Origin of the sequence: Amaricoccus macauensis, assembly GCF_014201905.1 — a bacterium.
GTDB classification, from domain to species: domain Bacteria; phylum Pseudomonadota; class Alphaproteobacteria; order Rhodobacterales; family Rhodobacteraceae; genus Amaricoccus; species Amaricoccus macauensis.
This window is the reverse complement of sequence record NZ_JACHFM010000003.1, coordinates 509,144-736,586: the sequence shown is the minus strand read 5'-3', so window position 1 is coordinate 736,586 and position 227,443 is coordinate 509,144. Positions and strand designations below refer to the sequence as shown.

The 227,443-nt window shown below is 67.5% G+C and carries 207 protein-coding genes, 3 tRNA genes, 4 pseudogenes and 1 riboswitch (1 of these 215 only partly in view); of the genes and pseudogenes, 111 read left to right on the top strand and 103 right to left on the bottom strand.

Annotated features, from left to right (window positions below; translation table 11 throughout):
• Positions 1-189 precede the first annotated feature (189 nt).
• The 10 genes from HNP73_RS17275 (at position 190) to HNP73_RS17230 (ending at position 9,333) form a co-directional block, all read left to right on the top strand.
• On the top strand, positions 190-957 hold the full coding sequence (locus HNP73_RS17275) for a lysozyme family protein (protein ID WP_184152506.1): 768 nt from the start codon (positions 190-192) through the stop codon (positions 955-957).
• A gap of 90 nt (positions 958-1,047) precedes the next feature.
• Positions 1,048-1,245 (top strand): Flp family type IVb pilin, encoded by a 198-nt coding sequence (locus tag HNP73_RS17270; RefSeq protein WP_184152503.1) that lies wholly within the window; start codon positions 1,048-1,050, stop codon positions 1,243-1,245.
• A gap of 131 nt (positions 1,246-1,376) precedes the next feature.
• The gene (locus HNP73_RS17265) at positions 1,377-1,577 is read left to right on the top strand and encodes a Flp family type IVb pilin (RefSeq protein ID WP_184152500.1); all 201 of its coding nucleotides are present in this window, start codon (positions 1,377-1,379) and stop codon (positions 1,575-1,577) included.
• Positions 1,578-1,606: 29 nt separating this feature from the next.
• Positions 1,607-2,503, top strand: coding sequence for a Flp pilus assembly protein CpaB (gene cpaB / locus HNP73_RS17260; protein ID WP_184152497.1), 897 nt, complete (start codon positions 1,607-1,609; stop codon positions 2,501-2,503).
• 23 nt (positions 2,504-2,526) lie between these two features.
• The gene (locus HNP73_RS17255) at positions 2,527-3,885 is read left to right on the top strand and encodes a type II and III secretion system protein family protein (RefSeq protein WP_184152494.1); all 1,359 of its coding nucleotides are present in this window, start codon (positions 2,527-2,529) and stop codon (positions 3,883-3,885) included.
• An 8-nt stretch (positions 3,886-3,893) separates the two neighbouring features.
• Positions 3,894-4,544, top strand: a complete 651-nt coding sequence (locus HNP73_RS17250) for a CpaD family pilus assembly lipoprotein (RefSeq protein ID WP_184152491.1) — start codon at positions 3,894-3,896, stop codon at positions 4,542-4,544.
• A gap of 4 nt (positions 4,545-4,548) precedes the next feature.
• Positions 4,549-5,763, top strand: a complete 1,215-nt coding sequence (locus tag HNP73_RS17245) for a CpaE/TadZ family protein (RefSeq protein WP_184152488.1) — start codon at positions 4,549-4,551, stop codon at positions 5,761-5,763.
• Between the two features lie 3 nt (positions 5,764-5,766).
• A complete protein-coding gene (locus HNP73_RS17240) occupies positions 5,767-7,380 on the top strand; it encodes a TadA family conjugal transfer-associated ATPase (RefSeq protein ID WP_246399876.1) in 1,614 nt (537 codons plus the stop codon).
• Positions 7,365-8,372: a type II secretion system F family protein gene (locus HNP73_RS17235; RefSeq protein ID WP_184152485.1), complete on the top strand. Its 1,008-nt coding sequence runs from the start codon at positions 7,365-7,367 to the stop codon at positions 8,370-8,372. The genes HNP73_RS17240 and HNP73_RS17235 overlap by 16 nt, the downstream gene beginning before the upstream one ends.
• A 13-nt stretch (positions 8,373-8,385) precedes the next feature.
• On the top strand, positions 8,386-9,333 hold the full coding sequence (locus tag HNP73_RS17230) for a type II secretion system F family protein (RefSeq protein WP_184152482.1): 948 nt from the start codon (positions 8,386-8,388) through the stop codon (positions 9,331-9,333).
• A 73-nt stretch (positions 9,334-9,406) separates the two neighbouring features.
• Here HNP73_RS17230 and HNP73_RS17225 read toward each other — a convergent pair whose 3' ends face one another.
• The 5 genes from HNP73_RS17225 to accD form a co-directional block, all read right to left on the bottom strand.
• Entirely contained in the window at positions 9,407-10,858 is a 1,452-nt protein-coding gene (locus tag HNP73_RS17225) for a hypothetical protein (RefSeq protein ID WP_184152480.1), read from the bottom strand.
• Positions 10,859-11,419: 561 nt separating this feature from the next.
• Entirely contained in the window at positions 11,420-13,075 is a 1,656-nt protein-coding gene (locus HNP73_RS17220; RefSeq protein ID WP_184152477.1) for an alpha-amylase family glycosyl hydrolase, read from the bottom strand.
• Between the two features lie 86 nt (positions 13,076-13,161).
• A complete protein-coding gene (uppS, locus tag HNP73_RS17215; RefSeq protein WP_184152474.1) occupies positions 13,162-13,899 on the bottom strand; it encodes a polyprenyl diphosphate synthase in 738 nt (245 codons plus the stop codon).
• Between the two features lie 147 nt (positions 13,900-14,046).
• Positions 14,047-15,324 carry a bifunctional folylpolyglutamate synthase/dihydrofolate synthase gene (locus tag HNP73_RS17210; RefSeq protein WP_343063362.1) on the bottom strand — a complete coding sequence of 426 codons (1,278 nt, stop codon included), beginning with the start codon at positions 15,322-15,324 and terminating at the stop codon, positions 14,047-14,049.
• 7 nt (positions 15,325-15,331) lie between these two features.
• Positions 15,332-16,261 (bottom strand): acetyl-CoA carboxylase, carboxyltransferase subunit beta, encoded by a 930-nt coding sequence (gene accD / locus HNP73_RS17205; RefSeq protein ID WP_184152468.1) that lies wholly within the window; start codon positions 16,259-16,261, stop codon positions 15,332-15,334.
• Positions 16,262-16,532: 271 nt separating this feature from the next.
• Between accD and HNP73_RS17200 the strand changes: the two genes are divergently transcribed.
• Positions 16,533-18,287 (top strand): PHA/PHB synthase family protein, encoded by a 1,755-nt coding sequence (locus HNP73_RS17200; RefSeq protein WP_184152466.1) that lies wholly within the window; start codon positions 16,533-16,535, stop codon positions 18,285-18,287.
• 336 nt (positions 18,288-18,623) lie between these two features.
• Here HNP73_RS17200 and HNP73_RS17195 read toward each other — a convergent pair whose 3' ends face one another.
• The 6 genes from HNP73_RS17195 to HNP73_RS17170 all read right to left on the bottom strand — a co-directional run bounded on the left by HNP73_RS17195 (position 18,624) and on the right by HNP73_RS17170 (position 25,001).
• Entirely contained in the window at positions 18,624-19,550 is a 927-nt protein-coding gene (locus HNP73_RS17195) for an SMP-30/gluconolactonase/LRE family protein (RefSeq protein WP_184152463.1), read from the bottom strand.
• A gap of 47 nt (positions 19,551-19,597) precedes the next feature.
• The gene (gene otnK / locus HNP73_RS17190; RefSeq protein ID WP_184152460.1) at positions 19,598-20,839 is read right to left on the bottom strand and encodes a 3-oxo-tetronate kinase; all 1,242 of its coding nucleotides are present in this window, start codon (positions 20,837-20,839) and stop codon (positions 19,598-19,600) included.
• Complete coding sequence (gene otnI / locus HNP73_RS17185; protein WP_184152457.1) at positions 20,836-21,615, bottom strand: 2-oxo-tetronate isomerase; 780 nt, start codon at positions 21,613-21,615, stop codon at positions 20,836-20,838. Before otnI ends, otnK begins: the two co-directional genes overlap by 4 nt.
• Positions 21,615-22,535 (bottom strand): L-threonate dehydrogenase, encoded by a 921-nt coding sequence (gene ltnD, locus HNP73_RS17180; protein ID WP_184152454.1) that lies wholly within the window; start codon positions 22,533-22,535, stop codon positions 21,615-21,617. The genes otnI and ltnD overlap by 1 nt, the downstream gene beginning before the upstream one ends.
• 664 nt (positions 22,536-23,199) lie before the next feature.
• Positions 23,200-24,609 carry a type I glutamate--ammonia ligase gene (glnA, locus tag HNP73_RS17175; RefSeq protein WP_184152451.1) on the bottom strand — a complete coding sequence of 470 codons (1,410 nt, stop codon included), beginning with the start codon at positions 24,607-24,609 and terminating at the stop codon, positions 23,200-23,202.
• Positions 24,610-24,662: 53 nt separating this feature from the next.
• Positions 24,663-25,001, bottom strand: coding sequence for a P-II family nitrogen regulator (locus tag HNP73_RS17170; RefSeq protein WP_184152448.1), 339 nt, complete (start codon positions 24,999-25,001; stop codon positions 24,663-24,665).
• A gap of 324 nt (positions 25,002-25,325) precedes the next feature.
• Between HNP73_RS17170 and HNP73_RS17165 the strand changes: the two genes are divergently transcribed.
• From HNP73_RS17165 to rpmG, 5 genes are all read left to right on the top strand, one after another.
• Positions 25,326-25,410 (top strand) — tRNA-Leu (locus tag HNP73_RS17165).
• 22 nt (positions 25,411-25,432) lie between these two features.
• Entirely contained in the window at positions 25,433-26,794 is a 1,362-nt protein-coding gene (tig, locus tag HNP73_RS17160) for a trigger factor (RefSeq protein ID WP_184152445.1), read from the top strand.
• Positions 26,795-26,921: 127 nt separating this feature from the next.
• On the top strand, positions 26,922-27,548 hold the full coding sequence (locus tag HNP73_RS17155) for an ATP-dependent Clp protease proteolytic subunit (protein WP_184152442.1): 627 nt from the start codon (positions 26,922-26,924) through the stop codon (positions 27,546-27,548).
• 145 nt (positions 27,549-27,693) lie between these two features.
• Complete coding sequence (gene clpX / locus HNP73_RS17150; protein WP_184152440.1) at positions 27,694-28,968, top strand: ATP-dependent Clp protease ATP-binding subunit ClpX; 1,275 nt, start codon at positions 27,694-27,696, stop codon at positions 28,966-28,968.
• Positions 28,969-29,196: 228 nt separating this feature from the next.
• Positions 29,197-29,364: a 50S ribosomal protein L33 gene (gene rpmG / locus HNP73_RS17145; protein WP_184152437.1), complete on the top strand. Its 168-nt coding sequence runs from the start codon at positions 29,197-29,199 to the stop codon at positions 29,362-29,364.
• Between the two features lie 100 nt (positions 29,365-29,464).
• Here rpmG and HNP73_RS17140 read toward each other — a convergent pair whose 3' ends face one another.
• The 5 genes from HNP73_RS17140 to HNP73_RS17120 all read right to left on the bottom strand — a co-directional run bounded on the left by HNP73_RS17140 (position 29,465) and on the right by HNP73_RS17120 (position 32,326).
• A complete protein-coding gene (locus HNP73_RS17140; protein ID WP_184152434.1) occupies positions 29,465-29,980 on the bottom strand; it encodes a DUF1269 domain-containing protein in 516 nt (171 codons plus the stop codon).
• Between the two features lie 127 nt (positions 29,981-30,107).
• Positions 30,108-30,335: a glycine zipper 2TM domain-containing protein gene (locus HNP73_RS23735; RefSeq protein WP_184152431.1), complete on the bottom strand. Its 228-nt coding sequence runs from the start codon at positions 30,333-30,335 to the stop codon at positions 30,108-30,110.
• 116 nt (positions 30,336-30,451) lie between these two features.
• Positions 30,452-30,793: an EF-hand domain-containing protein gene (locus tag HNP73_RS17130; RefSeq protein WP_184152428.1), complete on the bottom strand. Its 342-nt coding sequence runs from the start codon at positions 30,791-30,793 to the stop codon at positions 30,452-30,454.
• Positions 30,794-30,804: 11 nt separating this feature from the next.
• Positions 30,805-30,945: a glycine zipper 2TM domain-containing protein gene (locus HNP73_RS23445; protein WP_246399872.1), complete on the bottom strand. Its 141-nt coding sequence runs from the start codon at positions 30,943-30,945 to the stop codon at positions 30,805-30,807.
• Positions 30,946-31,075: 130 nt separating this feature from the next.
• Positions 31,076-32,326 carry a pyridoxal-phosphate-dependent aminotransferase family protein gene (locus HNP73_RS17120; RefSeq protein ID WP_184152422.1) on the bottom strand — a complete coding sequence of 417 codons (1,251 nt, stop codon included), beginning with the start codon at positions 32,324-32,326 and terminating at the stop codon, positions 31,076-31,078.
• Positions 32,327-32,612: 286 nt separating this feature from the next.
• On the opposite strand from HNP73_RS17120, the gene cysS reads away from it, so the two are divergent.
• From cysS to HNP73_RS17100, 4 genes are all read left to right on the top strand, one after another.
• Complete coding sequence (gene cysS, locus HNP73_RS17115) at positions 32,613-34,061, top strand: cysteine--tRNA ligase (RefSeq protein ID WP_184152419.1); 1,449 nt, start codon at positions 32,613-32,615, stop codon at positions 34,059-34,061.
• A gap of 22 nt (positions 34,062-34,083) precedes the next feature.
• Positions 34,084-35,745 carry a citramalate synthase gene (gene cimA, locus HNP73_RS17110; RefSeq protein WP_184152416.1) on the top strand — a complete coding sequence of 554 codons (1,662 nt, stop codon included), beginning with the start codon at positions 34,084-34,086 and terminating at the stop codon, positions 35,743-35,745.
• A complete protein-coding gene (locus tag HNP73_RS17105; RefSeq protein WP_343063357.1) occupies positions 35,742-36,506 on the top strand; it encodes a squalene/phytoene synthase family protein in 765 nt (254 codons plus the stop codon). Before cimA ends, HNP73_RS17105 begins: the two co-directional genes overlap by 4 nt.
• A 157-nt stretch (positions 36,507-36,663) precedes the next feature.
• The gene (locus HNP73_RS17100; RefSeq protein ID WP_184152414.1) at positions 36,664-37,323 is read left to right on the top strand and encodes a TorF family putative porin; all 660 of its coding nucleotides are present in this window, start codon (positions 36,664-36,666) and stop codon (positions 37,321-37,323) included.
• A 27-nt stretch (positions 37,324-37,350) separates the two neighbouring features.
• Here the strand turns inward: HNP73_RS17100 and HNP73_RS17095 are convergent, their stop codons facing one another.
• Together HNP73_RS17095 and HNP73_RS17090 are read right to left on the bottom strand one after the other, a co-directional pair.
• Positions 37,351-37,866 (bottom strand): hypothetical protein, encoded by a 516-nt coding sequence (locus tag HNP73_RS17095; protein ID WP_184152411.1) that lies wholly within the window; start codon positions 37,864-37,866, stop codon positions 37,351-37,353.
• The gene (locus tag HNP73_RS17090) at positions 37,863-41,273 is read right to left on the bottom strand and encodes an indolepyruvate ferredoxin oxidoreductase family protein (RefSeq protein ID WP_184152408.1); all 3,411 of its coding nucleotides are present in this window, start codon (positions 41,271-41,273) and stop codon (positions 37,863-37,865) included. The genes HNP73_RS17095 and HNP73_RS17090 overlap by 4 nt, the downstream gene beginning before the upstream one ends.
• Positions 41,274-41,509: 236 nt before the next feature.
• On the opposite strand from HNP73_RS17090, the gene HNP73_RS17085 reads away from it, so the two are divergent.
• The 4 genes from HNP73_RS17085 (at position 41,510) to grxD (ending at position 45,602) form a co-directional block, all read left to right on the top strand.
• The gene (locus tag HNP73_RS17085) at positions 41,510-42,439 is read left to right on the top strand and encodes a LysR family transcriptional regulator (RefSeq protein WP_184152405.1); all 930 of its coding nucleotides are present in this window, start codon (positions 41,510-41,512) and stop codon (positions 42,437-42,439) included.
• Between the two features lie 258 nt (positions 42,440-42,697).
• Entirely contained in the window at positions 42,698-44,893 is a 2,196-nt protein-coding gene (gene purL / locus HNP73_RS17080) for a phosphoribosylformylglycinamidine synthase subunit PurL (RefSeq protein ID WP_184152402.1), read from the top strand.
• 84 nt (positions 44,894-44,977) lie between these two features.
• Positions 44,978-45,220 carry a BolA family protein gene (locus tag HNP73_RS17075; protein WP_184152399.1) on the top strand — a complete coding sequence of 81 codons (243 nt, stop codon included), beginning with the start codon at positions 44,978-44,980 and terminating at the stop codon, positions 45,218-45,220.
• Positions 45,221-45,224: 4 nt separating this feature from the next.
• Entirely contained in the window at positions 45,225-45,602 is a 378-nt protein-coding gene (grxD, locus tag HNP73_RS17070) for a Grx4 family monothiol glutaredoxin (protein ID WP_184152396.1), read from the top strand.
• 89 nt (positions 45,603-45,691) lie between these two features.
• On the opposite strand, the gene zapA is transcribed toward grxD, so the two are convergent.
• A complete protein-coding gene (gene zapA / locus HNP73_RS17065; RefSeq protein ID WP_184152393.1) occupies positions 45,692-46,126 on the bottom strand; it encodes a cell division protein ZapA in 435 nt (144 codons plus the stop codon).
• Between the two features lie 4 nt (positions 46,127-46,130).
• Positions 46,131-46,385, bottom strand: a complete 255-nt coding sequence (locus tag HNP73_RS17060; protein WP_184152390.1) for a hypothetical protein — start codon at positions 46,383-46,385, stop codon at positions 46,131-46,133.
• 307 nt (positions 46,386-46,692) lie between these two features.
• Between HNP73_RS17060 and tkt the strand changes: the two genes are divergently transcribed.
• From tkt to HNP73_RS17025, 7 genes are all read left to right on the top strand, one after another.
• Entirely contained in the window at positions 46,693-48,708 is a 2,016-nt protein-coding gene (tkt, locus tag HNP73_RS17055) for a transketolase (RefSeq protein WP_184152387.1), read from the top strand.
• A gap of 13 nt (positions 48,709-48,721) precedes the next feature.
• The gene (locus HNP73_RS17050; RefSeq protein ID WP_184152384.1) at positions 48,722-49,915 is read left to right on the top strand and encodes a phosphoglycerate kinase; all 1,194 of its coding nucleotides are present in this window, start codon (positions 48,722-48,724) and stop codon (positions 49,913-49,915) included.
• A 24-nt stretch (positions 49,916-49,939) separates the two neighbouring features.
• Positions 49,940-50,869, top strand: coding sequence for a class I fructose-bisphosphate aldolase (locus tag HNP73_RS17045; protein WP_184152381.1), 930 nt, complete (start codon positions 49,940-49,942; stop codon positions 50,867-50,869).
• A 157-nt stretch (positions 50,870-51,026) separates the two neighbouring features.
• A complete protein-coding gene (locus HNP73_RS17040; RefSeq protein WP_343063356.1) occupies positions 51,027-51,278 on the top strand; it encodes an FtsB family cell division protein in 252 nt (83 codons plus the stop codon).
• 84 nt (positions 51,279-51,362) lie between these two features.
• Positions 51,363-52,382 (top strand): pyruvate dehydrogenase (acetyl-transferring) E1 component subunit alpha, encoded by a 1,020-nt coding sequence (gene pdhA, locus HNP73_RS17035; protein WP_184152378.1) that lies wholly within the window; start codon positions 51,363-51,365, stop codon positions 52,380-52,382.
• 15 nt (positions 52,383-52,397) lie between these two features.
• Positions 52,398-53,756, top strand: a complete 1,359-nt coding sequence (locus tag HNP73_RS17030) for a pyruvate dehydrogenase complex E1 component subunit beta (RefSeq protein ID WP_184152376.1) — start codon at positions 52,398-52,400, stop codon at positions 53,754-53,756.
• A gap of 10 nt (positions 53,757-53,766) precedes the next feature.
• Complete coding sequence (locus HNP73_RS17025) at positions 53,767-55,047, top strand: pyruvate dehydrogenase complex dihydrolipoamide acetyltransferase (protein WP_184152373.1); 1,281 nt, start codon at positions 53,767-53,769, stop codon at positions 55,045-55,047.
• Between the two features lie 16 nt (positions 55,048-55,063).
• Here HNP73_RS17025 and cysE read toward each other — a convergent pair whose 3' ends face one another.
• The 19 genes from cysE to HNP73_RS16930 all read right to left on the bottom strand — a co-directional run bounded on the left by cysE (position 55,064) and on the right by HNP73_RS16930 (position 70,598).
• Positions 55,064-55,882, bottom strand: a complete 819-nt coding sequence (gene cysE / locus HNP73_RS17020) for a serine O-acetyltransferase (protein WP_184152370.1) — start codon at positions 55,880-55,882, stop codon at positions 55,064-55,066.
• 83 nt (positions 55,883-55,965) lie between these two features.
• Positions 55,966-56,682 (bottom strand): DUF2793 domain-containing protein, encoded by a 717-nt coding sequence (locus HNP73_RS17015; RefSeq protein WP_184152367.1) that lies wholly within the window; start codon positions 56,680-56,682, stop codon positions 55,966-55,968.
• The gene (locus HNP73_RS17010) at positions 56,666-60,583 is read right to left on the bottom strand and encodes a baseplate multidomain protein megatron (protein WP_184152364.1); all 3,918 of its coding nucleotides are present in this window, start codon (positions 60,581-60,583) and stop codon (positions 56,666-56,668) included. Before HNP73_RS17010 ends, HNP73_RS17015 begins: the two co-directional genes overlap by 17 nt.
• The gene (locus tag HNP73_RS17005; protein ID WP_184152361.1) at positions 60,583-61,041 is read right to left on the bottom strand and encodes an NlpC/P60 family protein; all 459 of its coding nucleotides are present in this window, start codon (positions 61,039-61,041) and stop codon (positions 60,583-60,585) included. The genes HNP73_RS17010 and HNP73_RS17005 overlap by 1 nt, the downstream gene beginning before the upstream one ends.
• Positions 61,016-61,906 carry a DUF2163 domain-containing protein gene (locus HNP73_RS17000; protein WP_184152358.1) on the bottom strand — a complete coding sequence of 297 codons (891 nt, stop codon included), beginning with the start codon at positions 61,904-61,906 and terminating at the stop codon, positions 61,016-61,018. Before HNP73_RS17000 ends, HNP73_RS17005 begins: the two co-directional genes overlap by 26 nt.
• Positions 61,906-62,538 (bottom strand): DUF2460 domain-containing protein, encoded by a 633-nt coding sequence (locus HNP73_RS16995; protein WP_184152355.1) that lies wholly within the window; start codon positions 62,536-62,538, stop codon positions 61,906-61,908. Before HNP73_RS16995 ends, HNP73_RS17000 begins: the two co-directional genes overlap by 1 nt.
• 12 nt (positions 62,539-62,550) lie before the next feature.
• Positions 62,551-63,219 (bottom strand): phage tail tape measure protein, encoded by a 669-nt coding sequence (locus tag HNP73_RS16990; protein ID WP_184152352.1) that lies wholly within the window; start codon positions 63,217-63,219, stop codon positions 62,551-62,553.
• An 11-nt stretch (positions 63,220-63,230) separates the two neighbouring features.
• Positions 63,231-63,425: a phage tail assembly chaperone gene (locus HNP73_RS16985; RefSeq protein ID WP_184152349.1), complete on the bottom strand. Its 195-nt coding sequence runs from the start codon at positions 63,423-63,425 to the stop codon at positions 63,231-63,233.
• Positions 63,422-63,745 (bottom strand): gene transfer agent family protein, encoded by a 324-nt coding sequence (locus HNP73_RS16980; RefSeq protein WP_184152346.1) that lies wholly within the window; start codon positions 63,743-63,745, stop codon positions 63,422-63,424. The genes HNP73_RS16985 and HNP73_RS16980 overlap by 4 nt, the downstream gene beginning before the upstream one ends.
• Complete coding sequence (locus tag HNP73_RS16975) at positions 63,745-64,155, bottom strand: phage major tail protein, TP901-1 family (protein WP_184152343.1); 411 nt, start codon at positions 64,153-64,155, stop codon at positions 63,745-63,747. The genes HNP73_RS16980 and HNP73_RS16975 overlap by 1 nt, the downstream gene beginning before the upstream one ends.
• 19 nt (positions 64,156-64,174) lie before the next feature.
• Positions 64,175-64,597, bottom strand: a complete 423-nt coding sequence (locus tag HNP73_RS16970; RefSeq protein WP_184152341.1) for a DUF3168 domain-containing protein — start codon at positions 64,595-64,597, stop codon at positions 64,175-64,177.
• Positions 64,594-64,926, bottom strand: coding sequence for a phage head completion protein (locus tag HNP73_RS16965; protein WP_184152338.1), 333 nt, complete (start codon positions 64,924-64,926; stop codon positions 64,594-64,596). The genes HNP73_RS16970 and HNP73_RS16965 overlap by 4 nt, the downstream gene beginning before the upstream one ends.
• On the bottom strand, positions 64,923-65,519 hold the full coding sequence (locus tag HNP73_RS16960) for a head-tail connector protein (RefSeq protein WP_184152335.1): 597 nt from the start codon (positions 65,517-65,519) through the stop codon (positions 64,923-64,925). Before HNP73_RS16960 ends, HNP73_RS16965 begins: the two co-directional genes overlap by 4 nt.
• Before the next feature lie 183 nt (positions 65,520-65,702).
• The gene (locus HNP73_RS16955; RefSeq protein ID WP_184152332.1) at positions 65,703-66,890 is read right to left on the bottom strand and encodes a phage major capsid protein; all 1,188 of its coding nucleotides are present in this window, start codon (positions 66,888-66,890) and stop codon (positions 65,703-65,705) included.
• Between the two features lie 32 nt (positions 66,891-66,922).
• Complete coding sequence (locus HNP73_RS16950; protein ID WP_184152329.1) at positions 66,923-67,483, bottom strand: HK97 family phage prohead protease; 561 nt, start codon at positions 67,481-67,483, stop codon at positions 66,923-66,925.
• Between the two features lie 13 nt (positions 67,484-67,496).
• Complete coding sequence (locus tag HNP73_RS16945) at positions 67,497-67,739, bottom strand: GTA head formation protein, RCAP_rcc01685 family (RefSeq protein WP_184152326.1); 243 nt, start codon at positions 67,737-67,739, stop codon at positions 67,497-67,499.
• A 3-nt stretch (positions 67,740-67,742) separates the two neighbouring features.
• Complete coding sequence (locus HNP73_RS16940) at positions 67,743-68,924, bottom strand: phage portal protein (protein WP_184152323.1); 1,182 nt, start codon at positions 68,922-68,924, stop codon at positions 67,743-67,745.
• An 83-nt stretch (positions 68,925-69,007) separates the two neighbouring features.
• The gene (locus tag HNP73_RS16935) at positions 69,008-70,321 is read right to left on the bottom strand and encodes a DNA-packaging protein (protein WP_246399870.1); all 1,314 of its coding nucleotides are present in this window, start codon (positions 70,319-70,321) and stop codon (positions 69,008-69,010) included.
• Positions 70,308-70,598, bottom strand: coding sequence for a hypothetical protein (locus HNP73_RS16930; protein WP_221288728.1), 291 nt, complete (start codon positions 70,596-70,598; stop codon positions 70,308-70,310). Before HNP73_RS16930 ends, HNP73_RS16935 begins: the two co-directional genes overlap by 14 nt.
• Positions 70,599-70,880: 282 nt before the next feature.
• Between HNP73_RS16930 and HNP73_RS16925 the strand changes: the two genes are divergently transcribed.
• The 3 genes from HNP73_RS16925 to mscL all read left to right on the top strand — a co-directional run bounded on the left by HNP73_RS16925 (position 70,881) and on the right by mscL (position 75,539).
• A complete protein-coding gene (locus HNP73_RS16925) occupies positions 70,881-72,557 on the top strand; it encodes a calcium-binding protein (RefSeq protein WP_184152315.1) in 1,677 nt (558 codons plus the stop codon).
• A 103-nt stretch (positions 72,558-72,660) separates the two neighbouring features.
• Complete coding sequence (pheT, locus tag HNP73_RS16920; RefSeq protein ID WP_184152700.1) at positions 72,661-75,054, top strand: phenylalanine--tRNA ligase subunit beta; 2,394 nt, start codon at positions 72,661-72,663, stop codon at positions 75,052-75,054.
• A 71-nt stretch (positions 75,055-75,125) separates the two neighbouring features.
• Positions 75,126-75,539 carry a large-conductance mechanosensitive channel protein MscL gene (gene mscL, locus HNP73_RS16915; RefSeq protein ID WP_184152312.1) on the top strand — a complete coding sequence of 138 codons (414 nt, stop codon included), beginning with the start codon at positions 75,126-75,128 and terminating at the stop codon, positions 75,537-75,539.
• Positions 75,540-75,833: 294 nt separating this feature from the next.
• Here mscL and HNP73_RS16910 read toward each other — a convergent pair whose 3' ends face one another.
• Together HNP73_RS16910 and HNP73_RS16905 are read right to left on the bottom strand one after the other, a co-directional pair.
• Positions 75,834-76,829 carry a zinc-dependent alcohol dehydrogenase family protein gene (locus HNP73_RS16910; RefSeq protein WP_184152309.1) on the bottom strand — a complete coding sequence of 332 codons (996 nt, stop codon included), beginning with the start codon at positions 76,827-76,829 and terminating at the stop codon, positions 75,834-75,836.
• Position 76,830: 1 nt separating this feature from the next.
• A complete protein-coding gene (locus HNP73_RS16905) occupies positions 76,831-78,885 on the bottom strand; it encodes an NAD(+) synthase (protein ID WP_184152306.1) in 2,055 nt (684 codons plus the stop codon).
• 152 nt (positions 78,886-79,037) lie between these two features.
• On the opposite strand from HNP73_RS16905, the gene fabF reads away from it, so the two are divergent.
• Together fabF and mltG are read left to right on the top strand one after the other, a co-directional pair.
• Positions 79,038-80,300, top strand: coding sequence for a beta-ketoacyl-ACP synthase II (gene fabF / locus HNP73_RS16900; RefSeq protein ID WP_184152303.1), 1,263 nt, complete (start codon positions 79,038-79,040; stop codon positions 80,298-80,300).
• Positions 80,301-80,310: 10 nt separating this feature from the next.
• Entirely contained in the window at positions 80,311-81,432 is a 1,122-nt protein-coding gene (gene mltG / locus HNP73_RS16895; protein ID WP_184152300.1) for an endolytic transglycosylase MltG, read from the top strand.
• 44 nt (positions 81,433-81,476) lie between these two features.
• Here mltG and HNP73_RS16890 read toward each other — a convergent pair whose 3' ends face one another.
• Positions 81,477-82,562, bottom strand: coding sequence for a hypothetical protein (locus tag HNP73_RS16890; protein WP_184152297.1), 1,086 nt, complete (start codon positions 82,560-82,562; stop codon positions 81,477-81,479).
• 183 nt (positions 82,563-82,745) lie between these two features.
• On the opposite strand from HNP73_RS16890, the gene HNP73_RS16885 reads away from it, so the two are divergent.
• The 6 genes from HNP73_RS16885 (at position 82,746) to HNP73_RS16860 (ending at position 90,859) form a co-directional block, all read left to right on the top strand.
• Entirely contained in the window at positions 82,746-83,525 is a 780-nt protein-coding gene (locus HNP73_RS16885; RefSeq protein ID WP_184152294.1) for a DUF2189 domain-containing protein, read from the top strand.
• 103 nt (positions 83,526-83,628) lie between these two features.
• Complete coding sequence (locus HNP73_RS16880; protein WP_184152291.1) at positions 83,629-87,240, top strand: hydantoinase B/oxoprolinase family protein; 3,612 nt, start codon at positions 83,629-83,631, stop codon at positions 87,238-87,240.
• Positions 87,241-87,377: 137 nt separating this feature from the next.
• On the top strand, positions 87,378-87,983 hold the full coding sequence (locus HNP73_RS16875) for a nitroreductase family protein (RefSeq protein WP_221288727.1): 606 nt from the start codon (positions 87,378-87,380) through the stop codon (positions 87,981-87,983).
• Between the two features lie 39 nt (positions 87,984-88,022).
• Positions 88,023-88,361 (top strand): Rdx family protein, encoded by a 339-nt coding sequence (locus HNP73_RS16870; protein WP_184152288.1) that lies wholly within the window; start codon positions 88,023-88,025, stop codon positions 88,359-88,361.
• Complete coding sequence (locus tag HNP73_RS16865; RefSeq protein WP_184152285.1) at positions 88,361-89,014, top strand: uracil-DNA glycosylase; 654 nt, start codon at positions 88,361-88,363, stop codon at positions 89,012-89,014. The genes HNP73_RS16870 and HNP73_RS16865 overlap by 1 nt, the downstream gene beginning before the upstream one ends.
• Before the next feature lie 96 nt (positions 89,015-89,110).
• Positions 89,111-90,859, top strand: a complete 1,749-nt coding sequence (locus HNP73_RS16860; protein WP_184152282.1) for an ABC transporter ATP-binding protein — start codon at positions 89,111-89,113, stop codon at positions 90,857-90,859.
• A 59-nt stretch (positions 90,860-90,918) separates the two neighbouring features.
• On the opposite strand, the gene HNP73_RS16855 is transcribed toward HNP73_RS16860, so the two are convergent.
• From HNP73_RS16855 to HNP73_RS16840, 4 genes are all read right to left on the bottom strand, one after another.
• Positions 90,919-91,752: a shikimate dehydrogenase family protein gene (locus HNP73_RS16855; protein WP_184152279.1), complete on the bottom strand. Its 834-nt coding sequence runs from the start codon at positions 91,750-91,752 to the stop codon at positions 90,919-90,921.
• Between the two features lie 64 nt (positions 91,753-91,816).
• Positions 91,817-93,208, bottom strand: coding sequence for an MFS transporter (locus HNP73_RS16850; protein ID WP_184152276.1), 1,392 nt, complete (start codon positions 93,206-93,208; stop codon positions 91,817-91,819).
• Positions 93,209-93,513: 305 nt separating this feature from the next.
• Positions 93,514-94,437 carry a LysR family transcriptional regulator gene (locus HNP73_RS16845; RefSeq protein ID WP_184152273.1) on the bottom strand — a complete coding sequence of 308 codons (924 nt, stop codon included), beginning with the start codon at positions 94,435-94,437 and terminating at the stop codon, positions 93,514-93,516.
• A gap of 84 nt (positions 94,438-94,521) precedes the next feature.
• Positions 94,522-94,773 carry a hypothetical protein gene (locus HNP73_RS16840; protein WP_184152268.1) on the bottom strand — a complete coding sequence of 84 codons (252 nt, stop codon included), beginning with the start codon at positions 94,771-94,773 and terminating at the stop codon, positions 94,522-94,524.
• A gap of 169 nt (positions 94,774-94,942) precedes the next feature.
• On the opposite strand from HNP73_RS16840, the gene HNP73_RS16835 reads away from it, so the two are divergent.
• Entirely contained in the window at positions 94,943-95,113 is a 171-nt protein-coding gene (locus tag HNP73_RS16835) for a hypothetical protein (protein ID WP_184152266.1), read from the top strand.
• Between the two features lie 62 nt (positions 95,114-95,175).
• The gene (locus HNP73_RS16830) at positions 95,176-95,439 is read left to right on the top strand and encodes a hypothetical protein (protein ID WP_184152264.1); all 264 of its coding nucleotides are present in this window, start codon (positions 95,176-95,178) and stop codon (positions 95,437-95,439) included.
• A 54-nt stretch (positions 95,440-95,493) separates the two neighbouring features.
• Here the strand turns inward: HNP73_RS16830 and HNP73_RS16825 are convergent, their stop codons facing one another.
• Positions 95,494-97,446, bottom strand: coding sequence for an elongation factor G (locus tag HNP73_RS16825; RefSeq protein WP_184152262.1), 1,953 nt, complete (start codon positions 97,444-97,446; stop codon positions 95,494-95,496).
• A 211-nt stretch (positions 97,447-97,657) separates the two neighbouring features.
• Here HNP73_RS16825 and guaD point away from each other — a divergent pair, with 211 nt between their 5' ends.
• The 8 genes from guaD (at position 97,658) to HNP73_RS16785 (ending at position 112,083) form a co-directional block, all read left to right on the top strand.
• Positions 97,658-99,001, top strand: a complete 1,344-nt coding sequence (guaD, locus tag HNP73_RS16820; RefSeq protein WP_184152260.1) for a guanine deaminase — start codon at positions 97,658-97,660, stop codon at positions 98,999-99,001.
• Between the two features lie 459 nt (positions 99,002-99,460).
• The gene (locus HNP73_RS16815; RefSeq protein ID WP_184152258.1) at positions 99,461-101,932 is read left to right on the top strand and encodes a glycogen/starch/alpha-glucan phosphorylase; all 2,472 of its coding nucleotides are present in this window, start codon (positions 99,461-99,463) and stop codon (positions 101,930-101,932) included.
• Between the two features lie 82 nt (positions 101,933-102,014).
• Positions 102,015-104,177: a 1,4-alpha-glucan branching protein GlgB gene (gene glgB, locus HNP73_RS16810; RefSeq protein WP_184152694.1), complete on the top strand. Its 2,163-nt coding sequence runs from the start codon at positions 102,015-102,017 to the stop codon at positions 104,175-104,177.
• Between the two features lie 30 nt (positions 104,178-104,207).
• On the top strand, positions 104,208-105,470 hold the full coding sequence (glgC, locus tag HNP73_RS16805) for a glucose-1-phosphate adenylyltransferase (RefSeq protein WP_184152256.1): 1,263 nt from the start codon (positions 104,208-104,210) through the stop codon (positions 105,468-105,470).
• Positions 105,470-106,915 carry a glycogen synthase GlgA gene (gene glgA, locus HNP73_RS16800; RefSeq protein ID WP_184152254.1) on the top strand — a complete coding sequence of 482 codons (1,446 nt, stop codon included), beginning with the start codon at positions 105,470-105,472 and terminating at the stop codon, positions 106,913-106,915. Before glgC ends, glgA begins: the two co-directional genes overlap by 1 nt.
• Positions 106,912-108,537, top strand: a complete 1,626-nt coding sequence (locus HNP73_RS16795; RefSeq protein ID WP_184152251.1) for an alpha-D-glucose phosphate-specific phosphoglucomutase — start codon at positions 106,912-106,914, stop codon at positions 108,535-108,537. The genes glgA and HNP73_RS16795 overlap by 4 nt, the downstream gene beginning before the upstream one ends.
• Positions 108,534-110,486 carry a glycogen debranching protein GlgX gene (glgX, locus tag HNP73_RS16790; RefSeq protein ID WP_184152691.1) on the top strand — a complete coding sequence of 651 codons (1,953 nt, stop codon included), beginning with the start codon at positions 108,534-108,536 and terminating at the stop codon, positions 110,484-110,486. The genes HNP73_RS16795 and glgX overlap by 4 nt, the downstream gene beginning before the upstream one ends.
• 64 nt (positions 110,487-110,550) lie before the next feature.
• The gene (locus tag HNP73_RS16785) at positions 110,551-112,083 is read left to right on the top strand and encodes an OpgD/OpgG family glucan biosynthesis protein (protein ID WP_184152244.1); all 1,533 of its coding nucleotides are present in this window, start codon (positions 110,551-110,553) and stop codon (positions 112,081-112,083) included.
• 153 nt (positions 112,084-112,236) lie between these two features.
• On the opposite strand, the gene HNP73_RS16780 is transcribed toward HNP73_RS16785, so the two are convergent.
• Both HNP73_RS16780 and dapB read right to left on the bottom strand, forming a co-directional pair.
• Positions 112,237-113,199: an NADPH:quinone oxidoreductase family protein gene (locus tag HNP73_RS16780; protein ID WP_184152689.1), complete on the bottom strand. Its 963-nt coding sequence runs from the start codon at positions 113,197-113,199 to the stop codon at positions 112,237-112,239.
• Positions 113,200-113,210: 11 nt separating this feature from the next.
• Complete coding sequence (dapB, locus tag HNP73_RS16775) at positions 113,211-114,056, bottom strand: 4-hydroxy-tetrahydrodipicolinate reductase (RefSeq protein WP_184152242.1); 846 nt, start codon at positions 114,054-114,056, stop codon at positions 113,211-113,213.
• Positions 114,057-114,102: 46 nt separating this feature from the next.
• Here dapB and rbfA point away from each other — a divergent pair, with 46 nt between their 5' ends.
• Genes rbfA through HNP73_RS16755 form a run of 4 tightly spaced genes read left to right on the top strand, consistent with a single transcriptional unit; the run spans position 114,103 to position 116,570 of the window.
• Entirely contained in the window at positions 114,103-114,501 is a 399-nt protein-coding gene (gene rbfA / locus HNP73_RS16770) for a 30S ribosome-binding factor RbfA (RefSeq protein ID WP_184152240.1), read from the top strand.
• A gap of 7 nt (positions 114,502-114,508) precedes the next feature.
• The gene (gene truB, locus HNP73_RS16765) at positions 114,509-115,414 is read left to right on the top strand and encodes a tRNA pseudouridine(55) synthase TruB (protein WP_184152237.1); all 906 of its coding nucleotides are present in this window, start codon (positions 114,509-114,511) and stop codon (positions 115,412-115,414) included.
• The gene (locus HNP73_RS16760; RefSeq protein ID WP_425486642.1) at positions 115,411-116,127 is read left to right on the top strand and encodes a phosphatase PAP2 family protein; all 717 of its coding nucleotides are present in this window, start codon (positions 115,411-115,413) and stop codon (positions 116,125-116,127) included. The genes truB and HNP73_RS16760 overlap by 4 nt, the downstream gene beginning before the upstream one ends.
• Positions 116,124-116,570, top strand: coding sequence for a MaoC family dehydratase (locus HNP73_RS16755; protein WP_184152234.1), 447 nt, complete (start codon positions 116,124-116,126; stop codon positions 116,568-116,570). Before HNP73_RS16760 ends, HNP73_RS16755 begins: the two co-directional genes overlap by 4 nt.
• 7 nt (positions 116,571-116,577) lie before the next feature.
• Here HNP73_RS16755 and HNP73_RS16750 read toward each other — a convergent pair whose 3' ends face one another.
• From HNP73_RS16750 to HNP73_RS16730, 5 genes are all read right to left on the bottom strand, one after another.
• Positions 116,578-116,730 carry a Trm112 family protein gene (locus tag HNP73_RS16750; RefSeq protein ID WP_184152683.1) on the bottom strand — a complete coding sequence of 51 codons (153 nt, stop codon included), beginning with the start codon at positions 116,728-116,730 and terminating at the stop codon, positions 116,578-116,580.
• A gap of 47 nt (positions 116,731-116,777) precedes the next feature.
• Positions 116,778-117,464 carry an LON peptidase substrate-binding domain-containing protein gene (locus HNP73_RS16745; protein WP_184152231.1) on the bottom strand — a complete coding sequence of 229 codons (687 nt, stop codon included), beginning with the start codon at positions 117,462-117,464 and terminating at the stop codon, positions 116,778-116,780.
• A 21-nt stretch (positions 117,465-117,485) separates the two neighbouring features.
• Positions 117,486-118,388 carry a thioredoxin gene (gene trxA, locus HNP73_RS16740; RefSeq protein WP_184152228.1) on the bottom strand — a complete coding sequence of 301 codons (903 nt, stop codon included), beginning with the start codon at positions 118,386-118,388 and terminating at the stop codon, positions 117,486-117,488.
• 111 nt (positions 118,389-118,499) lie between these two features.
• Positions 118,500-119,087 carry an HD domain-containing protein gene (locus HNP73_RS16735; RefSeq protein WP_184152225.1) on the bottom strand — a complete coding sequence of 196 codons (588 nt, stop codon included), beginning with the start codon at positions 119,085-119,087 and terminating at the stop codon, positions 118,500-118,502.
• Between the two features lie 246 nt (positions 119,088-119,333).
• The gene (locus HNP73_RS16730) at positions 119,334-120,308 is read right to left on the bottom strand and encodes a glycosyltransferase family 8 protein (RefSeq protein ID WP_184152222.1); all 975 of its coding nucleotides are present in this window, start codon (positions 120,306-120,308) and stop codon (positions 119,334-119,336) included.
• A 148-nt stretch (positions 120,309-120,456) separates the two neighbouring features.
• Between HNP73_RS16730 and ahcY the strand changes: the two genes are divergently transcribed.
• The gene (gene ahcY, locus HNP73_RS16725; RefSeq protein ID WP_184152680.1) at positions 120,457-121,848 is read left to right on the top strand and encodes an adenosylhomocysteinase; all 1,392 of its coding nucleotides are present in this window, start codon (positions 120,457-120,459) and stop codon (positions 121,846-121,848) included.
• 476 nt (positions 121,849-122,324) lie between these two features.
• Here ahcY and HNP73_RS16720 read toward each other — a convergent pair whose 3' ends face one another.
• Entirely contained in the window at positions 122,325-123,344 is a 1,020-nt protein-coding gene (locus HNP73_RS16720; protein WP_184152219.1) for a DUF2125 domain-containing protein, read from the bottom strand.
• Positions 123,345-123,426: 82 nt separating this feature from the next.
• Here HNP73_RS16720 and HNP73_RS16715 point away from each other — a divergent pair, with 82 nt between their 5' ends.
• From HNP73_RS16715 to HNP73_RS16695, 5 genes are all read left to right on the top strand, one after another.
• Positions 123,427-123,969, top strand: a complete 543-nt coding sequence (locus HNP73_RS16715; RefSeq protein ID WP_184152677.1) for a gamma-glutamylcyclotransferase — start codon at positions 123,427-123,429, stop codon at positions 123,967-123,969.
• 100 nt (positions 123,970-124,069) lie between these two features.
• Positions 124,070-124,369 carry a hypothetical protein gene (locus HNP73_RS16710; protein ID WP_184152216.1) on the top strand — a complete coding sequence of 100 codons (300 nt, stop codon included), beginning with the start codon at positions 124,070-124,072 and terminating at the stop codon, positions 124,367-124,369.
• A gap of 2 nt (positions 124,370-124,371) precedes the next feature.
• Complete coding sequence (locus tag HNP73_RS16705; protein ID WP_184152213.1) at positions 124,372-125,193, top strand: cytochrome b/b6 domain-containing protein; 822 nt, start codon at positions 124,372-124,374, stop codon at positions 125,191-125,193.
• On the top strand, positions 125,190-125,951 hold the full coding sequence (locus HNP73_RS16700) for a molybdopterin-dependent oxidoreductase (RefSeq protein WP_184152210.1): 762 nt from the start codon (positions 125,190-125,192) through the stop codon (positions 125,949-125,951). Before HNP73_RS16705 ends, HNP73_RS16700 begins: the two co-directional genes overlap by 4 nt.
• A 136-nt stretch (positions 125,952-126,087) precedes the next feature.
• Positions 126,088-126,921, top strand: a complete 834-nt coding sequence (locus tag HNP73_RS16695; protein WP_184152207.1) for a RibD family protein — start codon at positions 126,088-126,090, stop codon at positions 126,919-126,921.
• Here the strand turns inward: HNP73_RS16695 and HNP73_RS16690 are convergent.
• From HNP73_RS16690 to HNP73_RS16670, 5 genes are read right to left on the bottom strand one after another with little or no spacing between them, the layout of a single operon-like run.
• Complete coding sequence (locus HNP73_RS16690) at positions 126,813-127,598, bottom strand: class I SAM-dependent methyltransferase (RefSeq protein ID WP_343063354.1); 786 nt, start codon at positions 127,596-127,598, stop codon at positions 126,813-126,815. The genes HNP73_RS16695 and HNP73_RS16690 overlap by 109 nt on opposite strands.
• Complete coding sequence (locus tag HNP73_RS16685) at positions 127,595-128,653, bottom strand: glycosyltransferase (protein ID WP_184152201.1); 1,059 nt, start codon at positions 128,651-128,653, stop codon at positions 127,595-127,597. The genes HNP73_RS16690 and HNP73_RS16685 overlap by 4 nt, the downstream gene beginning before the upstream one ends.
• The gene (locus HNP73_RS16680; RefSeq protein WP_184152199.1) at positions 128,650-129,045 is read right to left on the bottom strand and encodes a 6-pyruvoyl trahydropterin synthase family protein; all 396 of its coding nucleotides are present in this window, start codon (positions 129,043-129,045) and stop codon (positions 128,650-128,652) included. Before HNP73_RS16680 ends, HNP73_RS16685 begins: the two co-directional genes overlap by 4 nt.
• A 19-nt stretch (positions 129,046-129,064) precedes the next feature.
• Positions 129,065-130,033, bottom strand: a complete 969-nt coding sequence (locus tag HNP73_RS16675; protein WP_184152196.1) for a zinc-dependent alcohol dehydrogenase — start codon at positions 130,031-130,033, stop codon at positions 129,065-129,067.
• Complete coding sequence (locus tag HNP73_RS16670; RefSeq protein ID WP_184152193.1) at positions 130,023-131,033, bottom strand: AraC family transcriptional regulator; 1,011 nt, start codon at positions 131,031-131,033, stop codon at positions 130,023-130,025. The genes HNP73_RS16675 and HNP73_RS16670 overlap by 11 nt, the downstream gene beginning before the upstream one ends.
• A gap of 258 nt (positions 131,034-131,291) precedes the next feature.
• Between HNP73_RS16670 and HNP73_RS16665 the strand changes: the two genes are divergently transcribed.
• Positions 131,292-131,522 (top strand): hypothetical protein, encoded by a 231-nt coding sequence (locus HNP73_RS16665; protein WP_184152190.1) that lies wholly within the window; start codon positions 131,292-131,294, stop codon positions 131,520-131,522.
• 1 nt (position 131,523) lies between these two features.
• Here the strand turns inward: HNP73_RS16665 and HNP73_RS16660 are convergent, their stop codons facing one another.
• Complete coding sequence (locus HNP73_RS16660) at positions 131,524-132,438, bottom strand: alpha/beta fold hydrolase (protein WP_184152187.1); 915 nt, start codon at positions 132,436-132,438, stop codon at positions 131,524-131,526.
• Between the two features lie 176 nt (positions 132,439-132,614).
• Here HNP73_RS16660 and HNP73_RS16655 point away from each other — a divergent pair.
• Positions 132,615-132,704: transfer RNA gene (locus HNP73_RS16655), tRNA-Ser, on the top strand.
• 184 nt (positions 132,705-132,888) lie between these two features.
• Here the strand turns inward: HNP73_RS16655 and HNP73_RS24115 are convergent.
• The 10 genes and pseudogenes from HNP73_RS24115 to HNP73_RS22920 all read right to left on the bottom strand — a co-directional run bounded on the left by HNP73_RS24115 (position 132,889) and on the right by HNP73_RS22920 (position 144,440).
• On the bottom strand, positions 132,889-133,122 hold the full coding sequence (locus HNP73_RS24115) for a 3'-5' exonuclease (RefSeq protein ID WP_425486644.1): 234 nt from the start codon (positions 133,120-133,122) through the stop codon (positions 132,889-132,891).
• A 437-nt stretch (positions 133,123-133,559) separates the two neighbouring features.
• Positions 133,560-133,766 (bottom strand): annotated as a pseudogene (locus tag HNP73_RS24110) (hypothetical protein); the annotation flags it as partial.
• Between the two features lie 1,247 nt (positions 133,767-135,013).
• Positions 135,014-135,442, bottom strand: a complete 429-nt coding sequence (locus tag HNP73_RS23440; protein ID WP_246399869.1) for a hypothetical protein — start codon at positions 135,440-135,442, stop codon at positions 135,014-135,016.
• Positions 135,439-137,910 (bottom strand): site-specific DNA-methyltransferase, encoded by a 2,472-nt coding sequence (locus tag HNP73_RS16645; protein WP_246399868.1) that lies wholly within the window; start codon positions 137,908-137,910, stop codon positions 135,439-135,441. The genes HNP73_RS23440 and HNP73_RS16645 overlap by 4 nt, the downstream gene beginning before the upstream one ends.
• Positions 137,907-138,050: a hypothetical protein gene (locus HNP73_RS16640; protein WP_184152184.1), complete on the bottom strand. Its 144-nt coding sequence runs from the start codon at positions 138,048-138,050 to the stop codon at positions 137,907-137,909. The genes HNP73_RS16645 and HNP73_RS16640 overlap by 4 nt, the downstream gene beginning before the upstream one ends.
• Positions 138,047-140,877: pseudogene (locus HNP73_RS24105) on the bottom strand (BPTD_3080 family restriction endonuclease). The gene HNP73_RS16640 and the pseudogene HNP73_RS24105 overlap by 4 nt, the downstream one beginning before the upstream one ends.
• Before the next feature lie 453 nt (positions 140,878-141,330).
• Positions 141,331-141,801: a hypothetical protein gene (locus tag HNP73_RS16630; protein WP_184152181.1), complete on the bottom strand. Its 471-nt coding sequence runs from the start codon at positions 141,799-141,801 to the stop codon at positions 141,331-141,333.
• Between the two features lie 284 nt (positions 141,802-142,085).
• The gene (locus HNP73_RS16625; RefSeq protein WP_184152178.1) at positions 142,086-143,540 is read right to left on the bottom strand and encodes a YfjI family protein; all 1,455 of its coding nucleotides are present in this window, start codon (positions 143,538-143,540) and stop codon (positions 142,086-142,088) included.
• 34 nt (positions 143,541-143,574) lie between these two features.
• Positions 143,575-144,117, bottom strand: a complete 543-nt coding sequence (locus tag HNP73_RS23980) for a DUF7146 domain-containing protein (RefSeq protein ID WP_221288723.1) — start codon at positions 144,115-144,117, stop codon at positions 143,575-143,577.
• Positions 144,118-144,230: 113 nt separating this feature from the next.
• On the bottom strand, positions 144,231-144,440 hold the full coding sequence (locus HNP73_RS22920) for a hypothetical protein (RefSeq protein WP_221288722.1): 210 nt from the start codon (positions 144,438-144,440) through the stop codon (positions 144,231-144,233).
• A 201-nt stretch (positions 144,441-144,641) separates the two neighbouring features.
• Between HNP73_RS22920 and HNP73_RS16615 the strand changes: the two are divergent.
• Positions 144,642-145,405, top strand: a pseudogene (locus tag HNP73_RS16615) (IS5 family transposase).
• A gap of 67 nt (positions 145,406-145,472) precedes the next feature.
• Here HNP73_RS16615 and HNP73_RS16610 read toward each other — a convergent pair.
• The 3 genes from HNP73_RS16610 to HNP73_RS24100 all read right to left on the bottom strand — a co-directional run bounded on the left by HNP73_RS16610 (position 145,473) and on the right by HNP73_RS24100 (position 146,917).
• The gene (locus tag HNP73_RS16610) at positions 145,473-145,667 is read right to left on the bottom strand and encodes a helix-turn-helix transcriptional regulator (RefSeq protein ID WP_184152174.1); all 195 of its coding nucleotides are present in this window, start codon (positions 145,665-145,667) and stop codon (positions 145,473-145,475) included.
• A gap of 62 nt (positions 145,668-145,729) precedes the next feature.
• On the bottom strand, positions 145,730-146,104 hold the full coding sequence (locus HNP73_RS16605; protein ID WP_184152171.1) for a hypothetical protein: 375 nt from the start codon (positions 146,102-146,104) through the stop codon (positions 145,730-145,732).
• Positions 146,105-146,236: 132 nt separating this feature from the next.
• Complete coding sequence (locus HNP73_RS24100; protein ID WP_425486643.1) at positions 146,237-146,917, bottom strand: DUF2840 domain-containing protein; 681 nt, start codon at positions 146,915-146,917, stop codon at positions 146,237-146,239.
• Positions 146,918-147,052: 135 nt separating this feature from the next.
• Here HNP73_RS24100 and HNP73_RS23970 point away from each other — a divergent pair, with 135 nt between their 5' ends.
• The 19 genes and pseudogenes from HNP73_RS23970 (at position 147,053) to HNP73_RS16510 (ending at position 168,570) form a co-directional block, all read left to right on the top strand.
• On the top strand, positions 147,053-147,352 hold the full coding sequence (locus HNP73_RS23970; RefSeq protein ID WP_343063353.1) for a hypothetical protein: 300 nt from the start codon (positions 147,053-147,055) through the stop codon (positions 147,350-147,352).
• A gap of 20 nt (positions 147,353-147,372) precedes the next feature.
• The gene (locus tag HNP73_RS16595; RefSeq protein WP_184152168.1) at positions 147,373-147,654 is read left to right on the top strand and encodes a DUF6127 family protein; all 282 of its coding nucleotides are present in this window, start codon (positions 147,373-147,375) and stop codon (positions 147,652-147,654) included.
• Between the two features lie 73 nt (positions 147,655-147,727).
• Entirely contained in the window at positions 147,728-148,222 is a 495-nt protein-coding gene (locus tag HNP73_RS16590; protein ID WP_246399867.1) for a YcbK family protein, read from the top strand.
• Positions 148,219-148,548: a hypothetical protein gene (locus HNP73_RS24095; RefSeq protein WP_425486641.1), complete on the top strand. Its 330-nt coding sequence runs from the start codon at positions 148,219-148,221 to the stop codon at positions 148,546-148,548. The genes HNP73_RS16590 and HNP73_RS24095 overlap by 4 nt, the downstream gene beginning before the upstream one ends.
• Positions 148,545-148,808, top strand: coding sequence for a hypothetical protein (locus HNP73_RS16580; RefSeq protein ID WP_184152165.1), 264 nt, complete (start codon positions 148,545-148,547; stop codon positions 148,806-148,808). Before HNP73_RS24095 ends, HNP73_RS16580 begins: the two co-directional genes overlap by 4 nt.
• Before the next feature lie 108 nt (positions 148,809-148,916).
• Positions 148,917-151,208 carry a helicase domain-containing protein gene (locus HNP73_RS16575; protein ID WP_184152163.1) on the top strand — a complete coding sequence of 764 codons (2,292 nt, stop codon included), beginning with the start codon at positions 148,917-148,919 and terminating at the stop codon, positions 151,206-151,208.
• A 14-nt stretch (positions 151,209-151,222) separates the two neighbouring features.
• Positions 151,223-152,110: a hypothetical protein gene (locus tag HNP73_RS16570; RefSeq protein WP_184152160.1), complete on the top strand. Its 888-nt coding sequence runs from the start codon at positions 151,223-151,225 to the stop codon at positions 152,108-152,110.
• A gap of 13 nt (positions 152,111-152,123) precedes the next feature.
• Positions 152,124-153,410 carry a BREX system ATP-binding domain-containing protein gene (locus tag HNP73_RS16565; protein WP_184152157.1) on the top strand — a complete coding sequence of 429 codons (1,287 nt, stop codon included), beginning with the start codon at positions 152,124-152,126 and terminating at the stop codon, positions 153,408-153,410.
• Positions 153,407-154,870, top strand: coding sequence for a BREX system ATP-binding domain-containing protein (locus HNP73_RS16560; protein ID WP_184152154.1), 1,464 nt, complete (start codon positions 153,407-153,409; stop codon positions 154,868-154,870). Before HNP73_RS16565 ends, HNP73_RS16560 begins: the two co-directional genes overlap by 4 nt.
• Entirely contained in the window at positions 154,863-156,896 is a 2,034-nt protein-coding gene (locus HNP73_RS16555) for a DEAD/DEAH box helicase (protein WP_343063352.1), read from the top strand. Before HNP73_RS16560 ends, HNP73_RS16555 begins: the two co-directional genes overlap by 8 nt.
• A gap of 654 nt (positions 156,897-157,550) precedes the next feature.
• On the top strand, positions 157,551-158,546 hold the full coding sequence (locus tag HNP73_RS16550; RefSeq protein ID WP_343063351.1) for a BMP family lipoprotein: 996 nt from the start codon (positions 157,551-157,553) through the stop codon (positions 158,544-158,546).
• A gap of 116 nt (positions 158,547-158,662) precedes the next feature.
• Positions 158,663-160,141, top strand: coding sequence for an ATP-binding cassette domain-containing protein (locus HNP73_RS16545; RefSeq protein WP_184152145.1), 1,479 nt, complete (start codon positions 158,663-158,665; stop codon positions 160,139-160,141).
• The gene (locus tag HNP73_RS16540; protein WP_184152142.1) at positions 160,116-161,213 is read left to right on the top strand and encodes an ABC transporter permease; all 1,098 of its coding nucleotides are present in this window, start codon (positions 160,116-160,118) and stop codon (positions 161,211-161,213) included. The genes HNP73_RS16545 and HNP73_RS16540 overlap by 26 nt, the downstream gene beginning before the upstream one ends.
• A 2-nt stretch (positions 161,214-161,215) precedes the next feature.
• Complete coding sequence (locus HNP73_RS16535) at positions 161,216-162,175, top strand: ABC transporter permease (protein ID WP_184152139.1); 960 nt, start codon at positions 161,216-161,218, stop codon at positions 162,173-162,175.
• A complete protein-coding gene (locus HNP73_RS16530) occupies positions 162,159-162,974 on the top strand; it encodes a purine-nucleoside phosphorylase (RefSeq protein ID WP_425486640.1) in 816 nt (271 codons plus the stop codon). Before HNP73_RS16535 ends, HNP73_RS16530 begins: the two co-directional genes overlap by 17 nt.
• 47 nt (positions 162,975-163,021) lie before the next feature.
• Positions 163,022-163,993: a sugar-binding transcriptional regulator gene (locus HNP73_RS16525; protein ID WP_184152134.1), complete on the top strand. Its 972-nt coding sequence runs from the start codon at positions 163,022-163,024 to the stop codon at positions 163,991-163,993.
• A gap of 10 nt (positions 163,994-164,003) precedes the next feature.
• Positions 164,004-165,245, top strand: coding sequence for a phosphopentomutase (locus HNP73_RS16520; RefSeq protein WP_184152131.1), 1,242 nt, complete (start codon positions 164,004-164,006; stop codon positions 165,243-165,245).
• Positions 165,229-166,236, top strand: coding sequence for a deoxyribose-phosphate aldolase (gene deoC / locus HNP73_RS16515; protein ID WP_184152128.1), 1,008 nt, complete (start codon positions 165,229-165,231; stop codon positions 166,234-166,236). Before HNP73_RS16520 ends, deoC begins: the two co-directional genes overlap by 17 nt.
• Positions 166,237-166,250: 14 nt before the next feature.
• Positions 166,251-168,570: pseudogene (locus tag HNP73_RS16510) on the top strand (aldehyde dehydrogenase family protein).
• Positions 168,571-169,048: 478 nt separating this feature from the next.
• Here the strand turns inward: HNP73_RS16510 and HNP73_RS16505 are convergent.
• The 8 genes from HNP73_RS16505 to mce form a co-directional block, all read right to left on the bottom strand.
• Positions 169,049-169,124, bottom strand: a tRNA-Thr gene (locus HNP73_RS16505).
• A 41-nt stretch (positions 169,125-169,165) separates the two neighbouring features.
• Positions 169,166-169,939: an alpha/beta fold hydrolase gene (locus HNP73_RS16500; protein ID WP_184152125.1), complete on the bottom strand. Its 774-nt coding sequence runs from the start codon at positions 169,937-169,939 to the stop codon at positions 169,166-169,168.
• A 4-nt stretch (positions 169,940-169,943) separates the two neighbouring features.
• Positions 169,944-171,188, bottom strand: a complete 1,245-nt coding sequence (gene ilvA, locus HNP73_RS16495) for a threonine ammonia-lyase IlvA (protein WP_184152123.1) — start codon at positions 171,186-171,188, stop codon at positions 169,944-169,946.
• 535 nt (positions 171,189-171,723) lie between these two features.
• Positions 171,724-172,206 (bottom strand): hypothetical protein, encoded by a 483-nt coding sequence (locus tag HNP73_RS16490; RefSeq protein WP_184152121.1) that lies wholly within the window; start codon positions 172,204-172,206, stop codon positions 171,724-171,726.
• A 76-nt stretch (positions 172,207-172,282) separates the two neighbouring features.
• Positions 172,283-173,446: an outer membrane protein transport protein gene (locus HNP73_RS16485; RefSeq protein ID WP_184152118.1), complete on the bottom strand. Its 1,164-nt coding sequence runs from the start codon at positions 173,444-173,446 to the stop codon at positions 172,283-172,285.
• A gap of 125 nt (positions 173,447-173,571) precedes the next feature.
• Positions 173,572-173,712, bottom strand: a complete 141-nt coding sequence (locus tag HNP73_RS16480; RefSeq protein ID WP_184152115.1) for a hypothetical protein — start codon at positions 173,710-173,712, stop codon at positions 173,572-173,574.
• A gap of 112 nt (positions 173,713-173,824) precedes the next feature.
• Positions 173,825-174,151 (bottom strand): DUF1467 family protein, encoded by a 327-nt coding sequence (locus tag HNP73_RS16475; protein ID WP_184152112.1) that lies wholly within the window; start codon positions 174,149-174,151, stop codon positions 173,825-173,827.
• Positions 174,148-174,552, bottom strand: a complete 405-nt coding sequence (gene mce, locus HNP73_RS16470; RefSeq protein ID WP_184152109.1) for a methylmalonyl-CoA epimerase — start codon at positions 174,550-174,552, stop codon at positions 174,148-174,150. The genes HNP73_RS16475 and mce overlap by 4 nt, the downstream gene beginning before the upstream one ends.
• Before the next feature lie 312 nt (positions 174,553-174,864).
• On the opposite strand from mce, the gene HNP73_RS16465 reads away from it, so the two are divergent.
• From HNP73_RS16465 to HNP73_RS16450, 4 genes are all read left to right on the top strand, one after another.
• Positions 174,865-175,353 carry a (2Fe-2S)-binding protein gene (locus HNP73_RS16465; RefSeq protein WP_184152106.1) on the top strand — a complete coding sequence of 163 codons (489 nt, stop codon included), beginning with the start codon at positions 174,865-174,867 and terminating at the stop codon, positions 175,351-175,353.
• A gap of 15 nt (positions 175,354-175,368) precedes the next feature.
• Positions 175,369-177,738 (top strand): xanthine dehydrogenase family protein molybdopterin-binding subunit, encoded by a 2,370-nt coding sequence (locus HNP73_RS16460; protein ID WP_184152103.1) that lies wholly within the window; start codon positions 175,369-175,371, stop codon positions 177,736-177,738.
• A 13-nt stretch (positions 177,739-177,751) separates the two neighbouring features.
• Positions 177,752-178,540 carry an FAD binding domain-containing protein gene (locus tag HNP73_RS16455; protein WP_184152100.1) on the top strand — a complete coding sequence of 263 codons (789 nt, stop codon included), beginning with the start codon at positions 177,752-177,754 and terminating at the stop codon, positions 178,538-178,540.
• A gap of 115 nt (positions 178,541-178,655) precedes the next feature.
• Positions 178,656-180,437 carry an ABC transporter transmembrane domain-containing protein gene (locus HNP73_RS16450; RefSeq protein WP_184152097.1) on the top strand — a complete coding sequence of 594 codons (1,782 nt, stop codon included), beginning with the start codon at positions 178,656-178,658 and terminating at the stop codon, positions 180,435-180,437.
• 169 nt (positions 180,438-180,606) lie between these two features.
• On the opposite strand, the gene gcvH is transcribed toward HNP73_RS16450, so the two are convergent.
• Positions 180,607-180,969, bottom strand: a complete 363-nt coding sequence (gcvH, locus tag HNP73_RS16445; protein WP_184152671.1) for a glycine cleavage system protein GcvH — start codon at positions 180,967-180,969, stop codon at positions 180,607-180,609.
• Between the two features lie 29 nt (positions 180,970-180,998).
• Positions 180,999-182,129, bottom strand: a complete 1,131-nt coding sequence (gene gcvT / locus HNP73_RS16440) for a glycine cleavage system aminomethyltransferase GcvT (RefSeq protein WP_343063350.1) — start codon at positions 182,127-182,129, stop codon at positions 180,999-181,001.
• Between the two features lie 211 nt (positions 182,130-182,340).
• Here gcvT and HNP73_RS16435 point away from each other — a divergent pair, with 211 nt between their 5' ends.
• Positions 182,341-183,891, top strand: coding sequence for a UxaA family hydrolase (locus tag HNP73_RS16435; protein ID WP_246399866.1), 1,551 nt, complete (start codon positions 182,341-182,343; stop codon positions 183,889-183,891).
• 227 nt (positions 183,892-184,118) lie between these two features.
• On the opposite strand, the gene pth is transcribed toward HNP73_RS16435, so the two are convergent.
• The 4 genes from pth to trpA all read right to left on the bottom strand — a co-directional run bounded on the left by pth (position 184,119) and on the right by trpA (position 187,919).
• A complete protein-coding gene (gene pth / locus HNP73_RS16430) occupies positions 184,119-184,853 on the bottom strand; it encodes an aminoacyl-tRNA hydrolase (protein ID WP_184152091.1) in 735 nt (244 codons plus the stop codon).
• A gap of 95 nt (positions 184,854-184,948) precedes the next feature.
• Positions 184,949-185,560 (bottom strand): 50S ribosomal protein L25/general stress protein Ctc, encoded by a 612-nt coding sequence (locus tag HNP73_RS16425; protein ID WP_184152089.1) that lies wholly within the window; start codon positions 185,558-185,560, stop codon positions 184,949-184,951.
• Positions 185,561-185,694: 134 nt separating this feature from the next.
• Positions 185,695-187,017, bottom strand: a complete 1,323-nt coding sequence (locus HNP73_RS16420) for a TAXI family TRAP transporter solute-binding subunit (protein ID WP_184152086.1) — start codon at positions 187,015-187,017, stop codon at positions 185,695-185,697.
• Positions 187,018-187,127: 110 nt separating this feature from the next.
• Positions 187,128-187,919: a tryptophan synthase subunit alpha gene (trpA, locus tag HNP73_RS16415; protein WP_184152083.1), complete on the bottom strand. Its 792-nt coding sequence runs from the start codon at positions 187,917-187,919 to the stop codon at positions 187,128-187,130.
• 148 nt (positions 187,920-188,067) lie between these two features.
• Between trpA and ychF the strand changes: the two genes are divergently transcribed.
• Positions 188,068-189,165, top strand: coding sequence for a redox-regulated ATPase YchF (gene ychF, locus HNP73_RS16410; RefSeq protein ID WP_184152080.1), 1,098 nt, complete (start codon positions 188,068-188,070; stop codon positions 189,163-189,165).
• Between the two features lie 97 nt (positions 189,166-189,262).
• Here ychF and HNP73_RS16405 read toward each other — a convergent pair whose 3' ends face one another.
• Positions 189,263-189,499 carry a DUF6324 family protein gene (locus HNP73_RS16405; RefSeq protein ID WP_184152077.1) on the bottom strand — a complete coding sequence of 79 codons (237 nt, stop codon included), beginning with the start codon at positions 189,497-189,499 and terminating at the stop codon, positions 189,263-189,265.
• 123 nt (positions 189,500-189,622) lie between these two features.
• Positions 189,623-189,724, top strand: a riboswitch (TPP riboswitch).
• A gap of 40 nt (positions 189,725-189,764) precedes the next feature.
• On the opposite strand from HNP73_RS16405, the gene thiD reads away from it, so the two are divergent.
• From thiD to HNP73_RS16345, 12 genes are all read left to right on the top strand, one after another.
• Positions 189,765-190,571 carry a bifunctional hydroxymethylpyrimidine kinase/phosphomethylpyrimidine kinase gene (thiD, locus tag HNP73_RS16400; protein ID WP_184152074.1) on the top strand — a complete coding sequence of 269 codons (807 nt, stop codon included), beginning with the start codon at positions 189,765-189,767 and terminating at the stop codon, positions 190,569-190,571.
• Positions 190,568-191,545 carry an FAD-dependent oxidoreductase gene (locus HNP73_RS16395; RefSeq protein WP_184152071.1) on the top strand — a complete coding sequence of 326 codons (978 nt, stop codon included), beginning with the start codon at positions 190,568-190,570 and terminating at the stop codon, positions 191,543-191,545. The genes thiD and HNP73_RS16395 overlap by 4 nt, the downstream gene beginning before the upstream one ends.
• Positions 191,523-191,720 carry a sulfur carrier protein ThiS gene (gene thiS, locus HNP73_RS16390; RefSeq protein ID WP_184152068.1) on the top strand — a complete coding sequence of 66 codons (198 nt, stop codon included), beginning with the start codon at positions 191,523-191,525 and terminating at the stop codon, positions 191,718-191,720. The genes HNP73_RS16395 and thiS overlap by 23 nt, the downstream gene beginning before the upstream one ends.
• A gap of 3 nt (positions 191,721-191,723) precedes the next feature.
• Positions 191,724-192,497, top strand: a complete 774-nt coding sequence (locus HNP73_RS16385; protein ID WP_184152066.1) for a thiazole synthase — start codon at positions 191,724-191,726, stop codon at positions 192,495-192,497.
• 225 nt (positions 192,498-192,722) lie between these two features.
• A complete protein-coding gene (locus tag HNP73_RS16380) occupies positions 192,723-193,319 on the top strand; it encodes a thiamine phosphate synthase (protein WP_184152063.1) in 597 nt (198 codons plus the stop codon).
• Positions 193,316-194,305 carry a HesA/MoeB/ThiF family protein gene (locus tag HNP73_RS16375; RefSeq protein ID WP_184152061.1) on the top strand — a complete coding sequence of 330 codons (990 nt, stop codon included), beginning with the start codon at positions 193,316-193,318 and terminating at the stop codon, positions 194,303-194,305. Before HNP73_RS16380 ends, HNP73_RS16375 begins: the two co-directional genes overlap by 4 nt.
• Positions 194,302-195,240 (top strand): ABC transporter substrate-binding protein, encoded by a 939-nt coding sequence (locus tag HNP73_RS16370; protein WP_184152059.1) that lies wholly within the window; start codon positions 194,302-194,304, stop codon positions 195,238-195,240. The genes HNP73_RS16375 and HNP73_RS16370 overlap by 4 nt, the downstream gene beginning before the upstream one ends.
• Positions 195,237-195,929 carry a thiaminase II gene (gene tenA, locus HNP73_RS16365; RefSeq protein WP_184152056.1) on the top strand — a complete coding sequence of 231 codons (693 nt, stop codon included), beginning with the start codon at positions 195,237-195,239 and terminating at the stop codon, positions 195,927-195,929. The genes HNP73_RS16370 and tenA overlap by 4 nt, the downstream gene beginning before the upstream one ends.
• Positions 195,926-196,648, top strand: coding sequence for an ABC transporter ATP-binding protein (locus HNP73_RS16360; protein ID WP_184152053.1), 723 nt, complete (start codon positions 195,926-195,928; stop codon positions 196,646-196,648). Before tenA ends, HNP73_RS16360 begins: the two co-directional genes overlap by 4 nt.
• A complete protein-coding gene (locus tag HNP73_RS16355; protein WP_184152050.1) occupies positions 196,645-197,382 on the top strand; it encodes an ABC transporter permease in 738 nt (245 codons plus the stop codon). Before HNP73_RS16360 ends, HNP73_RS16355 begins: the two co-directional genes overlap by 4 nt.
• A gap of 498 nt (positions 197,383-197,880) precedes the next feature.
• A complete protein-coding gene (locus HNP73_RS16350; protein ID WP_246399865.1) occupies positions 197,881-198,639 on the top strand; it encodes a LuxR C-terminal-related transcriptional regulator in 759 nt (252 codons plus the stop codon).
• A gap of 108 nt (positions 198,640-198,747) precedes the next feature.
• Positions 198,748-199,749, top strand: a complete 1,002-nt coding sequence (locus HNP73_RS16345; protein WP_184152048.1) for a UDP-glucuronic acid decarboxylase family protein — start codon at positions 198,748-198,750, stop codon at positions 199,747-199,749.
• 487 nt (positions 199,750-200,236) lie between these two features.
• Here the strand turns inward: HNP73_RS16345 and HNP73_RS16340 are convergent, their stop codons facing one another.
• Both HNP73_RS16340 and HNP73_RS16335 read right to left on the bottom strand, forming a co-directional pair.
• Complete coding sequence (locus HNP73_RS16340; RefSeq protein WP_184152045.1) at positions 200,237-201,619, bottom strand: dipeptidase; 1,383 nt, start codon at positions 201,617-201,619, stop codon at positions 200,237-200,239.
• A gap of 40 nt (positions 201,620-201,659) precedes the next feature.
• Positions 201,660-203,210, bottom strand: a complete 1,551-nt coding sequence (locus HNP73_RS16335; protein ID WP_221288721.1) for an AbgT family transporter — start codon at positions 203,208-203,210, stop codon at positions 201,660-201,662.
• Positions 203,211-203,358: 148 nt separating this feature from the next.
• Here HNP73_RS16335 and HNP73_RS16330 point away from each other — a divergent pair, with 148 nt between their 5' ends.
• The gene (locus HNP73_RS16330) at positions 203,359-205,164 is read left to right on the top strand and encodes an SLC13 family permease (RefSeq protein ID WP_184152042.1); all 1,806 of its coding nucleotides are present in this window, start codon (positions 203,359-203,361) and stop codon (positions 205,162-205,164) included.
• A gap of 3 nt (positions 205,165-205,167) precedes the next feature.
• Here HNP73_RS16330 and HNP73_RS16325 read toward each other — a convergent pair whose 3' ends face one another.
• Positions 205,168-205,887: a proteasome-type protease gene (locus HNP73_RS16325; RefSeq protein ID WP_184152039.1), complete on the bottom strand. Its 720-nt coding sequence runs from the start codon at positions 205,885-205,887 to the stop codon at positions 205,168-205,170.
• A 368-nt stretch (positions 205,888-206,255) separates the two neighbouring features.
• On the opposite strand from HNP73_RS16325, the gene benC reads away from it, so the two are divergent.
• Positions 206,256-209,051, top strand: coding sequence for a benzoate 1,2-dioxygenase electron transfer component BenC (gene benC / locus HNP73_RS16320; protein ID WP_184152036.1), 2,796 nt, complete (start codon positions 206,256-206,258; stop codon positions 209,049-209,051).
• A 3-nt stretch (positions 209,052-209,054) separates the two neighbouring features.
• On the opposite strand, the gene HNP73_RS16315 is transcribed toward benC, so the two are convergent.
• The 3 genes from HNP73_RS16315 to dapD are packed head-to-tail and all read right to left on the bottom strand — an operon-like array spanning position 209,055 to position 211,211.
• On the bottom strand, positions 209,055-209,993 hold the full coding sequence (locus HNP73_RS16315; RefSeq protein WP_184152021.1) for a helix-turn-helix domain-containing protein: 939 nt from the start codon (positions 209,991-209,993) through the stop codon (positions 209,055-209,057).
• A 38-nt stretch (positions 209,994-210,031) separates the two neighbouring features.
• Positions 210,032-210,379, bottom strand: a complete 348-nt coding sequence (locus HNP73_RS16310; protein WP_184152018.1) for a hypothetical protein — start codon at positions 210,377-210,379, stop codon at positions 210,032-210,034.
• Positions 210,360-211,211 (bottom strand): 2,3,4,5-tetrahydropyridine-2,6-dicarboxylate N-succinyltransferase, encoded by an 852-nt coding sequence (gene dapD, locus HNP73_RS16305; RefSeq protein ID WP_184152015.1) that lies wholly within the window; start codon positions 211,209-211,211, stop codon positions 210,360-210,362. The genes HNP73_RS16310 and dapD overlap by 20 nt, the downstream gene beginning before the upstream one ends.
• A gap of 127 nt (positions 211,212-211,338) precedes the next feature.
• Here dapD and HNP73_RS16300 point away from each other — a divergent pair, with 127 nt between their 5' ends.
• Entirely contained in the window at positions 211,339-212,154 is an 816-nt protein-coding gene (locus tag HNP73_RS16300; RefSeq protein ID WP_184152011.1) for an LOG family protein, read from the top strand.
• Positions 212,155-212,320: 166 nt separating this feature from the next.
• Complete coding sequence (locus HNP73_RS16295) at positions 212,321-213,796, top strand: APC family permease (protein WP_246399864.1); 1,476 nt, start codon at positions 212,321-212,323, stop codon at positions 213,794-213,796.
• 30 nt (positions 213,797-213,826) lie between these two features.
• Here the strand turns inward: HNP73_RS16295 and ntrX are convergent, their stop codons facing one another.
• The 5 genes from ntrX to HNP73_RS16270 form a co-directional block, all read right to left on the bottom strand.
• Positions 213,827-215,224 (bottom strand): nitrogen assimilation response regulator NtrX, encoded by a 1,398-nt coding sequence (ntrX, locus tag HNP73_RS16290; RefSeq protein ID WP_184152009.1) that lies wholly within the window; start codon positions 215,222-215,224, stop codon positions 213,827-213,829.
• Positions 215,224-217,509 (bottom strand): sensor histidine kinase NtrY-like, encoded by a 2,286-nt coding sequence (locus tag HNP73_RS16285; protein ID WP_184152006.1) that lies wholly within the window; start codon positions 217,507-217,509, stop codon positions 215,224-215,226. Before HNP73_RS16285 ends, ntrX begins: the two co-directional genes overlap by 1 nt.
• A gap of 98 nt (positions 217,510-217,607) precedes the next feature.
• On the bottom strand, positions 217,608-218,936 hold the full coding sequence (locus tag HNP73_RS16280; RefSeq protein ID WP_184152003.1) for a hypothetical protein: 1,329 nt from the start codon (positions 218,934-218,936) through the stop codon (positions 217,608-217,610).
• Between the two features lie 94 nt (positions 218,937-219,030).
• Positions 219,031-220,482 carry a nitrogen regulation protein NR(I) gene (gene ntrC / locus HNP73_RS16275; RefSeq protein WP_184152000.1) on the bottom strand — a complete coding sequence of 484 codons (1,452 nt, stop codon included), beginning with the start codon at positions 220,480-220,482 and terminating at the stop codon, positions 219,031-219,033.
• Positions 220,483-220,486: 4 nt separating this feature from the next.
• Positions 220,487-221,581, bottom strand: a complete 1,095-nt coding sequence (locus HNP73_RS16270; RefSeq protein ID WP_184151998.1) for a two-component system sensor histidine kinase NtrB — start codon at positions 221,579-221,581, stop codon at positions 220,487-220,489.
• A 258-nt stretch (positions 221,582-221,839) separates the two neighbouring features.
• On the opposite strand from HNP73_RS16270, the gene HNP73_RS16265 reads away from it, so the two are divergent.
• The 4 genes from HNP73_RS16265 (at position 221,840) to HNP73_RS16250 (ending at position 225,157) form a co-directional block, all read left to right on the top strand.
• Complete coding sequence (locus HNP73_RS16265; protein ID WP_246399863.1) at positions 221,840-222,997, top strand: bifunctional 2-C-methyl-D-erythritol 4-phosphate cytidylyltransferase/2-C-methyl-D-erythritol 2,4-cyclodiphosphate synthase; 1,158 nt, start codon at positions 221,840-221,842, stop codon at positions 222,995-222,997.
• 14 nt (positions 222,998-223,011) lie between these two features.
• Positions 223,012-223,503, top strand: a complete 492-nt coding sequence (locus HNP73_RS16260; RefSeq protein ID WP_184151995.1) for a phosphatidylglycerophosphatase A family protein — start codon at positions 223,012-223,014, stop codon at positions 223,501-223,503.
• On the top strand, positions 223,500-223,982 hold the full coding sequence (locus tag HNP73_RS16255) for a CinA family protein (protein WP_184151993.1): 483 nt from the start codon (positions 223,500-223,502) through the stop codon (positions 223,980-223,982). The genes HNP73_RS16260 and HNP73_RS16255 overlap by 4 nt, the downstream gene beginning before the upstream one ends.
• Before the next feature lie 131 nt (positions 223,983-224,113).
• The gene (locus HNP73_RS16250; RefSeq protein WP_184151990.1) at positions 224,114-225,157 is read left to right on the top strand and encodes a sensor domain-containing diguanylate cyclase; all 1,044 of its coding nucleotides are present in this window, start codon (positions 224,114-224,116) and stop codon (positions 225,155-225,157) included.
• A gap of 36 nt (positions 225,158-225,193) precedes the next feature.
• On the opposite strand, the gene HNP73_RS16245 is transcribed toward HNP73_RS16250, so the two are convergent.
• The gene (locus HNP73_RS16245) at positions 225,194-225,661 is read right to left on the bottom strand and encodes a type II toxin-antitoxin system RatA family toxin (protein WP_184151988.1); all 468 of its coding nucleotides are present in this window, start codon (positions 225,659-225,661) and stop codon (positions 225,194-225,196) included.
• Between the two features lie 107 nt (positions 225,662-225,768).
• On the opposite strand from HNP73_RS16245, the gene hpt reads away from it, so the two are divergent.
• Positions 225,769-226,308 carry a hypoxanthine phosphoribosyltransferase gene (gene hpt / locus HNP73_RS16240; protein WP_184151985.1) on the top strand — a complete coding sequence of 180 codons (540 nt, stop codon included), beginning with the start codon at positions 225,769-225,771 and terminating at the stop codon, positions 226,306-226,308.
• Positions 226,309-226,333: 25 nt separating this feature from the next.
• On the opposite strand, the gene HNP73_RS16235 is transcribed toward hpt, so the two are convergent.
• Both HNP73_RS16235 and HNP73_RS16230 read right to left on the bottom strand, forming a co-directional pair.
• Positions 226,334-227,089 carry a CPBP family intramembrane glutamic endopeptidase gene (locus HNP73_RS16235; protein ID WP_184151983.1) on the bottom strand — a complete coding sequence of 252 codons (756 nt, stop codon included), beginning with the start codon at positions 227,087-227,089 and terminating at the stop codon, positions 226,334-226,336.
• 17 nt (positions 227,090-227,106) lie between these two features.
• Positions 227,107-227,443: the 3' portion of a biotin transporter BioY gene (locus tag HNP73_RS16230; RefSeq protein ID WP_184151980.1), read on the bottom strand. 302 nt of this gene lie beyond the right edge of the window; the window shows 337 of its 639 coding nt (coding positions 303-639); its start codon lies beyond the right edge, outside the window; its stop codon occupies positions 227,107-227,109.

Genomic DNA, 227,443 nt, shown 5'->3' with positions numbered 1-227,443 from the left:
GCAGTAATGCAAGTTCTTTCCACCGGGCGCTGATCCGCTCACACGCCAGGGACGCACCCGCACAGACAGCCGAACGGCGCATCCTTTCGATCTGCGCGCAATTTGAACGACAGTCTATCGGCTAACCCATCGGAAATCCCCGCGAGCTAGGAGCGACTTCCGACCCCTCTCCATCTGGAGTTCGCCCGTATGTCCCTTCGCTCCGGTCTTCGGCCGGCGCTCGCCTTCGGCTTGTCGCTCGCCTGCCTCGCGTCCGCTCCCGCCGCCCGCGCCGAGAGCCTCGAGGCCGGGGCCGCGGCCTGTGAACGGGCGATCGTCGAAGGCGCGCGGCGGGCCCGCGTGCCCGAAGGTGTGTTGCAGGCGATCTCGCTCACCGAGACCGGGCGGATGGTCGGCGGGCGGCTGCGGCCCTGGCCGTGGGCGATCAACCGCGAGGGTCAGGGCCACTGGTTCGCGAGCCGCGACGAGGCGCTCGCCTTCGCCCGGGCGAGCCTCGCCGAGGGGCGGCGCAGCTTCGACGTCGGCTGCTTCCAGATCAACTATCTCTGGCATGGATCGAACTTCGCCTCGCTCGAGGCGATGTTCGATCCCGGCATCGGCGCAGACTATGCGGCCGGCTTCCTGACCGACCTGCATCGCAGCCGGGGCGACTGGTCGCTGGCGGCGGGGGACTATCACTCCCGGACGCCGGACAAGGCGCAGGTCTATCGCGCGCGCTTTGACCGGATCCTCGCCGGCATCGGCGGCGCGCCGTTGCAGGTGGCCGCCGCCCCGGACGCACCCGTCCTGCTCACGCCGAGGAAAAGCCGCACCCGGCTGAAGGGGCCGAAAATCATCACCCTGCCGCCGAGGGACCCAGCCCCTCCCGTCGTCGAGGGGGGCGCAGTGGGGGGCGGGGTGCAGGCAGCGATCCGGGCGTCAGGAGCGCCGCGGATGATGGCGGCGCTGATCTACTGAAAGCGGCCGACGTCGTTGACGAACGGTAAGGGATTCTAAACGTCTGTGGCGTGTGTTGGCGGCCTGCCCCGACCGGCGGGAGACCCGACGATGACGAGCCTCACGATCTTGCGGCGCTGCCTCAGTGACACGCGCGGAGCGGCGGCGATCGAATACGCCCTCATCGCCGCGCTGCTCGCCGGGGCCATCATCGCGGCGGTCGGCGGCGCAGGCCAGTCGGTCCTCGGCCTCTACACCCGAACCACCGCCGCGGTGCAGGCCGCGATCCCCGGATCGGTGTCGCCCTGACCTCGTTATTGGCGAGTGAATGTATTGAGAACAAATCGAGACACTACAAGTTTGACAAGAGGCGATTTCTCATAATAGATGAAGTCACTTTTCGACGTCACAAGTTGTGTATCTGGTAACTGGAGACTATGATGAACAAGTTCTTCAACTTCGGCAAGTCGCTGTGGCGGGATGAGTCCGGCGCGACCGCCATCGAATACGGCCTGCTTGCCGCGCTGATCGCCGTCGTCATCATCGGTGCCGTCGGTACTCTCGGCAGCACGATGAACACCAACTTCGGGCTGGTGGCCTCGGAGCTGGAAGACGCCGGGGCCACGGTCACCACGCCGTAGTCCGGCAAAACGGAAGCGGGTCCGATCTCATGCGTATGGTCCTTGTCATCCTTGCGGCGCTGATCGTAGCGGGCGGCACGGGGTTCTACGTCATGCAGAGCCTCCGGCCCGCGCCGCCGGAGCCGGTGCGGGCGGAAGCGCCCGCACCCCGTCTCCAGGTCTACGTTGCCGCCCGGGCGATCCCGGTCGGCACCATCCTCACTCCCGGCCAGCTCGGCCGCATGGCGATCGACGATCGCGCCCTCGGCCCCGAGATGATCGTGGCGGACGACGCCGGAAGCACGCTCCTCGCCGGCAGCGTCGCCCGCCAGCCGCTGGCGGCGGGTCTCCCCATCGCCCGCTCGGCCATCGTGCAGCCTGGCGAGCGCGGCTTCCTCGCCGCGGTGCTCCCCCGCGGCAAGCGCGCCATCACCATCCCCGTCGACGAGATCGGCAGCCTGAGCGGGCTGGCGCTGCCGGGCGACCGGGTCGATGTCCTCCTGACCTATGCCCTCACCAGCACCAACGGTGACGCGGAGCCGGTCCGCGCCAGCGAGACGGTGCTGAGAGGCCTGCGGGTGCTCGCGTTCGACCAGCGGCTCGGCCCCCGGCCCGAGGATCTGACGACGGCGTTCGAAGCCACGCCGGTCGCCCGCACCGCGACGCTAGAGGTCTCGCCGCGCGAGGCCGAGGTCGTGACCCTCATGCAGACGCTCGGCACCCTGTCGTTGACCCTGAACTCGGTGCGCGACGATGCGGATGACGCGAGCGGCGACAAGCTGGAGCTGACCGGCGGCCCGCTGCACCCGAGCGACGCGCCGATGCGCCCGAACCGCCTGACGCTGTCGTCCGACGTCACCTCGACCTCGCGGGTCCAGGTCGTTCGCGGCACCACCGCCCACGCCACCATGCCATCTCCCTCCGCCGCCCCCGCCCCCGCGGAATAGGCCTCCGAAACGGGATCACGCCGTTGAAACCCCTGTCCCTCGCCACCGCTCTCGCCGCCGCCGCGTTCACGCTTGCCCTCCCCCTGCCCGGCCGGCTCGCCGCCCTCGAACTGGTGGCGCCCGAGACCGGGAGCGATGTGTCGCTCGTGGTCGGCACCGGCCAGCTCATCAAGGTGGACGACGACTTCTCGAGCCTCTTCGTCGCGAACCCGGAGGTGGCGGATGTCGAGGTGAAGTCGCCGCGGCTGCTCTACCTGACCGGGGTCGGCGTCGGCGAGACGACGCTCTTTGCCGTCGACGACAAGGATACCGTGCTCATGTCGTCGAAAATCCGCGTGACGCACAACATCGGGGCACTTCAGGCCGGCATCGCGAAGCTCGCGCCGGGCCAGCGGGTACAGGCGACGACCGTCGACCAGTCGCTGGTGCTGACCGGCAGCGTGGCGGACCCCGAGCAGGCACAGAACATCGTCCAGGTGGCAAACCAGTTCGTCGACGATCCCGCGCGCGTGGTGAACCGCATGTCGGTGGCCGCGCCGGTGCAGGTGAACCTCCAGGTCAGGATCGCCGAGGTATCGCGCAACGTCGATCGCCAGCTCGGCATCCAGTGGAACGCGATCAGCGGGCAGATCGGCGGCTCGCGCTTCGGCTTTGTCGGCGGGCGCGGCGTCAGCGATCCCGGCGGCTTCTCCGGCGTGGGATCGCTGGCCCGGGGCTCGTTCAACCTCGACGTGGTGCTCTCCGCACTGGCCGAGGAAGGGCTCGTCACCATCATGGCCGAGCCGAACCTGACCGCGCGCTCCGGCGAGGCGGCGAGCTTTCTCGCGGGCGGCGAGTACCCTTACGCCACGGTGAGCGATAACGGCACGAACGTCGCCTTCAAGAACTACGGCATCGGCCTCAACTTCACGCCGACCGTCGTCGACGGCAGCCACATCAGCCTGAAGATCGGCACCGAGGTGAGCGAGCTCGACTTCCGCCACTCCTCGGACACTCCCGCGATCGTGGCGCGGCGGGCAGAGACCACCGTCGATCTCGCCAGCGGCCAGAGCTTCGCAATCGCCGGGCTCATGCAGAACTCCTCGGCACAGAACGCGACGAAGCTGCCGGGGCTCGCCTCCGTGCCCGTGCTCGGGGCGCTCTTCAGGAGCCACGCGTTCAAGCGCGGCCAGAGCGAACTCGTGATCATCGTGACGCCGATCCTCGCGAAGCCCGCGTCGAACGGCCGGCGGATCGCGACGCCGCTCGACAGCTACGTCCCGCCGAACGACGTGGAGCGGATCCTGCTCGGACGCTTCCAGGGAACGCCGAAGGCCAGGGAAGTCTCAAGCCGGCTCGGTCAGCGCCGTCTCGCCGGACCGTCGGGCTTCGTCTTCAAATGAGGCCCGCCATGTTCCTCACTCCGCCCGCGCGCCTCTGCCTTCTCGGGCTCGCCGTCGGGCTCGGGCTCGCGGGATGCGAGGCGCAGCCGCTCGGCAGCTTTCAGACGGCACGGTACTCGGCGAGCGAGATCCAACCGGATCTGCTCCTGAACTTCACACCGGGCCGCGCGACGCTGGCCCCGGCGGAGGTTGCGCGCCTCGACACCTACCTGCGCGACGCCCTGCCCGGTCCCGGCGACGACGTGGAGCTCTATACCGGCCGGAGCGGCTCGCGCCGGCTCGATGCGGCGCGGCTCACCACGCTCAGGCAGGCATTCCCCGCGACACCGGCGCGCGTCAGGTTCATCACGGCGCCGGAGGCCGCCGGCGTCGATGTCGGGCCGGACAGCGTCGTGGTGCGCACGGTGAGCTATGCCCGCATCACCGTCGAATGCCCCGGCAACACGGCCGGGCCGCTGGAGCTGACGACCCCGCTGCCGGAGATGACCTGCTCCAACGCCTTCAACCGCGCGACGATGGCGGCGAACCCGCGCGACCTGATCGCGCCGGACGACTTCGGCGGCACGCCGGCCGGGCTCGCGGCCGCGGCGGTGAAGCAGCAGCAGGACGGCAAGGTGCCCTACCGGATGATCGGGCTGTCCGCGGTCTACGGGAACTGACGCCATGGCACAGGCCGCAGCCCTGAGCGGCATGATCTTCGACGCGGCCGACGACGAGCGCGAGCCGTTCGCCGCCTACCTCGGCGACGACACCAGCCACGCCGCCGCCCAGGCGGTCGCCACTCCGCGCGGCTGGTCGGCCACGAGCGTGCGCAAGGGCGGCCTCCCCGCCGCACTGAGGTTGCTCGGCGTCGCACCCCCGGCGCGGTTCATGGTCGTCGATGTGGAAGGACTGCCGGTCGAGGAGGCCGAAAGCGGTCTGACCGAGCTCGCCCGCCTCGGCGCGTCGGTCATCGCACTGGGGTCGGTGAACGACGTCAACCACTTCCGGCGCATCATGCGGACGGGCGCGCGGGACTACCTCCTGAAGCCGGTCGATGCCGACGCGCTGGCCGAAGCGCTCGTCAGGCTGGAGCAACCGGGCGACGGGCTGAGCCCGCAGGGCCGCGTCGTCGGCATGATCGGCGCGCGCGGCGGCGTGGGCGTCACGACCATCGCGATCAATGCCGCGTTCATCATGGCGGAAAAGCTGTCGCGACGCACCGCGCTCGTCGACATGGACATCTATGCCGGCAACATCGCCCTCGCCCTCGATCTCGACCCGACGCGCGGCCTGCGCGAGGCGTTCGACGACCCCGAGCGGGTGGACCAGGTCTTCCTGCAGAACGCCATGGCGAAGTTCGGCAAGAGCCTGCACGTGCTCGCCACCGAAGAAGCGTTTGATGACACGGTGCGGATGACCGACGACAAGGTCCTGATCCTTGCCGACACCATCCGGGCGAACTTCGACATGGCGGTGCTCGACGTCCCCCGGCACTTCGTCATGCGCGAGCCCGCACTCTTCACGCGCTTCGACGACATCGTCATCGTCGCCGAGCTGACACTTCAGTCGCTGCGCGACACGAACCGGCTGGCAAAGCTCATGGCCGTGCGCACCAGGCAGGCGAAGATCCACGTGATCGCAAACCAGGTCCCGGCAAGGCCCGACGTGACGGTGAAGGAATTCGAGGCCGGAATGGAGGGAAAGCTTCGCTGCGTCTTTTCAGACGACGCAAGGGCGATGGCGAAAAGCGCGCTGCAGGGCAAGGCCCTCGCCCTCGCCGATCCCCGGCACCGGATGATCACGGACCTGCACCGGCTCTGCATCGAGCTCGCCGGCGTGCCGGAAGAGACACGCGTCAAGAGCGCCGGCCTCTTCCGCCGCAAGGCACGGAAGTAGCGCATGGACGACGGCTTTGACCCCTCCCGCCTCGCGGCGCCTGACAGCCTCTCGATGCTGCGCTCCGCCGCCACCGAGCGGATCCGTCAGGCGCTCGGGTCGGACGGGCTGGCGAAGGCCACGCCCCTCGGGCTCGCCGAAGCGGCGAACGAGGCACTCGACGCGCTGGTCGGACGCCTCGACGCCCGGCCGAGCCTGACCGAGCAGCGCACGATCCTGCGCGACATTGTCGACGTCCTGAAGCACGAGCGCGCCGCGGGCGCTCCCCACCCCCCGGCGGCAGCCGACATCCAACCGCAGGACCCGCTGGCCGAGGTCGAGCTCCCCGTGGCCCCCGAGGCGCGCAACCGGCGCCAGCTTCAGGTCAAGGCGGAAGTCATGCCGCTCCTGATGCAGCGCATCGACATCTCCGTCGCCTCGGCGCTCGGCGCGCAGGAACTCCGGGCGCAGATCGCCGGGATCGTCCAGGAGATCATCGTCGATCTGAAGATCCAGCTGAACGCCAGCGAACTCCGGTCCATCGTCCGGCTGCTCGTGGACGACATGGTCGGCCTCGGACCGCTGGAGCCGCTCCTCGCCGACGAGACCATCACCGACATCATGGTGAACGGTCCGCACATGATCTACGTGGAGCGCCGGGGCAAGCTCGAGCTGACCGACGTACAGTTTCGCGACGACGCGCATGTCCTGCATGTGGCGACACGCATCGTCACCGACGTGGGCCGGCGCGTCGACGAGTCGACGCCGCTCGTCGACGCCCGCCTCAAGGACGGCAGCCGCGTCAACATCATCATCCCGCCGCTGGCCATCGACGGGCCGACGGTCGCGATCCGAAAATTCTCCCGAAAGGAGATCACCCTCGACGTGATGGCGCGGCAGGCGAACATGTCGCTCGACATGGCGACGGTCCTGAAGATCGCCGGGCGGGCGCGGCTAAACATCCTGATCTCGGGCGGCACCGGCTCGGGAAAGACCACGCTCCTCAATGCCATGAGCCGGATGATCGACCATGGCGAGCGCACGATCACCATCGAGGACGCGGCCGAACTCCAGCTCCAGCAACCCCACGTGGTGCGCCTCGAGACCCGGCCGTCAAACATCGAGGGCGAAGGCGAGATCACCATGCGCCACCTCGTCAAGAACGCGCTGCGCATGCGGCCCGACCGGATCATCCTCGGCGAAATCCGCGGCGAGGAAGCGATCGACATGCTGCAGGCGATGAACACCGGCCACGACGGGTCGATGGGCACCATCCACTCCAACACGCCGCGCGATGCGCTGACCCGCCTCGAGAACATGGTGGCGATGACCGGCTTCAAGCTGCCGCCCGAGGCGGTCCGCGAGCAAATCCAGTCGGCGATCCACCTCATCGTGCAGGTGAGCCGGATGCGCGACGGCAAGCGGCGCATCACCCAGGTGACCGAGATCACCGGCATGGAAGGCGAGGTGGTCACCACGCAGGACCTCTTCAAGTACGTCTACGAAGGCGAAAACCCCGACGGCGGCCTCCTCGGGCGGTTCGACTGCACCAACCTGCGCCCGCACTTCCTGCAGCGCGCGGAATACTTCGGGCTCGGGACCCGGCTTCTGGAGGCGATGGGATGTCGGGCAACCTGATCGTCGCGGCGGCGCTCTTTCTCGCATCTGCAACGGTCGCGATCAGCCTCGGGCTCTTCGCGCTCAGTGTCGTCCTGAAGGCGCAGGGCGCACACCGCAAGCGCCTCGCGCGCGTCGGGCGGCAGCGGATATCGGGACGGATCAACTTCGAGGACGCACACCTGTCGCTCCTGAAGCCGAAGCAGGAACAGGGCGCGCTCGTCGGCGTCAGCCGCGGGCTCGCGCGCGTCCTGCCGCTGCTCGAACAGGGCCGGCTTCGGGCGCAGTTCGTCCGCGCAGGGCTCGGCTGGTCGGTCACGACATTCGTCGCGCTCTCGATCGTGCTCGGGGCCGCCCTCGCGCTGGGGCTCACCCTCGCCACCGGGAGCTCGCTGCTGGTGACGCTTCTCCCCTGCCTCGTGATCGCCATGCTGCTGATGGACGCGCTGGTGCGCCTCCTCGGCAACCGCCTGTCGCAGCGCTTCATGAAGCAGCTGCCGGCGGCGCTCGACACCATCATCCGCGGCATCCGCTCCGGCCTGCCGGTCATCGAGTGCATCACCAGCGTCGGACAGGAGTTCGACGAGCCGGTGCGCGGGCATTTCCGTTCGGTGAGCGAGCGGGTGGCGCTCGGCGAGCCGATCGACGCCGCGCTCTGGCGGGTGGCGCGCGTGGTGGACCGGCCGGAGATGGACTTCCTCGCCATCGCGATCTCGATCCAGATGGAGACCGGCGGCAGCCTGTCGGAAGCCCTCGGCAACCTCGCCGACCTGCTCCGCGCCCGCGAGCGGATGAAGCTCAAGATCAAGGCGATCTCGTCGGAGGCCAAGGCCTCGGCGCTGATCATCGGCGCCCTGCCCTTCCTGATGCTCGGCCTCCTCATGATGATGAGCCCGGACTACGTGATGACGCTCTTCCACGATCCGCGCGGCCACATGATGCTCGGCTGCGGCCTCGGCAGCATCGGCGTCGGCGCCCTCGTCATGTGGCGGATGACGCAGTTCGAGATCTGAAGGAGCCCGGAGAATGCCCGCACCGATCGTCGTCCTCGGCCTCTGCATCGCCCTCGCCGCGAGCCTTCTCGCGATCGGCGCGACCCACTGGCTCTACGAGCGCCGGGCCCGGCTGGCGCGGCTCCGCGCCACCACGAACCGGCACGGACGGGCACCACGCGGCACCGGAAAGGCCGCGAACGGCCAGATTCAGCGCGGAGCGCTCGCGCTGATGCGCGCCTCGACCGGACGCCTCTCGATCCTGAAGGGGCGGCAGGTGGCCGAGATCCGGGCGTTGCTCGTCAGCAGCGGCTACCGCAGTCGTGACGCGGTGGTGGTCTACACCTTCTTCAAGGTCGTCGCGCCGCTCGTCTTTCTCACCGGCGCCGCACTCTGGGTCTACGGGGTCGGCACGCTTGGCAAGGGAGCCCTCATCGACGCGGCGGCGGTGATGGCGGCCGGCCTTGCCGGCAGCAAGCTCCCCGATCTGGTGGTGCGCAACGCTCGTGCCAAGCGCCTCACCGCGATCCGCAAGGCGCTCCCGGACACGCTCGACATGCTGGTGATCTGTGCCGAGGCCGGGCTCGCATCCGACGCGGCGTTGAAGCGGGTGGTGGCCGAGACCACGCGCAAGTCCTCGGTCCTCGGTGAGGAACTGCAACAGACCGCCCTCGAGCTCTCGTTCATGCCCGAGCGGCGACAGGCCCTCGAAAACCTCGCCGAGCGCGCGCCCGTGCCCTCGGTCAACGCCTTCGTCACCACGCTGATCCAGGCCGAACGCTACGGCACCCCCCTTGCCCGCGCCTACAAGGTCCTGAGTCAGGAGCAGCGCACCGAACGGATGCTGAAAGCCGAGGAAAAGGCCGGCCGCCTGCCCGCAACGATGACGGTGCCGATGATGCTCTTCATCCTGCCCGCCCTCTTCATCGTTCTGATCGGACCGGCGGTGATCGGCATCATGGACAGCTTCATCTCGCGGTAGGGCTCGGAGGCAGTCCAAGGCGTGTTTCTCAGGATGCACTGCGATGGTTTCACCCAGCTGTCCTCGCCGGCTATCAGAGCTTGCTCGCCGACGTCCTCCGTTGGCCATCTACAAAGAAGATTTCGGAGATGGCTTCTCCGCGTGAAGTTGCGGCGTTCCTGATTGCGATCAGACTTTCGCCCTTTTCACCCATCTGACCCACGTCGAGGACAACATAGTACCCTCGTAGAGTCTCCTCGGCCGTCTTATACTTCTCAAGTTGCCGGGTGTACCCTTTCACGAGCTTACCGTTCGTGGACAGCTTGATTTCCACCAACACACGTGCCGCAAAGCCAACCGACACCTTGAAATCCACAGGGCCGTTGCCGGTTTCGGCTTCCGGCGTGAGATCGAGGTTGTTTGCCTTGCAGTAAGCGTAGGCCACCGCGAAGAAGAGCCGCTGCGCCGCTTTCTCTGGCCGCGGTTTGCCTCCATGGAAGAGCTCCTCCGACAGCCGTCGATCTTCGATCAGGAATCGGAACTGCTCGATTATCTGCGCCACCACACTGACGACACCCGCCATGTCGAGGCGAGGCGGAACCTGCATCGGGAAGGGCTCCTGGTCGGCCAAGGTAGCGGCAATCCGCCGCCAGAATATCTCGCCCCGTGGGTCACCCGCCAAGTCATAGGATTCAGGCCGAACAGCGCGAACCGTTTCGAGCAAGGTCTCGAAGGCATCCTTACCAGAAAGCGCCCACGCCCGCACCTTGCCCTTGTCCTGCCACGTCTTCCGCGTCCACAACTCGGCTATCTGTCCATTGAGGCGCATACGGATTTCTTCGTTCTTCGACGCAACTTCGGCGACTTCAGATCCGTCGGTGGCGATCGGAAGGTCTCGAAGGATGTCGGTCGGGACGAGGACTATCGGCGCGCCGCCCTTCACATACGGATTAACCGGGAGTGCAGCTTCATAAGTCCTTCCGTTCCGCAGCTGGGTGGTTGTCATTTCGCACGGTACCGCCAGGCCCGCGAGGATGCGCTCATTGAAACGAAGCAGATCGCCGAGGATGATGTTCGTGGTCATGTCGCTGATCCGGTCAGGCCCAAAGCCTTCCTCGAAAAGCGCCATGGCGACGAATAGGTCCGGGTCGTCCACACCGAGATCGACAATCGTCTTGGCGGTCTCGATCAACCGCCCGGTCATGTCATTCCCCGAGCCGCTTCCGGATACAGACTGCCCGCCATAGCCTAGGCACGTTCCTCTAAACTCGGGGAAGGACATATGTCGCAGGGCATTTCGCCACGGGACGTCTCCCGGTGCCTTCGCGGCGCGGAGCAGGCGGATCACTGTTGTGAAGTGAGCCTCGTACGTCGCGAGCGCCCCGACGCAAACTTCGTCATGTTGGCTGCCAACCATCAGAAGCGGGTCAATGAACAGGCCGGTATCGGCGTTCAGCGACGGGTCGAGGACTCCTGCAGCGGCGAGCTGCCTGGGGTCGATCCCGAAGTGGTCGGAGAACCGGACTGGGTCGACTATCTTGGTCATGAGCGCACCCGGGCAGTCACGACACCTTTACGGTCGCACGCGGATGCGTCGTCCCCGGTGACGAACTGGCCAACAGCGCACTCCAATGGCAGCCCGTCGACCCCACGTCCGTAGTTTCCTTAACCGTCGCTTGCGGTCTTGCCGCGCTGCGCCCTGTAGTGACGTACCGCCCAGAGATGGCGCTGGGATAGCTGCGGCTGGGCGATTTGCTTGTTACCATTAGACAGCCCTACCAGATGACGTGCCGGACACGGAAAGCGATACTGTATATCACACCTGATGATGTCTCGTTCCGCACTCTTTTTGAGCGTTGACTGAAGCCAGCCAATAGAAGCGCCCGGCGCGCAGACGACACCTATTTACTCGAATGGGCGGCGATCCGAAGTCCAAGACGCGTCAGGCACCCGTCCTTCACCTGTCGGACCAGAAGCAGGCGCAGCGGAGACCCACGTGCCGGCGCGCTAGTTGAATAGCATCGCGCCGTCTCCTCTCGTACGGAGCCAAGTGGGCTGCTTCCAAGCACCGGGCAATTTCAAGCTCGTGCCATACCGCGCTTCCCGGCTACTTCCGCCGCGCGAACACAGCCTGTACCGGGGGCAGTTCGGCCTCGTTGCCGACGATCGAGCCCGCGAAGCCGCTGTCCGGGATCACCTCCCAGTCGCCGGCGGGCAGCTCGACGCTCACCGGGTCCGGGCCGAGGTTGAAGGCGCAGAACATCGCCTCCGTCTCATCCTCGCGCACGTAGGAGACGAGCGAGTCCGTGGTGCGATGCAGCGCGAAGCCGCCCTTGGCGAGCACCGGGTGGGACTTCCGCCAGGCGAGCATCCGGCGATAGGTCGAGAGCATCGACTCCGGGTCGTTCTCCTGCAGCGACACCGCCATGCGCAGGTGCTCGAGCGCCACCGGCAGCCATGGCTTCGCGTCGCTGAAGCCCGCGTGCATGTTGTCCGAGAGCCACGGCATCGGCGTGCGGCAGCCGTCGCGGCCACGGTACTTCGGCCAGAACCGCTTGCCATACGGGTCCTGCAACTCCTCGTAGGGCACGTAAGCCTCGGTCAGGCCCAGCTCCTCCCCCTGATAGAGGCAGATCGACCCGCGCAGTGACAACAGGATCGCCAGATAGACCCGAAGCTCGGCGGCATCGAGCGACCAGCGCGTCACATGCCGCTCCACGTCGTGGTTCGAGAACGCCCAGCACGCCCAGCCATCGGCGGCGACAGTCATGAACTTGCGCAGCACCTGCCCGACACGCCGGCCCGAAGGCGGCTCCACCGACAGGAACTCGAAGGCGTAGCACATTTGCATCAGATCATCGCCGCGGGTGTATTCCCCCATGATCTCCATGCCGCGCTGCGCGTCGCCGACTTCGCCGACGCAGGCCGTGTCGCCGAACTCGTTCATCAGCGCCCGCAGCCGCTGCAGGAAGCCGATCATCTCCGGCCGGCTCTTGTCGTAGAGATGTTCCTGCCAGTTGTAGGGGTTCACCTTCGGCGCCGTCGAATAGTCGCGCCGGTCCTCGGCGAGCGGCGGATTGTCCCGCAGATCCTGATCGGCGAAGTAGAAGTTGATGGTGTCGAGCCGGAAGCCGTCGACGCCGCGCTCCAGCCAGAAGCGCGCGACCGAAAGCAGCTCGTCCTGCACCTCCGGCTCGTGGAAATTCAGATCCGGCTGCTCCTTCAGGAAGTTGTGCAGATAGTACTGCAGCCGCTCGCTGTCCCACTCCCAGGCCGAGCCGCCAAAGATCGACAGCCAGTTGTTCGGCGGCGTGCCGTCCTCCTTCGCGTCGGCCCAGACGTACCAGTTGGATCTGGCGTTGTCGCGGCTCGCCCGGCTCTCGCGAAACCAGCGGTGCTGGTCCGAGGTGTGGCTGAGCACGAGGTCGATCATGACGCGCATGCCGAGATCGTGCGCGCGCTGGATCAGCGCGTCGAAGTCGGCGAGCGTGCCGAACATCGGGTCAACGTCGCGGTAGTTCATCACGTCGTAGCCGAAATCGAGCATCGGCGACGGAAAGAACGGCGAGATCCAGATCGCGTCGACCCCGAGCGAGGCCACATAGGGCAGGCGGTGGATGATCCCGGTCAGATCGCCCACACCGTCGCCATTCGAGTCCTGGAACGAGCGCGGATAGATCTGGTAGATGACGGCACCGCGCCACCAGTCGTCGTCCGTCGGCAACGGCTTGTTTTCATGCGTGACAATGTGCGGCGCGACCATCTTCTGTCCCCGGGCGGCTACTTGGCCGTCACGCTAGCGAGGCTTCCGGAGATGTGCCAGCGCCCTCGTTCGCAATCGCGTGAGCCTCAGGGACGCGCGCCCACCGCCGGCGGAAGCGGCGTCTCGGCACTCAGCCGCCGGGCGTGGTACGCCCCGATGAGCGACCCGAAATGCTGGACCGTGAAGTCGGGCCAGGCGACGGCGGGAAAGTCGAACTCGGCATAGGCCGCCTGCCAGAGCAGGAAGTTCGAGATGCGGATCTCCCCTGAAGTGCGGATGATCAGATCCGGGTCTGGCAGATCGCGCGTGTCGAGCGCCTGAGCGAGACGGGTCTCGCAGATCGCCGACGGCGGCAGCGCGCCTTCGGCAACCAGCTGCGACAGTGTCCGCACGGCACGGGTCAATTCGTCACGTCCGCCGTAGTCGATGGCGATCGAGAGATTGAGCCCGCCGCAATGGCGCGTCTCCTGCTCGAGGCGGCCCATGAGATCGCGCAAACCGTCGGGCAGCCGGTCGCGCATCCCGAGGAAGCGCACGCGCACGTCATTGCGCCGAAGGCCCGCCATCTTGCCCTGGATATACTGGTGGAAGATGCGCATGAGCCCCTCCACCTCGGCGAGCGGCCGGCGCCAGTTCTCGGTGGAAAAGGCATAGAGCGTCAGGTGGGTGACACCGAGCGACGGACAAGCCTTGACGATATCGCTGACCCGCCGCGCTCCCCGAGCGTGACCCGAGAGGCGCGCGAGTCCCCGTGCCTCGGCCCAGCGGCCGTTTCCATCCATGATGACCCCGACGTGGAACGTCGGGGCAGCCGCCTGCTGCATCGCGTCATTCACCTGCCCGATTGCGGCTCAGTATGCCGGATGCGCGTTACGGGCAACAGCGGACTTTCGGTTTCAACCGGTCAAAACTTGGCGAGGGAACGGTGATGTTACGATATGTTTCAGCGCGTTCAACATGTTCGGCCGGTTTCAGCCGTTCTCCCGCAGCACTCGCCCCGCGAGATAGAGCGAACCGCAGATCACGATACGACAGTCCGGCGCATCCGCCACGATGGCGCGGATCGCCGCCTCGACGCCCGCTGCCTCATGCGCTGCGGCGAAACCCGCGGCACGCGCTGCGGCCACTGTCTCGGCGGCGGAAAGCGTCGCCGCCTCGCCCTCGATCGTCACGCCTTGCAGCGACCGGGCGACCGGTTCGAGGGGCCGCAGAAAGCCCGCCGCGTCCTTGGTCCGGAGCATGCCGACCACGAGATGCACCGGGCGCCCCGGCAGACGCCCGAGCGCCTCGGCGAGCGCCACTCCGGCGGCGGGATTGTGCCCGCCGTCGAGCCAGACCTCCGCCCCCGCCGCCGCGTCGACGAGCGGTCCGGTCCTGAGCCGCTGCATCCGGGCCGGCCACTCGGCCTCGGCAAGCGCGGCCAGGCAGGCCGTCTCGTCCATCCCGAGCGCGCGAAGGGCCGCAACCGCGGTGCCCGCGTTCTCGACCTGATGCGCACCGATCAGCCGTGGCAGCGGCAGGTCGAGCAGCCCCTGCGGGTCGAGGAACGCGACGCGCCCGTGCTCCTCCCAGACCTGCCAGTCCTGCCCCTCGACCATGAGCGGCGCCAGCATCCGGGCGGCGCGCGCCTCGATCACCTCGAGCGCCTCGGCCGGCTGTCGGGCGATGATGCCGAGACAGCCGCGCTTCAGGATGCCGGCCTTCGCCGCGGCGATCTCGGGCAACGTCTCGCCGAGATACTGCTGGTGGTCGACGGAGACCGGGGTGATGACGCTGAGCCGCGGCCGCTCGATGACGTTCGTCGCATCGAACTCGCCGCCCAAGCCGACCTCGAGCAGCGTCCAGTCCGCCGGCGTCTCGGCCATGGCGAGAAACGCCGCCGCCGTCGTCACCTCGAAGAAGGTGATCGGCACATCGCCGTTCGCCGCCTCGCAGCGCTCCAGGCAGTCGAGCAGCCGGTCCTCGGAGATGAGTTCACCCGCGATGCGGATGCGCTCGTGAAAGCGCGCGAGGTGCGGCGAGGTGTAGACATGCACCCGTGCTCCGGTTGATTCGAGCCCGGCGCGGATCATCGCGATGGTCGAGCCCTTGCCGTTGGTGCCCGCCACGTGGATCACCGGCGGCAGCCGCCGCTCCGGGTGGCCGAGCGCCGCGAGCAGCCGCTCGGTCCGCCCGAGTTCGAGATCGATCACCTTCGGGTGCAGCCGGGTCAGCCGCTCCAGAACCCGGTCGCTGTGCGCGCTCAAGATGCGTCGCTCAGGACTGGGCAGCGGGTGCGTCGCCGGTGACGTCGTCGTCTTCCGGCTCCGGCGGCGGCAGGTCGCCACGCACATAGGGCGGGCTCGCGGTCAGGAGCCGGAGCACGGTCGCGATCTCGTCGCGCAGAGCCTTGCGCGACACGACCCTGTCGATCATCCCGTGCTCAAGCAGATACTCCGCCCGCTGGAACCCCTCGGGCAGGGTTTCGCGAATGGTCTGCTCGATGACCCGTGGCCCGGCGAAACAGATGAGTGCCCCCGGCTCGGCGAACTGCACGTCGCCGAGCATGGCATAGCTCGCGGTCACGCCGCCGGTGGTCGGATGCGTCAGCACCACGATGTAGGGCAGCCCCGCCTCCTTCAGCATCTCGACCGCCACCGTGGTGCGCGGCATCTGCATCAGGCTGAGGATGCCTTCCTGCATCCGCGCGCCGCCAGCCGCGGCAAAGACGACGAGCGGGCACTTGCGCTTCACCGCACGCTCGGCGGCGGCGACCATGGCGTTGCCCACGTACATCCCCATGGAGCCCGCCATGAACGCAAAGTCCTGCGCGGCGCAGACCGTCTTCAGCCGGCCGATGTCGCCCTCCACGACGAGCATCGCCTCGGCCTCGCCGGTCTTCTTGCGCGCCTCGCGCAGCCGGTCAGGATATTTCTTCTGGTCCTTGAAGCCGAGCGGATCCGCGAGCGGCTTCGGAACCGGCACTTCGACGAACACGCCGCCGTCGAAGAGCGCCGCGAACCGGTCACGCGGGCTGATCGCCAGGTGGTGGCCGCAGTTGGTGCAGACGTTGAGATTGTCCGCGAGTTCCCGGTGGAACAACATCGTGCCGCAGGCGTCACACTTCACCCACAGGTTCTCCGGAACCTCCCGCCGCGAGAACAGCGAGTTGATCTTCGGGCGGACGTAGTTGGAGATCCAGTTCATACGGGGCCGGGCTCCTGAGGCGCGCGCGTCGGGTCAAGTGTCGGGCCTAGATAGAACCCGGCCCCTCCGAATGCAATCCGCCGCCCCGACGGCTGCCCCGACTGCCATCCCGACTGCCACCCCGAACCGCGCCCGGCCGCGTGGCGTTCACCGGCGCGGCAGTACTTTCCCAAAAGTACTTTCCCCTAGGGTAACCACTGGAACTTGACGCGCGACCTGCTTACGGTTTCGAGCGAAGTTCCGTGGGGGACGGAACTAGGAGGAGACACCAATGGCAGACGACGAAACCAACGATCGCACGCCGAACCCGTGGGAACTTGTGCTCCGCGCCCAGCGGATCGCGCTCCGGGCTCAGACCAATTCGCTTGCCCGGGCAAGCGGCAAGGACTTCTCCATCGTCGACGCGAAGAGCGTCAGCGAGGCGTTCATGAAGGCCGGCGCCGAACTCGCCGAGCGGCCGATGGCGATCGCCACCGCGCAGCAGGAAGCCTGGGCCGGCGCGACGCGCGCCTGGCTCAGCGCCTTCTCCGGCGAGACCAAACCGGTGAAGGACCGCCGCTTCCGTGACAAGCGGTGGGACGAGGACCCGGTCAGCCGCGGCCTCCGCGACGCCTACCTCGCTGTGGAGGAAGCCGTCGACGGGCTGGTGGGCAACCTGCCCAAGGGCTCCAAGGAGGCGCTCCGCGCCGAGTTCTACACCCGGCAGTTCCTGAGCGCGCTCTCGCCGGCCAACTTCCTGATGCTGAACCCGGCCGCGCGCGACCGCTTCGTCGAGACCGAGGGACGCAGCCTCCTCGACGGCATCGAGAACCTGCTGAACGACCTCGAGGCGGGCGACGGCCGACTCGACATCTCGACCAACGACCGCGCCGCCTTCGAGGTCGGCCGCGACCTCGCGACGACGCCGGGCAAGATCGTCTACCAGAACGAGCTCATGCAGCTCATCCAGTACGAACCGCGCACCGAAACCCAGCGCGCGCTGCCGATCCTCTTCGTGCCGGCGTGGATCAACAAGTACTACATCCTCGACATGCGCCCGAAGAACAGTCTCGTGCGCTACATGCTCGACCGCGGCCACTCGGTGTTCGTCATCTCCTGGATCAATCCGACCAAGGAGCATGCGGATATGTCCTTCCAGGACTACATGCACCTCGGGCCGCTCGCCGCACTCGACGCCATGGCCAAGGCCACCGGCGAGCGCCGCGCCAACGTGCTCGGCTTCTGCATCGGCGGCATCCTCGTCACCTCGACCCTCGCCTACCTCGCGGCGAAGGGTGACGACCGCATCGCTGCGGCGACGACACTCGCCACCATGGTCGACTTCGCCGACGTGGGCGAGGTCGGCGTCTTTGTCGACCGCGACCGGCTGAAGGCCCTCGAGGAACACATGGCCGACACCGGCTTCCTCGAGAACCACCACCTGCAGGACATGTTCTCGATGATCCGCGAGAACGACCTCGTCTGGTCGTTCCACGTGATGAACTACCTGATGGGCCGCCGGCCACCGGCGTTCGACCTGCTGTTCTGGAACTCGGACTCCACCCGCCTGCCGGCGAAGATGCTGCTCTGGTACCTTGAGAAGATCTACATCGAAAACGGCCTGCGCCGCCCGGGATATCTCTCCCTCGACGACACGCCGATCGACATCAGCAAGATCCAGACCCCGGTCTTCGTGCTCGCCACCAAGGAAGACCACATCGCGCCCTGGACGTCGGTCTATCCGGTGACCCAGATCCTTGGCGGCGAGGTCAAGTTCGTCCTCGGCGGCTCCGGCCACATCGCGGGCGTGGTGAACCCGCCGGCGGAGAAGCCGAAGTACGGCTACTGGACCCGCGACGACTACCCCGCCACGGCCGAGGAATGGCTGTCCGGCGCGACCTACGCCGAAGGCTCGTGGTGGCCGCTCTGGGCCGAGTGGCTGGAGGCAAAGGATACCGCCGAGCAGGTACCCGCCCGCAAGCCCGGCAGCGGCAAGCTGAAGGTGATCGAGGACGCCCCCGGCACCTACGTCCTCGCCCGCGGCTGAACCCGGGCCGAACCGAAGGCGGGCGGCCACCATGGTGCCGACCGGCCTTCGGTTCTGGCCTTCGGTCCTGGCCTTCGGTCCTGGCCTTCGGGACCAGTTCTTCGGGCCGGGCCTTCGGATCAGCCCCCTGACGGGTGGCCGACACTGTCCTCCGGCACTGGTTTCCGGCATTCGGGCCTGAGAAACCGCCATCCCCCACGGCGAGGCCCGCGCCCGCGCCTTGACCGGCCCGGGCGTTAACCGCATCAAAAGAAAGGGCGTTCCCGCAAGGGAGCGCCCCTGCTACTCTCGGATCAGGGGCACTCCGGCGTTAACCAAACCGCCCCCCGGACCGCTTCAGACGTCCAGCCCGAAACGCCGGGCGCCGTTCACCTTCACGTAGACCGAATAGAGGCTCTGCGTTGCGGTGATGTAGAGCCGGTTGCGCTTCGCCCCGCCGAACTCGACGTTCGAGACCACCTCCGGGATGCGGATCTTGCCGATCAGCGTCCCGTCCGGGGCATAGACGTGCACCCCGTCGCCGGCGCTCGCCCAGACGTTGCCGAGCCCGTCGAGACGGAAGCCGTCGAAGAGCCCGACCTCACAGGTGGCAAAGATCCGACCGTTCGCGAGCCCGAGCCCGTCGTCGGTCACATCGAAGACCCGGATGTGCCGCGGGCCATTCTCCATGTGGGTGGCACCAGTGTCGGCGATGTAGAGCTGACGCTCATCGAGGCTGAAGGCGATGCCGTTCGGCCGCACGAAGTCTGTCGCGACCGGTGTCACGACGCCGTCGGTCCCCACCCGATAGACATGGCAGCCATCCGCCTCCGGCTCGGATTTGTGCCCCTCGTAGTCGGAATCGATGCCGTAGGCAGGATCGGTGAACCAGATCGAGCCGTCCGAGCGCACCACCACGTCATTCGGCGAGTTCAGCCGCTTGCCGTTCACTCGCTCGGCGACAACGCTGACCGAGCCGTCATGCTCCCGGCGCGAGACGCGCCGCCCGCCATGCTCGCAGGCGAGCACGCGCCCCTCGGGGTCGATGGTGTGGCCGTTCTGGTAGCCGCACGGCGTCTCGAAGACCGATACCGCGCCATCGGTCTCGTCGAAGCGCATCACGCGGTCGTTCGGGATGTCGGAAAACAGCAGGTACTTGCCGGCCGGCACGTAGACCGGCCCCTCGGCCCAGCGCGAGCCGGTCCAGAGCTTTTCCACATGGACGTTTCCGAGGATGAGCGCGGCGAAGCGCGGATCGCGGGTCTCGAACCAGTCGGTGATCATGGCAGGGGGTCTCCGTGGATCATAGTTGGGGTTCAGAGGCGTGGCGCTCAGAGTCGGGTCAGCGCCTGCGCGAAAAAGTCGGCGCCACCAAAGTTGCCGGACTTGAGCGCCATGGCGAGCGGCGGCTCGTGCCCGAGCGTCACCAGCACCGGCACGCCCGGCGCGATCTCCGGGCCGAGGCGGAAGCCCGCGATCCCGAGCCGGTCGACGACGGCGCCGGAAGTCTCGCCGCCGGCGACAACGAGCCGGGTGACGCCGGCCGCCACCAACCCCTCCGCGAGGCTCGCAAGCCCGGCCTCGATGGCGGCGCTCGCCGCCTCCCGGCCATGGCGGGCCTGCACAGCGCGCACGGCGTCAGGCTCGCCGCTCGCCGCGACGAGCACCGGTCCCGCCTTGATGCGCTCCCGCGCCCAGTCGAGGGCTTCGGCGATCGCCTCGCCTGCAACCAGCCGGTCGGGGTCGAGGCGCAGCACCGGCATCACCGCCTCGGCCGCCGCCACCTGTTCGAGCGAGCGCGCCGAGCAACTGCCGACGACGATCGCGCTCGGGCCCGTCGTCGGTGCGCTCGCCGGGACGGCGCCACCGCCGAGTCCGCTCGCGCGCGCCAGCCCGAGCCCGAGGCCCGAGGCGCCGGTCGAGACCGGCATGGCACCGGCCGCCCGGCCGAGCACGTCGAGGTCAGATTCCGCGACCGCGTCGGCGATGACGGACCGCACCCCCTCGCCCGCCAGCGCGTCGAGCCGCGCCGCGACGGCCGCGTCCCCGGCCCGGATCGTCGCGAGGTCGAGCAGCCCCACCGGATCCGGTGTCTGGCGGCCGAGGACGCGCACGAGGTTCGGATCATGCATCGGGTTGAGCGGATGGTTGCGCAGCGGGCTCTCGCTCAGGAGCACGTCCTCCACGAAGAGATGCCCCTTGTAGAGCGTGCGCTTCGTCTCGGGGAACGCCGGCGTCACCAGCGTCAGCGCCGCCCCGGCGCGGGCACGCAGCGCGTCGGTCACCGGGCCGATGTTGCCTTCGTCGGTCGAGTCGAAGGTCGAGCAGACCTTGTACATCACGTGGTCAAAGCCCCGCGCTGTCAGCCAGTCCCAGGCGCGGATCGCCGCTGCCACCGCCTCTGCCGCCGGCACCGAGCGGATCTTGAACGACACGACCAGCGCGTCGGCGCCGCTCACGTCGAGGCCCTCGGGGATGCCGATCGTCTGGATCGTGACGAGGCCGTTCTTCGCCCAGGTGTTCGCGAGATCGGAGGCGCCGGTGTAGTCGTCGGCAATCGCGGCGATCCTCATTGCGCCCGCCTCCACGGTGCGAACCAGCCAAGCCCCGCCGAGGTCGTTGCGCGCGGCACGTACTCACAGCCGACAAAGCCGTCGTAACCGGCGGCATCCAGCATCTCGAACAGGAACGGGTAGTTCAGTTCCTCGCCGTCCGGCTCATGGCGCGACGGCACGCTCGCGATCTGCACATGGCCGATCACCGGCAAGAGCCGGCGGAATGACATGGCGACGTCACCGTGCATGATCTGCCGGTGAAAGATGTCGTACTGCAGCCGCGCGTTCGGCGCGCCCGACTCAGCGATCAGCCGCTCGGCCAGCGCGAAGTCATTGAGAAAGTATCCCGGCATGCTCCGGCTGTTGATCGGCTCCACCAGCACGTCGATCCCATGCTCGGCGAAACGTCCCGCCGCGTGTTCGAGCGCACGGCGGTAGGCCGCGACCGCGGCGGCGTCGCCACTGTCGGCGTGCCCCGCCATCATGTGCACCCGCCCCGCGCCGGCAGCGAGCGCGTAGTCGATCCCCTTGTCGACACTCGCCTTCAGCTCGTCGAAGCGGGCCGGATCGCTCGCGACGCCCCGGTCTCCCGCCTCCCAGTTGCCCGGCGCGAGGTTGAAGAGCGCGAGCGTCAGGTCATGGCGCGCCAGCGTCTCGGCCAGCCGCTCCGGCGACAGGGTATAGGGAAAGAGGCATTCGACCGCAGCGAAACCGGCGTCGGACGCGGCGGCAAACCGGTCGGCGAACTCCACCTCGTTGAACATCATGCTGAGGTTGGCGGCAAAGCGCGGCATCAGGCGTCTCCCGGCAGGCTGACACCCGAAAGCCGGGCGTAGACCCGCGCGAGCGACGCGTCGTCGTCGCGCCCCATGCCGGAACCGGCGGCGGCGAGGTACATCTGCAACGCCGCTGCGGCGACCGGAGCGGGGTAGCGCTCGGTGCGAGCCATGTCCTGAATGATCCCGAGATCCTTGACGAAAATCTCGACCGAGCTCAGCGGCGTGTAGTCGCCCGCCAGCACATGCGGAATGCGGTTCTCGAACATCCACGAATTCCCGGCCGAGCCGGTGATGACCTCGTAGACCGTATCGAGATCGAGGCCGAGCTTGCCGGCCAGCGTGATCGCCTCGCAGGCCGCGGCGATGTGCACGCCCGCCAGCAACTGGTTCACCATCTTGACCGACGCGCCGATCCCCGCCCGGTCGCCGAGCCGATGGACCTTGACCGCCACCGCCTCGAGCACCGGGCCGGCCTTCGCGAACGCGGTCTCCGCCCCCGAGGCCATCACGGTGAGTTCCCCCTCCGCCGCGCGCTTCGCGCCGCCCGAGATCGGCGCGTCGAGAAACAGCAGCCCCGCATCCTCGCAGCGCCGTGCCAGCGCCTCGGCATCGGCGGGCGCCATGGTGGCCGAGGAGACGACGACCGCTCCAGCCGGCGCCACCGGCACCGCGCCATCACGGCCAAAGAGCACGTCCGAGGTCTGGGCGGCGTTCACCACCACCACGACGATCACCGCCGCGCCCTCGGCCGCCTCGGCCGGCGTGGTGCAGGGCCGCCCGCCAGCCATCGCCAGCCGGTCGAGTGCGGGTTGCGCGAGATCACAGCCCGACACGGCAAATCCCGCCCGCAGCAGCGACTCAGCCATCCCGAGCCCCATCGAGCCAAGCCCGATGACGGCAACCCTGATGGCCGGCGTTTCGCCGACATCACTCATGAAGTCTTCCCTCCCGTCTCATCGCCGCGCGTCGGTCCGAGCAGGTAAGGGTCGGTCGCGCAGTCTTTCTCATTGCTCGTTCCACGGCCGCGCGCCGTACGCAACCGCTTTGACGCGTGCCGGGCGAGCTTGACGCAGGCCGAGCCGACCACCCGCACCATCCCGCCCCGCACCACTTGCAGGATCGGCAGGAACGGCCGGATGACGAGCGCGGGAATGAGCAGGGTCCGGCGCCGACGCGCCGATCAGCGAACCAGACGTGACCGGAACGCCGATCAGCCGTGACGTCAAGAACACCATCACGGGAAGCAGGATGAGCGAGAGGAAGCGGGAAAGAGCGCCGCCGGCAGGGGCGCACGCTCGTTACATTTCAGTTAATGGCGGCGAACAATCTGTTTATTTCAACATGTTGATCAGTCTGCTTGACCAGTCAGCGCAACTTGCGCACCGGGGGGTCTCCACCTGCCTGAAGGCGATATCCGCCAGTTCGAGCCGCCAGTTCGTGGCGATGGGCGGCGTGAAGCCGATCCCGTCCCCGACCCGCGGCGCGGGCCGAACGCTTCCGGAGGCGGGAGGCCGACGCGCCGCCTCCGCCCGGAGGGCTTCCCTGAACGCCCCTGCCCGGATTCGACCGGGGGGCCGCGAAGGCCCCCCGAAGCTCGCTTCAGAGCGAGTAGTACATCTGATATTCCACCGGATGCGGCGTGTGCTCCAGCATGTACACTTCCGGCCACTTGATCGCGATGTAGCCGGCGATCTGGTCCTTGGTGAACACGTCGCCGTGCAGCAGGAACTCGTGGTCGTTCTCAAGGCAGATCAGCGCCTCGCGGAGCGAGCCGCAGACGGTCGGGATCTCGGCGAGCTCCTCCGGCGGCAGGTCGTAGAGGTCCTTGTCCGCCGCGGCACCCGGATCGATCTTGTTACGGATGCCATCGAGTCCGGCCATCAGCAGCGCCGCGAAGCCGAGGTAGGGATTGGCGCACGGATCGGGGAAGCGGGCCTCGACACGCTTGGCCTTCGGGCTTTCCGACCACGGGATGCGAATCGAGGCCGAGCGGTTGCGCGCCGAGTAGGCGAGCAGCACCGGCGCCTCGAAGCCCGGGATCAGCCGCTTGTAGCTGTTGGTGGTCGGATTGGTGAAGGCGTTGATCGTCTTGGCGTGCTTCAGGATGCCGCCGATGAACCAGAGCGCTTCGGACGAGAGGTCGGCGTACTTGTCGCCGGCGAACACCGGCTTGCCGCCCTTGAAGATCGACATGTTGACGTGCATGCCCGAGCCGTTGTCGCCGTAGTAGGGCTTCGGCATGAACGTCGCGGTCTTGCCGTAGGCGGCGGCGACCTGCTGGATCACGTACTTGTACTTCAGGATGTTGTCGGCCTGCTCGGTGAGCGAGCCGAAGATCAGGCCGAGCTCGTGCTGGGGCGAGGCGACCTCGTGGTGGTGCTTGTCGACCTTCATCCCCATCCGCTTCATGGTCGAGAGCATCTCGCCGCGAATGTCCTGCGCCGCGTCGATCGGCGGCAGCGGGAAGTAGCCGCCCTTGGTGCCGGGCCGGTGGCCCATGTTGCCCATCTCGTACACCGTGTCGGTGTTCCAGGCGCCATCCATCGCGTCGACCTCGAACGAGACCTTGTTCGGCCGGTTCGAGTAGCGCACGTCGTCGAACAGGAAGAACTCGGCTTCGGGGCCGCAGTAGAAGGTGTCGCCGATGCCGGTCTGCTTGAGATACGCCTCTGCCTTCAGCGCGGTGCCGCGCGGGTCGCGCCCGTAAGGCTCGTTGGTATCGGGCTCGAGCACCGAGCAGTGCAGGCAGAGGGTCTTCTCGGCGAAGAACGGATCGATGTAGGCCGACTTCGGGTCGGGCATGAGCTTCATGTCCGACTTCTCGATCGACTTCCAGCCGGCGATGGACGAGCCGTCGAACATGAAGCCTTCGTCGAGGAAGTCCTCATCCACGATGTCGGAGTCGATGGTGACGTGCTGAAGCTTGCCCTTCGGATCGCAGAACCGCAGGTCGACGTAGGGAATGTCCTCGTCCTTCAGGGACTTCAGAACGGATTTCTTGTCGCTCATCTCACTTCCTTGGTTGAGAGACTTGTTGCTGGCGGCGGTCGGAAGACGCGGGCTCAGAGCGCGTCGGTGCCTTCCTCGCCGGTGCGGATGCGGATCGCCTGCTCGACAGGCATGACGAAGATCTTGCCGTCGCCGATCTTGCCGGTCTTGGCGGCGTTGATGATGGCCTCGATCGCGGCGTCGACCTGCTCGTCGGCAAGCACCACCTCGATCTTCACCTTCGGCAGGAAGTCGACGACGTATTCCGCCCCGCGGTAGAGTTCCGTGTGGCCCTTCTGCCGCCCGAAACCCTTGGCCTCGGTGACGCTGAGGCCCTGGATCCCGACCTCCTGAAGCGCTTCCTTTACCTCGTCGAGCTTGAACGGCTTGATGATGGCTTCGATCTTTTTCATCCGCGGCCTCTGACGTTGTCTCTTGCGGCGACGCATCGCCAAGATCGGCGTCCGGGAAATCAGCTGACTCCGGGGGATTCAATGCGACGCACCCGCCGCAGCCAGCCCGCCCGGAAGAATCCGGCGCCGCTGCCTTGGAATTGACCAGATTGCCCAAGCTTTGGGCAAGTGGAGAAGCCCGGGCCTTCGGATATTTCCCTGCCGCGGATCGACCGGCGGACTGGCGATTTTTCGCTCGCGCGGGTGCATTGGCTCTGCTAGAGAGCGACCTTCCACCAGATCCGGGCTCTCAGGGGCGGGAACAAGCGTGGGATGCCGAGGCTCGCGGGCGTGGCGGAATTGGCAGACGCACCAGATTTAGGTTCTGGCGCCGCAAGGCGTGGGGGTTCAAGTCCCTCCGCCCGCACCAGACGGAAGAAACGAGGACGAGGATGCAGGTCACCGAGACCCTGAACGAAGGCCTGAAGCGCGGCTACGCCATCACGGTGCCCGCGGGCGAGCTCGAGACGAAAGTCACCGAGAAGCTCGAGGAAGCCCGCAAGGACTTCCAGATGAAGGGCTTTCGCAAGGGCAAGGCGCCCGCCGCCCTGATGAAGAAGATGTTCGGCAAGTCGGTGCTGGGCGAGGCGATGCAGGAGACGATCGACCAGGCGATGCGCGAGCATTTCGAGTCGTCCGGCGACCGCCCCGCGCTGCAGCCCGAGGTCAAGATGACCAACGAGGACTGGCAGGAAGGCCAGGACATCGAGGTCTCGATGACCTACGAGAAGCTGCCGCAGGTGCCCGAGCTCGCGCTCGGCGACATCGCGCTGGAGCGGCTGGTGGTCGAGGTCGACGACTCCGCGCTCGAAGAGGCGCTGGCGAACCTCGCGAAGTCGGCTCAGAGCTTCGACGATCGTGAGGACGGCGCCGCCGCCGAGAGCGGCGACCAGGTGGTGATCGACTTCAAGGGGTCCGTCGACGGCGAACTGTTCGAGGGCGGCTCGGCGGAAGACTTCCCGCTGGTGCTGGGCTCGGCCAGCTTCATCCCCGGCTTCGAGGACCAGCTCGTCGGCGCGAAGGTCGGCGAGGAGCGTGAGGTGAAGGTGGCCTTCCCGGCCGACTACGCCGCGCCGAACCTCGCGGGCAAGGACGCCTCCTTCGCCGTGACGGTGAAGGCCGTGAAGTCGCCGAAGCCCGCCGAGATCGATGAGGCGCTCGCGACCCGCTTCGGCCTCGAGTCGCTCGACGAACTGAAGACCCAGATCCGCGCCCGCCTCGGCGACGAGTACACCCAGGCCGCGCGGCAGGTGACCAAGCGCCGGCTGATGGATGCGCTCGACGGCCTCGTGAGCTTCGATCTGCCGCCCTCGCTCGTCGACATCGAGGCCAGCCAGATCGCCCACCAGCTCTGGCACGAAGAGCATCACGACCACGAGGGTCACGATCACGGCAACATCGAGCCGACCGACGAGCACCGCAAGCTCGCGGAGCGCCGGGTCCGTCTCGGGCTGCTGCTGGCCGAGATCGGCAACAAGGCCGAGGTCGAGGTGAGCGAGCAGGAACTGCAGCGCGCCGTCTTCGAGCAGGCCCGCCAGTACCGTGGCCAGGAGCGGCAGTTCTTCGAATTCGTTCAGAAGAACCCGCAGGCGCTCCAGCAGATCCGCGCGCCCCTCTTCGAGGAGAAGGTCGTCGACCACATCATCGGTCTCGCGAATGTGACCGACAAGGCGGTCACCAAGGACGATCTCGAAAAGGAGATCGAGGCGCTCGACGAGTCGGCCGGTACCGAGGCGTCTCCGGCCCAGGCCTGACAGCCCCCGAGGGGGCACCTGTCCTTTCGGCCGGGGGGCCTTGCGGTGCCCCGGCCGGAACACTATTCCTCAGGTCAACCAGGACGCGCGTGAGCGAGGGCGTCGGGGACAGGAAGGCGGAACTTTCATGAAAGACCCGGTAGAGACCTACATGAACCTCGTGCCGATGGTGGTCGAACAGACTGCCCGGGGCGAGCGGGCCTACGACATTTTTTCGCGGCTCCTCAAGGAGCGCATCATCTTCGTCGCGGGCCAGGTCCACGACGGCATGTCGACGCTTATCGTCGCACAGCTTCTCTTCCTCGAGGCCGAAAACCCGAAGAAGGAAATTTCCATGTATATCAACAGCCCGGGCGGTGTCGTCACCTCCGGCCTGTCGATCTACGACACGATGCAATACATCCGTCCGCCGGTCTCGACGCTTTGCTGCGGGCAGGCGGCGTCCATGGGGTCGCTGCTGCTGACCGCCGGCGCCAAGGGGATGCGCTACTCCCTGCCGAACAGCCGGATCATGGTGCACCAGCCCTCCGGTGGCTTCCAGGGCCAGGCGACGGACATCATGATCCACGCGCGCGAGACCCAGGCGCTGAAGGATCGGCTGAACCAGATCTACCATCACCACACCGGCCAGCCGGTCGAGGTGGTGGAGGCGGCGCTGGAGCGCGACCGCTTCATGACCGCCCAGGACGCCAAGGACTGGGGGCTCATCGACGAGATCGTGGAGAGGCGTGACCTCCCGGTAGCAACTGAGTGAGCGTTGCGGCCCCCTACGGCTCCGCTGAAGCCTTTGCCCTTGTAATTGCGCGCGGAGGCATGTTCCTATTGGGGATGCCTCCACGGAGACGTGGGCGGAGCGGACTTTTGAGACAGGCATGGATGGCGAAAGCCGGAGGCGAAAGATGAGCAAATCGGGCGGCGGCGACGCAAAGAACACCCTCTATTGCTCGTTTTGCGGCAAGAGCCAGCATGAAGTGCGCAAGCTCATCGCAGGACCGACTGTGTTCATCTGCGACGAATGCGTCGAGCTTTGCATGGACATCATCCGCGAGGAGACGAAGTCGAACCTCGTCAAGTCGTCGGATGGCGTGCCGACGCCGCACGAGATCTGCAAGGTCCTTGACGACTACGTCATCGGCCAGCAGGTGGCGAAGCGCGTGCTCTCGGTCGCGGTGCACAATCACTACAAGCGGCTGAACCACGCGACGAAGAACACCGACGTCGAGCTGCAGAAGTCGAACATCATGCTGATCGGCCCGACGGGCTGCGGCAAGACCCTGCTCGCGCAGACGCTCGCCCGCATTCTCGACGTGCCGTTCACCATGGCCGATGCCACCACGCTCACCGAAGCCGGCTATGTCGGCGAGGATGTGGAGAACATCATCCTGAAGCTGCTGCAGTCGGCGGAGTACAACGTCGAGCGGGCACAGCGCGGCATCGTCTACATCGACGAGGTCGACAAGATTTCCCGCAAGTCGGACAATCCGTCGATCACCCGCGACGTGTCGGGCGAAGGCGTGCAGCAGGCGCTCCTGAAGATCATGGAAGGCACCGTCGCTTCGGTGCCGCCGCAGGGTGGCCGCAAGCATCCCCAGCAGGAGTTCCTGCAGGTGGACACGACCAATATCCTGTTCATCTGCGGCGGCGCCTTCGCAGGTCTCGACAAGATCATTGCGCAGCGCGGCCGTGGCTCGGCCATGGGCTTCGGCGCCGACGTGAAGGATACCGACGATCGGCGCGTCGGCGAGATCTTCCAGGAGCTCGAGCCGGAGGACCTGCTGAAGTTCGGTCTCATCCCCGAGTTCGTCGGCCGCCTGCCGGTTCTGGCGACGCTGACCGATCTTGACGAGGCGGCGCTGATCACCATCCTGACCGAGCCGAAGAACGCGCTGATCAAGCAGTACCAGCGGCTGTTCGAGATGGAGGACGTGGCGCTGTCGTTCACTGACGACGCGCTCCGTGCCGTGGCGAAGCGGGCGATCGACCGCAAGACCGGCGCGCGCGGCCTGCGCTCAATCCTCGAAGAGGTCCTGCTCGACACAATGTTCGAACTGCCCTCCATGCAGGGCGTCGAGGAAGTCGTGGTGAACGAGGAGTGCATCACCCGCAAGGGCGAGCCGCTGCTCATCTACGCCGACCGCAAGGAAGGCTCTTCCGCATCGGCCTCGGCCTCCTGAGGCGCCACCGCGGCGCAGCAGTTTCGACGCCCGCCGACACCGGCGGGCGTTCTCGTTTCCCCTGCCCCGGCTGCCTGACCCACCACACGGCGATCTCCTTGGGAGCCGGCAAGAATCCCACCGGGTCCCGGGTTGACAGGCGGAGCGGATCGGGTAGAAGAACGCTCTGAAATTTCGGGTCCGCGGGCGGGCCCATGGCATCGCGGGCGACCGCGGAAAGGGACCCAGATGGCGAAGCCGACCACGATCAAGATCCGGCTGAACTCCACGGCCGACACCGGATACTTCTACGTGACCAAGAAGAATTCGCGCACCATGACCGAAAAGATGTCGGTCAAGAAGTACGACCCCGTTGCGCGCAAGCACGTGGAATTCAAGGAAGGCAAGATCAAGTAATCAGGCCCACGGGGCTTGATGAAGTTGATCGGGGCGGGCCAGACGGCACCGCCCCTGTTGCTGTTTCCTGCGGGCCGCACGGCCCCTTCGCGATTGACCCTCAGACGCCGGCAGCCGACGGCGCGTCGGGCACGGCATCCAGCGCCTTGCGCAGGGCATCCTCGCGGGTGTGGTCGAGCGAGGTCTGAAGGATGGTTCCCCCGACGCCCTTCAGGGCCTCGAGCACCTTGTCGCCGGTGACGCGCTTCACGAGGACAAAGAGGACTGCCTCGCCATCCTTGATCTTGTCCGCGGTCAGACCCTTCATGAAGGCGTCGTTGACTCCGACGTCGGTCAGGGCACCGGCGATCGCGCCGCTTGCAGCACCGGCGGCAACGCCAAGAAGCGGGTTCATGAACAGGATACCGATCAGCAATCCCCAGAAGCTGCCACCCGCCGCGCCAGCGGCCGTGGTGCTCATCAGCTGATTGAGCTTGACCCTGCCGTTCGCGTTCTTCACCGCGATCACGGCGTCGCCGATGTCGATCAGATAGTCCTTCTGCAGCGCAAGAATCTTGTTTCGGACTTCTTCCGCCTTCTCTTCGGTCGGGAAGATAACCGCGATGAGATCCGCCATGGCGCCCCCCTCTCTGCGTGCGGGCCGCCCCCTTGGCACCCCAGGGAGAATAGTCCTCAGCGCAACGCCAGATGTCAATCAGCGCCGATCCCGTTCGTTTCCCCACGGGACCGACGCCGGGAGAAGCTTACTGGCAGGCGCTCAGCTGAGTGCCCGCTGCCGCGCCGACACCCGCCCCGGCCGCCGTGGCGAGCCGCTTGCCGCTGCCGCCACCGATCTGGTTGCCGAGAAGGCCGCCCACCGCTGCACCACCGATGACGCCACCGGCGCACTGAATATCACGGTTGGTCTGCGGGTTCTGTGTGCAGCCAGTGACTGCGAGCGCCAGCGCGGCGATCATCAGGAGGGGTTTCATCGTTGTCTCCTACTCCATCCGGCCGCGAGAGGCTCGGGCCATCGGAAAGGTTCTAGGAGCAACCGACGGCGCGCGCCACCGATTTGACCGGCATTTCACCGCGCGCCGCCGCAAGGTCAGTTGAGCGAGCCGTCGCCGTCGCTGTCGGCGGCCACGAAGTCCTTCTGTCCCGCGATCTTGAACTCCGAGCGGCTCAGCCCGTTGTCGCCATTGGCATCGGCCGCCGCGAACTGCTCCGGCGTCATGACGGCAGACGATTCCTGAACCGTTACGATGCCGTCGCCATTGGCGTCGAGCTTGACGAAGGCCGCGTCGAGAAAGACGTCGAACTCCGCCTGGCTCACCTTGCCATCCCCGTCCGTGTCGAGTGCCGCAAGATCTTCCGTTGTCATCGGCTGTGCCAGCGCCGCGCCGGAGACGGCAAGGCCGATGGCCGCCGCGAGGGTGAGGATCCGCATGATTTCGCTCCTTACTTGGCGCAGGCGAGATTGGCGCCGACCGCGGTGCCGAGGCCGGCCCCTGCGGAGGTCGCGAGCGTCCGCCCGACGCCGCCGCCGATGAGGCTGCCGGCGAGGCCGCCGATGACGGCGCCGGTCAGGGTCCCGGTCATGCAGCCGACTTCATGCTTCTGTTCAGGAGTCTGGTTCGCGCAGGCGCCGAGGATCATGGCTCCGGCGGCGAAAAGGACGATGGCCGATTTCAAAGAGTTCCCCTCCATTCTGCGAGTGCAGGATCACAATCTAGCCATGGAGCCGCGCGGCTGTCACCTGCCGAAGCCCGGCCGAAGTCGCATCGGCGGCGCTTCCGCCGCCTCCGACGATCGCCTGTGCCGCCGCTTCCACAGCGCCCGGCCCCCGGGCGATGCCGAGCGCGCCTAGCCCGGCCTCGATCGTTGCCAGCGTTCCGAGCAGCATGTGCGGGTTCAGGTGCCCCATGTGGCCGATGCGGAACAACCCCTCCGGGTCGATTCCCGGTGCCGAGAGCCCGATGCCAAGCGTGAGCCCGGCCATGTCGGAACACCAGCGGCGCAGCCGGCTGCCGTCGCCCGACTCGACACGGATCGTCGTCACCGCGTGACTGCGGCAGGCGGGATCGGCGACGTTGAGCCGGAATGCCCCGCCCGCGCCCCAGGCATCGACCGCGGCCCACACCGCGCGCGCATGGACGGCGTGCCGCCTCCAGACCGCTTCGAGCCCCTCCTCGACAAGGATCATGTCGAGGGCACAGCGCAGGCCATAGAGGTGGTGTGTCGGCGGGGTGCCGGCGAAGAGCTGATAGAAGACGTCAGGCTTTGTCCGCGGCTTCCAATCCCAGTACGGGCTTGGACAGTCGACCGCCGCGGCCGCCGCGCGGGCGTTGAAGAATACGAAAGCGACGCCGGGCGGAGTCATCAATCCCTTCTGGCAGGCCGCCACCATGACGTCGGCGCCCCAGGCGTCCATCTCGAAACGATCGCACCCGAGGCTCGCGATGCAGTCGACGGCAAGAAGCGCCGGGTGGCCAGCTGCGTCGATCGCCGCACGGATCGGCGCGATCTCGCTCCGCACGGACGAGGCTGTGTCAGTCTGCACCGACAGAATTGCCCGGATCTCGTGATGCGGATCGGCGCGGAGCCGCGCCTCGACCTGCGCCGGATCGACGGGGCCGGTGAAGCCGAAGTCCATCACCTCGATGTCGATGCCCATCTGCCTGCCGATCGCGGCCCAGCCGAGGCCGAAGCGCCCGGTCGCGAGCACCAAGGCCTTGTCCCCCGGGCGCAGGATGTTGGCGACGGACGCCTCCCAGGCCGCATGGCCGTTGCCGATGTAGATGACCGCCTCACCGTCGGTGCCCGCGAGACGCTTGAGATCGGCAAGGACCGACGCGGTCAGATCGATGAGCTCCCCCTCGTAGATGTTCGGCGCCGCCCGGTGCATGGCATTCAGCACCCGGTCGGGAACAATCGAAGGGCCGGGAATCGCGAGGACGTCGCGGCCGCGGGAAAGCGTCATGGCACTACTCCAAGGGGGGACTCACAATGGACGCTAGCCGCTTGCCTCCGCGAGGGAAACCCGGATCCCCCGTGATTCCGGCCGGCTGGACAGGCGGATGCAGAAGCCTGTCAACAGCGTCGCAAGCCGCTTGATCCGGCGGCCGCGCTGACGCATAAGACCCGCATGACGACGCGCAGCATCCCTGCCACCTGCATTAGCCGCTGACCCCCCGTCGCGGCGCGCGTCCCGTTCCCAAACCAGGTCCAACGTGATAGCCGCCGCGGCAGAACCGCCGAGGCCCCGCATGACCGAAATTAGCCTCTACAACACCCGCACCCGCTCGAAGGCGCCGTTCCGGCCCATCGACGCCGAGAACGTGCGGATGTACGTCTGCGGCCCGACGGTCTATGACCGTGCGCATATCGGCAACGCCCGCCCGGTGGTCGTCTTTGACACGCTCTTCCGGCTGCTCCGCATGATCTACGGCGACGACGCCGTCACCTACGTGCGCAACCTCACCGACATCGACGACAAGATCATTGCCCGCTCGAACCAGAGCGGCCGCCCGATCGACGCGATCACCACGGAAACGACCGACTGGTATCATGCGGACACGGCCGCCCTCGGCGTCCTGCCCCCCACGATCGAGCCGCGCGCAACCGCCTATGTCCCGGCGATGGTGGCGATGATCGAGACGCTGATCGAGCGCGGCCACGCCTACGCGGCGGAGGGCCATGTGCTCTTCGCCGTCGCGAGCTATGCCGACTATGGCAGGTTCGCGCATCGCTCGCTCGACGAGATGCAGGCGGGCGCCCGGGTCGAGGTGGCGCCCTACAAGCGCGATCCGATGGACTTCGTGCTCTGGAAGCCGTCGGCCCCCGAGCAGCCCGGATGGCCGAGCCCCTGGGGACCTGGCCGTCCCGGCTGGCACATCGAATGCTCGGCCATGAGCTACGAGCTGCTGGGCGAGAGCTTCGACATCCACGGCGGCGGCATCGATCTCGTCTTTCCGCACCATGAGAACGAAATCGCCCAGTCGATGTGCGCCCACCCGCACGGCCACTTCGCCAACGTCTGGATGCACAACGGCTTCCTCAACGTCGAAGGCGAGAAGATGTCGAAGTCGCTCGGCAACTTCTTCACGGTGCGCGACCTGCTCGATCGCGGGATCCCGGGCGAGGTGATCCGCTTCGTGCTGCTCTCGACGCACTACCGCCAGCCGATCGACTGGACGGAGGCCAAGGTCCATGATGCGACGGTGCTGCTGACGCTCTGGGAGAAGCTCCTGCGCGAGGCCCGCTCGGCCGGCCGCGTCCCGGCCGCGGATGCACAGCCGGCGCCCGAGGTGATGTCCGCACTTGCCGACGATCTGAACACGCCGCTGGCCCTGAAGGTGCTGCGCGATCTCGCCTCCGAGATCCGTCAGGGCGGCGCGCAGGCGGAGCACGCGTTTCAGGAGTTCACCGCGTCGCTCAATCTGATGGGCATCAGCCCGGACGGTTTCCGCGACGCGGCGATCGAGGTTTCGCTTTCGCGGGCGTTCGCCGACGCGGGCACCCTCGAGAGCCGGGTATCGGCCCTGCTGCGCGCGCGGGAGGACGCCCGTGCCCGCCGTGACTTCGCCCGCGCAGACGAAATCCGCGAGGCGCTGACCGCCGCCGGGATCAAGGTCATGGACCGGACCGGCGGGCCTTCGGAATGGGCGATCGGCGCGGATTTCGACCCGGCAAAGCTCGAAGGGATCGACGCATGACCGACGCCAGCCAGGTGCCAGCATGACCCGCGAACGTCTCACCCTCTATGACACCACGCTGCGCGACGGCCAGCAGAGCCAGGGTGTCGACTTCTCCGTCGATGACAAGATCCGCATCGCCGAAGGCCTCGACGCCCTCGGGATCGACTACGTCGAGGGCGGCTGGCCCGGGGCAAACCCCACGGACAGCGCGTTCTTCACGGCCGCACCGAAGCTCCGCCATGCGACGCTCACCGCGTTCGGTATGACCAAGCGGTCCGGCCGATCGGCCTCCAACGACGAGGTGCTGGCTGGCGTCGTCAACGCGAACACCCCCGCGGTCTGCCTCGTCGGCAAGACCCACGACTTCCACGTGTCGACAGCCCTCGGGATTTCGCTGGAAGAAAACGTCGACAACATTGCCACTTCCATCCGTTTCCTCAAGGCAAAGGGGCGCGAGGCGCTGTTTGACGCCGAGCACTTCTTCGATGGCTACAAGGCCAACCCCGCCTACGCGCTCGACTGCGTCAGGGCCGCTCTCGCCGCCGGCGCCCGCTGGGCGGTGCTCTGCGACACCAACGGCGGCACGCTACCCGCCGAGGTCGGACGCATCGTCGGTGAGGTGATCGCCGCCGGGATCCCGGGCACGAAGCTCGGCATCCACACCCACGACGACACCGGCAACGCAGTCGCGAATACGCTCGCGGCGATCGACGCCGGCGCGCGCCAGCTTCAGGGCACGCTGAACGGCCTCGGCGAGCGCTGCGGCAACGCGAACCTCGTGTCGCTGATCCCGACGCTGCTCCTGAAGGAGCCCTACGCCAGCCGCTTCGACACGGGCATCCGGCGCGACCGCCTGCCCGGCCTCGCGCGCCTCAGCGGAATGCTCGACGACATCCTGAACCGCGTGCCGAACCGCTCGGCGCCCTACGTCGGCGCGTCGGCCTTCACCCACAAGGCCGGCCTGCACGCGAGCGCGATCCTGAAGGACCCCTCGACCTACGAACACATCCCTCCGGAGACGGTCGGCAATGCCCGCGTCATACCGATGTCGAACCAGGCGGGCCTCTCGAACTTGCGCGACCGCCTCGCCAAGGCCGGGATCGAGGTCGAGGCCGGCGACCCGCGCCTCGGCGAGATCCTTGCCGAGGTCAAGGCACGCGAGGATCGCGGCTTCGCCTACGACGGCGCGGCCGCGAGCTTCGAACTGCTGGCGCGCTCAATTCTCGGGCGCCTGCCGAAGTTCTTCGAGGTCGAGCGCTACCGCGTCACCGTGGAGCGCCGGCCCGGCGCAAAGGGCGCGATGGTCACCGTCTCCGAGGCGGTGGTGGTCGCGCGCTTCGGGCCGGAGCGGGTGATGAGCGTGAGCGAGAGCCACGACCCCGTCACCCAGGCCGACCAGGGACCGGTCAACGCACTGTCGCGGGCGCTCGGGAAGGATCTCGGCCCCTATCAGCCCTACATCGCCGACATGAAGCTCGTGGACTTCCGCGTCCGCATCACCAGCGGCGGCACCGAGGCGGTGACGCGCGTCCTGATCGAGAGCGCCGACGGCCGTGGCCGGCGCTGGTCCACGGTGGGCGTCTCGGCGAACATCGTCGATGCCAGCTTTCAGGCGTTGCAGGACGCGGTCCTCTGGAAGCTGCTCTCGGATGGCGCCCCCGTGCTGGGGGAGCCCACGCGCAGCGTGACGTTCCTGCCGTGAGCAAGGCGGTGGCAGCGGGCGACGGGCTGGCCGCGATGGTCGAGCGCGGCGATCCCGACCGCTGGCGCACGGTGATGACTGCGCCCGAAGCGGCCCGTCCGGGGCTGTTCGCGCTCTACGCATTCAACCTCGAGATCGCCCGCGCCTCGTGGGTGGCCTCCGAGCCGCTGCTCGCGGCGATGCGCCTGCAATGGTGGGCCGACGCTGTCGAAGAGATCTACGCCGGCCGGCCCGCGCGGCGCCACGAGGTCGTCGAGCCGCTCGCGGCGACCATCGCCAGCGCCGACCTGCCCCGGCGCCTGCTCGACGAAATGATCGAAGCACGCCGACTCGACGCCGAGCCGCCGCTGATCGATGTCATGACCTACGTCGATCACACCGCCGGGCATCTGATGGAGCTTGCCGCCCGCCACCTCGGCGCCGAGGGCGGCGCCCTGCCGGTGGTGCGTGATTTCGGCCGTGCCACCGGGACCGCAGCGCTCCTGCGCGCCCTGCCCGAGTTGCGCGCGCGCGGTCGGACGCCGCTTCCCGACGACATCGCGCCAGCCGCGTTTGCCCGCGATGGCCTCGCGGCCCACGCGCGGGCCCGTACCCACCGCGATCGGGTGCCGGCGTCCGCCCTGCCCGCCCTGCTGCCGGGGTGGCTCACTGCCCGCACACTGCGACTCGCCGCTTCCGGCGACACCGCGCTCGAACCGGCACCGATCGTCGCCCGGGCCGGGCTGCTCTGGCGGGCGTCGACGGGGCGCTGGTGGAGCTGAGCCGCTTGGGCAAGGCGCAACACCTTGGAGCGGCCGGGTGGAGACATACCAGTAAAGGTTCCGGCGAAGTCATTCGCCGCGCCCCGGGTCTTCCGCATGCGACCGGAAAGGGCTAAAGTGACAAAAAAGACTCGCATGAGGCGGAAGGGCGAAATTGATGATCGGGCGGATACTCGGCGGAATCGCGGTTGCGGGAGTTCTCGCCGGCAGCGCCGTGGCGCAGCAACGTCCTGAACTCAGCTACGGCATCGGCGTCACCTCGAACTACATCCACAAGGGCTCGACCCAGTCGAATGACAACCCGGCACTTCAGGGCTATGTCGAGGGGTCGGCCGGCATGTTCTATGGCGGGGTGTGGGCCTCGACGGTGGACTTTCCGGGCGGCGAGGATCTGGGGCGCGACCGGGTGGAGTTCGACATCTACGCCGGCATCCGCAAGACCTTCGACCTGCTCACGATCGACGCGAGCTATTATCGCTATCTCTATGATCGCAGTGGAGATTGTTGCGGTGAATTCAAGCTCGCGGCAAGCTATCCCATGGCGGATCTCGGCTCGCTCGGGGCGGAGCTGGACTATGATCCGTCCGGCCAGACGAAATGGGGCAAGCTCGGGGCGGAGATCTATTTCGCCGACGTCTGGACCGTCGGCGGCGCGGTCGGGACGGACTTCAACAGTGAGGATCTCGGCGAGCGCAAGGTCGCCTACGACGTGGGTGTGAACCGCACGCTCGGCGACAACGCGAATGTCGATCTGCGGTACTTCGACTCGAACTTCGATCCCGGCCACGTGGTGGTGTCGATCGGGATGGACTTCTGAGCGGGAAATAGACCGGAGTACGCCGCGTCAGCGCGTCGGATAGAGCGTCACGTTGATGTTGGGATAGTTGCTCACCGGGAAACCTGGCCCGGACCAACCCCACGGCCCCGGTCCCCAGCCCGGTCCCCAGGCGGGCCCCCACGGCCCGCCGCGAGGCCCGAAGAACGGGTCCCCCCAGACTCCCGGCGGCTGCTGCCAGCGCGTGACGATCCGCGTCGAGGCACTGCCGGCGCTGTCCGGAGTGCGGCACGCCACCGTCACTTCCGGCGACTGAGGACCAAAGTTCGGCACGACCGCCCGGGCGGGCGTGACAAGCTCGATGCGGTAGAGGCTGGTGACGAGTTCGCACCGCGCGCCGATCACCTCCTGCTGCTGGCTCCCGGTGGAGAGGAAGCTGCGGACGAAGAAGCGTGCCTCGCCCTGCACCGCCTGAAACTGTCCGCCCGGCACCACGACCTGCCGCGTGACGGGCGCGCCGGTGGCGCAGGCCGCCAGAAGCAGTGGCAGCAGGAGCGACGGCGCCCGAAGCCCGGGACGGATCATTCCGCGGCCCTCAGCGTCGTGGTGCCGCCGCCCGCGATCGCGGCGAGCAACTCGGCCCGCCGGATGGCCGCCGCTTCCGCCGCGCGCGCCTTCACGTGGCCAAAGCCGCGGATCTCGAGCGGCAACGCCGCAAGGGCGATCGCCGCATCGCGGGTGGCGGGGGTCCAGCTCTTGAGGATCGCATCCATATCCGTCTCGTATTCGGCGACAAGCCCACGTTCCATCCGGCGTTCCGCCGTGTAGCCGAACGGATCAAGGACCGTCCCGCGCACCCGCCGGAAGTGGCGCAGGATGCGGAACGCCCGCAGCATCCACGGCCCGAAGGTCCGCTTCACCGGCTCGCCGTTCGGCCCGGGCTTCGCGAGGAACGGCGGCGCGAGATGGAAGCGCATGGCACGGACGTCGGTGAACTGCTCGGCGACCGCGCGCTCCAGCGTCTCGGCGTGCAGGCGGGCCACTTCGTACTCGTCCTTGTAGGTGAGGAGCTTGTGGTAACCTTTTGCGACAGCTGCCCCAAGCGCGGGATCAATGCCGTTCGCGGCCTCCACCCGGGCGCGGTAGCGCCGGGCGAGGCGGCGGCTCTGATAGCGCGTGAGGTGGGCCGCGCGACTTTCGACGATCGTTGCGAAATCCTCAGCCGGTGCCGGGGCTGGCGTCACGGCAGCGGCGGCCTCGACCGGGCGGGCGACGGCCCAGCGGCCGATCTCGAATGCGCGGAGATTGCCCTCCACGCGCTCGCCGTTCAGCTCGATCGCGCGGGTGACCGCCTCCCGGGACAGTGGCACCAGCCCGGATTGCCATGCGGCGCCGAGCATCAGCACGTTCGCGAAGATCGCGTCCCCGAGCAGCTTCTCGGCGAGCCGCGTCGCGTCGAGCACCGTCAGCGCGTCGTCGCCGAGGCGGGCGCGCAGCGCAAGCGACAGCCGGTCGGTCGGAAGCTGGAAGCTGCGGTCGCGGGTGAACTGGCCGGTGACGATCTCGTGGGTGTTGAGGATGCCACGGGTCCGGCCACGGGCGAGAAGCCCGAGGGTCCTCGACCCGGCCGACACCACGAGGTCGCCGCCGATCAGCGCATCGGCCTCGCCGACCGCGACCCGGATCGCGCTGATGTCCTGCGGCCGCTCGGCCAGGCGGACGTGGATCTGCACCGCGCCGCCCTTCTGGGCGAGGCCGGCCATCTCCATCTCGCCGGCGCCCTTGCCTTCGAGGTGTGCCGCCATGGCGAGAAGCGCGCCCACCGTGACGACGCCGGTGCCACCGACGCCGGTCACCACGACGTTCCAGGTTCCGTTGATCCGCGGCAAGACGGGCTCGGGCAGGTCAGGGAGCGCCAGCTCCGCCGGGGCGGGCTTCCTGACCCTGGCGCCTTCGAGGGTGACGAAGCTCGGGCAGAAGCCGTCAAGGCAGGAGAAATCCTTGTTGCAGGACGACTGGTCGATGGCGCGCTTGCGCCCGAACTCGGTCTCGAGCGGCACCACCGAGACGCAGTTCGACTTCATGCCACAGTCGCCACAGCCTTCGCAGACGTCCGGGTTGATGAAGACCCGCAGGTCCGGGTCGGGGAACTGCCCGCGCTTGCGGCGGCGGCGTTTCTCGGCGGCGCAGGTCTGGATGTAGACGATCGCCGAGACACCCGGCACGGTTTCCATCTCGCGCTGCACGGCGTCGAGTTCGGCGCGGGGGCGCATGGGGATCGGAAAGGATCCGGGGTCCACCGCTTCCTTCGGATCGTAGACGCCGACCACGGTCTTCACGCCCATGGCGAGGAGTTCGCGGGCGATCTGCTGCGGCGTCAGGCCGCCTTCGTTCGGCTGGCCGCCGGTCATCGCCACGGCGTCGTTGTAGAGGATCTTGTAGGTGATGTTCACGCCGGCCGCGAGAGCCGCGCGGATCGCGAGGCTGCCGGAGTGATTGTAGGTGCCGTCACCAAGGTTCTGGAAGACGTGGGCGCGGGTGGAGAACGGCGCCTCGCCGATCCAGTTCGCCCCCTCGGCGCCCATGTGGGTGAAGCCCTCGGTGCCGCGATCCATCCACTGCACCATGTAGTGACAGCCGATGCCGGCATAGGCGCGCGCGCCCTCCGGCACGCGGGTGGAGGTGTTGTGCGGACAGCCCGAGCAGAACCAGGGCTTGCGGACGGCGATTTCCTCGACGTTGTCGGCGCGGACCGCGTCCTCGAGGCGGACGCGGGCGGCGGTGAGGCGCTCGGTTTCGATCCCGTCGAGCCCGAGCAGCGTGCCAAGCGTGCGGGCGACCCGCACCGGGTCGAGCGCCTGCTTGACCGAGAAGACCACCTCGCCGCGCTCGTTCTTCCAGCCGGTCACGCGGCGGCCACGGCGATCGTCGAAGATCGCCTCCTTGATTTCCACCTCGACGAGCTTGCGCTTTTCCTCGACGACGATGATGTGCTCGAGATCGTCGGCCCACTCGCGGAAACTCGCGACATCGAGGGGCCAGACCATGCCGACCTTGTAGGTGGTGATCCCGAGGCGGCGGCACTCGGCATCGTCGAGTCCGAGGAGATCGAGCGCATGGGCGGTGTCGAGCCACGACTTGCCGCAGGAGACGATGCCGATCTTCGCCTTCGCGTCGCCATGGACCCGGCGGTCGATGCGGTTCGCCCGGGCGAATGCCTCGGCGGCGAAGCGCTTGTGGTCGTGCATCCGGGCTTCCTGTGCCGCGGGGGTGTCGCCGCGACGGATGTTGAGACCGCCCTCCGGCATGGCAAAATCGGTCGGGGTGACGATCTTCAGGCGGTTCGGATCGCCATCGACGACCTCGGTGACCTCGATCGTGTCCTTGACGCACTTCAGCCCGACCCAGGTGCCGGTGTAGCGCGACATGGCCCAGCCGAGCAGGCCGTAGTCCAGCACCTCCTGCACACCGGCGGGCGAGAGGATCGGCATCATCGCGTCGACCAGGGCGAACTCGGAGTGGTGCAGCGTGGTCGAGCTCTCGCCGGTGTGGTCGTCGCCCATGCAGGCGAGCACGCCGCCGTATTCGCTGGTGCCCGCCATGTTGGCGTGGCGGAAGACGTCGCCGCAGCGATCGACGCCCGGCCCCTTGCCGTACCAGAGCCCGAAGACACCCTGCACCCGGCCCTCGCCATGCAGGTTCACCTGCTGGCTGCCCCAGACCGCGGTGGCTGCAAGGTCTTCGTTCAGGCCGGGCTGAAAGGTGATGTCGGCCGCGCGGAGCTGATCGCCGGCCTTCCACATGGTGAGATCCACGCCACCGAGCGGCGATCCGCGATAGCCGGATGCAAACCCGGCGGTGGCAAGGCCGGCCGCCTCGTCGCGGGCCTTCTGCATGAGCAGAACCCGCACCAGCGCCTGAATGCCGCTGAGAAGCACGGTTCGCTTCGTGAGATCGAAGCGATCAGCAAGCGAGACATCGTGAAGGGACATGCCACCTCCGGTCCCCGGGCACCGGCCCGTCAGCTCTCAATATAGCGACGGAAGTGGCCGAAACGAGCGGATTTTACCACGAAATCAGCGAAATCGCCGGCACGAAACGAGTGTCGCGATTCCGCCAGCTCGCGCGAAAGAATATCGAGCCCGGGGGGGCGCGGGCGGAAATCTATGGTAATGGTCGATAAAAACCTTACATCGGCTGCAACGCCGGTAGGAAGACGCGGGACGACATGGACTGGGACAAGCTGCGAATCTTCCACGCCGTCGCGGACGCCGGCAGCCTGACGCATGCGGGCGAGACGCTGCATCTGAGCCAGTCGGCGGTCAGCCGGCAGATCCGGGCGCTCGAGGAAAGCCTCAGCACGACGCTCTTTCGCCGCCATGCCCGCGGCCTGCTCCTCACCGAGCAGGGTGAGTTGCTGTTCGACGCGACGCGGACCATGTCGAAGCGGCTGGAGGCGACGGCCGCGCGGATCCGCGACTCCGAAGACGAGGTCCACGGCGAACTGCGCGTCACCACCACCATGGGCTTCGGCACGCTCTGGCTCGCGCCCCGGCTGTCGCGCCTCTTCGCCCGCTATCCCAACCTGAAGATCGAGCTGATGCTCGAGGAACGCATCCTCGACCTGTCGATGCGCGAGGCGGATGTGGCGATCCGCCTGAAGGAGCCGAGTCAGGCGGAACTGATCCGCCGGCGCCTGATGGATGTTCACATCCGGCTCTATGCCTCCGCGGAGTACGTCGCGAAACACGGGTTTCCGCGCACGGCGGCGGAACTTGCCGGGCACCGGATCATCACCCAGAGCCCGCAGTCGCCGCAGGTCCGCGCCGGAGCGGACTTCGTCCAGCCGTTCCTCGCAATGGCACCAATGTCATCGCTGACGGTGAACAACTATTTCGGCATCCTGCAGGCGGTGCGCGAAGGGCTCGGCATCGGATCATTGCCCGACTACCTCGCCGGCGACTTTCCCGAGCTTGAGCATATCCTGCCGGAAGAGCACAGCGCATCGATCCCGACCTATCTCGCCTACGTGGAAGAACTCAAGCACTCCAAGAGGGTGACGGCTTTTCGTGACTTCATCATCGAAGAGATCAGCACCTTCAAGCGCGAGGTCGATGCCCGCGAGCGCCGCATCTTGAGCCATGCATCAGCGCCATAGCGGCCATGCTCAACAATTGAGCATCGGCTCTTGCCGAACGCGGGTCCCGCAGCTATATTACAACTCGAAGTTGGGCAGGCGCCTCGCGCAGGCTGACTTCAACCTCCCTGTTGGACTTGGGCCGAGCGAATGCTCGGCCTTTTTTTTTGGGCTGGTGAGCGAGCTTTTGGCACACGGCCGATGCGGTCCGGGCTTTCGCTCACCTCCCGGCCGGCCTAAATGGGGCGCAGTCCCCCTGCCCCGGAGCCGTAGCCCGTCATGCACGACACCGCCCATGCCCGCGAGCCCGAGATCACCGACGCGCTGGTCGCGGCGCACGGCCTGAAGCCGGACGAGTATCAGCGCATCCTCGACCTGCTCGGGCGGGTGCCGACCCTGACCGAACTCGGCATCTTCTCGGCCATGTGGAACGAGCACTGCTCCTACAAGTCCTCGAAGCGCTGGCTGAGGACGCTTCCGACCAAGGGCCCACAGGTGATCTGCGGCCCCGGCGAGAACGCGGGTGTCGTCGACATCGGCGACGGGCAGGCGCTGGTCTTCAAGATGGAGAGCCACAACCACCCCTCCTACATCGAGCCGTATCAGGGCGCGGCCACCGGGGTCGGCGGCATCCTGCGGGATGTGTTCACCATGGGCGCCCGGCCGATCGCGGCGATGAACGCGCTCTCCTTCGGCGAGCCGGCGCATCCGAAGACGCGCTCGCTCATCAACGGCGTCGTGGCGGGCGTCGGTGGCTACGGCAACGCCTTTGGCGTGCCGACAGTGGGCGGCGAATTGCGGTTCCATGCGGCCTACAACGGCAACTGCCTCGTCAACGCTTTCGCCGCCGGGTTGGCGGACGCGGACGCGATCTTCTATTCCGCGGCGTCCGGGGTCGGGATGCCGGTGGTCTATCTCGGCGCGAAGACCGGGCGGGACGGGGTCGGCGGCGCAACGATGGCGTCGGCCGAGTTCGACGACTCGATCGAGGAGAAGCGCCCCACGGTGCAGGTGGGCGACCCCTTCACCGAGAAGCGGCTGATGGAGGCCTGCCTGGAACTCATGGCATCGGGCGCCGTCATCTCGATCCAGGATATGGGCGCGGCGGGGCTCACCTGTTCGGCGGTCGAGATGGGCGACAAGGGCAACCTCGGCATCGAGCTCGACCTCGACCGTGTGCCGGTGCGCGAGACGCACATGACCGCCTACGAGATGATGCTCTCCGAGAGCCAGGAGCGGATGCTCATGGTGCTTCGGCCCGAAAAGGAAGCCGAGGCGAAGGCGATCTTCGACAAGTGGGATCTCGACTTTGCCATCGTCGGCCGCACCATCCCGGAGGATCGCTTCCGGGTGCGGCACGACGGCGAGGTGAAGGCCGAGCTGCCGCTGAAGGCGCTCTCGGGCGAGGCGCCGGAATACGACCGTCCGTGGGTGGAGACACCGGTGGCCGCACCGCTCGGCACCGTGCCCGAGGTGGTGCCGATCGACGCGCTGGTGACGCTCCTCGAGCGGCCGAACTTCGCGAGCCGGTCGTGGGTCTGGGCCCAGTACGATCAGATGGTGATGGCGGATACCGTGGTGGTGCCCGGGTCGGATGCCGGCGTGGTGCGGATCCACGGCACCGACAAGGCGGTGGCGTTCACCTCGGACGTGAACCCGCGCTACTGCCGCGCCAATCCCGAGCGGGGCGGGATGCAGGCGGTGGCGGAAGCCTACCGCAACCTCAGTGCCACCGGGGCGGTACCGCTCGCAACGACGGACAACCTCAATTTCGGCAACCCCGAGAAACCAGAGATCATGGGGCAGTTCGTCGGCTGCGTCCGCGGTATCGGCGCGGCCTGCGAGGCGCTCGGCATGCCGATCGTCTCCGGCAACGTCAGCCTCTACAACGAGACCGACGGCCGGGCGATCCTGCCCACGCCGACGATCGGCGGCGTCGGGCTGCTCACGTCGCTCGATCAGCTGATCCGCATGGCGCCCGTGGCGGGTGACGTGCTGCTGTTGCTGGGCGAGACCAAGGGGCATCTCGGACAGTCCGCGCTTCTGGCCGAACTCTACGGCCGGGAAGAGGGCGACGCGCCGGAGGTTGATCTGGCGGCCGAGCGGGCAGCGGGCGAATTCGTCCGCGCGGTCAAGGCCGAGGGGCTGATCTCGGCGGCGCACGACCTCTCGGACGGCGGCCTCGCGGTCGCTGCTGCCGAGATGGCGCTGGCCGGCAACGTCGGAGTCGATCTCTTCGCCGACGACGAGATGAGCGCGGCGGAATGGTTCTTCGGCGAGGATCAGGCCCGCTACCTGCTCGCCAGCCCCGCGGTCGAGGTCGACCGCCTGCTCGCCCGCGCCGTCGAGGCCGGAGTGCGGCTTCGGGTCGTGGGGTCGGCTGGCGGTGGTGAAGTCCGACTCGGCAATGGCGCGGTTGAACTCGGGCGGCTGCGTGCGCTCCACGACAGCGGCTTGCCGCGGCTCTTCGACTGAAGGCTTCTTGCGCCCACCCTTGCGGGGGAGGTGGGGCGCCTCTAGATTTCCCTGTGATCGAGGTTCATTGGAGGCTGCAACCGGATGGCGATGGAAGCTCAGGAGATCGAGCGGCTGATCCGGGAGGCATTTCCCGGCGCCAGCGTCGAAATCACCGACCTTGCCGGTGACGGCAACCACTACGCCGCCAGCGTCGAGGCGGAGGAGTTTCGCGGCATGAACCGCGTGAAGCAGCATCAGATGGTCTATGCTGCGCTGAAGGGAAAGATGGAGGGGTCGCGGGGCGAGCTGCACGCGCTGGCACTGACGACCCGGGCACCGGAGTAGAGCCATGAGCGAGACGACAGCGGATCCGGCCCACGAGGCGATCCGGAGGGAAATCAACGACAACGACGTCGTGCTGTTCATGAAGGGCACGGCCTCGATGCCGCAGTGCGGCTTTTCGAGCCGCGTGGCGGGCGTTCTGAACTACATGGGCGTCGCTTACAAGGACGTGAACGTGCTGGCGGACGAGGCGGTCCGGAACGGCATCAAGTCGTTCTCGGACTGGCCGACGATCCCCCAGCTCTACGTGAAGGGCGAGTTCGTGGGCGGCTGCGACATCATCACCGAGATGACCCTCTCGGGCGAACTCGACGCGCTCTTCGCGGAGAACGGCATCGCCTTCGACAAGGACGCGGCCGCGAAGATCCGGGAAGCGAACGCCTGATACCGGGCGCCAGGAATGCATGAAAAAGGGGCAGGCCGTTGGTTCGGCCTGCCCCTTTTTTCACTTTGGCGTGTTCCGCCCTGCCCTGCTCAGGCGCCTTCCAGCTCTTCCGCGAGCTGATTGATCCGGGTGATGACCTTGCCAAGGAGGGCGCCCGCGAACTCGTTCTCCTCACGAAGCTCGGCGACCTCGACGGGCGAGAGCTTGTGCGAGGCTTCGGTCTCGAGCTTCAGCGCGTTCGCGGCGAGCATGGCCGACTTCGCCTCGGCGATGCGCGTGCGCTCCTCGGCCTGGCGAATGCGGTCCTCGGCGTGGCGGAGCTGCTCCTGCAGCGCGGTCGTCGAGTCGGCAAGGAGAAGCCCGGCGAGCAGCAGCATGCGCTTCTCGGTAGACCGGCCGGCGTCGCCGATACGGGTGGCCTCCGCGTCGAGCAGACGGGCGGCGCGCTCGAGCGAGGCTTCCTCGCCCGGCTGGCAGGCAACCTCGAAGACGCGGCCGCCGATTTCCAGGATGAGCTCGGGCATGGTGTCAGACCTCGGCGATGAGGGGCTTCAGCTGGGCGATGAGATCATCGAGCGCGGCGACGTCCTTGTCGCGCTTGGCCTCGAGCCGGGAGAGCTCGTCGACCAGCTCAGACTTCTCCGCCTCAAGCGCATCAATGCGCTCGCGGAGCGCCCGCTCGTCCGGCCGTTCCTCTGTCGCCGCCGCACGGGCGGCAACAGCGGTACGGAGACGATCGAGCGCCTGCGAGAACTGGGCTTCGAGTTCGGCGAACTGACTCATCCACGGGCCTCTTCGATAGGGTTCTTCGTTGTACGGAGCGCTTTCGGGGATTGCAATCAGCGGAACGCCGCGTACGCGAGAGCGGCGGTGTTCAGGCGCTTGCTCGCGCAGCGGGTTATACACTCGCGGTCGAAAGCCACGATATCCCCCTGATCTCCCGAAGAATAAGGAGGTGGAACGCCCGGGGCAAGAAGGCTTTTTCGCGGCCGGCAACCGGCGCGTTCCCCTTGACCCCCTTCCCGTGGCTGATATCAGTGCCCGCGGTGCCTGACGGTCAGGTCCCCCGCGCGCAAAAAAGGACGTCCCGGTGAACATTCCCGAGCTCCGCGAACGCCATCCCGAGCACTGGAAGAAGGCCGCCGCGATCCGAATGCTGGCCATCGATGCGGTCGAGGAGGCCAATTCCGGACATCCGGGCATGCCCATGGGCATGGCCGACGTCGCGACGGTGCTCTTCGAGAAGCACCTGAGGTTCGACCCAACCGACCCGAAATGGCCGGACCGCGATCGCTTCGTGCTGTCAGCCGGCCACGGCTCGATGCTGCTCTATGCACTGCTCTACCTGACCGGCTACTCCGACATGACGATCGACGACATCCGTCGCTTCCGCCAGCTCGGTTCGCCGGCAGAGGGGCATCCGGAGTACGGACACGCGTCGGGGATCGAGACGACGACCGGCCCGCTCGGCCAGGGGATCGCCACCTCGGTCGGTATGGCGATAGCCGAGGAGAGCATGGCGGCCCGCTTCGGGCGCAAGGTGGTCGATCACCATACCTACGTGATCGCCGGTGATGGCTGCCTGATGGAGGGTGTCAGCCAGGAGGCGCTCTCATTCGCCGGCCGGCAGGATCTCTCACGGCTCATCGTCCTCTGGGACGACAACGGCATCTCGATCGACGGCAAGGTGAGCCTGTCCGACAAGACCGACCAGAAGGCGCGCTTCGCCGCCTCCGGCTGGTCTGTGCACGAGTGCGACGGACATGACCCGGACGACATCGACCGGGCGATCTGCGAGGCGAAGGCGACGGGGCAGCCGGCCCTGATTGATTGCCACACCCATATCGGGTTTGGGGCGCCGACAAAGCAGGACACCAAGGGTGCCCACGGCTCGCCGCTCGGCGCGGCCGAGATCGCGAAGGTCCGCGAGATCTATGGCTGGCCCTATCCGCCGTTCGAGATCCCGAGCGACGTGCTCTCGGCATGGCGCGAGATCGGGGCCCGCGGCAAGGTGACGCGGGCTGAGTGGACCGCCCGCTTCGAGAAGCTCGGACCGGGCAAGCGCGCGGAATTCGAGCGGGTGATGGCGGGAACACTGCCGAAGAAGCTCGCGCCGGCGCTCGCCGCGTTCCGCAAGGAGATTTCCGAAGGCGCGCCAAAGGTCGCCACGCGGAAATCGTCGGAAATGGTGCTCGAGGTCATCAACGCCCATGTGCCTGAGACGATCGGCGGGTCCGCGGACCTGACCGGCTCGAACAACACGTTGACCAAGGATCTCGGGACGTTCGACGTGGATTCTCGCGGCGGGCGGTATGTCCACTACGGCATCCGCGAGCATGGCATGGCGGCCGCGATGAACGGCATCGCGCTGCATGGCGGCTGCATTCCCTACGGCGGCACGTTTCTCGTGTTCTCGGACTATGCCCGCGGCGCGATGCGGCTTTCGGCGATCATGGGGACGCGCGTTGTCTACGTGTTCACCCATGACTCCATCGGACTTGGCGAGGACGGGCCGACCCACCAGCCGGTGGAGCATCTCGCGATGCTTCGCGCGACGCCCGGCACCTACGTCTTCCGTCCGGCGGATACCGTGGAGACGGCGGAGTCCTGGGAGCTCGCACTCAACACCGGCGCGCCGTCGGTGCTGGCGCTGACCCGGCAGAACCTGCCGACCGTGCGGACACGGCATACCCGGCAGAACCTGACCGCGCGCGGCGCCTATGTGCTGGAAGAGGCGGTGGGACGGCGCAAGGCGATCCTGATCGCCACGGGCTCCGAGGTGGAGATCGCCCTCAACGCGCGGACGCTGCTCGAGCGCAAGGGGATCGGGACGCGCGTGGTTTCGATGCCCTGCTGGGAGCTCTTCGCGGAGCAGGACGAGAAGTATCGCAAGAGCGTGCTGCCGGCCGGACCGGTGCGCGTCGGCGTCGAGGCGGCGCTGCGGTTCGGTTGGGACCGCTGGCTCTTTGGTGAGCGCGGATCGGAGAAGAAGGCGGACTTTGTCGGCATGACCGGCTTTGGCGCCTCGGCTCCCATCGAGCAGCTCTATCCGCACTTTGGCATCACCGCGGAGGCGGTGGCTGCCAAGGTCGAGGCACTGATCTGAAGGGACGACGACGATGGGTTGGAAGACGCTCGACGACATGGACCTGACCGGCAAGGTGGTCCTGACACGCGTAGACATCAACGTACCCGTCGAGAACGGCAGGGTGACGGACGCAACGCGGATCGAACGGATTGTCCCCACCGTCAAGGACATCCTGGCGAAGGGCGGCAAGCCGGTGCTGCTTGCGCACTTCGACCGCCCGAAGGGCAAGGTGGTGCCGGAAATGAGCCTTCGGGTGGTCCTGCCCGCGCTTGAGGCCGGGCTCGGCACGAAGGTCGCCTTCGCCGAGGACTGCATCGGGCCGAAGGCGTCCGAGGCAGTCGCAGCACTTGCTCCCGGCGAGGTGCTGCTCCTTGAGAACACCCGCTTCCATGCCGGCGAGGAGAAGAACGACCCGGCTTTCGTCAAGGCGCTGGCGGCGGTTGGTGACATCTACTGCAACGATGCCTTTTCCGCGGCACACCGGGCGCACGCTTCGACCGAGGGTCTGGCACATGAGATGCCGTCCTGTGCCGGGCGGCTGATGCAGGCCGAGCTCGGGGCGCTCGAGAAGGCTCTCGGCAAGCCTGAGCGACCGGTCGTCGCCGTGGTCGGCGGCGCGAAGGTGTCGACGAAGCTCGACCTGCTCGGCAACCTGATCAGCCGTGTCGATACGCTGGTCATCGGCGGCGGCATGGCTAACACGTTTCTCGCGGCGCAGGGCATCGACGTGGGTAAGTCGCTCTGCGAGCACGACCTGACCGACACCGCGAAGGACGTGGCGGAGAAGGCCAGTGCCGCGGGCTGCACGATCCTGCTGCCCGTCGACGTGGTGGTGGCGCGCGAGTTCAAGGCGAATGCGGCGAACGAGATCGTGCCGGCCGACAAGTGCCCGGCTGACGCGATGATCCTCGACGCCGGCCCGGAAGCGACGAAGGCAATCACCGCGGCGTTCGAAGCGGCGAAGACGCTGGTCTGGAACGGCCCGCTCGGCGCCTTCGAAATCCCCCCGTTCAACGCGGCAACCGACGCGGCAGCGACCGAGGCGGCCAGGCTGACGCGGGAAGGCAAGCTCCTGTCGGTGGCAGGGGGCGGCGATACGGTGGCCGCGCTCAACGCCAGCGGCGCCGCCGAGGATTTCACCTACGTCTCCACGGCGGGCGGCGCCTTCCTGGAGTGGCTGGAAGGCAAGACACTGCCGGGCGTCGCGGCGCTCGAGCAGGCTTAACGACTGTAATCACGAGGGAAGCTTATGAAGGCGACGCGTACCGTCCAGAAGATCCTGAGCTACTACGAATCCGACAACCCCGGTGTGAAGGGCAACCTCTGCCGCATGCTGATGCAGGGGCGGCTCGGTGGCACGGGCAAGATGATCATCCTGCCGGTGGACCAGGGATTCGAGCACGGGCCGGCGCGCAGCTTCGCCCCGAACCCGCCGGCCTATGATCCGCACTATCACTATCAGCTGGCGCTCGACGCTGGGCTCAATGCCTATGCGGCACCGCTCGGCATGATCGAGGCGGGCGCGGACACCTTTGCGGGTCAGATCCCGACGATCCTGAAGATGAACTCGTCGAACTCGCTGGTGCCGAAGGTTGCCGGTTTCGACCAGGCCATCACCGCATCGGTCGATGACGCGCTGCGCCTCGGCTGCACGGCGATCGGCTTCACGGTCTATCCCGGCTCGGCGCACGGCCTCGACATGTTCGAGGAGATCTCGTCCCTGCGCGAGGAAGCCGCGGCCAAGGGCCTCCCGACGGTGATCTGGTCCTATCCCCGCGGCGAGGACATCTCGAAGGACGGCGAGACCGCGATCGATGTCGGCGCCTACGCAGCGCAGATTGCCGCACTTCTCGGCGCGCACATCATCAAGATCAAGCTCTCGACCGACCATCTGGAGCAGGGCGAGGCGAAGAAGGTCTACGAGAAGCAGGAGATCGCCATTTCCTCGCTCGCAGATCGCGTCCGCCACTGCATGCAGGCGGCGTTCAACGGCCGCCGCATCGTGGTGTTCTCCGGTGGTGCGGCGAAGGGCGAGAACGCGGTCTACGACGAGGCCCGCGCGATCCGCGACGGCGGCGGCAACGGCTCGATCATCGGCCGGAACACGTTCCAGCGGTCGCGCGAGGATGCGCTGACGCTCCTCAGCACGCTGATCGACATCTACAAGGGACGCGGCTGACGCGTCTTCCCCCGCGCCGCACGCGCGCGGGGGATTCCCAACGGCCGCTGTTTCTGGCAAGCTCGGCAAAACGAGCAGAAAACAGGCGGCACAAGCTTTGGCATATCCTGACTACGAGCCGCGGCGGCGGGGAGTCGCCGGCGGGATTTTTGCGATCGTGGTGATTGCTCTCACGAGCTACCTGACGTTCGCGGCACTCCAGGGCGAGCACGGGCTGTTCAGCCTGTTCCGTGTCCAGTCAGACGAGGGTAATCTCAGGGAGGAGCTCGCCGCCCTCAAGACCGAACGCGCGGCGATCCAGAACAAGACGGTGCGGCTCTCCTCCGAGAGCCTCGACCTCGATCTTCTCGACGAGCAGGCCCGCAAGGTGCTGACGCTCGGGCGGCCGGACGAGATCATGGTGCGGTGACCCGCGTTTTTTCGACTTCCTCTGACGGACGAACCGGGTATACTCTAAGGTAGTTCAACGTTGAACTATCTGGGAGGACCGTGCATGGCGGTGACCCGACGCGCAAGCTCGAGGGCGGCAAAGCCGGCAGCCAGCAAGGAAGAGGATGTGTCCGCGGAGACGCTTCTCGACTTCTACCGTGACATGCTGCTGATCCGACGCTTCGAGGAGAAAGCCGGACAGCTCTACGGCATGGGCCTGATCGGTGGCTTCTGCCATCTCTATATCGGTCAGGAGGCGATCGTCGTCGGCCTTGAATCGGTGGCGGAGCCCGGCGACCAGCGAGTCACGACCTATCGCGACCACGGGCACATGCTGGCCTGCGGCATGGATCCGAAGGGCGTGATGGCCGAGCTCACGGGCCGTGCCGGTGGCTACTCGCGCGGCAAGGGCGGCTCGATGCACATGTTCTCGAAGGAGAAAGCCTTCTACGGTGGCCATGGGATCGTCGGCGCCAACGTTCCGATCGGCGCGGGCCTCGCCTTCGCGAACAAGTATCGCGGCAATGACGCGATCTCCTTCACGTACTTCGGCGATGGCGCCGCGAACCAGGGTCAGGTCTACGAGACCTTCAACATGGCGAGCCTCTGGAAACTGCCCGCGCTCTTCGTGATAGAGAACAACCAGTACGCCATGGGCACGTCCCTGAAACGCGGCTCTTCGACACCGGCGCTTTACACGCGCGGTCAGGCGTTCGGAATTCCCGGTGAGGCGGTCGATGGAATGGACGTGCTGGCGGTGGCGGAAGCCGGTGCGCGGGCCGCAGCACACTGCCGGTCCGGCGAAGGGCCCTACATCCTCGAAATGAACACCTACCGCTATCGCGGACACTCGATGTCTGATCCCGCGAAGTACCGGACCCGGGAGGAAGTCCAGAAGGTCCGTGAAGAGCGCGATCCCATTGACCACCTCCGCGATCAGCTGCTGAAGCGTTCGGTCGCTACGGAAGAACAGCTGAAGGGCATCGACCGGACGATCAAGGGCATCGTCAGTGACGCCGCACAGTTCGCGCAGGACAGTCCCGAGCCCGACCCTGCCGAGCTCTGGACCGATGTCTACGCCTGAGACCGAGGAAGCGACATGCCGAGCGAAATCCTGATGCCAGCGCTGTCTCCGACGATGGAGGAGGGAACGCTGGCCCGTTGGCTCGTGAAGGAAGGTGATCGGGTCGAAGCCGGCCAGGTGATTGCCGAGATCGAGACCGACAAGGCCACGATGGAGTTCGAGGCAGCCGACGACGGCGAAATCAGTCGTCTTCTGGTCCCCGCCGGAACCGAAGGTGTCAAGGTCAACAGCCCGATCGCCACGCTGCTGGCGGAAGGCGAAACGGCCGAGGCCAGCCCCGCCGCAGCTCCGCCGGTCTCCACGCCACAGGTCGCCCGCCCAACGCCCGAGCCTGCGAAAGCCATTCCGACAGCCGCAACTGCACGGACGCCGGATCCGCAAGCGACCGGTCCAATGCGAACCCAGACAGTTCGCGAAGCCCTTCGCGACGCCATGGCCGAGGAGATGCGGCGCGACAGCGATGTCTTCCTGATCGGCGAGGAGGTGGGCGAGTATCAGGGCGCCTACAAGGTCAGTCAGGGACTGCTCGACGAGTTCAGCCCCAAACGGGTGATCGACACGCCGATCACCGAGCATGGCTTCACCGGACTGGCAGTAGGCGCAGCATTCGCCGGCCTCCGGCCGATCGTCGAGTTCATGACCTTCAATTTCGCCCTGCAAGCAATTGACCAGATTATCAACTCCGCCGCCAAGACCCTCTACATGTCCGGCGGACAGATGCACTGCCCGATCGTCTTTCGTGGCCCGAACGGCGCGGCGGCACGTGTCGCCGCGCAACACAGCCATGATTTCGCTGCGCTCTACGCGCAGGTTCCGGGTCTGAAAGTCGTGCAGCCCTATACGGCGGCTGACGCCAAGGGACTGCTCAAGTCCGCGATCCGCGATCCGAACCCGGTGATCTTCCTCGAGAACGAGATCCTCTACGGTCGCAGCTTCGAGGTGCCGGAGGGCGACGACGTGACCGTCCCGATCGGCGTCGCACGTGTCGCGCGTGCGGGCAACGATGTGACGATCATCAGCTTCGGAATGGGCATGACGATCGCCCTCGAGGCAGCCGACGCCTTGCAAAAGGACGGCCTCTCCGCGGAAGTGATCGATCTGCGAACCCTTCGTCCCATCGACTACGATACGGTCCTCGCGTCAGTGAAGAAGACCAACCGCGCCGTAACGGTTGAGGGAGGATTCTCGGTCGGCTCGATCGGGAACCACCTGAGTGCGATACTGATGGAGAGGGCGTTCGACGATCTCGACGCACCGGTCATAAACTGCACAGGCAAGGACGTACCCATGCCTTACGCGGCCAACCTCGAGAAGCTCGCACTCGTCAGTACGGCCGAAGTCGTGCAGGCCTGCCGCGCCGTCGCCTACAGGTAGGGATTGATCAATGCCCACCAACATCCTGATGCCGGCGCTATCCCCCACGATGGAGGAAGGAACCCTTGCCCGTTGGCACGTCGCGGCGGGCGACAGGATCGAACCGGGCGATGTCATCGCAGAAATCGAGACCGACAAGGCCACGATGGAACTCGAGGCCGCCGAGGAGGGAACGATCGGTCAACTTCTGGTGCCTGAAGGGTCAGCCGGCGTCCGCGTCAACGCGCCTATCGCGACGCTGCTACAGGAAGGCGAGAGCGGCCAACCCGAGGATATCGCACCCGCGTCAGGTGCGAAGGCCGGACCAGACGCCGTCGAGGCACCCTCCCCCACCCCTCAACCGGCCCCGGCGCCGGCCCCGGCTCGCACCAATCACTCCGGCGAGGGGCGGGTGCTCGCGTCACCCCTCGCCCGCCGGATCGCTGCGGACAAAGGCATCGATCTGCGCTCCCTCACCGGATCCGGTCCGGGCGGGCGCATCATCAAGACCGACGTGGAAGCGGCCGTTGCCGCGCCTCCCCCTCCGCCCCGCGAAGCACCACCTTCTCCGCAGCCTCCGGCGGTATCGGAGGGGACGATCAAGCTGCAATACGCCGATCGCCCCCTGGAAGAGGTTCCGCTCGACGCAATGCGCCGGACGATTGCCGCACGCCTCAGCGAGTCCAAAGGCACCATCCCCCACTTCTACTTGCGCAGGGAAGTCCGCCTCGACGACCTGCTTGCGCTACGTGAACAGCTGAACGGCGAACTGGCCGAGCGGAATGTGAAGCTCTCGGTCAATGACTTCGTCATCAAGGCCGCCGCGCGGGCCCTGCAGGAAGTGCCCGACTGCAACATGATCTGGGCCGACGACCGGATGCTGCGTTTCCAGCGGTCCGACATTGCCGTCGCCGTGGCGATCGAAGGAGGATTGCTGACCCCGGTCCTGCGCGACGCCGACGTCAAATCTCTCTCGGCGTTGTCGCTGGAAATGCGGGATCTGGCCACCAGAGCCCGGGGGCGCAAGCTCCTGCCAGCTGACTATACTGGCGGAGTACTCTCGGTGTCCAATCTGGGGATGATGGGGATCGAAAACTTCGATGCGATCATCAACCCGCCGCAATCGGCAATCCTCGCGGTCGGTGCCGCGCTGCGAAAGCCCATCGTGGCCGCCGATGGGGAAATCCGAGCGGCGACCGTGATGTCACTCACCCTCTCGGTCGACCACCGGGTGATTGATGGCGCCCTGGGTGCTCGCCTGCTCGCCGCGCTGGTCCGGAACTTGGAGTCGCCGCTCCTGATGCTCGTCTGAAGCGACGCCCCGGGTCTCAGCGCTCCGACGCGACCGCCTCGTTGAGAAGCTGATCCATCGACTTCGATGGCTCGGCACAGCCCGCTTCGCCCACGATCCGCGCGGGCACCCCGGCCACCGTCTTGCAGGGCGGCACGTCCTGCAAGACCACCGATCCAGCGGCGACCCGGCTGCAGCCGCCCACACGGATGTTTCCCAGAACCGCTGCGCCGGCGCCGATGAGCACGCCATCACCGATCTTCGGATGCCGGTCGCCGTCCTCCTTGCCAGTGCCACCCAGCGTCACCGAGTGGAGCATCGACACGTTGTTCCCAACGACCGCCGTCTCACCAATGACGATCGAGTGCGCATGGTCGATCATGATGCCGTTGCCCACGCGCGCACCGGGATGAATGTCGACGCCGAACGTCTCAGACGTGCGCATCTGGATGAAGTACGCCATGTCGCGCCGCCGGTGTTCCCAGAGCCAATGGCCAATGCGGTAGCATTGCAGCGCCTGGAACCCCTTGAAGAACAGCAGGGGCTGAAGATAGCGGTGGCACGCCGGGTCGCGCTCGAACACCGCCAGGATATCCGCCCGTGCCGAGAGACCGACCCCCGAGTCCGCCTCATAGGCTTCATCCATGATCTCCCGCAGGATCAACTCACTCATTTCCTGCGATGCAAGCTTCTGAGCGAGGCGAAAGCTGAGCGCGCTTTCCAGACTGCCGTGGTGCAGAATGCCGGCATGAACGAGACTCGCCATCAGAGGTTCGTCCCGCGCGACCTGCTCGGCCTCATGGCGTATCGTCGTCCAGACTGGGTCCACGCTGGCGACGTTGGGCTGCGTCCGCATAGGTGCCTCCTACCCCCGGTCCCGGGTGAGGTGAACTGATGCACTGCAAAAATCAAGGGGAAGCGGTTTCACAAACCGCACGTTCAGACGGCACGGGGCGGCGAAATCTCCAGGAGATGCAGCGCGAGCCGTACCGTCCCGGAAACGAACGCTCCCCCTTCCGCCGACAAGAGAACGGGCGTTGCCGCGTAGTATGTGACCGGCGCGCCACTCAACCCGGCAACATAGGAGTTTCGCGTCAGGCCGAGCCCGGATCCATACCGATTGTCCGATCCTGTGACACCCGCGCGCCAACCGGTGATACCCGCCCCGACGACCGCACTTGTCACCCGGCCTGACAGTCCGACCACCTGCGCTCCGGCGGGGATCCGCACGGTGGTCAGGTTGGTCGCACCCGCTGCGATCTCATGATCGAACTCAAGGACACGAGCCGAGAGCCGGGCGCCGCCCGCAGATACCGCCAGAGCGTTCGGCACCCAGACGCTCCCGTCGAACATCTGCCAGCCCGCCAACCTCTCGTCCCACGCCCGCCAACCCGGTCGAGGCGTCAGATAGCTCCACCCCCCGTTGCTCCAGGCAGCGATCATCCCCGCCTTTCCCGCCCATGCTCCCCCAGCGCCGGCCGGCACGAGGAAGGCGTCCCCGTCTCCCGCCGATGGCGGTGGTGTCGTCGTCAGCGAGTCCTTCACGCGCAGCTGAGTGACGGTGTCGAGAATCGCAAGCGCCTGATTGACCGTGACATGCTTCTGCGCCTGAGCCGGCATGACAAGGGGAAGCGAAAGCTCAGAGGTTCTGGGCATTCAACTGCATCCTTTGGAAAGGTCCCGGACCGAAGCGGGACGAAATCTGCGCGACTTCAAACGCTGACACTACATCCGCGTCACTGATCTGGCTGGCCCGGGAATAGATGAACCGGGTGACGTCGATAACGTCCTCGCGCACCACCGCCTCATCCTGCAGGAGCCGCACGAGATACTGCTCGCGTTCCTCCCCGAGCGGAACGTCGAGCGCCTGCCAGCTGTCGCCATCAATCCGGGTGCGTCGCGTCCACCCCAATCGAAGCCCGCCATCCGCAAGCCGCTCCGCGCTCAGGTGCGTGGGGGCATATGGCCGCAAGCCAACCCCCTCGAACGCTTCGGTCAGGTGAACGTAGCTCGGATCATCATAGGCCCGCCTCGCCGGGCCGATGCGATAGTGGCGCTCCACACCGCGCACCGATGCCGGGACCATGAGCTGCTCGACGGCCCCGTCGAGCGCCACGAAGTCGGTTCCCACTGGCCAGGAGTCCGGTATGAGCCAGTCGGTTCCGGCCTGTCCCCGCAGTAGTCCTCCGAGCTGGTAGACCTGCGGCCCGATCAGCGTCGCGGTCCGGAACTGGATGACCTCCCAATTCCCGGAGCCGCCGTTCCGCAGGGCGGCCGCGTTCTCGCCCCCGAGCACGTCCGCCTCCTCCCGGCTCTGCAGGCTACCCGCCAGTAGTCTGACCCTCACCTCCTGCGGCATCCATAGTCCGGGACGCGCGACTGGAAGCCGGTCCAGCAACGTGCCGATGGTGGCCGGCCGCCGCACCTGCCGATCAAGCACGTATCCCGCATCGCTCTTTGCCGAATAGACGGCGGCCGGCCCGGCCCAGGGCGATCGGGATACCGCCAGATGTGGGGACGCCGGATCCTCGTCTCCCCGCAATATCGGCAGATCGAGAAAGGTCGCGGTGACAGGCAACGGCGCCGCGATGTGCCGCGAGGAACTGACCGAGCTCACCACGGGCGCCGGCACATAGACCTGCCGCTCGATCCTCGTCGCGCTCACCATGCGGGCGCCGGCATCCTCGATCCGGTCGATCCGAAATCGAAGCTCTGCGTCTGCGCTGCGGAATGCCAACACGTCGCCCAGGGTCAGTTCCATGGCCGACGGCGGCAAGGCGCAGGACAATCCGTCCCGCGCGACCCGACCTTCGCTCAGGAGCCGCGCTGCAAGCGCTCTCCCTTCCTCCTCGCGCATGACCAGCGGCACGGAGGTCTGCTCAGCCCGCGGCTCGCTTGCCTCTGGCGCCAACGCCGAAGCCGCCCCGACCTGATAGTCATTGTCAGCTCGCACGAAACCGAGCGTGACGCGGTCGGCAGTCTCGAGCGCTGGCGCCCGGCTCAGCGAAATCACCGGCTGGGCCCCGTTCACGACGCAACCAGCAGCCGAGACCTCCCGCACAGCCTCGCCGCCACGACTCACAAAACGCATCGTCTCGCCCACGGCAAAGCTGTCCAGACCATGTGCCACGATGAGCGGCTGCAAGCTCTGCCGGCCGCTCTCCACCGCACCGATCTGGTAGCCCGTCACCAGACCATGCAGCCGGGCGACGTCTGGCGCCTCGATACCGGCTCGAAGGCAAATCTCGGAAACGACTTCGCCAAGACTCGACGAACTGATGCGGCCGTTCAGCCAGTGCCCGCGCGTGTAGTTGTCGCCATCAACCCAGGTCTCGAGACGATCAGGAAAGTCCGGCCAGGGACGCGCGTCCCACGCCCAGACATGCGCGTGCGCCATGTCCACCATCCGCCCCGGGTAGACGTCCGATACGGGATTCTTCGCGGCGTCGGCCCAATGCCGGAACGTTGCCTGCAAATACGCGCGCTGAATGAGATCATCGCGTGCACCGGATGAGTGATATGGAAAGAAGCTCTCCGAAGATTTCGGGTCGTGAAAGACGTTGGGCTGGTTCGTTCCCTTGTCGACCGCCGGACATCCAAGCTCGGTGAACCAGATCGGCTTCGACTTCGGCCGCCATGTCGTCGGGACCGCGGCGCGCACGCCCCCGACCCGGTTGCGATGCGGGTTCGACCACCAGCCAATCAGGTCCTTGTAGCGAAAGACCCAATGCTCCCCATGAGCACCGTCGATGATTGGCAACCGCTCCTGACGCTCCCGCGCATCCGCGCTGGCGTAGTACCAGTCAAACCCCTCGCCGCCCGCCACATTTGCGCCGAGGTACTCAAGATCATAAATCGACCCCGCTGAAGCATCCACATGGCCTTCGCCATCCCGCCAATCGGAAAGCGGCATGTAGTTGTCGATTCCGATGAAATCCACGTCATCGGAAGACCACAACGGATCGAGGTGGAAGAGCACGTCACCAGACCCATCCGCGGGCTGATGCCCGAAATACTCGGACCAGTCCGCGGCATAGCCAAGCTTTACCTGCTCCCCGAGAATGGATCGCACATCCGCCGCCAGCGTACATAGCGCCTCCACTGCCGGATAGGCGTCCGCCGAACTCCGAATCTGCGTGAGGCCGCGCATCTCGCTGCCGATGCAGAATGCGTCCACGCCGCCCGCCACCGCGCAGAGATGGGCATAGTGCAGGATGAAGCGGCGATAGGTCCACTCGTCCGGGCCAGCATAGAGCACCGTATCGTCCTGCCGGACGAAATCCTCCACCGTTGCCGTCCCGAAGAACGCCGCCACCTCGGCAGCCGCCTCGGGCGTCTTGTCGGAACTCCCCGAGGTACCCGGCGCGCGATCCAGCGTGATCCGCCCCCGCCACGGCACGGCGGGCTGGCCGGCTGCACCGGACCACGGATCGCCGAGCACGTTGCCCGCATGAACGTCCATCAGGATGAACGGGTAGAACACGACCCTCAGGCCCTGCTCGCGCAGATGCGCAATCGCCTGAAGCACCGAACGGTCTGCCGGCGTTCCGCCGAACGCCGGTCGACCATCAACAACGCTCACCGTCCGCGCCTCGTCGCGCGGCAGCCCACCGACCACCCACGGCATCGGGTCGCCGTCGCTCCCGCCCTGCTCCACGGCCGGAGCGAGCCGACACCGGCCACATCGAAGATCGTCCCCGAACCACGTCACCACCAGGGACACCGATTGAACCGCGGGCAGCTCGGATATCAGATGCGATGTCGACGCGAGCAGATCAGGGACGCCCCGGTCATTGTGAACATTGGCAACCGCGCTGTCGGCCTGTCCTCGCCGGAGATAGACAGGTTCCGTCGCGAGTGAGTACTCGCCGGTTCCCGGAACCAGCGCCACGCCCCGGATGTCGAACGCCGGAGAGCGAGCCACCCCCTCGAGCCCCTCCGGTGGCAGGCGAAAGACCTCGAAGTTGAACTGAGGGATCCGGTTGCCGTAAGGCGTGAGATCGAGGTCCTCGATCACCACGTATGCCGTCCCGCGGTACGCCGGCGCGCGTCCCACCCCCTCGACCGCCTCGATGAGCGGATCGGGTTGCTGGTCATCCGTGCCCGGGTGAAGCCGGAGCGTCATGTCCGACTGATCGACCGGCTGCCCGTCCGCCCAGATGCGCCCGATCCGCGACAGCACACCCTCCGAGAGGGCGATGCCGAGGCTGATCGAATAGCTGTACTCCCGGACACTCGCACCACCGCCTTTGCCGCCAACACTTTCGGTGCTGACGTGCTCGAGAAAGCGGCTGGACCAGATCACCTGCCCAGCAATCCGGTTACGACCAAAGACCCTCGGCAGAGCGGTGCCTTCGCTCGACCCCATCACTCGAAACTGATCGACGCGGCCGGCCTCGACTGGTGCCGATCCACCGCCGAGTATCCGCTGGTCGATGGCCGAGCCCACCATTGCGCCCGCCGCCTTGCCGATAGCGAGCGCCCCAAGCCCGGCCACGGAACCGCCCACTGCGCTACCAAGCGCGGAACCCGCCGCCGCGAGAACAAGCGTTGCCATCAGACACTCCCGCCAGGAAACCGGAAGACACCGGCGATACGCCGCACCCAGGCCGGCGTCAGGGAAGACTCGACGACACCACGCCCCGAGTAGGCGTGGACCAGCGTGAGCAGCCCGGCAGGCGTCTCCGCCAGAATCCCGACATGCTTCGCCACTCCGGTCTCGCGCATGCGCAGCACGAGGACATCCCCGGGTCGCATCTCGCCCCGTCCGATCTCGTCGAAATTGCGCCTCGCCGCAGCCAGCAGGTCCTCGCTTTGAGCCGGCTCGGACCAGTCGGCGGTGTAGCTCGGAACCCCTTCCGGCTCCGGTCCCACGGTTTCCCGCCAGACACCCCGCAGCAGCCCGAGGCAGTCGGTACCCGCTCCGCTGCAACTCGCCTGATGCCGATACGGTGTCCCGAGCCACTCCCGCGCCCGTCCGACGATCGCCTCACCCCTGCTGACTTGATCCGTCATGAACAGCTCCATCGGTCGGATACGCCGTCACCCAATCTTCGCCAGGGAGATGGGGGAACCCGCGGAAGTTGATGAGATTCTGAAACTTCACCTGACAGGCGCCGGCTGACTTGTCGCATCCGGCGACGATCTGGAAACGATCACCTGTCGCAATCGGGCGACCGGCCGCCTGCCACGGCCACAGCTCTCGTCCGGCGGCCAGCGATCTGTCGAGCTTGATCGCCTGCCGCTGACCAGCGTTCTCCCCGGTCATCCAGATCAGAGCGCCATGGGTGAACCAGCCAGCGGAGAACCCCTCGAGCCCGGACGCCAGCACGGCCCCCCAGATCCCGCCGCCAATCACCTGGCCTTCCCCGGCAATCTCCGGAGCCGTCACATCGACGCCGCACTTCGCGTCCCCAAGCATCCGGTCACAGGTCCGCAGGATTGAACGACCGACCGGCGCATTCAGCGGCTCAGCCAAACCGCGCAGCTCAACTTCGAAGGCGTGATCCTGCCGCTTGATCTCACCAAAGGTGCCAGCGAACAGCAGCACCCTGAGATCCGGCTGCTCCCAGTCCACGAGCCAGTGCCGGATCCGCGCCCCGTCGTATCGCCCGGCAAGAACGTCCGCCTCGCTGATGGCCGCATCGCTCAGCGCGCCCGTCGCCTGCGCATTGTCGACGCTCAGGCCCGTGGAAGTCTGTAGCGCGCTCGCGTTCATGCCCGTGCCGGCTCGAAACACCAGCCCATCGAATGTCACGTCGAGGTCATGGTCGGTAAAGCCCAGCACGGTGCCGTCCGCCCGGTCCACCCGCCAGCAACGGCAGTGTCGCGTGGCCCCTCCATCGAGCCGCGCCTGCAACTGAGCATCGATTTCGCGCATCAGATTCGCACCTCGACCACGGGGATCGAGGGCACTTCCCCCGCAGCGAACCCGGCAAGACTGGTCGCGATCCGATCGGCATCGAAACGCACCGGCACATCAAATTCGAACCCCGCGGTCACAATGCTCCCCTCAGCCGGCGCCACGGCAAAACTCACCGCCCCGGCCGTGGCATCGAGCAGAAAGTCTCCCCCCTCATCGAGCTCGACACCTCCCACCGCGACGCGCACGCTGCCGGGGACGGGCTTCGCAATTGGCCGGAAATAGCTTTGCGATCCTGACACGTACGACTTCCGCAGCAGGAACTTCGTCACCAGTCCGTCCCCGACCCCCAAAGGCTCATCGAATGCAGCGATCTGCCCGGAAGGAAGACACGACCTGAAGTCCGTCCAGTCCTTCCAGCGAAACCCGTGAAGCTGCCCATGCCGCGCCTCGAAGAACGCAATCACTTCCGCCAGATCGTCGAGAGAGCGCACACCGAGCCCAGCATCATAGCGCCGACGCGAATGAGCCCAGGGCGAGTTCCGCTCCTCAAATCCGTTGCTCAGCGTAACGATCTCCGTTCGCCGCTCCGGCCCACCGCTCGAGCCGACCGACAAGGCCGCGGGAAATCGGACTTCGTGAAAGTTCATCGCTGCCTCCGCTCAGAGATTGCGGCGACCGCGCTGGATCGCGCGGGTCATCTCCGCCGCGATCTGCGTCTGCGATCGCTGAAAGCCCGAGACGTCGGGCGTCGAAATGTTCATCGTCACATGCACGGCTCCGCCCGACCCGCCGGCACCACGGATCCCGAGCTTGCCATCCGAGCCGCGCGCCAGCGGCATGATCGCCTCGGGCCCCGCCTCGCCCATCAGCCCGACGCCACCGCGCATCGGGAAATGCGTCGGTCCGTCCACCACGCCCCCACGCGCGAACGCGGCTATCCGCCCGCCCGAGAATGCCCCGCCGTTCGCGAACGGAAGGAACCCGCTCAGGAGCGACGAAAGCCCACCGCCAACCGCCGAGTTCACCGCGCCCTGAACCGGCTGCAGCGCCGAGTTCAGCACGGATGACGATAGACTCCGCCCGACGCTCGCCAGGGCGTCCGACAGCTTCTCACCGTCAAAGATCACGCCCTCGAACGCCTTGCGGATTGAGGTTGTGACCGACGTAGACATGCCGATCGCCTCGCGCCCGGCCGCCTTCATGCTCCCCTGCACCCCGTCGAGTTCGCGCTGAAAGGCACCTGCCACACCTTCGAGTCCCGAGAGGGTGCTCTGCAGCCCGAGAAACCGCCCCTCGGCCTGCGAGAGGTCATCGTCGAATTCTGCCATCTCCGCTCCCGCTATCCCGCCTGCCCGTCATCGGGGAACCGGGCCGCCAGCTCGGCAAACCCGGTTCGGTCCATCGCCGGTGACGCCTCGCTCTCACCCGCCATGACCATGATTTCCGCCGGGGTGAGCCCCCAGAACACTTCCGGCGCGAGCCCGAGCCGCAACAGGCCAAGCCGCATCAGTCCCGCCCAGGCAATCCGCTTCATCCCGACTCTCCCGGCAGCACGAACGTGAGCTTCAGAAGCCGTGCCGCGGCCCGCGCTGCCTCGAGCGGCCCGCCGGCGATCTCGGCCTCCGAGAGCGCCTCCTCCGACACCCTCCACCCGCCGCCTCCAAGCCCGGCGCGCAGAATCGCGATCAGATCTCCGACCCGGAACGTCCCGGTTTCGAACCGCTCCACCACCTCGATCAGCGATTGCGCCCCGAGACGCGCCTCAAGCTCCGCGAGCGCCGCCAGGCTCAGGCGCATCACCCGCGCTTCGCCGTCGACGACAAGCTCGACTTCACCTCGCCACGGATTGGCCATCAGATCGCCGCGAAACTCAGCGCTCCCGCCGACGACAAGGCGATCTCGTAGACAGCCTCCCCATCGTGCTGGCCGGAGTATTCGATCGACGTGATCTGGAACGGACCCTCGATAACACCGAAGTCGGGCACGATCACCCGAGCCCGCGGCGTCTCCCCCGCGAAGAACAGCGCCCGCGTCCGCTCATCAGTCGCCTCGTCGCGAAACACGCCCGACCCGCTGATCGCGGCGCTTCGCACGCCCGCGCCAGCCAGCAGCTCGCGCCACCGGCCCTCGCTGCCGAGGTTCGTCACGTCCACGGTCTCCGCGTTGAACGTGAGCCGCGTTGCCCGAAGCCCGGCGACGGTCTCGAACCTCCCGCTCCCCATGTCGAGCTTCAGGAGCAGATCCTTGCCTCTCTGGGCTGCCATCGTCTTATCCTTTCCGAAATCAGTCGGCTGCATCCAGGACGGCGCGGAACCGCATGGAAATCTTGCGTTTCTCTGGCGCCGGCCCGCGCTCGGCGCCGGCGCGCAGGAACCGCAGCGCCACGAGCCGCCCGGCCTCGACCGGCAGGGGCGCATCAACGAGGCACGCACAGATCGCGGCAGCGATCCGCTTTGCCGTCTCGAACCCGTCACGCGCCGAATGCACCGTCACCGTGAAATCGTGGATCGCACCGACGCTCGTCTTGGTGTCGTTCGCGCGAACAGTCTCGTCGCCAAGTATCACGTAGTCTCGCGCGGCCCCATCAGGCCCCGGCTTCAGCATCCCGTCATGAATTGCCGTCCCGACGAGCCCCGCGAGCGTCGCATCGCTCGCAAGCCGTTCGTAGATGCGGGCCTGCAATCCGGCTCCGAAAAGATAGCTCATTGCGCCGGCCCCTCCTCCGCGAGGATCTCGAGAAAGCGGTGGTCCCGGTCGGCCACGCTCAGAATGTCGAATACCCGCGCGCCATCGCGGAACCGTTGATCCGGCCGCGGCCGGGAGGCCCCGCCATACGGCACCGACCGCACGATGATGCGATAGGTCACCCTGGCCCGCGGCTGAGCGCCGACGAACGCCTCACGCGCGAACCTCGGCCTCACTTCGGCCCAGACCGCGCCGAGTGCCCGCCAATCAACGATGTTGCCCCCCGCTCCGTCGGGTATCGCCACCCGCTCCTCAAGCGTCAGCCGTCGTGACAGCTCCGCGCCACTCACGACATGCCCCCGATCCGGGTGGCCCGATATGCCTCGATCAGCGCGAGAACCCCGAACGGTATCCACCCTGCCGGCGTTCCCGCTTCGGCCCGTATCTCGTAGTAGTGCGCTGCCAGCAGGAACACCGCCTGTTGCAAGTCCCCCGGCACCTCGTCCCAGACCGCGCCAAACCCCGCGACAAGGCGCACCGTCGCCGACCCGCCCCGCGGGATGCGCGGCAGGTTTCGGCCAAAGCGTCCGACCAGCCGCGGACGCTGCGCATCGCGCAGCAACGACCAGGCCAGCGCATCGACCGCCGTCTCATTTCCCTCGGCGTCCGCGAGCATCACGCTCTCGATCAGCCGCACCGGCGCCACCGGTAGCGCCTGACTGGTGTCCTCGCGCCAGCGCTCCACCGTCCAGACGAAGCTCCGGGCGAGAAGCACCCGCCCCAGCCGCGCCTCGATCGCCGCCATGGCCGCGCGAAGGTAGAGTTCGAGCACCACGTCCTGCGAGCCGTCGTCGGCAAAGCCGGTCCCGAGCCGCAAATGCCCGGCAAACGCGCGCACTGGCAGCGCCGTCGCCGGAACGGCGGCGACTTCAGTCAAGATCATTGCTCACTCCTGCTGACCGCCTCTCGGCGGCACGGGGTCGGACGCGCGGCTGCCCCGGCGCCCGACGATACTCAAAAGCACACCCCCGCACCGCCCGAGCGGAGGGAGGAGCAGCAGACTGGAAAGATGCGGGGGTGTGCCACCGCCCCCGGTCGCCCGGGACCGGATCCCTGCGGCGCGGCCTCAGGCCGTCGCGAACTTCAGAAGCTTGATCGCGGCAAAATCGGAGACGTCACCGCCGATCCGCTTCGTCGCGTAGAAGAGCACGTGCGGCTTGGCCGAGAACGGATCACGCAGGATCCGCAAGTCAGGCCGCTCCGCCACGGTGTACCCCGCGCGGAAGTCACCGAAGGCAATCGCATAGGCGTTCGCCGCGATGTCCGGCATGTCCTCGGCGATCAGCACCGGATAGCCCATGAGCCGCGCCGGCTCCCCGGCCGCGAGCCCGTCCGACCAGAGAAACCGACCGTCCGCGTCCTTCATCTTGCGCACGGCGCCGGCGGTCTTCGAGTTCATCACGAAGGTCGCGTTCGCCCGGTAGCGCGCGCCGAGCGCATAAACCAGATCGACAACCGCATCCGCCGGTTCCGTCGCACTGAAGTCCCCGGCTGCACCGGTCGGCACGTAGCCGAGCGAGCCCCAGGCAAAGAGGTCATTGTCGACCTTGGGATACTTCAGAAACCCCGTCGGCTTGTCGACGCCGTCGCCCTTCACGAAGGCTTCAGCCTCCGCCCGGCTGAACTTGTCGGCGATCCGCTGGGCTAGCCAACCCTCCACATCGAAAGCCGAGTCGTCGAGCAGCCGCTGGCTCGCCTTCGGCAGCGCCGAAAGCTCGTGGAGCGGAATGGAAATCCGGTCCACCTGCGGCGTCCCGGTCTCGGCCACCGAAGACGTCTCCGTCGCCCAGCCAGAGCCGATGTCGGTGTGGTCGACCAGCACATCGAAGGCACTTGCCTCGACCGTCACCACGTTCGCGATCGTGCGAAGCGATGCCGAGGAGCGCAGCACCCCGACGATGTCCGCCGCCGTTTGCGGGTCGATGAGATAGCCGCCGTCGGCGGCCACCGCCGTCGACATCGCTTTTTCCTCGACGCCAAGGCCGCGCAGCGCGCCCTCTTCCCCCGAACGGAGGTAAGCGCCGAAGGCCTTCTTGTGGGGCGCATCCTCGGCAGCACGCGCGAGCGGGGGGCGGGACATGGCGATTGATTTGCGGTCGAGCATGGCCAGACGGGCTTCCTGTTCCTTGATCTTTGCTTTCACTTCGGACTGAAATGAGTTGAATTCCCCAAGGAAACCGGCGATTGCCGCCTTGACCTCCAGGGCGCCATGACCGGCGGCGCTCGCCTCCGGTTTCGCGTCAGCGTTCTGCATCGATGCCTTTCCTTGAGCTTCCAGATGGCGTCTCACGCCAGCATCTGCCTCGCCTCGCGGAAGGTCTCCGCCAGGGTCCGCGCCAGATCGGGATCGAGGTCGACGGAATCGGCCCCTACCCGCGCTTCGGGGAGCATCGGGAAGGTGACGAGCGACACCTCCCAGAGCTCGATCTCGTGCAGGAGCCGCCGACCTCCGGCCGTCTTTTCCGCACGCACCGTGCGGTAGCCGATGGACAGCCCGTCGATGGCACCCGCTTCCATAAGCACATGCGCCTCACGCCCGGCCTGCACGTCGAGGAGCAGCCGCCCCTTCACGTAGAGACCGCGCGCGTCCTCACGCACTTCATCCCACACGCCGATCGGCTTCGTCGGATCGTGCTGCCACAGCATCTTCACACCCGACCCCGCCGTGGCGAGCCGCCGCAGCGAAACCGAATAGGCACCTGCCTGCACCACGTCCCCGCCCTGATCCGCGGCACCGAAAAGGCTCGCATACCCCGCGATCGCTGCCCCCTCGGTCAGCGCCAGCGCGCCGTCGAAGCTGCAGAACTTCGTCTCGAGCGGGCAGGACCCGCCACTCCGATAGCTCATCTCCAACCTTCCCTCAGGATGTGGACATCGACAGCAGCCCGTAGGCGATGTCGACAAGGATCAGCGACGCCGCGCCGTAGACCGCGAGCCAGATCCGCTTCTCCAGCCGATCGAGCGAAACCTCGATGTGCAGGAGCCGCCTCTCAAGCTGCCCCCAGCGTTCTTCCTGAATTCTCTCGTGAACCTCGATCCGCGCCGAATTGACGTCGAAGGGCTCATACAAGAAGCGCGAGCCGCCGCCGCGAACCGTGGCCACGCATCACTCCCCCTGAACCTTCGGCAACCCGAGCAACTGCCGCTTCTCGCCTTCGCTCAGGAAGCCCGCGTCACTGATCCGCCGCCAGAGCGCCTCGCGCTCCTCGGCAAGCGCCGGAACATTGTCCTCGTCCACCTTGAGCTGGAATCCGGCACCGTAGAACCCGGGCAGCCACCCAGACAGCGCCGCCAGCGTCTTGGCGACGAGCGGCAGCACCGTCAGCCGATAGAACGCCCGGTGCGCCTCGGAATAGTTCGCGTAAGTGTTGTCGCCGGGCAGGCCGAGAAGCATCGGTGGAACCCCGAAAGCCAGCGCCACGTCCCGGGCGGCCGCCTCCTTCGTGCGGTGAAACTCCATGTCCGACGGCGAGAACCCCATGGGCTTCCAGTCGAGCCCACCCTCGAGCAGCATCGGCCGCCCGGCATTCCGCGCCCCTTGATGGTGCGTCTCGAGTTCCTCGACGAGTCTCGCGTACTGGTCTGAGCCGAGTGCGCCCTGCCCGTCCACGCCCCGATAGACGATCGCCCCGGACGGCCGCGCCGCATTGTCGAGCAGCGCCTTCGACCAGGTGGCCGCCGAATTGTGCACGTCGATTGCGGCCGCGGCCGCCGCCAACGGTGTCAATCCGTAGTGATCGTCCTGCGGATGGAACGCCTTAACGTGCAGAACCGGCACCCGCTCGGCCCGCATGTCAAAGACATGCTTCCGCCCGCCCGCACTGTACTCGTAGGCAACCGGCCAGCCGTCCGGCCCGGGCACGACCTTCATCCGGTCCGAGCGCAACGCGTAAAGCTCGCGCGGGCCGCCCGACTCGACGATCCCCGCGGCTTCAAGATACCCGTCTCCGGAGATCAGCAGGTTGCCGTAGAACGCTTCCATCAGTGCGGCGCCGCCCTGCCCCGGGTTCGGCGCGGCCAAGAGATCAATCACCGGATGCACATCGAAACGCCGGTCGGCGTCCTGCGCCACGACCGGGACCGCCGCCGCCGCCTCCGCAATCACCTTGACGCATCGAAAGGCCACCGGGTTTCCCAGGAAGCCGATCCGCGTCAGCGTGCCCACATCGCGAGACGACCATGCCGCCCGTCCGGCACCCTGAAATGCGACCACAGGCGAGCTTGCAGCCGCCGACGCCTTTCGCTCCGGCGACTCCGCGTGAGCGGACCGGAACATTCGCAACACCATACGCTTGGCTCCTGAATTGCCACGGCCGAAAGACGGTGCGTCCGGCTCGGCCCCAACGAGAACGCCGATACGCCCTTGCGACGTCAGAGCGCCCTGATCGCCGGGCCGCCTGCACGCCACTCGTGCGCCGGCCAGACAATGAGTTCGGTGAGCGCCCAGACCAGCGCATCCACCCGATCCGGGCTCCCCTTGCCGCGAAAGCCCTTGACCGTCATCGCCGTCATCTGATCCTCGAGCGCGCGAAAGACGTGCCGGTGCCGCACCCGCCCCTGCTCGTAGAGCAGCGCCACGGGCTCGGCCCGCACCGACTTTGCCTTGGTCGCCCTGACCGAAGCGATCCGAACCGAGGGATCGGTTCCCCGAACCATCGTCGCCACCATGTCGCCGCCCTGATTGACCTCGGCGACCATCCGGTCCGCGCCATATTCGTGATAGACCGCAATCGCGCGATCCACCCAGTCCCGCGGCGACGCCGGCAAGCTGTGATCGGCAATCACCTCCGCAGTCCAGTGATGCGGCGTTCCCTGCTGCCGCACGCCGACGACCACGATTCCGCAGATGTCGCCGTCCTTCGTCATGGACGGGTCGACCGCCACGATGATCCTGTCCGACTCACCCTCGGAGGGCACCCGGGTCGCCTCGATCATGTCCCAGGTCCAGAGCGCCCCGTCGACATCCGTCACGAACTCACCGTCAAGCTCCTGCCGCTCAACCCTGCTTCCGGCAAATCTGCCGAGCACCGTCTCGAGAAAGCCCTTCGCGAGATGCATCCGGTTCGCCGCCGTCGAGGCGCGGGTCAGCACGGTGCCCTTCGCCGCGACGAGCGACTGCAGGAACGCCGTCGTCTTCGGCGTCGTGGTGACGAGCGCCCGTGGCTGCTCCCCGAGCCGAAGCCCGAGTTGCAGCATGTCCCAGGTGCTCTCCGCCTTCTTCCACTTGCCGACCTCGTCGCACCAGGCGCCGTCAAATTGCGGGCCGCGCAGGCTTTCCGGGTTCGACGCGGAGAAGACCTGCGCCACCGCGCCGTTCGGCCAGACGAGCCGCTTCCGGCTCGCCTGCCAGTCTGGCCGCCGATCAGGCGGCGAGCACGCGAGGATGCCGGATGGCCCGAAGACCATCACCTCGCGTGCGTCGTCGATCGTATCGCCAACCAGGGCGACCCGGGACATCCGCCCCGGGTCGCCCGGCTTGCCCCCTTCGACCATCGCGCGGATCCATTCTGAACCCGCGCGGGTCTTGCCTGCCCCCCGGCCGCCCAGGATGACCCAGGTCGTCCAGTCTCCCTCGGGAGGCAGTTGATGCCCCTCGATCGCCCAATGCTCGAAGAGCCAGGGGAGCGAGAGGAGGGCATTCGGACTCAAGCCGTTGAGAAACGCCGCCAGCTCACCCTTCGGCAAGCCAGACAGCAAGTCTCTCAGCGATTTCTGCGCGTGCGGCATCGAGGTCGAGTTCGCTCGCCCCGTCGGCCCACGCCTGCTTTCGCTTTCCAAAACTCGCCTCGAGATCAAGGACCGTCTGCAGGGCTTTGCGGTGGGAGGCGAGAGCGGACTCCACCTCCTTCCCGGTTTCCTTGGCGTCGCCGGCGGTCATGCCGGCGTCCGCCTTCAGTCTCGTGATCAACCCGCGCAACGCCACGGACAGATCACGGTACAACTCAAGGGACGCCTCCAGCATGCTGGTGGAAGCGCCCCGGTCGAAAGCTGCGGTCGTCATTAGAGTGAAGATGCCCTGGCTGCTCCGCCCGGGCGAAAAAAGCAAACGGCAGGCCGCGTTCTCGCGCCTGCCGACCCACTTCTTCCAGCTTGCCCTTTATATACCTTGGGGAGATCGCTGTGTCAATAGCTAAATCATAGCGTGCAATCACTCATCCATCCGCCGACCCGCCTCCCCCGGTTGACCGTCCCGACAACAGCATCCAACAATGGGACCGGTGGATGCTTCGGGGGGAGCTTGCCCATGTCGCGCGAGATCATTGCCAACCAGATCACCGCTGTGGGTCAGGAGCACCCGGACATCGCCGCCACTGCCGACGGCGGTTTCATCCTGACCTGGGACAGCTACCTTCAGACCGACGACTACGACACGACCTACGTGGCGTCCCGCAGCTTCGACGCCGGCGCCCGTGCCATCACCGCCGAATCGGTCGTCTACGGCACGCCGGACGGCGCATCGGTCGATCCCCACATCACGGCTCTGCCCGACGGCGGCCACACCATCGTCTTCGCTCACTCGAACGATGGCATTCTCGGCCAGAAGGCCGCCGCCGCCGCGAGCTTCACCGGGAGCGGCGCCTCGCGCGGGGTCTGGAACGCCGACAGCATTGGTCTCGACGACATCCGCATCGTCGACGTCGCCACTTCCCCCACCGGCCGGCAGCTGGCGGTATTCTCCGGCACCGATCCGTCTGCCGGGTCGTTCGACGACCGCATCTACGGGCGGTGGATCGGCCGGAACGGCCAGCCGATCGGCGAAGATTTCGCCATCAGCGGCCATCCCCGCCACACTCAGGACGACGCCGAAATCGTCACCCTCGCCAACGGCAATCTGCTCGTCTCCTGGCAGCTCAGCTTCTACAAGACCGAGCCCGTCACTCTCCACGATACCTATGCCACGATCCTGTCGCCGAGTGGCCGCGTGATCCGCGATGACTTCCGCGTCGCTGCCGGAGGCGACGAAGCGGCCGCGACCGGGCTGTCGACCGGTGGTTTTGCGCTCGTCCACAACGAAACCCGGCTCGGCGACCACCTGAGCGACCCGTCCTCCTTCGGCTTCACCCTCCAGCTCTTCAACGCACGCGGCAACGCAACCTCCCGGGTCATCGACGTCGCTTTCATCGACTCCGTGCCCCGGAACGCCGACGTGGTGCAGCTCGTCACCGGCGAGATCGTCGTTGCCTGGCAACAATCAGGCACCCTCGACGCCTACGACGACGTGGTCGGACGCATCTTCGACGCGAACGGGCGCGCGCTCAGCAGCGTGTTCAACCTTGCCGAATACCGGTGGGAAGAGCAGGAGGCGCCGCGCCTCGCCGCGCTCACCGGCGGCGGCTTCGCCGCCACCTGGACCTCCTACGGCAACGACGGCGAGGACGAAGGCATCGCTGCCCGCACCTTCGGCAGCGGCACCGCCGGAAACGACCGCCTCAACGCCGGCGCCCTGCACATGATGGCGGGGCTCGCCGGAAACGACCGCATCCTCGGCACCCCCGGCGCCGACCATCTCTACGGAAACGCCGGCAACGACGTCCTTGTCGGCCGCGCTGGCGCGGACTTTCTCTCCGGCGGCCTCGGCAGCGACCGCCTGACCGGCGGAGCCGGCGCCGATACCTTCGTCTTCGATCGCCGCCCCGGGCCCGGCAACGTCGACACCATCACCGACTTCGACGCCCGCGCGGATTCAATCGCCCTCGATGACGCGATCTTCTCGTCGCTCCGCCCCGGCGTGCTCCGGGCCGCCGCCTTCCACGCCAGCACCTCCGGCATCGCCCACGATCCCAATGACCGTATCCTCTACGACACCACGTCGGGAGAGATCTTCTACGACGCCGACGGATGGCGCCGCGGACCTGCCGTCCACATCGCCACGCTGACCGACCATCCCGCGCTCGGCGCCGCGGACTTCCTCATCATCTGAGCCACCCGGCCCCGCCCACGGAGTCCGTGGAACTCGGGGCTTTCCCTTCCGCGGCCCATCCCGTATGTCCGCGACCTATCGCAAGACCCGGGGCACGCCACCGATGAAGTTCACCCTCGCCTGGCTCAAGGAGCACCTCGACACCTCCGCCTCGCTCGAGGACATCACGTTTGCGCTCACCGACCTCGGCCTCGAGGTGGAGGGCGTGACGGACCCCGCCGCGCGGCTGGCCGCCTTCACCGTCGGCGAGGTACTCGACGCCACGCCGCACCCGGACGCGGATCGCCTCCGGGTCTGCCGCGTCATGACCGTCGACGGCGAGACGCAGATCGTCTGCGGCGCACCGAACGCCCGCGCCGGCATCAAGGTCGTCGTCTCGAAGCCCGGCGACTACATCCCCGGCATCGACACCACCATCAAGGTCGGCAAGATCCGCGGCGTCGAGAGCCACGGCATGATGCTCTCCGAGCGCGAGATGGAGCTCTCCGACGAGCACTCCGGCATCGTCGAACTCAGCCCCGACGCACCCGTGGGCGCTCGCTACATCGACGTCCGCGCCTTCGATCCGGTGATCGAGATCGCCGTTACCCCGAACCGCCCGGACGCCCTCGGCATCGCCGGTATCGCCCGCGATCTCGCCGCGCGCGGCCTCGGACAGCTCAGGACGCCGGCCATCGAGCCCGTCCCCGGCACCTTCCCCTGCCCCGTCGCCGTCTATCTCGCACCCGACGTGGCGACCGAAGCCTGTCCGCTCTTCGCCGGCCGCCTGATCCGCGGCGTGAAGAACGGCCCCTCGCCGCAGTGGTTGCAGGAGCGACTGCGCGCCATCGGCCTCCGGCCCATCTCGGCGCTGGTCGACATCACCAACTTCCTCACCTTCGACCGCAATCGGCCGCTCCACGTCTTCGACGCCGACAAGCTCAACGGTCCGCTCACCGTGCGCCTTGCCCGCTCGGGCGAGACGCTGCGCACTCTCGACGGCAAGGACTACACCTTCGACGGCACCGAGACGGTGATCGCCGACGCCACCGGCCCGGACAGCATCGGCGGCATCAAGGGCGGCCTGCGCACCAGCGCCACGGAACTGACGACGAACGTCTTCATCGAAGCCGCGTACTTCGACCCGATCCGCACCGCCCGCACCGGACGGCGGCTGAACGCCACCTCGGATGCGCGCTATCGCTTCGAGCGCGGCATCGACCCGGCCTTCACGCCCGTCGGCCTCGAACTCGCGACGCGCCTCATCCTCGACATCTGCGGCGGCGAGCCCTCCGATGTCGAGATCGCCGGCGCGGTCCCCGCCACCGGGCGCCGCCACCGCTTCGACCCGGAGCGCGTCGTCCGCCTCGTCGGCATGGAGATCCCCGAGGCCGAGCAGGTGCGCATCCTCGAAGCGCTCGGCTTCGCCGTCGACGGCCGGGAGGCGATCCCGCCGAGCTGGCGCCCGGACATCCTCGGTGACGCCGACATCGTCGAGGAAATCGCCCGCGTCGCCTCGCTCAGCAAGCTCGAAGGCAAGCCGCTCACCCGGCCGGCCGGCGTTGCCCGGCCGATCATGTCGCCGATGCAGCGCCGCGAGCGCGATGCCCGTCGTCGCATCGCCGCCCTCGGCTTCAACGAGTGCGTCACCTACAGCTTCATCGACCGCAAGGCGGCCGAACTCTTCGGCGGCGGTGCCGAGGAAGTCCGCCTCGAAAATCCGATCAGTTCCGAGATGAGCCACCTGCGGCCGAACCTGCTGCCGGGACTGCTGCGTGCCGCGGCCCGCAATCAGGCGCGCGGCTTCGCGGATCTCGCGCTCTTCGAGATCGGCCCGGGCTTCCCGGGCGGCGAGCCGGGGGAGCAGATGCTCTTCGCCTGCGGGATCCGCGTCGGCGCGACCGCGCCACGCGATCCCATGGGCACCCGCCGCCCCGTCGACCTCTGGGACGCCAAGCGTGACGTCGAAGCGGCCCTCGCCGCCATCGGCGCACCGGCGAGCCTGATGGTCCGCCGCGACGTTCCCGGCTGGTTCCACCCGGGCCGCTCGGCCATCCTCTCCCTCGGGCCAAAGACCAAGGTCGCGGTCTTCGGCGAACTGCACCCGAAGGTGCTCGCGGAGCTCGACGTGAAGGGTCCCGCCGTCGCCTTCGCGATCCGCCTCGAAGCCGTGCCCTTCCCGAAGACCCGCACGACGACCCGCCCGCCGCTCGTCGTCTCCGACTTCCAGCCGGTGGAGCGTGACTTCGCTTTCGTCGTCGATGCGCGCGTTGAGGCAGAGGCGATCCTGAAAGCTGTCCGCGCGGCCGACAAATCTCTGATCGGTGCCGCGAGCATCTTCGACGTCTTCGCCGGTCCCAAGGCCGAAGCGCAGATGGGCGACGGGAAGAAGTCCGTCGCGGTCAGCGTCCGCCTGCAACCGACCGACCGGACCCTCACTGACGCCGAGATCGAGGCGGTCGCGGCAAAAGTCGTCGCAAGCGTCACGAAGGCGACCGGCGGTAGTCTGCGGACCTGACGCAGGCGGCTTGCAGCCTGTCGCGGGGGGCGGTACGTGGATTCATTGGATCTTGGGAGAGGGAGAAGCCAATGATCAAGGAATTCCGCGACTTCATCGCGCGCGGCAACGTGATGGACCTGGCTGTGGGTATCATCATCGGTGCCGCGTTCACGGCAATCGTCACCAGTCTCGTCAATGACCTCATCAATCCGCTGATCGGTTTCGTCATCGGCGGAATCGACTTCTCGAGCTACCAGCTCATCCTCGGTGAGGGCGATCACGCGGCAACCTTCCGCTACGGTGCGTTCCTGACCGCGGTCATCAACTTCCTGATCATCGCCTGGGTGGTCTTCCTGCTGGTCAAGGGTGTGAACAGGGCCCGCAACATGGTCCCCAAGGAAAAGGCTCCCGATGAGCCCAAGGGCCCGACCCAGGAAGAGGTGCTGATCGAGATCCGCGACCTCATCCGTGACGGCGCCAAGCCCGCCGCTCCGACGGTCTGAGCGAAAAAGAAAGCCCGCACGTCCGTTCTCACGGACGTGCGGGCTCTCCTTGATCCTCACTCACGCGCGCAGCCATGGCTGATGCCGGAAACGGATCGGTCGCGTTGCAGGCGCCGCGCCAGGCCGCCGAAGCACCAGACGCGTGCACTCTTCCTCCCTGCGTCGCCCCTGGTTCGAGGCCTTCTGCCGGTTTCCCCGGTGTCGAAATTGATAGCCAGCGCCGCCATGCCGGGCAAATGCAATCGGCGGCCTTTCACATGACGATTTTGACATGGACGACAGCTCGCGGCCCGGTCACCTGCCGGGATCGATCAACACCTTTACATCGCCCGGCCGTGCCGGTGCCGCGATGACTTCGGACGCATCGGTGAGCGAGACCGTTCGCGATACGAGCGGCGCGACCTCGACGGCTCCCGAAGCGATGAGTGCGACGGCCCGCGTCGTCGTGAACGGGTTGATGAAGGCGAAATCAAGCCGGATCTCGCGGAACAGCAGGTCGAAAGGCTCGATCGGCACCGTGGCACCCTGAGCGAGCACACCAAGGACGACCACCCGTCCCCCGGCGCGCGCCAGCGATGGTGCCGCCGCGACAGTCGCGGGCACGCCGGCGCACTCCAGGACGAGATTGGCCCCGTCCGGCCAGATCGCGCGCGCCGCCTCCGGCGTCGGGGCTGTGGCGCACGCTCCCAGCCGGGACCCGAGCGCGCGCTTGCCCTCGCTCCGGGTGAGGAGCAGCACCTCGGCACCCGAGAGACGCGCGAGTTGCAGCGCCAGCAGGCCAATCACTCCACCCCCCAGCACGATCACCCGTTCGCCCGGGCGCGGCGCCCCAACGTCAACGCCGTGGAGCGTACAGGCGAGCGGCTCCGCAAAGGCACCTTGGGCGAGGTCCAGCCCCGCCGGCAACGGCACGGCCTTCCACGCCGGAAAGACCGCGTATTCAGCGAAGCCGCCGTCCCGGTGGATGCCCGTCGCGACATTGCGGGCACAGAGGTTGACCCGGCCGCGGTTGCACGCATCGCAAGTGCCGCACCAGGTGTTCGGATCACAGGCCACCGGCGTGCCGACCGCCAACCCGACCCCCGCGCCCACCGCCTCGACGGTGCCGGAGAACTCGTGGCCGAGCGTGACCGGCGGCCGGCTCGGGAACTCCCCGAGATAGAGATGGCGGTCGGTCCCGCAAATACCGGCGGCGGCGACCTTCACCAGAACCTCGCCCGGTCCGGGTGCGGGCATCGGCACCTCGACGCAGGCGAGCTCACCCGGCGCGAGAAGACGAACCGCACGCATGTCACGCCTCCGGGACATTGCGCGCCAGCTCGTCGAGCCACGGCCGCGCGGTGGAATCCGATGGTGCTCGCCAGTCGCCACGCGGCGAGAGCGCGCCCGCCGACGATACCTTCGGGCCGTTCGGGATCGCCGACCGCTTGAACTGGCTGAACGCGAAGAAGCGCCAGAGAAAGACTTCGAGCCACTTCCGAATGGTGGCAAGGTCATGGGACCGCCGGGCGTCCCTGGGGAAATCCGCCGGCCAGAGCCCCGCCTCCGCATCGCGCCACGCATGCCACGCGAGGAACGCCACCTTCGAGGGCGCATGCCCCCAGCGCATGACCTGATGCAGGAAGAAGTCATGCAATTCGTAGGGGCCGATCTTTGATTCCGTGCTCTGGATCGCACCGCTTGCGTCGGCAGGAACAAGCTCGGGCGAGATCTCGGTGGCGAGGATCGCCTCGAGCACCCCGGCGGTCTCCGCATCGACTTGCGTGCGCGCGGTCCAGCGGATCAGGTACTGGATGAGGGTCTTCGGCACGCCGCAGTTGACGGCATAGTGGCTCATCTGGTCGCCGACGCCGTAGGTGCACCAGCCGAGCGCCAGCTCGGAGAGATCACCCGTGCCGACCACGATGCCGTTCCGCTGGTTCGCGAGACGGAACAGGTAGTCGGTCCGAAGCCCGGCCTGCACGTTCTCGAACGTCACGTCATAAGCCGGCTCACCGTCCGCGAAGGGATGCCCCAGGTCGGCGAGCATCTGCCGGGCGGCTGGTCGGATGTCGATCTCGTCGCCGGTGATCCCGGTCGAGCGCATGAGCGCCCAGGCGTTCGATTTCGTCCCGTCGCTGGTGGCGAAACCCGGCATGGTGAACCCGAGGATCGCCGTCCGCGGCAGCCCGAGCCGGTCGCACACCTTGGCGGCGACGATCAGCGCGTGGGTCGAATCGAGCCCACCCGAAATGCCGATCACCAGCGTCTTCGACCCCGTCGCCTGAAACCGGCGCGCAAGCCCCTCGACCTGAATGCTGAACGCCTCGTAGCAGTCTTCCTCGAGCTTCTCCTGCCGGTTCGGCACGAACGGAAAGCGACGGATCCGACGCATGAGGCCGATGTCGCGAAACGACGGACGATGCTCGAAGCCGATACGCCGGAACGGCCGCGCGAGCCCCTCGGCGGCATCGTTGAACGTGCCCGTGCGCAGGCGCTCGGCGAGCACACGGCCAACGTCCACGTCGGCGATGGTGAGGCCCGGCTCGAGCGGAAACCGCTCGGACTCCGCAAGCAGGTCGCCAAGCTCGTAGATCACCCCCTGCCCGTCCCACGCGAGATCGGTCGTGCTCTCCCCCGGACCGGCCGCGGCGTAGACATAGGCTGCGACCGCGCGCGCCGATTGCGAGCGGCAGAGCAGATGCCGCTCGTCGGACTTGCCGATCGTGCTGTTCGATGCCGAGAGGTTCGCAAGGATCGTCGCACCGGCGAGCGCGCCATCGGACGAGGGCGGATGCGTCGCCCAGAAGTCTTCGCAGATCTCCGCATGCACCACAAAGCCCGGCAGGTCGGTCGCCTCGAACAGCAGATCGACTCCGAACGGCGCCTCGATGCCGCCAACGCGGATCGAGCGTCCGACGACGCCCCGGCCATGGGCGAACCACCGCTTCTCGTAGTACTCGCGGTAGTTCGGCAGATAGGACTTCGGCACCACCCCCAGCAGCCGCCCCCGCGAGATCGCGAGCGCGCAGTTGTAGAGCCGGCCCTCGTGACGCAGCGGCGCGCCGATGAGAAGCAGCGGCGTCAGCCCGGAGCTCTCCTCGACCAGCGTCGCGACCGCCGCCTCAACCGCATCGAGAAGCGCGGTCTGCATCAGCAGATCGTCGATCGCGTAGGAAGAAAGCGCGAGTTCGGGGAAAACCACGAGATCGACGTCTGCCGCCGATGCCCGACGCGCCTCGGCGAGGATGGCATCGCGGTTGAAGGCGACATCCGCCGGCAGCACGCGGGGGGTGCTCGATGCGACCCGTACGAAGCCATGACGGTGCATGGCATAGAACTGCGTCGGCTCCGTTGCGTCGACCATGCGCTCTCCCCGGCTCGCGAATGTCCGAGAGGTACTGCCTCGAACGCGCGGGGTCGAGCGACAGATTTCCAATGGAGTCCCCGACGAGCAACGAGGCTTGTTCGCCCCGGCGATTTCGCGGTAAACGGGGCCGGATTTTGCGGAGGGCATCGATGCGGCGAGTGGTGATCACCGGAATGGGCATGGTCTCGCCGTTGGCGAACGGTGTCGAGGAAACCTGGTCCCGGCTCATCGCCGGCAAGTCCGGCGCCGGCCGGATCACCCTCTTCGATCCGAGCCACCTGCCGACGCAGATCGCCTGCGAGGTGCCGCGCGGCGACGGCTCGAACGGGACCTTCAACGCCGACGACTGGCTGGCCCCCAAGGACCAGCGCAAGGTCGACAACTTCATCCTCTTCGCCATCGCGGCTGCCGAGCAGGCGCTCACCGACGCGGACTGGAAGCCCGAGGACGAGGCGGAGCGCGAGCGCACCGGCGTCATCATCGGCTCCGGCATCGGCGGGCTCGCGACCATTGCCGAGACGTCGATCACCCTGAAGGAAAAGGGGCCGCGGCGCGTCTCGCCGTTCTTCATCCCCGGCAGCCTCATCAACCTCGGCTCCGGCCAGGTCTCGATCCGCTACGGCTTCAAGGGCCCGAACCACTCCGTGGTGACCGCCTGCTCCACCGGCGCGCACGCGATCGGTGACGGCATGCGCCTCATTCAGCACGGTGACGCCGACGTCATGGTCGCCGGCGGCGCCGAAGCGGCGATCTGCGAACTCGGCATCGCCGGCTTCAACGCCTGCAAGGCGCTCTCGACCGGTTACAACGACACGCCTGAACGCGGCAGCCGCCCGTACGACAAGGGGCGCGACGGCTTCGTCATGGGCGAAGGCGCCGGCGTCGTGGTGCTCGAGGAATACGAGCACGCCAAGGCCCGCGGCGCGAAGATCTATGCCGAGGTCGTCGGCTACGGACTTTCCGGCGACGCCTATCACATCACCTCCCCCGCGCCGAACGGCGAAGGCGGCTTCCGGGCGATGACCGCGGCTCTCAGGAACGCCGGGCTGACGCCCGAGGCCATCGACTACGTGAACGCCCACGGCACCTCGACGCCGGTTGGTGACGAGATCGAGCTTGGCGCCGTCGTGCGGCTTCTCGGCGATCACGCGGGCAAGGTGACGATGTCGTCCACCAAGTCCTCGATCGGCCATCTGCTCGGTGCGGCCGGCGCCGTCGAGGCGATCTTCTGCGCGCTGGCAATCCGCGACAACGTGGCGCCGCCGACGATCAACCTAGACGAGCCCTCCATCGAGACCGCGCTCGATCTCGCACCGTGGAAGCCGGTGGAGAAGCAGATCGACGTGGCGCTGTCGAACTCCTTCGGCTTCGGCGGTACCAACGCTTCGCTGGTGCTCCGGCGGGTGGAGTGAGCACGGGACGATGATGCGACACGTCGCCGCCAACGCGCTGACGCTCGTCATTGTCGGGCTGGTGGTGCTCTTCGGCCTGATCACCTGGGGGCAGTCGCAGTTTCGCGCGGCAGGCCCCCTGACCGCACCCGTCGATTTTGTCGTCGACAGGGGCGAGACCTTCGCCAGCGTCTCCGACAAGCTGATGTCACAGGGGGTGGTGCGAAATGCCACCATCCTGCGCATCGGCGCGCGCTACGCCCATCTCGATGGCGGTCTGAAGTTCGGCGAGTACCAGATCCCCGCCGGCGCTTCGATGGAAGACGTCCTGAAGCTCCTGAACACCGGCGGCAATGTCGTCCGGCAGATCGTCGTGCCCGAGGGGCTGACCAGTGCGCAGGTCGTGGCGATGATCAACGCGCGCGAAGACCTCGTGGGCGACGTGACGACGGTACCGCCCGAAGGGATGCTGGCACCGGCCGGCTATGACGTGCAGCGCGGCGATGACCGGAACGCGCTCCTCGGCCGCATGCAGGCGGAGCAGGAGCGCATCCTTGCGGCCGCGTGGGACAGCCGGGCGCCCAACCTGCCCCTGAAGTCACCCGAGGAACTCCTGACCCTCGCCTCCATCGTCGAGAAGGAAACCGGAGTGCCGACCGAGCGGGCGCGCGTCGCGTCGGTCTTCGTCAACCGGCTGAACCGCGGGATGCGGCTCCAGACCGACCCGACGGTGATCTATGGCATCACCGGGGGGGCGGCACCCCTCGGGCGCGGTCTTCGCGCGAGCGAGCTTTCCGCCCCGACGCCCTACAACACCTACGTCGTCACCGGCCTGCCCCCGACGCCGATCGCCAACCCCGGCGCCACGGCGATCAACGCGGCGGCGCATCCGGAGGCCACGGACGACATCTTCTTCGTCGCCGACGGCACGGGCGGCCACGTGTTCGCCCGGACACTGGACGAGCACAACCGCAACGTGGCGACGTGGCGCCGGATCGAGGCGCAGCGCATCGCCGAGGAACGGGCGGCGGCAGTGGCGGCCGAGAACGCCGCACCCGAAGCCGACCCCGCCGATGCCGGCACACCCGATGGGGGCGCAAGCCCCGAAGGCGCGCCCGGCGAGGTCAACGGACCGATGCCACGCCAACCGTGACGACGAGAGGGGCCCGACCGCTCCGGTCCGGCTCGTGTCCGCTCTCAGACGTTGAGGAAGGCCCGGTTGAACGGCACCGCCTCGCACCGTCCACTGACGTCCACGAGCGCCAGCTCCCCGTCGCTCAGCACGATCTCCGCGATCTCGCTCCAGCCCTCGGGCAGCGGGATCGCACCCAGCGCATACCGCACGTCCACCCGCCCACCGAGGGCAACGGCGGTCCGGTAGCCGGCCCGCGTCAGATCGTTGTCGCCGCCCGAGACGGTCGGTCCGTCGCCGAAATGCGAACAGGTCTCCTCGATCCCCAGCACCGCCTTGTGCCGCGAGGACCACGGCGCGTAGCGCCGCCCGCCGTTGCTCATCCAGAGCGAGGTCTGGCCAAGCACGCTCGCATCCTTCACCGCGAAGAAGACGAAGCCGTCGACCTTCGCCACCGCCGCCGACCAGCCGATCTGCGCGTCCGGCGGGTCGAACAGCGTCAGGAAATCCTCCTGCCCCTCGCCCCAGGGATACCGGCTGAGGTCGCGGCGCGTGCCATCGGCGAGCCCGACGTCCGTCAACGCCTCGAAGCGTTGCGGATAGGCGAGGAGCGAGCGCCCGCGCTCCGGATCTCCCTCCTGCGGCGTCGTCGGCGTCGCGCCGAAATCCTTGGGCGAGAAACTGAGCCGCGCCCCGCCGGGGACCCGGATCATCGCGTGGTGCGCGATCGGCAGCCGCCCCGCCCCGCCCCGCAGCACGTGCCGCTGGTAGACGACCGGATGTCCCGGGCAGACCGTCACCTCCTTGGTCACGGCTGCACCCTGCACCAGCTCGCCCAACTCCAGCCGCGCGGTCTTCGCACCATCCTCGCCGATGTCGATGCCGCCGAGCTGCCAGTGTCCGTTCGCCGGCCAGCCGTGCGCCGGGATGTCGGGATCATCGGTCCGCCCGAACGGCGCGCAAAAGAAGTCGCCCTCGAGGACCGCGAGATGCGGCGCCGCGTCCGCGGGTACCTCACTTGGCCGACCGACCCACGGCGCCCGGTGCAGCGGCGCGATTCGCCGGCCGCCCCGTTCGATCACCAGATCGGCGAGGATGCCGCACCGCGGCTCGACCGACAGCGAGATACCTTCCACGGCCAGACGATGCATCGGCGGCTTCCTCTTCGCTCGTTGCGCTGACAGAGCGAAACGGCACGAAACCTTGCGCCATGTCAACGCGCTGCACCCGCCACTTCGGGCAAGTCACACTCAACGCCGTTGCGAGGCTCGACGTCTGCGCCGGTTGCGGTAGTCTGGCAGGGTGGCCGCCAGACGCCCCGAGAGGAGACGCCCATGAGCCCGACCGCCGACCTTCAGGCCTTCCCGCGGCCAACCGTCCGCCGGATCTCCTCCGACGACGTTTATGCCGCGCTCTCCGCCGGTTGGGCTGACTTCCGCGCCGTGCCCCGCTTCGGGCTGTTCTTCGGCGGTGTCTATGCTGCCGTTGGCATCGCGATCTTCCTGCAGCTCTGGGTCGTGCAGCATTCGCTCTGGATCATCCCCTTCTCCTTCGCCTTCCCGCTCGTCGGCCCCTTTGCCGCGGTCGGGCTCTACGAGGTCAGCCGACGCCGCGAGACCGGTGAGGTCCTGACCTGGCCCGCGATCCTCGGCGTCGTCTGGAACGCCCGCAATCGCCAGATCCCGATGATGGCCTTCGTCGCCCTCGCCGGATTTCTCACCTGGATGTGGACCGCGGGGATGCTGACGCTCCTCTTCCTCGGTCGCTCGAACATCGGGTTCGTCGATATCGACGCCGTCCTTGCCAGCAACAGCGGCATCGCGCTCCTGATCGTCGGAACCCTCGCTGGCGCCGGCATCGCCTTCGTGCTCTTCGCGCTCACCGCTGTCTCGCTGCCCATGCTCGTCGACCGGGATCTCGACTTCGTCACCGCCATGGTGACGAGCTTCGAGGCCGTGACGAAGAACCCGCAGGCCATGCTGCACTGGGCGTGGATCATCATCGGACTCCTCGCCGTCGCCATGGTGCCGTTCTTCCTCGGCGTCGTCGTTGCGCTGCCAGTACTCGGTCACGCGACCTGGCACCTCTACCGCCGGGTGATCACTCCAGACTGAAGAATCTTGTAAGTAATCGTCCGCTTCACTCCGCTCGCGCTTGCATCCGACCTCAGCCCGTGGTGACAGTCGCCTCGGGTTCAACTGAGGGGGGAGAAGAGCCATGTCGGCGTGGGATTTCTGGATTGACCGCGGCGGTACGTTCACCGACATCGTCGCCCGCGACCCGGACGGCCGCCTGCATCGCGCGAAGCTCCTCTCCGAGAACCCCGAGCGCTACGAGGATGCCGCGGTGCATGGCATTCGCCAGTTCCTGGGCCTCGACGCCGCGGCGGCAATCCCGGCCGAGCGCGTCGCCTCGGTCCGCATGGGCACCACGGTCGCCACCAACGCGCTCCTTGAGCGCCGCGGCGAGCCCGTCGTCCTTGTGACCACCCAAGGCCTCGGCGACCAGCTTCGCCTCGCCTATCAGAACCGCCCGCGGCTTTTCGACCGCCACATCGTGCTGCCGGAGATGCTCCACTCCCGCACGATCGAGGCCCGCGAGCGCGTGCGGGCGGACGGCACCGTCGAGGTTCCCCTCGATGGGGCGCATCTCGCAGCCGAGTTGGCCGCCGCCCGCGCGGCGGGCTTCAACGCCTGCGCCATCGTCTTCGTCCACGGCTACCGCCACACCGACCATGAGGCGCGCGCCGCCGAACTCGCCCGCGCAGCCGGCTTCACCCAGGTCTCCGCGAGCCATGCCGTCAGCCCGCTGATGAAGATGGTGAGCCGCGGCGACACCACCGTCGTCGACGCCTACCTCACCCCGATCCTGCACCGCTACGTCGACCGGGTCGCCGCTGCCTTCGACGGCGACATGGGCGCCAAGCTCATGTTCATGCAGTCCTCGGGCGGCCTCACCGCCGCTGACCGCTTCGACGGCAAGGACGCGATCCTCTCCGGCCCGGCCGGCGGCGTCGTCGGCGCGGTCCAGACCAGTGCCATCGCCGGCGAGAAGCGCATCATCGGCTTCGACATGGGTGGCACCTCCACCGACGTCTGCCACTACGCCGGCGAGCTTGAACGCGTGCTGCGCAGCGAGGTTGCCGGCGTCCGCGTGACGGCTCCGATGATGATGATCCACACCGTCGCCGCCGGCGGCGGCTCGATCCTCGGCTTCGATGGGGCGCGCATGCGCGTCGGGCCGGAGAGCGCCGGTGCCGACCCCGGCCCCGCCTGCTACGGCCGTGGCGGCCCGCTCGCCGTGACCGACGCCAACGTGCTCACCGGCCGGCTGCGGCCCGAGTTCTTCCCGGCGATCTTCGGCCCCGACGCCGACCGCCCCCTCGACGTCGCGGCCACCCGCGCCGCTTTCGAGACGATCGCCGCCGAGATCGGCCGCGAGCCCGAGGCCGTGGCCGAGGGTTTCCTGAAGATCGCCGTCGAGAACATGGCAAACGCCATCAAGAAGATCTCCGTCCAGCGCGGCCATGACGTCTCGGGCTACTGCCTGACGGTCTTCGGCGGCGCCGGAGCGCAGTCCGCCTGCGCCATCGCCGACACCCTCGGGATGGAAACCTGCCTCATTCACCCCATGGCCTCGCTTCTCTCCGCCTACGGCATGGGCCTCGCCGATATCCGGGCGGTCCGCGCCCGGGCCGTCGAGGCGCCGCTCGACGACGAGGGACGCATGACGGCGGCTGCCGTTCTCGACCATCTCGGCTCCGACGCGGACATGGAGGTCGCCTCCGAAGGCGTGCCCGCCACGGCGATCCGCCTGCGCCAGATCGTCCACCTGAAGGTGAAAGGCACCGACACCGCTCTGCCGGTCGCCTTCGGCACGGTCGCCGAGCTCAAGGCCCGCTTCGCCGAGGCCCATCGCGCCCGTTTCGGCTTCGACCCGGGCGACGCGCCCCTTGTCATCGAGACCGCCGAAGCGGAGGCGATCGGCACCGCGAACTCCATCGAGGAGCCGGTCCTCGCCGAGAGCGAGCGCGCCGAAAGCGCCTACGGGACCGCGCTCACCGCGCCGGTCTGGCTGGCCGGTGGCTGGCGCGACGCGCGCTTCGTGCATCGCGAGGTGCTCCGGCCCGGCGACACCCTCACCGGGCCGGCGGTTCTCGTCGAGCCGCACACCTCGATCCTCATCGAACCGGGCTGGCAGGCGCGGATCACCGCCCACGACCACGTGCGCCTCGTGCGCGTCGAGCCGCGCCCGACGACCCACGCGATCGGCACCGAGGCCGACCCGGTGATGCTCGAGGTCTTCAACAACCTCTACATGTCGATCGCCGAGCAGATGGGCGCGGTCCTCGAGAACACCGCCGCGTCCGTGACGATCAAGGAGCGCCTGGACTTCTCCTGCGCCGTCTTCGACGCCGAGGGTGATCTCATCGCCAACGCGCCGCACATGCCGGTGCACCTCGGCTCCATGGGCGCGTCGGTCAAGGCGATCATCGCCCAGAACCCCGATATGGCCCCCGGTGACGTCTTCGTGCTGAACGCCCCCTACAACGGCGGCACGCACCTGCCTGACATCACGGTGGTTCGCCCGGTCTGGGACGACGCCGGCACGCGCGTGCTCTTCTTCACCTCCGCGCGCGGCCACCACACCGACGTGGGCGGCCTGACGCCGAGCTCGATGCCCCCCGACAGCCGCACGATCCACGACGAAGGCGTCTACATCGACAACTGGACCCTCGTCTCCCGCGGCCACTTCCGCGAGGCGGAGACCCGCGAACTCCTCGGCTCGGCGCGCTATCCGGTCCGCGCGCCAGAGACGAACCTCGCCGACCTCCGCGCCCAGCTTGCCGCCTGCGAGAAGGGCGCACAGGAGCTTGGCCGCATGGTGGCCGACTTCGGCCTCGCCACGGTCGAGGCCTACATGCGCCACGTGCAGGCGAACGCCGAGGAATGCGTCCGCCGCGCCATCGAGGCGCTCTCGGACGCGGAATACGTCTACCCGATGGATCCCGACTTCGACGGGCGCCCCCGCGAGATCCGGGTCAGGATCACCGTCGATCGCGCGGCGCGCTCGGCGACGATCGACTTCACCGGCACGACGGCGGAGCTCGCCACCAACTACAACGCGCCGGAGCCCGTGACGCGCGCGGCGGTGCTCTACGTCTTCCGCTGCCTCGTCGACGACGACATCCCGATGAACGAAGGCGTCATGAAGCCGCTCGACGTCATCCTGCCGCCCGGCACCATGCTCTCGCCGCGCTATCCCGCAGCGGTGATCGCCGGCAACGTCGAGACCAGTCAGGCTGTCACCTCGGCGCTCTTCCTCGCCCTCGGGGTGCAGGCCGCGGCACAGTCAACGATGAACAACACCACCTGGGGTGATGACCGGCTGCAATACTACGAGACCGTCTGCGGCGGCACCGGCGCGGGGCGGCTCTCTGACGGGTCGGGGCACCCGGGGACGTCGGGCGTCCAGTCGCACATGACGAACTCGCGCCTGACCGACCCGGAGGTGCTGGAATGGCGCTATCCGGTCGTGCTCGACACCTTCGCGATCCGCACCGGCTCGGGCGGGGCGGGGCGTTTCCCGGGCGGCGACGGCGTGGTGCGCCGCATCCGGTTCCTCGCGCCGATGACGGTGGCGATCCTCTCCGGCCACCGGGTGGTGCCCCCGCCCGGGCTCGGCAGCGGTGAGCCCGGCGCCTGTGGCCGGACCCGCATCGAGCGCGCCGACGGGCGGATCGACGAGCTGCGCTCGGCCGACCGTACCGAGGTCGCGCCCGGCGACGTGTTCTCGCTCGAGACTCCGGGCGGCGGCGGCTACGGCTGATCCTCTCGGATCATGGTGGAACGGCGGCATTGTCTCCGGTTCGGAGACAATGTCTTTCCGGATTGAACGGTTCAGTTTTGCGCTGCGACTGCGTATCTATGCCGCAACAGCGAAACATCCGTCCGAAAGCGCACGCCATGAACCAGATCGCCCGCATCACCAGCCGCACCTCCGAGCATCCGATCGACCCGCTCTTCATCGACCGGTGGTCGCCGCGCTCGTTCGACGGCACCCCGCTCACCGAGACGCAGATCCTGACGATCCTCGAAGCGGCGAGCTGGGCGCCGTCGGCGTTCAACGCCCAGCCCTGGCGCTTCATCTACGCCCTGAAGGGCACGCCCGAGTTCGACCGGCTGCTCGACCTGCTCGTCGAGTTCAACCAGTCGTGGGCCCGGGACGCGGGCGCGCTGGTCTTCATCGTGTCGCGCACCCATTTCGACGCCACTGACGACGCCGAGGCCAAGCCGATCTACAGCCACTCGTTCGACGCCGGCGCAGCCTGGGGCCAGCTGGCGCTGCAGGCGCATCTGCTCGGGCTGCACGCCCACGGCATGACCGGCCTCGACTTCGCCCGCATCCCCGAGGCGCTCGGATTGCCCGAAGGCTACCGCATCGAGGCCGCGGCCGCGATCGGCACCAAGGCGCATGCGGACCGTCTGCCCGAGGCGCTCCGCGCCCGCGAGGAGCCGAGCCCGCGCCGGCCGCTCGCCGAGATCGCCTTCCACGGCGCCTTCGCCGCCTGAGCCTTGCAGCGACAGGACGGCGGGTGCAGAGTCGGGCGTATGTCCGACCTCCCCGCCTCCGGCTTTCCCGGCTCTGACTCCCCGGGCGCAACCATCCGCCCGACCGTCTCGATCACCTATTGCACGAAGTGCAACTGGCTGCTCCGCGCCGGCTGGATGGCGCAGGAGCTGCTTCAGACGTTCCGCGACGAACTCGGCGCCGTGCGCCTCGTGCCTGGCACGGGCGGGGTCTTTCGCATCGACGTGGACGGCGCGCAAATCTGGGACCGGAGCGGGGACGGCGGCTTTCCCGACGTGCGCGCCCTGAAGCAGCGGGTGCGCGACCGCATCGCGCCCGAGCGCTCGCTCGGGCATCTGGACCGCGCGAAGGCCGACTGATGCCGCCTCCCCCCGCCTGGGCCGTGGCGCTTGCCCCGGTCGCACCGCAGATCGCGGAGCTCGAGGCCCGCGTCGCCGAGGCCCGGGCCGCCGGCCGGCCGATCGCGCCCGGCGAGGTGGATGTCTGGCGCGCCCTCGCGCTGACACCACCCGAGGCGGTGCGCGTCGTCATCCTCGGACAGGACCCCTACCCGACCCCCGGCCACGCCGACGGGCTCGCCTTCTCGGTCCGCCCCGGGGTCGCGCCCCCGCGGTCGCTGCGCAACGTCTTTCGCGAACTCGGCGATGACCTCGGTATCCGCGAGCCCGGCACCGGCAGCCTTGAAGCCTGGGCGCGGCAGGGCGTCCTCCTGCTCAACACCGCGCTGACAGTCGAGGAGGGTGCGGCGAACGCACACGCGCGCTGGGGCTGGGGGCCAGTCACCGACGCGATCATTGATGCGGCAAGCTCCGGCCCGCCGAGCGTCTTCGTGCTCTGGGGACGGCAGGCTCAGGCAAAAGCGCCACGTGTCGCCCCGCGCCACACGGTTCTTGCCTCGGCACACCCCTCTCCGCTTTCCGCCCGCACCGGATTCTTCGGCTCGCGGCCGTTCTCCCGGGCGAATGCCGCGCTCGTGGCATCGGGGCGCGGCGCGATCGACTGGCAACTCTGACAGGTGGCAACTCCGAGGGGAACCGCACCCGGTTTCGCCTTTGTCTCCCGGATGGAACCATGTTACCGGATCTGGAACAGCATCCGACGAGGCGCCATGACCCAGCGGAACACCGCCCGCCACACCTCGCCTTGGTGGCGGCTCTGGCGCGACTGGCTCCGGCCCCACTGGGGCCTGCTCGCGATCTCGCTGGCGATGACCGGCATCGTCGCCCTCGCCTCGGCCGGATACTCAAAGCTCATCCAGCTGGTGATGACCGCGTTCCAGGGTGACACGTCGGGCGTGGCGTGGTGGGGCCCGGCCGGCGTCATCGTGCTGTCCGCCGCCAATGGCATCGGACAGTACTTCCGCGAGACGACCAGCACCCGCGTCACCACCCGCATGGAGACCGAACTCCGCAAGACGATGTTCGAACGCCTGGTCGGCACCGACCTCGCGAAGCTCCAGACCGAAGCGCCCGCCGGCCTCGCCGCGCGGTTCTCCTCCGACATCACGCTGATCGGCACCGCCGTGCGCGCGCTTCTCGGTGGGCTCACCGGCACGCTGACGATCATCGCCACCTTCATCGTGCTGCTGACCATCGACTGGCAGCTCACCATCGCCATCTGCCTGATCTTCGGCATTGCCCTCGTCCCGGTGAACCGCATCGGCCGACGCCTTCGCGGCCTCGCCGGGCGGACCCAGGTCGAGGTTGCGACCATGACCTCGGAAGTGACCGAAGGTCTCGCCGGCATCCGCATGGCGCGGACCTACCGCCTCGAAGAACCCCTGACCGCGCACGCGGACGATCTCTTCGAGCGGCTCTTTGGCCTCCGCATCAGGCAGAACCGCTGGCAGGCCCGGATCAGCCCGATCATGGAGATCCTGATCGGGGTCGCGGTGGCGGTGCTGCTCTACGCCGTCGCGGTCCGTGTCCGTGCCGAGACGATCACCATTGCCGACTTTACCGCGCTCCTGACCGGCCTCGGCGTCATCTCCAGCCCGGCGCGCCGGCTCGGGGGCAACTACGCCACCGTGCAACAGGGCGCGGCGGCACTCGATCGCGTCTTTCAGCTTTTCGATGCCGAGAAGACCATTCTCGACGGTCCGGTGACGCTCCCCCACGCGGCCGGCCAGCTCCGCTTCGACGACGTGACGTTCGCCTATCCCAACGGGTATGTCGCGCTGGAGGACCTGAGCTTCACCGCCGAGCCGGGGCAGAAGGTCGCCTTCGTCGGGCGATCCGGCGCGGGCAAGTCGACGGTCTTCAACCTCATTCCACGGCTCTACGATCCGACGAGCGGGCGCATCCTGCTCGACGGCCACGACCTGCGCGAACTCACCCTCGCCTCGCTCCGCGATCAGATCGCGGTGGTCAGTCAGGAGTCCGTGCTCCTGACGGGGACGGTCGCCGAGAACATCGGCTTCGGCCGGCGCACGGCCACCCGGGAGGAGATCGAAGCGGCCGCGCGCGACGCCGCGGCGGACCGCTTCATCCGGGCGCTGCCACTCGGCTACGACACGCCGGTCGTGCCCTCGGCGGGGCAGTTCTCCGGCGGGGAGCGCCAGCGGCTTTCCATTGCGCGGGCCATGCTGCGGGATGCCCCGGTGCTCCTGCTCGACGAGCCGACCTCGGCGCTCGATGCCGAGAGCGAGTCCCTGATCCGCGGCGCCCTCGACAAGCTCGCCCATGGCCGCACCACGCTCGTGATCGCCCACCGCCTCGCGACGATCCTCGACAGCGACCTCATCATCGTCATGGACCGGGGCCGGATCGTCGAGAAGGGCACCCATGCCGAGCTTCTGGAGCGCAGCGGGCTCTATGCCGATCTCTACCAGCTTCAGTTCGCCCACACCGGCGACTGACCGCAACGAAAAAGGCGGCCGGATCGCTCCGGCCGCCCTGGTGGTCTGCTGCGTCAGCTTCAGTAGCGGATCGTCGCCACTTCCCGCAGTTCGTCGGCAGTGGCGCTGCCGAGTCCGAAGAACTCGAGATAGGCCGGGATCTGCTCGAAGAGCATGTCCGTGCCGATCTGGTAGGCGCAGCCGCGCGCACGGGCGGCGGCGAGGAATGGCGTGATCTCGGTCTTCATCACCACCTCGCCGACGAACGTCGCCGGGTCGATCCGATCCACGTCCACGGGGAGCGGATCGCCTTCCTTCATGCCGAGCGGGGTGGCGTTCACCACCACGTCGTAGCCTGCCGGATCCTTGGCGCCGGCGGCGACTTCAAGATCGGGATAGTTCGCGCGGAGCCGCCCGGCGAGCCCGTCCATCATCGGGGTGTACGCATCGAAGACACCGAGCTTCGAGACGCCCGCCTTCGCGAGGGACGCGGCGATCGCCGAGCCGACCCCGCCCGAGCCCACCACGAGCGCCTTCGCGCCCTCGAGCTTGCGGCCCTTGCGCAGCACGCCGCGCACGAAGCCTTCGCCGTCGAACATGTCGCCGATGAGCCGGCCGTCAGCGCCGGCCTTCACGGCATTGCAGGAGCCCGCCACCTTTGCCGTGGTGGACGCCTCGTCGAGGAGTTCGACCGTCGTCACCTTGTGCGGCATGGTGACGAGCGCGCCGGCGATGTTCGAGAGCCTGAACACCATGGGCAGGAAGGCCCGGTAGTCCTCGGGCTTTACCCCCATCGGCACGACCACCGCGTCGGTGCCGGTCTTCTCGAACCAGGGATTGTAGATCATCGGCGCCTTGAACGATTCGGTCGGATAGCCGAGGTGCGCGATGACCTTAGTCTTGCCGCTGATCATGCGGGATGTTTCCTTCGTGTGTTCCGCAACGGGAAGGGGCAGCGAGCCGCCCCTTCCTTTCGGTTCAGCCCTTCACGAGCATCGCCTCAGCCCGCAGACGCTCGTACTCGGGCATCGGAATGGGCTCCGCGTTCGGGTTGCCGAGGTCATGCATCGGAACCCGATAGGTCTCGCGGCCGGACCAGGCGGCGATCGCCGCGATGATCGTGATGCCGAAGGCGAGGCTGCCGATCATCATGGGCACGTTGTCCGAGCCCGGAGGAGCGACGTAGGCGAAGAGTGCCGGCAGAAGCGCCGTGATCGTGGTGCCGACGTTCTGGCTGATCGCCATCGCCGAGACGCGGGTCCGGGTCTGGAACAGCTCCGGGAAGTAGCTCGGGAAGATCGCGTTGTAGCCCTGGTAGACGACGCCCCACATGAGGATCGAGAACAGGATGGCGAGCGGCACCGAGTGGATCGAGATCGCCCAGAGGTAGGCGAAGGAGAGCAGGCCCGCGGCGAGCGAACCGATGATCATCGGCGGACGACGCCCGATCCGATCCGAAAGATTGCCGATCATCGGGATGACGATGATGGCGACGATGTTTCCGAGAACCGGGATCCAGAGGAAGACGTCCTTGTGGAACCCAATGCCATAAGCCGCCTGCACCGCATAGGCCGCGCCGAACACGGTGGTCACCACCGGGATCGTGTTCATGAGCGCCATGCAGACCACGCGGATCATGTCGCGCCAGCTGGTGCGGAACGCCTCGGCGATCGGCGAGGTCGGCACGGAGTTCTCGCCGCTCTCTTCCGAGAATGCCGGCGTCTCGTGGACCTCGCGACGGATGATGTAGCCGGCGATGATCACGAAGACGCTGAGCAGGAAGGGAATACGCCAGCCCCACGAGGCGAACGCCGAGTCGGGCATGTAGTGGGCGAGCGGCAGGAAGATGGCTGCCGCGAGGATCTGGCCGACCTGCACGCCCTGCAGCGTGAAGGAGGCGAAGAAACCGCGACGACCAAAGGGCGCGTGCTCGACGATCATCGAGGATGCACCGGAGATTTCACCGGCCACGGCGAAGCCCTGGACCAGACGGCAGACCACGAGCAGAGCCGGCGCCCAGAGGCCGATCTGGTCGTAGGTCGGCAGAAGGCCCACCGCCATGGTCGAGAAGCCCATGAGGAACATGCAGAGGATCAGCACCTGCTTGCGGCCGTGGGTATCACCCCAGTGCCCGAGCACGAAGGCGCCGATCGGGCGGGCGATGTAACCCACACCGTAGGTCGCAAGCGATGCGATGATCGCGACCTTCGGATCTTCCGACGGAAAAAAGATCTGCGGGAAGATCAGCGACGCAGCGGTCGCGTAAATGAAGAAATCATAGTATTCGAGAGCCGAACCGATCCAGCCGCTTGCGGCAGCCTTCTTCGGTTGGTGCACTCCCTTTGGTTCGTGATCCGCAACAGCGGTCATGGCCTTCTCCCTAAGAGCAGTAGAAATGGATTCTTGCAGCGGTCCCCGGAGCCGGGGACAACCGTTCGGACGGCGTTCATTGACGCCGCACGCTTGCTTTGGGCGACGCGCCTGCGCCGCGTCAGCGTGAATTGGTCAGAGAGAGGCTGCATGGCAGCAACATCCCCCCCCTTTTTCACGAGCGCCTTATCCTGGCGCCTTCGTCCGGGACGGCGCTTCTCTTGCGCGTCCTTCGTCTATGGGGCAGCATCGCTTCCTAAGAGGCTAACGTCAAATACTCAAGTATCGAGCCCATTAACTCAATGTTAATCTCGCGTGCTTGCACCGCGTAGCCCGGTCGCAGCCCGGACCTCATCGCGCAGGCGGGCAATCGCATACTCGGCGAAGCTCGAAAGCGTCCGCCCGGCCTTGTGGATGGCATAGAGGGTGAGGGGCGCCCGTTCGACCAGCGGCACCCGGACAATGCCGCGCAGATCAGCACTCGCCACCGAAAACTCGTCGATCGTCGCAATGCCGATGCCACGCTGGACGAGCCCGACCGTGGTCTGTGCAAAGCGCACACGGATCGCGAGGCGACGCGACATGCCAGCCATACGGAACGGCTGCTCCATGAGCTGGCCATAGGGATCACTTGGACCAACCCCTATCAGCGATTCCCCGGCAAGTTCCCGCACCGAGATTCGCTCGGCCGTCGCCAGCCGATGGCCTTCGGGCAGGATCGCAATGACCTCGCCGGTGCCGAGCGGAGTGAACTCCAGCGACGGGTGCTCGAACAAATAGGAGAAAGCCACGAACTCGCCCCTCTCCAGCAGAAGGTAGTCGACAGTCTCCTCAAATCGCAGGAGGTCCAGATTGATGTGAAGCTCCGGATACCGACGGCGAATCCTTGCAATGGCACGCGGCACCACGCAGTTGGCGATAGACGGCGCGGACGCGAAGGCGAGTTCCAACTCCGTCCCGGCGCGAAGCCGTGTGATGGCATAGGAAAGCCCGGACATCTTCTCGTAGATCTGGTGGATCTGCTCGAAGACCGGCCCCGCCTCGGGGGCCGGCTGAAAGAGACCCGCCTTACGCTCGAAAAGCCGCACCCCGAGGCTTTCCTCAGTGTGCTTCACCAGTCGGCTGATGCCGGGTGCGGAGACATTGAGCAAGTCCGCCGCGCCAGAGATCGTCCCCGTCATCATGACGGCTCGGATCACTTCTACCTGGCGCAGTGTCAAATCCCGCATGGTACGCTGACACTAGCGTCCTGGCTGCGTAGCCGACAAGCGGGACGCGGCGTCCGGAAGGCCCGGACGCCGGAGAAAGCGAGATCATTCCGTACGAAGTATCGCCGCTCCGGTGACGGCCGGATCCTCCGCCTCCTCCTCCTCGATCACGTCCTCGATGCCCACCTCGGCCGGTCGCTCCGGTCCATCCTCGGCGACTGGCCCGTCGACCGGCGCAAGAGTGACTTCCTTCGCCTCTCGCATGGCTTTCTGCATCGCTTCCTTCTGTTCGGTCGTCTCCTGCGCCTCCCGCGTGGAATCGCCACCCTGAGGCATTTGCTCGTTCGGTTCCGCCATGTTCCGTCTCCTTCGGCAGTCGAGCCACTGCAGCCCGTAGCCTCTGGCTGAAACCCCCGGACAGGCGTGGTCGTTCCGCCACGGTTCGCCAACGACCTCACCCCCGGGCTGGTCCGCCACGCAGAACTCGGTCACGCTGCATTGACGAGAAAGCTTCGAGGCACGCCCCATGCCGGATCGCGATCCGCGCGCCAGACCGGTCACCGTTGCAGCCGCGCACATCGACGCGCTGCTGGAGAGCATCGAGCGCGAGCGGACTCCCGAGCGGCTGATGGAGCTCGCGCGGGAGTTGCAGGACGCGCTCCGCGCGCGCGCTTCCGGGGCAGATCGCAAATCCTGACCTCCAGCGCGCAACCGAGGTAACCTGCATCCTAGCCGGAGAGGCAGCCCTCAAGATCACAATTGCCCGCCAACAGGACCGACGACCGGCAATCCCCCGGCGCCTGCTGGATCGAATCGGTCGACGTCATCACCTGGAGCCCGCCAGAGCTTCTGCTGAGCGTGCCGCTGCTCCAGCGTCGCGGTTGCGACGAGGTCGAAGCCTATGCCTGCCCCTCGCTGCTCGACCCCGAGAGCCCGAGCCTCGCCTGTTCCGGTCGCCGTGCCGATCCAGAGATCGCCGGGCGCCCGCCGCTCCGCCGCGCCGCTCGCGCGCCGGGTCACTGAGAAAATCCGCCCGGCGCAGAGCCCGGGCGACGCGCGCCCGAGCCGGGTCTGCGGTCAGGCCGGTTCCCGTGTCCGCTCCTGCACCACACGGTCGGCGGCCTTGCCGTGCAGCTCTTCGTAGTGATCGAAGGCCGCATCGTACCAGCCGACCCCTTGCGTCGCGGCCCGGATGTCGTTCGCGAGCGGCGGCAGCGCGGCGCCCGGCACCAGTGCCTGGAAGATCTCCCAGCCCTTGGCGTCAGGATCACTGTCGAAGCCGAGCACCTGACCCGAATGCGACGAGACGAGCGGCCCGAGACTGCCGGTGAAGGCGGCCGGAGCATGGATCGCCACGCGGAAGACCGGTTGCAGCAGGACCGGTGCCGCCGCCTTCAGTGCCTCGCGCACCCCCTGCCGGCCAGCGATGCGGAACGCCATTTCCGAGCTGTCGACCGCATGGGCCATTCCGTCACTCAGCGTCACCGCGACGTCGACGACGGGAAATCCGAGCGGACCGGTATCGAGGGCATCGCGAGCCCCCTGCTCCACGGCGGGAATATAGTTCTTCGGGACCGAACCGCCCTTCACCACTTCGGCGAATACGAACCCCGCGCCGCGCTCGGCCGGCGCGACGGTGAGCTTGACGTCCGCAAACTGCCCGGCGCCGCCGGTCTGCTTCTTGTGCCGGTAAGCGGTCTCCTGCGGTTTCGAGATCGTCTCGCGATAGGCCGCGGCCGTCGGCTGCTCCTCCACGTCGATGCTGAAGACGTCCTTCAGGCGCTGGCGCAGCAGGCGCATGTGCAGCGGCCCCTGCAGCCCCGCGAGCGCGTTGCCGGTTTCGGGGTCTTGCGTGACATTGAGCCCGCCATCGCCCTCGGCGACGGTCGCCAGCGCCCCGGAGAGCTTCACCGTGTCACGATCGTTGGTGGCGAGAAGCAGGCGCTGGAGCATCGGCGGATGCGGCGCGTGCCATGCCGGCGCATCGACGAGAGCTGTCGCCGTCGCGATCTTGCCGGCGGCGAGATGGTCCGACTTGACCGCGGTCACGATGGTGCCCTCGGGCACGGTGTCGAGATGGCGGCTGTCGCGCGGATCTGCCGGAGTGAGCTGGCCGGCGGCCCGGCCTCCGAGCGGCTGCCCGGCGGCGAGGGGTGCCAGCGCCCGCAGCAACAGCGTCTTTCCGAGGTGCTTGCGGTTGGCGCTCGCAAAGACCGCGGCAAGCAGAGGCTCATCGGTCGTGGTCTGCTCGGCGAGACGCGTGCGCAGGGTCTCCGGTGCCGGGGTTTCGTGCCGGAGTGCCTTCATCATCCGCACGATGCCGTTGCCGTGGCCCGCCGAGCCGATGAGCGCGGGCAGCATGCGATTCTCGCCAAGCGCGCGGGCGCAGAGCGCGAAGACCGCGTCGTTCGGGGGTACGCGGTCCTCGATCAGCTCCTCCAGCAGCCAGTCGTCGAATTCGGAGAGGTGTTCCAGAAGCTCCCCGCGCGCCTCGTGCTCGCGGGCGGAAACCGCGGCCGGGATCTCGATGAGCTGCGAGGGCTCACCCTCGCGGTAGTGCCATGCCCGTTCGGAGACGAGATCGACAGAACCCGTGACCTGCCCGTCCTCGACGATCGGGATCTGGCGCAGAATGATCGGATGCCGCGCGTAGTCCTGCAAGGCGGCGACGATGTCGCGGACCCTGCCCTGGGCCTCGTCGATGCGGTTGACGAAAAGGATTGCCGGCGTGCCCGCGGCCTCCACCAGATGCAGGTACGGCGAGGCGAGGATCGCGGCCGCCGGATCAGGACCAACGCAGATGACCGCGATGTCCGCCGCGAGCAGGGCATCGGCGGAGACATGCAGAAGTTCGATCGAACCCGGGCAGTCGATTGCCTGCCAGTCATCCCCGAGGTGGGTGAAGCCCGCCACGCGGAGCTCGCCTGGCTGGGCCGCCGGCTGGGGCTGGCCTTCGAGGGCACACATCCGATCGACCAGAGTCGACTTGCCGGTGTTCGATGCCCCGAGGACGGCAAAGGTGCGTGCCATCTCGTGTTCCCCCCTTCCCTATGGTTCTTGTCTGACAGGGATCATGGGGCGAGCGCGTGCGGATTTCCAGCGTCTCGCGTGCCCGCAGCACCGGGAACGCCATGCTCGCCTTCCTGCGCCGGACGAAGGTGCTTCGTGCAATCCACCGGTTGTCCGGTCGGTGCCGGCAGGGTTGACTGGCCGGGTTTGGATGCGACGCAGGGAGTCAAGAATGACGGCAAGGGCGTTGAGGGGCGAGGTGGTGAGCCTGCGGGCCGATCCGTTTCTGGAGGACCCGGCGGACTGCCTCGAACACATCCCGGACGCCCTCGTCGTCATCGAGGACGGGATCATTGCCTCGGTGGGGCCGTGGGACGAGGCCGCGGCGCGCGGCCTCGACGTGACGCACTATCCAGGCGGCATCATCACCCCCGGCTTCATCGACGCCCACGTCCACTATCCGCAGACCCAGATGATCGGCGCGTTTGGCGAGGGTCTGCTCGAGTGGCTCGAGAAATACACCTTCGTCGCCGAGCAGGATTTCGCGAACCGGGTGCATGCGGAAGAGGTCTCGGCGATTTTCCTGCGCGAGCTGCTGCGCGCCGGCACCACGACGGCGGCGGTCTACTGCACCGTGCATCCGCAGTCGGTGGAGGCGTTCTTCGCCGAGTCCGAGCGTTTCGACACCCGGATGATCGCCGGCAAGGTGCTGATGGACCGGAACGCTCCCGAAGCACTCCTCGACACGCCCGAGAGCGCCTATGCCGACTCGAAGCGGCTGATCGAGGCATGGCACGGGCGGGGGCGGCAGCTCTATTGCATCACACCGCGCTTCGCGCCGTCCTGCTCGCCGGAGGAGCTTGCCGCTGCTGCTCGGCTCTGGCGGGAGCATCCCGGAACCTACGTCCAGACCCATCTGTGCGAGACGACCGCCGAAATCGACTGGGTGCTCGACCTCTTCCCCGGACACGAGAGCTATCTCGACGTCTATGACCGGGCAGGCCTCGTCGGGCCGCGGGCGATCTTCGGCCACGCGGTCCACATGAACGAACGTGATTTCTGCCGCTGCCACGAGGCGGGGGCGGCACTGGCACATTGCCCGACCTCGAACCTCTTCCTCGGATCGGGTCTCTTCAAGGTGTTCGAGGCGCGCCGCGCCGACCGGCCGGTGCATGTGGCACTCGGCACCGACCTCGGCGCCGGGACGGCCTTCTCGCAGCTCCGCTCGCTCGACGAAGCCTACAAGGTGGCAAAGCTCGGCGGTGAGAAGCTGACCGCGGCACATGGCCTCTGGCTGGCGACGCGCGGCGGCGCCGAGGCGTTGCAGCTCGGCGACCGCCTCGGGCAGGTGGCGCCGGGAATGGAGGCCGACCTCGTCGTCCTCGACCCCGCGGCGACACCGATCCTCGAATTCCGCAGCCGCTTCGCGCGCGACCTCATGGAGCGGCTGTTCATCCTGATGATCCTCGGCGATGACCGGGCGGTGCGCGCGAGCTGGGTCGCGGGACGCCCGGTCTATGATCGCGACCGCGCGGATGCGTTCCGGTATGCCGCCGACGCCGTGGAGCTCGGCTGACAGCGGTCACTGTCCCGGCGTCGACGGGCATCGAGCCCGTCTCCGCCGTCGTCGGCTGCGCCGACTTCTGGGCCTCCTCTCCTGCCGCCGCGCGGGGGCTCGCCCGGCAGGACGCGGCCGTTGCCGCGAGGACGTGCGCGCAGGTGCGCGCAGAGTCTTCCTTGCTGCTTTTCCCGCTGTTGCGGGAAAAGCGACTGCGCTCCAGGCTTCAGGGCCGTATGAAAGCCCTGACTGACTGCAAGGCGCGTTCTCCGCTCATCGCGGGGGCATGCTGGTGGCGGCTGGCTCGGGCGCGACGACCTCGCGCATGTCCTTGATCGGCGGCCCTTGATCGGCGGCCAGAAACGGGCTTAGGTCGCCGGGTGCCGCTTGGGGAGGAGCGTATCACGAAGCCTGCCGATTGCCGGCGCCGGAGAGCGCTGCGATCTCCTTTCGACCCGATTTTGCTCCGGACCTCAGATGACCCTCCCCCTTCAGGCCTTGCCGACCCCCAGACCCGAGTTCGAAGACCCCGCGGTTCTCGCCCGCGAGGTGATCGACCGTCTCACCTATCGCGTGGGCAAGGATCCGAAAGTTGCCAAGCCGCACGACTGGCTGCAGGCGACCGTGCTCGTCACCCGCGACCGGGCGATCGAGTACTGGATGAACGCGACCCGCCAGACCTATCTCGAAGGAGGCAAGCGGGTCTACTACCTCAGCCTTGAGTTCCTCATCGGCCGGCTGATGCGCGACGCCCTGTCGAATCTCGGCCTGCTTGACTCCATGCGCTCGGCCCTGAAGCTGCTCGACGTGGACTTCGACGAGATCGCCGAGCTCGAGGCCGACGCCGCGCTCGGCAACGGTGGCCTCGGCCGGCTGGCGGCCTGCTTCATGGAGAGCATGGCGACAGTTGGAATTCCGGCCTACGGCTACGGCATCCGCTACCGGCACGGGCTCTTCCGGCAGGAGATCATCGACGGCTGGCAGGCCGAGATGCCGGAGACCTGGCTCGAGCACGGCAATCCGTGGGAGTTCGACCGGCGCGAGGCGGCCTATACCATCGGCTTCGGCGGGCGGGTCGAGTACAACGACGCGAATGGCAAGACCGAGCACTATACCTGGCACCCGCAGGAGCGGGTGACCGCAACCGCCTATGACACGCCGGTGGTCGGCTGGCGGGGCGCGCGGGTGAACACGCTGCGCCTGTGGAAGGCCGATCCGATCGATCCGATCCGCCTCGACGCCTTCAACGCGGGCGATCATATCGGCTCGCTCACCGAGTCGAACCGGGCCGACGCGCTGACGCGGGTGCTCTATCCCGCCGACGCCTCGCCCGCCGGGCAGGAACTGCGGCTTCGGCAGGAGTATTTCTTCTCCTCCGCGTCGCTCCAGGACATCCTGCGGCGCCATCTGCAACAGTACGGACTGTTCGACAATCTCCCGGAGAAGGTGGCGATCCAGCTGAACGACACCCACCCGGCGGTCTGTGTGGCCGAGCTCATGCGTCTCCTCATGGATGTGCACGAGATCGAGTTCGAAGACGCCTGGAAGCTGACCGTTGGCACGATCGGCTACACCAATCACACGCTGCTGCCCGAGGCGCTCGAGAGCTGGCCGGTGCCGCTCTTCGAGCGGCTGCTGCCGCGGCACATGCAGATCATCTACGAGATCAACGCCCGGCTACTGAAAACCGCCCGCCACGACCACGAGATGTCGGACGACGAGATCCGCTCGATCAGCCTGATCGACGAGTCGGGCGAGCGGCGGGTCCGCATGGGCAATCTTGCGTTCGTCGGCGCGCACGCGGTGAACGGCGTGGCGGCGATGCACTCGGAACTCCTGAAGGTGACGGTCTTCAAGGACCTGCACCGGATCTACCCGGACCGGATCAACAACAAGACCAATGGCATCACCCCGCGGCGCTGGCTCTTCCAGTGCAATCCGGGCCTGACGCAGCTCATCACCGACACCATCGGCCCGGTCTTTCTCGACGACATCGAGCGGCTGCGCGACCTCGAACCCTACGCCACGGACGCGGGCTTCCAGGATGCCTTCGCGCGGGTGAAGCGAAAGAACAAGGACGCCCTCACCGACATGGTGCGCGACCGCATCGGCCTCCGGATCGACCCGAACGCGCTGTTCGACATCCAGGTGAAGCGCATTCACGAGTACAAGCGCCAGCTGCTCAACATCGTCGAGACGGTGGCGCTCTACGATCAGATCCGCACCCACCCGGAACGGAACTGGGTTCCGCGCGTCAAGATCTTTGCCGGCAAGGCTGCGCCGACGTACCACAACGCAAAGCTGATCATCAAACTGGCGAACGACGTGGCGCGGGTCGTCAACTCAAACCCGATTGTGCGGAGTGTTCTGAAGGTCGTGTTCCTGCCCAACTACAACGTCAGCATGGCGGAGATGCTCGTCCCCGCCGCCGACCTGTCGGAGCAGATCTCGACGGCCGGCATGGAGGCGTCGGGCACCGGCAACATGAAGTTCGCGCTGAACGGCGCACTGACCATCGGCACGCTCGACGGCGCCAACGTGGAGATCCGCGAGGCGGTGGGGCCGGAGAACATCGTGATCTTCGGCCTGACCGATGCCGAGGTCGAAGAGCGGCGGCAGAACGGCCACGATCCGCGCAAGGTGATCGAGGGCTCGCCCGAACTCAGCCAGGCCCTGTCGGCGATCGCCGGCGGCGTGTTCTCGCCGGACGATCCCGGGCGCTACGCCGAGTTGGTCGGCGGGCTCTATGACCACGACTGGTTCATGGTAGCGTCGGACTTCGACTCCTACACCGCGGCGCAGCGTCGGGTGGATGCGCTCTGGTCCGATCCCTCCGTCTGGTGGGAAAAGGCGATCCTGAACACCGCCCGCATGGGATGGTTCTCCTCCGATCGAACCATCCGACAGTACGCGACGGACATCTGGGGCATTGCGCCGCGCCCCGACTGAACGAAGACCAGACCTTGGGGAGGGGAAGGTATTGGGCAAGGAACCTTCGGGGCCGGTGAGACGCAAGGCGGCGGGCCTCGACATGGCGGCGATCGAAGCGATCGTCACCGGCGATCACGCCGACCCCTTTGCGGTGCTCGGCCTGCACAAGGTTGGCCGCAAGCTCGTGGCGCGCGCGTTTGTCGAGGGCGCGGAAGAGCTTGTCGCGTTCAGCCTCGCCGGTGAGGAACTGGGGACACTCGAACGGCGGCATGACGCAGGGTTCTTCGAGGGGCCGGTGGCACTCAAGGAGCGCGCCCCGCTGCGCTACCGGGCGCGGAATGCCGGCGGTACGTGGTGGGTGACGGACCCCTACACCTTCGGGCCGGTGCTCGGGCCGATGGACGACTACTACATCCGCGAAGGCAGCCATCTGCGCCTCTTCGACCGGATGGGGGCGCACCCCATGTCGCACGAGGGCGCCGAGGGTGTGCATTTCGCCGTCTGGGCGCCAAATGCCCGACGGGTGAGCGTGATCGGCGACTTCAACGCCTGGGACGGGCGGCGGGACGTGATGCGGCTGCGCCGCGACACCGGGATATGGGAGATCTTCCTGCCCGACGTGGGTGTGGGGGCGCACTACAAGTTCGAGCTGGTCGGACCGGACGGCAACCTGCTGCCGCTGAAGGCCGACCCCTATGCCCGCGCCTCGGAGCTTCGTCCGGCCACCGCGTCGGTGGTGGCGGCGGAGATGGACCACGACTGGCACGACGCCGCCCATCGGGAGTTCTGGGCCGGCGCCGACGTGCGGCGGATGCCGATCTCGATCTACGAGGTCCATGCCGGCTCCTGGAAGCGTCCTGACGATGGCGGGTTCCCGAGCTGGGACGAGCTGGCTGACGAGCTCATTCCCTATGTGGTGGAGATGGGCTTCACCCACATCGAGTTCCTGCCGATCAGCGAACATCCCTACGATCCGTCCTGGGGCTATCAGACCACCGGCCTCTATGCGCCGACCGCGCGCTTCGGGCCGCCCGAGGGGTTCGCACGTTTCGTCGATGGCGCGCACAAGGCGGGGATCGGCGTGATCCTCGACTGGGTACCCGCGCACTTCCCGACCGACGCGCACGGCCTCGCCCGGTTTGACGGTACGGCGCTCTACGAACACGCCGATCCGCGCCAGGGGTTCCACCCGGACTGGAACACCGCAATCTACAACTTCGGGCGGCAGGAGGTGTTCTCCTTCCTGATCAACAACGCCCTCTACTGGTCTGAAAAGTTTCACGTCGATGGACTTCGCGTCGATGCGGTCGCCTCGATGCTCTACCTCGACTACTCGCGCAAGGACGGCGAGTGGGTGCCGAACCGGTACGGCGGCCGCGAGAATCTCGAGGCGGTCGAGTTCCTGCGCGCGACGAACCGCGCGGTCTACGGCAAGCACCCGGGGCGGATGACCATCGCCGAGGAGTCGACCTCCTGGCCCAAGGTCTCGGCACCGGTCTACGACGGCGGGCTCGGGTTCGGGTTCAAGTGGAACATGGGCTGGATGCACGACACGCTGCAGTACATGGCCCGCGATCCGGTGCACCGGCGCTTTCACCACAATGACCTGACGTTCGGCCTGCTCTACGCCTTCAGCGAGAACTTCGTCCTGCCGCTCAGCCACGACGAGGTCGTCCACGGCAAGGGGAGCCTGATCGCCAAGATGACCGGCGACGGCTGGCAGCAGTTCGCCAACCTGCGTGCCTACTACGCCTTCATGTGGGGCTATCCCGGCAAGAAGCTCCTGTTCATGGGGCAGGAGTTCGCGCAGGGCGCCGAGTGGTCCGAGGCGCGCAGCCTCGACTGGTGGCAGCTCGATCTCGAGCCGCATCGCGGCGTGCATCGGCTCGTCCGCGACCTGAACCACCTCTACCGCGAGACGCCGGCGCTGCATCAGCGCGACTGCGAGGGCGACGGCTTCGAGTGGCTGATTGCGGATGACGCGGAGAACTCGGTGTTCGCCTGGCTGCGCAAGGCACCCGGGCAGCCGCCGGTGGCCGTCGTCACGAACTTCACGCCCACACCGCACAGCGGCTATGCCCTGCCACTGCCAATCGCCGGCCGCTGGAAAGAGATCCTCAACACCGATGCGGGCGACTACGGTGGCACCAGTGTCGGCAACATGGGCGGGGTGACTGCGGAAACTGCCGAGGGCGCTGTGCGCGCGATCGTGACGCTGCCGCCACTCGGGACGATCTGGCTCAAGCTCGATACCGGCGCGTGAACGCCCGGGACAGGATGAAGGGGGGAAACCTTGGTTGACAGACGTTCAGGACCGCTCGCCCGCGATGCCATGGCCTACGTGCTTGCGGGAGGACGCGGCAGCCGGCTGAAAGAGCTGACCGACCGGCGGGCAAAGCCTGCGGTCTATTTCGGCGGCAAGACACGGATCATCGATTTCGCGCTCTCGAACGCGCTCAATTCCGGCATCCGCCGCATCGGCGTCGCCACCCAGTACAAGGCACACAGCCTGATCCGCCACCTGCAGCGCGGCTGGGACTTCTTCCGGCCCGAGCGGAACGAGAGCTTCGACATCCTGCCCGCGTCCCAGCGCGTGAGCGAGACGCAGTGGTACGAGGGGACGGCGGACGCGGTCTATCAGAACCTCGACATCATAACCGATTACCAGCCGGAGTTCATGGTGATCCTTGCCGGGGATCACATCTACAAGATGGACTACGAGCTGATGCTGCAGCAGCATGTGGAGCAAGGTGCCGACGTCACCGTCGGCTGCCTTGAGGTGCCCCGGATGGAGGCGACCGGCTTCGGCGTCATGCACGTGGACGAAAAGGACGAAATCACCGCCTTCGTGGAGAAACCCGCCGACCCGCCGGGCATCCCCGGACAACCGGACATGGCGCTGGCGTCCATGGGCATCTACGTCTTCCGCACGAAGTTTCTCGCCGATCTCCTGCGGCGCGATGCGGAAACGCCGGGATCGAGCCGCGATTTCGGCAAGGATCTGATCCCCTACATCGTCGAGCACGGCAAGGCGGTGGCGCACCGCTTCTCGAGTTCCTGCGTGCGCTCGTCGCGGGAGTCCGTCGCCTACTGGCGCGACGTCGGTACGGTGGATGCCTACTGGGAAGCCAACCTCGACCTGACCGACATCATCCCCGAGCTTGACCTCTACGAAACGAGCTGGCCGATCTGGACCTATGCCGAGATCAAGCCGCCGGCGAAGTTCGTCCATGACATCGACGGGCGGCGCGGCGAGGCCATCTCGAGTCTCGTCTCCGGCGACTGCATCATTTCCGGCGGGTCGGTCCGGCGGAGCTTGCTCTTCACCGGCGTCCGGGTGCACTCCTACGCCGGACTTCAGGAGGCAGTGGTCTTGCCCGAATGCGATATCGGCCGGAATGCCCGGCTCTCCAAGGTGGTGCTCGACCGGGGGGTGCGTATCCCGGACGGTCTGATCGTGGGCGAGGATCCGGAGCTCGATGCCCGGCGGTTCCGCCGGACCGAGTCGGGCGTCTGCCTGATCACCCAGCCGATGATCGACGCGCTCGACACCTGATGCGCATTCTCTCGGTCACGTCGGAGGCCTTTCCGCTGGTCAAGACCGGCGGGCTCGCGGACGTCGCGGGCGCGCTCCCCCTCGCCCTCGAGCGGCAGGGCATCGAGGTGCGCACCTTCCTGCCCGGCTATCCGGGCGTGATGGCGAAGCTCGACGGTGCCGGGCAGTCGGTCCACGAGTTCCACTCGCTCCTCGGGGCCCGGGCGCGCATCCTGTCGGCGAAGGTGGCCGGGCTCGACCTGCTGGTCCTCGATGCGCCGGAATTGTTTGACCGGCCCTTCGGCCCCTACGGCGGCCCCGATGGCGACTATGACGACAACTGGCGCCGGTTCGCCGCCTTCGCCAAGGCGGCGGCCGAGGTCGCCGCCGGCGCGATCCCCGGCTTCCGGCCAGACCTCGTGCATGCCCATGACTGGCAGGCCGGGCTCGTGCCCGCCTACCTGCGCTACTACGGCATTCCGACGCCGTCGATCCTCACCATCCACAACCTCGCCTTCCAGGGATACTTCCCCGCGCATGTCTTCAGCTGGCTCGACCTGCCGCCACAGGCCTTCGCGCTCGACGGGGTGGAGTACTATGGCGGCGTCGGCTTCCTGAAGGCCGGGCTCGCCAACGCCACCGCGCTCACCACGGTCAGCCCGACCTATGCCGAGGAGATCGCCACGCCCGGTGGCGGCATGGGGCTCGACGGGCTGATCGGCACGCGCGCCGGCGCCCTGACCGGCATCGTCAACGGAATCGATGACCGCGCCTGGGATCCGGCGACCGATCCGCTCCTTGCCGCGCGCTTCTGCGCGGACGACGTCTCGGGACGGGCGGCAAACCGCGCCGCGGCGGAGAAGGCGTTCCACCTCACTGCCGACGACACCCCGCTTTTCGTCGTCATCAGCCGGCTGACCGGCCAGAAGGGCATCGACCTGCTGGTCGAGGCATCGGACGAGCTGGTGGCGCAAGGTGCGCGCCTTGCGGTGCTCGGAACCGGCGACCCGACGCTTGAAGCGGCGTTCCTCGGCCTCGCCGCCGATCACCCGGGCCGGATCGGCGCACGCATCGGCTATGACGAGGCGCTCGCGCACGTGATGCAGGGCGGCGCCGACGCGATCCTCATCCCCTCGCGCTTCGAGCCCTGCGGCCTCACCCAGCTCTGCGGCCTGCGCTACGGCTGCATTCCGGTGGTCTCGCGCGTCGGCGGCCTCGCCGACACGGTGATCGACGCGAACATCGCCGCGATCAACGCGGGCGTCGCCACCGGCGTCCAGTTCCAGCCGGTCGACGCCGGCGGCCTGCGCCACGGCATCCGCCGCGCGCTGACCCTCATGCGCCAGCCGGACACATGGGCGATGATCCAGCGTCAGGCGATGGCGGCGGACGTCTCATGGGATCGCAGCGCCCGGCTCTATGCCAACCTGTATGCTTCTCTTTTGCCTGAAGGATCCGACGCATGACGATCGTCGCGACGACACCCTACGACGACCAGAAGCCGGGCACCTCCGGCCTCCGCAAGAAGGTGCCGCACTTCCAGCAACCGAACTACGTGCACAACTTCATCCAGTCGATCTTCGACAGCCTCGAAGGCTTCGAGGGCAAGACGCTGGTGATCGGCGGCGACGGGCGCTTCTACAATCGCGAGGTGGTCCAGATCGCGCTGAAGATGGCGGCGGCGAACGGCTTCGGCCGGGTGCTGGTGGGCCAGGGCGGCCTGCTCTCCACCCCGGCCGCCTCCAACGTCATCCGCAAGTACGGCGCCTTCGGCGGCATCATCCTCTCGGCGAGCCACAATCCCGGCGGCCCGACCGAGGACTTCGGCATCAAGTACAACATCGGCAACGGCGGCCCGGCGCCGGAACGCATCACCGAAGCGATCTATGCCCGGACGAAAGAGATCGAGGACTACAAGATCCTCGAGGCGCCGGACGTCGATATCGACACCATCGGCACGACGGACCTCGGCGGGATGACCGTCGAGGTGATCGACCCGGTTGCCGACTACGCCGAGCTCATGGAGACGCTCTTCGACTTCCCTGCCATCCGGGCGATGTTCGCCGGTGGTTTCCGCATGGCATTCGACGCCATGTCCGCCGCCACCGGCCCCTATGCCACCGAGATCCTGGAGCATCGGCTCGGTGCCGCTGCCGGCACCGTGCGGAACGGCATCCCCCTGCCCGATTTCGGCGGCCACCACCCGGACCCGAACCTCGTCTACGCCAAGGCACTCTATGACGAGATGATGGGCCCCGACGCGCCGGACTTCGGCGCGGCCTCCGACGGCGACGGCGACCGCAACCTGATCATCGGGCGCGACATCTTCATCACGCCCTCGGACTCGCTCGCCATGCTGGCAGCGAACGCGCATCTCGCGCCGGGCTACGCCGCCGGGCTCGCCGGGATTGCCCGCTCCATGCCGACGAGCGCCGCCGCCGACCGGGTGGCGGAAAAGCTCGGCGTCGGCATGTACGAGACGCCGACCGGCTGGAAGTTCTTCGGCAACCTGCTCGACGCCGGGCTGGCGACGATCTGCGGCGAGGAGAGTGCGGGCACCGGCTCGAACCACGTGCGCGAGAAGGACGGGCTCTGGGCTGTCCTGCTCTGGCTGAACATCCTCGCGGTCCGCAAGGAGCCGGCGAAGGCGATCGCGGAAGCTCACTGGCGCGAGTACGGCCGCAACTACTATGCCCGGCACGACTATGAGGGCATCGACACCGACGCGGCGAACGGCCTTGTCGAGGCGCTTCGGGCGAAGCTTCCCGACCTGCCCGGAACGAAGGTCGGCCCCCTCACGGTCGCGGCGGCGGACGATTTCGCCTACCTTGATCCGGTCGACGGCTCGACTTCATCGCATCAGGGCATCCGCATCCTGTTCGAGGGCGGCAGCCGCGTGGTCTTCCGCCTGTCGGGCACCGGCACGTCCGGCGCGACGCTCCGGGTCTATATCGAGGCCTACGAGCCGCCGGACGGCAACCTGGGCCTCGAAGTCCCGGACGCGCTCGCAGATCTCATCGCCGCCGCCGAGACGCTGGCGCAAATCAAGGAGAGGACCGGCCGTACCGAGCCGGACGTCATCACCTGAGCGCGCCGCCGCTCTCCGAGCCGCTCGGCGCGACACCCGGGCCGGACGGAACCCGCTTCGCAGTCTGGTCGGCGAACGCCGAGCGGATGTGGCTGTGTCTCTTCGACGGCGCCCGCGAGCGGCGACTCGAACTCGACCGCGGCGCTTTCGGCCAGTTCTCGACGACGGTGCAGGACGCAGGTCCCGGCACGCGCTACGGCTTTCGCGCGGACGGGCCTTTCGACCCGGAGCGCGGGCACCGCTTCGATCCCGCGAAGCTCCTCGTCGATCCTTATGCCGTCACCCTCGACCAGCCGTTCCACTACAACGCCCGCCTCGCCGCGCCACGGGCTGACGGAACCGACACCGCGGCGCTGATGCCGAAGGCGGTCGTGACCGCCCTTCCCGACCTCGCGGCCGCGCCCCCGCCGCTCTTCCGCCCCGGCGGGTTCATCTACGAGGTCGCAGTCCGACCCTTCACCCATCTCCACCCCGAGGTGCCCGAGGCGCTCCGCGGCACGGTGGCGGCTCTCGGCCACCCGGCGATCCTTGACCATCTGGTGCGCCTCGGCGTCGATGCGGTGGAGCTGATGCCAATCACCGCGTGGATCGACGAGCGGCACCTTCCGCCGCTCGGCCTGACCAACGGCTGGGGCTACAACCCCGTCGCCTTCATGGCACTCGATCCGCGGATCTGTCCCGGGGGCATCGGCGAACTCGCGGCCACGGTGGCGGCCCTGCGATCCGTGGGGATCGGCACGATCCTCGACGTGGTCTTCAACCACACCGGCGAGAGCGACCGCTTCGGCCCGACGCTGAGTCTGCGCGGGCTCGACAACGCCACCTACTTCCGTCACCTGACCGACGGCACGCTGGTGAACGATGCAGGCACCGGCAACACGCTCGCCTGCGAACATCCGGTCACCCGGCGGTTGATCCTCGATACCTTGCGGCACTTTGTCGGGCGGGCGGGGGTGGACGGCTTCCGCTTCGACCTTGCGCCGATCCTCGGGCGCGACGCCGGCGGCTTCAGCCGCGACGCCGACCTGTTCCGCGACATCGCCGGAGATCCACTCCTCGCCGATCGCGTGATGATCGCCGAACCATGGGACATCGGTCCGGGCGGCTACCAGCTCGGGCAGTTTCCCGACGGCTGGCTGGAGTGGAACGACCGGTACCGCGACCGCGTGCGCCGCTTCTGGCGCGGCGACCGGCACATGCTCGGCGAGATGGCAACCGCCCTCGCCGGCTCGTCGGACGTCTTCTCGCCGCCCGCGACCCGCAGCGTCAATTTCATCGCGGCGCATGACGGCTTCAGCCTCGGCGATCTCGTGGCCTACGCGGGCAAGCACAATGAGGCGAACGGCGAGGAAAACCGCGACGGGCACGGCGAGAACTTCTCCTGGAACCACGGCCACGAGGGGCCGACCGACGATGCGGGCATCGTCGCGGCGCGCCGGCACGACGTCATGGCACTCCTTGCCACGCTCTTCGCGTCCCGCGGCACGATCATGCTCACCGCCGGCGACGAGTTCGGCCGCAGCCAGAACGGCAACAACAACGCCTACGCGCAGGACAACGCCCTGACCTGGCTCGACTGGGACGGGCGCGACCGGGAGCTCGAAGCCTTCACGGCGGAGCTTGCGGCGACCCGCAGAGCGTGCCCGCAGATCGCCGGGCCGGAGCTGCTGTCCGGGGAGCCGGGGACGGACGGGCTCGCGGACGCGCTCTGGCTCACGCCGACGGGCACGCCGATGACCGCGCCCGACTGGGAGGCGGCGGAGGCTGGTGCCCTCGCGATGGTTCTGTCGCGCGATGGCCGCCGGGTGGCCGTTCTGCTGAACCGGACCGCGGATGAAGTGAGCTTCCACCTGCCCGGCCGGGAGGCGCACACCTGGGAGCTGGAGGCAGACGGGTGCATCCGCGTAAATCCGCGTGCGATCGCAATCGTGACCGAGGGGGTACCTTGAGGCCGGGCGCCCGGCGACGTAAGGACAGGCAACCCAGCGAACCCCAAGTAAGCAAGGACGAAACATGGATCGCCGCACCCTGCTCGAGACCTTCGTCCTCGGCCTCGCGGGCGCCCACCTGCCGCTCTTCGCAACCGCGGCATCGGCGCAGGATTCGAGCAAGCCCTTCAGCTTCGACAGCGTGATCGCGCTGGCGCGCGAGGCGGCGGGCAAGCCCTACAACCGGCCGATGATGAAGCTCACCGAGCCGTTCGCCGACCTGAAGTATGACCAGTACCGCGCCATCCGCTTCCGGGACGACAAGCGCCTGTTCCTGGGTGCCGGCTTTCAGGCGGAACTGCTGCCCCCGGGGTTCTCCTACCAGGACAAGATCGAGATCAACGTCGTCACCGGCGGAAAGGTCGAGCCGGTGGCGTTTTCCACCGACTTCTTCGCGTTTCACCCGAACTATTTTCCCTACCCCGACGGCCGGGCGCCGGCAGGGCTCGGCGCCGACATGGGCTTCTCCGGCGTGCGCTTCCGCCATCCGGTCAACCGGCCGGGCGTCTGGGACGAGTTCGCGGTGTTCCAGGGCGCCAGCTACTTCCGCGCCGTGGCCCGCGACACGCTCTACGGCCTTTCGGCCCGGGGCCTCGCCATCGGCAGCGGGGGATCCGAGCCGGAAGAGTTTCCGGTCTTCACCCGATTCTGGATCGAGGAGCCGGCCCCCGAGGACCGGGTCCTGCGCTTCTCGGCGCTGCTCGACAGCGACAGCGTCACCGGCGCCTACGACTTCTCGATCGAGCCCGGCCGCGAGACCGTGACGCAGCTGCGTGTGGTGCTGTTTCCGCGGCGCGATATCGCCTCCATCGGGATCGCGCCGCTCACCTCGATGTACTTCTTCGGCCCCGAGAGCCGCACCGGGATCGACGACTTCCGCAATGCGGTTCACGACAGCGACGGCCTGCGCATGGTGAACGGGTCGGGTGAACGCCTCTGGCGGCCGCTCCGCAACCCGCCCGGCATCGAGACCTCAGCCTTCTCTGACGAGAACCCGCGCTCCTTCGGGCTGATCCAGCGGGCGCGCAACTTCTCGGACTACGAAGACGCCGAAACCCACTACGAGCGGCGTCCGAGTGCCTGGGTCGAGCCCGGCGAGGGCTGGGGCAAGGGGGCCGTGATGCTGGTGGAGATTCCGTCCGGCGACGAGTTCGCCGACAATATCGTCGCGTTCTGGCGGCCGGAGACGCCGCTCAAGGAGGGCTCGCAGGTCGATCTGTCCTATCGCCTGACCTGGGGGCTGGTGCAGGAAGAGGAACTGCCGTTCGCCACCGTGGCCGCGACCCGAAGCGGCATCTCGATCCTCGACACCCGCGAGCGCGTCTTCGCCGTGGACTTCGACCTCGGCGAGATCACCTTTTCCGGCGTCACGCCGCGGATCGAGGTGACCGCGGGCCAGATCAAGGGGCTGAGCGTCATCGAACTGCCCGCGCCCGGAATCGTTCGCGTCGGCTTTCACTTCCTGCCGGGCGAGGCGAAGTCAGCGGAGTTCCGGCTCTGGCTGGAAAGCGAGGGAGTAAAGGCGTCGGAGATCTGGCTGTATCGCTGGAGCGTGTGAGGCCGGCGGGGAGGCGAATCTGGTTAACGGCGAAGCGCCCCGGATCTGAAGGTAGAGCCTCGCCGGCGCCACGGGAACGCGCCTTCTCGCCCGACCGTTAACGCGGAGCATGCGGCTGCTCCGCGCGCGTATGCCGGGTCCTACCCGGCGGTCCTACCCCGCGATCTCGACCACCACCTTGCCCGTCGCCTGCCGGCGGCGGAGAAGGTCGAGCCCCGCCTCGGCCTCGGCGAGAGGCAGGACGTTGCTCACGTGGGGCGCGAGACGCCCGAGACGCCACCACGCAAAGAGCGTTTCGAAGCAGCCCCTGACCGCCTCGGGCGAGTGATCTGCCCAGGCGCCGAAGTGGACCCCGAGCACGCTCAGATCCTTCACGAGCAGCAGGTTCGCCGGATACTGCGGCACGCCGCCGCTCGCGAAACCGATCGGCAGGATGCGCGCCCGGGGGCGCGTCGCGCGCAGCGCCGCCTCGGCGAGCTCGCCCCCGACCGGATCATAGACCACGTCGGCACCGCCAAGCGCCTTCACCTCCGCGCGGATGTCCGCACTCGCATCGAGGAGCACCGAGGCGCCGGCCCGCTCGGCGATCGCCTGCCGTTCGGGACCGCGCGCCACCGCGATGACGCGCGCGCCCATGCGCGCCCCGAGCTCCACCGCCGTCAATCCGACGCCGCCGGAGGCCCCGAGGACCAGCAGCGTCTCGCCGGGCCGGAGCTTCGCGACCCAGCCGAGCGCGATGTGGCTCGTGCCATAGGCGATGAGAAACCCGGCCGCGACCGTGTCAGGCATCCCCTCGGGCACCACGGCGCAGCGGTCGGCCGGCACCACCGCCCACTCCGCCAGCCCGCCGTAGCCCGCATAGGCCGCGACCCTGGCTCCGAGTGGCAGGCGCGTGACACCCTCGCCGACCTGCTCGACGACGCCGGCGATCTCCATTCCCGGCGCGAAAGGCATCTCCGGACGGACCTGATACTTGCCCGCCACCAGCAGCGTGTCGGCGAAGTTGAGACCACAGGCCCGCACCCGCACCAGAACCTCGCCCGGCCCCGGCACCGGAACCCGCGTCTGCACGGCCGTGAGCGGCGCGCCCGGCGCGGCCACCACCATTGCCTGCATCATTTCCGTGCTCACCGGTCGGGTACCTCCGCCGCAGGATCGCGCAGGCCCAGCACGTCGATCATCGTGTATTGTCCCGGCGGGCGATCCTGTCCCCAGATGGCCGCCCGCACCGCCCCCCGGGCGAAGAGCATCCGGTCGGTGGCGATATGGCCGATCACCACCCGCTCGCCCGGCCCGGCAAAGATCACCTCGTGCTCGCCCACCACGTCGCCGCCGCGCAGGCTGGCGAAGCCGATGGCTCCCTCCGCCCGCGCCCCGGTGATGCCGTGGCGCCCGGCCTCGGTCACATCCGCGAGGTTTACCCGCCGCCCGGCCGCGGCCGCCTCGCCGAGCATGAGCGCGGTCCCGGAGGGTGCGTCAACCTTGGCGCGGTGATGCATCTCCACGACCTCGATGTCGTACTCGGGGCCGAGCACCGCCGCGATCCGGCGGGTCATCACCGTCAGCAGGTTCACGCCCACGCTCATGTTGCCGGCACGCACGACGACCGCATGCCGGCCCGCCGCCGCGATCTTCTCGAGATCCTCCCGCTCCAGTCCGGTCGTGCCGATCACGTGGACGAGACGCGCCTGCGCCGCCAGCACCGAGAAATCGACCGTGGCCGCAGGCGTGGTGAAATCGAGAACCGCCTGGCTCCGGGCGAAAACCTCGAGCGGATCGTCCTCGACGATGACGCCGAGCGCCGGCCCGCCCATCGCCTCACCGAGGTCACGGCCAACCCAGGGGTGCCCCGCCAGCACCGCGGCGCCGGAGAGATGCGTCCCCGGTGTTTCGAGCACCGCCTGCGCGAGCATCTGCCCCATGCGCCCGGCGACACCCACCACCGCGATGCCGATGCTGTTCCCCTCAGTCATTCCGCCCACCCTTGACTTCAAGCGGCGCCGATAGGATGTGACCGGGATGGCAAAGACAAGACCCATCACCTCCGGCGGCGCGCCGGGCCAGCGCCAGCTTCGCGTCGGCGAGGTGATCAGGCGTGCGCTGTCGGAGATCCTCCAGCGCGGCGAGCTTCACGATTCCGACCTCGCCCACGTCTCCGTGACCGTCTCCGAGGTGAAGGTCGCGCCCGACCTGCGCCACGCCACCGCGTTCGTGCTGCCGCTCGGCGGCGTCAACACTGACGTTGTGGTGCGCGCCCTCGCCCGCAACCGCACCGAGCTGCGCCGGCTGGTCACCGACCGGATCGACCTGCGCTTTTCGCCCGAGCTTACCTTTCAGGCGGATACCCGCTTCGACCAGATGGACCGGACCCGCGAGGTATTGAGCTCGCCGGACGTCCGACGCGATCTCGAGGACTGATCCAAAGATGGCGAGAAAGCGTCGCGGCCGGCCGGTTCACGGCTGGCTCATTCTCGACAAGCCCACGGGCGTCACCTCCGCTCACGCCGTCGCCCGCGCCAAGCGCACGCTCGACGCCGAGAAGGCCGGCCACGCGGGCACCCTCGACCCGGGCGCCACGGGCCTGCTCGCGCTCGCCTTCGGCGAAGCGACGAAGACCGTTCCTTTCATTGCCGACGCGCACAAGTCCTACCGCTTCACCGTGCGCTGGGGCATGTCGACCGCCACCGACGACGCCGAGGGCGCGCCGCTCGCCACATCCGACCTGCGCCCCGACCGCGCGGCGATCGTAGCAGCGCTCCCGGAATTCACCGGCGACATCCTGCAGGTGCCGCCTCAGATCTCCGCGGTGAAGGTCGATGGTGAACGCGCCTACGCGCTGGCCCGCGCCGGCGAAATCCTTGAGCTCGCGCCCCGGCCGCTCCACGTCGGCCGGCTCGCGCTCACAGACATGCCCGACGCCGACAGCGCCACCTTCGAGATGAGCTGCGGCAAGGGCGGCTACGTGCGCAGCATCGCGCGCGATCTCGGCGCCCGCCTCGGTTGCCACGGTCACGTCGTGGCGCTTCGTCGCCTCGCGACCGGCCCCTTCAACCTCGACGGCGCCGTGAGCTGGGAAGACCTGACCGCCCCCGATCTCGCGGAGCGGATCCTGCCGCTCGAATCCGCCCTCGCCGGAGTGCCCGAACTCTGCTGCCCGCCCGCCCTCGCCGTACGCATCCTGAACGGCAACGCCATGGCCCTTCCCGGCGCGGGCCTCGCCGACGGCGAGACGGCATGGGCAAGCCGCGACGGCGTCCCGCTCGCGGTCGGAATCTGGCGTGGAGGCGCGCTCCACCCCTCCCGGGTCTTCGTGTTGGGGGACAACCGGTGAGGCCGGCGCGCTGGGCCACGGATGGCTGGCGCTGGTTCGTCGAGCGGATCGAACTCCGCACCCTGATCGTGCTTGGCGCCGTTGCCGGCTGCCTCTGGATCTTCATCTCCATCGCCGAAGAAGTGATGGAAGGCGAGACCCATGTCTTCGACAAGACCTTGCTTCTCGCGCTCAGAAACCCGGTCGACCCGGCCGATCCGCTCGGCCCCCCCTGGCTTGAGGAACTGGCACGAGACGTGACCGCACTCGGCGGGATCGGCATTCTCACTGCGATCACCCTTGCGGTCGCCGGGTACCTCTGGCTTCAGGGCCACCACCGCTCGATGTGGGTGGTTCTCGCCTCGGTCGGCAGCGGGCAGGTGCTCTCTTCGCTCGCGAAGCTTGGCTTCGACCGGCCGCGCCCCGACCTCGTACCGCACGGCATGACCACCTACACCACGAGCTTTCCCTCGGGCCACTCGATGATGAGTGCCGTCACCTATCTGACCCTCGCGGTCATGCTCGCCCGGTTGCAGCCAACCGCGGCCCTGCGCACCTATGTCATCGCCCTCGCCATCGCCCTCGTCGTCGCGATCGGCATCAGTCGGGTCTATCTCGGCGTTCACTGGCCGACCGATGTCCTCGCCGGCTGGACGGCCGGCGCGGGCTGGGCGCTCGCCTGCTGGCTTATGGCGAGCTCGGCCGAGACCGGCGCAAAGGAAAATCGCCGATGACCGGACTGCTTTATCTCGAGGACCTGACAGTGGGCCGCCGCTTCGAAAGCCCCGAGCGCCAGCTCGACGCCGACGCCATCATCGCCTTCGCGAGCGAGTTCGACCCGCAGCCGTTCCACACCGACCCGGCGGCGGCGGAAGGCACGTTCTTCCAGGGCCTCGCCGCCAGCGGCTGGCACACCGCCGCTTTCACCATGCGCCTGCTGGTCGGAAGCCTGCCTATCGCCGGCGGGTTGATCGGCGCGGGCGCCGAAATCAGCTGGCCGCGCCCCACCCGCCCCGGCGACCGCCTGCGCGTCGTCTCGACGGTGCAGGATGTGATCCCCTCCCGGTCGCGCCCCGATCGTGGCCAGATCGTGCTGCTGAGCGAAACCCTGAACCAGAATGACGAGATCGCCCAGCGCCTCGTCTCGCGCATGGTCGTCCCGCGCCGCGAGACCTGAGCGGCGGTCAGTCGAGCCGCCGAGCCTCGTCGAGCAGCATCACCGGAACGCCATTCCTGATCGGAAAGGCGAGGCCAGCGTTGCGCGACACGAGTTCCTGACGCACCGCATCGTAGACCAGTGCCCCGCGCGTCACCGGACAGACCAGCACCTCGAGCATCCGCCTGTCGGCCGCCGCGCCGGCCGGCGGCGCTGGCGGCGCGTCGCTCACTGCAGCACCCCGTCGTCACCGCCGGAGCGCAGCGCGAATTCCATGAGCGCTGTCAGCGTCTCTCGCCGGTTCGCGAGCGTCGGCGCCTCGAGCAGCGCCTGGCGCTCCTCGGGGTCGAACGGGCAGAGGATCGAGAGCGAATTGATCAGGAGTTCCGCGTCCGCCTCCTTCAGGCTCTCCCAGTCCGAGGACAGCTGCGCCGCCTCGAAGAACCGCCCCAGAACGTCGAGAAAACCGTCCCGATCAAAGCCGGGATCCATCTCTGCCCGCCCGAGGTCACGCTCGAAGCTCACCCAGTCGACCTGTGCCCGCAGGTAGGGCGTGAAGCCCTGCTCGATCGGGCCGAGCCGGAAGCGCGCCACGCCAGAGAGGGTGATGAGATACCGCCCGTCCTCGGTTTCCTGAAACGCCGTCACCCGCCCGGCGCAGCCGATCCGATGCAGCCGGGCAGTCTCCACCCGCTCGGTCTCGTGCCGCTCGCCACGGTCGCCGGGAAGCAGAACAGGCTGGATCATCCCGATCAGCCGATGCGGCGTCTTGAGCGTGTCCTCGAGCATCGCGAGATAACGGGGTTCGAAGATGTTGAGTGGCAGCCGGGCCCGCGGAAGCAGGAGCGCACCCGGCAAGGGAAACACCGGAATGCTCTCCGGCAGGTCGGCCAGACCGTACTTGCGAATGACCACGCGGCGTCTCCCCGCAGACTGTCAGGCGAAGATCATCGAGCTCAGCCGCCGTCGGCCCTTCTGGCCCACCTCACTCTTCGGCCCGAGGCTGTCGAAGAGCTTGAGAAGCTGCGTCTTCGCCGCTCCTTCGTCCCACTCGCGATCCCGGCGGAACAGCTCGAGCAGATCGTCGATCGCACCGGCCTGATCCCCGGCCCCGACACGGGCCATCGCAAGATCATAGCGCGCCTGCAGATCCGTGGGATCGGCAGCCACCCGCGCCTCGAGATCGGCCGTCTCGCCGGAGGCACCGGCACTCGCCTCGGCAAGGTCGATCTGTGCCCGCGCCGCGGCGATCGCCGGGTCGCCCTCCTTGCCGGCGGGGGTCATCCCGAGAACGCCCTTCGCCTGCTCGATCTCACCGAGCGCAAGATGCGAGCGGGCAAGTCCGCCGATCGCGGCAAGATTGCCCTCATCCTCCTGCAGCACCGCAGCGAACGTCTGCGCCGCATCCGCCGCCGCCCCTTCGGCCAGCATCTCCTCGGCGGCAGCGATCGCTTCCTCGAGCCCCGCGTTGCCGCCGGACATGTCGATCAGCCGATCGACGAACGCCTTGATCTGGGCCGGGGTCTGCGCCCCCATGAAACCATCGACCGGCTGGCCGCCCACGAAGGCGAAGACCGCCGGGATCGACTGTACCCGCATCTGCGCCGCAAGGCGCTGGTTCTGGTCGACGTCGATCTTGACCATCCGGACCTTGCCCTTGGCATCGGCCACCGCCTTCTCGAGCGCCGGCCCGAGGGTCTTGCAGGGACCGCACCAGGGCGCCCAGAAATCGACGATGACCGGAACCTCGACCGAGGCCTCGACCACATCGGCCATGAAGGTCGCCTCGGTTCCGTCCTTGACAAGGCTCTCGGCGGGCGTCGGGGCTTTCAGGTCCATGCGATCAGCTCTCCTCCTTGGGCGCCGCGAACGCGACCCCGGATTTGCCGGTTACGTGGGGTAGCCTCGCCCGTCCGTCAAGCCATATCGCCCAACGCTTTGCGCGCGGCCTCAGCACGCCGCCATCAGCTCGGCGTGCCGCGCGAGAAACGCCGCCTTCACCGCCATGGGCGGCCGCGGCCGCAGCACGAGGCTCCCCGCCTCGTCGAGGCGCGGCGCTCCGAAGAAGCGATTGGCCTCCGAGGGCGAGAAGCCGGCGATCTGCGTCGCCTCGAGCCACGCCGACACCTTGTCGGCCCGCTTGATCTGCACCTTCACCCCCTTGGGCAGATCCGCCGGCAGGCCGAAACGGATATGCACCGCCCGTGTCAGGCGCGCGTCGAGCAACGCATACCCCGGCCCGACAGCGGCCTTCACCGGCGAGATCATGTCGCCGATCACGTACTCCGGCGCGTCGTGGAGCAGCGCCGCCAGCCGCCACTTCGGCTCCGGCTTCGGCACGATCCGCCCGTAGAGGTCCTCCACCAGCAGCGAGTGCTCCGCCACCGAATACGGATGCTCACCCCGGGTCTGACCGTTCCAGCGTGCGACGAACGCGAGTCCGTGGGCGATGTCCTCGATCTCGACATCGAACGGCGACGGATCAAGCAGATCGAGCCGCCGCCCGGAGAGCATCCGCTGCCACGCACGCTCAGCCATTTCGCCCCCACCCTGCCCTGCAGGTCTTCATACGGCCTTGAAACCTGGAGAGCAGTCGTTTTCCGCCAACGGGCGGAAAACCAGCAAAGAAGATCCTGCGCGCATCCGCGCGCCCCGAATCGCGGCAATGTCCGCGTCCCGAACCACCGGCCCCGTGCCGACCCCGGCAACCGGGCGCCAGAGCCGGCGTCAGCCGGCGACGGCGGAGGGGGGCTCGATGCCCCCCGACGCCGGGTCCGCCGCCCCTCACGCCAGCACCGTCAGATCGTCGGGAAAGCGGTCAAGATAGGCCCCGAGCTTGCCGAGCGAGAGCAGGTGCTTCACCAGCATCCTGCCGACGAACCGCCGGTTCGCCAGCGGCGCCACTCCGTCCGGTCCCACCGGCTCTTCCGGAAAATTCGCCGCGAAGAAGTCGCGGTAGGCCCGCCGGAAACGCAGCGGCAACTCGCCGCCGTCATGACTCCACGGCTTCCGCGGGCCGATGAAATGCACCACATGGGCATCGGCCAGCGCCTCGAAGAGCCGCGAGGCCCAGGTGTACTGCCAGTTCCAGACCGGCGAGAGCTCGGCCCAGCCACCGCGCACCACAGCGTTCACCAGATCCTGGTCGAGACCCACACGGGCGGGATCATGTGCCGCGCCGAAGGCGAGCATCCGGCCGAGAACGTCGCGCTCGCGCCACGTGCTGACATCGATCAGCATCATGCCGCTGTTGAAGACCGAGGCCCAGGGCAGCCCCAGACGCTCATAGGACGGCGTACGCCGCCGGGGTGTGCGCCATTGCATGTTGTCGCGCACCGCCCCGAGGGGATGCGCCCCGAGGTCCACCGAGAGGAGCGCGCCGAAGTCGCCGCCCTGAATGAAGACATCTGCGTCGAGATAGAGGAGCCGGCCGTACTCGGCCGCAAACGCCTCTGGCAGGGCATAGCGCAGGTAGGAGGCGGCACTCCGGCGCGGATCGAGACCCAGACGATCGAACATGTCCCCCGTCGTCACCCGGCAGCGGCGCAGTCCGAGCCCGTCGAGACCCGGAACCGCCTCGGGCATCTCCGGCCCGCAGAGACAGATGTCGAAGTCCCGCGCCGGGATGAGGCGCGCGAGCTGCGCGGCGGCGAAGGCGGCATATCGCAGGTAGGCGCCGTCGGCGGCGAAGACCACGGCGCGCCCCGAGCGCGCCGGGCCATCGGCCTCCAGCGTGACCGTGTGCTCGGTTCCTGCCATGCAGCGCCTCCCGGAACAGCCTCTCGATCGGGCATCCCGGCGGTCTAGCTGCACCCGTGGTTGTGGAGCAACCACGTTCTTGGTAAGCCGCGCCCCGACATTGATCTTATCGGAGCACCCCCGGACCATGAGCGAAGACCAGGCTGTCATGAGCAGGGACTACGTCGTCAGGGACATCAACCTCGCCGATTTCGGGCGCAAGGAGCTCGACATCGCCGAGACCGAGATGCCGGGCCTCATGGCGATCCGGGCGGAATACGGCCCGTCGCAGCCGCTGAAGGGCGCGCGGATCGCCGGCTCGCTGCACATGACGATCCAGACCGCGGTCCTCATCGAGACGCTGACCGCCCTCGGCGCCGACGTCCGCTGGGCGTCGTGCAACATCTTCTCGACGCAGGACCACGCGGCGGCGGCGATCGCGGCGACCGGCGTTCCGGTCTTCGCGGTGAAGGGCGAGACGCTCGAAGAGTACTGGACCTACACCGACCGCATCTTCGACTTCGACGGCGGCGCGAACCTGATCCTCGACGACGGCGGCGATGCCACGATGTACATCCTGACCGGCGCGCGGGTCGAGGAAGGCGAGACGGATCTCATCGAGAACCCGGACTCGGAGGAAGCGGAGTACTTCTTCGCCCAGATCCGCAAGCGGATGGCGGCAACGCCGGGCTGGTTCGTGCAGCAGCGCAATGCGCTCAAGGGCGTCTCGGAGGAGACGACGACCGGCGTGCACCGGCTCTATCACCTGATGGAGGCGGGCCACCTGCCGTTCCCGGCGATCAACGTGAACGACAGCGTCACGAAGTCGAAGTTCGACAACAAGTACGGCTGCAAGGAAAGCCTCGTCGACGGCATCCGGCGCGGCACCGACACCATGATGGCCGGCAAGACCGCGGTCGTGCTCGGCTACGGCGACGTGGGCAAGGGCTCGGCGGCGTCGCTGCGCGGTGCGGGCGCGCGGGTCATGGTGACCGAGGTCGACCCGATCTGCGCGCTGCAGGCGGCGATGGACGGCTTCGAGGTCGTTACCATGGACGACGTGGCGCCGCGGGCGGACATCTTCATCACCGCGACCGGCAACAAGGACGTCATCACCATCGACCACATGCGGGCGATGAAGGACATGGCGATCGTCGGCAACATCGGCCACTTCGACAACGAGATTCAGGTCGCGCAGCTGAAGAACCTGAAGTGGACGAACATCAAGGATCAGGTCGACATGATCGGCTTCCCGGACGGGAAGCGGATCATCCTGCTGTCTCAGGGCCGGCTCCTGAACCTCGGCAACGCCACCGGGCATCCGTCGTTCGTGATGTCGGCGTCGTTCTCGAACCAGACGCTCGCACAGATCGAGCTCTGGACCCGGGGCGATGCCTACGAGAACAAGGTCTATACCCTGCCGAAGCACCTCGACGAGAAGGTGGCGCGCCTCCATCTCGCGAAGATCGGCGTGAAGCTGACCGAGCTCTCGCCGGAGCAGGCGTCCTACATCGGCGTCGCGCCCGAGGGGCCGTTCAAGACCGACCACTACCGCTACTGAGGCGCGGCAACGCCTTCATTACCTTGAAGTCTAGGCGCTTCCCGTTTGACGGGAGGCGCCGTTTCCGGCAATGGTCGGAGCAGTCGATGGCCGCGGCAGAAACGCCCCCTGAACCCATCGTCCTCCACGAAATCGCATCGGATGCACCTTGGGGTCCAACAAGACCCTGGAGGGGTCGTGCGGGTCGGCGAGGGTCTGGCAAGGCGCGGTCGATCGGGTCCCACCGGCGTTTGGTGGGTCCGCCGGGGGACTCGTCCCGCGCGCCGGACCCGAGCGGATGGGGGTCCGTAGTACCCGCACGCAGCGGATCGGGGGGGCCCTTGAGGGGAGGCCCCCCCGATCTCATTTGACGGCCCGACGCGCAAGTTGCGCTGGGTGTCTATCAAGTTGATTTTAGTTAATAATATTATCTGACACTACCCAGAATGCTATCGCCTGCCAATCCGGGCGGCATTCGTCAGCCCCCTGCCGCGCCCCTACCGCGTCGCCAATCTCGGGGCGGGGCCGAGGGGGATGGGGCCGAGGCGGGTCTGGCCGGCGGCGAATTCGAGGGGGATGTCGATGGCGTCGGGCTTGCCGGCCATCTGGGCGAGAAGGCCGAGGCCGACGCGCAGGGTGTCGGCCATGGTGGACCCGATGACTCCGCTCTGTTGGGCCACGTCGATCATGTCGCGCCAGTTGGTGGCGGTGAAGTCGAGCCGGCCCTCGGCGAAGCCCTTCGCATCGACGTCGAGATCCCCCTTGCCGCGCAGGTCGAGCCGGCCCCACGAGAGGTGCAGGTCGCGCACGTTGACGCCTTCGAGGGTCGGCAGGCCCGCCTCCACCGAGGCCCGGTCCCATGGCTGGTCGAAGTCCAGCATCGCATCGAGCGACATGGAGCCGATCTCGGCCGGAAGCACCTTGCCGGCGCGCAGCGTCCGCATGAGTTCGGGCGGCAGGGTGAGGCTCGAGACCTGAATCGCGAGATCGTGGGCGAACGGCGGGACGTCCTTGCCGGCGGACTGTCGCGTGGCGAGGAGCCCCTTGCCGATCTGCGCCGACCAGCCGGCGTCGCCGGTGATCTGCATGTCGCCGATCTCGAAGGTCATGTGGTCGAGTTCGAGCCGGGGCGTCGGGCGGAACAGCACCGAGCCGCGCAGGGCGTCGGCGTGCAGGCGGATGGTGTCGTAGGGCGTGGAGAACACCTGTTCTCCGGGCAGCGTCGCGATGATGTGGTGTGGCTTGTAGGTGAGCGAGAGGAGTTGCAGTTCGTCTGCCTTCCATGCCCAGCCGGCGTCCGGGTCGGCGAGGTTCAGGCCGGTGACGAACGTGTCGACGCGGCTCGGGAAGCCCGCCATCTCCACGCCCCTGGCCTCCGCGACCCAGCCGTCGGCTCGCCGCTCGGCAAGCCAGCCGTCGATCGCCTGCTCCCGCAGCGATACCTGCCAGTACCAGAAGCCGCTCCACGCCAGTGCGGCCACGATGGCGACGGCAGTGATTGCCAAGATTACGCGCATGCCCTACCCCCTTTCCGCCAGTTACCCGAGCCTCGGCACCGATGCGAGGGGAAATGGTTCGCGAGTCTCGAAGGACGGCATGATGGCGACGGGTGATCTCTGGGTCTTCGGATACGGCTCGCTGATCTGGCGTCCGGGTTTTGACTTCGTGGAGCGGCATCTGGCACGACTTTCCGGCTGGCGCCGCGGCTTCTGCATGACCTCGATTCACTATCGCGGCACGCCGGAGGCACCGGGCCTCGTTCTCGCCCTTGACGAATCGGCGGAGGCGGTTTGCGAGGGGCTGGCGTTCCGGGTCACGGCGGAGCACGCCGAGGCGGTCCTTGCCTATCTGCGGGAGCGCGAGCTGGTCTCGTCGGCCTATGAGGAGCGGCGCCTGCCGGTGACGCTCGAGGACGGGATCGAGATCGAGGCGCTGGCCTACGTGGTGGACCGCGGCCATGTGCAGTACATCGGCGGGCTGACGCTGGAGGAGCAGGCCGCGGTGATCGGCCGGGCCGAAGGGTCGAGCGGGCGCAACCTCGACTATCTGATGTCGACGGTCGAGGGGCTCACGGCGCTCGGGATCCACGACGAGGAGCTGGCGCGGCTCGCCTCGCTGGTGCGGCACGGCGAGCCCGGCTGATCACCGTATCGTGCAGCGACACGGGCGCGCGCGACAGCAGTATCAGGAGTATCAGGGAGCCCGCGTGCCGGTCGGGCGCCCGCGAGAGAGGGATCGACGGATGACCCGCCTTCACGCCGCCCTCGTGGCGCTCGCCTGTCTCGCGCCGGGTGCCGCGCTTGCCGACATGTCGTGCGCCGAGTTCAACGGCCTGGACAAGGACTCGCAGATGCAGATCGCCGGTTCGATGGCGGAGGCCGGCGAGGGCGGGATGGACGCCTCGGAGACCATGCTGTCGGGCGAAGGCGAGGATGCCGAGGTCGTGGCGAACGATGATCTGGTGATGGCGGTGCAGGCCGCGTGCCGCGCAAGTCCCGGGCGGGAGCTCGGCGACGCGATGCGCGACGCCGGCAGCCAGTAGCCATGGCGGACGCGTCTCCCGACCCGTCTGGCCGGACCATCCGGCGGCACCGCGTCTCGACGCGGCTCTGGCACTGGGTGAACGCGGGGGTCCTCGTCATCATGCTGATGAGCGGGCTGATGATCTTCAACGCGCATCCCCGGCTCTACTGGGGCAGCTATGGCGCCAACTCCGATCCGGCGTGGCTCGAGATCGGCGCGACCGGGGCGGAGGGCTATCTCAGGGTCGGGGGCGCCGAGTTCGACACCACGGGGGTTCTCGGGGTGAGCACGCGGGACGGCCGGCTCTGGGCGATCGCCTTCCCCGGCTGGGCGACGATCCCGTCAGCCTATGACCTGGCACTCGCCCGGCGCTGGCATCTGAGCTTTGCATGGCTGTTTGCGGGCGGCCTCGCGGCCTATGCGGTGGCGAGCCTCGTCAACGGCCATCTCTGGCGCGACCTGCGGCCCAAGGGGCGCGAGCTGGCACCGGGGCATCTCTGGGGCGAGGTGAAGGCGCACGCCCGGCTCGACCTTGCGAAGGGCGAGGCGGCGCGGCGCTACAACACCTTGCAGAAGCTTGCCTATCTCGCGGTGCTGGTGGTCCTGCTGCCCGGGATGGTGCTGTCGGGGCTCGCCATGTCGCCGTCGATGGACGCGACGGCGCCCCTGATCGTCGATCTCTTTGGCGGGCGGCAGACCGCGCGCTCGGTGCATTTCATCGCGGCGTGGCTCATCGTGGCGTTCGTGGTGGTGCATCTCGTGATGGTGCTGCTCGCCGGGCCATTGAACGGGGTGCGCTCCATGGTGACGGGGCGCTACCGGTTGCCGGAGGCGCGGCGATGAGCCGGGTGAGCCGGCGGGCGCTGTTGCGGGGCGCGGCGCTTGCGGCCCCGGGGTTGCTGCTCGGGGGCTGCGATGCGCTCGGGGCCAGCCCGAGTTTCCGCGACATGGTGCTCGGCAGTGGCGAGTGGCTCTCCTACCGGGTGCACCGGCTGATCGGTTCGGACGCGCTGGCCCGGGAATTCGCGCCGTCGGAGATATCGCCCACCTTCCGCACCAACGGCAACACCCGCCCGGCGTCGCCGGAGTGGCAGCGCCACGCGGAGACGGGTTTCGCGGACTGGCGGCTCGAGGTGGGCGGGCTTGTGGAGGCGCCGCAGCGGCTCGGGCTGGCGGAGCTGAAGGCGATGCCGGCGCGGACGCAGATCACCCGGCATGACTGCGTCGAGGGCTGGAGCGCCATCGGCCAGTGGACCGGCGTGCCGCTCGGGGCGGTGCTCGCGGCCGCGCGGCTGAAGCCTTCGGCGCGCTACATCGTGCTGCACTGTGCCGACGACTTCGACGGCATGGCGTATTACGAGAGCATCGACCTGGTGGATGCGTTTCACCCGCAGACCATCCTCGCCTACGGGATGAACGGCGGCGAGCTGCCGCTCGGGCATGGGGCGCCGCTGCGGCTCCGGGTGGAGCGGCAGCTCGGCTACAAGCACGCGAAGTTCGTGATGCGCATCGAGGCGGTGGCGTTGCTCGGCGCGGTGCGGGGCGGCCGGGGTGGTTTCTGGGAAGATACCGTGGGCTACGACTGGTACGCCGGCATCTGACGAGCGCGACCGAAGTGGAACATTCCACGGGCGATTTTTTCGGGTAGGCTCCCTGCGCGAGTGGTCTCGCCCCCGGCGCAGGCTACGTGAAGCGTACCAACGGGTTCCGGCAAGCCGAAACGGCGAGGGAAATACGATGCAGCGAGCGGACGTGACGGACGCGGTCTGGGCGGCGCTGCTCGCGCGCCGCAACGACGATGCGGCGGCCGGGCCATCACAGGAGTGGAGCGAGGCGGAGCGCGCGGCGTGGGAGCTCTATGCGCCCCTCGCCACGGGGCATCCCGGCGCGCACCTCTTCGCGCAGGTCGGGCAGTCGCTCGACGGTCGGATCGCGACGCCATCGGGCGATGCGACGGACGTGTCGGGGCCGGAGGGGCTGAAGCATCTGCACCGGTGCCGCGCGCTGGCCGACGCGGTGGTGGTGGGCGTCAAGACCGCGTTGCAGGACGATCCGCGGCTGACCGTGCGGCTGGTGCCCGGCCCGAGCCCGGCGCGCGTGATCATTGATCCACGCGGGCGATTGCCGGACAGCGCGAAGGCGCTGACGGACGCGAGCGTGCGGCGGGTGGTGATCCAGGCCAGCGACCGGCCACGGGCGCCGGGCGTCGAGGTGGTTCGCCTGACGCCGGCCGAGTGCGGATGGATCGCGCCCGAGGACATCGCGGGCGCGCTGGCCGATCTCGGGTTCGGGCGGGTACTGATCGAGGGCGGGTGCGTGACGATCCAGCGGTTCCTTGATGCGGGGCTCCTGCACCGCCTGCACGTGGCGGTGGCGCCGCTCATCATCGGTGACGGGCCGTCAGGGCTGCGCACGGCGCCGGTGGCGCGGCTCCGCGATGCACTCCGGCCCGAGACGCGGGTCTACGGGCTCGAAACCGACGTGGTCTTTGACTGCGCGCTGGCGAATCCGGGCAACGCGAAGATGTCCAGGTGTCCGACGGAGCCGAAGGTCGTCGCGGCGCGGGCCTGACGCCACGCGCTGGTGTCGGCTCCCGCCTCGGTGGCCGCCCCGGCGATGCCGTCGAGGAGCGCGTCGAGCAGCGGCCCCGGCGCGAGGCGCCACGGGCTGAGCCCGAGGCGCACGCGATAGCCGCGCCGGGCGAGCGCCGCCGCGAGATAGCGCGCGGCGTCCGGGCCGAGGGCCGGTCCGCCGAGGCCCTTGTCGCCGTGCTGATGGCGGTTGAAGGCAAGGGCAACCGCCGCGTCGCCCGGATGGGCCGGGGTCCAGTCGAGCCGGCCGTCGTAGCTCAACGCCGCATAGAGCGCGGTCCCAGCCGCCGCGAGGCGATCGGCGAGCGCGTCGAGCCACGCGGCACCGGCGAGATCGAGCAGGGCGGAGGCAGTGACGAGGCGCACGTCCGAGAGGTCGACGCAGTCGAGGCGGGCGAGGTCCGCGACGACGGTCTCCGCACCCGGCACCCGCTCGGCGGCTCTGGCGAGAAGCTCCGGGTCGTGATCGAGCAGGCGCCAGCGGACACCCGACGCGGCGACGGCGCGCACGGTCGCGCCGGTTCCCGCGCCGAGGTCGAGCGCCAGCGCATCGGGACTGCCAAGCAGACAGGCGCGCGCCGAGGCGAGAAGCCACGGGTCGCGGGCCGCGTCGTCGGCGGGCGCGCGCAGGTCGAGCCAGTCGGGATCAAAGCTCACGGGCGCGCCACGCGGTCGAGGCAGGCGGCGACGGTGCGCGCGGTGTCGGCCCATGACGGCAGCCGCTGGCCGGCGGCGAAGGCCGCTTCGGCGGCGGCGCGGCGGCGGGCGGCATCATCGAGCAGCGGCGCGAGGGCCGCGGCAAATCCCGCCGCATCGCCCGGCGGCGCCAGCCCGCCGGCCGCTTCCGGCACGAGATCGGCGATGGCACCGGCGCGGCAGGCGATGACCGGCACGCCCTGCGACAGCGCCTCGGCGAAAGCCATGCCGTAGCCTTCGTACTCGCTCGCGAGCACGAAGACATCGGCGGCCGCGAGTTCGGCCCGGGTGTCGGTGACGGCACCGCAGAGCGCGACGCGCTCCCCGAGACCGGCGGCGGCGATGCGGGCGGCGAGATCGGCGGCGCAGGCCGGGTCGAACATGGCCGAGCCCACGATGCGCGCCGTCCACCGCCGGTCGGCGAGACGGGCGAGCGCATCGACCAGCACGTCATGGCGCTTGCGCGGGATGAGCGAGCCGATGGCGAGGAGGCGCGGCGGATCACCGTCTCCCGCCGCGCGCGGCCCGGGATCGGTGCCGGGCGGGGCAGTCACCAGCCGCTCGGGCGCGACGTCGAAGCCGCTGGCGAGCCGGCGTGCGGTGGCGGGGCTGGTGCAGACCACTGGTCCGGCGGCCCGAAGGGCTTCACGCTCCGAGGCGAGAAGCCTTTCGCGATCAGGCGCAGCAAGGCCGCTCTCGTCGCCGAGCGGGTGGTGGACGAGCGCGACGAAGCGGAGGCGCCGGGCCTCGGCCGCTGCCTCACCCGGCATCGCGCCGAACGCGAGGCCATCGGCCAGGACGAGCGCGCTGTCGGGTAACGCCGCGAGCAGCGCCCGCGTTGCGGCGCGCGCGGCGGCATCGGGACTGGGCCAGTCGCCGGGCGGCCGCAGCACCGTGACCGTCCAGCCGAGGTCCCGCAGTCCGGCGATCAGCCGGCGGTCATAGCCGTATCCGCCGGTCGGCGCGTCGAGATCGCCCGGAACGAGAAAGGTGACGGCGCGCGCCGCTGGCGTCACAGGTCCGCCTCGTACCAGCCGCGCGCGGCGTGGCTTTCGTGCAGCGTGATGCGCAGGCGCCGGAGCCCGCCGGGATTGCCGAGCGCGCCGGAGCGCGCGGGGCCAGCGAGCGCGTCGAAGACGTGGCGGGCGAGGACTTCCGTGGTCGAGGCCCGGCCGGCGAACTCGGGCAGGTCGTCGAGGTTGCGATAGCGCAGCGGCTCAAGCGCGGCGGCCAGCGCCTCGGTGGCGCGGCCGATGTCGACGACGATGCCGTTCTCGTCGAGCGCCTCGGCGAAGAACGCGGCGTCGACCACGAAGGTCGCGCCGTGCAGGCGTTGCGCCGGGCCGAAGACCTCGCCCGGCAGACTGTGGGCGATCATCACGTGATCGCGGACCTCGACGGCGTACATGGTCACTCTCCCCTGTCGGTCAGTCGTAACGCACCAGATGGCAGAGGGTATCGGGATCAGCGAGGATTTCCCCGTACCGCTCCGGCAGGTCGGCAAAGGCGGTCTCGCCGCTCAGAAGCGCGTCGAGCGCCGGGTCGGCGAGGAGCGTCAGCGCCGCCTCCAGCCTGCGGCGGTGGCTCCAGCGCGGCCGGCGTGAGGGCGCGATCTCACCGACCTGGCTCGCGACGAGGCGGAGGCGGCGGCTGTGGAAGGCGCCGCCGAGGCTGACGCTGACCGGGCGATCGCCGTACCAGCTCGCTTCGACCACGGTTGCCTCCTGCCCGGCGAGGCCGATCGCGGTGGCGAGGCCGGACGCGGTAGCGCTGGCGTGGATCACCACGTCGCAGTCGGCCGGCGCCGTCTCCGGTGTGGCGAAGCCGCAGCCGAGCGCCGCGGCGAGCCCGGCGCGGGCCGGGTTCAGATCGACGAGCGTCACCGCGGTGCCGGGGATGCCCGCGGCGATCCAGCCGACGAGGGCGCCGACGACGCCCGCCCCCACCACCGCCACCCGGTCACCCGGGCCGATGCCTGCGTCCCAGACGATGTTGAGCGCGGTCTCGGCGTTGGCCGCGAGTGCGGCGCGGCGGAGCGGCAGGCCGGCGGGCAACGGGATCGCCATGGCGGCGGGGGCCGCGAAGCGGTCCTGATGCGGGTGCAGCACGAAGACGGCGCTTCCGACCAGCTCCACCGGCCCGGCGACGACCTCGCCGACCGCGGCGTAGCCGTATTTCACCGGAAACGGAAAGGCGCCTTCCTGCAGCGGTGCGCGCATGCGGTGCCACTCGGACGCCGGTACCTCGCCGCGGAAGACCAGCGCCTCGGTGCCCCGGCTGATCCCGGAGATGCGGGTGGCAACGACCACATCGTCGCCACCGGGCTCCAGCGCGGCGGGCTGGAGCACCCCCTGCCCCGCCGCCTCGATCCAGAAGGCGCGCGCTTCACTCGCCATCGGCGCCTTCGGCACGGAAGCGGCTCGGCGACTGGCCTGTCCAGCGGCGGAAGGCGTTCGAGAACGCGCTCTGGTCAGCGTAGCCGAGCAGGAAGGCGATCTGCGCCAGCGAGAACGCCGGGTCGTCGAGGTAGCTCATGGCCATGTAGCGGCGGATCTCGTCGAGCACCTGGCTGAAGCTCGTGCCCTCGGCGGAAAGCTTGCGCGCGAGGGTCCGCTCGCTGACGCCGATCGCCTCGGCCATCTGGCGCGCGGTGGGCACGCCCTTCGGGAGCGCGTCGAGCACCATCCGCTCCACGCGGCTGCGGGTGCCGCCTCGCCATGGTCCGCGCCTCGCGTAACAGTCCGCGGCTACGCGCTCGAGCAAGTCTAGGAGGTACGGATCGGAGCTGTTGGGCGCGAGGTCGAGCTGTTCGAGACTGAAGACGAGCCCGGTCGCCTCCGCGCCGTAGTGCGCCGGACAGCCGAAGCGGCACGCCGCACCACCCGCCTCCCCGCGCGGAACCGCGAGCCGGACCTTCTGCGGCCGAAGCGCCGGGCCGACCCAAGTCTGGCAGGCCTTGACGGCGATCGCGACCTTGAACTCGGTTGCATGGCGGCTGATGCGCATCTGCGGCGAGTGCGTCTCGATGCGGAAGAACGCCTCGCTCTCGGACACGATCAGGTCGTAGTCGGCCGAGGTGTCGCTGATCGCGCCGAAGCGGCAGGCGTTCTGCAAGCCGTCCCGGACGGTTGCACAGGCGATGCTCATGTAGGCCACGAGCCCCGACGCGCGCAGGTCGTAGCCGAGGCCGAGGTCGAGACCATAGAACTCCTCACCAGTCGCGCGGGCAGCCCCCTCGATGAACCGGGCGAAGCGCCGGGCTGCAATCTGCTCCTCTCCCTCAGCAATGACGGAGAGCGACAAGCCCGAGGCGGCGAGACCGGCGCGCACGTCAGGAGCATCCGCTCCGCGGAGGTTGACCACGTGCGCGAACCAGGCGACGGGTACCAAGTACATACCGACCTCCCACTCCTGGTCAATCGAATCACCCCCCACCCATCACAAAAGCTCGATGTCTGGCGCTCGCAAGTAAATGTCCGGGCATTGCAAGACTGGCGGCGGAAATCCGCCGATATATGATGGTGCGCAGGGGAGCATGTGATTCGACCCGCGGCACGGCAATCGAAGCCGGTTCCGCGCGGTAGGTCCGCATCCCCCGAAGTGCAGAGACGCAATGACCGGCCCTGCCCGGACGAGCCTTGTGTGGAGTGACACGTGAGTGATCTGAAGACCTGCAGCCGGTGCCGGGAGCGACCAGCCTCGACAGAGCATGCCGCCTACTGCAAGTCCTGCCGCGCGGAGTATCAGCGCGAGTGGCGCAGGCGGCGATTGCAGAAATCCGAGGTGGCCTGCGAGACCGCAGCACCCGTCGCATCAACGGCACCGCGGCTGCGGCTGCGCGGCACGCCAACGCGCGCCGAGATGGTGCGCTACCGGCTGATCTGACTCAGGCGGCAGCGGACAGCCGCCCCCGCTCGGCTGCGAGCAGGTGCGCGGCGATCATCGGACCGACCAGGTGCGGATCGGTGAGCGGCGCCATGTGCCCGACCCGCGGCAAACGGCGCAGCACGCCCGAGGGAAGCGCCTCGGCCACGAGCTCCGCCACCCGGACCGTGGCGGCCGGCGCCTCGAGCCCGACGATCGCCAGCGCCGGACAGCCGATGCCGGCAAGCTCCGTGAGGCGGCCCCGTTCGGACGCGAGCGACGCGAGATCGTCGAGCACCCGGTCGAGTTCGCCGACCAGGCGCGTCCGCCCCCCTGCCCGGCTCCGCGCCCAGGCGCCCGGGCCCTGCCAGAGATCGACGAAGCGTGCGACAGCGCCGGTGCGATCCCCGCCCGCCGCTGCCACCGCCATCGACGCGACGACGTCCATGACACCCCCGAAGAGCCGACGTTCCGCCGGCCCCTCGCCGCGCAGCAGGTGGTAGGCTGCGGGGCTGACGAGCGTGAGGCTCAGCACCACGCCCGGCCGCTCCAGCGCCGCCCGAAGCACCACCGCCGCGCCGTAGCCGTGCCCGACCAGATGGACCGGTTGCCCGATCCGACGGATGAGCCCGAGGAGCGTCCGCGCATCGGCCGGCACGCCGCGCGGCCCCGCCGCAGCGCCACGGCACGCGACATGACCGTACCCTGGCAGATCGGGCGCATTGAGGTCGAAGTGCGGTGCGAGATGGCCCGCAAGCCCGCGCCACTGGCCGCCATCGCTGGCGGAATCGTGCACGGCGACGACCACGGACCGCTCAGGCCCGGGCACCAGCTCGGGCATTGGCCGGGACACTGGCTCGGACACCGGGCGCCCGGCCGCCGACGCCGCGACCGCCGCCGCGCGCCGCCGAGCCACGAGAGATCCAAGCCCTGCCATTCCCCATCCCTCCCGCTGCGTCGGTCGACGACGCGTAGGGGCCCCGCGTTTCAGCCGCTTGCCAGCGCCGCGTCCCATTTGTTGCAACTGTCGCAGGCGCAACTCAAATCCGTCACATCCGAGGACGCATCTCCTCTTGCGCCGGCCCCGCCGCTTGCATATGGCTACGCGCCAGTGGAGAGATGCCGGAGCGGTCGAACGGGGCGGTCTCGAAAACCGTTGTGGGGGTGACCCCACCCAGGGTTCGAATCCCTGTCTCTCCGCCATTACACATTGATTGTTAACAGATAATTCGCGTTCCTAGACCCTTACCCGCCAACCAGCCCGCCGTATCTTTTGCGCTTGAATGCATCGCAGTGAGACAGGGTGATATCGACGCTGGGCGTGCAGGGTATACGTCGATTTCCAAACAGCCTTCGGTGCGCTCCCCTTGGAGGGCAGATCGCACAATCAGATCTCTACCAAGTCCTGAAGGAAGTCCGATATCGGCGACTTTCCCGACACGAGCAACCGTTCGCGCGCTCGTGTCGTGGCGACATACAATAGGTGTCGTTCGACGGCGAAAGCTTCCGCCAGCGCGGTCTCGTCGGCTGCCTCCATGAGGCTTCGGGCCGCGGGAAGGATTTCCCTGTCGCAACAGATGGTGGCTGTGGCACGGAATTCGAGGCCTTTGGCGGCGTGCATGGTGGTGAGGAATATTTTCCCTGTTTCGAGGCCGGCTGCGGCGATCGCGGGTTCGGCGCGGGGGAACTCGGCGGGAGAGCGGACGAGGACCGCGATCTCTCCGGGCGGATGCCGTCGGCGACGGCGCGGGTGATCCAGTCGGCGACGAAGGCGGTCCCGGCCGCTTCGCTCGGGAACGCGCGAATCTCCGGCGCCGGACCGTCGAAGACCGACTGGACCCCGGTGCGGTCCTCCTCGGTACCCTCAAGCTCGACGAGGCGCGGCGGAAGGAGCAGGTCGGCTCGTCGGCGGATCTGGCGCGAGGTGCGGTAGTTCACCTTGAGCGAGCGGGAGCGGCCGCGGATCTCGACGCCTTCGGCGGACCAGGCGAAGGCCGGGCGGAAGACGCGTTGGCCAATGTCGCCCGCGAAGAACAAGCCGTTGATTTCGCGGGACACGGCGGATTTCAGGAAGCGAAGCTCGGCGAGGGTGAGGTCCTGTGCCTCGTCGACGAGGATGTGATCGAAGGGCCTATTCGCCTCGGCCGCGAGGGCGGCTGCAGTGTCGTGCAGCGCCTCAGCGCAGGTCTGGAGGCCCCGGGCGGCGAGCCCATCGCGGGTTCTGGCGAAGATCGTCCAGAGGGCGTCGCGGCGGTCTGCGCTCACGCGGGTGCGACGCGCCTCGTCGGGGAGGTAGCCGTCGAGATCGAGAAGCGTGTCCTCGGTGGCGGCGCGGACGTCGGAGGGCCAGTCGGCGGGGACGCCGCAGAGGAGCAGTGTCGCCTCGGGCGTACGGGAGAAGAGAGCAGGCTTCGAGGCCGGGACGGCCACGGGGATCGCGATTTCCTCGACCCTTTCACGGACTTCCACGAGCTGCGCCGCCCCGGTCGTCGGATGGGTCTCCAGGCGACGGCGCTCGGCCCAGGCGTAGGCGGCGTCGTGGTGGCCGACCCAGGTGAGCAGCGTATACCCTCCCCGCTTGTGCAGCACGATACGGAGGTCGCGAGTGACGCGGGCGGTCCAGAACTCCTTGTCGCGCGAGCGGTCGACCCGGTGCAGCTGGAGGCCGGGGGCGCTGGGATCGACCTGAAGATCGAAGGCGGCCCTGCTTCGCCGCGGCCTTTTCCGGGGCCGTCAGACGGTCGAGGGCGGCGGTGAAGGTATCGGCGATGCGCAGGGTCATCGAGGGAGAATATTCCTGATTTTGCTAAAGTTTAACGAGACACTACCGATGCACTTCCCATGCACAGAGCATATGCATTATTGCGGGCAGAGAGTGGGTGCGAGCATGCAGCGCGTCAACATCCACAAACCCTAGCCCACCGACGTGCTGGGCCATTCAAAATTGAACCTATCAACATAGAACTCGTCGAAGAGGAATCTAAGGTCGGTCTCCCAATCACGTATCGCGGCATTCAGGCGCGCGTCTCCCCTTCGCCGCTTCGCATTTCGCGTGAAGGCGGCGATAGTCTCTGCCAACTTTTGAAGCCTAAGCTTGCTCGAAGGATGTGACCACTCGTTGAGATACCCAGGACGAAACACTGGTGGTAGCGGTCCCTCGAACACATGGGTTAGAACCCGGCGCCTTATCTGGGCATTCAAGCCCGCTGTCGTTCCGACAGAATACCCCATATACTTCAGCACACCTTCAGACTCCCAGTCTTTGCCACAAAGACGACCATCACCGCCCGGCGCGTCTGTCGATGGCCAATCGAAATAATCTTTGGGGTCCGGCGGCCGCGTGCCTCGCTTCGCCCACTCGATTCGTATGGCGGCGATAGTTTCCTTCGCTCTCCCGTAAAGCTTTGATCCCTTCCCTTCCGCCTCGTACTTCACAGCGTTCTGCCATAGCCGAATTAGTTCGGACGCTCTCATTGTGGGGATAATTTCGATGATCGAGCGATCCGCCATCCCTAAACCCCGAACACCTTCATCGCCTCGTCCCCCAGGTGGTTGATCACCTTCACAGCGATACGCCCGGATTTCGGTCGTGGGAACGGGCGTGAGACTGTAGCCTTAAGGCTCTCCCTGGCGTCCTCGTCGATCTCGGCCTTCAGCGTCGTGCGGATCGCCTTGTAGGGGAGGTCAGCGGCGGGGAAGTACGCTTGGCGGACGAAGAAGGACTCCTCGTTGTAGTCGGTGTCGATGAACCAGCAGGCGATCTCGTCAGGCTCGGAAGAGGCGACTTCGCCGAGGGAGGGTTTGAAGATGTCGACGCCCCTGAGTTCGACTCGGAGCCTGGGGCCGTCGTCGTGGATGAGGACGTCGGGCTCGCCGAAGATGGTGAAGAGGTTGCCGCCCCCCGCCTTGAGCTCGCCAGCCATGTGCAGGTCGGGGTTCATCCGGGCCTGCAGCACCGGGACGCGGCCGAGACGATGGAACTCGGAGGCTGGGCGTCGAAGTTGAAGGCGCAGGCGATCACCACGTCGAAGCCCGCTTCCGCCGCCTCGCGCGCCACGGCGACGAGGTCGGCGCGCTGGACGGTGCCGTATTCCGGGCCGATGAAGATCGCGGCGCGGCGTTCGACCGGCGCGTCGGGGTCGCCCTCGGGGTAGCGGCCTTCGGCGCAGACGAGTTCGCCCGGCCAGGGCTTCAGCGCGGTGAAGGCGATGCGGTCGCCCTTGTCCTTCTGGTGGACGCCGGCGCGGCGGAGGTTCTCGAGGATGGCCTCGACGTAGGACTCGGCCTCGGCCTCGGCCTCGCGGGAGTGCAGGCTGCGGGAGGCGTCGAGCTCGTCGATCAGCTCGCCGTTGGCGCCGACGGCGGCGGCGCGGTGGGGCGACAGGCTCTCGACGGTGAAGGGGCCGGCGACGCGGATGCGTTTGCGGTCCTCGTAGGGCTTGTTGTAGAGGTATTCGAACTCGGCGCGGGCGGCGATCGAGGCGTCGATCTCCTTCTGGCGGGCGATGCGGGCCTCCCAGAACTCTCGAACGGCGACCTTCGCGAGGACGGGCCAGTCGTCGGGCTCTGTTCGTGGAACCTCCCATTCAAGGAGGTCGTTGGCCGGGACTTTCTCGCCCGAAGGCAACGTCTCCGAGAAGTGCATCGTGAAGTCGATCTTGCGTCCGGCGCGAGCTCCTGTGGTCAAGAGGAATTCGACCGGGTGTCCTTCAAGAGCAGCATTGAGCTCGATGAGGGCTCTTTGCACGGCGGGTTGCCGCTTCGCCCAGATCACGTCGATCTCGGCGTTGTTGGCGATCGACTTGAGGGTGATGTGAGGGACGCGCTCGTAGACGAAGCCCTGGCGGATGTCGTTGTGCGTCGGCGTGTCGGGCGGGGGCGTGCGGGTGATCTGGGCTTCCTTCGCCCGGCCCTCGGGGCTGTCGGCGAGGAGGTAGAAGGGGAATTTCGCGCCCATGATCCGGGCGCGGGCCAGCACCAGCGCCACGCGGGAGGTGTCGATGGTGATCCAGCGCCGGCCCCACTGCTCGGCGACGAAGGCGGTGGTGCCGGAACCGCAGGTCGGGTCGAGCACGAGGTCGCCGGGGTCGGTGGTCATGAGGAGGCAGCGGGTGATGACCTTGGGAAGTGTCTGCACCACATAGATCTTATCCCCCGGTCGGCCGGCAATCTGCGTGTCGCTCCATACGTTCGAGAAGCCGACTACGGCGTAGTCGTCGAAGAACCGAAGATAGCCCAAGGAGTTGGCGCGTGGGACCATCCGCCCCGCCCGGATTAGGCGCCCCATTCTCTCGCTATCCGTTTTCCAGTAACCTGACGGGTAAAACCTAAAGCCGGAAAGTGGGACGTCGTACTTCGTTCCCGGAGATTGGCTGGTGACAGTATCGAGGCGAAACACTCGACCCTCGTTTGGAAGCGAAACGGAGCCCGCGATCTCCTCGTCGCTCAACCGTCGTGTGGCGCCGTCCGCAAAAAGAACGCTCCTATATTCCCCGCCACCCTCACCATCGAGACGTTTAGGGGCGGCTTGGTTCCGATACTTCACAGCCTCCCGATTGCGTGCGTACCAAAGGATGAAGTCCGATGTTGTTGGTAGCGCGTTTGTAGTCGCACTTGAAGTTTTCGCGAAGATGATCTCGCTAACAAAATTCTCCTCCCCGAACACCTCGTCCATCACCGCCCGCACCCGGTGGACGTTCTCGTCGCCGATCTGGACGAAGCAGGAGCCCGACTCGGTCAGGAGCTCGCGGGCGATGGTCAGGCGGTCGCGGAGGTAGGTGAGGTAGGAGTGGATGCCGTCGCGCCAGGTGTCGCGGAAGGCCTTCACCTGCTCGGGCTCGCGGGTCAGGTGGCCGAGGTTGCCGTCCTTGACGTCGCGCGAGGTGGTCGACCACTGAAAGTTCGAGTTGAAGCGGATGCCGTAGGGCGGGTCGATGTAGATCGCCTGCACCTGGCCGCGCAGACCCTCGCGCTCGGCGAGGGAGGCCATGACGGCGAGGCTGTCTCCGAGGATCATCCGGTTCGACCACTTGCGGGAGTGGCGGTAGAACTCAACCTCGGCCTCACGGTCGTCGTCGGTCAGGCCGAAGTGTTCGAAGAGGTCGGGGCCGCCCACTCTGCCCTCGCGGAGAGAGGCGCGGAGGTTCTCGATGAGGGCCTTGGGGTGGATCTGCTCCTGAAGGTAGATCGGCGGGGCCTGGACGATCAGGTCGGACCAGTCGGCGAGATCCTTGCCGCGCCACACGAGCTGCGGGTCGAGGTCAGGGTCGCGGCGTTCCCAGGCAGTGCGGATCGGTGCGCGGTCCACGTCCGCCAGGACGGATTCGAGCTCGGCCGACGGGATGTTGGCGCGGCGGTCATCGTGGGTGATGGACTCTACCCGGGTGCCGGCGGGGGCGTTCTCGGTCATTGGGCTTCTCCTCCGGCAATCAGAGCGAATGCGGCGCGGCAGGCGGTGACAGTCGTCAGCATCCGGTCGATGATTTCGAGCCGGGTGATCTCGTCGAGCTGACTGCGGGGTAAGGTCCGGACGAAGCCGATGCCGGTCATGCCGGGACTCCGTCAATGGTACGGGCGACGAGAGATTCGAGTTCCTCCGCCATAGTGAAGGGGTCACGCATCTCGGCGTAGGCCCAGCGGCCGAAGCGCGACAGGCGGTTGACGGCAGGAATCCATTTGTCGCGGGTGGCAGCGGCCTTCAGCGCATCGTCGTGGTCGCGGGCGCCTTTGACTTCGAGGACGAGCGTGGTGCCGTCGGACAGCCGGACAAGATAGTCCGGCCGGTAGCGGTGTGGCTCGCCGTCGCGGATGTAGGGGATTTCGAGGCCGAGATTGTGGTTCTTGGCGTAAGCGGCGACCCGTGGATGGTTCTCGATCGCTTGGGCGAGCTGTGCCTCCCAGTCTGAGTCAAGAACGATCCAGTTGATCTGGCTGCGGTCGGAGCGCGGCTGCCACCTGTCGGTCTTCGTGGTCGTGAAATTCACCGCCGCGGTCGTGCCCTCCGGGTCGAACGGGTCGAGCATGGCGCGCACGACCCCTGCGCTGGCGCTGGCGACGTTGATGGCGCCCACCAGTAGCTCGCAGACCTCGTCTGCGAGTTGGCGATAGGAAAGCTGGGCGGGGAAAGTGCCGTCCTTGCAGACGAGCAGGCCGGAGTCGAGCCACTGACTGACGATCGCCTGCGCCTGCGGGAAGAGGTGAAGCTTCGGACGCGCGTTCGCGTCCCGCAGCGTGTGGTTGAGCAGGTGTGTGGCGAGGCGGAAGACGAGGGTGGAGCGTCGCACGGTATCGAGGTGTGCGAGCGTCAGGGTCTCGGTCTGCCCGATGATCCCGGCCATCTCGACCTTGGTCGCACCGACCTTCGCCGGGTCGAGGATGTAAGGCTCCAGCGCGGAGAAGTCGGCGACGAGACGTTCGTCCGGAAGCTCGAGGCGATAGCCCTCGATGCGGGGAAAGGTGATCTCCAGCGGCTCGCGGCCGGGGACGGCATGTACGTGGATCGTCTCGCGGGGTGGTTTTGGCTCTGTCTGGACAGCCTGGGCGGCGAAGTTGAGACCGTCGATCCCCATGATGTCGGCGTACTCGACGTGGAAAAGGCCGGTCTCCGGGTCAGCGTCATAGGAGAGGCGGCGAAGCGCCCGACCGATCACCTGCTCGGAGATGAGCCGGGTGCCGAAGGCCCGCAGACCGAGGATGTGCGTGACAGTGTTTGCGTCCCAGCCCTCGGTCAGCATCGAGACGGAGACGACGCAACGGATCTGCTCGCCGAGGCGGCCGCGGCGCCCGATGGTGTTCATGACCTCGCGGAGAACTTCCTCGGACGTGATGGTCTTCGCAGCTTCGGCGCCCTCCCGGTGGGCTTTCTCACGGCGGAAGGTCTCGATCTCGTCCTTGTAGACGTCAAGGAACGCAGGCGGGATCGCCTCGCCGCTGTCGATCTGCTGGCTGTCGATCAGCAGTGTGCGCGGACGGTGCACGCGGTCGCCCTCGTCGGTGAAGTTTCGGAAGAGTTCGAGTGCGCCCTGGCGGAACTCGAGCTCGCCCTCCGCGATCTCACGTTCATAGCCGGCGATGTAGTCGGCGACTAATTCGGAGTTCGTGGTGTTGTTGCAGACGACGATGAAGACCGGCGGGGTTTCCACTCCCGCCTTCTGCCACTCGTCGAACGTTTTGGTGTAGTGGCCATAGAGTGCGTCGAGAGCAGTTTTCAGTTCCGTCGGCAGCTTCTGCGGGTCGAGCTTCTTCTCGCACGGTTCTTCTTCGGCATCTTCTGGCGGATCGTCGGCCAGAGGTTGCGGTAAAGCGGCGCGGGCTGGCCCGGCAGGTTGTCGGCGACGGGGACGCGGGGCAGCTTGACGATGCCACACTCGATCGCATCCATCAGGGAGAAGTCGCTGACCACCCACGGAAACAGCATTCCCTCGGGCCAGCCGGACCCGGAGAGGAAGAAGGGGGTCGCCGAGAGATCGTAGACGGCACCGAGCCCGAGGTGCTTCTTCACCGCCTCGATCCCGGAAATCCAGAGACGCGCGGCCTCCTTGTTCTCCTCAGCCTCCTTTCGCTCCTCGCCGGTGAGTCTCTCCGTTTCCGCCATCGGTCGCTCGCGGTAGCAGTGGTGCGCCTCGTCGTTGAGGACGACGATGTTCTTCATCCCCATCAGGTCCGCCATTGCGCGGCGGAGCATCTCGCCCTCGGACTCCTTCGTGGCGATGTCCGGCCCGTGGCCCCTGAGCGCCGCGCGGGTGCCGGTGGTGAGCTGGATCGTCTCGCGTAGCCGGAAGGCGTGGTAGTTGGTGATCACGACCTTGGCGCGGCCGAGGTCGGCCAGCATGTCGGAGGGAACGAGGCCTCGATCGCGGTAGTAGGCAGGGTCGTTCGGCATCAGCACGCGCAGGCGGTCGCGAATGGTGATGCCGGGGGTGATCACGAGGAAGGCGCGGGAGAAGGACTTCGAGTTCGGGCTACGGGTGGCGTTGATCGCCTGCCAGGCGATCAGCATCGCCATGACGGTGGTCTTGCCCGCGCCGGTGGTAAGCTTCAACGCCACGCAAAAGAGATCCGGATTGGCGCCGGCATTGGCGTCACGAAGCCAGTCGAGGAAGCGGCGCCCGGCGGCGAGCTTCGGGGCGACCTCGTGCAGCCAGATCGCGGTTTCGACTGCCTCGACCTGGCAGAAGAACGGGCGGATCGCCTGGGTTGTGTCGCCTTGGAGCGCCCGCCAGTGCTGAAGCAGCGAGGCAGTGACGGGCGTCACCCGCCATTTGCCCGGTTCGGGCTCAGCCCGCCATCGGGCGACCTCCTCGCGGAGAAAATTGATGGTCGGGGTCGGATTGTACTCCTGCTCCTCGGTCGAGAAGCCATGTCCGGTGTCGAGCACGAAGCTTGTCTGCTGTCCCTTCCCCGTCTGTTTCTTCACCTTCGGGATCGGTGTCAGCAGATCCGACAAGCGCCGGCTCGGGACGATTTTGTCGGTCGGAAGGCCGTCCTTGTCGAGCTCTCAGTGTTTGCGCGGCTCGACGTATGGCGAGTTCAGGATCGGCTCGTCGAAGAAGGCGGTCATTGTTTTGGCATTTCCTCCCGAGGATGTCAGACAGGAGCAGCAAGTGTGGCGCCGATCAACCCCCGGCCGAGCGCATTGTCATTCTGAAATCTTCGAACGGTGAAAGAACGTCAGGCGCTGATCGCTTTCAGCATTGTGGTCGGTGCCGGACAGGATCGTCGTCGCCGATCCATTGAGGACTCCAGTGCTGGTGGATGCTAAGGTTCCTGTCTGCTCAGGCACGGCGGCACGGGTGCGCAGGGGATGATCCGGCCGCCCGCGACCAAAGCCTCAGCTCCGGCGCAAGCGGCCGGGGCGCAGGGCGGCCCGCAACTCCGGCTCTGACAGGCGAAGCTTGTCTGCAATGCCTCGATACAGAATGCTGCGGAACCGGCCGCTTTCCTGGCACGATCGGTAGGTCAGGTCATGCGCATCCCGGTGAGCGAAGAGCCGGCTACCTAACGGCAGATGCAGCTTCGTGGCGCGCCGGCCGGTCAGGGGACAGATGAACCACCAGCGAAGTCCACCCCAGTGCGGCCGCGTGGTTGTGAGCCTGATGCACTGGGTCTCGGACGGTCCCGGACCGAATGACGTGAGTCGGAGCAATGCGTTCTGCGGGTCGACGGCGTCTGAATCACAGAGGAAGAGCGCGGCAAGCCGACCGTTGATGCACCATCCGCGAGCCCGGGTGCGTGCCTCGCCCGGAACGATCACGCCGTCTCTCATGAGGCGCGTGATCGACAGTGTCAGGGCGTCCTCCACCGTAGCTTTCTTCGGCCGGTTCCATCCTGAGCCATATCCGCCCATGACAGGTTTTCTCCTAACTCATTAGCCGATGTGGGTGCTCGTTTCGGCGGGCCTCCTGACTGCGATTGCGCGGGCGGTCCCGAGAGTGAGCAAGCGAGGCGGGCCGGATCGAGAGCCCTGGATCCGTGCTACACGTGCTACATGGCGGTTGATCCGGCTCTCGCCGTGTCGCACATGTAGCACGTGTAGCACGCACTCGGCCTCCCGCTTCTCCATCTGGTCTTGCCTGACGATCGCGTTCAGGCTTCCTCCCTGACCTTCACGATCTGCCAGGCGGTCGAGCGGGGCGAACCGCGGACCACTGTCCCCTCCGGCAGCGCCACGACCCAGCCATGCCGTTCGAGCAAGCGCAGCGCCGCCACGGCGTTTTCGCGCAGGGGCCGCGTGGGAGCCTGCTGCGCGACCTCGCGCGTCATGATCTGGTCGTGCCGCCAGACATCGACGAGCCGGTGCCGCAGACATTCCGCCCGCTCGGTCTCCTCGCGGATCGTCTCGGCACTGGCGAGACGCACCGCCTCGGACAGGTAGTAACGCGCAAGCTCGATCCCGCAGGCCATGTCCTCGAGCGCGACCGACGCGGCGTCCAGGTCACGCCAGAGCGTCAGGACGCCGGCGATCCGGCAGGCGTGCTCGGCGGCCTTGGAGGCGTGCCCCGTCACACTGGAGAGCTCGCCCCCCGGAGCCTGCCGCAACTCGCACTCATCGGCGAAGCGGATCAGATCCGCCCGCGCCTCCGGGGAGAGCGCCAGGCGTCGGGGCTGCAAGGCGCGCGACTCCGCCTCCATCGGCAGCGGCGTCCGCAGGATGACCCCGAGACGCACGTTGAAGGCCGCGAGCGCTTCGGTGCCGTCGCGGGCCAGGGCGTGCAGGCGGGTGCCGATCGTGCTCGGCGGCTCGCAGACCAGGAAGCGCGGCAGGAAGCCGGTGTCGCTGACTCTCGGGTCCGCCATGAAGTCGCGCGCCACCCCGGGCTGTACCATCAGGTGGATGGCGAGCCTGCGGTCGTGGAGCGTGAGGCTGCCGTCGCCCTGCCGGGTCCGGCGAATGGGGTTCCCCTGCCAGAGGTCGTTCAGGGCCGCCAGCGTCTTCTGCCGGTGGTCGCGCGACATTGCGAAGCCGCCAAGGAACTGCCCGCCCTCGTCGGAGAAGATGCCGAGGCTCGGCATGCCCTCGGCGAACTTGCGGGTCAGCCCCTCGTAGGTCGGCTCGGTGACCGTGCGGTCGGGCTGTGGTGGCGCGACAGGCTCGTCGCCGAGCGCCGCCAGATCGGCTTCCGCCTCCAGCTGGCTGGCCTTGCCGGCATTCCCCCTGACGGATGCCACGATCGCGTCGTGCAAGGCCTTCCAGAGCGCGTGGCACGCCGCCTTCCACGACTTCAACGCCTGCCGATAGACCGCGGCCTGCTCACGTTCAAAGTCGCGAAGTCCCCGCATCAGAAGCTTATCGCAGGTGCTCTTGCGCTCGCCGCTGCCGGCGACAGTCAGGGCGTAGATTGCGAGCGGCCGATCCCCGCCCAGCGTCTCGACGTTGGCAAAGCCCTGCACCGCGAGCGACGCCACCGCAAGCGCACTCTGCGCCGGCAGCGCGACGGGAGCCTGGGTCATGCCCTGCACCGCATTCACCACCGCCTGCAACGGTCCGAGCGCGGCGACGGGGTACGGGAGCCCAGGCTGCGGTTCCTGCGGCAGCGGCATGGGGTTCTTGGCTCGGCGAGATTGATCGGCGCGTTCATCCCGCGGGCCTCCTCAGCATGATGATGTCATTCCAGTCCCGACCGATCGGGGCGGGCAGGATGTCCACGCTCCAACCCAGGGCGGATGCGCGCTCGGCCAACCGGCGCGCGGCTGCCCGGCCAGCATCGTCGCCGTCAGCGGCAATGGTGAGGCGACGCGGGACGCCCTCCGGCAGCCACAGCTTGGCGACGCAGATCGTGGCATGGTCCGCAAGGAGGCCGCAGGCGAGGCTCAGCGCCGTCTCGATGCCCTCGGCGACGACGAGCCGTCCCCCGGGCGCGTCGGTAAGCCGCACGGCGCCACCGATGGTCGTGCCCAGCATCGCCCGCGCGGGATCGACGGCCGCCTTGCCGCAGCCATCCGGTCGGAGGTAGGTGCGATGCACGGCCACGCGCGGCAGCCCATCCACCCGCGCCACAAGGGCCGGCAGGCGTCGGCCGGACGGGTGCCAGCACTCGGGGTGGAATCGGAGGGTCTCGGACAACGCGCAGTCGATGCGGCGCTGGCGCAGGTAGGCCTCCGCGATGGTGCCCTCCACCGGCTTCGCTTCGTTCCAGCACGTGAGCGCCTGCCGTTCCGTCTTCGCGGCGTGCGCGTCGCGCCTGGCCCGCCGTCGCGCGATCTCGGCGTCACTGAGGGGCCGCGGCCAGGTCAGCCGTCCACGAGCCCCCGCTGGCGCAGCGCATCGATCACCTGCTGGAAGGCGCACCCGGCCTTGCAGGACAGGAGCAGCTTGCCATTGCCGCCATCAGCCAGGGTCAGGCTCGGCCTGCTGTCGGGATGCGCCGGGCAGCAGGCCTGACCGGAGCGGCCATTCCGGCGGCCGCCGAGGGCCAGCGTGAGGGAACGGGCGTCAGTCATGGGTGTAGCCCAACTGGTGCTCCGCTGCGGGAAGGGACGGGTGATCCGGGCGGAGTGACTCCCGCCCGGGCCTTCAAGGTCTTCATTTCCGGTTATCCTCTTGCCTTGCCGGCAAGGGGCGCTCGCTCTAGGATGCGAACCCATAAACAGGATTCCGGTTTGGCTTGATGCGTGATTCACTGCCGCAAACGGGGGCAGGTGATGGCGCGTTTCGATCTGACGGACTTCGAGTGGGGGCTGATCCAGCCCCTCTTGCCGAATAAGCCGCGCGGCGTGGCGCGGGTGGACGACCGGCGGGTGCTGAACGGGATCTTCTGGGTGCTGAGGACGGGCTCGCCGTGGCGCGACCTGCCCGAGCGCTACGGACCGCCGACGACGATCTACAACCGTTTCAACCGCTGGGCCAAGGCCGGGGTCTGGGTCCGCGTCTTCGAGACGCTGATCGAGCGATCACCCGACAGCATGCAGTTCATCGACAGCTCGATCATCCGCGCCCACCAGCAGGCCGCGGCTAAAAAAGGGGGAAGGATAACACCCTCGGTCGCTCTCGTGGGGGATTGAGCACCAAGATCAATGCCATGGTTGACCATCGCGGCCTGCCGGTCGCGATCACGCTGCTCCCGGGCCAGGCCTCCGACAAGGCGGCGGTGGAGGACCTTCTCGCCGCTCATGGCGCCCCGGGAGACGTCGTCGCGGATCGCGGCTACGACGCCCGCGCCGTCCTCGATCTCATCGCGGCGCGCGGCGGGCGCGGCCATATCCCCACCCAGCGCGACCGAAAGGTCCAGCGCTCCGTCGACCCGGCCCTCTATCGCAGGCGAAATCTCGTCGAGCGCTTTTTCAACAAGCTGAAGCACTTCCGCAAGGTCGCAACCCGCTACGAGAAGACGGCGAGAAACTACCTCGCCGCTATCCTCATCACCTCGTCACGCCTGTGGTTGCGCCACTATGAGTCCGCATCCTAGGCTCCGGTGTATCCACACAACCGGGACGACCAGCGCCGCTGCCCCTCCACCGGGCGGCGGTTGCGTGTCACGCGTTGTTGGCCTTCGCAGCCTTCGCGGCCTCCCAGGCCTCCAGCTCCGAGAGCTTCCAGCGCGTGCAGCCGGGCGTCAGCGTGACGGGCTGCGGGAAGTCCGGATCGGTCTTGGCCCAGCGCCAAGGCGTCGAACGATGCACGCCGTAGCGCGCAGCGATCTGGCTGTCGGAAAGGTAGGTTTCTGCCATGCAATGCACTCCAACGGTTTGCGGTGGGTGCAGTCTGACCCCTTGTCCGGACAGTGGCGGGGTTATGTCCCGGATTTCTCTTTGCGGCGATTCCAAAGCTTGCGGTTCGCTTCCGCAGAGGTGCCGTATCCCTTTCTGTGGGCCAACGCGGCGGCCCGGGTCGGCTTGAGGTGCGGGTTCTCCTCAATCATGCGGTCCATCTCGGCAAGAATGACTGCACTCCTGGCTTCGGCCTTGCGGCCACCCAAGAGACCGCTGTTCCTTCCGCCGATACGGACCCTCATCCCTCGCAGCGCGTCTGGTTCCGTTTCTTTACCGAGTGCCAACTGAAAGTGCCGACCCGCTGTGAAGGCATAGACCACGGCCGTGGCAACGTGCTCCTGGAGTGCGGCAGCCAGCTCTTCGTCTAACAATAATTTCCAGAAACGGCCCAACATGATGCCGTCTTCTTTAATCTTGCCCTCCGCCCTTTCTGCCTTTCCTGCCCCTCCCGCCGCGAAACCAGCCGGGCAACAACCTGCCTGACTGGACACCGGAAATGAGCGCCACCGAGCGCGGGAACGCCGCTCTCATGGCTTTCCCGCGCTCGCGTCGGCGACGAAAATGCTGTTGCCCTGCGACTCTGCGACCCCGGGATCGCGCGCCGGAACGATCGCGCGGCCGTCGCCGGATCGTGCGTCGGACAGCGGCGCGGCGACAGCCCGCGCGTCGCCTGGACGCATGACGAACGGCGGTGCCTCGCGCCAATCTGGCGGCGGTCGCGGTGCTGATGACGGCGGTTCGGTTGCAGCTGCGCCGCCGAGGATCGGCGCGAGCGCGGCGACGTAGGCCCGCGTTTCGGCCGGCAGCGTGCGGCCAGTCGCAAGGTATTCATCATAGTGATCGGGACCGGCATTGTAGGCCGCCAGCATCGCCGCGACATTGCCGTATCGGTCGATACGTTTCGCGCAGGTAGGCCGTGCCTGCGAGGATGTTCGCTCGTGCGTGTAGGCGTGCGGGTCCAGATTGGCGGTCAGGCGGTTGTACGCGTGACGCCAGTAGTCCGGCGACACGTCCGCCAGATCGAGGCCGAGCGATTCCACGGCGTCGATGGTCGCAAGCCCGCGCTGCACCTTTGCCCAGCTATCGAGGCGCAGCCGGATTTCGCCGCCGGGGCGGATGAAGGGACGATCTCGGACTGACGCTCCAGACCGGCTTCGTGACCAAGGTGCTGGTGGGCCTCTTCGGCTCCGACCGGCTCCGGCTGGCACAACGGCATCGTCGACCAGCCCCGGCTGCCGGGGTTCAAGGCTTACACCAACTACGACAACTACGTCGGTGTCGGGACCTGGACGAAGATCGGCCTCAACAACACCGACTATAACGATCAGGGGGCGTTCGACGCCGTGAACAACCACTTCGTGGCCCCGGTGGACGGCACCTACCTCTTCGGAGCGACGCTGCTCTACGAAGTCAACGCCAGGGCCCGTATGCGCGGGCGGCTGGTGCTGAACTGCACGACGGAGATCCGCGGCTCCTTCGGAGAGATCTCCGCCACCCATCTCTCGCTCGCCACCGCGATCTGGTTGCAGACTATGGTGCCGCTGACGGCCGGCGATACCGTCGAGCTCCAGGGGTGTTTCCGGGTCGCGGACGGATACTTCGCCGCCGATCACACGTCCTTCTGGGGCTGCAAGATCGGCTGAGCGGCGGAAGGAGGATCGCAATGACACCACCCCGATCCGAGGGCTTCGTGCGCATCCCCGACGCCGAGTTCGAGGCGATCTTGACGCGCGCGGCCGAGGAAGGCGCGAAGCGCTCGCTCGCTGATGTCGGCCTCGACGGCGACGAGGCCGCGCTCGACATCCGTGATCTCCGCTCGCTGGTCGACTGCATCCGGCTCGTGCGCCGCACCGCCATGCAGACAGCCGTCCGCATGATCACAACCGGCGCAATGCTGGCGCTGGGCATCGCCATCAAGCTGAAGATCTTCGGCGGCAGTCCTTAGCCGCGCCGCATCCCCATACATCAGCCTGCAATGACCCGCCCTCGAGGCGGGTTTGTCGTTTTCGGAGGCCCCCATGACGAAGACCTTCCACAGCCACTGGAGCGACGTGCTCGAGGGCACCTGGCGCTGGCCGAATTTCAGCCCGGCCGAGATCGCCTGCCGGGGCACCGGCAAGTTGCTGGTCAACGAAACCGCGCTCGACAGGAAGCAGGCGCTTCGTGACTGGCTCGAAAAGCCGCTGATCGTGCGTTCCGCCTATCGCAGCCCCGAACACAACCGCGCCGGCGGCGGCGCGACCCGGTCGAAACACCTCGACGGCGCCGCGTTCGACATCGCCATGGCGAACCACGACCCGTTGGCCTTCGAGGCCGCAGCGCGGGAGGTCGGGTTCCTCGGCTTCGGCTTCTATCCGGGCTCGGGCTTCATCCACGTCGACATCGGCCCCGCGCGTCAGTGGGGTGAGCGCTTCCCAGTCCGGGAGATGGCCTTCGCGGCGGAAACGCCCCCAGCGCGCGAGGTTCTGGCTGACAGCCGCACCATGAAGGGGGTGGCGCAGCAGGAGTGGTGACGCTGGGCGCAGCCGGTGTCGAGGTGGCCCAGCAGGTGCTGGCGGAGACCCAGACCGCGTATCTCGACACGCTACGATGGGTATTCATCGCCGTCGCGCTCGGGGGGATCGCGGTCACGATCTACGCTCGGCTCGACGACTGGAAGGGGGCGGCGATGATCGGCGGGCTCCTCGCCAAGCTCGCCGGATCGGCATGGGCACGCACGGCGCTCTGCTACGGCGTCATCGCACTGGCGATCCTGCTTTTCCTGCTGGCCCTGCACCGCTCCGGCGAGCGCGCCGGTCGGCAGGCTGAGCGGCTCGAGTCCATGGAGAAAACCCCATGACGTACAACGACGGATGCTGGAGGCTGCGGCTCGCCGCCCGCGGTCTCGTAGCGATCTGGCTGAGCGGCTGCGCGACGGTCAGTTCTGAAGTTGGCGGACAAGGGACATGTCCACCTTTCGTCGAGTACCGCAGGGAGTTCCAGGCGCGCGCGGCAGAGGAGATGGCCCTGCTGCCGGAGGGTTCGGTCATCGCTGAGATGCTGAGCGACTACCCGGTGATGCGAGAGCAGGCTCGTGTCTGCAAGGGCAGCCTCAGGTGAACATCGGCCTCTCGCGCGCGCGAAGGCGGAAGAACGATCATCAGGCCTGCTTGTCAAGAAATGAGATACGCAAAACGCATACCCTGGTCGGGATTGATGAGGGTGGCCATGAACGCACCGATTGAGCACGGAGACTTGAACAAGCGAATTTCACGTGACCAGGCGAACGCGCTAGCAGCAGTTCGATGCGCGCAGCATGAGCTCGCCCAGTTTCGAGCGCCCGTGCTCTCTGGAAGTGGGCTGGACGGCACCACCGAACATGATCTGGGCCGCAGGGACTATGCAGATAAGCGGCTCGCTGCCCTCGAAGCGATCATTTCGGACCCATTCCAAGCCATGGTCGAAGTCTGCACCGAGGTGGTGGGCGAGCGTGGTGAGGTCATCGAGAAAGAGCAGCTCTGGTATGCGAACGTCGAATCCTCAGTGAATGAAGTATTTCGGGATGGGTCTTCCAACATTGCCGTTCTGTCCTGGACGCATCCGGGCATCCAGCTGGCCCTATCCACAGACCTCGGCGACTTCCGAGACGTGAAGGCAAGTGGCTTCAAGCTTCGTAGCGTTGAACCGCTGGCTAAGGCGCGCTTCGACGCTGCGCTGCCACAGATGTCGGCAGTCTACCAGCCTGGTGGTGCAGTGCGTCCCAAGCGTGCTGTGCAGCCCAAGACCGGGTTGAAGGCCGTCAAGCTGGAGATGACGAAGGATCAGGTGCAGGCCTTCGTATCGCGGATGAGCGGCCTCATGATCGTGACTGGCGCACCGGGATCAGGAAAGACGACCGTCGCGTTTCAGCGGATCCGCTTTCTCTTTGATCAGCAGGACCAGCGCGACGACGGAGGTCGGCTGGTGAAGTACGCGCCACACCTCACTCGCGTTTTCCTGGCAAATGAAAATCTGGCTGGTCAGGCAAAGACTCTCCTGAGCAAGCAGCTGGCGATCCCTGCATCTGTCGTTGCAGGCGTCAGCGACTTTATCAGCAACTATGTCGATCAGGTCTGGCTGTATAAGCACAACGCGCGCCCGCGGCAAAGGAGGCTCTCCCAATTGGAGATCGCGGCGAGAAGCGCCATCCCGGGGCTTTCCGATCAGCACGACCTCGTTCGCCTTTGGGAGCTCTACGAGCATCAAGTGGCGGAACGCCTGCAGCATGGAGCGGATGCCAAATGGTCGACCTTGGCCCCAGGTGCAGCGACCCAGCTCGCAACACTGGCATCGGCCCTACGGCGCTCGGCAGAGACCGCCAATATGGGGCGTGATCCGGCGTCGTCCGCTCTTTCCATGGCAGCGGTATTCTCAAAGGTGTCGCAGCCGTACGCTGATGCGCGCGATCGCATGAACTCAGCCGAGCGTCGTCAGTTTGATGAAGCATTCCAGCAATGGCTGTACTGGGTGTACGACCCGCTGATCGCCATCGCGGGCTACCTCGGAACAAGAGAGTCAGAGGCGGCACACCGGATGAGGCGCGGCACCGGAGGGCGCGTGAACGAAGCTGAGGTCCTCGCCACCGCTCAACGTGAATGGAATGATCGGACCTACGGCCCCGAGGATGTTGCGTGGATCGCCTGGCTTCTTCGCTTTTCTCTGCCGGCAGAGTTGGAGCCACAAGGTCGATTCAGAGAGATGCCTTCGGCGCTGGGCCCGGCCACAGTTGACGGCGATCGGTGGACGCACGTCGCCATTGACGAGGCTCAGGACCTTACGGTGGCGGAGGCGTCGCTCCTCGGCTCGCTCGTAGACCCCGACGGCGCACTGACCGTTTCCGCAGATTTCCGGCAAATCGTGAGTCCCGTTCAGGGCATGCGCAACGCCGAAGCACTTCACATCGGGCGCTCCCTGCGAGGCAAAGGTGCCGAGCAGATCTATCCATTCGCCCGGAACATGAGGCAGAGCAAACAGATCGGTCGCTTCCTGCAGGGCTTCTACGAGGTAGCCTTTCGAGAAAGGCCGACTTTTGACGCGAACAGCTCGCTGGAGGACAAGAAACCCCAGCTCATTGTGGCGCCTTACCAGGACCATGCTCGCCGCATAAAGCAGCTTGTCGCGGTTCTACGCCGATCTGATGTGGTATCGAGTATCGCTCTTCTACAGATCAACGAGGATCAGCCGGCGCTGAACGCTCTGCGCGAGGAACTGGCAGCCATCGATGTTCCACTTGCCCCGATTTGGGCTGCATCCGGCGACGGTCTGCTGACGTCCTCGGTGGAGCGCATCAAGGGCCTCGAGTTTGATGCATGCATCGTGCTGGGCCTGGAAGGCGTCGAGAGCGCAGCGCTGAATTTCACTTTGAACCGGGCGTATGTCGCGCTTTCCCGGCCTGCGCGCCGTTTGGCCCTGATCTGCAGCGAATATCCGCCGCTGCTCCGCAAAATGGACAAGTCACTCTTCGATGTGACTCAGTCCTGACAGAACGCAGAACAATGTCAGACACAGCCGACGCCCAACTCTTCCCAGAACTTGAAAGATACGTTGAGAAGAATGGGCTTCTTGCAAACGCAAAGGGAATTCTCGCAGCGCGCTTGCCGCGTATTCTTGGTCAAGGGAAGACTCGTGCAGAGGGACTTGATCTCCCTCCAGCTACAATTGAACGACAGCAAGAGTTGCTTGCCTTGTCGCTCCCGGAAGATGCAACGAAGAATCCTGGAATTCAACGTGAAATGGAGGCGGCTCAAAGGGCTGTCGACGAGCATGCAGACCATATGCGGCATCCCGAGAACCGAAGGCGTTTCGCTCTGCAGGTACTCCGCCAACTCGAAGGGGTGACCACGGGTAACAAAGACAATCACTTCTTTGCTGACCGTTTTGTATTGGTGCCAGACAAGAGTGGCTTAAGTTGGTCATGGTCGATGACGCCACACTACGCCATGACTTCGAAGATTCCGGCGGATGTCGAATACGTAGTAAGAGCCTACGAAGCTTCTGAACGCATCGTCGAGAAGTGGACGATGCCTGTCGATCGTTTTCTGGATCGGCTTTCGCTCGCCTGGGGAATGGCGCGACACTTCAACGAAGACGAGAACGTACTGATCGCGGAAGTGGCACGTCTCTTCAAGGTTGCTGTGCAGGATGACCGCTTCTGGAACAGCCCGGCGCGAAGAAACTTCGAGGACGTACCCGAGGCTGTTTTTATCATCAACCTGATAAATTGGCGTCAAAATCGCGATAGCGCATCTGGCCCCAACTTTGAACTCGTGCCTGCAACTCTCAATCAAGCACACGGATCAAAGTCACGTGCCTTTTTCGTTCCCGGAAATACCGAAGGCACCATCGTGCGATCGATGATCTATATCCGGCGCGTGGGAAAATAATGGGTATGACACGATGATCATTGCCATATCGAAGGTCGATGCCCGTCGCTTGATCCAAAAGCTTCTGAATGCCCCAATTGCACCCGGGCGCGACTCCTACTTCATCAATGTTGGCACTGAACCAATTATTGATGCACTCGATCAAAACTATTTCCGCGGCGACCTCGCGGACGGCATTGGCTGCTTCAAGTACCTCGAGGGCGATTATGGAAGCGGAAAAACGCAGTTCATTAACAGTCTGGCTCAGCGAGCCTCCGAAAACGACGTCGTGACTGCCCTCGTAACCGTCGGCGCCGAGTGCCCGTTTAATTCGCCGGCTGCCATCTTCCGCGCCATCATGGAGTCGTTCCAGCCGCCGGCTGACGCCGATACCGGAGACGCAAAGGGTATCGAGATCCTGATCGACAGTTGGGTCAGTACACGAATACGGCAACTTGGCGTTGAGCCAGGTGACGATGTCCCTGATCTGGTCCAGCGGCAGATTGAGGGGCAACTCGGCGGTCTGTGGAAGGGAGCGCCGGATACGCAGATGGCGTCGGCGTTGACGGCGCTGAGCAAGCGTCTCCTGAAAACCAACTGCGGTGCCACAGAAGCGGTGGCAGATAGCGAACTGATCTCATGGATCAGGGGCGACAACGTCCGCTCGACTGCGCTGAAGGCGCTTGGCCTCTTCGAACCGGTACGAGATGACAACGCCTTCCGACGCTTGAAGACGGTCATCGCGTTCCTTCGCACACGGATGGCTTACCGCGGATTTCTGATCGCCTTCGATGAAGGGACCCGCACGTCTTCCTTTAGGAGAGGATCTGCCAAGCAGAAGCAAGCCATCGAGAACCTCCTTACAATGATCAACCAAAACGCCGAAGGCGAGTTCGGCGGCGTAATGTTCTTGTACGCTGCGACACCTGACTTCCGGTCAGAGCACATCAGTAAATATCGAGCTCTCCAGGATCGTATCGGGACGGTCGCATTTTCGCGTGGAAGTCCGCTGGTGCCCCTGATCAACATCGAAGAAGCCAACTCTGAGAATGTTATATTTCAGATTGGCGACCGACTTCTCGCGGTCTTTGCCAAAGCATACCATCTTGAATGGGATGAGGGTCTGCAGAAATCGAACATGAAAGCAATTGTCGAGGCGCAGAAGGATCGCCTCTTTGAAACGCCGAAACCGCGCTTCTTCGTTTACCAGTACTGTCGCTTCTTGAATGGCCAACGCGAGGCTCAACGCGCAATCAACAATGAGCAGGCTAGCGACTTTGTGAACGACAACGAACCTCCTCTGGAGGGGGAGGACGCGTGATCAAGCCTGGTGATCAAGTTGAGCACGAGGAATTCGGCATCGGCCAAGTTCTCGCTCTGCTCGGCGAGACGGCTACCGTTGAGTTCTTCGGAGAGACGTTCGATGTCGAGGTTGGAGAGCTGCTGCCTCGTCCGAACGGCAGTAGTCCGGTCATAAATTCGGCGCCAGTACGAGAAGGCACCGACTTGGCCTTCAGGCAATCGTTCGAGGCGGTCAATCTGGGCGTGGTGCCATCGAACCCCGACCAACTGATCAAGCTGACGATAGGTGGGGACCAAATCTCCGCCAATGTGCGCAGTATCCTTGTTGATGCTCTTCGCAGCGGCGCGTCTCGTATCTTCATGGGTTACTATGGCTCAGGCAAATCCCACCACCTGAGGCTTGTGAGAGCTATCGCGCTGCGTGAGGGGTGGGCAACGGCATCGATCGAGCTCGACCCAAAAGCTGCCGATCCGGCCAAGCCGTTCTCGGTCTACCAAGAACTTATCACGGGCCTGGAGTTCCCGATGCGCAGCGATGGCAGCCGGAACGAGGACTTCTTCGATCTCATCAAAGAGATTCGAGATAAGTGGATGGACGTGCGGTCGCTGAAGTATCTGAAGGCGTCGCAGTGGTTTGGGAACGGCATCGAAGCGCTACAGTTTCTTGCGCATCGCCGCGACGACCTTGAGTATGTCTCCGCGGTCAACTGGCTGGCCGGACAGGTCAAGCTCATTAGTGCAATAAGGAAGGTCACGTGGCGGGAGGGCTACCGGGGGAAAATCCCGACGATGCCACAGACCAAAGACACCGGACTCATCTATGCGTTTCACTTGGTCGTTCTGCACGAAGTGCTGAAGGCGTTGGGATATCGGGGCTTGGCCTTGATCATCGATGAAGCGGAGCACGTCAGGACTTATTCAATCAATCGGTACCTTCGGGCGAACAATTTCTTCGATGTGCTAGCGCGATGTGCGCATCCCCCTCGAAAAGACCTTCAGGATCCAAATTGTGATTACGACATGACGGGAGTTCCGCCGTTCTGGCGAGAAGGCCCGCACTTCGGTTTGTTCGTCGGCTTGACTGAGGGTGAGGACACGCAAGACCTCGAGAGAAAGGCTGGTGAGATGAGCGTGCTTATTCACTCGCCGGATGAGGTCGTGCACCTCGCTCCACCGAGTGCTGCTGATTACGAGGCATGGGCAATCCGTTTCTTGACCGAGGCCTCAAGCCACCTTGGGCCAAAAGTGGACTTGCTTTCGGATCCAGACTTGTGCGCGCAGATTGCTGCCGTGCTGAGGGAGCGGTTCGAGCAGATACCAGATACCGAGAAGTTGCTTCGGAACTGGACGAAGATGGCCGGTCTTCCGGCCGCGGTGCTGCTGAGCCAGTCAGCGGCCGTAGGGCATAATGAGCTACTCGCGATTGTTGATGACGCAGCCAAGCAAATTTCAGGGGAGGTGATGCCCTGGGATGAGTAACAGCCGAGCCGAACTGGCGCGTATGATGCCGGACGCCTTTCCGATATTCTTCGCCGGACGGCAGCCATATCCGGGCCAAGCGTCCGTGATGCCGGAGATCGTTCGTGGTCAAAACGTGCTGTTCGCCGCGCCGACGGCTTCTGGCAAGACGGAAGCGGCCGTCGCGCCGCTCTATCAGCGGCATGTTAGTTTCCGACGCGGGGCTTTGTCCACGATCTATGTGGCGCCGACCAAGGCGCTCGTAAATGACCTCTACGAGCGTCTGGTCACCTACTTGGGCATCAAGCACCCCGGGACGATTGCTCGCTACACTGGCGACCGCCATGAGTACTCACGCGCAGAAGGGGCCTTCTGCGTCGTGGTGACCCCGGAGGCGCTCGACTCTCTGCAGCTTAGGCACCCGGAACTTCTGCATTCGGTGCGATCGGTGGTAGTGGACGAAATTCATCTGCTGCATGGTCAGGCGCGCGGCCAGCAACTGCGGCACGTGATCTCTCGTATCCGGAGTCCGGCCAAGCCGCCAAGGTCTCCTCGGGACAACTTTCAGATCGTTGGAATGACCGCGACGCTAGACGACATGCCGGCAGTTGCGGCGCTCTGGCTCGGCGAAGACGCGAAGGTACTGTCTCATGGCTCGCCGCGCGAAATCGATCTGGAGCTCGTCGATGTCGTCGTAGAGGAGCCCGGACAAGCAGACCGGGCTAAGGCCCGGCAGCTCGCCCGGTGGCTCGAGAGGGCGGGCGCTGAGAAAGTGCTCGTCTTCACAAATTCCCGCAATGGTGCGCACGCCATGGCGGCGCATCTTCACGAGGAGCTCTCCGGCACCCGGTGGCCGGTTCATCTCCATTTTGGGGCCTTGCCTGCCGGTCAGCGGGAGCGCGTAGAGGAACAGATGCGAAGCGATCGATCTGGCGTCTGTGTGGCCACATCGACGTTGGAGATCGGGATCGACATCGGAGACGTTGATACCGTCGTACTCGCCGAGATGCCGCGAAGCGTTAACGGCTTCCTACAGCGGATAGGCCGCGGAAGCCGCCGAACTGGGACCTGCAGAGTGGTCGCGTTCCGGAGCTCAGACGACGACGAACGGCTCATGCAGGCGTTGCTGGACTGTGGTCGCCGTGGAGACCTTGACGACGTGTATGAGTACGATCGCCCGTCAGTTCGGTTTCAGCAGGTACTTAGCCTTGCCTGGCGCGCAACTCGTGAGGACCGCTCCCTAATGGAGAAGCATTTGGCTGACGAAGCCGGAACAGCCGAGCACACTCGGGTCGTGGATGACATGCTGGCGACGGGCTGTCTCGTGGATTTGCGCGGGGCCCTCGTGCCGTCTGATCGGCTGATCGATGAGGGAGATGCGGGGAGGATCCATACCGTCATCGCCGGCGGGGTTAGTAGCTCCGTCGTCGATATCCGCACTGGCGACACAGCATTCCGTGACGCGGACGCAGCGACCACAGGTGGCGCCCTGTTCCACGCCGGTGCAATGCGACGGCTGCTGGCGGGAGGCGATGGGGCGGCTTACCTCGGAGATAATGCCAAAAGGTCTCACCCGCTCGCCAAGATCAAGGCTACTGGGCCTGCTCTACCAACGAGCCGTAGCATCATATGGGCGCTGGCACGTCTCAATGGGTATGATCCGGCTCGTTGGCAATTGAACGGGGGAACGCTTTTGACTTGGGGTGGGCAGACACTGAATGCTCTGCTTGCTGCAGTTTTTCGAAGGTCAGCCCCTGACCGAAACTTCTCTCCGAGCCCAACCGCAGTTTCCGGAGACATCTTCGCGATCGATCTGTCGATTGAATCTATCCGGGACTTGGCCAAGGGTATCGAGACGGCAAACGATCTCCCCCTTTCCGTCGCTTCGAAGTTCGTCGGCCCAAGCCGCTTCATCGGGGAGCTGTCAGATGCGCTTGTGGCAGAGGAGAAGCGACGTGCAGTCCCGTGGGCGCTCTTGCATCGCTGGCTTGACAGGGTCGAAGGCATCGACCTCGGAGGATCATTGCCCATGGAAAAGCGGGATTGAGTGCGGGTACTCTGACGCTGCGTATTGGGAACTTTTAATTGCTTTATAAAACAAAGACTTAGTCTGGAGAATGTTGGATGCCAGACCCATCCCTCCGCCATTAGTCCATAAGTTTTCTAATAAATTCTGCGTTTAGGACACCCGCCAAAGCACCCGTTATCCCGTTTGCGCTTGAATGCCATGACGTGCGACGAGGTGTTAACTAGGCGCCCATTCCAGAGGCGGCGCCCCGAAGTCCGCCGGGCTTCTCTACGCGATCTGCAGGGCTCGACCGGTCAACATCCGCCGACTGATCGAACCGATCGGACGCATCCCGCCTGCCAAAGCTGAAGATCGCCATTGGCCGAGCTGGCCACCCGGCATGTTGTCGGCGCGCCGAGCCCTGAGGCGCCCACAAACCTGCCAGGCCAATTCCTGAATATGCGTCGCTGAGCGCCCGGTCCGCGGTAGCGAACAGTCACGAATGACAAGGGTATGTCGGTGGATTCTTGTTGTGGCTCCGGGCTTCTCCAAAGAGGTTGTGATTGCCGAAGGTCGGCAACCCACGGAATTATAGATATTATTTGGAAACAAAGCTCCGGGACGTGCGTACTTGCATTTCAATTCACCTTCCGCATATATATCACACGTGAGTTAATCAAACGGGGGGAAACTGTGAAGCTCGCACGCGCTTTTCTTACTGCCGGCGCCCTCGCCGGTTCAGCGTCGGCCGCCTTTGCCGACGCGCAGCCTGCGGTGATCTACGACCTCGGCGGAAAGCACGACAAATCGTTCAATGAGGCGTCGTATGTCGGAGCCGAGCGCTTCGCCGAGGAGACCGGGATCGAGTACCGCGAGTTCGAGTTGCAGTCGGACGCGCAGCGGGAGCAGTCACTGCGCCGCTTCGCCCAGCAGGGGCGCAACCCCGTCGTCGTGACGGGCTTCTCCTGGGGGCAAGCGGTGAAGTCCGTCGCGCCCGAGCACCCGGAAACAAGTTTCGTGCTGATCGACTCCGTCGTCGATCTGCCAAACGTCCGATCGGTGACGTTCAAGGAGCATGAGGGCTCGTATCTGACCGGGCTGATGGCAGTCATGGCGTCGAAGTCGAACAAGATCGGTTTCGTCGGTGGCATGGACATCCCGATGATTCAGGCGTTCGCCTGCGGGTACCGGCAGGGAGCGAAGGCGACCAACGCGGACGTCGAGATCCTCGAGAACATGACCGGGACCACGAGCGCCGCGTGGCGCGATCCGGTAAAGGGCGGCGAGCTGGCGAAGTCGCAGATCGGGCGCGGCGCCGACGTGATCTATCACGCGGCGGGCGGCACCGGCATCGGTGTGCTTCAGGCGGCCGCCGACGCGGGCGTTCTCGGGATCGGCGTCGACAAGAACCAGAACGGGGTTCACCCCGGCAAGGTTCTGACCTCGATGCTCAAGCGCGTCGACGTGGCTGTCTATCAGGCGATGATGGACGTACAGAATGGCGCGTTCACGCCGGGCATCCAGTCGCTCGGGCTCGCCGAGGGCGGCGTCGACGTCGCGATCGACGATGACAACAGATCTCTCATTACCCCGGAGATGGCCGCCGCGATCGAAGCGGCGAAGCGAAAGATCGTGTCCGGCGAGGTGTCGGTGCATGACTACCGCGCCGATGACTCGTGCCCCCTCTGAGGACGCAGCACGTGGTCGCTGGCGCTAGGGGCAAACCGGCTTCTCCCCCACTCGCGATCGAGCTTAGTGGCATCAGCAAATCGTTTGGCACTGTTCACGCGAACAGGGACATCTCGATGGCGGTGGCCAGGGGCACGATCCACGGGATCGTGGGCGAGAACGGCGCGGGGAAATCGACCCTGATGTCCATCCTCTACGGTTTCTACCAGGCCGACAGGGGAGAGATCAGGATCAACGGAGAGCGAGTGGCGATCCGCCACTCGGACGACGCGATCGCGGCGGGGATCGGAATGGTTCATCAGCATTTCATGCTGGTGAAGCCTTTCACCGTGCTTGAGAACGTCATTCTCGGCGCCGAGGAGGGGGCGAGTCTGCAGCGCTCGGCCGCAAAGGCGCGCGGGATCCTCGGTGAGCTTGCGGAGACCTACGGGCTGGAGGTCGATCCCGACATGGTCGTGGGCGATCTCTCCGTCGGGCTCCAGCAGCGCGTCGAGATTCTGAAGGCGCTCTACCGGCAGGCGGAAATCCTCATCCTCGACGAGCCGACGGGTGTCCTGACGCCGTCGGAGGCCGACCACCTGTTCCGGATTCTCGAAAGCCTGAAGGCTCAGGGAAAGACGATCATCTTCATCACCCACAAGCTGCGCGAGATCATGTCGATCACCGACACGGTCAGCGTGATGCGGCGCGGGGCAATGACCGCGACGCACCCGACGTCCGAGATGAGCGTGACGCGGCTCGCCGAGCTGATGGTGGGACGCGCGGTCGAGCTGAGGGTGGACAAGACGCCGGCAAGACCCGGCGCCGAGATCCTCTCCGTCCGCGACCTGACGGTCGCACGGAACGGCACCGAACGGCTGAAGTCGATTTCCTTCGGCATTCGCGCGGGGGAGATCCTCGGGGTGGCGGGCGTCGCCGGCAACGGACAGTCCGAGCTGCTCGAGGTGCTCTGGGGCACGGCAGCGGCCACGGCCGGCGAGGTCCTCCTGAAGGGTGCGCCGCTCGACGTCTCGCGCGGTGGACGCGCGGCGGAGCGGCGTCGGCAAGGGATCGGCCATGTTCCGGAGGACAGGCACCGTCACGGCATCATCATGCCGTTCGGAGTCTGGGAAAACGCGAGCTACGGCTATCATCGCAGCCCTTCCTTCACGAGCGGCCCGTTCTCGCTGCCGGGCAGGATGAAGGACGCGGCCCGCGAGCTGATCGAAACCTTCGACGTGCGCCCGGACGATCCGCTTCTCAAGACCGCGAACCTGTCGGGCGGCAATCAGCAGAAGATCGTCCTCGGGCGGGAAATCCGTCAGAACCCGGACCTGCTCCTGATCGGCCAGCCCACGCGCGGCGTCGACATCGGCGCGATCGAGTACATCCACCGCGAGATCGTGGCGCTGCGCGACCAGGGCAAGGCCATTCTCCTCGTGTCGGTGGAGCTCGACGAGATCCTCGGGCTGTCGGACCGCGTGATCGTCATGTTCGACGGCCGGATCTCCGGCGAGCGCGTCATCGAAGAGACCGACGAAAACGATCTCGGCATGTTGATGGCCGGTGTGGACCAGCGGGAGGGCAAGAATGTCACAGCTTCCAAAATGGGCTGACAGCTTCCTCGTCCCACTGCTGAGCGTTCTGCTCGCGCTCGTCGTGTCGGGGCTGGTGGTTCTGGCCATCGGGGAGAACCCCCTGACGGCCGTCCGGGTGATGATCACCGGCGCGTTCGGCAGCACCTACAATCTCGGCTTCACGCTGTTCTACTTCACGAACTTCGTGTTCACCGGGCTGGCCGTGGCCGTTGCGTTTCACGCCGCTCAGTTCAACATCGGCGGCGAGGGGCAAGCGACGTTCGCCGGCATCGGCGCGGCACTGATCGGCCTCTCCCTTGGCGAGACCCATTGGCTGCTCGTGCTGCCGCTCGGGATCCTCGTGGCGTTCCTCTTCGGCGCCGCCTGGGCCGCGGTTCCTGCCTACCTGCAGGTCCGGCGCGGCAGCCACATCGTCATCACCACCATCATGTTCAACTACATCGCCGCCGGTCTGCTGGTGGCGCTGCTCGGAAACTTCCTGAAGCCGGCCGGGTCGGCCGCGCCGCAGTCGCGCACCTTCGACGAGGGCGCACACCTGCCGCGGCTGGATGAAGTCCTCGGCTGGATCGGGATCGAGGCGCAGAGGATGGAGGGGAATATCATGTTCTTCTTCGCTCTCGCCGCCTGTGCGGTGGTCTGGTTGCTGCTCTGGCGCACGCATCTCGGCTTCGAGATCCGCGCCTATGGCCACAATGAGAAGGCCGCCGACTACGCGGGTATCTCGGGCTTTCGGATCGTCATGCTCGTCATGCTGCTGTCGGGCGGGCTTGCGGGCCTGATGGCGACGAACACCGTCCTCGGCCAGCAGCATTCGCTGGTGCTCGGTTTCGTCGAAGGCGCGGGCTTTACCGGTATCGCCGTCGCGCTCATGGGACGCTCGCACCCGTTCGGCGTGGCGCTCGCAGCACTGCTGTTCGGCGCTCTCTACCAGGGCGGCGCGGAGCTGGCGTTCGAGATGCCGGCGATCCCTTCGAAGATGATCGTGATCATCCAGGCGCTCATCATCCTCTTCGTCGGGGCGATGGAGAACATCGTTCGGATCCCGCTCGCGCGCATCTTCATGTTCGTTCAACAGTCGCGGAAGGCGTAGCGATGGATTTCGATATCCTGATCCAGATCCTCGGCGCAACCTTGCGCGTGGCGACCCCGATCCTGCTCGCGTGTCTTGCCGGCCTCTACTCCGAGCGCTCGGGGATCATCGACATTGGTCTCGACGGCAAGATGCTCATCGCGGCGTTCGCGTCGGCAGCCACGGCAGCAGTTGTCGGAAACGTCTGGGTCGCCCTTGGCGTGGCGGTGCTCGCGTCTTCGGCCTTGGCGCTCATCCAGGGCCTCGCCGCGATCACCCTGCGGGGAAACCAGCTCATATCCGGCGCGGCGATCAACATGCTCGCCCTCGGGACCGCCTATCTCCTCAGCCAGACAATGTTCGGAACCGGCGGGCAGACGCCCGGGCTCGGCCCGGATCAGCGCTTCATGGGGATCGAGCTGCCCTTCCACGACGCCTTGGGCGGCTTCTACCAGCAGGTCGTCTCGGGCCAGAGCGTCATCGTCTACTTCGCGCTCGCAACGGTGCCGTTGACGTGGTGGGTGCTCTACCGGACGCGCTTCGGTCTGCGGCTTCGGGCAGTCGGCGAAGCTCCGAACGCGGTGGATTCCGCCGGGATCAGCGTCGCGAGGCTGCGCTATTCGGCCGTGCTGATCGCCGGCGCGCTCTGCGGCGTCGCCGGCGCCTATCTCGCGACGGCGCAGGCTGCCGCCTACACCGACGGCATGACGGCGAACCGCGGCTTCATCGCACTGGCGGCCCTGATCTTCGCGAAATGGCGCCCCTACCCGGCTCTCGGGGCCTGCCTGCTCTTCGGCTTCGTCGAGGCCGTCGGGTATCAGGTGCAGGGTAACCTCAACGTTGACAGCCGCGTCCTCGCGACCCTCGTCGATTTCCTCGAGAGCTCCCTGCCGTACATCCTGACCGTCGTGATCCTCGCCGGGTTCGTCGGGAAGGCAACGCCGCCCGCAGCGGGCGGAGTCCCTTATGTCAAAGAGCGTTAACATGACCACAGAAGCTTCCCTGAAGATCATCAACGACCGTCTCGGCGCCCCAAAGGTCCGCATCGGCTTCATCCTCGGCTCCGGTCTCGGCCACCTGACGGAAGCCGTCGACGGTGTTGCGATCGACTACACCGATCTGCCCGGGTTCCCGCACGCCGGCGTTTCGGGCCACACGGCCAAGCTCGTGATCGGCAAGCTCGAAGGCGTTGATGTCGCGGTGTTCGGCGGCAGGGCGCACTTCTACGAGAAGGGCCAGGCGGACGCGATGCGCGTTCCGCTCGAGGTCCTCGCCGCCCTCGGTGCGGAGCAACTCTTCGCCACGAACGCCTGCGGGTCCTTCCACGCGGAGATTCCGCCGGGCGAACTGATGCTGATCTCCGATCATATCAACTTCTCGGGCCGCAGCCCGCTCATCGGCGAGGGGACCGACGCGCGCTTCGTCAATCTGGTCGATGCCTACGACCCCGCCAGCCGCCTGCGACTGCAGGAGATCGCCCGCGCCGAAGGGATCGCTCTGCGGGAGGGCGTCTACGCCTGGTACTCCGGCCCGAACTTCGAGACGCCGGCCGAGATCCGCGCGCTGAAGACCCTCGGCGCCGACGCGGTCGGCATGTCGACGGTCCCTGAGGTCATCCTCGCCCGCTTTCTCGGGATGAAGGCCTGCGCGGTCTCGGTCATCACCAACATGGCCGCCGGCCTTGGCAACGAGCACATCAGCCACGAGCACACGAAGGCCAGCGCGCCGATCGGTGCAAAGAAGCTCGAAAAGCTCATTCGCGGCTTCCTGCGCGGTTTCTGAACCGCGCGGCCAGAACCACGAGGCGAAATGTCCGAGGAGCTGACGAGATGAAGGAAACGTCCGGCAACTGGCACGAGTACTCGGTCATCAAGGCCGCATGGATGTACTATATCGGCGGCAAAAGCCAGTCCGAGATCGCGAAGACGCTGAGGATCTCGCAGCCCACCGTCGCCCGCCTGATCGCCGAGGCGCAGCGGGACCGGATCGTGCAGATCACCATCAGTCAGCGGCCGGGCGAGTGCGTCGAGTTGGAAGGCATCCTTGCCGACCGGTTCGGCCTTGACCACTGTATCGTCGTTCCGACGGACGTTTCCTTGTCGGCCCAGTTCGACGACGTCCTGCGCCCCGTCAGCCGGATAGCGGCGGCCTATCTCGCCGCCATCCTCTCCGACGAAGCCGTCAGGACGGTCGGCATCGGGCTCGGCCGCACACTCGCGGCGAGCTTCGCCGAGATGACCAGCATCGAACGGCCGGACCTCGAGGCCGTTTCGATCACGGGCTCGCTGACCCGATCGCTGGCCGCGAACCGGATGGATCCGAGCCAGCTCCTGGGCCGGAAGATCCGGGGAGACGTCTACTTCCTGCCCGTGCCGTATCTCGCGACGACCGTAGAGGAAAAGCTCGTTTTCCTGTCACAGCCCAGCGTGCAGCAGCTGATGGACAGGGCGCGAGCGGCCGATCTCTTCGTGGTCGGCATCGGCTCGCTCGGGCGCGAAGACCATCTCTTCGTCAACCAGGTCATCACCGAGGCCGAGTACGAGGAACTCGTGGGAACCGATGCGGTCGGCGACCTCATGGGCCGCTTTTTCAACCTCGCGGGGCGGCTCGTCTCGGTGGAGCTCGGCGACAAGGCCGTCGGGATCGCCCCGTGGGAGATCTCCGGCCGCCGCATCGTCGCGATCGTGTGCGGCGACACCAAGACGGAAGCGACACTCGGAGTGCTGCGGAGCGGGCACGTCACCGAGCTCATCATCGACGAACACCTCGCCCGCAGCATCCTCCAGAGAATGAACGACTGAACCAATCAAAATGAGCAACACCAGAGCTGTTCTGATCGTCCTCGATTCCGTGGGCGTCGGCGGTGCCGACGACGCCCACCGATACGGCGACGCAGGATCCAACACACTCGGCCATATCGTCCAGGCGGCGGACGAGGGACGCGCCGATATTCCGGGTGGCCGGAAAGGGCCGCTGCACCTGCCGCATCTGGCGCGCCTCGGTCTTTTCGACGCGCTGCACCTCGCCTCCGGCCGGCCGGCGATGCCGGTGAGCGAGACCGGGACATGGGGCGTCGGGATCGAACGCTCGCCCGGCAAGGATACGACCTCCGGCCATTGGGAAATCGCCGGAACTCCGGTCCGAAAGGACTTCCACTACTTCCCGGTCGAGGAGCCTGCCTTCCCGCCGGAGCTTATCGCGGAGATCGTCGCACGCGCCGGCCTGCCCGGTGTCCTCGGGAACAGGCACGGGTCGGGTACCAGGATCATCGAGGAGCTTGGCGACGAGCACGCGAGAAGCGGCAAGCCGATCTTCTACACGTCGGCCGATTCAGTCGTCCAGATCGCGGCCCACGAGGTCCACTTCGGACTCGACCGGCTCTACGACCTTTGCGTGCTGACGCGCGAGCTCGTCGATCCGCTCATGGTCGGACGGGTCATCGCGCGGCCGTTCACCGGAGAAACACCATCCTTCACGCGGACGGCGAACCGGCGCGACTACTCGATGCCGCCGTTCGATCCGACGCTTCTCGACACTCTCGTGGCGGAGGGGCGCAGCGTCATCGGTGTCGGCAAGATCAGCGACATCTTCGCCGGGCGCGGCATTTCCCAGTCCCGCAAGGCGAGCGGCATCGAGGGGACGGCGCTCGCGACGGCCGAGGCGATCCGGGACCTTCCCGAAGGCGGGCTCGTCTTTTCCAACGTCGTGGAGTTCGACAGCGAATTCGGCCATCGACGGAACGTCGCAGGCTACGCCGCAGCCCTCGAGACGTTCGACGCACTGGTGCCCGCGATCCTCGGCGAGCTTCGGCGGGACGACCTGCTCATCATCACCGCCGACCACGGCAACGATCCGACGTGGCGCGGCACCGATCACACCCGTGAGCGAACGCCGATCCTCGTCACGGGACCGGCTGCGCGACCCGGCTGCATCGGCCTCAGAGACTTCTCGGACATCGCCGCAACGATCGCTGCGCACCTCGGGGTGAGCGCGCCAATCGGCGGCAGCAGCTTTGACTGGAAGGGGGAATCGACAAATGTCCGGCATAAGTGAAGTCGTGGAAGCTTCACCTGCTGTTTTCACGCAGCACCATGAGCTGCCGCGCAATCCCGGCACCGCGTTGGATATCGGCTGGGTCAACGACGCCCGGGCGAACACATCCGCCATTGAACGGCGGACCCGCACCCTCGTCACGCGCCGCGGGCCCAAGAAGGACCACCAGGCCGCGTGGCTCCTGCGGGCGGTCGCCTGCATCGACCTGACGACGCTCTCGGGCGACGACACCGAAGGGCGCGTGCGGCGGCTCTGTGAGAAGGCGAAACGGCCGATCCGCGCCGATATCCTCGACGCACTCGGAATGTCGGACGCGGGCCTCACGACCGGAGCGGTCTGCGTCTACCACGACATGATCGGGCCGGCGACGCGCTGCCTTTCGGGCAGCGGTATCCCGGTCGCGGCAGTCTCGACCGGATTTCCCGCCGGACTGTCTCCGCTCGAACTCAGGCTCCGGGAGATCGAAAGCTCCGTTGCGGCCGGGGCGAGCGAGATCGACATCGTAATCTCGCGGCGCCACGTGCTGATGCAGGACTGGGACGCGCTCTACGCGGAGATTTCCGCATTCCGAAAGGCGTGCGGGCCTGCGCACATGAAATCGATCCTTGCGACCGGCGAACTCAAGACGCTGCGCAACGTCTACAAAGCCTCGATGGTCGCCATGATGGCGGGGTCGGATTTCATCAAGACGTCCACCGGCAAGGAAGCCGTGAACGCGACGCTGCCGGTATCGCTGACCATGGTGCGCGCCATCCGCGACTACCATGAGAAAACCGGCCACTTCGTCGGCTACAAGCCGGCGGGCGGCGTAAGCTCCGCGAAGGACGCGCTTGGCTATCTCATTCTCATGAAGGAAGAACTCGGACGCCGCTGGCTCGAGCCGGACCTGTTCCGCTTCGGCGCCTCGAGCCTGCTCGGCGACATCGAGCGGCAGCTCGAGCATCACGTCACCGGCGCATACTCCGCCTCCTTCCGTCATCCGCTCGTCTGACAGGCCACAAAGACATGACCGTAAGAGAGATATTCGAAACCATGGAGTACGGCCCGGCCCCCGAAGGGAAAGCGGAAGCCCTTGCGTGGCTCGACTCGGCGGGCCGCCGATTCGACCTGTTCATCGATGGCGCCACCACCGCGCCGGCGTCGGGAAGCTATCTCGAGACCCATTCGCCGGCGACCGGCGAAACGCTCTCGGAGATCGCCTTGGCCGGTGCCGACGACATCGACGCCGCCGTGAAGGCAGCGCGGCTGGGCGGCGCTGCGGGGCGTCGAGCGGGCGAAATACCTCTATGCCCTGGCGCGGCACATGCAAAAGCATGCCCGCCTCTTCGCCGTCCTCGAGTCCATGGACAATGGCAAGACCATCCGCGAGAGCCGGGACATCGATGTCCCGCTGGCGATCCGACATTTTTACTACCATGCCGGTTGGGCGACGCTTCAGGCGAAGGAGTTCCCCGGCCACGAGCCTCTCGGCGTCGCCGGACAGATCATCCCCTGGAACTTCCCGCTCCTCATGCTCGCATGGAAGGTGGCGCCCGCCATCGCGATGGGCAACACCGTGGTGCTGAAGCCCGCCGAGCAGACGCCGCTGACCGCGCTCCTGTTCGCGCGGATCTGCCAGGACGTCGGCCTGCCGAAGGGCGTCGTCAACATCGTCACCGGCGACGGTTCGACCGGCGCGGCGCTCGTCGACCATCCGGACGTCAACAAGATTGCCTTCACCGGCTCGACGGCGGTCGGCAAGATGATCCGCGAGCGGACCGCCGGGACCGGCAAGAGCCTCACGCTGGAGCTTGGCGGCAAGTCGCCGTTCATCGTGTTCGACGACGCTGATCTCGACAGCGCCGTCGAGGGCATCGTCGACTCGATCTGGTTCAATCAGGGCCAGGTGTGCTGCGCCGGTTCGCGTCTGCTGGCACAGGAAGGCATTGCGGAAAGCCTCTACGCCAAGCTCGCTGCCCGCCTGCGCACCCTCCGGGTCGGGGATCCGCTCGACAAGAATGTCGACATGGGGCCGATCGTCTCGGCCGAGCAACTCGCGCGTATCAGGACGCTCGTCGCCGCGGGATGCAGCGAAGGGGCGACGCTCACCCAAGCCCCCTGCGACGTGCCATCAAATGGTCACTTCTATCCGCCGACGCTCCTCACCAATGTCGAGCCGGCGCATCTCGTGGCGCAGGAGGAGATCTTCGGCCCCGTGCTGGTGGCGATGACCTTTCGCACCCCCGGGGAGGCGGTCGAGATCGCCAACCATACCCGATACGGGCTCGCCGCGAGTGTCTGGACCGAGAACGTCAATCTCGCGCTCGACATGGCGCCGAAGCTTCGGGCGGGCGTGGTCTGGGTCAACTCCGCCAACCTCTTCGACGCCGCGGCCGGATTCGGCGGCGTGAAGGAATCGGGGTATGGCAGAGAAGGCGGCAGGGAGGGACTCTATGCCTACCTCAAGCCGGTGGGCCGGCCGGCGGCGCCAAAGAAGGCCGGGCGGAAGCTGAAGGCCGCGGCTGTCACCGGCATCGACCGCACGCCGAAGCTCTACATCGGCGGCAAGCAGGTCCGGCCGGACGCCGGCTACTCCATCGGGGTCATCGGCACCGGCGGCGTGTTGCTGGGCCACGTCGGGCAGGGCAATCGCAAGGACGTCCGCAACGCGGTCGAGGCGGCCCGGAGGGCCGCGGCCTGGAGCGGCACCACGGGATACGCGCGGTCGCAGGTGCTCTACTTCATCGCCGAGAACCTCGCCGCGCGCCGTCAGGAGTTCGAGGCACGGATCATGGCGATGACCGGCCAGGACGACGCGTCGTCAGAGGTCGACGAAGCGCTCGACAGCCTCTTCACGTACGCCGCATGGGCCGACAAGCATGATGGCGCGGTCCATTCTGTCCCGATGCAGGGTGCGGTCCTCGCGATGAACGAAGCGACCGGCGTCATCGGTATCGTCTGTCCGGCAGACCGCCCGCTGGCTGGGCTGATCGACCTGGTGGCACCCGCGATCGCCACTGGCAACCGTGTCATCGCCGTTCCGAGCGAGGCCCATCCGTTGTCCGCGACGGACCTCTATCAGGTTTTCGACACATCGGACCTGCCTGATGGCGTCGTCAACATCGTGACGGGCGAGGCCGAGGCCCTCGCCGAGGTCCTCGCGCTCCACAACGACGTCGATGCGCTGTGGTACGCGGGCCCCGACGAAGGCCGCGCGACCGTAGAGCGGGCGTCGATCGGCAACCTGAAACGGGTCTGGCTCCCGGGCCCCGACGGCGCAACAGACGGCGAGGCCCTGCGCCAGGCCACTCAGGTCAAGAACGTCTGGCTGCCCTACGGCGAATAGGCCGGCCGAGAGAGGGCATGCAGCCTCGGCGATCGCGGCGGCTGCATGCCCTCTTCGGTTTTCAGTTCCGGCGGGTCCGCGCAAAGCCGCCGGCAACGTCGTTCGCCGTGCGAAATGCGCTCGCAGGCCGTCCGACCGGCCGGCAATGTGACAGGTTCCTGGCCTGACCGCGAATGCGGAAGGATCAGGCACGGGCACCGCCGGCCGGTGACACGATGCGGGTACGTCGCCTCACAGCCCTCTCTCGTCAGCCGCCTTGTACGCAGTCGTCCGGGGCTTCAGCGCGCGGATCGCGGAATCGGTCAGCGGCACTTTGGGGGCCTTTCAACTCGAGACCAATCGGGAGGCCCCCGCGAAGGCCCCCACCTTCATCCGATTGTGGGCGGACGAAAGCGGACACCGGCGTTCAGGCCGGCTTAAATTATCTCACAATTTCCGATGGTTCTCAATCATCCGCGCACATTGGCGAACGGGATGGTGGTGCCGCAGAAGGGACTCGAACCCCCGACCCCATCATTACGAATGACGTGCTCTACCAGCTGAGCTACTGCGGCGCGCGCTTCCCTTAGCAACCGCCAGAGCGCGCGTCCAGAGGCTAGTCCTGCCGATCGAGGAAGCATTCCACCGCGGCGACGAAGGCGTTCGGGGCGTCGGCGTGCAGCCAGTGGCCGGCGTTCGCCAGGGCTTCGTGCTCGGCCGCCGGAAAGCGCGCAAGCACCCGCTCGCGGTAGGCGGGACGCACGTAGTCCGAGGTGGCGCCGGTCAGGAACAGCGTCGGCCCGGTGAAGCGCGCCTCGATCGCGGGGAAGTCGAGGATTTTCGGCATCTCGGCGGCGAGCGCCTCGAGGTTCAGGCGCCACTCGGCGTGGCCACTCTCGACGGCGAGGCTGGTCAGCAGGAACGCCCGGACCGCGGCCTCGGGCACCGTTTCCGCGAGGGCCGCGTCGGCCTGCGAGCGGCGGGTGACGCCCGAGAGGTCGATTCCGCGCATCGCGTTGACGTATTGCATCTGATTGTGGCGGTAGGCGACCGGCGCGATGTCGGCGACGATGAGGCGCCCCACCCGGTCGGGCTCGGTCAGCGCCAGCGTCATTGCGGCCTTGCCGCCCATGGAGTGGCCGAGCACGTCCATCCGCCCGGCGTGGGCGGTGATCACGCGGGCGAGGTCCGCGGCCATGGCGGGATAGTCGTGGGTCGGGCTCCACGGGCTCTGGCCGTGGTTGCGCAGGTCGACCGTCACCACCTGCCGGTGCAGCGCGAGGCGCTTGGCGATGGCGCTCCAGTTCCGCTGCGAGCCGAAGAGGCCGTGGACGATGAGAAGCGGCCGATGCTCGGTGGCGGGGCCGTAGGTGGTCGAGGCAAGTTGCATGGGCTCAAATGATCAGGTTGGTGATGACGGCGTCGGACGTGATGTCGAGCCAGGTGAAGCCGGCGGCGGCGACCCGCGTCTCCAGCCCGGCGAAATTTCCCCGCTCGCGGGTCTCGATGCCGATCAGGACCGAGCCGAAGTTGCGGGCGGACTTCTTCAGGTACTCGAAGCGGCTGATGTCGTCGTCGGGCCCGAGGGTTTCGAGGAATTCGCGGAGCGCGCCCGGGCGCTGTGGCAGGCGGAGGATATAGTACTTCTTCCGGCCCTCCCAGCGCAGCGCCCGTTCCCTGACATCGGGCAGCCGCTCGAAGTCGAAGTTGCCGCCCGAGACCACCGCGACCACGGTCTTGCCGGCGATGTCGAGATCGCGGAGCGCGTCGATGGCAAGCGCGCCGGCCGGCTCGAGGACGACGCCCTCGACGTTCAGCATCTCGATCATCGTGGCGCAGATCCGGTCTTCGGTGACGTGGATGACGGCGGAGGGGTCGAGGCTGGCGAGGGCGGCGAAGTTCAGGTCGCCGATCCGGGCCACGGCGGCGCCGTCGACGAAGTTGTCGACCTCGGGGAGCGTCACCGGGTGCCCGGCGATGAGCGCCGCGTGGAGGCTCGTGGCACCGGCGGGCTCCACCAGCAGAAGGGGCGTTGCGGGGGCCAGCGCCGTGAAGACGGACCGCAGCCCCGAAGAGAGGCCGCCGCCGCCGACCGGGACGACGAGGAGATCGGGGGCGCGGCCGAGCTGGTCGAGGATCTCGAGGCCGCAGGTCGCCTGACCTTCGATCACGTCGGGGTCGTCGAAGGGCGGCAGGAAGTGCGCACCCTCGGCGGCTGCGAAGGCCTTCGCAGCGGCGAGGGTCGCGTCGACGTAGTCGCCGATGAGGCGGATCTGGACGCGGCCGCCGCCGAAGGCGCGGGTCTTGTCGATCTTTTGCTGCGGTGTGGTCACCGGCATGAAGACGACGCCATCGACGCCGAAATGCCGGCAGGCGTAGGCGAGGCCCTGGGCGTGGTTGCCGGCGGAAGCGCAGACGAAGCGGTTGGGCGCCTCGGGCCGGGCGAGGACCTTGCGCATGGCGTTGAAGGCCCCGCGGAGCTTGTAGGAACGGACCGGGGTCAGATCCTCGCGCTTCAGCCAGATGTCGGCGCCGTAGCGGGCCGAGAGGAAGTCGTTGCGCTGGAGCGGCGTCGGCTCGAGCACGGACGCGAGTTCTGCGGCTGCTTCCCGCACCGCCGCGACGAAATCCGCGTCCATTCCCCGCCCCCCAAGGTGCTGCCGAGCCACTGTTCCATAGGACGGGGGTCGGGTCGAACGCAACCGTGCGGGTCAGCTCCGGAGCAGGAAGCGGACGATCGACTGGCCGAACGCGACGAGGCAGATGCCGGCGAGGAAGGCCACGGGGCTCTCCGAAAGGTGAAACAGTCGCGCGGGACGAAGGGCGAGCCGATCCCGACGAAGACGGGATCTGGAATCAGGGCGGCGAGGAAGTGCGAGCGGCAGCCATAGCCGGGCTGCCGGGCGCCCTGGGAAGGCGACGGGGGCGTTGGTGGCCTGAATTCCCGGAGATGCCCTCGGGGTTGAGACGTCCCTCCCTGCGCCGAGTTCGATCGCGCGGGCCGGGTACAAGGCGGTCCTGGGGCGGCGTATCGAGAGCCCCGCGGCTGTCAAGGGGGGCCATGTCATACGCGCGACTGCCCCACGGACAGAGCCAGTTGCGCGGATGGGTCAACTATTATATTCTCATATACACTTTCTCACGTACTGGTCAGATTGAACCACTTACTGATGCTCACCTTGATAGTAGAAGTGCAATCCAAACAACGATCGCCACAGACACTCCGAGGCTTGCGAAACTTACTCCGACAAACTGCCAGCGGGTAAAGCCGCCGTGGGGAACGAGGCGCGATCCGATCCAGACCAGGAACGGATCGAGAATCATCACGATCAGCACGAGGACGGGGACCAGCAGGAAGGGCCGCGTCACGTGGGATGTCCAGAACGCATTTGAAAACACCATGAGCCACACAAATGGCAAGGAGTGCATCTGGCTCAACTCCCGGATTGCGGGATCCCTGCCCAGGCGCCGCCGGAACTTCAGGCGCTGCCACCAGCCCCGGACGGTGCCGGAGGCCTCGGCGGCGTGAAGCTCCGCCCTCCAGGCCTGCCTGGCGCGCTCGACCTGCCGCTCGAGTTCGGCGGCCCGGTGCGGATAAGGCACGACCCGCAACTGCTTCCCCTGGCGCTCCAGGCGGTCGGTCATGGAAATGGTCATCGGCCCCCCGGCCATATGGCCGAGAGTATACCGGATTTGCGAACGACCGGCGGGTCCGGCCCGAGGCCCCCTGCCCTCAGAAACTGACGCCGAGCCGGAGACCGAGGCCGAGGGCGGAGCCGTCGTCGAAACGGGTGTCGAGCCCGTTCCGTGTGTCGCCGATGCGGCCCCACGTCACCCCGCCGGTGAGGTTTGCCGCGCCGAAGTCGTAGCTCAGGGCGGCGGTCGCGGAGGCGCGGCCGTCCTGCGGCCCGAGGGTGGTGAGCTTGCCGCCGGTCGTCGGCTCGTAGGTGACCGAGAGCGCGCCCGCGAGGGCGTCGGTCAACTGGTGCGCGAGGCCGGCGGTCCAGGTCCAGCCGTCGCCGGAGTACTCGACCAGCGGTTCGCCGATCATCTCGCGATAGAGCATCGGGTCGATGCTGAAGTCCGACCACTCCACCCAGCGCAGCGAACCGAAGGCGAGGGTGCGGGGGGCGATGCCGGACTGGATCTCGAAGGTCACCGCCTGCGGGGTGTCGATCGCGGTGGTGCCTGACTGGTGGGCGAGAGCCGTGCTCTCGGCGGTTGCGAGGCGGTGGCGGATGGCGGAGCCGTAGGTGAGCGCGGCGCGAAAGGCGATCTCCGGCCGCTCGAACGCGAGGCCGGCCACATAGCCCATGCCCCAGTCACCCCTCCCCCGGACGGTGTAGCCGGCCATGAACGGGATGTCGGCGCGCGCCTCCAGCCACTGCGCCCGCAGGCCGGCATAGGCCTTGAGCGAAGGCGTCACGTCCCACGCGAGGATGCCGCTCGCCTCCCACGTGTCGAGACGCGCCAGGGTGCCTCCGTAGAAGGCGGCGACGGGGGTGCCTCCGCCGGGATAGGTGGTGCGCGCGCCATAGGGCTGATCGAGGATCAGCGCGAAGGACAGGCGCTCGCCGAGGTCGGCCTTCAGCGCCCCGTCGAGCGACCACATGGCGTCGAACATGTTACCGGTGCGGCCGTCGAGGACCGCGGGCGTCCCGAGGGGCGAGAGGTCCGCCCCGATGCCGTTCTGGCGCGCGGCGATCCATGTGGTGCCGAACTCGCCGTAGCGGCCGGTCTCGAAGAGGATGCGGCTGGTCGAGGGCACCGATCGTTCGATGGCCGCGGCCTCGGCAATGGCGGGAGCGAGGGAGATCGCGGACGCGATCGCCGGGGCGATCGGCACGGCGATGCGGGCGGCCCGCGCCATCAGGGCGCGGACCCGAGCACGAGGCATGGGCTCCTCCAGAAGGAAGGTGATGCCCCGTTATCCGATTATTGCGAGAGCAGTGCAACCGAAATTCTATCTACGGTTGTATTAGGGGACGCTCGCCGTGGTCGGGCGAGCGTCCGGGCAGCGCGTCAGCTGCGCGCGTCCTGCGGTGGCAGAAGCTGCTCCTGCTGGTTTTGCGCCGTGGTCTGCTTGGCGGCGCCGCAGGCCATCGCCGACGTGGCGGCGCCGGCGAGCACCAGCGCGGCGACAAGTGCGGTAGCGATCTTCATGGGCAAGGCTCCTTCCGATGTCCGGGCAGATGTCCCGGGCCGATGTTCCGGGAACCGACAGGTTAGCACGGGTGGCCGGCCATGTCCTGTCACGCGGCCCGGTGCGACGGGCTTACCGCGAAGGGGTTGCCGGCGCGGGAACCGTGGCCTCGGGCGCCGAGGTTTCGGCCACCGGGCTCATCCGGTGGAAGAAGTCGATGTCGCGCACCGAGACGCCGCCCCAGACGATGAAGGCGCAGACCGAGGCCCAGACCACGATGGTGACGACGGTGGTCTGAAGCGCCTTCTTGCGGATCATCGGGTTGACCGGGGCCGAGGACGGCGTCCCCTCCACGGTCTTGCCGCTCTCGCCCTGGGTCTGCAGCCCGATGGGGATGATGCAGAGCAGGGTGAGGAACCAGATCATCCAGAACAGGACGATGGCGGAGATGATGCTCATGCCTGTTCCAGTTCGACGAGCGCGCCGTTGAAGTCCTTGGGGTGCAGGAAGAGCACCGGCTTGCCATGGGCGCCGATCTTCGGCTCGCCGTCGCCGAGCACGCGGGCGCCCGCAGCCTTCAGCCGGTCGCGGGCGGCGAGGATGTCGTCGACCTCGTAGCAGATGTGATGGATGCCGCCGGCGGGGTTCTTGGCAAGGAAGGCCGCGATCGGCGAGCCCTCGCCCAGCGGATGCAGGAGCTCGATCTTGGTGTTCGGCAGCTCGATGAAGACGACCGTCACGCCGTGGTCGGGCTCGGGCTGTGGCGGGCGCACGGTCGCGCCGAGCGTGTCTCGGTACTGCGCCGCGGCAGCGTCGAGGTCGGGCACCGCGATCGCGACGTGATTGAGACGACCGATCATGACTTCCCCCCTTGCTGTGTCGGCGAGAGGGGTAGTCCATTGTGACAGGTGGAGCAAGGCGCGCAACGTCGCGGGCCCGTACGCCCGGGACCGCCCGCCCTCGTCCGGTACGAGCCGGGCGTCAGGTCATATCCCGCCGCGCGAGTTCCGGGCGCGCCGGGAGCGGCCAAGTCGTGCTGAGAGCGCGCATTTTGGCTGCCGGCACCAAAAGTCACTTGGAATCTCGCGCCGTTCCGCATCAGATGTGGCCGAGACACCCACCGGTTCCGCAACGTCGCGGACCGGAGGCACATCGATTTTGGGAGGGATCGGATGCCGCAGGTATCCATGACTGTGAATGGCCGGAAGGTTTCCGGCGAAGTCGAGGGACGCACGCTTCTGGTGGAATTCCTCCGGGAGGGCCTGCGGCTCACCGGCACGCACGTCGGCTGCGACACTGCGCAGTGCGGCGCCTGCGTGGTCCACGTGAACGGCAACTCCATCAAGTCGTGCAACATCTTCGCCCTCGAGGCGGACGGTGCCGAGGTGACGACGATCGAGGGCATCGCCGGCAAGGACGGCTCGCTCTCCGTGGTGCAGGCGGCGTTCCAGACCCATCACGGGCTGCAGTGCGGCTACTGCACGCCCGGCATGGTGATGACGGCGACGTCGCTCCTGAAGGAGAACCCGGCGCCGAGCGAGGCCGAGATCCGGGAGTATCTCGAAGGCAACATCTGCCGGTGCACGGGCTATCACAACATCGTCAAGGCAATCCAGGCCGCCGCGGCCGAGCTCGGCTCGAACCGCGTCGCAGCAGAATAAGCCAGGGAGGGAACGATGCCTGATGGCGGGATCGGCGCGAGCACCAAGCGCCGCGAGGACGTGCGTTTCCTGACCGGGAAAGGCCGTTACACCGACGACTACAACCGTCCGGACCAGACCTACGTCTGGTTCCTGCGCTCCGACGTGGCGCACGGGCGGATCACGAAGCTCGACACCAGCGCCGCCGAGGCGATGCCCGGTGTCGTGAAGATCTTCACCTCGGCCGACTTCACCACGGCCGGCGGCATTCCGGCGGGCTGGCAGATCCACGACCGCCAGGGCGAGCCGATGAAGGAGCCGAAGCACCCGATCCTCGCAGAGGGCAAGGTTCGCCACGTGGGCGACCCGATCGCCGCGGTGGTGGCCGAGACCCGCGCCCAGGCCCGCGACGCAGCCGAGGCGATCGAGGTCGACATCGAGGAACTGCCCGCCGTCGTCGATATGCGCGCCGCCCTCGAGGCGGGCTCCGCACTCGTCCATGACGACATGGGCACCAACCTCTGCTTCGACTGGGGCTTCGTCGAGGACAACCGCGATGCGGTCGACGCCGCGATCAAGGCGGCGCCGCACGTGACGACCCTCGAACTCGTCAACAACCGGCTGATCCCGAACGCCATGGAGCCGCGCGTGGCGCTCGGCGACTATGACCAGGCCGACGACCAGCACACGCTCTACACCACGAGCCAGAACCCGCATGTCATCCGGCTGCTGATGGGGGCGTTCGTGCTCAGCATCCCCGAGCAGAAGCTTCGGGTGGTGGCGCCCGACGTGGGCGGCGGCTTCGGCTCGAAGATCTTCCACTACGCCGAGGAGGCGTTCGTCACCGCCGCCGCGAAGGTGGTGGGACGGCCGGTGAAGTGGACGTCGACGCGGTCGGAGGCGTTCATGTCCGACGCCCACGGGCGCGACCATGTGACGAAGATCGAGCTTGCGACCGAGAAGGACGGCACCTTCCTCGCGCTGCGCTCCACGACGCTCGCGAACATGGGCGCCTATCTCTCGACCTTCGCGCCGTCGATCCCGACCTATCTGCACGGCACGCTGATGGCCGGGAACTACAAGACGCCGCAGATTTACGTGAACGTGCGCGCGGTCTTCACCAACACCGTGCCGGTCGACGCCTATCGTGGCGCCGGGCGGCCGGAGGCGACGTTCCAGATCGAGCGGGTCATCGACAAGGCGGCGCGCGAGCTCGGGATCGACCCGATCGAGATCCGCCGGCGCAACTACGTGACGGAATTCCCGTACCAGACGCCTGTGGCGGTGAACTACGACATCGGCGACTACAACGCGCTGATGGACAAGCTCATCGAGATCGCCGACGTGGCGGGCTTCCCGGCGCGGCGGGAGGAGAGCGCGGCGCGCGGCCGCCTGCGCGGTCTTGGCATCTCGTCCTACATCGAGGCCTGCGGCATCGCGCCGTCGAACCTCGTGGGCCAGCTCGGCGCCCGTGCCGGCCTCTACGAGGCGGCGACGGTGCGGGTGAACCCGACAGGCGGCATCACCGTCTTCACCGGCAGCCACAGCCACGGCCAGGGCCACGAGACGACGTTCCCGCAGGTCGTCGCCTCGATGCTCGGCATCGACGCGGGTTCCATCGAGATCTCCCACGGCGACACGGCGAAGGTGCCGTTCGGCATGGGCACCTACGGCTCGCGCTCGCTCGCGGTCGGCGGGTCGGCGATCGTCAAGGCGGTGGACAAGATCATCGCCAAGGCGAAGAAGATCGCGGCGCACCTGATGGAAGCGGCGGAGACCGACATCGAGCTCAAGGACGGGCGCTTCTCCGTCGCGGGCACCGACAAGTCGGTGGCGTGGGCGGACGTGACGCTCGCGGCCTACGTGCCGCACAACTACCCGCTCGACCAGATCGAGCCCGGGCTCGAGGAGACGGCGTTCTATGACCCGTCGAACTTCACCTACCCCGCCGGCGCCTATGCCTGCGAGGTCGAGGTCGATCCCGAGACCGGCGTCGTGACGGTGCTGGGCTTTGCCGCAGCCGATGACTTCGGCAACGTGGTGAACCCGATGATCGTCGAGGGACAGGTCCACGGCGGCATCGCCCAGGGCATCGGTCAGGCCATGCTCGAGGCCGCCGGCTACGACGAGAACGGGCAGATCACCACCGGCAGCTACATGGACTATGCCATGCCGCGGTCGAACGACGTGCCGAACTACAAGGTCGACCATTCCTGCGTCACGCCCTGCACCCACAATCCGCTGGGGGTGAAGGGCTGCGGCGAGGCTGGCGCCATCGGCTCGCCGCCGGCGTTCGTCAACGCCGTGCTCGACGCGCTGAACAGCGGCGGGATCAAGGTCGACCACATCAACATGCCACTCACCCCCTCGCGGGTCTGGGCGGCGATTCAGGCCGCCAGGGCCTGAGGGGGAAAGACGCATGTACGCATTCGAACTGGTGCGGCCGGCCACGGTCGCGGAAGCGGTGGCCGCCCTCGCCGAGGACGGCGCGCAGGCCCTCGGCGGCGGTCAGACGCTCATTCCGACGCTGAAGGCTCGCCTCGCCATGCCCGAGAAGCTTGTGAGCCTCGGCGGCATCGCCGAGCTTCGCGGCGTGACGGTCGAGGGGGACGAGGTGCGCATCGGCGGCGGCACGCCGCACGCCACCGTGGCGCACGAGGTGGCGAAGGCCTATCCCGCCCTCGCCTCGCTCGCCGAGCGCATTGGTGATCCGCATGTGCGCAACCGCGGCACGATCGGCGGCAGCCTTGCCAACAACGACCCCTCGGCCTGCTACCCGGCGGCAGCACTCGCCTCAGGCGCGACGATCGTCACCAACAAGCGTGAGATCGCCGCGGACGACTACTTCCAGGGCATGTTCGCCACCGCGCTCGATGAGGGCGAGATCATCACCGAGGTGATCTTCCCGATCCCGCAGGCGGCGCACTACGAGAAGATCCGCCAGCCCGCTTCCCGCTTCCCGCTGGTCGCGGTCTTCGTGGCGAAGTTCGCCGACGGCGTGCGCGTCGCGGTGACCGGTGCCGCGGAGAACGGAGTTTTCCGCTGGACGGAAGCCGAGGAAGCCCTCAGCGCCGATTTCAGCCCCTCGGCGGTCGAGGGTCTGTCGGCGGACTCCGACGGCATGATCGGCGACATGCACGGCACGCCGGAATATCGCGCGCACCTCATCGGTGTGATGACCCGGCGGGCGGTCGCGGCGGCGGGGTGATCCCCCGCGCCCTGTGAAGCCCTCCCCAGGACCCGCTCTTCCCTGTGACGCCGCGCCTGCTTGGCGCGGCGTCCGGGCTTTGCTAAGGCGCGGGCGCACCCAGGCGGAGTGAGGAATGGCGCGAAAAGACATCGGCGTGGATCGCGCCAAGGCAGCGACCGTCGGCCCGCTGCGGGGCCTCTGGCCGTTCCTGCGGCCCTACCGCCTGTGGGTCATCGGTGCGCTGCTCGCGCTGACCGCGACCGCTGCGCTGTCGCTCAGCCTGCCGCTCGCGGTGCGGCGGGTGGTCGACAACTTCTTTGGCGAGTCGATCGAGCTGGTGAACGCCTATTTCGCCGGCGCGCTCGCCATCGCCGCGCTTCTCGCACTCGGCACCGCCGCACGGTACTACTTCGTGACGCGGCTCGGCGAGCGGGTGGTCGCGGACATCCGCCGGGCGATCTACGACCGGGTGATCGGCATGAGCCCCGGCTTCTACGAGCGGCTGATGACCGGCGAGGTCCTGTCGCGGCTGACGACCGACACCACGGTCGTGCTCTCGGTCATCGGCTCGTCGGTCTCGGTGGCGCTGCGCAACGTGCTGACGCTGGTCGGCGGCCTCGGTCTCCTGTTCTGGACGAGCCCGAAGCTCACCGGCCTCGTGCTGATCGGCGTGCCGTTCGTCGTCGTGCCGATCCTGACGCTTGGTCGCCGACTCCGCGGGCTGTCACGGCTCAGCCAGGACCGGATCGCGGAGTCGAGCGGCCGGGCCTCGGAGACGCTCCTCGCGGCGCAGACCGTGCAGGCATATACCCACGAGGCGGCGAGCCGCGCCGAATTCGGCGCCCTGACCGAGGCGTCCTTCGATGCGGCGCAGGCCCGGATCCGCACCCGCGCGGTGATGACGGCGATCGTCATCTTCCTTGTCTTCGCCGCCATCGTCGCGGTGCTCTGGATCGGCGCCCGCGACGTGCGCGACGGCACGATGAGCGCGGGCGAGCTGGTGCAGTTCGTGATCTATTCGGTGATCGTCGCGGGCTCGGTGGGGTCGCTTTCCGAGATCTGGGGCGAGTTGCAGCGGGCCGCCGGTGCCACGGAGCGGATGAACGAGCTTCTCACCGCCATCGACCCGATCGAGGAGCCCGCCCATCCGCGCGCCCTGCCATCGCCCGTCAAGGGCCGGATCGCCTTCGAGGACGTGACCTTCCACTACCCCGCGCGACCGACCCAGAGCGCGCTCGAGGGGGTGAACCTCACGATCGCCCCCGGCGAGACCGTGGCGCTGGTCGGGCCGTCCGGCGCCGGCAAGACCACGGTCTTTCAGCTGCTCATGCGGTTCTTCGACCCGGACACCGGGCGGATCACCCTCGACGACATCAACATCCGCGACCTTGCCCTGACCGACCTGCGCCGCCAGCTGGCGCTGGTGCCGCAGGAGCCGGTGGTCTTCGCCACCAGCGCGCGGGAGAACATCCGCTTCGGCCGGCCGGAGGCGAGCGACGCCGAGGTTGAGGCGGCCGCCAGCGCCGCGGCGGCGCACGAGTTCATCTCGCGCCTGCCGGAGGGCTACGACACCCACGTGGGCGAGCGCGGCGTGATGCTGTCGGGCGGCCAGCGCCAGCGGCTGGCGATCGCCCGCGCGATCCTGCGCGACGCGCCTGTCCTGCTGCTGGACGAAGCGACGAGCGCACTCGATGCCGAGAGCGAGCGCGCGGTGCAGTCGGCAGTCGAGACGCTGGCGCGGGGCCGCACCACGCTCATCATCGCTCACCGCCTCGCGACGGTGAAGCGCGCTGACCGGATCGTGGTTTTCGAGGAAGGCCGGATCGTCGCCGAGGGCACCCACGCGGCGCTTGTGGCCGAAGGCGGGCTCTATGCGCGCCTCGCCCGGCTCCAGTTCACTGACGGCGCGGTCTGAGACGTCTCACGGGCTCCTTGCCGGAAACAGAACGGGACGGGCTCCGGCGCGTGCTTCCGCGGCGCCGTGAGGGCTGTCCCGGGCGGCCGACCGGAGGCAAGGTTCCGGTCGTGCCGCGTGGCCGTCTTGCGTGGCCGTCTTGCGTGGCCGTCTTGCGTGGCCTGGTGGCTCAGGACTCGACGAACTTCCGGTAACCTTCCTCGTCCATCAGACCGTCGAGATCGGTCGGATCGGCGAGGATCATCCGGAAGAACCAGCCGTTCTCCATCGGATCCTCGTTCACCATCGCCGGATTGGCGACGATGGCGGAGTTCACTTCGGTGATCTGGCCGTCGAGCGGCGCGAGGATGTCGCTTGCGGCCTTGACCGACTCGATCACCACCACCTCGTCGCCCTTCGCCACGGTGCGGCCTTCTTCAGGCAGCTCGACGAACACCAGATCGCCCAGCTGCTCTGTCGCATACTGGGTGATCCCGACGACGACCTCGTCGCCGTCCTGCTTCAGCCACTCGTGCTCCTCGGTGAAGCGCAGCATCGTCTCTCCTCGAACCGCCGGGCCCTTCATTTCCGGCGATAGCCGGGGCGGACGAAGGGCAGTTTCGTTACTGTCGCAGGCAACATCCGGCCACGCAACTGGCCGTAAAGCCGAGTCCCCGGTGCTGCCAGCTCCATGGGGACGTATCCCATGGCCAGCGGCGCGTCGAGGCTCGGTCCGAACCCGCCGGAGGTCACGCGCCCCGCCGACGCCCCGCCTTCGGCTTCGGCGAAGAGCTCGATCCCCTCGCGCATCGGCGCGCGGCCTTCGGGCAGCAGGCCGACCCGGCGCCGGGCGGCACCGGATGCGATCTGGCCAAGGATCACCTCGGCGCCCGGGAAGCCCCCTGCCCGGTCGCCGCCGGAGCGGCGTGCCGGCGGGATCGCCCATTCGAGCGCCGCCTCGACCGGGGTCGTCGTCTCGTCGATGTCGTGGCCCCAGAGGCAGAGCCCGGCTTCGAGCCGCAGCGAATCGCGCGCGCCGAGCCCGACGGGCAACACGCCGGGGAAGCCGAGCAGGCGCTGCGCCACATCGGCGGTGTCGCGTTCGGCCAGTGAAATCTCGAAGCCGTCCTCGCCGGTGTAGCCGGAGCGCGACACCACTGCGGGCATGCCGCCGAGATCGAGCGCGCGGACGTCCATGAAGCGCATGCCGCGCACGTCGGAGTTGAGCTCGGCGAGAGCCGCCTCGGCGGTCGATCCCTGCAGGGCGATGAGGCCGCGTTCGAGCGGCACCACCTCGACGCCGTCGAGCCCGGCCTGAAGGTGGGCGAGATCGTGCGCCTTGCGCGCAGCGTTCACCACCAGAAGCAGGTGATCGCCGCCGTTCGTCACCATCAGGTCGTCGAGGATGCCGCCGTTGGCGTCGGTGAAGAAGCTGTAGCGCTGGCGCCCCGGCGCGAGGCTCAGGATGTCGGCGGGCACCAGCCGCTCAAGCGCACGCGCCACGTCCGCCACATCGCCGGACGCGGGCCACAGCTCGACCTGGCCCATATGGCTGACGTCGAAGAGCCCGGCCGCCGCGCGGGTGTGCAGGTGTTCCTTCAGGATACCGCTCGGGTACTGCACCGGCATGTCATAGCCGGCGAACGGCACCATGCGGGCACCGAGCCCCACGTGCAGGGCGTGCAGTGGTGTCTCAGCCAGTTGCTCCGCCACCTTGGTCTCCCCTAAAGGTCGTAGTCTGCCCTCTCATAGGACGCGGCCACCGCCGACGGCAACCCCGCCGCGCATCCGCTTCCGCAGGCTATGCGCGGCCCCGCGCGCCCATTGACGGCGGGCCATCCGGTATTTTATGTTTAAATGCCTATTGTGCCCTCACGAAGCCCCGCCAGCGCCCCACCGCCCGCGCCCCACCGACAGCCCGTTCATGCCAAGGCAGACGCAGATGCTCGACGCAGCCACTCCGCTCATTCTCAGCCCCACCGACAACGTGGCGATCCTGACCGTCCGCGCGCCGCAGGGCGCGCAGCCGCTCGGGCACGGCGCGCCGCTCGACCACCCGGTCTCGCCCGGCCACAAGCTCGCCCGAACGGATATCGCGGAAGGCGGCGCAATCGTGAAGTTCGGCCAGATCATCGGCTATGCCACGAAGCCGATCGCCGAGGGCGAGCACATCCACACCCACAACTGTTCCTTTGGCGCCCACGATCAGGACTACGAGATCGGAGCCGACCTCGAGGCGGCCCGGGCGGCGGTGCCGGTGCTCGCGGCGCGGACGTTCATGGGCTATCGCCGTGCCAACGGTCAGGTGGGGACGCGCAACTACATCGCGGTCTGTGCCACGGTGAACTGCTCGGCCACGGTGATCCGCCGGGCCGCCGAGACGGTGATGACCTCGGGCATCCTCGCGGACTATCCGAACGTCGACGGCGTCGTCGCCTTTGCCCACGGCACCGGCTGCGGCATGGCGTCCGAGGGCGTGGGCTTCGACAATCTCCAGCGCGTGCTCTGGGGTCATGCCACCCACCCGAACGTCGGCGCGGCGGTCTTCGTCGGCCTCGGCTGCGAGGTGATGCAGGTGGCGCGGATGCAGCATTCGTTTGGCGCCAGCGGCGCGGAGCGCTTCCACGGCCTGACCATTCAGGAGACCGGCGGCACCACCAGGACGATCGCCGCCATCGTCGCGCAGGTCGAGGCACTGTTGCCGCAGGTGAACGCCATCGAGCGCGAGCCGGTGCCGGCGTCCGAGCTGAAGGTGGCGCTCGAATGCGGCGGCTCGGACGGCTTCTCGGGGATCACCGCGAACCCCGCGCTCGGCGTTGCCTCGGACATGCTGGTCGGCCTCGGCGGCACGGCGATCCTCGCGGAGACGCCGGAGATCTACGGGGCCGAGCAGCTGCTGCTCCGCCGCGCGGTCAGCGCCGAGGTGGCCGCGAAGCTCATCGAGCGCATCCGCTGGTGGGAGCGCTACACCGAGATGAACGGTGGCTCGATGGACAACAACCCCTCCCCGGGCAACAAGCAGGGCGGCCTGACGACGATCCTCGAGAAGTCGCTCGGCGCCGCCGCCAAGGCCGGCTCGACGCCGCTCACGGACGTCTTCCAGTACGCCGAACAGGTGACGACACCGGGTTTCGTCTTCATGGACACGCCCGGCTATGACCCGGTGGCGACCACCGGACAGATCGCCGGGGGCGCGCAGATCGTCGTCTTCACCACCGGACGCGGCTCGGCCTTCGGCTCGAAGCCGGCGCCGACCATCAAGGTAGCCACCAACGACCGGCTCTATGCGCAGATGCCCGACGACATGGATATCAACTGCGGCGACATCGTGAGCAAGGGCGTCTCGTTGCAGGAGAAGGGCGCGGAGATCCTCGAGCGGATCCTCGCGGTCGCCTCGGGCGAGAAGACCAAGAGCGAGGCGCTCGGGCTCGGTGACAACGAGTTCGTGCCATGGCAGGTCGGCGCGGTCATGTGACGGCAAGGCGGCCGGCGGGCGACGCGCCGGCCCGACCATCTGTATCAGGCCGGAACGGTCCGCGCGCTGCTGCCGCGGGACGCGGCCGTGGCCGCGACGAGGGGCGCGCTGGTGCGCGCGGAGTCTTCTTTTCCGGTTTTCCGGCTGTTGCCGGAAAACGACTGCTCTCCAGGTTTCAAGGCCGTATGAAGACCTTCGGGACGGCTGAAAGCGCGGGCCGCGGGCGGTCAGCGGAAGCGGTCCACCAGCCGCTGCAGGGGGGAGCGGGTGTCGTCTGGCTCCGCCTCTGCCGGCGCGGCGGGCACTGCATCCGCGGCGGGCACTGCATCCGCGGCGGGCTTCGGTGCTGCGGCAGGCTTCGCGGCCGGCTTCGGTTTCGCCGGCTTCTCCGGGCGTTGCGGCAGGTGGCGTGCGAGTTCGGTCATGAAGCCCGAACTGTCGCCCTCCGCGAGCTTCGGCGCGCCGGCGGCGACGCCCTTCATCAGCGCCTCGACCCACGCGGCTTCCTGCCTGGCGAAGTCGCCGAGCACGTAGTTCGTCACCAGCCGCTTGTCGCCTGGATGGCCGATCCCGAGCCGGACGCGCACGAACTCCGGTCCGATGTGCCCGGTGATCGAGCGCAGACCGTTGTGCCCGGCATGGCCGCCGCCGGTCTTCACCCGCACCCGCTCGGGCGCGAGGTCGAGTTCGTCGTGGAACACCACCACGTCCGAGGGCTCGATCTTGTAGAACGTCATCGCCGCCTGCACCGCGTCGCCGGACAGGTTCATGAAGGTCTGTGGCTTCAGGAGCAGCACCTTCTCGAGGCCGAGCCGGCCCTCGGCCAGCTCACCCTGGAACTTCGTGCGCCACGGCGAGAAGTTGTGCGCGTCGGCGATGGCATCGACCGCCATGAATCCGACGTTGTGCCGGTTTCGGGCATAGCCCGCCCCGGGATTGCCAAGACCGACGAAGAGTCTCACGCCGCCTCCGAAATGCGAACGCGCCGCGCGGGTAAGGCGCGGCGCGTGGGGATGTAGCACAGGCGCGGGCGAACGTCAGCCCGCGCGGGTGAGGATCACTCCTCCTCGGCCTCGTCGCTCTCGTTCTCTTCCGAACGCAGACCGGACGGCGCCTGGATGTTCGCAATCGCGAAGTCGCGGTCGGTGATGACCGGCGAGGTGCCCGCGGGCAGCTTCACATTGCTGATGTGGATCGTGTCGTTGATCTCGGCGCCCTCGAGGTCGATCGTCACCTTTTCCGGGATCTTGCCGGCGGTCACGAACAGCTCGAGGTCGTGCCGGACTTCCGTCAGCACGCCGCCGCGCTTCAGGCCCGGCGACTTCTCGCGGTTCACGTACTCGATCGGAATGTGCAGCGAGATGCGCGTGCGGTCGGTGAGGCGCATGAAGTCGATGTGCGTCGGCAGGTCCTTGACCACGTCGCGCTGCACGCCGCGGCAGACCACCTTGTTGTCCTTGCCATCAACCTTGACGTTGATGAGCTTCGACAGGAAGCGGCCGGCCTTCAGCTCCTTCAGGAGCACATTGAACTTCACGGCGATCGCCTGCGGCTCCTTGCCGCCGCCGTAGATCACTCCGGGAACGAATCCCTCGCGACGCGTTTGCCGAGCGGCCCCCTTGCCGACTCCCTCACGCGCCACGGCTTCGAGAACTGGTGTCTCTGCCATCGTGGCAACTCCTATTGGACTGTCAGACGCGACCTTCCTCCAAGGGTGCAAGGCCGCGAGGCGCGGTCCATAGACGATTTCGGGGCAAAGGGAAAGGGCTTCCGGGCCCGCACGCGTGGTGTGGCGCGTGATGTTCAGGCGCGGGCACGGCCAAGCCCCGCGCGGCGTTCGGCGATGCGGCGGCGGACGAGGTCGAGGTGGACGCGCATGGCGTAGGCGTATTCGCGGTAGCTCGGTGGCAGGCGGGTGCGGGTCACCTGTCCCTCGATCGCGTCGAGCTGGCCGGCGAGACGGTCGAGGGTGGCCGGGTCGTTCGCCACCGCCGCCTCGCGCTCGACGGCGCGAAGCTCGGGGTAGTGCCGCCAGATCCGGCCGCGCATCCGCCACTGGTAGAGGCTCGGGGCGATGCGGAAGACCGGGATGAAGATGACGAGGAGCGGCACGAGGAGCAGCGCGAACTTGCTGATCTGCGCGCCGATCCAGTACGGCAGGAAGCGGTTGAACGGGTTCGGGCCCTTCTCGATCAGGCTCGCGGCCTGCGGGTTCAGGGCCATGTCGGCACCGATGGTGGAAGGGAACTGGCCTTCGCGGGTGATGAGATCACGACCCGAGTGGACGGTGCGCGCCGCCTCGACCAGCCGGTCGACGAGTGCCGGGTGCAGGTCTTCGCGGCCGACGAGGCGCGCGACCATTGCCACGAGGTCGACCCGCTCGTCCGGGCGGCGGGCGGCATAGTCGAAGCTCGCCGCCGGAATGTCGGTCAGCTCGACGAAGGGGAGCCGGCGCACGAGCGCCTCGGGATCGCGGATCGAGAGCGCCCTGAGAGCCGGGTCGGCAACGAGGCGCTGCAGGTAGGGCGCCGTCACCGGCCCGACGAAGACGCCGATGTCGATCGTGCCGGCCTCGAGGGCGGCGGCCGAGTCGGTGGAGTTCATCGCCTGGAGATCGAGGGGCCCGGCGTCGATGCCGAGGGTGGCGAGGGCGGCCTCGACCACGAAGCGCGTGCCGCTGCCGGGGTCGCCGGCGGCGATGGTGAACCCCTGCCAGCGCGAGGGGTCGGCCGGGTCGGGCACGGGCCCACGTCCGAAGATCCAGAGCGGTTCGAGAAACATCGTGCCGAGTGCCGAGAGCGGCGCCTCGGGGGGCACCGGCACGCCGCCCTGGACGAAGGCGACGTCGGCGGGGGCATCGGGGCGGGTCAGGGCGGCGACGTTGGCGACCGAGCCCGGCGTTTCCTCGATCGTTGCCTCGATGCCGTCGCGGGCGAGGATGTCGCGGTACTGCTCGGCGAGGGCATAGTAGGCGGTGCCCGGCCGTCCCGCGGCGAAGCTCACCCGGTCGGGGGGCGTCAGGTCGAGGAGCCAGACCGCGAGCACCATTGCGCCGACTGCGCCGAGGACCGGCAGGAGGTAGGGCCGGATCCAGTGCCAGCGCGGGTCGCGGTCTTCATCTGCCAAGGGGCCGAGCCTCCGGTTGTTCGCGTCACCGGAAACCTAGGCCACCCGGCGGCCGAGGCCAACCCGGGACGCCAACCCGGGCGGCCAGCCCCGCGCGCGGAGCCCCGGCGTCAGCCCGCGTGGGTCGCGTCGGCGAGGCCGCGGACGAAGGCGAGGATCGCATCGACCGGCTCTCCGGCGGCGATCTTCTCGACGATCGCCGAGCCCACCACCGCGCCGTCGGCGACGGACGCGATGTCGCGGGCAGCCTCGGGGGTGCGGATGCCGAAGCCGACGCAGATCGGCAGCGAGGTGCCGGCCTTGATCCGGGCGACTTCCGGGCCGACAGAGGCGGCGTTCGCCGTTGCCGAGCCGGTGATGCCGGTGATCGACACGTAGTAGACGAAGCCGGAGGTATTCTGCAGCACCCTCGGCAGGCGGCGGTCGTCGGTGGTCGGCGTGGCGAGGCGGATGAAGTCGATGCCCGCGGCCTGCGCCGGCAGGCAGAGCTCGTCGTCTTCCTCGGGCGGCAGGTCGACGATGATGAGGCCGTCGATGCCCGCGGCGGTCGCCTCGGCGAGGAAGCGCTCCACCCCGCGGGAATAGATCGGATTATAGTAGCCCATGAGCACGATCGGGGTCTCGTCGTCGCCCTCGCGGAAGGCGCGGACCATGTCGAAGGTCCGGTCCATGGTGTGGCCGGCATCGAGCGCGCGCTGGCCGGCCTTCTGGATCGCGGGTCCGTCGGCCATCGGGTCGGTGAAGGGCATGCCCATCTCGATGACGTCGACGCCCGCCGCCGGAAGGCCGCGCATCACCGCGAGCGAGGTCTCGTAGTCGGGGTCACCGGCCATCACGAAGGAGACGAATGCCTTCGTTCCCTTGTCGCGCAGCGCCGCGAACCGCTTGTCGATGCGTGTCATTCCCCCGCCCCTTTCCGGTTTCGCCTTCTGTGGGACAGGTATGGCGCGGAATCAAGCCGCCTCGATCCCCGGTGCCTGCCGACCGCGTCAGCTTGACCCCGGCGCGTTCGGCGCCATAAGGGGCGCCGAACCTTTGGGAGGCGCCGGGATGGCCTTGAAGATCGGGATCGTCGGGCTGCCGAACGTCGGCAAGTCGACGCTGTTCAATGCACTGACGCGGACGGCCGCCGCACAGGCGGCGAATTTTCCGTTCTGCACCATCGAGCCGAACGTCGGCGAGGTGAATGTCCCCGACCCGCGCCTCGACCGGCTCGCGGGGATCGGCAAGAGCCAGAAGGTGATCCCGGCGCGCATCACCTTCGTCGATATCGCGGGCCTCGTGCGCGGCGCCTCGAAGGGCGAGGGTCTCGGCAACCAGTTTCTCGCGAACATCCGCGAGTGCGACGCGGTCGCCCATGTGCTGCGCTGCTTCGAGGACTCCGACGTGACCCACGTCGAGGGCCGGGTGGACCCGGTCGCGGACGCGGAGACGGTGGAGACCGAGCTGATGCTCGCCGATCTCGAGAGCGTCGAGAAGCGCCTCGCCGGGCTCCAGCGCAAGCTGAAGGGCGGCGACAAGGAAGCGGCCGATCAGGCGCGGCTGCTCGAAGCGGCGAAGGCCGCGCTGGAGGCGGGCAAGCCCGCGCGCACCGTTGCCGTCGCCGACGAGGACGCGCGCACCTGGCGGCTGCTGCAGCTTCTGACCGCGAAGCCCGTGCTCTACGTCTGCAACGTCGAGGAAGGCGCGTCGGCGACCGGCAATGCCCAGTCGGCGCGGGTCGCGGACCTCGCCGCAGCGGAGGGATCGGGCGTCGTCGTCATCTCGGCGGCGATCGAGGAAGAGCTTGCGCAGCTCGAGGACGCGGAGCGGGCGGAGTATCTCGAGTCCATGGGCCTGCACGAGGCCGGGCTCGACCGGCTGATCCATGAGGGCTACCGGCTGCTCGGCCTCGCGACGTATTTCACCGTCGGGCCGAAGGAGGCGCGGGCCTGGACGATCCCCACGGGGGCGAGCGCGCCGCAGGCGGCGGGTGTCATCCACGGCGACTTCGAGCGCGGCTTCATCCGCGCCGAGACGATCGGCTTCGACGACTATGTGAACCTCGGCGGCGAGCAGGGCGCGAAGGAAGCCGGGCGGATGCGCTCGGAGGGCAAGGCCTACCGGGTGCAGGACGGCGACGTGCTGCACTTCCTGTTCAACGCCTGATTTCGGCCGCGCCGTTCCCGCAGGGGAGCGGCGACACCGGCGCCGGGGCGCGAGCACGGCGCGCGCGTGAAGGCCCGCTCCGCCGCTCGGCGGAGCCTCAACGGCCTTTGCGGCCCTTGCCTTGCGGGGCGGATTTTCCCCGCGCCGGGTTGCGCGTGGCGCGCGCCTGCTGGGCGGCGGCGCGCAGTTCCTCGGCAATCTCGTCGGCCTCATCCGGGTCGAAGTCGAGTGGCAGCTCGAACGCCTCGGTTTCGATGTAGAGGCGGACCATGCCAAGCGACGTCGGACCGATCTGAAGGTTCGCCGACACTTCACTCTCGCGGTTGATCCCCATGCGCCTGACCGTTTCCTGCTGATCTGCCTCTCGTTTTGCGGCCCCGGCGCGGCGGGTGCAAGTGGCGATCGCTCGGATGAACCTTCCGCGATTGAACCTCCCGATTGACTGCGGTAGGGTTGTCACAATCCGTTGGGGTGCCCTGTCGAGGGGCTGAGAGGCGCGAGCCAACCCATCGAACCTGATCCGGACAATGCCGGCGTAGGGAACGGGCCAAGCTTGAGAGCTATAGCCACCCTATTCCGGCACCCATGGGAGTCGAGGAATGGGCGTTGCCAAGGCGCTGACGATTGCAGGGTCGGACTCCGGCGGTGGCGCCGGGGTGCAGGCGGACCTGAAGACCTTCTCCGCGCGCGGCGTCTATGGCGCGAGTGTCCTGACGGCGATTACCGCGCAGAACACCCGGGCGGTGACCGCCGTGGCGGAGGTCTCGCCGGCGATCGTCGCGGCACAACTCGACGCGGTGCTCGCCGATATCCGCATCGACGCGATCAAGGTGGGGATGCTGTTCTCCGCCGCGATCATCGGCGAGGTGGCGGAGCGACTGCGGAGCTCTCAGGCGCCGGTCGTGGTCGATCCGGTGATGGTGGCGAAATCCGGTGACGCGCTGCTGGAGCCGGCGGCGACCGAGGCGCTGGTGGCGCGGCTGCTGCCGCTCGCGGGGCTGCTCACCCCGAACCTGCCGGAGGCCGCGCGCCTGCTCGACTGCCGCGAGGCGGTCACCGTCGCCGAGATGACCGAACAGGGCGACGCGCTTCGGGCGCGGGGGGCGCGCGCGGTCCTGGTGAAGGGCGGCCACGGCGCGGGCGAGATCTGCACCGACGTGCTGGTGACCGGCGACAGCGATCCGATGCTGATCGAGGCACCGCGGCATCCGACGCTCAACACCCACGGCACCGGCTGTTCCTATTCCTCGGCGATCGCGGCGGAACTCGCGAAGGGCCTCGGGATCGGCGACGCCGTCCGGGTGGCGCACGACTGGTTGCAAGGCGCGATCCGCGCGGCGGACAGCCTCGGGGTCGGCGGGGGACGCGGGCCGGTGCATCATTTCCACGGAGTCTGGCCGGCATGACACGGCACATTCTCGGAGCCGGCGTGATGGGCCTCGCACTCGCGAGCGAGCTTGCGGGTCGCGGTGTCGCGGTCAGTCTGCACGACCGTGGCGGCGCGCCGGGACCGCACGCCTGCTCGTGGTGGGCGGGCGGCATGCTCGCGCCGTTCTGCGAGGGCGAGACCGCCGAGGAGCCGGTGGTGCGCCTCGGGCAGGAGGCCGCCGGCTGGTGGCGGGCGCATGGCGCGGAGGTGACGGCCGGCGGCACGCTCGTGGTGGCGCTCGGGCGCGACGCGGGTGAGCTGGCGCGGTTTGCCCGGCGCACGGCTGGCCACGTGAGCCTCGATGGCGCTGGCGTGACGGCGCTCGAGCCTGATCTCGCCGGGCGCTTTGCAAGGGCGCTGCACTTTCCCGACGAGGCGCATCTCGCGCCCCGGCAGGCGCTCGCTGCGCTGGCCGCCGGGCTTGCCGCGCGGGGTGTCGGGATCGAGATGACGGCGCCCGAAGTGGTGGATTTCGACTGCCGCGGGCTCGCGGCGAGGGATGCGCTCGCCGACCTGCGCGGGGTGAAGGGCGAGATGCTGGTGCTGCGCACGCCCGACGTGACGCTGTCGCGGCCGGTCAGGCTGCTGCACCCGCGGATCCCGCTCTACGTGGTGCCGCGCGGCGACGGCGTCTTCATGCTGGGCGCGACGATGATCGAGTCGGGCGAGCGCGGGCGGATCACCGCGCGCTCGCTGCTCGAGATGCTGACCGCTGCCTGGGCGCTGCATCCGGCGTTCGGCGAGGCGGAGGTTCTCGAGATCGGTGTCGATGCGCGGCCCGCGTTTCGCGACAACCTGCCCCGGATCAGGCGGCGCGGCGGGACGATCTATCTGAACGGGCTCTTTCGCCACGGCTTCCTGCTCGCGCCCGCGATGGCGCGGATGGCGGCCGATCTGGTGACCGAGGGCCGGAAGCCGGAGGTGATGGATGAAGATCGAGCTGAACGGTGAGGCGCGCGAGGTGAGCGCCGGGCAACTGGCCGAGGCGCTGGTCGAGCTCGGTTACGGCGGGGCCACGGTGGCGACGGCGGTAAACGGTGCCTTCGTGCCGGTGGCCGCGCGGGCGGAGAGGATATTGTCAGAGGGCGACCGGCTCGAAGTGCTGGCGCCGCGGCAGGGAGGCTAGAGAATGCCGGTCTTCTATGGCGTCGAGGTCGCCTCGCCGCTTCTGCTCGGGACGTCGCAGTATCCCTCGCCCGCGGTGCTGACGGAGGCGTTTCGCGCCTCGGGCGCGGGGATCGCCACGGTCTCGCTCCGGCGTGAAGCGGGTGGCGGCCGGGCGGGCGAAGACTTCTGGGCCATCATCCGCGAGCTGGGCGTCCGGGTGCTGCCGAACACCGCCGGCTGCCACAGCGCGCGCGAGGCGGTGACGACGGCGCAGATGGCGCGCGAGGTGTTCGGCACGCCGTGGATCAAGCTTGAGGTGATCGGTCACACCGACACGTTGCAGCCCGATCCCTTCGCTCTGGTGGAGGCGGCACGGACGCTTTCGGCCGACGGGTTTCAGGTCTTTCCCTACATGACCGAGGATCTGGTGCTCGCCGACCGGCTGCTCGACGCGGGCTGCGAGGTGCTGATGCCCTGGGCCGCGCCGATCGGCACCGGGCTCGGGATGGTCAATCCCTACGGGCTCCGCGCGCTGCGCGAGCGGTTTCCGGGGGTGCCGATGGTGGTGGACGCTGGGCTCGGCCTGCCGAGCCACGCGGGCGCGGTGATGGAAATGGGCTATGACGCGGTGCTGCTCAACACCGCCGTGGCGAAGGCCGGCGACCCGGTGGCGATGGCGCGGGCTTTCGCGCTCGCGGCCGAGGCCGGGCGGCTTGCCGTGGGGGCCGACCCGATGCCCGCGCGCAGCATGGCCGCCGCCTCGACCCCGGAGATAGGGAGGGCGTTTCTCGAATGAACGGGGAGCAAATTTTCGGCGCGACGAGCGCAAACACTGCTTTCGCCGTCCCGACGGCAGGGAACCCGGAAGCCGTCAGGGGTGAGGATTTCTGCGGAAGGGTGCCATCCGGCCGCGATCGCCCCGGCGGGCGCGGCAACGCGCTCACCTGCCAAATCCGTCGCTCTTCGCCGTTTCAACGACCGACCCGGCCGGGGTCAGCCTCAACGCTGGAAAGCAAGCCGCATGACACTTGACCGGTTCTACCCGATCTTCCCCGACGCCGCCTGGATCGAGCGGATGCTGCCGCTCGGCGTGACGTTCGTGCAGCTTCGGGCGAAGGATCTGAGCGAGGACGAGACGCGGGCGGAGATCGCCCGGGCGCAGGCCGCCTGCACCGCTGCGGGCGCGACGCTTGTGGTCAATGACCACTGGCAGCTCGCGATCGAGGAGGGCTGCGACTTCGTGCATCTCGGGCAGGAGGATCTCGACGACGCCGACGTCGCGGCGATCCGCGATGCGGGAGTCCGGCTCGGGATCTCGACGCATGACGTGCCCGAGCTCGACCGGGCGCTGGCGCTCGCACCCGACTACGTGGCGCTCGGGCCGGTCTACGCGACGAAGCTGAAGTCCATGCGCTTCGGGCCGCAGGGGCTCGAGCGGGTGGCGGAATGGAAGCGGCGGGTTGGCGACATGCCCCTCGTCGCCATCGGCGGCTTCACCATTGACCGCGCGCCGGGCGCGTTCAGGGCGGGTGCTGACGTGGTCTCCGTCGTGACCGACATCACCCTCGATCCCGACCCGGAAGCGAAGGTCCGCGCCTGGCTGGAGGCGACGCGATGAGCCGCTATGCCCGGCAGATCGTGCTGCCCGAGGTGGGCGACGCCGGGCAGGCCCGCCTTGCCGCCGCCCATGTGCTGGTGGTCGGCGCGGGCGGGCTCGGGGTGCCGGTGCTGCAATACCTCGCCGGTGCCGGCGTCGGCGCGATCACCCTCGTTGATCCCGACCGGGTGGAGCGCGGCAACCTGCACCGCCAGACGCTTTTCGGCGAGTCGCGCATCGGCCTGCCCAAGGCGGAAGCCGCGGCGGCGGTGCTCGCCGATCTCAACCCGGAGGTGCGGGTGACACCGCTCGTCACCTCCCTCGATCCGTCGAACGCGCCCGGCCTCGTGGCGGCGGCTGACGTGGTGCTCGACTGCGCCGACAGCTTTGCCGCGAGCTATGTGCTGTCCGACGCCTGCCTCGCGGCGGCGAAGCCGTTCATCAGCGCCTCCGCCCTCGGGCTCGGCGGCTATGTGGGCGGCTTCTGCGGCGGCGCGCCGTCGCTTCGGGCGGTCTTTCCCGACCTGCCGGAGCGCGCGGCGACCTGCGCCACCGCCGGTGTGCTCGGCCCGGTCGTGGGGCTGCTCGGGATGCTTCAGGCGCAGATGGCGCTCGGGATCCTCCTCGGACTCGCGCCGAGCCCGCTCGGGCAGGTGGTGAGCTACGAGGCCGCCGGCCTGCGCTTCTCGGGCTTCCGTTTCGACGGGGCGCCCGAGCCCGAGCACGCGCTGCGCTTTCTCGCGCCGGGCGCGATCGAGGCGGGCGATTTCGTGGTCGATCTGCGCGGAGCGGAGGAGGCTCCGGTCCCGGCCGCCCCGCAGGCGCGGCGCGCCGGGGTGGAGGCCGTCACCGACGGGCCGCTCCCCCTCCCCGGCCAGCGCGCGGTCCTCGCCTGCCGCAGTGGTCTGCGCGCCTGGGCCGCGGCCCGGCGCCTCGAACGGGTCTGGGACGGCCCGATCCTTCTTGTCGCCATGGGCGACCCAGTGCCTGCCTTGGAGGCCTCATGAAACTTGCTACCTTCGTTCTCGGTCTCTGCCTCGCCGCCCAGCCGGCGCTGGCAGCGGACAAGCTCACGCTGATCCTCGACTGGTTCGTCAATCCGGACCACGGACCGATCGTCATCGCGCAGGAGAAGGGCTATTTCGCCGACCAGGGACTCGACGTCGAGGTGGTCGCCCCCGCAGATCCGGCCGATCCGCCGAAGATGGTGGCTGCCGGGCGTGCCGATCTCGGCATCACCTATCAGCCGCAGCTGCATCTGCAGGTCGCCGAGGGCCTGCCGCTGAAGCGCGTCGGTACGCTGGTGGCGACCCCGCTCAACTGCCTGCTGGTGCGCGAGGACGGCCCGATCCGGTCCATCGCCGATCTCAAGGGCAAGAAGGTCGGCTATTCCGTTGCCGGCGTCGAAGAAGCCATGATCGGCGCGTTGCTGAAGCGCGCCGGTCTCACGATCGATGACGTGGAGATGGTAAACGTGAACTTCTCACTGTCACCGGCCCTGATGGCCGGTCAGGTGGACGCGGTGATCGGCGCCTACCGGAACTTCGAACTCAACCAGATGAATATCGAGGGCGTGCCCGGCCGCTGCTTCTATGTCGAGGAAGAGGGGCTGCCGACCTACGACGAACTGATCTATGCGGCGAACGCCGAGACGATGGACAAGGAGAAGATCGCCCGCTTCCTCGCCGCCACCGAGAAGGCGACCCAGTTCATCGTCAACCATCCCGAAGAAAGCTGGACGATCTTCGCCGGCACCTCGCCCGAGCTCGACGACGAACTGAACGCCCGCGCCTGGAAGGACACGATCGCGCGCTTCGCGCCGAGCCCCGCCGGGCTCGACGCCGGTCGCTACGCCCGCTTCGAGGCGTTCCTGAACGAGGCCGGACTGGTCGAGGGCATCCGCCCGGTGAACGATCTCGCGATCGACGTAGGTGCGCAATGAGCGCGCTCGCCACGCCCGGATACGGCCGGGCCTTCGCCTTCTTTCGCGAGGCAGCCGGGCCTGAGTGGGATGCCTACACCCGCCATGCCTTCGTCGAACAGCTCGGAGACGGCACCCTGCCGCGCGCGTCGTTCCTGCACTACATGCGGCAGGACTATGTCTTCCTCTTCAATTTCGCCCGGGCATGGGCGCTCGCCGCGGCAAAGTCCGACACCCTTGAGGAGATGCGCCACGCGGCCTCCACGGTGGCGGGGCTCGCGGAGGGCGAGATGGCGCTCCATGTGGAGGTCTGCGCCCGGGAGGGCATCGACAAGGACGCGCTGTTCGCGACCAAGGAGACGCAGGAGAACCTCGCCTACACCCGCTACGTGCTCGAGTCCGGCTATTCGGGGGATCTCCTCGACCTGCTCGCCGCCCTCGCGCCCTGCGTGCTCGGCTATGGCGAGATCGGCCTGCGGCTCGCGGCCGAGGGACGCGAAACGCCCTACGCCGAGTGGATCGCGACCTATGCGGGCGAGCCCTATCAGGCGATCTGCCGCGAGGTCGGCGCGCTCATTGACGGGGCGATCGAGCGCCGGCTCGGGGCGGACTTCACCGCCGTGCCGCGCTCCCGACGGCTGGCCGAGCGGTTCACCACCGCGACGCGGCTCGAGGTCGGCTTCTGGGACATGGGGCTCCGCGGCTCATGACGGCCCCGGCGGTCCGCGTCGCCGGACGCGGCGAGGTGGACGGCGCACCGCTCTTCGGCCCGCTCGACATCGTGCTGCCGGGCGGCCAGTGGACGTGTCTGCTCGGACCCTCGGGCGTCGGCAAGTCGACCGTCCTCAGGCTCATCGCCGATCTGCCGACGGGGGTGAGCTTCCTCGGCACGATCAGCGCCGAAGACGGCATGCCGCTGAAGGGCCGCGTCGGCTATATGGCGCAGAGCGACCTGCTGCTGCCCTGGCTCGACGTGACCGGCAACGTCGAGCTCGGCGCGCGGCTCCGGCACGAGAGGCCTGACGCCGCCCGCGCCGCGGCGCTGGTCGAGCGGGTCGGACTCGGGCCACGCGCCCGGCGGCGGCCGAGGACGCTCTCTGGCGGCGAGCGCCAACGGGCGGCGCTCGCCCGGACCCTGATGGAGGATCGCCCGATCGTGCTGCTTGATGAGCCGTTCTCGGCGCTGGATGCCGGCAACCGCGCGGCGATGCAGGAAACCGCCGCCGAGCTTCTCGCCGGGCGGACCGTGCTTCTCGTGACCCATGACCCGGCCGAGGCGGCGCGCCTCGGCCACCATATCCTGGTGATGACCGCGTCAGGCGTCATCCCGGCAGAGCCGCCCGCCCTGCCGCCGATCCGGCCTTTCGATGATCCGGGCACGCTTGCCTGTCAGGCCCGGCTCCTGACGCTTCTGAGGCGCGCGGCATGAAGCGGCTCCTCTGGGCCGCTGCCGCCACCGTTCTCGTTCTCGGGCTCTGGCAGGCGCTGGTGAGCCTTGCCGGCCTTCCCCCGTTCATCCTGCCCGGCCCGGGGCGCGTTGCGACGGCGCTCTGGAAGAACCGGGTGCTGATTGCCGACAACGCCGGGGTGACGATCCTCGAGGTGCTGCTCGGTCTCGTGCTCGGCACTCTGGTCGGGGCCGCGACCGCGATCGGCCTCGCGGCGTCGGCGAGCGCGCGGGCGCTGATGCGGCCGATCCTCGTCTTCTCGCAGGCGATCCCGGTCTTTGCGCTGGCGCCGATCCTGACCCTCTGGCTCGGCTATGGCATCGGCTCGAAGGTGGTGATGGCGGTGCTGATCATCTTCTTCCCCGTCGCCTCGTCGTTCCTCGACGGGCTTCTGACGACTCCTCAGGGCTACCTCGATCTTGCGCGCTGCATGGGGGCGCGGCCCGGCGCCACGCTCTGGCGTATCCGCGTGCCCGCAGCCCTGCCCTCGCTCGCCTCGGGGCTGCGGCTCGCCGCGGTCTACGCTCCGATTGGCGCGGTGATCGGCGAATGGGTCGGAGCCTCTCGCGGGCTGGGCTATCTGATGCTGCTCGCCAACGGACGGGCGAAGATCGACCTCATGTTCGCCTCCCTCATCGTCCTTGCGGCATTCACGATTATCCTTCACGCCCTGATTGATTTTCTGGCGACGCGTTTACAGTCGGACGCAAATTAAACTTGCGATTTACTTAAAACCCGTCGCAACCTGCGAAGCACCACGGCATTCTGCAAATCACCCACCCGGCGATTGGCCATTGGATACTCGCTCGTGCCAAACATCCTCCATTTCGGTCAACACGAGCGCAAATGGGTGATCTTGTGGGAAGAATCGCCAACCTAAGGACGATGGGCATCATCCAAAAGGATGAACCCGACGCTCTCAGCGCACACCCGAAAGGCGACTGGGAGATCATACAGACAGCTGTGGATAGTGACGATTTGGTGAAACCCCACCAAGCCAGTCTGCCGATTTGCCTATGAAATCAGGGGGGTCCGAGACAAACCGTCGCACAAGGAATCCGTCTCAACTACTGGGAGAGCATACGGCTAAGTTTTACGGGAGAATTAGTTTGCTCGCCGAATGACGCGTGATAGGGTGAGAGTGGGGAACGGGAGATGGTGGCAAGGGACAGAGCCGAGCCATCAACCCCATGTAACGGGGACGAGTACAAAGATGAATATGATGAAGGGCGATGCGTATATCGCCGAACCGATTGGTCATGGGAACTTGCATTCCGCGAACTCTGTTCGCAACCTCAAAAGGCCGGGGCGTTTTGTTGAAACGCTCGTTCTGATCGACCGGCGTGCACTTGAGCGCGATTGCTTTGTTCGCAGCATCGAGATGTCGCATCCGCGCGTTTCCGTCATCGGCTTTGGCAGCGTCGAGGAATGGCGCGAGTGCGGCAACGGCGCGGGTGAGCCGGCGGCCATTCTCTTCAACATCGGTAGCCGGCAGGTCTCCGACCCCGCGGTCGCACACGAACTGCGCGCCACACTCGAGAACGTGCGCCCGGTGCCGATGATCGTCATCGCCGAATCCGAGGATCTGCGCGACATGATCGCGGCCGTCGATTGCGGTGCGCGTGGATACATCCCCGCCAGCATCGGTTTCGAGTTCATCGTCGAGGCCATGCGCCTTACCGCGGCGGGCGGCATGTTCCTTCCGGCGGCGAGCGTGTTGTCGCTCCGTGACGTGATCCGGCCAAGGAGCGAGGCCGCCCCTGCGCTCGACAAGCAGTTCACTGCCCGTCAGCTCGACGTGGTGGACGCCCTGCGGCGCGGCAAGGCCAACAAGATCATTGCCTTCGAGCTCGACATGTCGGAAAGCACCGTCAAAGTGCACATCCGCAACATCATGAAGAAGCTCAGCGCCACCAACCGCACCGAAGCCGCGTTCAAGCTGAATTCCATGTTCGGCCCGGCCGACCACTGAAACGAATGGCGGCTCGGGCCGCGGTTCGACCGGATGGCCTTCGCAGACCACCGCGGCCTGGCAGAAGCATGCGGCACGGCACCTGTACCTTGTATTGCGAGTACCACGATGAACGAGAACCTTGTCTCCAAGCGCATCCTCGTGACCGGCGGCGCCGGCTTTCTCGGCAGCCATCTTTGCGAGCGTCTTGTCGCCGAAGGTAACGACGTCCTGTGCGTCGATAATTACTTCACCGGGCGACGGGCCAATGTCGCGCATCTGATGGATGCGCCGAACTTCGACCTGATCCGACACGACGTGACCTTCCCCCTCTATGTCGAGGTTGACGAGATTTACAATCTCGCCTGTCCGGCGAGCCCGGTGCACTATCAGTTCGACCCGGTGCAGACCACGAAGACCAGCGTGCACGGCGCGATCAACATGCTTGGCCTCGCGAAGCGGACCCGGGCAAAGATCTTTCAGGCTTCGACCTCGGAGGTCTACGGCGATCCAAGCCAGCATCCGCAGACCGAAGAATACTGGGGCAACGTCAATCCGGTCGGACCCCGCTCCTGCTATGATGAAGGCAAGCGCTGCGCCGAAACGCTGTTCTTCGACTATCGCCGCCAGCACGACCTTCGGGTGAAGGTGGCGCGGATCTTCAACACCTACGGACCGCGGATGCATCCGAACGACGGGCGGGTGGTGTCGAACTTCATCGTCCAGGCGCTGAAGGGTGAGCCCATCACGATCTATGGCGATGGCAGCCAGACCCGCAGCTTCTGCTACGTCGACGACCTGATCGAGGGGTTCGTGCGGCTGATGGCGACGCCCGACGACGTGACCGGGCCGATCAACATCGGCAATCCCGGAGAGTTCACCATCCGCCAGCTCGCCGAGACGGTCATCGACATGACCGGATCGCGGTCGCGGATCGTATCGCTGCCGCTGCCGGAGAACGACCCGAAGCAGCGCCGGCCGGACATCACCAAGGCTGGCGAAGTCCTCGGGTGGACGCCGGCCGTGGACCTCAGGATCGGCCTGCGCCGGACGATCACCTACTTCGATGGCCTGCTTGCCGGCTCGAAGACCGAGGCCAGCCCTGAGCTGTTCCTTCGCGCCGGGGAATAGACCGGAGAGAGGACGGCCGGGAACCGCGGCACGAGGGCCGCTCATGCCCTCTTCCCGCGCGCAGCCCAAGAGCCTCTGCGGACGGGCCGTCCGCGGCGACGACAGGAATGAGACGAGAGGCCCGGCTTCGCGAGGCGGATGCGTGCATCCGCCCACGGCCGGCGCCCGGGCCTCGGCGGCGTCGGCGTGTGTCCCCATTCGGGCGCGCCCATGCCTGACGTCGAGCGATCATGGCCCGCAGCTCTCGACCTTTTCGAGCGCTCGATTTCGGGCCGGTCGCACTGCCCTGACCACCAGGTGGAGCCGTCCGCAGGGACAGCGCTCCGGCTCCGTCCAGGCGGACGACGTTTCGGCACCCCCGAGGCGGCTCCGCGCCGCTGCGGGACGCGCACAAGCCGCGTGCGGTCTCAGGCTGCGTGTCCGGGCCGTGTTGTCCCGAAGTCACCCGTGGCCGGCGCCCCGGCCACGGGCAGCGGCCGGGCTCCTCCTACTCGGCCAGCGCGGCAAGGATCCGGGCCCAGGAGCGGATGCCCTTGTGGAAGCTCTCGAGCTCGTACTTCTCGTTGGGGCTGTGGATGCGGTCGTCGGCGAGACCGAAGCCCACCATCACCACATCGACCCCGAGCTTCGTCTTGATGAGGGTCGTCACCGGGATCGAGCCCCCGCCCCCGACGAAGGCCGCGTCCTTGCCCCATTCGTCTGTCAGCGCACCCTGCGCCTTCTGGAAGGCCGGCCCGGAGGTGTCGAAGGCGACGGCCGTGCCCGACCCGTGCTCGTGGAACTCGACCGAGCAGTCCGCCGGGATGCGCGCCTTGACATGGTCGCGGAACGCGGCGCGCACCTTGTGCGGATCCTGATCGAAGACCAGCCGGAACGAGACCTTGGCGTGCGCTTCCGCCGGGATCACCGTCTTGAAACCGGCCCCCTGATAGCCACCACCCATGCCGTTCACCTCGGCCGTCGGTCGGGACCAGGTCATTTCCAGAACCGAGCGGCCTTCCTCGCCCGCCGGCACCGAGAGGCCGACCTCACCGAGGAATTCCGCCGGATCGAAATCGAGCTTCGCCCAGCTCTCCTTCAGGCTCTCCGGCAGCTCCGGCACCCCGTCATAGAAGCCCGCGAGCGTCACGCGGCCGGTGTCGTCGTGCAGGTCGGCGAGGATGCGGGCGAGGATGTGGTTCGGGTTCGAGGCGGCCGAGCCGTAGAAGCCCGAGTGCAGGTCGCGGTCGGCCGCGCGCACCACGATCTCCTCGCCGCAGAGACCGCGGAGCGATGTGGTGATCGCCGGCGTCGCCTTGTCCCACATGTTGGTGTCGCAGATCAGCGCATAGTCGGCGCGCAGTTCCTCGAGGTTCGCATCGAGAAACGGCGGCAGGTTCACCCCGCCCGACTCCTCCTCGCCCTCGAGCAGGATCGTCACCGGGATCGGCAGCTTGCCGGTGACCTTCTTCCACGCGCGACACGCCTCGACGAAGGTCATGAGCTGACCCTTGTCGTCGGCTGTCCCGCGCCCGACCAGCATCTTCGAGCCGTCCGGGCGGGTGATGATCTTCGGATCGAACGGATCGTTCTCCCAAAGCTCGAGCGGGTCCACCGGCTGCACGTCGTAGTGGCCATAGAAGAGTACGGACGGCCCGGACCCATCCCGCTGGTGCCCCACGACCATCGGATGACCGGCGGTGTCGCGGACGCTCGCCTCGAAGCCGATTTCCGCGAGGTCCTTCGCGTGCCATTCCGCGCAAGCCCGGGTCTCTGCGGCGTAGTCGGGATCGGTGGAGATCGATTTCAGCCGGAGCGTCGCGAACAGCCGTTCGAGAGCACCATCCATATCGGCGTCGATGGTCGCGAGCACCTTTTCGAGATCAGACATATCTACCCCCAAGGGTTTCCGAGGTGTCAGGCCCGCGCCGTCAGCCCGGTCCGAGCGGGATGCCGAGCAGCGCCCAGGCCACGAGAAGCGCGGTCCAGAGGATGATGAGGATCACCGTGTAGGGCAACATCAGAGAGACGATGGTGCCGATGCCGGCGTCCTTCTGGTACTTGGCGGCGAAGCCCACCATGACGCCGAGGTAGACGTTGAGCGGCGTGATGACGTTCGCCGGCGAGTCGCCCACCCGGTATGCTGCGAGCACGAGGTTCGGATCGCTGCCAAGCCGCATGAAGAGCGGAATGAACACCGGAGCGAAGATCGCCCATTTCGCCACCGCGCCGGTGATGAGCAGATCGACCACAAGGACCAGCATCACGAAGATCACGAGATAGCTCGCGGTCCCGAGCGGCACCGTCTCAAGGAAATCGGCAAGGTTCGCCGCAAGCACGGTCGCGATATTGGTGAAGCTGAAGAATGCCACGAACTGCGCGATGACCAGCAGCAGGAAGATGAGCGACGCCATGCCGGAGAAGGTCTTCTCCACCATCTTGATCGCAGCCGTGAGGTCCTTGATCGTCCCGGCGCCCTTGCCGTAGCAGAAGCCCAGAGTGAAGAAGAGCAGGCTGATCTGGACGATGAGGCCGGTCATGAACGGCGAGCCGGAGAGGATTTCACCGGTCTCGGGATGCCGCAGCGGCGCTCCCGGCGGCACGAGCAGAACGCCGATGATGACGAGGTAGCCGAGCAGGCCCCAGCCCGACCAGCGCAGCCCGCGCGACTGGGACGGCGTCAGCCCCTCCTGCGCCTCGACCGGCACCCCACCCTCGTAAGGCCCGAGGTGCGGCTCGATCATCTTGTCGGTGATGATCGTGCAGACGAGCGCCATCACGAAGGACGACACGATCATGAAGTAGAGGTTGCCGACGAGCGTCACCTCCTTGGTCGGATCGACCAGCCGGATCGCGTCATTCGTCATTTCCGCGAGCAGGCCGTCGACGGGTGTCGAGAACAGATTGACGAGGAAGACCGCCGCAACGCCGGAGAATGCCGCCGCGAGCCCCGCAAGCGGGTGCCGTCCGAGGCTGTGGAACGCGGCCGCCCCGAGGGGCACCAGCACGAGATAGCCCGCGTCAGCGGCGAACGACGAGACGACGCCGAGCATGACGACGATGAAGGTGAAGATCGATCGAGGCGCAATCTCGACGACCTTGCGCACCAGCGTCGCGATCAGGCCGGATTCTTCCGCCACGCCGACGCCGACCATGGCGACGATGATCACGCCGACCGCGCCGAACCCCTGAAAGTTCGGCACGATCGAGGTGAACATGAAGCGGATGCCGTCGGCGGAGAGCAGGCTTCTGACCGTCGTGGTCTGCGTCACGACCTGGTGGGTGGCCGGGTCGATCGCCTCGTAGGTGGCCGCCCAGCCGATGAGGTTCAGGAAAACCGACAGGAGCACCACGATCGCGATCAGCATGAAGAAGATGATCGCCGGATGCGGAACCTTGTTCCCCGCCCGCTCGACGGTACTCAGGAAACGATCCATCATCCCGGGCGTACCGGACGCCACCGCCGGCTTCTGTGAAGCCATCCCCGCACCCCCTCGAGATGTCGCCTTATTGGCGAACCTTGGTTCGACTGTTAACTCAACCTGTGATTGCGAAAAGACTAGCATCCTCGCATTGCGCAGGCAAGCCATTCATGCAATCTGGCACTATCTCAGTGCCTGGGGGGAGCCGATGAACGAGATCTGGATGATCTTCGCGATCATCGTTGCGGTAATCGCGCTCTTCATCTGGGATCGCCTGCCGGTGATCGCCGTCTGCGTCGGCTGCGCGCTCGCGCTCTGGGCGACTGGCATCGTGACCTTGCAGGAGAGCCTCGCGGGCTTCGGCGACCCCGCGACGGTCTTCGTCGCCTCGCTGTTCGTGGCGAGCGCCGCGCTGGAGAAGACGGGCGTCACCGCCTGGACCGGGCAGGTGCTGATGCGCGGCGCCGGCGACAGCCGCAACAAGCTCATCGGTTTCATGATGCTGATCGTGGGCGTGCTCACCGCGCTCATCAGCGTCAACGGCGCGGTGGCGGCACTCCTGCCGGTGATCGTGGTGATGGCAGTGCGGTTGCAGCGGCCACCGTCGCAACTCCTGCTGCCACTCGTCTATGGCGCTCACTCGGGTTCGCTGCTGGCGTTGACCGGGACGCCGGTCAACGTGCTGGTGCTCGAAGCCTCGCTCGAGGCCGGCGAGCGAGGCTTCGGCTACTTCGAGTTCGCGCTGGTCGGGATTCCGCTGGTCATCGGCGGCATTGCCATCGCCATCCTGCTCGGGCCGCGGCTGTTGCCGGTGCGCGCGGTGCAGGCGCTGCCGCCGGATCTGAGCGACCACGCCCGGACCCTCGTCGAGCAATTCGGCCTCACGCATGACGTGCATCTGCTGCGGGTGCGCGCGGACTCACCCCTCGTCGGCAGCCAGCGTGCCGACCTTTTGCTCGCCGACTATCCCGGCCTGACGCTTCGGACCATGCGCGCCGCCGGCAACAGCGGCGCCCTGCGGCTCCGCATGATCGAGCCTGACGACGTGCTGCTGGTGCAGGGGCCGCCGGAGGAGATTGCCCAGCTTTGCCGCGACGCTCATCTGAGCCCGCGCACCGACCCCGACGATGGCGTGGTCGCGACGCTGTTCAACCGCGACTCGGGGCTGGCGGAGGTGGTCGTTCCACCCCGCTCCGCGCTCATCGGCCAGCGCATGTTCCCCGGGATGGTGACCCAGAGCGGTGATCTCGTGGTGCTCGCGGTCAGCCGTCAGGGGATCGACCTGCCGCAGGGCGAGCTCATTGCCGCCGGTGACACGATGCTGCTGCAAGGCACATGGGAGGCGCTCGACAAGCACCTCGCGCCGCCCGAGATCCTCGTGGTGAACTCGCCCGATCTGGTGCGGCGGCAGGCGCTTCCCATGGGACCGGGCGCGACGACGGCGCTCGGCGTGATGGCGGCCATGGTGATCCTGCTCGCCACCGGCCTCGTTCCGGCGGCGGTCGCGGGCCTGGTTTCGGCCGGGGCGATGCTGCTTCTCGGGCTGCTGTCGGTGCCGGAAGTCTACCGCGCCATCAACTGGACGACGGTGATTCTGGTGGGCGCGATGATGCCGCTGTCGACCGCGATCAGTTCGACCGGCGCGGCGCAGCTCCTCGCGGACGGACTGGTGCAGACCCTCGGCGATTTCGGGCCGCGGGCGCTCATCGCCGGTCTCTTCTTGCTGACCGCCATCCTCGGTCAGGTGATCTCGAACACCGCGACCGCGCTCATCATCATCCCGATCGCGGTGGTCGCGGCGCAGGACATGGGTGTCTCGCCGCAACCGGTGCTGATGGCCGTGGCGGTGGCGGCCGCGGCATCGTTCTTCACCCCGGTCGCGACGCCCACCAACCTCATGGTGATGGAGCCGGGAGGCTACCGCTTCGGCGACTACTGGAAGTTCGGCCTGCCGCTGATGCTGCTCTATTTCGTTGCGGCAGTCTGGCTCGTTCCGGTGATCTGGCGGTTCTGAGCCTCAGCCGGGAAGCGACAGAAATCCGTCGCGGAGCGCATTGCCCCAGGCCTCCGACATGGCGCTGAACGTCGGATCTCCGGCCTCGATGCGCTCGCGGGTCGACACGCGGTACTCGCCCCGGCGGATGGTGAGCAGATCGAGCGGCATCCCGACCGAGAGGTTGGAGCGCATGGTCGAGTCCATGGAGATCAGCACCGCCTTGCGGCCTACCTCGATGGTCGTCTCCGGCGTCACCACCCGGTCGAGGATCGGCTTGCCATACTTGTGCTCGCCGATCTGCAGATAGGGCGTGTCGTCGGTCGCCTCGATGAAGTTGCCCTCCTCGTAGACGAGGAACAGCCGGAGTTGCCCGCCGAGCCGCTGGCCGGCGACGAGCATGGACGCGCTGGCGGAGTACTTCGTCCGCTCCATGCGCTCGTTCACCGCGACGTGGACGTCGTTCAGCGTGCGCCCGATGATCTCGGCCACGTCGAGCATCGAGGGCGCCCGCATGATCGAGTGTTCCGGGTCATCCCGCGCAATTGCCTGCCGAAGCTTCGCGATCACCGTCTGCGTGACGGACAGATTGCCCGCTGTCAGGATCGCGACCACCCGCTCGCCCGTGGTCTCGAAGACGAACATCTTGCGATAGCAGGCGACGTTGTCGAACCCCGCGTTGGTGCGCGTGTCCGAGAGCATGACGATCCCGGTCTCGAGCAGCAGGCCCACACAATAGGTCATTCGCGCCCGCGCCCCGCACCAATTCTCTGCGCTTTCAAGTCGTTGTCTCTCGCCACTCAGCGTTGCGGCGATGGTTAGCACAGGCTGGCCCGGGTTTGCACGGGGAAAGACCTGTCCTCGGACTGTCCGGCGCGTGGTCCGGCCGCGGGGAGCGCGCCGAAGACGCAAGATGCACGTTCCGTCCTGTCATACGTTACCTCTGTCCGTTGATCGAAACCGCACCTCGCGGTTTATCGGGACAACAGCAACGCCAGGGCATGCCATGCACCCGGACGGGATCCTAACCCGACCGGCCGGTACCGCCCGGGCTCCAGTCCAAGCGCCGCCGCCACGAAACCAACCGGCGGCAATCAGGAGGAAGCGACCGCATGACCCACCAGATTACCCTTCGGTTCGAGGACGGGGTGACGCAGTTCATAGACTGCGAGGACGGCGAGCCGGTCTCAGAGGCCGCCCTGCGCGCCCGGATCAACATCCCGCTCGACTGCCGCGACGGCGTCTGCGGCACCTGCAAGGCGCTCTGCGAGTCCGGCGACTATGAGCTCGGCGACTGCGTGGACGACGCCCTCTCGCCCGAGGAAGCCGCCGCCGGGCGGGTTCTCACCTGCCAGATGCGGCCGACGAGCGACTGTGTCGTCCGTATCGCCACCAGCTCGGATGTGTCGAGCGTCGCCGCCTCGGCCTACAAGGGCCGCGTCACGGCGCGCCGGGTGATCTCGGACACCGCCCTCAGCTTCTCGGTCGCCCTTGAGAACCGCGGCGCACTCAGCTTCCTGCCGGGGCAGTACGTCAATCTTCAGGTGCCGGGCACCGACCAGACCCGGTCCTATTCCTTCAGCTCCGGCCCGTCCGATGACGAGGTGTCGTTCCTGATCCGCAACGTGCCGCACGGCGTCATGTCGAACTGGCTGCTGGAGCGGGCAAAGATCGGCGACGAGATCGAGATGCGCGGCCCCATGGGCAGCTTCTACCTTCGGCCGATCGAGCGCCCGGTTCTGTTCCTCGCCGGTGGCACCGGGCTTGCGCCGTTTCTGTCCATGCTGGAGAAGATCGCCGCCGACGGCGAGACCCGCCAGCCGATCCACCTGATCTTCGGCGTCACCAATGACGCCGATCTGGTGGAGATCGAGAAGCTCGACGCCTTCGCCAGCCGGCTGCCGAACTTCAGCTATCTCTGCACGGTTGCAAGCGAGACGAGCAGCTATCCGAACAAGGGCTATGTCACCTCGCATATCCTGCCGTCGCAACTGAACGGCGGCGAGGCGGATGTCTATCTCTGCGGTCCGCCGCCGATGGTCGATGCGGTGCGCAGCTTCCTCAAGGCCGAGGGGCTGATGCCGCGGAACTTCTACTACGAGAAGTTTGCCGGCAGCGGCCTCGTGGTGCAGACCGGCGAGGAGCACATCGCGCCGATCGACGTCGACGAGGCCTTCGACCTGCGCCTGGCGCTCGAACTCGGCGCGGCGCAGCTCGTCATGGGGCGCCTCACGAGCGAGCAGCTCATGGCCTACCGCAAGCTCGCGGACACGACCGGGCGCCATGTGGCCGGCAAGCGCTTCACCGATGTCGCGCGCTACAGCGAGGCGAACCACGCCTTCCACATGTTCCTGATCGAGGCGTCGAAGAACACCCAACTCGTGACGCTCTACAAGCAGCTCGCGGTTCAGGACTACATCGGCCGGGCGCTGACGGCGGAGGTGGAGATCGTCGGCGACATCGTGCAGCAGCACCACGATCTGGTGGCGGCGTTCGAGCTTGGCGATATCAACCGCGCGCGCGACCTGATCGCGCTCCACGCCCAGCACTCCAAGGCGACGATGAGCCGGGCGCTGGAGCGGATGGACCGCGTACCGGCCCCTGCCCTGGCGCCCGCCCCTGCCCCGGCGCCCGTCCCTGTCGCGGCGCCGGAGCCCGAGCCCGCGGGTTGCCCGTTCGCCGCGGCACCGCTGCCCCCCTACTCCCACGAGCTGGCGTGGCCCGAGGGGCTTGAGCCCTTCAAGGTGGTGGACGACGGGTCGCAGGGCGATCCCTACGAGCACTATCGCTGGATGCGCGAGAACGCGCCCGTGCTGCGCTGCCAGTCGGCGACGTCGGATGTGTGGTTCCTGTCGCGCTACGAGGACGTCTACGCCGCGGTCCGCAACCCGAAGCTCTTCTCGTCCGAGGTCGTGAGCCCGCCGCCGCTGACGTTCCTGACGCTCTTCGACTCGCCGGGACACTCGCGCCTGCGCAAGGTGGTCCAGCCGTCGTTCATGCCGCTGTCGCTCGAACCCTTCGTCGACCAGATCACCGCGCGCGCCGAGAGCTTGCTTGATGCGATGATCGCGAAGGGCGGCGGCGACGTGGTGGAGGACTACGCCATCCCGCTCTCGATCGCGACGATCTCGACGATGATCGACGTGCCGAACGAGGACGAGGAGAAGATGAAGTTCTGGTCGGACGAGACCTTCAGCTACTTCGGCCGCCTCGCCCGCAACGCGCCCGGCACCGGCACCGACGAGCAGAGCGCCATGGACTTCTTCGCCTATCTCAAGGAGGCGATGGAGCGCCTGCACAAGTCCGGCAGCCCGTCGATCGGCGGCCACATCGCGCGCATGTGGAAGGACGGTCTGCTGTCGGAGAAGGAAGCCAAGGAGCTCTGCGCCTTCGTCTTCATCGCCGGACACGATACGACGACGATCCTTGTCGCGAACGCCTTCCGGATGCTGACCGAACAGCCCGGGCTGGTCGCCCGGCTCCGCGACAACCCCGCCGACATCGACCGCTTCGTCGAGGAGGTCGCGCGCTACCGCGGCACGGTTCAGCGGGTGAGCCGGATGACCACGGAAGAGACCGTGGTGTCGGGCGTGACCCTGCCGAAGGGCGCGACCGTACGGCTGCTCCTCTCGGCCGCGAACCGCGACAGCGCCAGGTTCCCCGACGGCGAGACCTTCGACATCGACCGCGACACCAGCGGCCACCTCGGCTTCGGCAACGGGGTCCACAAGTGCCTCGGGATGCCGCTCGCCAAGCTCGAGACCCTGATCTCGGTGAAGCTGCTGGTGAACAAGCTCGACGGCATGGCCTTCGACCCGGCAAGGCCGATCAAGTACGTGCGCGGCAACAACCTCACGAACTCCGGGCCGGAGAACCTCCACGTCATCATGGGCGAGCTCGTCGCCTGAGGCTCAGGTCGCCTTGGTTTCGTCGCTCAGGGTCGGTGCAAGCCGGCTCTGAGCATTCGCGCGGTACTCGGTCGGGCGCAGGCCGGTCTGCTTGCGGAAGAACCGGCTGAAGTATGCCTCGTCCTCGAAGCCGAGCTCGCTCGCGATGTGCTTGACGCTCATCACCGAGTAGCCGAGCAGGCGCTTGGCCTCGTGGATCGAGCGCAGGTCGATCGCCTCGATGGCCGACACCCCGAAGGCCTCGCGGCAGATCCGCGTGAGCTGGCCGGTGGTGATCCCCATGGCCGCCGCATAGCTGCTGACGGGCTGGCGCGTGCGGCAACGCGCGTCGAGGAGCAAGCGAAGCCGCTCGATCCGCGCCGCCCTCGCGGCGCGGGCGGGGATTGCCAAGAGCCGCGCCGTCTCGCTCAACCGCGCGACCTGCACGAAGAGCGCGATGGTGAGTGCGATGCCCGCGGTGAACTGCCACCGGCCATGGCTTTCCGCCTCGCGGCCGATCGCCTCGAAGAGCGGGCCGAGCGGGGTGCCGCGCCGGCTCGCCGGGTCGATCGCCAGCACCGCCGGCGTGCGCATGTACGGCAGAAGCTCGGGCTCCGCCGCCATCGCAACGGACTCGAGCGCGGACTGCGCGGCGGTGATGACGTGACCGTCAATGTCAGCACTGAAGCGAAAGCCGTGAACCGACCGCGCCGGCACGACGATCAGGCAGGGCGCCGCGAAAGCCCAGTCCTGGCCGTCGATGAAGGTCTCGCCCCCGCCTTGCGTCACGTGCAGCGACTGGATCAGGCCGTCGTGCGAATGCGGCTCGATCTCGAAGCCGAAACGGCCGGCGCGGGCGGGGATGCGCTCGCAATGCACCATGTCGACCCAGGCCTGACCTGCCTCCGCGCCATAGAGCGCGAAGTTCGGAACGGTCCGGCGCCGGGGCGCATCATTCGTCATGGCGGCGTCCCGAGGTGACTGTCTGCAGGAGTGTCACCCTAGTGGATGACGCGCTCGCCATAGATCGGCGTGAACTCGGCGACGATCACCGCGTTTTCCCGACGGCAGCGCTCGATGAGGTCGCGCTCCTCGTCGCTCACTTCACCCTCTGTCTCGCGTTCGGCGAGCGAGCCATAGCCCGTCACGTCGAGCGGCCGAAGATCGGCGGCCCGCAGCACGTTCACCGTCTCGCGCACCGCCTCGGCCTCATCATTGCCCGTGGCGTAGCACAGGAGTTCGGCCCCCGTCGCATCGCTTGGAAGATCGTCGCTCGGCCCCCGGCCGACCACGACAAGCAATGTGAACACATCGCTCACGAGAGGATCGTCAATCTCGCAGTAGGTCATTGATACCCGTCTTGGAACGCGTGCGCTCGTCAACCCGCTTGACGATCACCGCACAATAGAGACTCGGACCGGGCTCGTTGTTCGGGAACGATTTGCCCGGCATGCTACCCGCGACGACAACCGAGTACGGCGGCACTTCGCCGTAGAAAGTCTCGCCTGTCGTGCGGTCGACGATCTTGGTTGACTGGCCGATGAAGACGCCCATGCCGAGGACCGAGCCCTCGCGCACGATGCAGCCTTCGACCACCTCGGAGCGAGCGCCGATGAAGCAGTTGTCCTCGATGATCGTCGGGCCGGCCTGCAGGGGCTCGAGCACGCCGCCAATGCCGACGCCGCCCGAGAGATGCACGTTCTTGCCGATCTGCGCGCAGGACCCAACCGTCGCCCAGGTATCGACCATCGTCCCCTCGCCCACGTAGGCGCCGAGGTTGACGAAGGAAGGCATGAGCACGGCGCCGGGCGCGATGTACGCCGACCGGCGGACGACAGAGGTCGGCACCGCCCGGAAGCCGGCGGCCCGCCAATCATGCTCGGTCCAGCCCTTGAACTTCGAGTCGACCTTGTCCCACCAGCCGCCGCCCTGCGGCCCGCCGCTCTGCTCGGCCATGTCCTGCAGGCGGAAGCCGAGGAGAACGGCCTTTTTCGCCCACTGGTTGACCTTCCAGACGCCATCGGTCTGCCGCTCGGCCACCCGCAGCGCGCCCTTGTCCAGCGCCTCGAGGGTGGTTTCGATGGCGGCACGCGCATCTCCGCCAGTGGCCGGCGTGATGGTATCGCGCGCGTCCCACGCTGCCTCGACAGCACGTTCAAGATGGGCGTGATCGAGGCTCATGGTTCAGGCACTCCGGGATTCGTGATTCAGACAGTATTCAGACGATCAAGTTCAAGTCTGGCAGGGGTTCGGCCGAACCTATAGACGGGCGCCGGACCTGAGGCAATGCGCCGAGAGGATGATGGGCATGAGCCAACCGACCGAACAACCGCGCCGTTTTCCTGATGCGAGGGAGGATGTCGCCCGCTGGGACCGGACGCCGGAGACGCCACAGACGCTGTCGCCGAGCTATCGACTTGCGTTCAACGACGCCGATTTCCTGACTCGCGAGGAGCTGCGCCCGGTGCGGTTGCAACTGGAGCTGCTGAAGCCCGAGATGACGCTTGCCGAGCGCGGCATCGACTCCACCGTGGTGATGTTCGGCAGCGCGCGGATCCCCGATCCGGCCGACACCGGCCCCGCGCGACCGGCAAGCGGGCTCGCGCACTGGTATGAGGAGGCGCGCACTTTCGCGCGGCTCTGCACGAAAAAGGCGATCTCGACGGGCAACCGCGACTATGTGGTCTGCACGGGTGGCGGCCCGGGGATCATGGAGGCCGGCAGCCGCGGCGCATGGGAAGAAGGCGGCGTCTCGGTCAGCCTCAACATCGTGCTGCCGCACGAGCAGAGCCCGAACCTCTACGGCACGCCGGAGCTGAGCTTCAACTTCCACTATTTCGCCATCCGCAAGATGCACTTCCTGATGCGCGCCCGGGCGATCGTGGCGTTTCCGGGCGGCTTCGGAACCCTCGACGAGCTTTTCGAGGTGCTGACGCTGGTGCAGACCGGCCGGATGAAGCGGCTGCCGATCCTGCTGTTTGGCGGCGACTTCTGGCATGAGGTGATCGACTGGCAGGCGTTGGTCAGGGCCGGAACCGTGGCGCCGGACGATCTCGGGCTGATCACCCACGTGGCGAATGCGGCGGAAGCGTGGAAGGTCGTGGAGAGCTGGCCCGCCTCCTGACGTCGCCCCCCCGAGGCAGCCGCTGACGTCAGCCTCGTCCCGGCCGCGGCCACACGCGTCGCTGCGGGATTCAGCGATTCTGTACTATGGTGCCGCCGGGGAACCCGGCCGCGCGACGGGGCGTTCCCTCACGAGTGCGAGAGCGCAGGCACGGGGAGCGACAGGCATGAGCACCGCAACGTCGGGCGTCGGGGACGGGCACGGGCACGCGAAGGGGGAACCGGAGCTGGTGCGGGTGATGGGCCCGAAGCTTCTGCTCCTCTTCATCGTCGGCGACATCCTCGGGACGGGCGTCTACGCCCTGACCGGGACAGTGGCGGGCGAGGTCGGCGGCGCCGCATGGGCACCCTTCCTCGTGGCATTCGCGGTCGCGACCATCACGGCACTTTCCTATCTGGAACTCGTCACCCGCTATCCGCAGGCCGCCGGTGCCGCGCTTTACACCCACCGGGCGTTCGGAATCCATTTTCTGACGTTCCTCGTGGCGTTTACCGTGATGTGCTCAGGCATCACCTCAGCCTCCACCGCATCCAATGCCTTCGCGGGCTTTCTCTCGGACGGCTTCGGCCTCGGCTACGAGGCCGGCAGCGGCGGGATCCTCATGCTCGCCCTTGCCTTCATGGCAATCGTCGCGCTGGTGAACTTCCGCGGTGTCGGCGAGAGCGTGAAGGCGAACGTGGTGCTGACCTGCGTCGAGCTCTCGGGGCTGCTGATGATCATCCTCATCGGCTTCTGGGCCATGACACAGGGCCGGGCGGATTTCACCGAGGTCATGATCTTCCACTCGTCAGCCGACAAGAGCGCCTTCATGGCGCTGACCGCCGCGACCTCGCTGGCGTTCTTCGCCATGGTGGGCTTCGAGGATTCGGTCAACATGGCCGAGGAGTGCACCAATCCGGTGCGGGACTTCCCGCGGATGATGCTGGCCGGGCTGGGGATCACCGGCGTCATCTATGTGCTCGTCTCGATCTGCGCCGTGGCGCTGGTGCCGGTCGGCGACCTGACCGACCCGGCCAAGGGCTCGGCGCTGACGCAGGTGGTGCGTGCCGGCGCGCCGGGGCTGCCGTTCGACACGATCTTCCCGTTCATCGGCATGTTCGCGGTGGCGAACTCGGCGCTCATCAACATGCTGATGGCCTCGCGCCTGCTCTACGGGCTGGCGCGGCAGGGGGTGCTGCCGCACGCGCTTGGCCGAGTGCACCCCACGCGCCGGACCCCGTGGGTGGCGATCATCTTCACCACCCTGCTCGCCTTCGGGCTCATCTACTTCGTGGTGACGAACAGCCAGGGTGCGGCGGTGAGCCTGCTCGGCGGCACCACGGCGCTCCTGCTGCTCTGCGTCTTCACCATCGTCAACGTCTCGCTGCTGGTGCTGCGCAAGCACAAGGTGGCGCACGTCCACTTCCGCGCGCCGTCGTGGGTACCATGGGTCGGTGCCGCGACCTGCGCGTTCCTCGTCGGCCCGTGGGCACGCAGCGCCGCGCAGATGCCGCAATATCGCATCGCCGCCTGGCTCATCACCATCGGCGTCGTGCTCTGGGCACTGACCTGGGCCTGGAACCACTTCGTCCGCCATCGGGACGGCCACCTGCGGCATCCCGAGGATCTGGCGGAGCATCACGACGGGGCGCCGCACAACTGAACCGGCGCCCGCCGCTTGGCGAAGCGTCGCTCAGGCGTGCGCTTCGGCCTCCTCGCTGCGATCATTGCGGCCGGCAGTGATCACGTTCAGCGACTTCAGCTTGCGGTGCAGCGCCGAGCGCTCCATGCCGACGAAGTTCGCCGTCCGGGAGATGTTGCCGCCGAAACGGTTGATCTGGGCCACGAGATACTCGCGCTCGAACATCTCCCGCGCCTCGCGCAGCGCGAGACCGGCGAAGGCCGCGCCGAGCATCCCGCCGGCGTTGGCGCCATTCGGGGCGGACTCGAGCACCAGTTCCTCCGGCTCGATCGGACCCTGATCCGGCCCGAGGATCAGCGAGCGCTCAAGGGTGTTCCGGAGCTGGCGGACGTTGCCGGGCCAGCGCATGGTCTGGAGCTGGGCCTCGGCCTCCGGCGTCAGGGTACGCTTCGGCAGGCCCTGCGCGGTGCTGAGGTCCTCGAGGAAACGCGCGGCGAGCTCGGGGATGTCCTCCCGGCGGGCTTCCAGCCCCGGCACGGTCACCGGCACCACGTTCAGCCGGTGGTAGAGTTCGGTGCGGAACCGGCCGGCCTGCACTTCGCGGGCGAGGTCGCGCGTGGTCGCGGAGACCACCCGCACATCGACACGCACGGTGTTCGACCCGCCGACCCGCTGGAAGCTCTGGTCCACGAGAACACGCAGGATCTTCGACTGGGTGCCGAGCGGCATGTCCGCCACCTCGTCGAAGAACAGCACCCCGGTGTGGGCCCGCTCGAAGAGGCCGGCCTCGACGCCGCGGTCCGGACCCTCGCGGCCGAAGAGCACCTCCTCCATCTGGTCGGCGCCGATGGTGGCGGAGTTTACCGTGACGAACGGCCCTTTTGCCCGCTCGGAGTTCTTGTGGATGTAGCGCGCCGCCACCTCCTTGCCGGAGCCCGCCGGCCCGGACAGCATGATGCGGCTGTTGGTGCGCGCCACCTTGTCGAGCTGGCCCTTCATGTGGCGGAAGTTCGGGCTGCCGCCCAGCATGACCGAGGAGCCGGTGTCACGGGTCTTCAGCGCGGCATTCTCCCGCCTGAGACGCGAGGTCTCCATGGCGCGGCCGATCACGACCATGAGCTGGTCGATGTTGAACGGCTTCTCGATGAAGTCGTAGGCGCCCTGCTTGATCGCGGCGACGGCGATCTCGATGTTGCCGTGACCCGAGATGATCACCACCGGGATTGCCGGGTTGTCGCGCTTCACCTTCTTCAGGATGTCGATGCCGTCGAGCCGACTGTCCTTGAGCCAGATGTCGAGGATGATCAGGTCGGGCGCGGCGCGGTCGATCTCGCCCAACGCCGTCTCGCTGTCCCAGGCGAGACGCACGCCGTGGCCCTCATCGGTCAGAATGTCGCCGATCAGGGTACGGATGTCTGCCTCGTCGTCGACCACCAGGATGTCGCTCATCACAGGCTCTCCCTCAACTTCTCAGTAATCTTGGCTTTTTCGTCGCTGTCACGGCTGTGTTCGGGGGCGGCCTGGGGCAGCACCATGCGGGCCCAGGCGCCGGGGGGCGCGCCGTCCTCGAACGGCGGCGCCGGGACAAGGTCGAGCGTACCGTCGTGCTCCTCGACGATCTTCTTCACGATCGGCAACCCGAGCCCCGTCCCCTTCGCCCGGTGAGTCACATAAGGCTCGAAGAGGCGCGCGGGCTGCTCGGGCAGGCCGATGCCATTGTCCTGAATGTCGATGCGGAGCTGTCCCGGCTCGGTCATCAGCGATACCCGGATCTCACCGGCGGCGCCTTCGGATGCCGCGGTCAGCCGCTCCTCGATCGCCTCCGCCGCATTCTTCAGCAGGTTGGTAAACGCCTGATTGATCATCGTGCCGTCGAGATGCGCGAGCACCGGCGTCTCGGGCAGCGCCAGCCGGTAGATGACGTCGGGACGCGCGGATTCCTGCAACAGCACAGCCTCCGAGAGCAGCTTGCCGAGGTCGACCGGCCGACGCTCCGGCGCGGGCATCCGGGCGAACTTCGAGAACTCGTCGACGATGCGGCGCAGGTCGTTGGTCTGGCGAACGATCACGTCGGCATACTGCTCAAGCCCCGCGCGCTCCTCCTCGGGGACCATCGGCCCGAACTTGCGCCGGAGCCGCTCCGCGGAGAGCTGGATCGGGGTCAGCGGGTTCTTCACCTCATGGGCGATGCGCCGCGCCACGTCGCCCCACGCCGCCATGCGCTGAGCGACAACGAGGTCGGTGACGTCGTCGAAGGACACGACGAAGCCCTCAAGACGCCCGTCATCGGCCGTTCGCGCGGCAATGCGAACCAGAAGGTCGCGCTCCTGTCCGGCCCGCACCAGCTTCACTTCGGCCTGAGCGACGCCGTTCCGCCGGGTGTCGAGGCGGTGCAGCAGTTCGGCAAACTCCGGGACGGTGACGTCGAAGGGCTCTCCGGCCGATACCTCGGGGTCGAGATCGAGAAGCGCCCCGGCAGCGGCGTTCATCACCTCGATGCGGCCGGCGCCGTCAAGGCCGATCACCCCGGCCGTCACGCCCGAGAGCACCGAGTCGAAGAGCCGGCGCCGGCGCTCGGTCTCGTCGTTCGCCGCGATCAGCGCGTCGCGCTGGCCCTTCACCTGCCGGGTCATCTCGTTGAAGGTCCGTCCGAGAAGCGCGATCTCGTCGTCGCCCTGCTCCTCGCGGACCTTCGCGTCCAGGTCGCCACGCCCGACCCGCTCGGCAGCGCTGGCGAGCCGGCCGACGGGCCGCGCCAGCCGCTCGGCGAACCAGAGGCCCATCCACATGGCGGCGAGGATCACCACGAGGGCGAAGCCGAGATAGACCAGCGCGAACTCGAAGAGCAACCGCCCGCGATCCGCTTCGAGCTGCTGGTAGAGCCGCACGGTCTCCTGCGTCTCGTCGAGGAGCGAGAGGATCTTCCCGTCGACCTCGCGGCTGACGTAGAGGTAGTGATCGGGGAACGCCTTGAGCCGGAGCAGCGCCCAGAACTCGTTGTTCTCCCAGTCCTGGATGATGACGGTCTCGCCTTCCCGCGCGCGGGCCATGTCGGCGGGTGTCGGCGCGGTGTACCAGAAGAGGTAACTGCGCTCGCCGCGGGCACGCAGCCCACCGTCACCGTCGATGACGTAGGCCTTGGGAAGCGCGCGCTGCATCTGCAACTGGCCACGGGTCAGCAGGTCGCGGAGCTGCCCGCCCGCGAGCAGGGGATTGCGCTCCTTCTGTTCGTCGAGAAAGCCCCCGAGCTCCTGCGCGTCCGATTGCAGCGTGGTGCGGTGCTCCTCCTCGTAGGCCTGTGCCGCGGCCATCGAATTCGTCACCACGTCGTGCACCCGGTCCGAGAACCAGCCTTCGAGGCCGAAGTTCAGCGTGGCCGTGGCAAAGACCGCCACGAGGACGGTCGGAATGAGCGCGATCAGCGTGAAGAAGCGCACCAGCCGCATGTGCAGCTTCGAGCCAGCCGACTTGCGCCGGCGCGCGGCGATCATCTCGCCGACCCGCTGCGCCACGAAGGCGGCGACGATGATCGCGTAGACAAAATCCGCGAGCAGAACCGGCCGCAGCATCTTGCCGCCGCCGAACCACTGCATGTCCGAGAGGACGAGCATCGTCGCGATTGCGAGCAGCGGTCCGAGCGCCACCATGATCCAGAGCGTGGCCTGGCGCAGGTTGTGGCGATTGCGCCACCGCGCCAGGCGGAGCCCGGCGTAGGTCAGTTGGTGACTGCGCATTCTTTGTGACGCTTTCCGGCTCGACTGTGGCCGTCTTACATCATTCTCGCGCCACGTGTAACCCGAATGTCGAGGTACCGGCTGGAATCCTCCGATGCCTAGTTGTGGCCGGAAAGGAACCGGGAAAATACGCGGCTGACGTTGATGGCCTTCGCCTCCAGCTCGCCGCCGTCAGCCGTGACCACGAGCTGAGTATCGTGGCAACTGAAGCAGTTATGGTACGTCGACTGAGTGAAGGACTCCATCGCGAGGCTCGAGAGCGCGTCCTCGCCGGCGACCGGTCCTTCGTCGGAGCTCTGGCCGGGCGCGTTGACGAACTCCCGTCCGGCCGCGAAATCCCGGTCCGGCCGGTCGAGCCAGGTGGCGCCGACCAGGCGGTAATGCTGGCGCATGTCGCCCGAGTCCTCCGGCAGGAAGCGCGACCACACGCTGGCATTCAGGAGCTCGAGATCCTCGTCAGGCGTGGTCGTCGTCATCTTGGAGGCGGGGTATTCGCGGTAGATCGGCGTCGTGGCGCCGCCGTTGCGGGTGAAGGACTGGGACGCCTCGTCGAAGGCCGCCGCGAGCTCGTCCGCCGTGCGCAATGCGCCGAGATTGGAGTGAGCTGCCGTGGCGCCCGCGCGGTAGAGCAACCACGACCGGGAGGCATCCGCCACATAGCCGGGGTCGGTCGCCTCGGGGTTCGCGTCGGCCTCAGGCGCGCTGTCGGGTCGCTTTTCGCGGTCCACGTGCTCGAAGGTCGACCAGATGAATTCCGGATGGCCCTCCATGGTAAAGACCACATGCAGCGCCACGAGCGCCACATCGACCGTCTCGCAGAGCCCTGACGGGTCGGGCACCACCCCTCTGTCGGAGGCGACCAGATGCGGGACGGTGGCGCGTTTCCAGAAGTAGCTGCTGCGGTCCTCACCCGGCGCAAGGATACGCCATGCCGACTTCAGCTCGATGATGCCGGGCTCGTCGAAGGCCAGCGACGGATCGGCGCCGAGCACCGCCGCGGGCGTCGTCAGCCCATTGCGCCGCACGAACTCGGCGAAGCGGTCGTTGAGATGGATGGCATAGTAGATCGGCCGGCCGTTCCCGTCGATCAGCAGGCCGCCGAGCCCGGCCTGCTCGACGCCCGAACCGATCTCCGGCAGCACCGCTGTCCCGTCTTCCTCGGCCACCTTTACCGACAGGTCGAGATGGTCGGTCTCCTCGCCCGCCGGATCGAACAGTTCGCCGATTCCGGGATAGCTCAGGAACGCAGGCTCGCCGTCAGCACCCGGTTGCGAGACATGGAGAAACGTCTGCCATGCCGCCTGATAGAACGGACAGTCCGACGCCGGATGGGGCGCCGGGAGATCAAGGACCGGAAACGGCGTTCCCGGGAGCCAGGACTCGGGATTGCCACGCAGAGGCGCATCGCAGCCTGCAAACGCGGACATCGGAAAGCAAAACGCGAAAACACACGCGACAAACGCACTCGACCGGAGCACCGCACTCCCCCACGGATACCACAGAAACAGACGAGGGTCCGGGCTACATCATCCTCTTGCCCCGGGTAACCCGGATGTCGAGATCCTTGATCTTTTTTCGAAGGGTGTTGCGGTTGATCCCGAGCAACTCGGCGGTGCGCACCTGATTTCCCCGTGTCGCCGACAGCGACAGCGAAATAAGCGGCAGTTCCATCTCCTTCAGGATCCGATCGTAAAGCCCGTCCGGTGGCAGGCCGTCGCCGTGCAGGTCGAAGTAGCGCCGCAGATGCGCCTCGATCGCATGGGCGAGCCGTTGCGGCTGGGCAACCTGCGGGGCCAGGGCGGAACTCGGCCGGGCGGAGATCTCCTGCGCCACGACCTGCCCCGAGATCACCTCGTCGGGGCAGAGCACGCAGAGCCGGCGGATCAGGTTCTCGAGCTCGCGCACGTTGCCCGACCATCCCTGCTTCTTCAGGATGTCGAGGGCTTCCCTGGAGATCGTCTTGCGTGGCAGCCCCTCGATCTCGGCCCGGCGCAGGAAGGCCCGCGCCAGATCCGCCACGTCCTCCAGCCGCTCACGCAGCGGCGGCAACCGGATCGGCACCACGTTCAGCCGGTAGAACAGATCTTCGCGGAACCGGCCCTCGTTGATCAGGTTGCGCAGATCCTGATGCGTCGCCGCAATGATCCGCGCGTCGGCGCTCTGCACCTCGCGGCCACCGACCCGGGTGAACTCGCCCTCCTGCAGCACGCGCAACAGCCGCGTCTGGGCGTCGAGCGGCATGTCGCCCACCTCGTCGAGGAAAAGCGTACCGCCTTTCGCCTGTTCGAACTTGCCCGCGATCGCACGGTCTGCACCGGTGAAGGCACCCTTCTCATGGCCGAAGAGCTCGCTCTCGATCAGGTCGCGTGGGATCGCCGCCATGTTGATCGCAACGAACGGCCCCTTCTTCCTGAGGCCGTAGTTGTGCAGCGCGCGGGCCACGAGTTCCTTGCCGGTGCCGCTCTCGCCGGTGATCATGACGCCGAGATCGGTGTTCATGAGCCGCGCGAGGATGCGATAGACCTCCTGCATCGCCGGCGAGCGGCCGATGAGAGGCAGGTTGTCCTCGCGCCCCGGTGCCTCTTCCTCCACGGCCGGAGTGCGGCGGGTCTTCTGGTTCAGCGCCTTCGAGACCTGTCCCAGCACCTCCTTCAGGTCGAACGGCTTCGGCAAGTACTCGTAGGCGCCCACTTCCGCCGCGCGGATCGCCGTCATCACGGTGTTCTGCGCGCTCATGACGATGACCGGCAGCTCGGGCCGGCGCTTCCTGATGGCAGGGAGCAGGTCGAGCGCATCGCCGTCGGGCATCATCACGTCCGTGACGACCACGTCGCCTTCGCCCTCCTCGATCCAGCGCCAGAGGGTCGTCGCGGTACCGGTTGCCCGCACCCGGCATCCGGCGCGCGTCAATGCCTGCGCCAGAACCGTACGGATCGTGCGGTCGTCGTCCGCGACGAGGATCGTGCCTTCCATGGACTTACCCCTCTGCCGCCTCATCGACGACATCGCCCCGCCAGACAGGCAGGCGCACGCGAAAACGCGTCCTGCCGGACCGGCTATCACATTCAACCACCCCCCCGTGGTCGGCTACGAATTTCGACACCAGCGACAAGCCTAGCCCGGTGCCATTCACCTTGGAACTGACAAACGGATCGAAGATGTCCCGGATGATATTCTCCGGTATTCCCGGCCCGTTGTCTGCAATCGTCACCACCAGCGGCACGCTCTCGCTTTGGCCTCCTGGCCGTGTCATTTTCACCCCTGGCTGATACGCCGTCGAGATCGAGATGACACCTCCGACGCGCGGCGCGGCCTCTGCGGCATTCTTGAGAAGGTTCTGGAACACCTGAAGCAACTGGTCCGGGTCCCCGGCCGTTGGCGGCAACGAAGGGTCGAACTCCTCGGTAAAGCGCGCGTGCGCCGCGAATCCCGCCTGCGCCGCCCTGCGGGAGCGATCCAGAACGTCATGTATGTTCAATGGCCTGCGCTGAGCCGGCCGCAGATCCCCGAACTGCTCCACCCGGTCGACGAGCTTGCCGATCCGCGCCGCCTCGGCCCGGATGAGGCCGGTGAGCTCGCGGTCATCATCGCCAAGGGTCATCTCGAGAAGTTGCGCAGCCCCGGATATCCCGGCGAGCGGGTTGCGAATTTCGTGGGCGAGCATCGCGGCCATGCCTGTGACCGAGCGCGCGGCGGACCGATGGCCAAGCGACCGGTCCATCTTGTCGGCCATGCCCTGCGGATGCATCAGGATCATGATGCCGCCGTCGTCGTTCAGCGGCGTGACATGGACGTCGTGAAGCTGCGGCGGCTGATCGGCCCAGCCCACCATGATGTCGTACTGCGCCACCGAAACGCCATCGCGCCGCGCCTGGCGGGTCATGTCGAGCACGGCGCTGTCGGCACCGAGAAAGCGGCCGAGCGGTCGGCCAGCCATCTGGCGCAGGGAGGTGGATGCAAAGCTTTCGGTGGCCGGATTGGCCGTCACGATCGTGTCGGCACCGTCCAGCACCAGCGCGGGGTACGGTATCGCACCCCAAAGTGCCTCGAAGCTCATCGTGTCTGCTTCCATGCCACACCTGCCGTCCATCATGCGTTCGTCGTCATACCCGCTGATATTTTAGGCATTGTCCCCGCTCTGCGCCCGGGTTCAGCACTGTGCGCTTATTCGTTGAGCACTCACATCATTCCTACCGCAGTGCGGCATAGCTGGCAAGCGCCTCCACCTCACAGAACTGTCGGGGAGGCCCGCGGCCCGCATCGGCCGTCGGCGTTGTGGCCGCCCGGCCTTTCGCCCTATAAGGCGCGCGACAGCAGGGATGGGTCGAACTTGAGCAGACGCACGGCGGGGCTGATCGTGGCGGCAGGCCGGGGCGAGCGGCTGGGCGGGGCGATCCCGAAACAGTATCTCCCGGTGGCCGGGCGCGCCATGCTGCGCCGCAGCATCGAGGCGCTGCTCGCCATCGGGGAACTCGACTGCGTCATCGTGGTGATCCATCCCGACGATGCCCCCCGCTATGCCGACGCCGTCGAAGGTCTTTCCGATCCGCGCCTGCTCCCGCCGGTCACCGGCGGCGCCGAGCGCGCCGCCTCGGTGCGCGCCGGGCTTGAGGCGCTGGAGCCGCAGGCGCCCGAGCGCGTGCTGATCCACGACGCCGCACGCCCCTTCCTGCCGGCCTCCGTGGCCCTCTCGGTGCTTGCGGCGCTCGACGAGGCGCCCGCGGCCTTCCCGGCCCTCCCGGTCGTTGACGCGCTCTGGCGCGCGGATGCGAACCACGCCGAAGTGGCGGTACCGCGTGACGCGCTCTGGCGGGCCCAGACGCCGCAGGGTTTCCGCTTTGACGCCATCCTCGCCGCGCACCGGGCGCACACCGGCGCCGCCCTCGACGATGTGGCCGTCGCCCACGCCGCGGGGCTTGCCACCCGGCTGGTTCCGGGCGACGAGACGAACTTCAAGATCACCACGCCCGGGGATCTCGCCCGGGCCGACCGACTCGCGAGGGCAGCAATGGATATCCGCACCGGCAACGGCTTCGACGTGCACGCCTTCGGGCCAGGCGACGGGGTCATGCTTTGCGGCGTGCGGATCGCCTTCGACCACGGCCTTGTCGGGCACTCCGACGCCGACGTCGGCATGCACGCCCTGACGGACGCGCTTCTCGGTGCGCTGGCCGAGGGCGACATCGGCCGCTGGTTCCCGCCGAGCGACCCGCAGTGGAAGGGCGCGGCGTCCGAGATATTCCTGGACGCGGTGATCGCGCGCGTGGCGGAACGCGGCTTCATCCTCACCCATTGCGACGTGACACTGATCTGCGAGGCGCCGAAGATCGGGCCGCACGCGGCAGCGATGCGCACGGAGCTCGCGCGCATCTGCCGCATCGACGCCGACCGGGTGAGCGTCAAGGCGACGACCTCCGAGCGGCTCGGCTTCACCGGCCGGGGCGAGGGCATCGCCGCGATCGCCACCGCAACCCTCGTGCAGGCCTGAGAGGTAGGGACGCCATGAGACGCATCGTCGGCAGCTTCGGCGGGGTCGGCTTCGCACCGGTCGGAGCGGGGACCTGGGGCTCGCTCGCAGCGCTCGTGATCGGCTATCTGCTGCACTGGCTGGGCGGCTTCCCGCTCCTCGCCATCGCCACGGTCATCGCCTTCGCGGCCGGGCTCTGGGCCGCGCAGCACGAGGTCGGGAGCCCGGGCAAGTTCGACCCCTCGTGGATCGTTATCGACGAGGTGGTGGGCATGTGGATCGCGCTCTTTCCGCTGTCGCTCGGCCTCTGGCTGAACGACGCGCCGGCCTCGCTGTTTCCCTGGCCGGGCTGGGTCTCGGCCTTCGTGATCTTCCGCCTGCTCGACATCTGGAAGCCGGGGCCCGTCGGATGGGCTGACCGGCGACGGGGCGCCGCGGGGGTGATGCTCGACGACGTGATCGCCGGCATCCTGACCGCGCTCGCCGTCACCGTGATGGCCGGCATCGCCCACGGGTGGCTCGCATGATCGCCGAGACCCGAGCCCGGGCACTGCTCGACGCCGCCCGCGCCCGCGGCTGGAAGGTCGCGACCGCCGAAAGCTGCACCGGCGGCCTTGTCGCCGGGGCGATCACCGACATTCCCGGCTCGTCCGACGTCTTTGACCGCGGCTTCGTCACCTATTCCTACCCCGCGAAGGTGGCGATGCTCGGCGTGCCGCAGGTCATGCTCACCGAGCATGGCGCGGTCTCCGAGCCGGTCGCCCGCGCCATGGCAGAGGGCGCCCTCGCTGCGTCCGACGCTGACGTCGCCGTCGCGATCACCGGCGTGGCCGGGCCGGGCGCGTCGGATGCCAAGCCCGAAGGGCTCGTCTGGTTCGCCATCGCAACCCGCGACGTCGTGCGCACCGAGCGCCGCGAATTCGGCGCCCTCGGCCGCGACCGGGTCCGCGCGAGAAGCGTCGACGTCGCGCTGGAACTCGCGACCCTCGCCATCATCGGCGGCTGACGCGGGCACGGCGCCGACCCGCTCCGGTCAAGACTCCCGAAACCAACTGCGAACTCTCGCAGTGCGGCGCACGCTGGTTGTTAACGCGTCGTCGCAATGGTGCGGGCTCTGATCTATCGGAGAGCTCGCAGATGGACCGCACCGAACAAGACCGCCTCAACGCCCTGCTGAAGTACGCCATCGCCGGAACCCCGCCCGAGCCGAACTTCGACCGGGTCACGCTGGTGGGCGCCAAGGTATTCGGCAGCGCCTTCTGCACCCTCAACCTCGTCGAGGCCGAGCGCCTGTGGATCAAGTCGCGCCACGGCATCGACGTGGAGGTTCTGCCGCGCAGCATGTCGTTCTGCGACCACACGATCCGTGGCAGCGACGTCATGGTGGTGCCGGACGCGACGCTGGACCCGCGCTTCGCAGACTCGGCCATCGTCGCCGGCGCGCCGAACATCCGCTTCTATGCCGGCGCCCCGCTGGAAACCCCGGACGGTCACCGGATCGGCACGCTCTGCCTCCTCGACCCGACCCGGCCGCGCGACTTCACCGCCGAGGAGGCCGTCGTCCTGCGCAACCTCGCCGCGACCGCCATGGAGCTGATCGAGGCGCGGTCGCAGAACATCCGCCTGTCCGACCTGACCCGGCAGATCAGCCATCAGGCCAACCACGACGCGCTGACCGGCCTTGCCAACCGGCGCGAGCTCCTCGCCCGGTGCGACGGCATCCGCGCCGAGGCGGCCCGCGGCGAATACCTCGCCCTGCTCTATATCGACCTCGACGGGTTCAAGGCGGTCAACGACACCAGAGGCCATCTCACCGGCGACGAGCTGCTGGTTCAGGTGGCCGCGCGCCTCCGGGAAGGCCTGCGCGACTCCGACTGCCTTGCCCGGATCGGCGGCGACGAGTTCGTGGTGGTGCTGCGCGGTGACGAGCGCATCATCGAGCGCGCCGAGATGATCGCCGCCCGGCTGATCCAGCGTCTTGGCGAGCCCTTCCTCATTCGCGGCCACGTGGTCGGGATCGGCGCGAGCGTCGGTGTCGCGGTCGATTCCGCCCGGAGCGCCGGGCTCGAGGACATGCTGAAGCGTGCCGACACCATGCTCTACAAGGTGAAGAGCAGCGGGAAGAACAACTTCATGTTCTGGACCGAGAACGGCGCGGGCACGGGCTCCCGCGCCCAGTAGCACGCCGGCCGCCCGCCAACCCGTCCGGCTGCCGCCTCAGGCGGCCGGGCGCGGCCCGTAAAGCGCCTCGGCGCGCTTCTCGAAGGCCCGCACGATGCGGTGCATCGCCTCGGTGAAGACGAGGCCGATCAGCTTCTGCAGGATCGCCGAGCGAAACTCGAAGTCGACGAAGAAATCGATCTCGCAGCGCCCCGCGCCGGCATCGATGAACCGCCAGTGGTTCTTCAGATAGCGGAACGGCCCGTCGAGGTACTCGACGTCGATCGTCCGCGCAGCGGGCTTCAGGGTCACCCGGCTGCCGAACTTCTCGCGGTAAACCTTGAACGACACGATGAGATCGGCGTCCATGACCTCGCCCGACCCGTCGGGAAGCGGTCTCGTGCTGCGGACCCGGGCGGCGGCACACCACGGCAGGAACTCCGGGTAGCGGCCGACGTCCGCGATGAGCGCGTACATCTCTTCCGCCGTGTAGGGCACGGTGCGCTTTTCTGCGTGGGTCGGCATATGGCTCCCCAGCCCGGTTCCTGAGTTGTCGGGGCCGGACAATGACAATAGGATGTCGCCGGGCACAAGGCCGAACGGGCCAAACCGCCGGCCGGGGGAGCATATCTGTGACGAAGCGGGACTATGTGATCGACGAGATGATCTCGGCGAAGGCCATTGCTGCGCGAGTCGAGTCTCTCGCCCGCGAGATTTCGGAGTTCTACGCCGGTACCAACAAGCTGGTGGTTGTCGGCCTGCTCCGGGGGTCGTTCATCTTCATCGCCGATCTGGTGCGCGAGCTTGATCTGCCGGTCGAGGTCGATTTCCTCGAAGCCTCCTCCTACGGCAACGCCATGGTGTCGAGCCGCGAGGTGCGGATCCTGAAGGATCTGCGCGCCGGCATCGAGGGGCGCGACGTGCTGCTCGTCGAGGACATCGTCGACACCGGCCGCACGCTCTCCCACGTCCTCGCGATCCTGAACACCCGCCGCCCGGCGCGACTCGAAGTCTGCGCGCTCCTCGACAAGCCGTCACGCCGCGAGGTCGACGTGAAGGCGCGCTGGACCGGCTTCGAGATCCCCGACGAGTTCGTGGTGGGCTACGGCATCGACTACGCCCAGAGGAACCGCAACCTGCCCTACATCGGCAAGGTCCGCTTCCCCGAGTGACGGCCGCCGGGAGCCGTCGCCGCCCCTACCGCTCGTTCCGCAGCAGATAGAGCCCGTAGAGCCCGATCGGCAGGATGAAGACGACGGGCAGGACGGGCGCCCAGAGCGGCATGTCCGGGGCGGCACCCTCCGTCGCGGCTTCCATCCCCGGCGCGTGGGCGAGGAAGGCGAGAAACGTCGCGAAGTTCCAGACCGTGTGATAGCCGATCGCCGGCCAGAGCGAGCCTGTGCGGATGCGGATCGCCGCGAGCAGGAGGCCGCTCGCCATCGCCGCGAACGACTGCGCCACCGCGAGGACCAGATCGCCGGTCAGGAACACGTTCAGCACATGAACGACGCCGAAGACCACGGTGGAAATCGCCACCGCCGGCCGCAGACCGAGCCGTGTGCGCAGGCCCGAGAGCATCACGCCACGAAACATCGTCTCCTCCGAGAGCCCGACGAAGAGCGTGTTCAGCAGCAGCATCCAGAGCACCGGCGAGGCCGGCAGCGTGCCGAGGCTCGCGACGGCGAGCATCAGCCCGACGTAGAGCGCGGGAAACCACAGCAGGCCGAGCGACGCCCAGCGTGGCGCACGGAAGCCCACATCCGGCCAGCGGAAGACCCATGCCGCAACGAGAACGAAGATCGCCGCGAGCACGATCTGCCGGGCGATGCCGTGGGTGACGAGGTCGGTGAGGGTTTCGTCCGTCTCGAGATGCGGCGCGGCGGCGAGGGTGATCGCGATCCACCCGGCGAAAACGAGAAGCGCCCGGCCGATCGTGCCGGCCGGGCGCTGCAAGGAGAACTTCACCTCGATCAGGCGCGGGCGTTGCCCACGAGCTTCCAGAGACCGGGGACCACCAGCGCGGCGAGGCCGGCCTTCAGCAGGTCGCCGATGATGAACGGCGTCAGGCCCCAAGCGAGGGTCTGGTCCCAGGCAGAGGCGTATTTCGCCGGGTCGAACATGCCAGCGACCACGAGGTGGTTCAGCCAGAGCAGGCCCGGGACGTAGAGGATCGCGCTGCCGACGAGCATCGCAGCGGCCATGCCCACGACGCTGCGATCCCAGCCGCGGCGGGCGAACGCACCGAGCGCGAGGGTGGCGAGGACGTAGCCGACGAGATAACCGCCGGTCGCACCCATCATGTAGGTG

Excerpts from the sequence above, each read along its gene's own strand:
- ntrX (WP_184152009.1), bottom strand. The coding sequence starts at position 215,224 with ATGAGCGACATCCTGGTGGTCGACGACGAGGCAGACATCCGTACCCTG.
- HNP73_RS16580 (WP_184152165.1), top strand. The coding sequence starts at position 148,545 with ATGACGTACAACGACGGATGCTGGAGGCTGCGGCTCGCCGCCCGCGGT.
- HNP73_RS16975 (WP_184152343.1), bottom strand. The coding sequence starts at position 64,155 with ATGGCAGCCCAGAGAGGCAAGGATCTGCTCCTGAAGCTCGACATGGGG.
- HNP73_RS16905 (WP_184152306.1), bottom strand. The coding sequence starts at position 78,885 with ATGGTCGACGCAACGGAGCCGACGCAGTTCTATGCCATGCACCGTCAT.
- HNP73_RS16950 (WP_184152329.1), bottom strand. The coding sequence starts at position 67,483 with ATGAGCTATCGGAGTGGCGGGTCCTGCCCGCTCGAGACGAAGTTCTGC.
- HNP73_RS16500 (WP_184152125.1), bottom strand. The coding sequence starts at position 169,939 with ATGCAACTTGCCTCGACCACCTACGGCCCCGCCACCGAGCATCGGCCG.
- HNP73_RS16930 (WP_221288728.1), bottom strand. The coding sequence starts at position 70,598 with ATGCTGGAGGCGTCCCTTGAGTTGTACCGTGATCTGTCCGTGGCGTTG.
- HNP73_RS17235 (WP_184152485.1), top strand. The coding sequence starts at position 7,365 with ATGTCGGGCAACCTGATCGTCGCGGCGGCGCTCTTTCTCGCATCTGCA.
- HNP73_RS17270 (WP_184152503.1), top strand. The coding sequence starts at position 1,048 with ATGACGAGCCTCACGATCTTGCGGCGCTGCCTCAGTGACACGCGCGGA.
- HNP73_RS16565 (WP_184152157.1), top strand. The coding sequence starts at position 152,124 with ATGATCATTGCCATATCGAAGGTCGATGCCCGTCGCTTGATCCAAAAG.
- HNP73_RS17155 (WP_184152442.1), top strand. The coding sequence starts at position 26,922 with ATGAAAGACCCGGTAGAGACCTACATGAACCTCGTGCCGATGGTGGTC.
- HNP73_RS16405 (WP_184152077.1), bottom strand. The coding sequence starts at position 189,499 with ATGGGGATCAACCGCGAGAGTGAAGTGTCGGCGAACCTTCAGATCGGT.
- HNP73_RS16315 (WP_184152021.1), bottom strand. The coding sequence starts at position 209,993 with ATGACGAATGATGCGCCCCGGCGCCGGACCGTTCCGAACTTCGCGCTC.
- HNP73_RS16780 (WP_184152689.1), bottom strand. The coding sequence starts at position 113,199 with ATGCAGGCAATGGTGGTGGCCGCGCCGGGCGCGCCGCTCACGGCCGTG.
- HNP73_RS16880 (WP_184152291.1), top strand. The coding sequence starts at position 83,629 with ATGTCGGCGTGGGATTTCTGGATTGACCGCGGCGGTACGTTCACCGAC.
- HNP73_RS16250 (WP_184151990.1), top strand. The coding sequence starts at position 224,114 with ATGGACCGCACCGAACAAGACCGCCTCAACGCCCTGCTGAAGTACGCC.
- HNP73_RS16545 (WP_184152145.1), top strand. The coding sequence starts at position 158,663 with ATGGCGGTGGCCAGGGGCACGATCCACGGGATCGTGGGCGAGAACGGC.
- HNP73_RS16670 (WP_184152193.1), bottom strand. The coding sequence starts at position 131,033 with ATGTACTTGGTACCCGTCGCCTGGTTCGCGCACGTGGTCAACCTCCGC.
- HNP73_RS16715 (WP_184152677.1), top strand. The coding sequence starts at position 123,427 with ATGGCGACGGGTGATCTCTGGGTCTTCGGATACGGCTCGCTGATCTGG.
- dapB (WP_184152242.1), bottom strand. The coding sequence starts at position 114,056 with ATGACTGAGGGGAACAGCATCGGCATCGCGGTGGTGGGTGTCGCCGGG.
- HNP73_RS16835 (WP_184152266.1), top strand. The coding sequence starts at position 94,943 with ATGCCGGATCGCGATCCGCGCGCCAGACCGGTCACCGTTGCAGCCGCG.
- thiS (WP_184152068.1), top strand. The coding sequence starts at position 191,523 with ATGAAGATCGAGCTGAACGGTGAGGCGCGCGAGGTGAGCGCCGGGCAA.
- HNP73_RS16910 (WP_184152309.1), bottom strand. The coding sequence starts at position 76,829 with ATGCGTGCGGTTCGTCTTCTCGCGCCGGGTGAGCTCGCCTGCGTCGAG.
- HNP73_RS16840 (WP_184152268.1), bottom strand. The coding sequence starts at position 94,773 with ATGGCGGAACCGAACGAGCAAATGCCTCAGGGTGGCGATTCCACGCGG.
- HNP73_RS16720 (WP_184152219.1), bottom strand. The coding sequence starts at position 123,344 with ATGCGCGTAATCTTGGCAATCACTGCCGTCGCCATCGTGGCCGCACTG.
- ahcY (WP_184152680.1), top strand. The coding sequence starts at position 120,457 with ATGAGCAGGGACTACGTCGTCAGGGACATCAACCTCGCCGATTTCGGG.
- HNP73_RS16480 (WP_184152115.1), bottom strand. The coding sequence starts at position 173,712 with ATGAAGATCGCTACCGCACTTGTCGCCGCGCTGGTGCTCGCCGGCGCC.
- HNP73_RS16755 (WP_184152234.1), top strand. The coding sequence starts at position 116,124 with ATGACCGGACTGCTTTATCTCGAGGACCTGACAGTGGGCCGCCGCTTC.
- HNP73_RS17120 (WP_184152422.1), bottom strand. The coding sequence starts at position 32,326 with ATGACGCTTTCCCGCGGCCGCGACGTCCTCGCGATTCCCGGCCCTTCG.
- cimA (WP_184152416.1), top strand. The coding sequence starts at position 34,084 with ATGACCCGCGAACGTCTCACCCTCTATGACACCACGCTGCGCGACGGC.
- guaD (WP_184152260.1), top strand. The coding sequence starts at position 97,658 with ATGACGGCAAGGGCGTTGAGGGGCGAGGTGGTGAGCCTGCGGGCCGAT.
- HNP73_RS16700 (WP_184152210.1), top strand. The coding sequence starts at position 125,190 with ATGAGCCGGGTGAGCCGGCGGGCGCTGTTGCGGGGCGCGGCGCTTGCG.
- HNP73_RS16270 (WP_184151998.1), bottom strand. The coding sequence starts at position 221,581 with ATGGAAGCAGACACGATGAGCTTCGAGGCACTTTGGGGTGCGATACCG.
- HNP73_RS16865 (WP_184152285.1), top strand. The coding sequence starts at position 88,361 with ATGCCGCCTCCCCCCGCCTGGGCCGTGGCGCTTGCCCCGGTCGCACCG.
- HNP73_RS17045 (WP_184152381.1), top strand. The coding sequence starts at position 49,940 with ATGAAGGCGACGCGTACCGTCCAGAAGATCCTGAGCTACTACGAATCC.
- HNP73_RS16300 (WP_184152011.1), top strand. The coding sequence starts at position 211,339 with ATGAGCCAACCGACCGAACAACCGCGCCGTTTTCCTGATGCGAGGGAG.
- trpA (WP_184152083.1), bottom strand. The coding sequence starts at position 187,919 with ATGACACGCATCGACAAGCGGTTCGCGGCGCTGCGCGACAAGGGAACG.
- grxD (WP_184152396.1), top strand. The coding sequence starts at position 45,225 with ATGAGCGAGACGACAGCGGATCCGGCCCACGAGGCGATCCGGAGGGAA.
- HNP73_RS16530 (WP_425486640.1), top strand. The coding sequence starts at position 162,159 with ATGTCAAAGAGCGTTAACATGACCACAGAAGCTTCCCTGAAGATCATC.
- HNP73_RS24115 (WP_425486644.1), bottom strand. The coding sequence starts at position 133,122 with ATGCACGCCGCCAAAGGCCTCGAATTCCGTGCCACAGCCACCATCTGT.
- clpX (WP_184152440.1), top strand. The coding sequence starts at position 27,694 with ATGAGCAAATCGGGCGGCGGCGACGCAAAGAACACCCTCTATTGCTCG.
- HNP73_RS16645 (WP_246399868.1), bottom strand. The coding sequence starts at position 137,910 with ATGACCGAGAACGCCCCCGCCGGCACCCGGGTAGAGTCCATCACCCAC.
- pheT (WP_184152700.1), top strand. The coding sequence starts at position 72,661 with ATGAAGTTCACCCTCGCCTGGCTCAAGGAGCACCTCGACACCTCCGCC.
- HNP73_RS16985 (WP_184152349.1), bottom strand. The coding sequence starts at position 63,425 with ATGAAGCGGATTGCCTGGGCGGGACTGATGCGGCTTGGCCTGTTGCGG.
- HNP73_RS16395 (WP_184152071.1), top strand. The coding sequence starts at position 190,568 with ATGACACGGCACATTCTCGGAGCCGGCGTGATGGGCCTCGCACTCGCG.
- HNP73_RS16355 (WP_184152050.1), top strand. The coding sequence starts at position 196,645 with ATGAAGCGGCTCCTCTGGGCCGCTGCCGCCACCGTTCTCGTTCTCGGG.
- HNP73_RS16455 (WP_184152100.1), top strand. The coding sequence starts at position 177,752 with ATGTACGCATTCGAACTGGTGCGGCCGGCCACGGTCGCGGAAGCGGTG.
- HNP73_RS16285 (WP_184152006.1), bottom strand. The coding sequence starts at position 217,509 with ATGCGCAGTCACCAACTGACCTACGCCGGGCTCCGCCTGGCGCGGTGG.
- glgA (WP_184152254.1), top strand. The coding sequence starts at position 105,470 with ATGCGCATTCTCTCGGTCACGTCGGAGGCCTTTCCGCTGGTCAAGACC.
- HNP73_RS16870 (WP_184152288.1), top strand. The coding sequence starts at position 88,023 with ATGTCCGACCTCCCCGCCTCCGGCTTTCCCGGCTCTGACTCCCCGGGC.
- HNP73_RS17250 (WP_184152491.1), top strand. The coding sequence starts at position 3,894 with ATGTTCCTCACTCCGCCCGCGCGCCTCTGCCTTCTCGGGCTCGCCGTC.
- fabF (WP_184152303.1), top strand. The coding sequence starts at position 79,038 with ATGCGGCGAGTGGTGATCACCGGAATGGGCATGGTCTCGCCGTTGGCG.
- HNP73_RS17275 (WP_184152506.1), top strand. The coding sequence starts at position 190 with ATGTCCCTTCGCTCCGGTCTTCGGCCGGCGCTCGCCTTCGGCTTGTCG.
- HNP73_RS16845 (WP_184152273.1), bottom strand. The coding sequence starts at position 94,437 with ATGCGGGATTTGACACTGCGCCAGGTAGAAGTGATCCGAGCCGTCATG.
- cysS (WP_184152419.1), top strand. The coding sequence starts at position 32,613 with ATGACCGAAATTAGCCTCTACAACACCCGCACCCGCTCGAAGGCGCCG.
- HNP73_RS16335 (WP_221288721.1), bottom strand. The coding sequence starts at position 203,210 with ATGGCTTCACAGAAGCCGGCGGTGGCGTCCGGTACGCCCGGGATGATG.
- HNP73_RS16485 (WP_184152118.1), bottom strand. The coding sequence starts at position 173,446 with ATGCCTCGTGCTCGGGTCCGCGCCCTGATGGCGCGGGCCGCCCGCATC.
- HNP73_RS16640 (WP_184152184.1), bottom strand. The coding sequence starts at position 138,050 with ATGACCGGCATCGGCTTCGTCCGGACCTTACCCCGCAGTCAGCTCGAC.
- HNP73_RS16815 (WP_184152258.1), top strand. The coding sequence starts at position 99,461 with ATGACCCTCCCCCTTCAGGCCTTGCCGACCCCCAGACCCGAGTTCGAA.
- HNP73_RS22920 (WP_221288722.1), bottom strand. The coding sequence starts at position 144,440 with ATGACTGACGCCCGTTCCCTCACGCTGGCCCTCGGCGGCCGCCGGAAT.
- HNP73_RS16890 (WP_184152297.1), bottom strand. The coding sequence starts at position 82,562 with ATGCATCGTCTGGCCGTGGAAGGTATCTCGCTGTCGGTCGAGCCGCGG.
- HNP73_RS17240 (WP_246399876.1), top strand. The coding sequence starts at position 5,767 with ATGGACGACGGCTTTGACCCCTCCCGCCTCGCGGCGCCTGACAGCCTC.
- glnA (WP_184152451.1), bottom strand. The coding sequence starts at position 24,609 with ATGAGCGACAAGAAATCCGTTCTGAAGTCCCTGAAGGACGAGGACATT.
- HNP73_RS16625 (WP_184152178.1), bottom strand. The coding sequence starts at position 143,540 with ATGCCGCTGCCGCAGGAACCGCAGCCTGGGCTCCCGTACCCCGTCGCC.
- HNP73_RS16280 (WP_184152003.1), bottom strand. The coding sequence starts at position 218,936 with ATGTCCGCGTTTGCAGGCTGCGATGCGCCTCTGCGTGGCAATCCCGAG.
- HNP73_RS16610 (WP_184152174.1), bottom strand. The coding sequence starts at position 145,667 with ATGGCAGAAACCTACCTTTCCGACAGCCAGATCGCTGCGCGCTACGGC.
- HNP73_RS16955 (WP_184152332.1), bottom strand. The coding sequence starts at position 66,890 with ATGCAGAACGCTGACGCGAAACCGGAGGCGAGCGCCGCCGGTCATGGC.
- HNP73_RS16860 (WP_184152282.1), top strand. The coding sequence starts at position 89,111 with ATGACCCAGCGGAACACCGCCCGCCACACCTCGCCTTGGTGGCGGCTC.
- HNP73_RS16595 (WP_184152168.1), top strand. The coding sequence starts at position 147,373 with ATGACACCACCCCGATCCGAGGGCTTCGTGCGCATCCCCGACGCCGAG.
- HNP73_RS17230 (WP_184152482.1), top strand. The coding sequence starts at position 8,386 with ATGCCCGCACCGATCGTCGTCCTCGGCCTCTGCATCGCCCTCGCCGCG.
- HNP73_RS17015 (WP_184152367.1), bottom strand. The coding sequence starts at position 56,682 with ATGCCCAGAACCTCTGAGCTTTCGCTTCCCCTTGTCATGCCGGCTCAG.
- HNP73_RS17010 (WP_184152364.1), bottom strand. The coding sequence starts at position 60,583 with ATGGCAACGCTTGTTCTCGCGGCGGCGGGTTCCGCGCTTGGTAGCGCA.
- HNP73_RS17220 (WP_184152477.1), bottom strand. The coding sequence starts at position 13,075 with ATGGTCGCGCCGCACATTGTCACGCATGAAAACAAGCCGTTGCCGACG.
- ltnD (WP_184152454.1), bottom strand. The coding sequence starts at position 22,535 with ATGAGTGATGTCGGCGAAACGCCGGCCATCAGGGTTGCCGTCATCGGG.
- HNP73_RS16460 (WP_184152103.1), top strand. The coding sequence starts at position 175,369 with ATGCCTGATGGCGGGATCGGCGCGAGCACCAAGCGCCGCGAGGACGTG.
- HNP73_RS16925 (WP_184152315.1), top strand. The coding sequence starts at position 70,881 with ATGTCGCGCGAGATCATTGCCAACCAGATCACCGCTGTGGGTCAGGAG.
- cpaB (WP_184152497.1), top strand. The coding sequence starts at position 1,607 with ATGCGTATGGTCCTTGTCATCCTTGCGGCGCTGATCGTAGCGGGCGGC.
- HNP73_RS16960 (WP_184152335.1), bottom strand. The coding sequence starts at position 65,519 with ATGATCTTGACTGAAGTCGCCGCCGTTCCGGCGACGGCGCTGCCAGTG.
- HNP73_RS16885 (WP_184152294.1), top strand. The coding sequence starts at position 82,746 with ATGAGCCCGACCGCCGACCTTCAGGCCTTCCCGCGGCCAACCGTCCGC.
- HNP73_RS16605 (WP_184152171.1), bottom strand. The coding sequence starts at position 146,104 with ATGTTGGGCCGTTTCTGGAAATTATTGTTAGACGAAGAGCTGGCTGCC.
- HNP73_RS16255 (WP_184151993.1), top strand. The coding sequence starts at position 223,500 with ATGATCGCCGAGACCCGAGCCCGGGCACTGCTCGACGCCGCCCGCGCC.
- HNP73_RS16570 (WP_184152160.1), top strand. The coding sequence starts at position 151,223 with ATGTCAGACACAGCCGACGCCCAACTCTTCCCAGAACTTGAAAGATAC.
- HNP73_RS16295 (WP_246399864.1), top strand. The coding sequence starts at position 212,321 with ATGAGCACCGCAACGTCGGGCGTCGGGGACGGGCACGGGCACGCGAAG.
- HNP73_RS16525 (WP_184152134.1), top strand. The coding sequence starts at position 163,022 with ATGAAGGAAACGTCCGGCAACTGGCACGAGTACTCGGTCATCAAGGCC.
- tenA (WP_184152056.1), top strand. The coding sequence starts at position 195,237 with ATGAGCGCGCTCGCCACGCCCGGATACGGCCGGGCCTTCGCCTTCTTT.
- HNP73_RS17050 (WP_184152384.1), top strand. The coding sequence starts at position 48,722 with ATGGGTTGGAAGACGCTCGACGACATGGACCTGACCGGCAAGGTGGTC.
- HNP73_RS16850 (WP_184152276.1), bottom strand. The coding sequence starts at position 93,208 with ATGACCGCTGTTGCGGATCACGAACCAAAGGGAGTGCACCAACCGAAG.
- HNP73_RS16785 (WP_184152244.1), top strand. The coding sequence starts at position 110,551 with ATGGATCGCCGCACCCTGCTCGAGACCTTCGTCCTCGGCCTCGCGGGC.
- HNP73_RS17025 (WP_184152373.1), top strand. The coding sequence starts at position 53,767 with ATGCCCACCAACATCCTGATGCCGGCGCTATCCCCCACGATGGAGGAA.
- zapA (WP_184152393.1), bottom strand. The coding sequence starts at position 46,126 with ATGCCCGAGCTCATCCTGGAAATCGGCGGCCGCGTCTTCGAGGTTGCC.
- cysE (WP_184152370.1), bottom strand. The coding sequence starts at position 55,882 with ATGCGGACGCAGCCCAACGTCGCCAGCGTGGACCCAGTCTGGACGACG.
- mce (WP_184152109.1), bottom strand. The coding sequence starts at position 174,552 with ATGATCGGTCGTCTCAATCACGTCGCGATCGCGGTGCCCGACCTCGAC.
- HNP73_RS16795 (WP_184152251.1), top strand. The coding sequence starts at position 106,912 with ATGACGATCGTCGCGACGACACCCTACGACGACCAGAAGCCGGGCACC.
- truB (WP_184152237.1), top strand. The coding sequence starts at position 114,509 with ATGGCGAGAAAGCGTCGCGGCCGGCCGGTTCACGGCTGGCTCATTCTC.
- HNP73_RS23440 (WP_246399869.1), bottom strand. The coding sequence starts at position 135,442 with ATGAACCCCGACCTGCACATGGCTGGCGAGCTCAAGGCGGGGGGCGGC.
- HNP73_RS16825 (WP_184152262.1), bottom strand. The coding sequence starts at position 97,446 with ATGGCACGCACCTTTGCCGTCCTCGGGGCATCGAACACCGGCAAGTCG.
- HNP73_RS16875 (WP_221288727.1), top strand. The coding sequence starts at position 87,378 with ATGAACCAGATCGCCCGCATCACCAGCCGCACCTCCGAGCATCCGATC.
- HNP73_RS16380 (WP_184152063.1), top strand. The coding sequence starts at position 192,723 with ATGACACTTGACCGGTTCTACCCGATCTTCCCCGACGCCGCCTGGATC.
- rbfA (WP_184152240.1), top strand. The coding sequence starts at position 114,103 with ATGGCAAAGACAAGACCCATCACCTCCGGCGGCGCGCCGGGCCAGCGC.
- HNP73_RS17005 (WP_184152361.1), bottom strand. The coding sequence starts at position 61,041 with ATGACGGATCAAGTCAGCAGGGGTGAGGCGATCGTCGGACGGGCGCGG.
- HNP73_RS16425 (WP_184152089.1), bottom strand. The coding sequence starts at position 185,560 with ATGGCAGAGACACCAGTTCTCGAAGCCGTGGCGCGTGAGGGAGTCGGC.
- dapD (WP_184152015.1), bottom strand. The coding sequence starts at position 211,211 with ATGAGCCTCGATCACGCCCATCTTGAACGTGCTGTCGAGGCAGCGTGG.
- HNP73_RS16750 (WP_184152683.1), bottom strand. The coding sequence starts at position 116,730 with ATGCTCGAGGTGCTGGTCTGTCCGGTGACGCGCGGGGCACTGGTCTAC.
- HNP73_RS16970 (WP_184152341.1), bottom strand. The coding sequence starts at position 64,597 with ATGAGCTATCTTTTCGGAGCCGGATTGCAGGCCCGCATCTACGAACGG.
- HNP73_RS17265 (WP_184152500.1), top strand. The coding sequence starts at position 1,377 with ATGAACAAGTTCTTCAACTTCGGCAAGTCGCTGTGGCGGGATGAGTCC.
- ychF (WP_184152080.1), top strand. The coding sequence starts at position 188,068 with ATGGCCTTGAAGATCGGGATCGTCGGGCTGCCGAACGTCGGCAAGTCG.
- HNP73_RS23735 (WP_184152431.1), bottom strand. The coding sequence starts at position 30,335 with ATGAAACCCCTCCTGATGATCGCCGCGCTGGCGCTCGCAGTCACTGGC.
- HNP73_RS17170 (WP_184152448.1), bottom strand. The coding sequence starts at position 25,001 with ATGAAAAAGATCGAAGCCATCATCAAGCCGTTCAAGCTCGACGAGGTA.
- glgB (WP_184152694.1), top strand. The coding sequence starts at position 102,015 with ATGGCGGCGATCGAAGCGATCGTCACCGGCGATCACGCCGACCCCTTT.
- HNP73_RS16475 (WP_184152112.1), bottom strand. The coding sequence starts at position 174,151 with ATGAGCATCATCTCCGCCATCGTCCTGTTCTGGATGATCTGGTTCCTC.
- HNP73_RS16680 (WP_184152199.1), bottom strand. The coding sequence starts at position 129,045 with ATGTACGCCGTCGAGGTCCGCGATCACGTGATGATCGCCCACAGTCTG.
- HNP73_RS16940 (WP_184152323.1), bottom strand. The coding sequence starts at position 68,924 with ATGGTGTTGCGAATGTTCCGGTCCGCTCACGCGGAGTCGCCGGAGCGA.
- HNP73_RS16350 (WP_246399865.1), top strand. The coding sequence starts at position 197,881 with ATGAATATGATGAAGGGCGATGCGTATATCGCCGAACCGATTGGTCAT.
- mscL (WP_184152312.1), top strand. The coding sequence starts at position 75,126 with ATGATCAAGGAATTCCGCGACTTCATCGCGCGCGGCAACGTGATGGAC.
- HNP73_RS16710 (WP_184152216.1), top strand. The coding sequence starts at position 124,070 with ATGACCCGCCTTCACGCCGCCCTCGTGGCGCTCGCCTGTCTCGCGCCG.
- HNP73_RS16330 (WP_184152042.1), top strand. The coding sequence starts at position 203,359 with ATGAACGAGATCTGGATGATCTTCGCGATCATCGTTGCGGTAATCGCG.
- uppS (WP_184152474.1), bottom strand. The coding sequence starts at position 13,899 with ATGCAGCAGGCGGCTGCCCCGACGTTCCACGTCGGGGTCATCATGGAT.
- HNP73_RS17225 (WP_184152480.1), bottom strand. The coding sequence starts at position 10,858 with ATGACCAAGATAGTCGACCCAGTCCGGTTCTCCGACCACTTCGGGATC.
- HNP73_RS16995 (WP_184152355.1), bottom strand. The coding sequence starts at position 62,538 with ATGAACTTTCACGAAGTCCGATTTCCCGCGGCCTTGTCGGTCGGCTCG.
- HNP73_RS16385 (WP_184152066.1), top strand. The coding sequence starts at position 191,724 with ATGCCGGTCTTCTATGGCGTCGAGGTCGCCTCGCCGCTTCTGCTCGGG.
- HNP73_RS17245 (WP_184152488.1), top strand. The coding sequence starts at position 4,549 with ATGGCACAGGCCGCAGCCCTGAGCGGCATGATCTTCGACGCGGCCGAC.
- rpmG (WP_184152437.1), top strand. The coding sequence starts at position 29,197 with ATGGCGAAGCCGACCACGATCAAGATCCGGCTGAACTCCACGGCCGAC.
- HNP73_RS17060 (WP_184152390.1), bottom strand. The coding sequence starts at position 46,385 with ATGAGTCAGTTCGCCGAACTCGAAGCCCAGTTCTCGCAGGCGCTCGAT.
- benC (WP_184152036.1), top strand. The coding sequence starts at position 206,256 with ATGACCCACCAGATTACCCTTCGGTTCGAGGACGGGGTGACGCAGTTC.
- HNP73_RS16465 (WP_184152106.1), top strand. The coding sequence starts at position 174,865 with ATGCCGCAGGTATCCATGACTGTGAATGGCCGGAAGGTTTCCGGCGAA.
- pdhA (WP_184152378.1), top strand. The coding sequence starts at position 51,363 with ATGGCGGTGACCCGACGCGCAAGCTCGAGGGCGGCAAAGCCGGCAGCC.
- HNP73_RS16370 (WP_184152059.1), top strand. The coding sequence starts at position 194,302 with ATGAAACTTGCTACCTTCGTTCTCGGTCTCTGCCTCGCCGCCCAGCCG.
- HNP73_RS16575 (WP_184152163.1), top strand. The coding sequence starts at position 148,917 with ATGAACGCACCGATTGAGCACGGAGACTTGAACAAGCGAATTTCACGT.
- HNP73_RS16730 (WP_184152222.1), bottom strand. The coding sequence starts at position 120,308 with ATGGCAGGAACCGAGCACACGGTCACGCTGGAGGCCGATGGCCCGGCG.
- HNP73_RS16435 (WP_246399866.1), top strand. The coding sequence starts at position 182,341 with ATGCCAAGGCAGACGCAGATGCTCGACGCAGCCACTCCGCTCATTCTC.
- accD (WP_184152468.1), bottom strand. The coding sequence starts at position 16,261 with ATGAACTGGATCTCCAACTACGTCCGCCCGAAGATCAACTCGCTGTTC.
- HNP73_RS16490 (WP_184152121.1), bottom strand. The coding sequence starts at position 172,206 with ATGACCATTTCCATGACCGACCGCCTGGAGCGCCAGGGGAAGCAGTTG.
- otnI (WP_184152457.1), bottom strand. The coding sequence starts at position 21,615 with ATGCCGCGCTTTGCCGCCAACCTCAGCATGATGTTCAACGAGGTGGAG.
- HNP73_RS17195 (WP_184152463.1), bottom strand. The coding sequence starts at position 19,550 with ATGATCACCGACTGGTTCGAGACCCGCGATCCGCGCTTCGCCGCGCTC.
- purL (WP_184152402.1), top strand. The coding sequence starts at position 42,698 with ATGCACGACACCGCCCATGCCCGCGAGCCCGAGATCACCGACGCGCTG.
- HNP73_RS16675 (WP_184152196.1), bottom strand. The coding sequence starts at position 130,033 with ATGGCGAGTGAAGCGCGCGCCTTCTGGATCGAGGCGGCGGGGCAGGGG.
- HNP73_RS16980 (WP_184152346.1), bottom strand. The coding sequence starts at position 63,745 with ATGGCCAATCCGTGGCGAGGTGAAGTCGAGCTTGTCGTCGACGGCGAA.
- ntrC (WP_184152000.1), bottom strand. The coding sequence starts at position 220,482 with ATGGAAGGCACGATCCTCGTCGCGGACGACGACCGCACGATCCGTACG.
- HNP73_RS17000 (WP_184152358.1), bottom strand. The coding sequence starts at position 61,906 with ATGCGCGAAATCGATGCTCAGTTGCAGGCGCGGCTCGATGGAGGGGCC.
- HNP73_RS23445 (WP_246399872.1), bottom strand. The coding sequence starts at position 30,945 with ATGACCGGGACCCTGACCGGCGCCGTCATCGGCGGCCTCGCCGGCAGC.
- HNP73_RS17030 (WP_184152376.1), top strand. The coding sequence starts at position 52,398 with ATGCCGAGCGAAATCCTGATGCCAGCGCTGTCTCCGACGATGGAGGAG.
- HNP73_RS16705 (WP_184152213.1), top strand. The coding sequence starts at position 124,372 with ATGGCGGACGCGTCTCCCGACCCGTCTGGCCGGACCATCCGGCGGCAC.
- tig (WP_184152445.1), top strand. The coding sequence starts at position 25,433 with ATGCAGGTCACCGAGACCCTGAACGAAGGCCTGAAGCGCGGCTACGCC.
- HNP73_RS16660 (WP_184152187.1), bottom strand. The coding sequence starts at position 132,438 with ATGGCAGGGCTTGGATCTCTCGTGGCTCGGCGGCGCGCGGCGGCGGTC.
- HNP73_RS16450 (WP_184152097.1), top strand. The coding sequence starts at position 178,656 with ATGGCGCGAAAAGACATCGGCGTGGATCGCGCCAAGGCAGCGACCGTC.
- HNP73_RS16735 (WP_184152225.1), bottom strand. The coding sequence starts at position 119,087 with ATGGCTGAGCGTGCGTGGCAGCGGATGCTCTCCGGGCGGCGGCTCGAT.
- HNP73_RS16375 (WP_184152061.1), top strand. The coding sequence starts at position 193,316 with ATGAGCCGCTATGCCCGGCAGATCGTGCTGCCCGAGGTGGGCGACGCC.
- ilvA (WP_184152123.1), bottom strand. The coding sequence starts at position 171,188 with ATGGACGCGGATTTCGTCGCGGCGGTGCGGGAAGCAGCCGCAGAACTC.
- HNP73_RS16520 (WP_184152131.1), top strand. The coding sequence starts at position 164,004 with ATGAGCAACACCAGAGCTGTTCTGATCGTCCTCGATTCCGTGGGCGTC.
- HNP73_RS17100 (WP_184152414.1), top strand. The coding sequence starts at position 36,664 with ATGATCGGGCGGATACTCGGCGGAATCGCGGTTGCGGGAGTTCTCGCC.
- HNP73_RS16310 (WP_184152018.1), bottom strand. The coding sequence starts at position 210,379 with ATGACCTACTGCGAGATTGACGATCCTCTCGTGAGCGATGTGTTCACA.
- HNP73_RS16695 (WP_184152207.1), top strand. The coding sequence starts at position 126,088 with ATGCAGCGAGCGGACGTGACGGACGCGGTCTGGGCGGCGCTGCTCGCG.
- mltG (WP_184152300.1), top strand. The coding sequence starts at position 80,311 with ATGATGCGACACGTCGCCGCCAACGCGCTGACGCTCGTCATTGTCGGG.
- HNP73_RS17200 (WP_184152466.1), top strand. The coding sequence starts at position 16,533 with ATGGCAGACGACGAAACCAACGATCGCACGCCGAACCCGTGGGAACTT.
- HNP73_RS17140 (WP_184152434.1), bottom strand. The coding sequence starts at position 29,980 with ATGGCGGATCTCATCGCGGTTATCTTCCCGACCGAAGAGAAGGCGGAA.
- HNP73_RS16535 (WP_184152139.1), top strand. The coding sequence starts at position 161,216 with ATGGATTTCGATATCCTGATCCAGATCCTCGGCGCAACCTTGCGCGTG.
- thiD (WP_184152074.1), top strand. The coding sequence starts at position 189,765 with ATGGGCGTTGCCAAGGCGCTGACGATTGCAGGGTCGGACTCCGGCGGT.
- otnK (WP_184152460.1), bottom strand. The coding sequence starts at position 20,839 with ATGAGGATCGCCGCGATTGCCGACGACTACACCGGCGCCTCCGATCTC.
- HNP73_RS17085 (WP_184152405.1), top strand. The coding sequence starts at position 41,510 with ATGGACTGGGACAAGCTGCGAATCTTCCACGCCGTCGCGGACGCCGGC.
- HNP73_RS16855 (WP_184152279.1), bottom strand. The coding sequence starts at position 91,752 with ATGATCAGCGGCAAGACTAAGGTCATCGCGCACCTCGGCTATCCGACC.
- HNP73_RS16360 (WP_184152053.1), top strand. The coding sequence starts at position 195,926 with ATGACGGCCCCGGCGGTCCGCGTCGCCGGACGCGGCGAGGTGGACGGC.
- HNP73_RS16990 (WP_184152352.1), bottom strand. The coding sequence starts at position 63,219 with ATGGCAGAATTCGACGATGACCTCTCGCAGGCCGAGGGGCGGTTTCTC.
- HNP73_RS16555 (WP_343063352.1), top strand. The coding sequence starts at position 154,863 with ATGAGTAACAGCCGAGCCGAACTGGCGCGTATGATGCCGGACGCCTTT.
- HNP73_RS16345 (WP_184152048.1), top strand. The coding sequence starts at position 198,748 with ATGAACGAGAACCTTGTCTCCAAGCGCATCCTCGTGACCGGCGGCGCC.
- HNP73_RS16590 (WP_246399867.1), top strand. The coding sequence starts at position 147,728 with ATGACGAAGACCTTCCACAGCCACTGGAGCGACGTGCTCGAGGGCACC.
- HNP73_RS16540 (WP_184152142.1), top strand. The coding sequence starts at position 160,116 with ATGTCACAGCTTCCAAAATGGGCTGACAGCTTCCTCGTCCCACTGCTG.
- HNP73_RS17095 (WP_184152411.1), bottom strand. The coding sequence starts at position 37,866 with ATGATCCGTCCCGGGCTTCGGGCGCCGTCGCTCCTGCTGCCACTGCTT.
- deoC (WP_184152128.1), top strand. The coding sequence starts at position 165,229 with ATGTCCGGCATAAGTGAAGTCGTGGAAGCTTCACCTGCTGTTTTCACG.
- HNP73_RS17075 (WP_184152399.1), top strand. The coding sequence starts at position 44,978 with ATGGCGATGGAAGCTCAGGAGATCGAGCGGCTGATCCGGGAGGCATTT.
- HNP73_RS16260 (WP_184151995.1), top strand. The coding sequence starts at position 223,012 with ATGAGACGCATCGTCGGCAGCTTCGGCGGGGTCGGCTTCGCACCGGTC.
- HNP73_RS16325 (WP_184152039.1), bottom strand. The coding sequence starts at position 205,887 with ATGACCTATTGTGTGGGCCTGCTGCTCGAGACCGGGATCGTCATGCTC.
- HNP73_RS17130 (WP_184152428.1), bottom strand. The coding sequence starts at position 30,793 with ATGCGGATCCTCACCCTCGCGGCGGCCATCGGCCTTGCCGTCTCCGGC.
- HNP73_RS16340 (WP_184152045.1), bottom strand. The coding sequence starts at position 201,619 with ATGTCTGATCTCGAAAAGGTGCTCGCGACCATCGACGCCGATATGGAT.
- HNP73_RS17090 (WP_184152408.1), bottom strand. The coding sequence starts at position 41,273 with ATGTCCCTTCACGATGTCTCGCTTGCTGATCGCTTCGATCTCACGAAG.
- trxA (WP_184152228.1), bottom strand. The coding sequence starts at position 118,388 with ATGGACCTGAAAGCCCCGACGCCCGCCGAGAGCCTTGTCAAGGACGGA.
- HNP73_RS16245 (WP_184151988.1), bottom strand. The coding sequence starts at position 225,661 with ATGCCGACCCACGCAGAAAAGCGCACCGTGCCCTACACGGCGGAAGAG.